The sequence below is a fragment of the Streptococcus sp. HF-100 genome, assembly GCF_015594635.1.
GTDB classification, from domain to species: domain Bacteria; phylum Bacillota; class Bacilli; order Lactobacillales; family Streptococcaceae; genus Streptococcus; species Streptococcus vaginalis.
This window is the reverse complement of sequence record NZ_JADNQV010000001.1, coordinates 115,343-346,028: the sequence shown is the minus strand read 5'-3', so window position 1 is coordinate 346,028 and position 230,686 is coordinate 115,343. Positions and strand designations below refer to the sequence as shown.

Sequence of the window (230,686 nt, the reverse complement as noted above, 5' to 3'; positions counted from 1 at the left end):
ATCTGCAAGCCAACAAAGAAGGGCGAATGCTTCCCGTTTATGAAAATTCGCAAACTCTCCGTGCAGTACCTTACGATGTACCACAAATTGGTTTTGGAAATGACGTTGTTAACAATCTTCGTCTTTGGGATATCGAAATTCCTGAAGAATATGAGCTAGAATATCCAACAATTGAAGCACGCCGCAAAGTACAAGATATCACAGCTATTTTGTATCCAGATGATTCAAGCTATGAAGGAAAAGAGCTACGCTTGATTCAAGAATATTTCATGACCAGTGCCGGCTTGCAGACGATTATCAAATCTTATCGGAAGCAAGGGCTGCCTTTAGAGCAAATTCATGAAAAGGTATCGGTTCATATCAATGATACCCACCCAGCGGTTGCACCAGCAGAGTTTATGCGGCTTTTACTTGATGACTGCGGTCTTGAATGGGCAGACGCTTGGAATGCAACAGTAAAGACGATGAGTTATACCAATCACACCATTCTTTCAGAAGCCTTAGAAAAATGGGATGCGGAACTCTTTAAAAATGTTCTTCCTCGTGTTTACCAGATCATTCTTGAAATTGATAATCGCTATGTCTCTGAAATGGCTGCGCGTGGCATTGACCCGCAAGTGATTGAGAACACTCGGATTGTCAAAGATAACCAAGTTCACATGGCGCATCTCGCGATTATTGGAGGTCATTCGGTCAATGGGGTGGCAAAACTTCATACAGAACTTCTCAAAGAAGATACGTTGCGTGACTTTTATGCCATTTATCCTGAAAAATTCAATAATAAAACAAATGGTATCATTCAACGTCGCTGGTTGCAAATTGCAGATGAACCATTGTCAAATGAGATTGATCGCTTGATTGGTAACGGCTGGCGGACAAACATTCATGAACTTCGTAAGCTCTTAGACTACAAAGATGACCCACAAGTTTTGAGTGAATTTTATAATGTCAAGCAAGAAGCAAAGGCGCGCTTAGCGGCTTTCATCAAAGAATCTACGGGAGTAGAAGTATCAACGGAAGCTATCTTTGATGTACAAGTGAAGCGGCTTCATGCTTATAAGCGTCAATTGCTCAATTTGCTCCATATTCTTAAACTATATTGGGATTTAAAAGACAATCCTGATAAAGATATGGTGCCACGTGTCTTCATTTTTGGTGCGAAAGCAGCGCCAGGTTATCATTTTGCCAAATCTGTTATCAAATTGATCAACGAAGTGGCTAATCTTGTCAATAATGATGAGAGTCTACAAGGCAAGCTAAAGGTTGTTTTCCTTGAAAATTATCGGGTCAGCTTGGCTGAACTCATCATTCCTGCTGCAGATGTGTCAGAGCAAATCTCGCTCGCTTCCAAGGAGGCTTCCGGCACATCTAATATGAAATTCATGATGACAGGCGCCATTACTCTGGCAACCCTTGACGGAGCCAATATTGAAATCAAAGATGAAGTCGGAGATGACAATATTGTAATTTTCGGTATGGACAAAGATGAAGTCTATGACCATTATGCTCGTCATGATTACTACTCACGTGGTGTTTATGAAAGCAATCCTGTGGTTCGCCGTGTGGTGGATAGCTTTGTGGATGGAACTATTCCAAATGTCCGAAATGAAGGTTCTGAGATTTATGAAGCTTTGATTACGCACAATGACGAATACTTCCTTTTGGAAGATTTTGCTTCGTACGTAGCAGCTCAAGAAAAGATTGATCAACTCTATCGTGACAAAGAAAAATGGGCGCGTATGAGCCTTATTAATATCGCAACATCTGATAAATTCACATCAGATGATACGATTGAACAATACGCCAAAGAAATTTGGAACCTAAAAAAGTAATAAGCTAGGGGCTGGGACTTATCCAGCCTCTTTGTTGAAAAAGTGAATTGTAGTTTTTGTCTATATTTAATCGATAAAGATTGCCTATAATATACATATATAGGGAAACAAAATTCGATAATTGGAAATAGCTATTTCCACATCAACAAACTGATAGTGGGATCAAGTTCGTTTTACTACTATTTTAAAACCACAATTGTTGCAGGATAGCCTACTTTTTTGGAAATTGAAAGAAATCCGTATAAAACGTTTCCAAAAGACAAAAACATTTGACAAAAAGAATTTTTAGGACTAAACTAAGTAAGTAAATTTTAAACATAAGGAGAATTCATCATGAATTTAACATTTTTTGGATTATGTCTTGCCTGTATGGGTGTTTCACTCGCTGAAGGTTTTTTAATGGCAAATCTATTTAAATCAGCATCACGTCAACCAGAAATCATTGGTCAGTTGAGAACGCTTATGATCATGGGGATTGCCTTTATCGAAGGTACTTTCTTCGTAACACTTGCGATGTCATTCATCATCAAGTAAGAAAAGAAAGTTATCCTTTAGAAAAGGGGGTGGAGTTCGTTGGAAGAAAGTGTAAATCCAACTATCACTTTAGGTCCTGTGACCTTTGATTTGACTCTACTTGCTATGTCTCTTTTAACTGTATTTATCGTATTTGCCTTTGTTTATTGGGCTAGCCGGAAAATGACTCTAAAGCCTTCTGGTAAGCAAAATGTCTTAGAATACCTCTATGATTTTGTCATTGGCTTTACAAAGGGCAATATTGGCGATAAATATATAAAGAATTATTCTCTATTTATCTTTTCCTTATTCCTTTTCGTTGCAGTAGCTAACAATCTTGGTTTGATGGCAAAAGTGCAGACAACCAATGGTTATAATTTGTGGACATCTCCAACGGCCAATCTTGCCTTTGACTTAGGATTTTCATTTTTGATTACCTTAATTTGTCATGTTGAAGGGATTCGCCGACGGGGAGTGAAAGCTTATCTCAAGGCATTTGCGACACCTGCTGGAATGACTCCAATGAATATTTTGGAAGAATTCACTAATTTTGCCTCTCTGGCTCTGCGTATCTATGGTAATATCTATGCAGGGGAAGTTCTGTCTGGCTTGTTATTAACTTTGTCACAACAAGCTGCTGCTTGGTATCCAATAGCATTTGTCTTGAATCTCATTTGGACTGCTTTTTCAGTCTTTATTTCATGTATTCAAGCATACGTGTTTACCATGTTAACATCTATGTATCTGGGTAAGAAAATTAACGGTGAGGAATAGAAGGGAGAAAAGAGATGAATATTACTTTAGGTAGTCTTATTGGGGATTTTATCCTTGTTGCAGGCTCATTTCTTCTGTTAATCGTTTTAATTAAGAAATTTGCCTGGGATAATATTACAAGTACTTTTGAGCAACGTGCCAAAAAGATTTCAGATGATATTGAAGGCGCAGAGTCTGCTCGTCAAAAAGCAGAAGATTTAGCTCAAAAGAGAGAAACAGAATTAGCGGGTAGTCGTCAAGAAGCGACAACAATTATTGAAAATGCCAAAGAAACTGCTGAGAAAAACAAAGCAGGAATCTTGGCAGATGCAGCTGATGAAGCTGGACGTTTAAAAGAAAAGGCTAATCAAGAAATCGCTCAAACCAAAGCAGAAGCCATGAACAGTATCAAAGGTGATGTAGCCGATTTGACTGTAAATCTTGCTAGCAAAATTTTAGGTCAAAAATTGGATCAAGAAGCTCACAAAGAGCTCATTGACCGCTATATTGACAAGCTAGGAGATGCTTAATGGACAAAAAAAGATATGCGGTAATTGAAAAATATACCACACCTTTTGTCCAACTCGTGATTGAAAAAGGTCAGCAAAAAGATGTTTTTGAAAAGCTTCAGCAAATCAAAGACATTTTTGACAATACAAATTTATCTGCCTTTTTATCACATATTGGTGTTGATGATACAGAAAAAGAAAGAAGCCTTCGCTATTTTCAAGGATCTGATTCATCCTTGATTGACAATTTCATTGAAGTTATTATTCATAATCATCGTGAAGATCTTTTTTATGATATTTTAGTAGAAAGTCTTCACCAGCTTGAAACGATTAGTAATGAATTTGAAGTGACAATCAAATCAGTTCAAGGTTTATCGGAGGAGCAAAAATCTAAAATTATTCCGATTATTGAGCGAAAATTTGGATTGCAGGTTCGTTCTTTAAAAGAAGAACTGGATGCAAGCCTCATTGGTGGCTTTATCATCACAGCTAATAATAAGACAATTGATGCAAGTATTAAACGTCAATTACAAACAGTAAAAGAAAATTTGAAATAGAAAGTGGTGTGAATTTTGGCGATTAACGCACAAGAAATCAGCGCTTTAATTAAGCAACAAATTGAAAATTTCCAGCCAAATTTTGACGTCACAGAAACAGGGGTCGTCACATATATTGGTGATGGAATCGCCCGTGCTCATGGTCTTGACAATGCAATGAGTGGTGAGCTGTTGATTTTTGAAAATGGCTCATACGGTATGGCACAAAACTTAGAATCAACAGATGTAGGGATTATCATTTTAGGTGATTTCACAGATATTCGCGAAGGGGATACCATTCGTCGAACTGGTAAAATCATGGAAGTGCCTGTCGGAGATGCTTTGATTGGTCGGGTTGTGGATCCGCTCGGTCGTCCGGTTGATGGGCTTGGCGAGATCAAGACAGATAAGACGCGTCCAGTTGAAACACCTGCTCCAGGGGTTATGCAGCGGAAATCTGTATCAGAACCGCTTCAAACAGGTCTGAAAGCGATTGATGCTTTGGTGCCAATCGGTCGTGGGCAACGGGAATTGATTATCGGAGACCGTCAAACTGGTAAAACAAGTATTGCGATTGATGCGATTTTGAACCAAAAGGGACAAGATATGATTTGTATCTATGTTGCCATTGGTCAGAAAGAATCCACGGTTCGTACGCAAGTAGAAACGCTTCGTCAGTATGGAGCGTTGGATTACACAATCGTTGTCACAGCGTCAGCTTCTCAACCTTCACCATTGCTGTTTTTAGCACCTTATGCAGGTGTAGCAATGGCAGAGGAATTTATGTATAGTGGCAAACACGTTTTGATTGTCTATGATGATTTATCAAAACAAGCAGTTGCTTATCGTGAACTGTCACTCTTGCTTCGTCGTCCACCAGGTCGTGAAGCTTTCCCAGGAGACGTATTCTATCTTCATAGCCGTCTTTTGGAACGTTCTGCCAAAGTTTCGGATGAATTAGGTGGTGGTTCTATTACAGCACTACCGTTTATCGAAACGCAAGCAGGAGACATCTCCGCTTATATCGCAACCAATGTAATTTCAATTACAGACGGTCAAATCTTCTTAAGCGACAGTCTCTTTAATGCAGGTGTTCGACCTGCTATTGATGCCGGTTCATCTGTATCACGTGTAGGTGGTTCTGCGCAGATAAAAGCGATGAAGAAGGTTGCCGGAACCTTGCGTATTGACCTTGCTTCTTATCGTGAATTGGAAGCATTTACCAAGTTTGGTAGTGATTTGGATGCTGCGACACAAGCAAAATTGAATCGTGGTCGTCGGACGGTAGAAGTCTTGAAACAACCTGTTCATGAACCATTACCAGTTGAAAAACAAGTCGTTATTTTGTACGCCTTGACACATGGTTTCTTGGATAGTGTACCGGTTGATGATATTCTTCGTTTTCAAGCAGAACTGTTTGATTACTTTGATGCTCATCATGAAGACCTCTATGAAATCATTCGTACAACAAAAGACCTTCCAGAGGAAGCAGTCTTAGATGCTGCAATTACTGAATTTATCAATCAGTCTAGCTTCAAGTAAGAATAGAGGTGTCAGATGGCAGTTTCATTAAATGATATAAAAAATAAAATTGCATCCACAAAAAACACCAGTCAAATCACAAATGCCATGCAAATGGTATCTGCTGCTAAGCTAGGAAAGTCAGAAGAAGCGGCCAAGAATTTCCAAATCTATGCTTCTAAAGTCAGAAAGTTGTTGACAGATTTGCTTCATGGTCATGAAGTGCAAAATTCCAAATATCACCCTATGTTGATTAGTCGTCCGGTGAAAAAAACAGCTTATATCGTTATTACATCGGATCGCGGCTTAGTTGGCGGTTACAATGCGACCATTCTCAAATCCATGATGGAACTTTTTGCAGAATACCATGATAAAGATGATTTCGTCATCATTTCAATCGGTGGTATGGGCTCGGACTTCTTTCGGGCACGCGGGCTTCAGCCTATTTATGAATTACGTGGTTTAGCAGATCAACCGAGCTTTGATGAGGTTCGTAAAATCATTGGCAAAACGGTTGAAATGTACCAAAACGAATTGTTTGATGAATTATATGTTTGTTATAATCACCACGTCAATAGTTTGACCAGCCAAATGCGTGTTGAACAAATGCTTCCAATCGTGGATTTGGATCCAAATGAAGCAGACGAAGACTACGTTTTGAATTTGGAATTGGAATCTAGTCGCGATGTCATTTTGGATCAATTGTTGCCTCAGTTTGCTGAAAGTATGATCTACGGGGCAATTATTGATGCGAAAACAGCAGAAAATGCAGCTGGAATGACCGCGATGCAGACAGCAACAGATAACGCGAAAAAAGTTATTAATGATTTGACCATTCAGTATAATCGTGCTAGACAAGCAGCTATCACGCAAGAAATTACTGAAATTGTGGCGGGTGCAAGTGCACTAGAATAGTGTCACAGAAAATAAATATAAAGAGGAGAAAAGAATGAGCTCAGGCAAAATTGCTCAGGTTATCGGACCAGTCGTTGACGTTGCGTTTGCAGCTGGTGATAAATTACCTGAGATAAATAATGCACTTGTAGTCTATAAAAATGACGAAAATAAATCGAAAATCGTCCTTGAAGTAGCTCTTGAGCTTGGTGACGGAGTGGTTCGGACCATTGCTATGGAATCAACTGACGGGTTGACTCGTGGCATGGAAGTCCTAGATACTGGTCGTCCAATTTCTGTCCCCGTTGGGAAAGAAACACTCGGTCGCGTCTTTAACGTTTTAGGAGATACCATTGACTTGGAAGCTCCTTTTGGTGAAGATGCAGAACGTCAACCAATCCACAAAAAAGCTCCAACTTTTGATGAGTTGTCTACTTCATCAGAAATCTTAGAAACAGGAATCAAGGTTATTGACCTCCTTGCACCTTATCTAAAAGGTGGGAAAGTCGGGCTTTTCGGTGGTGCCGGAGTTGGAAAGACAGTCTTGATTCAAGAATTGATTCACAACATTGCCCAAGAACACGGTGGAATTTCTGTCTTTACTGGTGTTGGAGAACGAACACGTGAAGGGAACGACCTTTACTGGGAAATGAAAGAATCTGGCGTTATTGAAAAAACAGCCATGGTCTTCGGTCAAATGAATGAACCACCTGGAGCACGTATGCGTGTGGCTTTGACTGGTTTGACCATTGCCGAATATTTCCGTGATGTCGAAGGTCAAGATGTGTTGTTATTCATTGACAATATCTTCCGTTTCACGCAAGCAGGTTCTGAAGTATCTGCCCTTCTTGGACGCATGCCTTCAGCCGTTGGTTACCAACCAACACTTGCGACAGAAATGGGACAATTGCAAGAACGGATTACGTCAACCAAGAAAGGTTCTGTAACCTCTATCCAAGCTATCTATGTGCCAGCCGACGACTACACTGACCCTGCGCCAGCTACAGCGTTTGCTCACTTGGATTCTACAACCAACTTGGAGCGGAAATTGGTGCAATTAGGGATTTACCCAGCAGTTGACCCACTTGCTTCTAGCTCCCGTGCCCTTGCTCCTGAAATTGTCGGAGAAGAGCACTATGCTGTAGCAGCAGAAGTGAAACGCGTCCTTCAACGTTACCATGAATTGCAAGATATTATTGCAATCCTTGGTATGGATGAATTGTCAGACGAAGAAAAGACTTTGGTTGCGCGTGCGCGTCGAATTCAATTCTTCTTGTCACAAAATTTTAATGTTGCTGAACAATTTACTGGGCAACCAGGTTCTTATGTACCAGTTGCTGATACAGTTCGTGGCTTTAAGGAAATCCTTGAAGGAAAATATGATCATCTTCCTGAAGATGCCTTCCGTGGTGTTGGTTCTATCGAAGATGTCGTTGCTAAAGCTGAAAAAATGGGATTTTAAGAGGTGACCTATGGCTCAAATGACAGTACAAATCGTGACACCTGATGGTCTAGTTTTTGACCACCATGCAACGTTTGTTTCCGTTAAAACTCTTGATGGAGAAATGGGGATTTTACCGCATCATGAAAATATGATTGCTGTTTTGGCTGTCGATGAGGTCAAAGTGAAGCGGATTGATGATGAAGATCATGTCAATTGGATTGCTGTGAATGGTGGAATTGTCGAAGTGGCTGATAATGTAATCACCATCGTTGCAGACTCTGCTGAACGCGCTCGTGATATTGACATCAGTCGTGCTGAAAGAGCAAAATTGCGTGCCGAGCGTGCCATTGAAGAAGCACAGGAAAAGCATTTAATTGACCAAGAACGTCGTGCCAGAATTGCCCTTCAACGTGCCATTAACCGAATTAACGTTGGAACAAGATTATAATATGTAAAGGCCAATTGGCCTTTTTTATAATGGCTTTTTTGTTATTGGTAGATGATTCGTGTCCGATAGTTTGCTCTCATCTATTTTTTTGGTATAATGGGGATATGATTCAGTTAATTTTTACGCTTAGTAGCCATATGATCTTTATTTTTCTTTCATTTCACTTGCTTTCTACTGTTGTGAATTGGGAAAAACTATTGAAAGTGAATGCTGACAATGCTTTTAGAATTCGTTTTTTGATTTTATTGCTTAGTATTGCATTAGGCTTTTTGCTCAGCTCTTTCTTCCTCAGTCTCTATGCATTGGGACGTGATGTGTTTAGTAGCAATTTATAAGATGAGAAAAGTAATAAAATAAGTGTTTTGGAGAAAATATGGATAAAATTATTATACAAGGTGGTTCAAATCCATTAGTTGGTTCGGTTAAAATTGAAGGTGCCAAAAATGCTGTTTTGCCTTTGCTTGCAGCAACTATTCTAGCGACGACAGGGAAAACAACTCTAACCAATGTCCCTGTGCTATCCGATGTATTTACAATGAACAATGTAGTCCGTGGGTTGAATACAAAAGTGACCTTTGAGCAAGAAGAAAACAAGATTACGGTGGATGCTACACAGCCATTGAGTGAAGAAGCACCTTATAAATATGTCAGTAAAATGCGTGCTTCAATTGTTGTATTAGGACCTATTTTGGCGCGTAATGGTCACGCAAAAGTTTCCATGCCAGGTGGCTGTACGATTGGAAGCCGTCCTATTGACCTTCATTTGAAAGGGTTAGAGGCAATGGGAGCAGAAATTAAGCAGACGGCTGGATTTATTGAGGCCAAAGCTAACCGATTGCATGGAGCTCATATTTACATGGATTTTCCAAGTGTGGGTGCGACGCAAAATATTATGATGGCAGCAACGTTAGCAGACGGTGTGACTGTTATTGAAAATGCAGCTCGGGAGCCTGAAATTGTGGATTTAGCTGTTTTGTTAAACAAAATGGGTGCTAAAGTCCGTGGTGCAGGTACGGAAACATTAACTATTACTGGGGTTAAGGAATTGTCTGGGACAAGCCACAGCGTGGTGCAAGATCGTATTGAAGCTGGAACTTTTATGGTAGCAGCTGCTATGACGGGTGGCAATGTTCTTGTGCGAGATGCTATCTGGGAGCATAATCGTCCGCTCATCGCGAAATTGATGGAAATGGGTGTGTCTGTTACCGAAGAGGACGAAGGGATTCGGATTTGTTCCGATTTGTCTAAACTAAAAGCTGTCAATGTAAAAACTCTTCCTCATCCCGGTTTTCCGACAGATATGCAGGCGCAATTTACAGCCTTGATGACGGTTGCCAAGGGTGAATCTACCATGATTGAGACTGTTTTTGAGAATCGTTTCCAACATCTGGAAGAAATGCGTCGGATGGGCTTGCACTCAGAAATTATGCGGGACACAGCTCGTATCGTTGGTGGTCAAGCCTTGCAGGGAGCAGAGGTGATGTCAACAGACTTGCGTGCGAGTGCAGCACTGATTTTGACGGGCTTGGTTGCAGAAGGTGAAACAAAAGTAGGACAACTAACTCACTTGGACAGAGGCTATTACCAGTTCCATAAAAAGTTGTCTAACTTAGGTGCTTCTATTAAGCGAGTGAAGGAAGAAGACGATGAATAATGATTTGAAATACGTTGGAAAACAAGTTGGAATTGTTCTAGCAGTCTTGTTGCTTGGTTTGATTTTGTTTGCACTTGGCTTAGTTGTTGGCTACGGTGGAAAAAATCCATGGGCTATTTTATCGCCAGGTAAGTGGCAGGAAATCATCAGCAAATTCACAGGACAATAGATAATAATATTGATAGGAAAAAGGGAGTGAGACAAAAGTCATGATTTCGTAGCAATAGACTTTGTAGTCCCACCCCCTCCTATTTATTTAAAAAGGGGGGAGAAATGGCGAGAAAGAAGTCCAACCAGAAAGTAGCGCAAAGTGTAGTAGGCGTATTTCTTGCACTCGTTCTTGCGCTGGGAGGTTATTCTTTTAGCAATCATCGCACTAGTACGAGTCATTCTGATAGCTCTGCTATTAATCGAAGTATTCGGATGAATCATGCAGCACCCAGTCAAGAATTAGCACAGAGTGTTTTGACAGAATCCGTTAAACGACAGCTCAAAGGAAAGATCGAATGGAATGGATCGGGAGCCTTTATAATCAACGAAAATAAAACAACATTGGATGCCAAAGTTGCAAGCGTTCCTTACGCGGATAATAAGACCAAGCTTGTTCGAGGTCAGACTGTTCCGACTGTAGCCAATGCTCTTTTATCCAAAGCCACTCGTCAGTATAAGAATCGTGAGGAGACAGGAAATGGCTCTACGGCTTGGACACCTGCTGGTTGGCATCAGGTGAAGCATTTATCAGGTGAATATAATCATGCGGTTGACCGTGGGCATTTGTTGGGCTATGCTTTGATTGGTAACTTGAAAGGGTTTGATGCTTCGACCAGCAACCCGAAAAACATCGCTGTGCAAACAGCTTGGGCTAATCAAGCCAATACTGGTCATTCTACGGGTCAAAATTTTTATGAAACAAAGGTCCGCAAGGCACTAGACAAAAATAAACGAGTTCGGTATCGGGTGACTTTGATTTATGCCAATGAACAGGATTTGGTGCCGGTTGGTTCGCATATTGAAGGCAAATCTAATGACGGCAGTCTGGAAATAAATGTCTTTGTTCCCAACGTACAGACAGGACTTCGGCTAAATTATCAAACAGGAGAAGTGACTGTTACCAACTAGATTATTGCTAGTGTTGCATTTATATCATCTTTTTGTTATACTATTTTTACATGAGGTCGGACAAAAAGTATCTCAGCCTCTATCTAATTTAGTGATAAGCGAATGACGCAGTAGGTGATTGGACTCTTTATTCGCTTTTCAAGCTCGAAAGAGCACCTAATCACCTTTGCGGGGGTGGGACTACGAACTTAAATTTTTCAAGATAAGTTCTGTCCCACTCCCCCATTTTGTCTAAAAAGTACGTTGGTGCTTTTTTATTGTGGATTTGTTTTATGAGGAGAAAGGAGAAACATGAAGTATATTTGGTCTTATTTGAAAAAATATCCTAAATGGTTGATGCTGGATTTCTTTGGTGCTGTCTTCTTTGTCGTGGTGAATCTCGGTTTGCCGACTGTTTTGGCACGAATGATTGACGAAGGGATTAATCGAGGAGACAGCAATCGTTTGTATTATTGGGCGATTGTGATGCTCATTGTCATTTTGCTAGGAGTCTTTGGACGGATTGTCCTTGCCTATGCTGCTGGGAAATTAACGACGAGCATGGTACGGGACATGCGCAATGATGTGTATGATAAATTGCAAGAGTATTCCCATCATGAATACGAGCAGATTGGTGTTTCATCCTTAGTGACACGGATTACCAGTGATGCTTTTGTTTTGATGCAATTTGCAGAGCAATCCTTAAAATTGGGTGTCATTACGCCTATGATGATGATGTCTAGTGTGATGATGATTTTTTTCACTAGTCCTTCCTTAGCTTGGATTGTCGCAATTTCCGTTCCTTTTCTTGGCATTGTCGTTTGGTATGTGGCGACAAAAACACGTCCTCTATCAGAAAAGCAACAAAAAACGTTAGACAAAATCAATCAATACGCGCGTGAAAATTTAACGGGTCTGCGCGTCATTCGGGCTTTTGCACGAGAAGAATTTCAAGAAGAGCGCTTTGCTTCACAAAATGAAATTTATGCGGATAATTCCAATCGCTTATTTAAATTAACTGGTTTGACAGAACCGCTCTTTGTTCAAATCATCATTGCCATGATTGTTGCCATTGTCTGGTTTGCTTTAAAACCACTTGGTACAGGAGACTTGCAAGTTGGGGATTTGGTTGCTTTTATCGAATACAGTTTCCATGCTTTGCTGTCTTTCTTGTTGCTATCTAGTTTGTTTACGATGTATCCTCGTACAGCTGTTTCAAGTGAACGCTTGAAAGAAGTAATGGAAATGCCGATTTCGATCAATCCAAACGAAGACGGTGTTACGGAGACAGACAGTCACGGTTATTTAGAGTTTGACAATGTTACTTTTGCTTATCCTGGTGAGACTGAAAGCCCAGTGCTACATGATATTTCGTTCAAAGCGAAACCTGGTGAAACGATTGCTTTTATCGGCTCGACCGGCTCAGGAAAGTCTTCATTGGTGCAATTGATTCCGCGTTTCTATGACGTGACACTTGGAAAGATTTTAGTAGACGGAGTGGACGTGCGTTCTTATAACCTAAAAGCGTTGCGGCAGAAGATAGGTTTCATTCCACAAAAGGCTTTGCTGTTTACGGGAACAATCGCAGAAAATCTGCGGTATGGGAAAGAACATGCTAGTCGTGAGGAATTGGTGCAAGCAGCAGATGTAGCACAAGCGAGAGACTTTATCGAAAGCAAGGAAGAGCGTTTTGAAACGCATTTGGCAGAAGGAGGGAGCAATCTCTCTGGTGGTCAAAAGCAACGTCTCTCCATTGCGCGGGCGGTCGTGAAAGAACCAGATATTTATATTTTTGATGATTCATTTTCTGCGTTGGACTATAAGACCGATGCCATTCTTCGAAGTCGACTCAAAGAAGTTACGCAAAATGCTACTGTATTGATTGTAGCACAACGTGTGGGAACCATTATGGATGCAGATCAGATTATTGTTCTGGATAAGGGAGAAATTGTCGGGCGCGGAACACATGAAGAATTGTTGCAACAAAACGATATCTATCGCGAAATTGCTAATTCTCAGCTTAATAGTCAATCACTAACAGAAGAATAGGAGGGAAAGATGAAACAACATAGTTTTATGCGCTTGTGGAGTTATTTAAAAGTTTATAAACTCTCAGTAATCCTTGCTATCTTTTTGAAGGTGGTGAGTATTGTGATGAGCGTGCTAGAGCCTTTTGTACTTGGTCTTGCTATTACAGAATTGACACGAAATGTGCTGGACATAGCAAAAGGAGTCGAAGGCGCCAGTATAAACACAACATATGTCTTTTGGGTAATGGCACTTTACCTTTTGCGTGGTTTGTTCTATGAAATTGGGGCTTACTATTCTAATTATTTTATGACCAATGCGGTGCAAAATACGGTACGCGATATGCGCAATGAGTTGAGTTCTAAAATTAATCAAATTCCAGTTTCTTACTTTGATAAGCATCAATTTGGAGATTTGCTAGGGCGCTTTACCAGTGATGTAGAGACTGTTTCAAATGCGCTTCAACAATCATTCTTACAAGTTGTAAATGCGGTTTTGACCATTACCTTAGTTATCGGAATGGTCTTGTATCTTAATTTTCAACTGGCTTTGATAGTGATTGCTAGCATTCCATTGACCTATTTTGGGGCGAATTTTATCTTAAAGAAATCGCAGCCTTATTTTAAAAAGCAAGCAGATGCGCTGGGTGCTATGAACGGATTTGTGCAGGAAAATCTGAGCGGTTTTAATGTGCTGAAACTTTATGGTCGTGAAGAAACATCTTCAGAAGATTTTCGCGAAATCACGCAAAATCTCCAAGAAGTTGGCTTCAAAGCTAGCTTTATTTCGGGCTTGATGATGCCAATTTTGAATGCCGTTTCAGATTTGACCTATTTGATTGAAGCGGTTGTTGGTGGTCTGCAAGTCATTTCTGGACAATTAACGATTGGGAACATGCAAGCATTCGTACAATACGTGTGGCAAGTAAACCAACCAATCCAAAACTTAACGCAACTGGCTGGGCAATTGCAGAGTGCTAAGTCTTCGCTGGATCGTGTCTTCCAAGTTTTGGATGAACCAGACGAAGTAACAGATGCGAAAGAGTGGCTGGAGCATGATTTGACAGGTCAGGTCAGCTTCAAGCATGTTGACTTTCAATACGTGGAAAACAAACCGCTCATTCGAGACTTCAATTTGGAGGTAAGGCCGGGTGAAATGGTAGCAATTGTCGGTCCGACTGGTGCTGGAAAGACCACCCTCATCAATCTACTCATGCGCTTTTACGATGTAACAGCAGGTTCAATTTCTGTTGATGGTCACGATATTCGCAACTTATCGCGCCAAGAATACCGCAAACAATTTGGTATGGTCTTGCAAGACGCTTGGCTTTATGAAGGAACAGTCAAGGAAAACTTGCGCTTTGGAAATCTGAATGCGACAGATGAAGAGATTGTGGAAGCTGCCAAAGCGGCTAATGTCGATCATTTCATTCGGACACTTCCAGGTGGCTATAATATGGAAATGAATCAAGAGTCTAGCAATATCTCACTAGGACAAAAACAATTGCTGACCATTGCGCGAGCATTATTAGCCGATCCCAAAATCTTGATTTTGGATGAAGCAACCTCGTCCGTTGATACACGCCTAGAGCTCTTGATTCAAAAAGCGATGAAGAACCTCATGCAAGGACGAACAAGCTTTGTCATTGCTCACCGCTTATCGACGATTCAAGAGGCAGACAAGATTTTGGTTCTCAAAGACGGGCAAATCATTGAGCAAGGAACTCACGAATCGCTTTTAGCTGATAAAGGTTTCTATTACGACTTATATACAAGTCAGTTTGCTAAGAAAGAGGCCTAACGAATAAAGGAGCAAAAGAAAACTCCAATTAAACAATAAAAACACGAACCCTGTCTTGACTAGCAGTTAGCTAATCTGGACGAGTTCGTGTTTTTTTATCTTTGGTGACATAAAGCTAAAATGCAATTGCTCTGTCTCACAACTATTTTTTGCTAAATCTTCAAAACTGCATGACATTTCTTCCGTCCGCCCAGCGGACGAAGTGAACTAGTTTTGGTTTATAGTGTCAGCCGGGCGGATGGGGTGGATTAGTTTTGATTTATACTGTCAGCCCGGCGGACGAAGTGAACTAGTTTTGGTTTATAGTGTCAGCTGGGCGGACGAAGTGAATGAGTTTTGGTTTATAGTGTCAGCCGAGCGGACGAGGCGAATGAGTTTCAGTTTACTTTGTCGCCCCAGTCGACAGCTTCAATCGTTTTCTACGAATTGTTCATTCCGTTAAGTAAAATTACGCCTTATCGAAAGAGGTTAGTAAGCCAAACAATGAAATACAATCCAAGAAAAACGGCATGCCATTTCCAATAAAGCATGATTAGTCCAAGTGTTTCACGTATCCAAGCCGACGGGAGAAAATAAAGTGCTGTTCTAGAGCCGATACTTCGCCCCTTTATGCCGAGCTTTCGCATGTAAATACCTGCTCGCAAAGAGTGGAAAGAGTTGGTGACGACCAAGCAATAGTAATTTTCCTTACTTTTTTGGTCTAAAATAGTTTTGCTAAACTGCAAATTTTCTAAGGTATTGGTTGACTGCCGTTCAATGATAATATCTTCCTCTGAAATACCAGATTCCATTAAATAATGTGCCATTGCTTCTGCTTCGGTTATTGGTTCATCGACACCTTGTCCTCCAGAAACGACAATTTTGGGATGGTTATGAAATTTTTCATACATCATCTTCCCCTTTTCAAGTCGTTGAGCGAGAAGAGGCGGAACCTTGTCTCCTATCAAACCAGACCCTAAGATGATGATGTAGTCTGGATGTTTTATGACGGGAAAAGTATTATAAACAAAACCGTAAAGGATATAGGTCACATAAAGATAGCTACCATAAATTAGAAGTCCATTTGTAAGAGATAGGATTTTATGAAGAAAGATAAAATGAGGAAAGAAAAAAGTAAGCGCTAGGGAAAGAGCAATAGCGAGTCCATAAAAGAGGGAGAGAAGGTTTGCTAAACGCCTACCTTCAAAGGTCATCATCTGTCTGCCATTAAAAATGAGATAAATGGTTGAAATTATAACACTCAAAGGAATGAAAAGTGTTAAGATGAGCAAAGAAAGCATTGCCAGATTTCTATTGACAAGTTGTTCCATATGAATCACAAATAAACCAGAAACGATAGCGGCAAATAAAATTAAAACGATACTAAGCAAATACGCATTGAAGAGTCGCCTTGGCTCTATATAAAACAAGGCAAGAAAAAGAAGAGCAGGAAGAAGCCAAATAAGATGCAATACCATAATGTGATAACAATCCTTTCAAACAGATTCCTTTTTAGTATAGCATAAAAGTTCCTGTAAAAAATAATAGATTCAAAAAGAATAGACTTAAAAATTGAAATATTATTAAAAAATATGGTATAATACTTTTATGTCTTGGGGTCGTTACGGATTCGACAGGCATTATGAGGCACATTTTGCGACTCATCGAGCGGATGTAAAGCGCCAGTTAAATATAACTGCAAAAAATAATAATTCTTACGCTTTAGCTGCCTAAAAAACAGCCAGCGTGACCAGATTCGGATCGCTCGTGTTCGATGACCGGTCTTAATAATAGCGAGATACGATTAAGCCTTGTCTAGGGGCTTGATAAGAGACTGATAGACTCGCTTGGCTTGGGCTTGAGTTATGTGTCAAAGCGAAGTTAAATCCAATACATAACCTATGGTTGTAGACAAATGTGTTGGCAGGTGTTTGGACGTGGGTTCAATTCCCACCGGCTCCATTGTTAAATATGGAAGATTACTCAAGAGGCTTAAGAGGCTGTGTTGGAAACGCAGTAGGCGTGTGAAAGCGTGCGTGGGTTCGAATCCCATGTCTTCCGTTTTACTACAAAACGCTCGTTAGTAGCGTTTTTTCTTACTAGAAGATAAAATGAGTGAAGAGAACGGATTCACTCATTTATTTTTTTGAAAAATATTGAAATTTTTCTGAAAAGTAGTAGACTGTTACTAGAAAGTTTGGAGGTTTCTTGTGAAATTATACGTACAATTGATGATTATTTTTTCGATTTCTTTGATAGGAGAAGGGATTTCCTATCTTTTTCATTTGCCTATTCCAGGAAGCATTATTGGCCTCATTCTTCTTTTTTTGGCTTTGCAATTTAAAATTTTCAGATTGCGGCATGTGAGTATGGTGGGAAATTTTTTATTAGCCAATATGACCATTTTATTTTTGCCGCCAGCGGTTGGAATTATGGATAAATTTCATGTCATTGCGCCTTATTTGTTGCCGATTGTTTTGATTATTGTTGGGGCGATTGTGATCAATGTGGTTGTCATTGCCGTGGTTGTTCATTTTATCAAAAATCGCTTTGAAGGAGATTACGGAGAAGGAGAAACAAGAAATGTCTAATTTGTGGGGCAATCCTTTATTTGGTTTGGCTTTATCAATCTTTGCTTATCTGGTAGGAATGTTGATTTTTCGCAGATTTCCGCATCCTTTGACAACCCCTTTACTTCTAGCCACCATATTTGTCATTGTATTTTTAAAATTGACAGGAATTTCTTACAAGAATTACTACGTAGGCGGGGCGTATTTGAATAATCTCATTGTGCCGTCAACGGTTGCACTGGGAATTCCTTTGTATAAAACATTTCATCTCATGAAACACCATGCCAGAAGCATTTTGATTGGTACTTTTGTAGCAGTGGTAGTGAATACCAGTTTTACAGCTTTGGTCGCAAAGGCTTTTGGAATGGATTTTTTCTTAGCAATTTCACTCTTTCCCAAATCAGTAACAACAGCTATGGCGGTTGGAATTACAGATAAAATGCAAGGGCTGACGACAGTGACGTTGGTAGTTGTAGTTGCAACGGGAATCTTGACAAGTGTGATCGGTCCGACTGTTTTAAAAATCTTAAAAATCAAAGATCCTGTTGCAGTAGGCTTAGCTCTTGGAGGAACGGGACATGCTGTTGGGACAGGGACAGCTTTTAAATATGGACAAGTCGCAGGAGCTATGGCTGGTCTAGCTATTGGCGTGACAGGGATTATGTATGTGATTGTCAGTCCAATTGTTGCAAGTATTATTTTAAAATAGCAAAAGACGAGAATGACTGTGCTGTGACTATTTTTTGAAAGCAAGTATGTTTTCTGCCCCATTTCCTAAAAAACATGATATAATAGAGAGTAAAAACTTTTTGATAGAAAGACAGTTATGGATTTAAAAGATTATATTGCAACCATTGAAAACTACCCACAAGAAGGAATTTTATTTCGTGACATTAGCCCATTGATGGCAGATGGAAATGCCTACAGCTATGCCATTCGTGAAATTGTTCAGTATGCTACGGACAAGAAAATTGATATGATTGTCGGTCCAGAAGCGCGTGGATTTATTGTTGGATGTCCGGTAGCTTATGAGCTTGGAGTTGGTTTTGCTCCAGTACGTAAGCCTGGGAAATTGCCTCGTGAGGTTATCTCAGCTAGTTATGAAAAAGAGTATGGTGTAGATACCTTAACAATGCACGCAGACTCTATCAAGCCTGGACAACGCGTACTGATTGTTGATGACCTTCTTGCAACGGGAGGAACGGTTAAAGCAACAATTGAAATGGTTGAACGTTTAGGTGGTATCGTTGCAGGTTGCGCTTTCCTTATTGAATTGGATAAATTGAAGGGACGCGAAGCTATTGGTAACTACGATTACAAAGTTCTCATGCATTATTAAGGTATAAGTAAAAACTATATCTTGTTGTAGAAAAAAGTATAATTGAAAACTATATCTCCTTTCAGTATAATAAAAGCAGAACGTAAAAGGAGATATTTTCATGCCTATTAAAATTGATAAGAAATTACCAGCTGTTGACATTTTAAGATCTGAGAATATCTTTGTCATGGATGATGAGCATGCAGAACACCAAGATATTCGTCCTCTGAATATCTTGATTTTGAATTTAATGCCGCAAAAAACAGTAACAGAAACGCAGTTGTTGCGTCATTTAGCAAATACGCCATTGCAACTTCGGATTGAATTTCTTTATATGACTTCTCATACCTTCAAAACGACACATGCGGACTATATGGAGACGTTTTATAAGACTTTTGATGAGATCAAGGGTCGTTATTTTGACGGTTTGATTGTCACCGGAGCGCCAGTCGAGCATTTGCCTTTTGAAGCAGTAGATTATTGGGAAGAATTCCGACAAGTTATTGACTGGTCCAAATCGCATGTTTACTCAACGTTGCATATTTGTTGGGGAGCGCAAGCAGCTCTTTATGCTCGTTATGGCATCGCCAAACACCAGATGAACCGCAAGTTGTCTGGCATTTACAGTCAATCTACACCAGAAAAGCCAAATTTGCTGTTTCGCGGTTTTGATGATGAATATGCAGCTCCTCATTCGCGTTATACAGAAGTTCGCAAAGAGGATATTTTAAATAAGAGTAATTTGGAAATTTTAGCTTGTGGAGAAGAAGTCGGTGCCTCCGTTGCGGCAAGTCGTGATCTTCGCGAAGTGTATAGCTTTGGTCATTTGGAATATGACCGCGAGACCTTGGCAAAAGAATATTTGCGTGATGTAGACGAAGGGCTGAATCCGCATATTCCAGAAAATTATTTCAAAAATGATGACGTTACTTCAACTCCGTGTTTGCGATGGAATCTGGCTGCGGCGCTGTTTTTCAACAATTGGATTAATTATGCTGTTTATCAAGAAACGCCATTTGACTGGGCAAATGCAGCAAATGACGCGTCCTTGTTTGCTTATTTATAAGAGGTGTTATGACTTATTTATCAGCGTATAAGACGGGCAATTTAGTATTGCCAACTGAGCTTCTTTTTCATTTTCATGAGATATTTGATAATAGTGATGACTTTTTGGTCTGGCAATTTTTCTATTTGCAAAATACAACATCGCTAGAAGAGATTTCTCCTGTTCAGATTGCAGAAAGTATCGGGAAATCCGTTGCAGAGGTCAATCGCTCTATGTCAAATTTGACAGAAAAAGGATTGTTGCAGTACAAAACAATTGCACTCAATGGTGAAATTGAGGCAGTTTTTGATGCGCTGCCAGCGCTTGAACGATTGGATGAAATTGTAGAGAATCACTCAAGCGTTGCGCAAGCTGTTTCTCAAAATGTTTTAAAAGACTTGGTCGAGACTTTCCAGCAAGAATTAGGTCGTCTCTTGACACCGTTTGAAATCGAGGATTTGACAAAAACGATTCAAGATGACAAGACCAGTCCTGAACTTGTTACTGCTGCTCTTCGTGAAGCTGTTTTTAATGGAAAGGCAAACTGGAAATACATCCAAGCTATTTTACGGAATTGGCGCCGTGAAGGCATTACAACAGTAGCACAGGTAGAAGCGAAGCGAGAAGAGCGTGAGGCGACAAATCCACAAAATATCACTGTCTCGGATGATTTTTTGAAGGCTATGGATTTGTGGCGAGATTAAGAAATCGGAGTTTATTCTCTTGGAATAGACTCTTTTTTTAGTTCCTTAAAAATGATATACTAAGTGAAGCGATTATTTTAGAAATGAGTTATCATGCAAGTAAAGAATATCTCAAAACGTTTGAGAAAAGTGGCTGGTTTTGTACCACAGGATGCCAAAATCTTGGATGTAGGAAGTGACCACGCTTATTTACCGATTTATCTAATTCAGCAGGGGAGAATTTCCTCAGCCATTGCTGGTGAAGTTGTTGAGGGGCCTTATCAGTCTGCGGTGACGAATGTAGCCGATAACCAGATGTCCGATAAAATTTCTGTTCGTTTGGCAAATGGTTTGGCAGCTTTTGATGCAGAAGATCAGATTGATGTTATCGTTATTGCAGGAATGGGAGGAGGATTGATAGCAGATATTTTAGACAATGGCAGTGCAAAATTGGCATCTGTTAAGCGCCTGATTCTTCAGCCTAACAATCGGGAAGATGAACTTCGCAGGTGGTTGTGTAGTCATAATTTTCAAATTATAGAAGAAGCTATTGTGGAAGAAAATGGGAAATTTTACGAGATAATGATAGCTGAACAGGGGCATCAAGTGTTGAATGCTGAACAAGAACGCTTCGGATCTTATCTAATGAGGGAGCAATCAGCTGTTTTTCAAGATAGATGGCAGCGGGAAGTAGACAAACTGGAAAAAGCTCTGGCTAAAATCCCAGAGAAAAATCTAACGGAACGCTCTGCTATATCCAAAAAAATCAAGCAAATCAAGGAGGTACTGCATGCTGGCAAGTGATTTTATTAACCATTATGAAGCATACTGTCCTAAGGATCTGTCCATGACGGGAGATATCTGCGGACTGCAAATTGGAACTCTGAATAAGGAAGTTAAGCGAGTACTGGTAGCTTTGGATATCCGCGAGCAGACAGTTGCAGAGGCGATTGAAAAAGATGTAGATTTGATTTTGGTTAAGCACGCACCGATCTTTCGGCCTATTAAGGATTTAGTGGCAGACCGACCTCAGAATCAGATTTACATCGATCTGATTAAGCACGATATTGCAGTCTATGTCAGCCATACCAATATTGATATTGTGGATGACGGTCTCAATGACTGGTTCTGTAATCTACTAGAAATCACTGATACGGATTATCTTTGCGAAACGGTTCCTGGACACGGCATTGGTCGTATTGGCAAGATTGCACCTCAGACTTTTGGAGACTTTGCAGGCAAGGTTAAGGAAACTTTTGGTCTGGATAGTTTGTGTTTGGTGACTTATTCGGATGTGGATTTGGAGCAAACGATTGAGAAAGTGGCGATCTGTGGTGGCAGTGGTCAGTCCTTTTACAAGGAGGCTTTAGCACAGGGTGCTCAGCTTTATATTACAGGTGATATTTACTACCATACAGCACAGGATATGCTGAGCGAGGGGCTTCTAGCTTTGGATCCGGGTCACCATATAGAAGTGCTCTTTGTAGAAAAATTGGTTGAAAAGTTTCAAGATTGGAAAGTAGAAGAGAGTTGGGAAGTTGAATTTTTAGCCAGTCAGGTTTCTACAAATCCTTTTAAACATATCTAAGTAGGAAATTGTATGAAAAAAGTAGCGATTATTGGAGCAGGGATTGTCGGATCAACTGTTGCCTATTATCTATCGAAAAATCCTGCTTATCAGGTAACAGTTTTTGACCAAGGAATAGGTCAGGCAACCAAGGCAGCGGCTGGTATTATCAGCCCGTGGTTTTCTAAGCGGCGCAATAAAGTATGGTATCGTATGGCGCGACTGGGAGCAGATTTTTATCTGGATTTGGTGGCTGATTTACAGAAGGACGGTTTTGCAACGGAGTTTTATCAACAGACTGGTGTATTTGTGCTGAAGAAAAAGGAGGAAAGTTTGGAAATACTCTATGAGTTGGCAGACCAACGGCGAAAAGAATCACCGCTCATTGGCGACTTGCGGCTGCTTTCACGAGCGGAAGCAGCAGAGTATTTTCCAGGTCTTAAAGGTTTTGACCGGCTGCTCTATGCTTCTGGAGGAGCACGCGTGGAAGGCTCATTATTGACTCAGACTTTGCTTGCGGCTAGCGGTGCAGAAGTAATCCAAAAGAAAGTAAGTTTGGACATTCGAGATGGGGCTTTCTGGGTTGATAGTTGTTGTTTTGACCAAGTTATATTGGCAACAGGAGCTTGGTTGTCTGAGCTTCTGAAACCATTAGGTTATCAGGTGGATATTCGCCCACAAAAGGGTCAGCTGCGAGATTATCAGACTGCTCTGGTGACAGATGATTATCCAGTTGTCATGCCAGAGGGAGAGCTAGATATTATTCCTTTTCAAAATGGCAAAATCAGTATGGGAGCTACTCACGAAAATGAAATGGGCTATGACCTCAAAGTAAATCAGGCTATGCTGGATGAAATGGAGCAGGAGGCACTTTACTATTTTCCTAGCTTATCTCAGGCAAAAGTGGTGAGCGAACGGGTCGGAATTCGAGCCTATACTAGTGACTTTTCTCCTTTCTTTGGTCAGGTGCCAAATCTTCCGCAGGTACTTGCAGCCGGTGGCTTAGGTTCTTCTGGTTTGACGACAGGGCCACTCATCGGATATCATTTAGCTCAGATGGTTCAGGAAAAAAGTGGTAGTTTAAATCCAACGGATTATCCTATTGAAAGATATATTAAAAAAGAGAAATAGATGACAGAAAAAATTTTAAATTGGGTCAATGTTTGTGTGAAAAAAGGGAATCAAGTTCTTTTGCTCAATCGACAGCATGATGATTTTAAAGGCTGGATTCAGCCAGGTGGGAAAGTTGAGTTTCCAGAATCTTTTTTTGAAGCAGCGACTCGTGAGTTGAAAGAAGAAACAGGACTGATAGCTTTGAATTTACAGCTTAAAGGCATTTCCGGTTTTACCAATCCAACAAAAGCAGAGCGTTATGTCTATTATGATTTTCTCTGCGAGGAATTTGACGGGGAACTACTAACGGAATCACGGGAAGGTCAGCCCAAATGGTGGTCAATTGATGAACTGGACCAGCTCGACATGCAGGACGACATCAGAGATAGGCTTCCTTTGTACTGGCGAAAAGGCTCCTTTGAGCGGATTCACTATTGGGATGAAGAGAACCATTGCATCAAAGAAACCAAGACGATATTGTATGATGAAAGATAATGAGGAGATGAAGTTGTTATGAACTGGTTGCAGGAGCAGCCTGTGGTGCTGCAGGCTTTTTTGGCGGGACTCTTTACATGGGGCTGTACCATTGTAGGCTCTGCGGTTGTCTTTTTCTTTAAAACAGTCAGTCGTAAGCTGCTGGATATTATGATGGGATTTGCAGCTGGTGTCATGATTGCAGCTTCATTTTGGTCGCTCTTGCAGCCTTCAATTGAGTATGCAAAAGGTAACTATGGAGTGTGGTCTTGGATGCCAGCCGCCCTTGGTTTTCTGTTGGGTGGTTTCTTCTTGCGCTTTATTGATGCGGTAGTACCCCATTTACACCTTAGCAAGAAGGATGTATCTGAGGCAGAAAGTCTGCCGGAGCACAGCCGGAATAAACTGTCCAAAACGGCTCTGCTTTTTCTGGCTATTACCATACACAATTTTCCAGAAGGCTTGGCAGTAGGAGTGGCCTTCGGTGCCTTATCCAGCAATTCCAGTCCAGAAGTCTTTATCGGAGCTGTAGGTCTGGCTCTGGGAATCGGTCTCCAAAATGTGCCGGAAGGGGCAGCCTTGTCCATTCCTATACGGACAGACGGGGAATCGCGTCTTAAAGCTTTTTACTGGGGTTCAATGTCGGCTATTGTTGAGCCTATCGGAGCTGTCCTTGGTGCTTATGCGGTTATGGCAATGACGGCTATTCTACCCTATGCCCTGTCTTTTGCGGCGGGAGCCATGATTTTCGTCGTCGTGGAGGAGCTGATACCAGACTCTCAAACTAATGGCAATACAGATGTTGCGACTTTAGGTCTCATGGTAGGCTTTGTGTTGATGATGGTATTGGATGTGGCTTTGGGATAGCAGATACTTTTTTAAAATTAGGCGTCTATTTTATCAGTTGCGTAGATAACAACAGTTCTATCTTGGCAGATTTTTTGTTTCGTTTTGGATTTTCATTAAGTATGAGAGACTTTAAATGAAAGCACTCTCTTTCTTGAGGGATGACATCCGCCTTCAAAAATGGTAAAATAAAGAGAATACATTAAGAGAGGAAACTCATTATGAAAGGTATTATCCTTGCAGGTGGTTCTGGTACACGTTTATATCCTTTGACTAGAGCTGCATCTAAACAACTCATGCCGGTTTATGACAAACCCATGATTTATTATCCGCTATCAACCCTCATGCTGGCTGGTATCAAGGACATCTTGATTATCTCAACCCCGACAGATCTCCCTCGCTTTGAGGACTTGTTGGGTGATGGATCGGAGTTTGGTATCAGACTTTCTTATGCTGAGCAACCAAGTCCAGATGGCTTGGCTCAAGCCTTTATTATCGGTGCTGACTTTATCGGCGATGACCATGTAGCTTTGATTTTAGGTGATAATATTTATCATGGTCCAGGCCTTAGCAAAATGTTGCAAAAAGCTGCTTCTAAAGGAAAGGGAGCTACTGTTTTTGGTTATCAAGTGAAAGATCCAGAGCGTTTCGGTGTGGTTGAATTTGATGAAAATATGAATGCGATCTCTATCGAAGAAAAACCAGAACAACCCCGTTCTAACTACGCAGTTACAGGACTTTATTTCTATGACAATGACGTAGTAGAAATTGCAAAAAATATCAAACCTAGCCCACGTGGAGAGCTGGAAATCACTGATGTCAATAAGGCTTACTTAGACCGCGGTGATTTGTCTGTTGAGCTGATGGGACGAGGTTTTGCTTGGTTAGACACTGGTACACACGAGAGCTTATTAGAAGCTGCTCAATACATCGAAACCGTCCAACGTATGCAAAATGTGCAAGTAGCAAACTTAGAAGAAATTGCCTACCGTATGGGTTATATTACCAAAGAACAAGTGCATGATTTGGCACAATCACTTAAAAAGAACGAATACGGTCATTACTTATTACGTTTGATTGGAGAAGAATAAAACATGTCTGAACAATTTTTTGAAAAAAAATTAGCAGCCCGTAAGATTGAAGCCATTCCTGGCATGCTGGAATTTGATATTCCAGTTCATGGAGACAATCGTGGCTGGTTCAAGGAAAACTTTCAAAAAGAAAAAATGGTACCCCTTGGTTTTCCAGAAAGCTTTTTTGCAGAAGGTAAGCTTCAAAACAATGTAAGCTTTTCTCGCAAAAATGTGCTCCGTGGACTTCATGCAGAACCTTGGGATAAGTACATTTCTGTCGCAGATGGCGGAAAAGTTCTCGGTTCTTGGGTTGATTTGCGTGAAGGAGAAACGTTCGGAAATACCTACCAAACAGTCATTGATGCCAGCAAGGGAATTTTCGTTCCTCGCGGTGTAGCAAATGGTTTCCAAGTATTGTCAGATACAGTTTCTTATAGCTATTTGGTCAATGATTACTGGGCATTAGAATTGAAACCTAAGTATGCCTTTGTCAACTATGCTGACCCTACTCTTGAAATTAAATGGGAAAATCTTGACCAAGCAGAAGTCTCTGAAGCAGATAAGAATCATCCAATGCTTAAGGATGTTAAGCCTTTGACCAAAGATATGTTATAATACCCTCAGAAAAATAGGAGAAAATCTTTTCATGACTGAATATAAAAATATTGTAGTGACAGGTGGAGCAGGATTCATCGGTTCTAACTTTGTCCATTATGTGTACAATAACTTTCCAGATGTGCATATCACGGTTCTGGATAAGCTAACTTATGCTGGTAACCGAGCTAACATTAAAGAAATTCTAGGTGATCGCGTGGAGTTAGTCGTTGGAGATATTGCAGATGCAGCAATTGTTGATCAAGTAGCTAAGAATGCGGATGCAATTGTTCACTATGCGGCAGAAAGCCATAATGACAATTCGCTAAATGATCCTCGTCCATTTATCGATACGAACTTTGTTGGAACTTATACGCTTCTTGAAGCAGCTCGTAAATACGACATTCGTTTCCACCATGTGTCGACTGACGAAGTTTACGGAGACCTTCCTCTTCGTGAAGATCTTCCGGGGCATGGTGAAGGACCAGGCGAAAAATTCACCCCAGAAACCAAATACAATCCAAGTTCGCCTTATTCTTCAACTAAGGCAGCTTCTGATTTGATTGTCAAGGCTTGGGTGCGCTCTTTCGGTGTTAAGGCCACCATCTCTAACTGTTCAAACAACTACGGACCATATCAACACATCGAAAAATTCATTCCGCGTCAGATTACCAATATCCTTTCAGGCATTCGTCCAAAACTTTATGGTGAAGGAAAGAATGTTCGTGACTGGATTCATACCAATGACCATTCATCAGGGGTTTGGACCATTCTCACAAAAGGGAAAATCGGTGAAACCTACCTAATTGGTGCAGACGGTGAGAAGAACAACAAAGAAGTGCTAGAACTCATTCTTAAAGAAATGGGACAACCAGCTGACGCTTACGACCATGTAACAGACCGTGCGGGTCACGACCTGCGCTATGCTATTGACGCTAGCAAGTTGCGTAATGAACTAGGCTGGAAACCAGAATTTACCAACTTTGAGGCTGGATTGAAAGAAACAATCAAGTGGTACACAGATCACCAAGATTGGTGGAAAGCTGAAAAGGAAGCTGTCGAAGCCAACTATGCCAAGACTCAAAAAGTATTAAAATAAAAAGTAACTATTGAAGTTTTGTCTTAAAAGGAGAATCATGAAACATAAAATTTTAGTAACAGGTGGAGCCGGATTTATCGGAACGCATACCGTTATTGAGTTAGTCAATGCTGGACACGAAGTTGTTATTGTTGATAATTTAGTGAACAGCAGTAAAAAAAGTGTAGAAGTTGTAGAACGAATTGTTGGTCAAAAAATTCCATTTTATCAAGTGGACATTCGTGATAAGAAGGTCTTACTTGAAATCTTTAAAGCAGAACAACCAACAGGCGTGATTCATTTTGCGGCGTTGAAAGCAGTCGGTGAATCAACACAAATTCCGCTGACTTATTACGAAAACAACATTACAGGAACGTTGACATTGCTACGCGTCATGGAAGAAGTCAATTGCAAAAATATCATTTTCAGCTCTTCTGCAACTGTCTATGGCGATCCTCATACCGTTCCAATTTTAGAAGATTTTCCTCTGTCAGTCACCAATCCTTACGGACGTACAAAACTGATGATTGAAGAAATGCTGACGGATATTTACAAAGCTGATGCAAACTGGAATGTTGTCTTGCTTCGGTATTTTAATCCAATTGGTGCTCATGAAAGTGGTGATTTGGGTGAAAATCCAAATGGCATCCCAAATAATCTCTTGCCATACGTGACGCAGGTTGCTGTTGGAAAATTAAAAGAAGTGCAAGTATTTGGTAATGACTATCCAACAGTTGACGGTACCGGTGTTCGTGACTATATTCACGTGGTGGATTTGGCAAAAGGACATGTGGCTGCTCTGCAAAAAATTGAAGGAACTGCTGGTCTAAATATCTATAACCTTGGTACCGGTAAAGGATATTCTGTTTTAGAAATTATCCAAAATATGGAAAAAGCAGTCGGAAAACCAATTCCTTACAAGATTGTTGACCGCCGCCCTGGTGACATTGCAACTTGCTATGCCGACTCTACAAAAGCAAAGGAGGAATTAGGCTGGGAAGCACAATTTGATATTACACGCATGTGCCAAGACGCTTGGCATTGGCAAAGCAAACACCCAAATGGATTTGATGACTAAATAAAAAATATGTCAAATAATAAACGAGGTTGAGATAATAGTTTCTCAGCCTCGCTTTTTAAATAGAAATAATCTTGATGCACAGTAGTTGATTGCTCAAAACATTGCGTTGAAGTTGCGAATAATGCTTGCGAGGTAAGGTTAATTTTGTTTCCTAGTCACACTCGTAAGAAGTACTTAATCAGCCTTGTGGAAGTTGACCAGAATTCACTGTTCTGAGGTTTTTGCGTGATGACTTGAAAGTAAGCTTACTAAAAAAGTAGAAAACCAGTTAAGCATTTTTCTGGAAGAATGATTTACTTTCTGTTAAACTAAAAATATGGAACATCATTTTAATCATAAAGCAGAATCATTTGATTCTCCAAAAAATATATTTATTGCTGATCTCATTCGCCAGGAAGTGGAAAAACAAATAGTAGATTTTTCTGACAAGCGCATTTTGGATTTTGGCGGTGGTACAGGCTTGGTGACTCTGCCATTAGCGGCACAATCCAAGTCAGTCATGCTTGTTGATATTTCAGATAAAATGCTTGATCAAGCTCGCCTAAAAGTGGAAAAGCAAGCCATTGATAATGTTTATTTGTTGCAGCAGGATTTGTTGACAAACCCATTAGACCAATTATTTGACATCATCGTGGTTAGTCGTGTTCTTCATCATATGCCAAATGTTGAGAAGACTCTAGCGATGTTTAGAAATCATCTTGTAGAGGACGGACAGCTTTTTATTGCAGATTTTGTTAAAACAGACGTAAATCATCATGGCTTTCATCTTGCTGACTTGGAAGGAAAACTGTCTCAAAGTGGCTTCTCATCCGTCAAATCTCAGATAATTTATAGTGCAGAGGAACTCTTTTTAGAGAATTATGCAGAGCTTTTCTTGACATTAGCACAAAATCACTCGTTTGCATGATGAGTGATTTTGGTTTGTCTTTATAGTAAATTTCTTGATTCTTTTATGGAAATAGTAGAAAATGCCGCGTGGATATAGTATAATGGGGTTATATGATTTTGAAGGAGAATGAGATTAAGTGAAATCTTCGGATTTATTGATTATTATACCTGCCTACAATGAAGAAGGCTCTATTGAGAATGTTGTCAACAATATCATCAGGAATTATTCACAGTATGATTATGTGATTATCAATGACGGTTCAAAAGATAGAACATCAGCCATTTGCCATGCAAACAGTTATAATATTGTGGATTTGCCGGTCAATTTAGGATTGGCAGGCGCATTTCAAACAGGACTTAGATATGCTTATGAGCAAGGCTATAAAAAAGCAGTGCAGTTTGACGCAGATGGTCAACATTTGCCTGAGTATATCTCAGTTTTAGAAGCAAAAATGAACGAAGGCTATGAAATGGTTATTGGATCTCGTTTTGTGACGGAAAAGCGCGAAACGTCTTTGCGGATGATGGGGAATATTCTCATTAGTGCAGCCATTAAATTAACCACAGGAAAGACAATCAACGATCCAACCTCTGGTATGCGGATGTTTTCTGAAGGACTTATCAAAGAATTTGCTCTCAATATCAATTATGGACCTGAGCCAGATACCGTCTCATATCTAATTCGTCATGGTGTGAAAGTAGCAGAAGCCCAAGTGCGAATGGAAGAGAGACAAGCTGGTGAGAGTTATCTGACACTTTCTCGCTCTATTCAATATATGACGCACATGTTTGTATCTATCTTGATTATTCAGAATTTCAGAAAGAGAGGGTAGACATTAAATGACTATTTGGTTTCAAATTGTATTGATTTTTGTCTCTATTATGACTTGTGCCTTTATTTTACGTAGCATTCGAAAATCACAAGTTCAAATCAACGATGCTATATTTTGGGTATTTTTCTCTTTAATTTTATTAGTATTTAGCATTTTCCCAGGTCTAGCAGAAGCTATCGCAAGTGCATTAGGAATTGTATCAGCAGTCAATTTTATCTTTTTATTTGTCATTTTCTTATTGCTCATCAATCAATTCCAACTCACTCTTAGATTATCTAAATTAGATACGAAATTTAAAAATTTAGTTCAAACAATCGCACTGAGGGAGAAAGATGAAAATAAAAACTAATCCTTCTGCTAAAGAGATTTATTTTTGGAATTTACTGGGGAATTTAGCAGCTTCAGGAGTTTCTGTCCTTTATCTACTGATTGTAACAAGATTAACTTCTGCCAAAGTAGCAGACCAATTTAGCTTGGCGAATTCCATTGGGACTCTTTGGATTGTTATCGGACTTTTCCAAGTCAGAAATTATCAAGGAACGGATGTGAATCAAAAGCATTCTTTCATAGGATATTTTCAAACTAGGTTGATAACAATTTTAGCGATGTTGGTCACATTGTATCCCTATTTATATATTGTCGGAGAAGGCCGTTATTCTTTTGAAACGATTTTACTGACATTTTTAATGATTTTGTATCGTATGTGGGATGCGGTATCTGATTTATTTCAAGGCTTATTTCAACAAAGAGAACGTATGGATATAGCTGGGAAAACAATGTTTTACCGTTATTCCACTAGTGTAGTTGTCCTGTTTCTTAGTATTTTGCTTTCGAAGTCTGTGATTGTAGGTTTATTTTCTTTAGTCATTTGGAATGGCTTAGTTATCATTTTTTATGAAACCAGTTTTCTTAAATATCTTGAAACGATTCAATGGAAAGAACTCTTCTCTAGCAATTACAAAAAAGATATAAAAGATATTTTTTTGGCTTGTTGGCCATTATTTGTGAATGGATTTATTTTATTATATATTTTAAACGAGCCTAAGATTATTATTGAAAAAGGCCTAAATCAAGGAGTTTTGCAGACTGGCATGCAACGTGATTTTAACATTCTTTTTATGCCTGTTTTTTTTATGAGTCTCATCATTTTAATGGTTAGACCCCTAATAACCCAAATGGCTATTTTGTGGAATCGAGAAAAGTATGTAGAATTTTCTCTAATTGTGAAAAAACTCTTGCTCTATTTATTTATAGGTGGGATAGCCGTTACGATAGTGGCTTACTTCATAGGCACCCCAATTCTTAGTTTGGTATTTGGAGTGGCGTTATCACAATACACTCTTCCTTTTGCAATTCTAATCTTTGCAGGAGTTTTATATGCTTTAGCCATTGTTTTTGAAAATATTCTAACCATTGTTCGAAAGCAACACTTATTAGTAGGTTTATATATCGTTTTATTAGTTATCACTAAGTTGGTAACAGAACCATTTATTTATCATTATCGTATGTTAGGTGCAGCACTCAGCTTTCTGATTGTTATGACCGCTTATTTAGTTGGTATTTTTGGCATTTATATGGTAGCTGGGAGAAAAAGGAAATAAGAATGAAATATGATTTAACTGTCATTATTCCCGTTTATAATACAGAAAAATATTTAAGAAGATGCTTAGATAGTATTGTCAATCAAGACAATTTAGAGAAATGCGCGATCCGCGTTATTTGTGTTAATGACGGGAGTACAGACCATTCGGAAGAGATTATTAAGGAATATGTTGAAAAATATCCATTTATTGAACTGTTTTCAAAAGAAAATGGAGGAGTGTCAGATGCAAGAAACTATGGATTAAATCAAGTTTGTGATAGTGAATATACCACTTTTATTGATCCAGATGATTGTATATATCCTAATTATTTAACGGAGTTTTTGTTAGCAAAAGGAAATGATGTTATTTATTTTGATTTTGATTTAATTGATAGTGATGAGAAATTGATAAAACATTTAAATGTCAATCCTTTCTTTAATGATAGTAAAGATTCAGATAATAATATTCGTTTATTCATGCTAACAAAACACGCTTCTTGGACTAGAATTTATAAGTCACATTTTTTTGATTTCAATTATTTTCCAAAAGGGAAAATTTATGAAGATGTTGCCTTAATGCCCTATATGACTTCAAAATGCACTAGTATTTCTTATATAAAAAAATATTTATACCGATATACAGTTGATACTTCTGGTTCAATCATGAATTCAAGCAAGTCAAATATTTTTGATATCTATGATGCTTTAGAGTATCTGTTTGCTTTATTTGGTGATGATTTTGATAAATATAAAGAAGAATTACAATATTTGGCCTTGGAACATCTATGTGTTGGTCATACCTATAGATTGTTGAAATATCCAGAAGTGAAGAAACAAGATTTTAAAGATATTATCCTCTTTATGGATAGGTACTTTGGAAAAAACTGGGAAAAGAATAAATATATCAAACGAGGTGTACAAAAAGTAAATATTCACTCTAAACTAGCTTATGTTGTACCATTGTTTTTAAAAGTATTGAAGAATGAGTGGTTTGGGTTATTATTGTTGGCAAAAAAACGCTAATATTCTATTAAAAAAGATTGGAGAATGGGTAATTGTGATAAAGAAGTCTATTAATTGGTCGTTTATGTTCAATATAAAAGACTGGTTTTATTCTTTTGTATTGAATATAACAAAACGCTGGAAATATTTATTTGGATTATGGGGCCTGTTATTCCTTACTTATTTTTATTTAGGTGGTTCAACGGCTACCATTCCAAGGACTTTATTGTTTATAACAGGTTTGGTATTTAGCATAACTATTTGTTTACCTGGAAAATTGCATAATAAGGTATTTTGGAGTATTCTTTTTTCGGGGGGGCTTTTTGTTATTTTAACTCCTGTTTTAGATGTTCCTGATGAGACTGCTCATTATTCAAGAGCTTTGTACATATCAGAAGCGCACCTCTATCTTCCCAAAAAGTCTTCAGAGTTTAGAGTTTCTAAGGATGCTGTAGAAGCTGAAAAAGTATTTAAAAAACCGTTGATACATTCTGGGTTAGATAAAGTTAAGACCTCTTCACAAACTGCACGTTATCCTAAATTTTTAGCAACGAATGCTTCATCGTTTATTCCTTATTTACCCCAAGTATTTGGCTTGACAATCGCTAAGATTTTAGGATCAAGTGTTCTATCTTCAATCATTTTAGGGCGTTTATGTAATCTTTTGGCTTATGCGTTGTTAATTAGGTTAGCTATAAAAAAAGCTAAGGGGAAAGAATTATTGTTCGCAAGTCTAGGGATGCTACCAATGAGTGTATATTTAGCATCTTCTTTCAGTACAGACGGTATGGTGAACGGGTTTCTCTTTTTGATTATTGCTTTGTTTTGTGAGTATGTTCAAAAAGATAAGGTTTCTTTATTAGATATTCTATTATTTGCAACATTATGTTTAATAATGACTACCATGAAATTGCCATATGTATTATTGATAGGATTGTTATTATTTATACCAAAAAAGAAATTACCAGATCGGTATACTTATGTATTTATTATTGGGCTCATTTTGCTAGTAGGAATTTTAAGCTTCTTTTGGTTGCGTTTATCTAGTAATATTAATATGAATCAGGTAACTTCTGATGTAAACCCAGTTGAAAAGATTAAATACACAATAGGACATATGAATGAATTTTCAAGAATGATTGTGCAAGAGTGGGTGAATTTAATTCCAAATAAAATCCCTTCCCTGTTTACATTTGGCTGGTTAACCTATGGTTTAGGAAACTTACTATGGTTCTATTTAATATTTATCAGTTGTGTCATATTTATGATACCTCAATATAATCCTTTACCTAAAATTAGTAAATATGGAACTTTTTTAGTCGGTGTTGGAATTACGTTTGGCATTTTGATGACAGCCTATTTAATGTGGGGGAAAGTTAATGAAATTGCTATTCAAGGTGTTCAAGGTAGATATTTTACTGGGGTTATCTTACTTTTAGGTTTAACGTTTAATAGTATTAAGCTATTTGTGCCGATATACCCTACACTCTCTTCAGAAGAAGAGGAGAAAAGAGATACCTTTGTTTTATTTATTGCATTGGTCTTTATAATGATGTCTGTTGTGTTAACAGTACTTCAATATTATGGTCTTAAAATTTGATAGCTAAAGTTAGGAGTGATGTAAAATGAAAAAAGCACTAAGCGGTTTTGTTTTATTGATATTAATGACACTGTTAGGAGTTGAAAAGGCTAGCGCTGACAATGAAGGCTTAGAAATGTACCGTCTGTATAATCCAAATAGTGGCGAACATTTTTATACAGCTAATTGGAATGAAAAAGAAATGCTTTCAAGAGTTGGCTGGCGTTATGAGGGGAGTGGTTGGGTTGCTCCTTTGCAAGGACAAGATGTATATAGAATGTACAATCCTAATGCTGGCGATCATCATTATACTTTGAATGCTAATGAAAGAGATTTTCTGATTAAGTCAGGATGGAGATATGAAGGAGTGGCTTGGAAATCTTCTGGCCAGTATCCATTGTATAGACTTTATAATCCAAATGCTAGAGCAGGTAGTCATCATTACACATTATCTGAAGCAGAAAAAGTGCATTTAACTAACGTTGGTTGGCGTTATGAAGGTATTAGTTGGTATGCTATTGGGTTAGGAGCTCCAACCTCTCATCAATCGTCTTCTAATTCAGGAAATATAGCTAATCCAGAAATGTATCCAAATTGTGAAGCTGCTCGAAGAGCCGGTGTAACTCCTATTTATCGTGGACAGCCTGGTTATAGTAGTAAATTGGATAGAGATGGAGATGGGGTCGCTTGTGAATAGTTAGCAAATCATTTATTTTTAAATAGTCCTTTTAAAGTTAGGCTTTATTCCTAACTTTTTATTTTTATGTTAGAATATATTTAACGACATAAGGAGGCTAAAATGACAATTTCAATCATCGTTCCTTGTTTTAACGAGGAAGAGTCGCTTCCGTTGTTTTATGCGGAAATGGAAAAAATTAAATTTCAGCTAAATGATCATTTTGAATACATCTTTGTCAATGACGGCTCAAAAGATAGAACCTTAGCTATTTTACGAGAACTCAATCAGAAAAATAATAGTGTTCGTTATCTTTCTTTTTCGAGAAATTTTGGAAAAGAAGCAGCTCTGTATGCGGGTCTCAAACATGCAACTGGTGATTTAGTGACTGTCATGGATGCGGATTTGCAAGATCCTCCGGAACTTTTACTTACAATGAAATCCATGCTGGAGAAGAATCCAGATTTGGATTGTGTGGGGACACGACGGACAACGCGTGATGGAGAACCTCCAATTCGTAGCTTTTTTGCTAAGATGTTTTATAAATTGATCAATAAAATTAGTCAAGTTGAAATGGTGGACGGTGCGCGGGATTTCCGTCTCATGCGCCGACAAATGGTAGATGCCATTTTAGAAGTTTCTGAGTACAATCGTTTTTCCAAGGGAATATTTGCATGGGTTGGATTTAGAACGGAATATTTGGAATATAAGAATGTAGAACGAGTTGCAGGAAAAACCAGTTGGAGTTTCTGGCAATTATTGAATTATTCTTTAGAAGGGATTATCAACTTTTCAGATGCCCCTTTGACAATAGCTTTTTTGGGAGGTGTTGCTGCCTGTTTATTGGCATTCTTCCTTATCATGATTGTCATTGTTCGTACGTTGATTTTTGGCGATCCAACATCTGGCTGGCCTTCTATGGTGTCGATTATTCTTTTTCTAGGTGGTTTTCAGTTGTTGACAATTGGCATTCTTGGTAAATACATTGGGAAAATTTTCATGGAAACCAAAAAAAGACCAATTTACGTGATTAAAGAGAAGAGCAAGTAGAAAGCAGATTTTTTCTGCTTTTTTTGATATAATGAATTTATTGAATGTTTATTATTCAGAAAGGAATTTCAAATGATTTTAATTACAGGGGCTAACGGACAGCTTGGGACAGAACTTCGTTATCTTTTAGATGAACGCAACGAAGAGTATGTGGCAGTTGACGTGGCAGAAATGGATATTACAAATGCCGAAATGGTTGAGAAGGTTTTTGCAGAAGTGAAGCCAAGTCTTGTCTACCACTGTGCTGCCTATACAGCTGTGGACGCAGCAGAAGATGAAGGTAAAGAACTGGATTATGCAATCAATGTCACAGGAACTGAAAATGTTGCTAAAGCAGCAGAAAAGCATGGTGCAACACTTGTTTACATTTCTACAGACTATGTTTTTGCTGGAGATAAGCCAGTTGGGCAGGAATGGGAAGTAGATGATCAACCAGACCCTCAGACAGAATATGGTCGCACGAAGCGCATGGGAGAGGAATTGGTTGAGAAATATTCTAGCCGTTTCTACATTATCCGCACAGCTTGGGTCTTTGGAAATTATGGAAAGAACTTTGTTTTCACTATGCAGAATTTAGCGAAAACACATAAAACTTTGACTGTTGTGAATGACCAACACGGTCGTCCAACTTGGACGCGTACGTTGGCTGAATTTATGACGTACTTAGCAGAAAATCAAAAAGAATTTGGCTATTATCATTTGTCAAATGATGCCACAGAAGATACGACTTGGTATGATTTTGCAGTGGAAATCTTAAAAGATACAGATGTCGAAGTTTTGCCAGTGGACTCTAGTAAGTTTCCAGCGAAAGCGAAGCGGCCACTCAATTCTACCATGAGTCTAGCTAAAGCTAAGGCAACAGGCTTTGTCATCCCAACTTGGCAAGATGCCCTCAAGGAATTTTATAAACAAGGAAAGAAATAAGGTAGAAGCAGCCGAAAGGTTGCTTTTCTTTTCTATTTTATGTTACACAAACGATTTATAAAGTGATATAATAGATTAGATTGCAAAATCTTGAATTGAGGGAAATCATGAAACATGTATTCATCATCGGAAGTCGTGGCCTTCCTGCTAAATATGGTGGGTTTGAAACCTTTGTTGAGAAATTAGTGGAGAACCGTATATCTCCTCAAATCCAATACCATGTAGCTTGTTTATCAGATGATGAAGCTTATCATCATTTTGATTACAAAGGCGTAGATTGTTTTACGATTAAAGCACCAAAACTTGGTCCAGCTCGTGTTATTGCTTATGATATGATAGCAATCAACTACGCACTTACATTAGTCAAGCAACAACAGATTGAGCGTCCTATTTTCTATATCCTAGGAAATACAATTGGAACTTTTATCGCACCTTTTGCTCGAAAAATTCACCATGCTGGTGGTATCTTTTATATCAATCCTGATGGACTTGAGTGGAAACGCGCTAAGTGGTCTAAGCCCGTTCAAAATTACCTCAAATATTCTGAGAAAGTGATGACCAAGCATGCCGATTTGGTGATTTCGGACAATCAAGGAATTGAAAGCTATATCCAGAAAGCTTATCCGTGGGCTAAAACCACCTTTATTGCCTATGGGACCGATTTGCGCTTGTCATCTTTAACTGCTCAGGATGAAAAAGTTCGCCACTTTTTTGACACGTGGGCAAGTAAGGAAAAAGGTTATTATTTGATTGTTGGGCGTTTTGTTCCAGAAAATAACTATGAAATCATCATTCGTGAGTTTATGAAGTCACAGACGCAACGAGACTTGCTGATTGTCTGCAATCATCAAGGTAATGCTTATTTTGAAGAACTACGACAAAAAACAAATTTTGACCGAGATGAGCGGATTAAGTTTGTCGGTACTGTTTATGATCAAGATTTATTGAAGTATATTCGCAATCAAGCGTTTGCTTATATTCATGGTCATGAGGTCGGCGGCACCAATCCTGGTCTCTTAGAAGCCTTAGCTCAGACAGATTTGAATTTGGTCTTGGGTGTGGACTTTAACCGACAAGTGGCAAAAGAAACAGCTCTTTACTGGGATAAGAAAGAAAACAGCCTAGTTGATTGCATTCATCAGGTAGATAAACAGTCCGACTTTTCAGATCTAGGTCAAGCTGCGAAAGAAAACATGAAAGAACACTACACTTGGGAAAAAATTGTGGGTGAATACGAGGAATTATTTTTATCATGAAAGTGACTATTCTCATGTCCACCTACAATGGTGAACGGTTTTTAGCAGAACAAATTGAAAGTATTCGGCAGCAGACCCATACAGACTGGCAGCTGTTAATCCGAGATGATGGTTCTAAAGACAGAACGCGTGAGATTATTCAAGATTTTTGTCAAAAAGATAATCGCATTCATTTTGTGAATCCTGATAGCGTTGAAAATCTTGGTGTTATCAAAAGTTTCTTTTATCTTTTGAAATATCAAGAGTCAGATATTTACTTTTTTAGCGATCAAGATGATGTCTGGCTACCTGAGAAAGTAGAAATGCAGCTAGAAGAAGCGATTAAACACGATACCAGTCAGCCTTTGCTGGTTTACACGGATTTAAAAGTTGTAGATCAAGAGTTAAATGTCGTACATGAAAGTATGATTCGTACACAGTCTGACCATGCAAACACGGAACTGCTCCAAGAATTAACAGAAAATACTGTTACAGGCGGCGTTTCGATGATTAACCAAGCTCTGGCTGACTTGTGGACAGGCCAAGAAGCTCATGATCTTCTCATGCATGACTGGTATTTGGCTTTGCTGGCAGCAGCCTTTGGCCACTTAGTCTATATAGATCGACCAAGTGAATTGTATCGGCAACATTCGAATAATGTTTTAGGTGCAAGAACACTCAGAAAAAGAATGCAAAATTGGATTCGCCCGCATATTCTCTTCGCAAAATATTGGAAATTGATTCAAGACAGCCAAGAACAAGCAAGGAATTTATTAGCTTTGCCTTTGGCTACTCAAAATAAAGAACTGATTGAAAATTTTGTGACAATCATGGAAGTCCCGTTTATGGAACGCTTGCGTCGTCTTCAAAAATATGGTTATCGAAAGAATCGTGCCTTCCACACTTTTGTCTTTACAACACTCATTCTTACAAAATTTGCTTATAAGGAGTAATGATGGACTTATTTAGTCGAAAAAATATGATTCTCTTACGCGAGATGATTAAAACAGATTTTAAATTACGGTATCAAGGGAGCTTGATTGGGCATTTATGGTCAATTTTGAAGCCCTTGCTCTTATTTACGATTATGTATTTAGTTTTTGTGCGCTTCTTGAGATTTGATGATGGAACGCCACATTATGCTATCGGTCTTTTAATCGGTATGGTAACTTGGAATTTCTTCTCTGAAGCTACAAATATGGGGATGATGTCTATCGTTTCTCGTGGTGATTTGCTTCGGAAACTGAACTTTTCAAAAGAGATTATTGTTATTTCTTCAGTTGTTGGTGCAGCAATTAACTACTCTATTAATTTATTGGTCGTTTTCATCTTTGCTTTGGTTAATGGAGTAGCAGTATCCATTGGCTGGCTTACAGTTATTCCATTATTTGTTGAATTGATTTTATTTTCAACAGGAATCGCTTTTGTGTTGGCGACGTTATTTGTTAAATATAGAGATATTGGTCCGATTTGGGAAGTGGTGATGCAAGCAGGAATGTATGCGACACCTATTATCTACTCTCTTACCTTTATTTTGCAACGTGGTCAGGTAACAATTGCAAAACTCATGATGCTAAATCCTTTGGCACAGATTATTCAAGATTTGCGGCACTATATTGTTTTTTCAGGAAGCATGCGTGGCTGGGATTTAATTGGTCATAAAGGTGTTGCTATGGTACCCTATATTCTTCCTTTCTTTATCTTTGGAATTGGGTATTATATTTTCCACAAAAATGCTAAGAGATTCGCGGAGATTTTATAATGTCAGATAAAAAAATTGCAGTAAAAGTTGATCATGTCAGCAAGTATTTTAAACTTCCTACTGAAGCAACGCAAAGTTTACGTACCAATTTAGTCAATTATTTTAAGGGGATTAAAGGCTATACGGAACAACATGTTTTAAAAGATATTAACTTTGAGGTCGAAGAAGGTGATTTCTTTGGGATTGTTGGCCGTAATGGTTCAGGAAAGTCCACTCTTTTAAAAATCATTTCTCAAATTTATGTCCCTGAGAAAGGAAAAGTCACTGTTAATGGGAAAATGGTTTCTTTTATTGAACTTGGTGTCGGCTTTAACCCAGAATTAACTGGACGTGAAAATGTCTATATGAACGGTGCCATGCTTGGTTTTACAACAGAAGAAATTGATGCTATGTACGATGATATCGTTGATTTTGCTGAGTTACATGAATTTATGAATCAAAAACTGAAGAATTATTCAAGCGGAATGCAAGTTCGTTTGGCGTTTTCGGTCGCGATTAAAGCACAAGGTGATGTTCTCATTCTTGATGAAGTTCTTGCAGTCGGTGATGAAGCTTTCCAGAGAAAATGTAACGATTATTTCTTAGAACGAAAAAAATCTGGGAAAACAACCATTCTTGTTACGCACGACATGGGCGCTGTTAAGAAATATTGCAATAAAGCTGTTTTGATTGAGGACGGATTGATTAAGGCGATTGGAAATCCGGATGATGTTGCGAATCAATATAGCTTTGATAATGCGATTCAACCAACACAAGAAAAAGCTGCTGCTTCAGAGAATAAAACGAAACAAGTTGCATTGGTTGAAAATTTTGAAGTAAAATTGTTATCTCCAAATCAAGTAACACCAGACGATGAATTGAAGTTTGAATTTACTTTTACACAGCTTCAAGATATTGAGACTCATATTGCTATGTCGTTCGTTGATATAAACACTAATTATGGCTATTACAATGATAATTCTATGGATTTAAAAATTAGTGGAACAGGAGAAAAGAAAGTCATCTATACATGCAAACTTCCTTATTTAAATCATGCTCGTTTAAGATTGGAAGCAACCATTCGTGATTCTGACAAACGTGTTTTAGCCTTTGCCGTATCTTCAAAAGCTCCAATCGTCTTTATTGAACGGAATGATATTCCAGAGGATGACGAATCAGCACTAGATTCGGCAACAGGTTTACTTGTTAGAAATGGAAGTTGGCAAGAATCGCACACATAAAACTTTACAAAGCGAGGGCTTAATATGGTAAAGCGTATTTTATTTATCTCTCCAACTGGAACTTTAGATAATGGAGCCGAGAAATCAATAACGAATTTAATGGTTTATTTATCTGAAATAGGCTATGACATTTACAACGTCTATCCTGAAAACGGGCACCCAACTCATGCAAGTTATGAAAGCAAGCTGTCGAATGCCAATGTTCATTTATTTCCACTATCTACGATAAAATGGTGGTGGGAAGAAGCACCAGGCGATCGTCTCTTTTCTAAGGAAGAAAGGGTAATATATTATCAAAAGAATATTAAAGAAATACGGGATATTATTGTTGAGCAAGATATTAATTTAGTTATTTCTAACACAGCAAATGTTTTTCAAGGAGCTGTAGCTGCAGCCTGTGAGAATATTCCACATTTTTGGCTTATTCATGAATTTCCAGAGAGAGAATTTCAATATTATACTAAAAAAATGAATTTTATTTTTGAGAATTCGGATAAAGTTTTTTCTGTACGAGGAAATCTAGCTCAAACATTAGCTGCGCTAAACAACAATCCTGCTAATTTAGAAACATTTATTCCTTACACACAATTTACATCTGAAGTTTTGGGCAAGTCTAATCAAAGAAGAATCGTATCAATTGGTGTCATAAATGAAAATAAAAATCAAATTGAGCTTCTCAAAGCCTATAAAAAACTGAGTCACTATGATATTCCCTTAATTTTTATTGGCGGCTGGCAAAAAGAGGCGAAAAAGGAATGCGATGCTTTTATTGAGAAGTATGAATTAACTAATGTCCAATTTTTAGGTTATAATGACCAGCCGTGGACAGAAGTGACAGATTCAGATATTTGTGTGTACACCTCTAAATCCGAAGCCTTTCCTCTTGTTTTCATTGAATCTATTTTAAGGGGAGTTCCTACAATAGTTTCAAATAATAATGGCTATAAATCAGTGAAAGAGTATTTTGATGTAGGTACAACCTATCAGCTAGGAAATATTGATTCATTGGCTGATGAGATGGCAGATGTTCTTGAAAATTTCGATATAAATAAGAGTAATGCAGTTCTTGCAAGTGAGAGAGCTAAACAGCTTTACACGCTTGATAAGTGTTATGATAATTTACTTGCACATCTAGCATCTCTTTCAACAAGAACAGAGAAATCACTACAAGCTATTAGCTCCTTGCTAGGAGAAACGTTGCCAAATCATTCCATATTGAATATAAAGAAGCAGCGTATTACGATTTTTTATGCACGGGCAGATGAAGAATTTTCGGAAACAAATAGTCTGAAATTCCCATTACAGTATGCAGATGAGCTTTATTTTCAGATTCCACATGAAGCAGCTAGATTGAGAATTGATTTATCTGAGATTCCCAATTATTATAAAAACGTTAGTCTAAAAACTTATCATAAACAAACAGAGTTGAAAGTTGCCTTTACAAACGGACTCTTGCTTTCTAATGAATTGCTTTTCGGGAAAAATGATCCTCAACTTCATTATCAGATTGATGATGTTGAGGATTCAGAATTTCTTTTTTCGTATGAAATGAAAGATATTTCTGATCCTATGAAAGAAGGTTCAGTTTTGACTGAACTATCAGAGGCGAATGAAGTTAACCAGAAATTGCTGGAGAACATTACGAATTTGGAAGAGCGCATTCACCAGTTAGAATGTAATTATCAAGAATTAGTTCATGAACACAATGCGGTTATAGGGAGCCGACGCTGGATAATTCCGACTAAAATTATTAACTTCTTTAGGAGAAGACAATGAAACGATTATTAATTTATGTTCATTTTAACAAATACGACCATATCAGTCGACATGTATTTTACCAAATTGAACATATGCGACCTTTATTTGAAAAACTTATTTTTATTTCAAATAGTCAGTTAAGCCTATCTGAAGTGGAAAAACTTCGTGACAAAAAGCTGATTGATGAATTTATTCAACGTGAAAATACTGGCTATGATTTTGGAGCTTGGCATGATGGCATGGCTTTAGTCGGTTTTGATAAGTTGAAAGAATATGATTCAATTACCGTAATGAACGATACCTGTTTTGGTCCACTTTGGGATATGGAACCTATTTATCAAAGATATGAGTCTGATCCAGAAGTAGATTTTTGGGGAATGACAAATCATCAAGAAGTAAAACAAAGAAATCTGTTCATTAATGAGCATCTTCAATCTTATTTTATTTCTTTTAAAAAGAGACTCGTTCAGTCAACTGTATTTCAAAACTTCTGGCAATCAATTGAAAATTATATAGATGTACAAAAGGTTATTGATAATTATGAGACCCAGTACACTAAGAAATTTGTAGATGCAGGTTTTAAATACCAGACAATTTTGGATACAGTGCCTTTAAAGGATGACTTCTTCCATAGTAACTTCACAATTCATTATCCGCATGTTTTGTTGGAAAATCACGTTCCTTTTATTAAGATAAAAACGTTTGATTTAACTCAACATTTAGCCCCTTACTTACTGCAAGAGATTGAAAAGGTATCAGATTATCCGACAGAATTTATTTTATCTCACATGTCTGATATGAGTTTACCAACGCCTCCATATTTGCTTGATAGAAAAGTATTAAAAGATAATCAACTTCAGTATTCAAATCAAAAGAAAGTTGCGGTGCATCTCCATACTTATTATGTAGATCTTTTGGAAGTGTTTTTAACGGCTTTTGAAAATTTTCATTTTGATTATGATTTGTTTTTGACAACAGATTCTGAGAAAAAGAAAGCAGAAATTGAGAAGATTCTAACAGAACGTGGTAAGGTAGGCAAAGTTTATATTACTGGAAATCTCGGTCGTGATGTTATTCCGATGTTAAAACTCAAAAATGAACTATCAAAATATGATTATATTGGTCATTTTCATACGAAAAAATCTCCAGAATATCCGCATTGGGTAGGAGATTCATGGAGAAATGAACTTTTTGATATGTTAATCAAACCGGCGGATAAAATTATGGCTAGTTTGGAAAGTGATGAACGGTTAGGTTTAGTTATTGCTGATATTCCAACTTTTTTCCGTTATACAAAGATTGTTGATCCGTGGAATGAGAATAAATTTGCAGATGATATGAATTTACTCTGGGAACGAATGAATATTAAACGGTCTATAGATTTCAATCAATTAAATACATTTATCATGAGTTATGGAACCTTTATTTGGTTCAAATATGATGCTCTAAAGCCTTTATTTGATTTGAATTTGCAAGATGCTGATATTCCAGCAGAACCATTGCCTCAACATACCATTCTACATTCCATTGAGCGAATTTTAGTTTATTTAGCTTGGTCTCAACGTTATGACTATGCAATCTCTAAAAATGAGATTTATATCACTCCTTTTGTGGATAATATCGTTTTAAATATCCGTCCAGATACCCTGCCAAATACATATATAAACTTTGACAATATTGGCGGCATTAAAGGTGCTCTGAAATATATCTATCGTGGACCAGGGAGTGCTGTTAAATATTTGCTGAGAAGATTAAAAAGAAGAATTATTTCTTGAAGCTTTTCAAGTTGATTTTATCTTATAACAAACATTGAGGAAATTTCTTTATTAAAGACTACTTAGATTTGTCTTTTAGTAATTAAGATAAATCAATTTTATTGGGCAATCATTATGAAATTTTTAATTAAATATTATAGACAATTTAGTATATTGTTAATCAGCTTCTTATTTTTTAATGTAATAGGGGCTTGTTTAAATTTTATATTAGAAGAAAGTAAAAATATAACAATCAATTCATATCTAACGCTAGGCTTGTTATGTGTACTAGCAGTAGAAATATTTTTAGGATATGTTATATCAAAATTTGTAAATAAAAAATTATATGCTTTTATATTATTTATTTATATTGGCTATTTAATTTTTTCTTACTTGCTAGAAATGTCTATGCATTTGACGGTATCTTCTTATAATCTATGGGATTTTAAAGCTAATCACTTTTTACAATATAATTCGCTAGTTTTTATTATTCCTACATTGTTGATAGCAATTATTTTTAAATATATTCCTAAATTAAATAATATAAAATTCAATAGTTTGAGAATTGATAATGAAAATCATGATATTTTAGAAACATTCTTTTTATCACAGATATTATTGAATTTCGTATTATTAGATAGTAAAACATTAAACTTTCTTAAGCAGACTAGTTTTTTAAAGAAATTTATTGTTAATAATAAATTTCAAATAACCGATTACTTCGCTTTCTCTTTAATAGGATTACTGGTTTATTTAACGATTCTACTTATCATTCCTAGTTTTTTCTCAGTAAAAGCAATAAAGGATATTTGTAAAAATAAAGCTAGTTTTTCAGTTGCGAGCTTATTAAGTCTATTATTTGCGATTGTTTTTAATTTTACAATACAAAATAGTATAAGAGGGGATGCAGAATTTCGCCTTTCAACAGGAGCAACTCCATTTCAAATTATTATTTTCTTTGTTATTTTTTTGATTATCTATCTAATATTTAATCGTTTTTTAATTTCTACAATATTTATCTTATTAGTCATTAGTGGGGTGACAGTAGCAAGTAGCCTTAAATTCCAATTTCGTCAAGAACCGATATTACCTAGTGATATAGTTTGGTTAAAGGAGCCTAAACTACTATTAGAATTCATTAACGGATTTTCGTATATAGTATATCTTTTACTAGGACTTCTTGTAATAGTAAGTTTGTATTATTTTTTCAGAAACAAAATATTAGCAAGTAAGATCATACAAAATTACAAATATCGTTTCTCTATTTTGATGTTAACTGTAATATTTCTAACCTCAATTGTAGGGATATTTGCAAATAGAAAAGACGGTAAAATTCAAGAGAACATACCTATAATTTCTGTTCTTAATAATTATGAAGATTTGAATTGGTATGGAAACACGATAAATGCTCGCTCTCGTTCACTTGCATTTGTTTGGTTATCGCAACTGTCAGACAGCACCATGTATAAACCTCAGGGTTATAGTGCCGAAAAAATTAAAGCAATTGAGCAAAAATATCAAAAAGCTTCTCAAATTTTAAATACAGAACGAACAAATAAGATAGAAGAACAAACGGTTGTTTACATATTGAGTGAAAGTTTTTCTGATCCTGCTCGTGTTGAAGGGGTTAAGCTTTCTCAAAATCCTATTTCAAATATTCAAGACATTAAGAACCAAACTACGAGTGGTTTAATGAAATCAGATGGCTATGGTGGTGGAACAGCAAATATGGAGTTTCAATCGCTAACTGGTCTACCATTCTATAATTTGTCACCTAGTATTTCTGTTGCTTATACAGAAGTTGTTCCTAAAATGAACAAATTTCCTGTTATTAGCGACCAATTTGAAGCTAAGAATCGTATCGCTATTCACTTGGCTGCCCCAACAAATTATTCTAGAAATGTTATTTATAAATCTCTAGGGTATTCTAAGTTTGTTAGTTTAATAACAAAAGGACTAGATGTTCATTATCAAGGAGTAAATTATAGTGATAGTTCCTCTTATCAATTAATTCTTGATAATATGAAAGATAGCCAAAATCAATTTTTCTCTGTTATGACGATGCAAAATCATTCTCCTTGGAAAGAAGAAGAACCAAATAATATTGAAGCTTCTAATTCAAATTTTTCTAGTGATGAAAATGACCAATTAACTAACTATACTCGTTTATTATACCACACAGACGTGGCCACAAAGGATTTTCTTAATCAACTTTCAAAAATAAATAAAAAAATTACAGTTGTTTTTTATGGAGATCATTTACCAGGGCTTTATCCACAGTCAGCTTTCAAAAATAATCCAGATAGCCAATATTTGACCGACTATTTTGTGTGGAGTAATTATGAGACGCCTAAATTGGACTATCCGATTGTAAATTCAAGTGACTTCACAGCTCTATTATTAGAACAAACCAATTCAAAAGTGTCACCTTATTATGCTTTATTAACAGAAGTTTTACACAAAGCAAGTGTTGATAAAAAAGATTTGGATGAGGAGGGACGGAAAATTGCAGAAGACCTGAAACTTGTTCAATATGATATGGTGGCGGGTAAGGGCTATTTGTCAAAAGATTTTTTTAAAGTACATAGTGAGTAAAAAGCTATAATAAGTAGCTCTACAAATCTCTATAGTTGGCTAAAAATTCAACTATGGAGTTTTTTCTTATGAAATGAGTTATGAATAGAATATAACAATATGTAAAATTGATTTTGTCATTATTTTTTGTCGAAAAGAATTCTTCATCTTTTTATGACATGAAAAGAAATTGGCATCAAGAACAATAAAATTTTCTTTGGTATGTTAAAAGTTAAGATGCTTTATAGATTTGAAAACAGATTTAATTACTAAACGAGTTAATTAGTTAATTCGATGATTACAACAAAGTTAGAGTTCAAAATAAAAAGAACCAAAACCAATACAGGCTTCAGTCCTTAAATCAACTATTTTAGCATCTTTTTCAGTATTTTAATCAAAATAGAGTAAATCTTTGCTTGTACTTGTAAAGACTTCAAAGCCATTTTTTGTGACATGACCGCAGTCTTCGATACGAACACCAACTTTTCCTGGAATATAAATTCCAGGCTCAACAGAGAAGCACATACCTTCTTCGATAACCATATCGTTTCCTTCCATGATAGATGGAAATTCATGTACGCTCATACCGATACCATGTCCCAGACGATGATTGAAATATTCACCATAACCGGCTTTTTCGATGACTTCGCGTGCTGCGCGGTCTACTTCATGAGCTGTTACTCCGGGTTTGATGAAGTCAAGAGCTGCCCGTTGAGCTTCAAGCGTTAGATTGTAAATGTCTTTTTTAAACTGATCTGGTTTTCCAACAGCAACTGTCCGTGTCATATCGCTGGCATAACCATTGACCATACAGCCAAGGTCAAATAGAAGCAGGGCATTGTTTTCGACTTTGTTTGCACCCGGAATGCCGTGCGGATTAGCAGCATTATCACCTGTCAAAACCATAGTCTCAAAGCTCATCTCATAGCCGAGTTGTTTGATACCAAAGTCAATTTGAGCAATAATATCTGTTTCTGTTTTATCGAGAGAAATAGTATCAAAACCAATCTTAACAGCCTTATCTGCATATTCTCCAGCAACAAACATTTTCTTAATTTCATCGGATGATTTGATGAGACGCATACGATTGATACAAGGTGTTAAGTTTGTAAATTCAGCTTGTTCAAAAACAGTACGCAATCCATTGTATTTTGTCAAAATCAAGTTATCAAATTCAACAGCAATTTTGCGGGCGCTGTCCGCTGGCAAGGCTGCTTTGATTTTTTCCCAAGGATTTTCAGAGTCAATATAGCCCACAACCTTAAAATCAACAATCGCACTAGCGCGATCTACTTCAAGAGCTGGGACAAAGAGTAGTGGTTCATGATTTGTGAAAATAAAAAGAAACATCTGGCGTTCATGAGGGTCGCTATAAAATCCTGTTAAATAATTAATCGTTACAGGATCAGAAACCACGGCAACATCTGTTTTCTCTGTTTCTAGATAAGAAATAATTTGATTTATTTTGGTCATTCTAGTACCTTCTTTCTACTCCTCTATTTTTGCAAAAAAATAAGTAAAAATCAAGAGGACAGTAAGAACTTTTTTGTCGCTTCAAAAATTTCACAGATTGGGTAGATTTTTCTTGTAAAATCATTGATAAAATTGCTAGAAATTTGCCTAAAGAACAAGATTTTTCAAAAAGTTATCAAAATGCTTGAAAGTGTTTCCAATAAGTGATAAAATGAGTTTGGTAGGAATGTGAAAACGATATTTTCAATATAGAAAGGAAGAAGCATGAACACAGACGATACAGTAACCATTTATGATGTCGCGCGTGAAGCGGGAGTTTCAATGGCAACCGTTAGCCGTGTGGTAAATGGAAATAAAAATGTAAAGGAAAATACAAGAAAAAAAGTTTTGGAAGTGATTGACCGCCTTGATTACCGTCCAAATGCGGTGGCGCGTGGTCTTGCTAGCAAAAAGACGACGACTGTTGGAGTTGTCATTCCAAATATCACAAGCAGTTATTTTGCAACGCTTGCAAAAGGAATTGATGATATCGCAGAGATGTACAAATATAATATTGTCTTAGCCAATAGTGATGAAGATGATGACAAAGAAGTTTCTGTTGTCAATACGCTGTTCTCAAAACAAGTAGATGGTATCATTTTTATGGGCTATCATTTAACAGAAAAGATTCGCTCCGAGTTTTCTCGTTCGCGGACGCCAGTTGTGCTTGCAGGCACAGTTGATGTGGAGCATCAATTACCAAGTGTGAATATTGACTATAAGCAAGCAACCATGGATGCAGTTGAATGTCTTACGAAAAATAATCAAAAAATTGCTTTTGTAAGCGGACCTTTGGTGGATGATATCAATGGTAAGATTCGTTTAGCTGGTTACAAAGAAGCTTTGAAGAAAGCTAAACTTACTTATAGTGAAGGATTGGTTTTTGAGTCAAAATACAGCTATGATGATGGTTATCAATTAGCAGAACGGGTCATTGCTTCTAAAGCTACAGCAGCTTTTGTGACTGGTGATGAGCTGGCGGCTGGGCTGTTGAATGGTTTATCTGATAAGGATGTAAATATACCAGAAGATTTTGAAATCATCACTAGCGATGATTCGCAGGTAGCACGCTTTACTCGTCCAAATTTGACAACTATTGGTCAGCCTTTGTATGACCTCGGTGCGATTAGTATGCGCATGTTGACTAAGATTATGCACAAGGAAGAGCTAGAAGAACGCGAAGTGGTATTAGCTCATGGTCTTATTGAGCGCCGTTCAACAAGGAAGTAAGGGAGAGACCGCAAGGTCTTTTTCTTTTGCTTTTATAATGCGTTGACCTTCTTGGTTTAATTTTTTCCATCTTTTGGGTATAATAGAAGACATGAAAGTATTACTTTATTTAGAAGGCAAGGCCGTTTTGGAAAAGTCGGGTATTGGTCGAGCTTTGCAACATCAGATGAAAGCTCTAGACTTGGCTGGGATTCCCTACACGACAGATCCTTCAGGAGATTATGATGTAGTGCATATCAATACCTATGGACCTAGGAGTTTGCGACTTTTGCACAAAGCAAAAAAGCAAGGAAAAAAAGTGATTATGCATGGGCATTCAACGAAGGAAGATTTTCGCAATTCGTTTATTGGGTCAAATCTTTTTGCCTCTGCTTTTGGGAAATATCTAGCTCACATGTATCAAATGGCGGATTTTATCATTACACCGTCTGAATACTCCAAAAAGTTGATTCAGGGCTATGGTGTGACAACACCAATTGTGGCGGTTTCTAATGGGATTGACCTTCATAAATATCAAAAAGATCCACATAAAGAAGAAGTGTTTAGAAAACATTTTCATATCCAAGAAGGGGATAAAGTTGTTGTCTGTGCGGGACTTTATTTTAGACGCAAGGGAATAGAAGACTTTGTAGAGGTAGCACGCAGAATGCCAGATGTTCGCTTTATTTGGCTGGGTAGTATTAACAAGTGGATCATTCCTCGGAAAATCAGAAATCTTGTACTTTTTGATCATCCTAAAAATGTTGAATTCCCGGGTTATTTTAAAGGTGCCGTTTTTGAGGGAGCTATGAGTGGTAGCAGTCTTTTCTTTTTCCCAAGTTATGAGGAGACAGAAGGGATTGTAGTGCTAGAGGCGTTGGCTAGTCATCAACATGTCGTTTTACGGGATATTCCTGTATATGAGGGCTGGATTGATGAGCAATCAGCTGAATTGGGGCATAATGTAGATGAATTTGTAGACTCTATCCAAAAGATTTTGGATGGTAAAGTAGATAAGCGAGAAGCTGGCTATAAGGTAGCGCAGAGTCGTTCAATTGATGATGTGGCTTATAAACTTGTGGATGCTTATCAAGAAGTATTGGAGATGTAGCATGCGAATTGGTCTTTTTACGGATACCTATTTCCCTCAGGTTTCAGGGGTGGCAACGAGTATTCGTACTTTGAAAACAGAATTAGAAAAGCTTGGACATACTGTTTTTATTTTTACAACGACAGATAAGGATGTCAATCGTTATGAGGATTGGCAGATTATTCGAATTCCCAGCGTGCCGTTTTTTGCCTTTAAAGATCGGCGAATTGCTTATCGCGGTTTTTCAACGGCTTTAGAGATTGCTCGCCAATATCAATTGGATATTATCCACACCCAGACTGAATTTTCTTTGGGTCTGTTGGGTGTTTGGATTGCGAAAGAACTGCGGATTCCAGTTGTTCATACCTATCATACACAGTATGAAGATTATGTACGTTATATTGCTAAAGGCATGGTCATTCGTCCTAGCATGGTCAAATACATTGTTCGCGGTTTTATGAGTGATTTAGACGGTGTGATTTGTCCGAGCGAGATTGTTTATGACTTGCTCGTGAAATACAAAGTAAAAGTAGAAAAACGTGTTATTCCGACTGGAATTGAGTTGGCCAAATTTGAACGTCCAGAAATTACTAGTGAGAACATTGCTGATTTACGGGGAAAATTAGGAATTTCAAATCAAGAAACCATGTTGCTTAGCCTATCACGTGTTTCGTATGAAAAAAATATTCAGGCAGTTTTAGCTGCTCTACCGGCTGTTTTAGAAGAAAATCCAGATGTGAAATTGGTAGTGGCAGGAGATGGACCTTATTTGTCTGACTTAAAAGCGCAAGCCAAACGGTTGAATATTACGGATGCAGTGATTTTCACAGGAATGATTGCACCCAGTGAGACAGCCTTGTATTATAAAGCAGCGGATTTCTTTATTTCCGCTTCAACGAGTGAGACGCAGGGCTTGACGTATTTAGAAAGTCTAGCGAGTGGCACTCCGATTATTGCGCACGGAAATCCTTATCTGGATAATGTTATCAATGATAAAATGTTTGGAACGCTTTATTATGAAGAACGTGATTTGGCGGGAGCCATTTTGGAAGCTGTTATTGCAACACCAGACTTGGATGAAAAGAGTCTTGCTGCAAAATTATACGAAATCTCTGCTGAAAACTTCGGCCGTCGTGTCTATGAATTTTATTTGGATTTAACCATTTCAAAAGATTTCAACAATGATTTATATCCGGAGGAGTCTGTTAGTAAGCGATTAGCGAAATCTGTCATTTATCTTCCCAAAAAAGCGATTGCCCTTCCTGTAAATGGATCAGCGCGAATGTTTAAAGCATCTAAACGACAAATCAAAAATATACAGAAATACCTGAAATAAAATTCCAAAACTAGCGAGGTGGGAAAATGAAACGCGATATTCCTTTTTTAGGCGTACTACTCTTTTTCTATTTGTTATTTTATGGAATTGTTCAAATGATACCGATGGACGAATTGTTACGAAAGGGATTGGTGGTGAATAATATTTTGATATATTCACCGCTAGCAACATTCCTTGTGGGAGCTGTCTATGCTGGACTATATGGTTTTTCTTGCCGTTTTTTGCTTTTAGCAACGCTTATGTTCTTTGTGACGATTATGATCTTTGGTGAATGGATTTTACTGTATCATGTAGCCTATTTTATCTGTTTATTGTTGGGGACGCTGTTAGGTTATGGGATATTTCGCTGGAGAAAGACAAGTAAATAAACATTGAGCAGTTCAGAGCATTTGCTTCTTTAGGAAATTACTACAGTAGCAGTGAAAAGTTAAGACAAGTGTATTGCGTTTCATAGTTTTTCCTAAAAATTCAATGAATGGTCTAAGGCTTTTGTCCGGACTATTTTTTGATATGAAAAACTGTCTTTGCAGAGCAAATGTGTCATATTTTGAACATATTTGTTCTAAAGTTGTAAAGTAAAGAAATGATGTGTTATGAGTTGAATTGGTAAATTTTAAGAAAAATTTGGTATAATAAAAAGATAGAAAAAGGTGAATAAAATGAAAAAAATATTAGTTGTAGATGATGAGAAGCCAATCTCAGATATTATAAAGTTTAACATGGTAAAAGAAGGTTATGAAGTAGTGACAGCCTTTGACGGTCGCGAAGCGTTAGAGATGTTTGAAGCAGAACGTCCAGATATTTTGATTTTGGACTTGATGTTGCCTGAAATGGACGGCTTAGAGGTGGCGCGAACGATTCGGAAAACGAGTAATGTGCCAATCATCGTTCTTTCTGCCAAAGACAGCGAATTTGACAAAGTTATTGGTCTTGAAATCGGTGCGGATGACTATATGACAAAGCCTTTCTCTAATCGTGAGTTGCAGGCGCGTGTCAAAGCCATTTTGCGGCGGACAGATTTGACAATTGAAAATCAAGAAGCAGAAGCTGCTCCGACAGAAATTGTGATTGGAGATTTGCAGATTTTGACCGATGCTTTTGTCGTGAAAAAGCATGGCGAAGAATTAGATTTAACACACCGTGAGTTTGAATTGCTCCACCATTTGGCAACGCATATCGGGCAAGTGATGACGCGTGAACATCTACTAGAAACGGTGTGGGGTTATGATTATTTTGGAGATGTGCGGACTGTTGATGTGACAATTCGTCGTTTGAGAGAAAAGATAGAGGATATTCCTAGCCGACCAGAGTACATTTTAACGCGGCGCGGCGTTGGATATTACATGAGAAACAATGATTGATAATATTAGACAATTTATTGTATCAAAAGACTTTGTATTTGTTTTACTTATTTTAGGGTTCATCTTGGTGATTACCTTGCTTTCCTTGGAAAATAGGCGAGACAATATTCGTATTCGCCAATTGAATCAAAAAGTAAAAGATTTAATTGCAGGCAATTACTCAGAAATTTTAGATGTACAAGGTGGTCCAGAAATTACGGATATTACCAATAGTATCAATGATTTATCTGAGGTAATCCGTCTAACGCATGAAAATTTAGAGCAAGAAACTAAGCGCCTGTCGAGTATTTTATCCTATATGACGGACGGTGTTCTTGCGACCAATCGTCGTGGGCAGATTATCATGATTAATGATATGGCGACCAAGCAGTTGGGGGTCAAAGAATCTGAAGCACGAAAGATGAATATCTTAAAACTGTTGGATATCGAAGACGAATATGACTTACGAGACTTGATTACGAAAGTTCCAGAATTGACTATTGATTCGCAGGATGAAAATGGAGAGTTTTTAAGTTTACGTGTTCGATTTGCCTTGATTCGGCGAGAATCAGGCTTTATTTCAGGGCTGGTTGCAGTGCTACACGATACAACGGAGCAGGAAAAAGAAGAGCGTGAGCGGAGACTGTTTGTTTCGAATGTCAGTCACGAATTGCGTACTCCCTTGACCAGTGTCAAGTCTTATCTGGAAGCATTAGATGAAGGCGCCTTGTCAGAACCAGTCGCACCGGATTTTATCAAGGTTTCATTAGACGAGACCAATCGGATGATGCGCATGGTTTCGGACTTGCTGAGTTTGTCACGTATTGACAATGCAACCAGTCATTTGGATATTGAATTGACGAATTTTACAGCTTTTATCACCTTTATTTTGAACCGTTTTGATAAAATCAGAAGTCAGAACGATGATAAAAAGTACGAAATTATTCGAGATTATCCGATTAACTCTATTTGGGTCGAAATTGATACAGATAAGATGACACAGGTGATTGATAATATTATCAACAATGCCATTAAATATTCTCCTGACGGTGGCAAGATTACGGTCAGTATGAAAACGACGGATACCCAAATGATTTTGTCGATTTCAGATGAAGGCTTAGGGATTCCTAAAAAAGATTTGCCGAAAATTTTTGATAGATTTTATCGTGTAGACAAAGCAAGAAGTCGCGCCCAAGGTGGATCCGGACTGGGCTTAGCCATTGCCAAAGAGATTATCAAGCAGCATAACGGATTTATCTGGGCAAAGAGCGAGTACGGCAAAGGCTCGACATTTACAATCGTTCTGCCATATGACAAAGAAGCTGTCAAAGATGATGATTGGGAAGAAGATGAATTAGAAGGATAGCATGAGCGAGAAAGGATTTAAGTATAGTATTTTAGCATCGGGTTCTACCGGTAACTGTTTTTATTTAGAAACTCCAAAGAAGAGGTTGTTGATTGATGCGGGCTTGTCTGGGAAGAAAATTACCAGCTTATTGAGTGAGATTGACCGCAAGCCAGAGGATTTGGATGCTATTTTGGTGACGCACGAGCATAAGGATCATATCCACGGTGTGGGCGTTTTGGCACGGAAATATCATTTAGACATCTATGCCAATCAAGAAACATGGAATGCTATGGAAGTAGCGCTTGGGAAGATTGATGTCAGTCAGAAGCATATTTTTGAAATGGGAAAAACCAAGACATTTGGCGATATTGACATTGAAAGTTTTGGTGTTAGTCATGATGCGGTTGCGCCACAATTTTACCGATTGATGAAGGATGATAAGAGTTTTGTTCTACTGACGGATACTGGCTATGTTAGCGATCGTATGGCAGGGATTATTGAAAATGCGGACGGGTATTTAATTGAGTCTAACCATGATATTGAAATCCTTCGTAGCGGAGCTTATCCTTGGAGCCTGAAGCAACGGATTTTATCTGACCAAGGACATTTGTCGAATGATGACGGGGCAGAAACCATGATTCGTACGTTGGGTTATCGCACTAAGAAAATCTATCTAGGTCATCTTAGCAAAGAAAACAATACCAAAGAATTGGCTCATATCACAATGGTCAATCAATTGGCACAGGCTGATTTGGCGGTTGAGCATGATTTTCATATTTGTGATACATCTCCAGATACGGCGACACCTTTAACAAATATTTAGGAGAAAGAATGCGGATTTTTTACTTAATGATTGGTTTTATTTCAGTAGGATTAGCCCTTTTGGGAGTTGCTTTACCGCTATTGCCGACACCCCCCTTTTTTGCTGTTGGTGATTGCATGCTTTTCACGCTCTTCCAAACGATTTGAAAAATGGCTATACCATACTAAGTTGTATCAAATCTATGTGGCGGACTTTCGCGAAACAGGTGCTATTGCTCGGGAGCGTAAAAGAAAAATTCTTATTTCCATTTATATTCTAATGGGAATTTCTATCTTCTTTGCACCTCTTATCTAGGTGAAGTTTGCTTTAGCTGCCTTAACTCTTTTTATGACGTATTATTTATTCAAAGTCATTCCAGATAAAGAATGAAAATTCATTTCATCTCTGGTGAACTTTTCCTATCAAATTCTTGGTATCGTTGGAGTATCAAGGATTTTTTTGATATAATAATAGAGAATTTGTTTTCATTTTATACTCTGTGAAGATCTCTTCAAACTTCGTCGGATTTCACAGTCACAGTCTGGGTGACTGTGAGAGGTGGCAGAGAAGGAAAGCGAAGCTTTTGTCAACCTTGCTGTATTCTTTGTTGCTGATTTCGTTGATTGCACCAGCAACTTCAAAAGTTCAAGTAGAGTTTTTGCCTCACACGCAGCTTGCTTTCTAGTTCCAATTGTCTGGGAGACAATTGGAGGTGATTGTTAAATTTTGGATGTTCATTAAGTATTAAAAGAAAAAGTTCTTCTTGAAAGGAGAAAAAATGAAAGATTTACATAAAGTTTTGAGTCAGCAATTTGGAATTGTCTTCCAAGATGAAAAGTTGCTGGAGACAGCTTTTACACACACTAGCTATGCCAATGAGCACCGCCTCTTAAACATTTCACACAATGAGCGCTTGGAATTTTTAGGAGACGCTGTTCTGCAATTATTGATTTCGGAATATCTGTATAAAAAATATCCGAAAAAACCAGAAGGGGACTTGTCAAAACTTCGCTCAACGATTGTACGTGAAGAAAGTTTGGCTGGTTTTAGTCGAGATTGTCAGTTTGATCAATTTATCAAATTAGGTCGTGGCGAAGAAAAGTCAGGTGGGCGTAATCGGGATACCATTCTTGGGGATTTATTTGAAGCCTTTTTAGGAGCTTTGTTGCTAGATAAGGGAGTGGAAGCGGTCAAAAACTTCCTGTATCAAGTCATGATTCCAAAGGTAGAAGTTGGAGACTTTGAGCAGGTGGTTGATTACAAGACCAAGCTACAAGAACTGCTCCAAGTCAATGGTGATGTCGAGATTGTCTATCAAGTCATCTCTGAGTCCGGTCCAGCTCATGCCAAAGAATTTGCTGTAGCGGTATCTGTTGATGGCAGAACGGTTGGACAAGGTCAAGGACGCTCGAAAAAATTAGCAGAGCAGGAAGCTGCTAAAAATGCATTTGAAAAGGAAAGTCATTCATGTATTTAAAAGAAATTGAAATTCAAGGTTTCAAATCTTTTGCAGATAAGACCAAGGTAATATTTGATCAGGGAGTGACAGCAGTCGTTGGACCAAATGGCTCAGGAAAGAGTAACATTACTGAAAGCCTGCGTTGGGCACTGGGAGAGTCCAGTGTTAAAAGTCTTCGTGGCGGGAAAATGCCAGATGTCATTTTTGCGGGGACTGAAACTCGCAAACCACTGAATTATGCTTCTGTTGTTGTCGTTTTGGACAATAAAGACCGTTTTATCCAGCAAGCTGCAGATGAGATTCGTGTGGAGCGTCATATTTATCGCAGTGGGGATAGCGAGTATAAAATAGACGGTAAAAAGGTACGTTTACGAGATATTCATGATTTGTTTATGGATACAGGGCTCGGACGAGATAGTTTTTCCATTATTTCCCAAGGAAAGGTGGAAGAAATTTTCAATAGCAAGCCAGAGGAGCGCCGTGCCATTTTTGAAGAAGCGGCTGGCGTACTGAAATACAAGACGCGGCGCAAGGAGACTGAAAGCAAGCTCAGCCAAACACAAGATAATCTAGATCGGCTGGAAGACATTATTTATGAGCTCGATAGTCAAGTGAAGCCTCTTGAAAAGCAAGCTACGACAGCTAAGCAGTTTTTGAAATTGGATGAGGAACGCCGTGCCCTTTATTTGGATGTATTGATTGCTCAAATAAAGGGAAATAAAACACAGCTGAATGATACTGAAGAACGGCTTGTGGGGATTCAGCAATCTTTGTCTGCTTATTACAGCAAACGTGACCAGCTAGAGCAAGAAAATGCTCTTCTGAAAGAAAAACGCCATGATTTGCAAAAACAAATGGCAGATGATCAAGCGAGTTTACTGGAATTAACACGCCTCATCAGTGACTTAGAACGCCAAATCGAAGTTTCCAAATTAGAATCTAGTCAAGCTGCCAACAGTCGGAAGGAAAATGAGGAACGCCTGAAAGGATTGACAGAAAAATTAGAGGCGGTTCAAACAGAATGGCAGGGAAAAGACGAGCAGTTGACTGATTTTGCTGTAAAATTGGAACAAAATCAACAAGCGATTCATAAATTAGAAGCTGAAATTGAGGCATTTTCGGATGATCCTGACCAGATGATTGAAAAATTACGTGCTGAATTTGTCCAATTGATGCAGGAAGAAGCGGACTTATCCAATGATTTAACTGCTTTAGAAAGTCGCTTAGCCAACGAATTGCAATTATCTGAAAGCAAACAAGCAGAATTTGCTAAGTTAAAAGAAAATTTAAAGAATCTTCAAATCAACGAGCAAAGTCAACTGGAAGATTTAGCAACAGCTCGGCAGTTGGTTCAGCAGTTACTGGCAGATTATCAGGCACAGCTAAAGCAAGTGCAAACTGTAAAAACGAATTATCAGCAGAACCAAACGGCAATGTTTGATTTAATGGATGATGTAAAAAATAAGAAGGCGCGTGTTGGTAGTTTAGAAGCTATTCTGAAAAATCACAGTCATTTCTATGCTGGGGTGAAAAGCGTTCTTCAAGAAGCAGAGCGCCTGGGCGGTATTATCGGTGCTGTTAGTGAAAAATTGAGCTTTGATTCGCATTACCAGACAGCACTTGAAATTGCACTTGGAGCAAGTAGCCAGCATATTATCGTAGAGGACGAACAAGCTGCGACACGAGCAATTGAATTTCTGAAACGCAATCGAACAGGACGGGCAACTTTTCTGCCACTGACAACGATTAAAGCGCGGCATTTACCAGATCATCATCAAGCAAGCATTGAAAAAAGCACAGGTTTTCTTGGTTTGGCTTCGTCTTTGGTGTACTATGATAAGAGTTTAGAGCATATTTTCCAAAATTTGCTAGGTACAACAGCCATTTTTGATACGGTAGAAAATGCGCGAGCAGCCGCTCGCAAAGTTCGGTATCAAGTACGAATTGTCACGCTGGATGGAACAGAATTGCGGACAGGCGGTTCTTATGCAGGTGGCGCTAATCGAAATAACAATACGATTTTCATCAAGCCGGAGCTAGACGCTTTACAAATGGAACTTTCTGAGAAGAATGCGACTTTAGCAGAGCAAGAAAAACAAGTGGAAGATTTGCACACGCAGCTAAGCCAAGCCAACAGTCTGTTAGAAGAAATAAAAGTAAGTGGTGAGGAAGCACGATTAGCAGAGCAAAAGGCTCAAATGGCTTATGAGCAAACACATAAACAGGTTGAAGACTTATCCGAGCTCTTAGCGCTGCAAGAAAGAGAGCTATCTCGTGAAGTTCTTCCTGATATGGCGGAGCAAAAGGAACGATTGGTTAATCGCCTTGCAGAAATTGAGCAAGAGAAAACCGAAACAGAAGCCGAGATTGAGCAGATTAAGTCGGATAAAGATGCTGTTCAAGCACGTTTAGACAAGCTAACAGCCCGCTTATCTGAGCTTCGTTTGGCTCGTACCGAGCTGACGGGGCATCAGCGTTACGTTCAGACGGATCTCACACGTTTGTCCAATGAAAAATCTGAATTGGACAAAGAGATTTCAACTTTGCAATTTTTAATGGAGCAAAAGGAAGAGACCGCTTCAAAAGTGGATATTGCTGTTTTAGAAGAGCAATTAACACAGGCTATACAGGAAAAGACAACTTTGAACCAAGCTACCATTCGTCGTCAGTTTGAACTGGACGATTTGGAAGGGCAAGCAGAGGATCTTACTAGTCATCTGGAACAAGCCCGCCAGCAAAATGAGGATCTGATTCGCAGTCAAGCCAAGGCAGAAGCTGAAAAAGATAAGATTGCAGATGTCCTTCGACGTCTTTTGACGAATTTGACAGATGACTATCAAATATCTTTTGATGAAGCTAGTAAACAGGCTCGTCCACTAGAAAATCTTACGGTTTCTGAAACTAAGGTTAAGGACTTAGAAAAGGCTATTCGGGCTTTAGGACCAGTCAATCTTGATGCGGTAGAGCAATTTGAAGAAGTCAGTCAACGACTGCATTTCCTCAATACTCAAAGAGATGACGTACTCTCTGCGAAAAATTTGCTTTTGGAAACCATCGAAGAAATGAATGACGAAGTAAAAGAACGCTTCAAATCAACCTTTGAAGCTATTCGTGAGAGCTTCAAAGTGACTTTCAGACAGATGTTTGGCGGCGGTTCAGCGGACTTGATTTTGACCGAAGGCGACCTGTTGACTGCGGGGGTAGAAATTTCGGTTCAACCGCCCGGCAAAAAAATCCAATCACTCAATCTGATGAGCGGAGGAGAAAAGGCGCTATCAGCCTTAGCATTACTCTTCTCCATTATTCGTGTCAAGACGATACCATTTGTCATTTTGGACGAGGTGGAAGCTGCACTTGACGAAGCTAATGTCAAACGTTTTGGCGACTATCTTAATCGCTTTGACAAGGACAGCCAGTTTATTGTGGTAACACACCGTAAAGGAACGATGTCCGCAGCAGACTCTATCTATGGGGTAACCATGCAAGAGTCCGGTGTATCAAAGATTGTCTCCGTAAAATTAAAAGATTTAGAAAGTATGTAAAATGAATATAAAATTAGTTGCGACAGATATGGACGGCACCTTTTTAGATGACAAAGGGCAGTTTGATATGGTTCGACTGAAGCAGTTGTTGCTCCGTTTTAAAGAAAAGGGCATCTATTTTGCAGTAGCCAGTGGACGCGGTTTGCTGTCATTAGAAAAGCTATTTGAGGATGTGCGAGATGAGATAATTTTTATTGCTGAAAATGGTAGTCTGGTAGAATTTCACGGAGAAGATCTCTATGAAGCAACCATGTCCAAAGATTTTTATCTATTAGCTTTTGAGAAATTGAAGACATCTCCTTTCATCAATACCAGTGAATTGCTTCTAACAGGTAAAAAAGGCTGTTATGTTTTGGAAACGGTTGATCCAGCTTATTTAGCTTTTAGTACGCATTATAATGAAAATATCCAAAAAGTAGCTCGCTTGGAGGATATTACAGATGAAATTTTCAAATTTACAACCAATTTTTCTGAAGAAACAGTAGCTGTTGGTGAGGCCTGGGTCAATGAACACGTTCCCGGTGTCAAAGCTATGACGACAGGTTATAAGTCAATTGATATTGTCCTAGACTATGTAGACAAGGGCGTTGCCATTGTCGAATTGGCAAAAAAATTAAATCTTGAGATGGATCAGGTCATGACATTTGGTGACAATCTGAATGATCTACACATGATGCAAGTAGCAGGTTATCCCATTGCCCCTGAAAATGCTCGTCCAGAGATTTTGGAAGTAGCCAAAGAGGTCATTGGGCATCATGCGGCGCATTCAGTGATGACGTATATGGAGGGCTTATAATGGCAGATATAAAATTGATTGCCTTGGATTTAGACGGAACTTTACTGACTTCTGAGAAAAACATTTCAGAGCGAAATTTGGCAGCTCTTAAGATGGCTCAAGAGCAGGGAATCAAGATTGTTTTGACGACCGGTCGCCCTCTAAAAGCAATGGAGCTTTTCTTAAACGAACTGGGCGTAGCCAATCAAGAGGACGAATACACCGTTACTTTTAATGGTGGTTTGGTGCAACGCAATACAGGTGAAATTCTTGATAAAACAGTTTTTGCCTATGACGATGTGGCTCGTATTTTTGAGGAAACAGAAAAGTTAGGCTTACCACTAGATGCGATTTGCGAAGGAACTGTCTACCAAATCCAGTCAGACCATGAATCGCTTTACCAAACTTGCAATCCTGCTTTAACATTTGAGTCGGTTTCATTTGCAGACTTATCTAGCCAACAGACTTATAATAAATGTGTAACAGCTTATGCACCAGATCCGCTTGATCGTGGCATCACTCAGCTTTCGTCCGATTTATTTGACAAATATGAAATTTTTAAGTCGCGCGATATGCTGTTAGAATGGTCTCCGAAGAATGTTCATAAGGCAAATGGCTTAGAAAAATTGATTGCTCATTTAGGAATTGAACAAAGTCAAGTCATGACTTGCGGAGATGAAGCAAATGACCTGTCTATGATAAAATGGGCAGGACTTGGTGTAGCTATGCAAAATGCAGTAGCAGCAGTCAAAGAGGTCGCCAATGTAGTGACGCCGATGACGAATGACGAAGATGCTGTTGCTTGGGCTATAGAAAAATATGCACTAAAATAAAGGAGGAATTGAATGGGGTTATTTGATCGCCTTTTTGGTCGCCAAAAAGAAGAAAAACCAGTTGAAAATATTCCTGAAGAAGCTGTAGAAACAGCATCAGAGGATGATCAAGGCAAGAATCTAGAAATAGTAGAAACAGCTCCTGTAGAGAATATGCAATCTGAGAATCTAGATGAACAAACATTCCAAACAGAGCTGAAAGAACTCCTTGCTGAGGATGAAGCACGTCTTGAAACCATTCAAGAAAAAGTAGAAGAAATGGAGCCAAAGTTGGCTGATATAGTAGCGGATGCAGAGTCAGCTGAAAATGATTCGCAAGCTCCAGAAAATCATGTATCACCAAATGAGGCTGTAGCTGTTCCGCAAGCTGATGAAAAAGTTCTTTCACCAAATCCAACTCACCAAGCAGGTGCTGCTACAGATTTACAGGAACGTCTAGCAGAAGCTAGAAGACAGCAGGCAAAACAAGAAAATATGAGGCAGCTGAACGAAGCGAACGCATGGTCAAGCTCAGCAGAGTCAACTACGGTAGAGAAGACTATTAGCGAACCAGTTGAAGCAAGTTCATTTATTCAAGAAGAAACGGTTCAGGAAAAGTATGACCGCAGTCTCAAGAAGACACGGACAGGTTTTGGAGCGCGGCTTAATGCTTTCTTTGCTAATTTTCGCTCGGTAGATGAGGAGTTTTTTGAAGAGTTAGAAGAACTCTTGATTACGAGTGACGTGGGAGTGCAAGTCGCTTCTAATCTGACAGAAGCCTTACGCCAAGAAGCTCGCCTTGAAAATGCCAAAAAGCCAGAGGCTCTTCGTCGGGTCATCATTGAAAAGTTAGTAGACATCTATGAGAAAGATGGCCAGTTTAACGAAAAAATCAATTTACAAGACGGTTTGACAGTCATGCTTTTTGTGGGTGTAAACGGAGTTGGGAAAACCACTTCGATTGGGAAATTGGCTTATAAATATAAGCTGGCTGGCAAGAAAGTCATGTTAGTTGCAGCTGATACTTTCCGTGCAGGAGCTGTTGCTCAGTTGGTGGAATGGGGACGTCGAGTAGATGTTCCGGTTGTGACAGGTCCAGAAAAGAGTGATCCAGCTAGCGTTGTTTATGACGGTATGGAGCGTGCAAAGATTGAAAATGTGGATATTCTCATGATTGATACAGCCGGACGCTTGCAAAATAAAGATAATCTAATGGCAGAATTAGAAAAAATTGGACGGATTATCAAACGGGTAGATCCAGTTGCGCCACATGAAACTTTCTTGGCACTGGATGCATCAACTGGTCAAAATGCCCTTGTTCAAGCTAAGGAATTTTCAAAAATTACGCCAGTAACAGGAATTGTCTTAACAAAAATCGACGGAACTGCGCGTGGTGGTGTCGTTCTTGCAATCCGTCAAGAGCTGGATATTCCAGTTAAACTGATTGGATTCGGAGAAAAAATTGACGATATTGGAGTATTTAACTCTGAAAACTTTATGAAAGGGCTCTTAGAGGGCTTGGTATAAGAAAAAAGACTTGCAAATGAATTGCAAGTCTTTTGTATATATTTACTTTACCCCAATCGTCCTTCTTTGCGATAGGCTTCATCTGGACGCCAGTTCCAATCAGCTTCAAATTGGTTAAGGAGTTCAAAGCTGGCTTCGGGTCCCATAGTACCTGATTTGTAATGATGAAGGGGAACTTCGTTATTTGCCCATAAGGCTTCAATACGGTCAATCAATTCCCAACTAGAGCGAACTTCGTCCCAGTGGCTAAAATTGGTTGAGTCATTGTTTAGCACATCGTAGATGAGCTTCTCATAAGGTTCTGGTGACGCACCAGAAGCTGTTGCATCTGTACGATAATCAAGTGTCAATGGAGCTAAGTTAAATTGCTCGCCCACTTCTTTGCCATTCATGCTAAGAGAAAATCCTTCAGTTGGTTGAATGTAAATCGTCAGCACATTTGGTTGAAGCGAGGAGCCGAAAATGGATTCCATTTGCTTGAAGACAATGTTGACATGGGTTCCCTTGGCAGTGAGACGTTTTCCAGTACGGAAGAAAAATGGCACCCCGCGAAATCGGTCACTATCTACAAAGAATGCACCAGAAGCAAAGGTTTCTGTGGTAGATTCTGGGTCAACATTTGGTTCGCTGCGATAGGAAATGTACTTTTTCCCGTCCACTTTGCCAGAAGTGTATTGACCACGAATGAAGAGCTTTTTCAAATCATTATCGGTCGGCTTGTGTAAGTGCTTGAAAACCTTAATCTTTTCAGCACGAATATCATCTTTGGTAAAAGTTTTGGGTTTGTCCATAGCAAGCAAAGACAGGAGTTGAAGTGTGTGATTTTGCACCATATCGCGCAGTGCACCTGAATGGTCGTAATAACCACCACGTTCTTCCACACCTAACTTTTCAGCAAAGGTAATCTGTACATTGTCAATATAATCACGATTCCAGACATTTTCAAAAAGAAGATTGGCAAAGCGAATGGCAAAAATACTTTGAATCATTTCTTTGCCGAGATAATGGTCAATCCGGAAAATCTGTTCTTCGTCAAATGTTGCCAACAAATCGTCGTTCAGTTTGCTAGCAGAGGCAAGGTCTGTGCCGAAGGGTTTTTCTACAATTAAGCGTTCAAATCCCTTCCCGTCCACAATTTGTTCTGATTTGAGGTGTTTAGCAATCGTCCCAAAAAACTGAGGAGCCATAGATAGGAAGAAAAGTTTATTGTGTTCTGCTTGATAGTGCTCATTGAGATGATTTTGTAGTTTTCTCAATTCAATATAATGCTCGGTATCTTGGACATCGTGACTTTGGTAATAGAAATGGCTAGCAAATTCTTGCGCTTGCTCAGGGCTGTCTGCAAGTTCTGTGATAGACTCGACCACGACAGATTCAAAATATTCCTTGCTCCAAGGCCTGCGAGCTGTACCGATAACGGCAAAATGCTTAGACAGATTGCCAGATTTATACAATCTAAAAAGAGAAGGATAGAGTTTTCTTTTTGCTAAATCTCCACTGGCACCAAAAATTGTAATAATCACTTTTGAAGACATTTTGAACACCCATTTTCTAATATTTTATTTATTTTACCATAAATTGATTAAAATTTCTGATTTTTGATAACTCGAAATAAAGAGTAAAAGAGATAAAAAATAAGGATAACAAGGAAGAAAAGGAGTAGAAAGACAAGATGCACACCTGTCGTAGTATCAGGAGCTTGATTGACCATGATAGCAGCAATTGCCGTTCCTAAAGCTCCAGCAAATGTTTGAGCCATTTGAAAAAGTGCTGTGGCATCTGGCGACTTCTCACGACCAATTTGTGAAACAGACAAGGCCATCGTGTTGTTGAAAGCCAGATTGCGCCCAATCGTGAAGAAAATATAAAAAAGGATAATGAGCGGTAATGCTAAGGCTTTTGTAAAAAATGCAAAAATAGAAACAGCTAAGAAAAAGAGGAGGTTCCCACCATATAGAGAAAGTTTGGGTCCCTTGGTATCATACAATTTTCCAAAGAAAGGTGCTGAAAAAGCTCCTAACATTGTTCCAGGAAGCAATGCAAAGCCAGCAGCAGAAGTAGCCTCGTGTTTTACTAAAACTAAGAAATTAGGAATCAGAAAATTGGCTGATAAATTTGAAAATTGGTAGAGAAAGAAAGGAATAATTCCTAGTAAAATAACTGGATTTTTCAAAATACGAATATCTAAAAAAGGATGCTCTACCGTTAAACTTCGCCAAACGAAAAGGACAAGTGATAATAAAAAGATGATGACAAAAGTCCAATTAAAGCTACCTTCTTCTAAGCTAGAAATCATCATGATAGAAAAAGTCAGTGAAAGTGTAAGAAGCAAGAAAGAAATCCACTCAAAAGGACGTTTTTGTTTATTGGGGGTATTTTCTAAAAATAAAAATCCTAATATGAAGGAGATAATCGGAACGGGCATGATGAGTGTGTAAATCATGTGCCAGTCAAACAAGCCAATCATAAAGCCGCCATAAGTGGGACCAATCGCAGGAGCTAGGCTTATAACGAGTCCAGACAGTCCCATGTAAAACCCGATTTGATTGCGCGGAATACGTTCTACGATAAGGTTAAACATAAGAGGAATAGCAATTCCTGTGGCTGCTCCTTGCAAAATGCGTCCTAACATAAGTAGGGCAAAATTGGGGGCAATCATCGCAACGCCATTACTCAGCGTAAACATAGCTAGACTGGTGAATAGAATTTTACGCTCAGACCAATTGTGTGCTAGAGTGGCTCCAAGTGTAATCGTGATAGCGACAGCTAGCAGATAACCTGTTGTAATCCATTGCAATGTGCCAAGGTCTGTATGAAAAACTTTCATAAGGTGCGGAAAGGTGACATTCATACTGGTTTCAGATAGAATTCCAGCAAAAGCAATGAGTGCTGTAGCGAGAATAGAGAGCAAGGTTTTCCTTGAAACGGGTTGGTTTTGATGTGACATAATACCTCCTAAAAATATAAATTTCTCTTATTTTATCATAATTACTTATAAAAGAGCATAATAGGAGACCTAGAGAAATACTTCTCAGGTCTTCTTTTGCTTATTTAATGTGGTTTAAAATACGCGGTAAACATAAGGATTGCTAGGTTTTTCAACTTTCTTGAAACTATCCACTTCAAGCGTTGGCAAGCTTTGTCCTAGTTGCTTATGGTAGCGAATAGTGATTTTTCCACTCGCTCTTATCCAAGTATTATTGTCAAAATGCTCTGTATTACCAGTTGTCAGAAGTCCATAAACCCCTGAATCTGCGATACAGTGGATAATACCGAAACGGAAAAGAAACTGGCTGTTTTTATCACTTGGGTCGTTGTAGACAAAGCCAGTAAATTCTAACCGTTTCCCTGCAAATTCATCTGGATAATCATAGAGGACTTCCATGACTTCCATATAATTTTCCGTCGTAACGGAGATGACATCTTTTTTCAGATATTTTTTTGCAGCTGCCCGCATTTCCTTCTCGTAAGCACTTTTAGTAAAATAGGTACTGGTATCAGGCTTCAGGTATTGATTGGTAGTACCTTCATCAGCCTGAATGCTCTTTGAACTACTATCAGCTAGAGGAAAATGGTAGCCCTTAGCAGAAACGGTTGTAGAGTCCAAATTGACCGTTGGAAAGAAGAGAGCAACGATAAGTGGTACAACAAGAAAAGCAATGCTAGCAAATTTTGCTGAGCGGCTCGTCAAATGGCTGTGTACTTTCATTTTTTTCATCCAGACGATGAGCTGCACAATAGCTAGCACGAAAGAAAGTATCATGGAAATATATGCCAAATAAGAAAAATGCATGTTGATGTATTGATTGAGCTTGCCGGAAAGTTGCAGATACATGGTGATTTCAAAGTAACCAGCTAAAATTAGAAAACGAATCATAGCACCACCCCCACAAGCCAAGAGTAAATGACAACAACTAAACTAACAATTCCAATGAATTGCCAGATGAATCGTCCTTTGAGGTAATTTTTCATCATGAGGATATTTTTCACATCTAGCATTGGTCCAATGACGAGAAAAGCCAGGACTGGCGCTAAGCCAAAACTAGAAATGAGCGAACTACCAATAAAGGCATCTGCTTCACTGCAAAGTGAGAGAAGAAATGCAAGCAGCATCAATAGTAAGATAGCCATAAGCGGTGTTGCACTAATGGAAGTCAGAATGCGTGTAGGCACGTAGACTTGCACTAGACTGGCAAAGAGACAACCAAAGACTAAGTAACGACCTGTATCAAAAAATTCGTCAATAGACTGCACAAACACTTGAAATACTTTCTTTGGCTGACTTAAATGGGAGAAGTCGTGTTCATGCTGAATGACTCGATTCTCTTTTTGAATAGTTGCAGTATTGAGAAAGCCAAAGAAAATTCCTAGAACAATTGCTACAATAATAGAACCAAGCGCTCTGAGCAAAGCCATCTTAAGGGAATTCCCGAAGGCAGAATAGGTCGCAAAAAGAACGATAGGATTGATAACAGGTGCTGTCACCATAAAAGGCACAGCCGTGTAACTTGGTACTTTTTTTTCCAAAAAGCGATTGATAATAGGGACAATTCCACATTCGCAAGAAGGGAAAATGAAGCCAATAAACGTACCAAAGAAAATCCTACCCCATTTATTTTTAGGCAGATAGCGATAAACTTTGTCTGGTGTGATATAAACCTCTATAAAACCTGAAATAATGCTCCCAATCAGCACAAAAGGTAGTGCTTCAATAATAATGGAGAGGAAAATCGCACCAGCTTGCAAAACGCTAGGTGGCAGTTGATTAAAAAAGCTCATGACTTTTTAGCCTTTTGCTCTTTTGGGGTCTTTTTTTCTTTTTCATCAGGAAATTCTACTTTTTCGATTTTAGGTAATGTTGCAAATTCTTCAAACATTTTGTCCAAATCATCTGAACGTGTAAATTTAATAGCCATAACAGCCTCCTTTTCCTTTTTAACTATTATACTATCATTTTGAAAATTATGGTGAAATAAAGTCAGCAGAATAGAGATTAGCTTGTGAAAGAAGGAGATGAATGTGGTATAATGTTCTTTATGGAAACAAATATTATCGAACTATCGCAAAGTTTAAAGATTAGTCAGAAGCAAATTGAAAAAGTATTGGAACTGACAGCAGAGGGCAACACGATTCCGTTTATCGCTCGTTATCGGAAAGAAATGACAGGTAATTTGGATGAGGTAGAGATTAAGGCTATTCTTGATTTGGATAAAAGTCTGACGAACCTCAGAGAGCGTAAAGCAACGGTGCTGGCAAAGATTGAGGAACAAGGAAAGCTGACGGACAAATTGCGTGCGGCCATTGAAGCAGCTGAAAAGTTGGCTGATGTGGAAGAACTTTATCTTCCTTACAAAGAAAAACGTCGGACAAAAGCTACGATTGCACGTGAAGCAGGACTTTTTCCTTTGGCACGACTCATATTACAAAATGCTGCCACTCTTCAAGAGGAAGCAACTGCCTTAACTAACGAAACATTTCCGACGGCAGAAGCAGCTCTAGCTGGAGCTGTAGATATTTTAGTGGAAGCCATTTCAGAAGATGTACAACTGCGTGCTTGGACTTATCATGAAATGCTGAAAAATTCAAGCATTGTTTCAACTTTAAAAGATCAAGATTTGGACGAAAAGCAAGTGTTTCAAATTTATTATGACTTTTCCGAAAAAATCGCAGATATGCAGGGGTATCGCACCTTAGCACTGAATCGTGGTGAAAAGCTAGGTGTTCTCAAAGTTAGTTTTGAGAACAATGTAGATAAGATTATCCGCTTCTTTGAAGTGCGCTTTAAGGTCAAAAATGACTACATTCATGAAGCAATCCAGCAAGCTGTGAAAAAGAAAATCATTCCAGCTATGGAACGTCGGATTAGGGCAGAATTGACCGAAACTGCAGGAGGCGGAGCGATTCAACTTTTTTCAGATAATCTGCGAAATCTGCTCTTGATTGCGCCACTCAAAGGACGCGTGGTACTAGGATTTGACCCAGCTTTTCGGACAGGAGCAAAATTAGCAGTCGTAGATGCAACTGGAAAAATGCTGACAACTCAGGTTATCTATCCTGTTCCACCGGCAAAAGCAGCGCAAATTGAAGCTTCTAAGCAAGATTTGTCAGACTTGATTGACCAATTTGGTGTTGAAATCATTGCTATTGGGAATGGAACAGCTAGTCGTGAAAGTGAAGCATTTGTCGCTGAAGTATTGAAAACTCATCCAAACGTCAGCTATGTTATTGTCAATGAAAGCGGTGCGTCTGTTTATTCTGCTAGCGAATTGGCGCGGCATGAGTTCCCTGATTTGACCGTTGAGAAACGTTCGGCTATCTCGATTGCCCGGCGTTTGCAAGACCCTCTTGCAGAGCTAGTTAAAATTGACCCAAAATCAATCGGTGTCGGTCAATACCAACATGATGTGAGCCAGAAGAAATTATCTGAAAGCTTGGATTTTGTCGTAGACACCGTTGTTAACCAAGTCGGCGTTAATATCAATACCGCAAGCCCATCTCTTCTATCGCATGTGGCAGGGTTAAACAAAACGATTTCTGAAAATATTGTCAAATATCGTGAAGAAGAAGGCGTGATTCGCTCGCGTGAGGAGATTAAAAAAGTTCCTCGTCTAGGTGCTAAAGCATTTGAACAGGCGGCAGGGTTCTTACGAATTCCCGAAAGTGACAATGTTTTAGATAATACAGGCGTTCACCCAGAGAGCTATCCAGCTGTTGAGAAATTGTTCCAAACGCTTGCAATTACGGACTTAGATCAAGCCGCTCAAGAAAAATTGCAGTCTTTAGATATCAAAAAAGTTGCTGCAGATTTGAACTTGGGAGAAGCTACCCTCAAGGATATCATTGCAGACTTACTCAAGCCAGGTCGTGATATGCGTGATTCATTTGATGCACCGGTTCTGCGTCAAGATGTCCTTGATATGAAGGACTTACAAATTGGGCAAAAGTTAGAAGGCGTTGTCCGCAATGTTGTTGATTTTGGTGCTTTTGTCGATATTGGCATTCACGAAGACGGCTTGATTCACATTTCTAAGCTTAGTAACAGCTATGTCAAACATCCAAGCCAAGTAGTTTCTGTTGGTGATTTGGTAACCGTGTGGGTGGATAAGCTGGATATAGAAAGAGAAAAGGTCAATCTTTCCTTAGTGGCACCGCGTGAATCTAACTAACTATGTCAGACAAGTCTCTTTGGAAGATTTTGACAAAGAATTTCGACATACGGCTTCTTGGAATAAGCATCTTCGCTCAACAGGTGGACGCTTTTTTTCAAAGGATGGTCATCTTGATTTTAATCCTAGAATCTATGAACAGTTTGGTTTAGAAACCTTCCGAAAAATTGTGCGGCATGAGTTGTGTCACTATCATCTTTACTTTGAAAAGAAGGACTATCGGCATAAGGATCGAGATTTCAAGCAATTATTGAAAGCAGTGGACGGTTTGCGCTATGCCCCTACTTTATCAAGCCAATCAACTTCAAAAACGCTTGTTTATCAATGCTTGCATTGTCGTGCACAATATCATAGAAAAAGACGAATCAATACTGAGCGGTATTGCTGCAGACGTTGTCAAGGGAAACTCATTTTTATCAGACAGTTGCAGTCTTAATGACTATTTTCGCGAAACAATCAGAAATCCGCCTAGGGACGGATGGCATGATGACTGAAATGTGCTACACTAGATTTAGTATCAATGAAAGAGGCTAAATGATTATGAAAACAAAATTTTATAAATTACGCCGAAATAGCGCTGTATCAGGAGTCTTGGCTGGTTTGTCGGACAAATTTGGTTTAGATGTAGGGCTTGTTCGCTTTTTATTCGTTTTATTTACCATTTTTAATTTGGGCTTAGGAATTATCATCTACATCATTTTATCATCTGTGATGCCTTACAAGGAAGACGTAGAAGAAGAAATGTATGGAACAGGACCTCGTAAGCGCAAAGAAGCAGAAGCAATCAAAGAAGATGACGGCTGGTTTTGGTGAGTGTGTTGGAGCAAGCGTTTGGTTATATATGCTAGAAAGGAGTTCGGACAATGGACTCCTTTATTTTGGGAGGAGGAGAAATGGAATATTGGGATGCTTATAATGAGCAAAGAGAGCGACAAGGAGATTTTCTAAAGAGAGGTCAACCAATTGCGGAAGGGCAGTATCACCTTTGTGTCAATGTCTTCGTTCGCCATATAGATGGAGAATTTCTCCTGATGCACCGCAGTCCAAAAAAAGAAATTCATCCTAATTATTATGAGTTTGGTGCAGGAGGGAGTGTGTTGGCTGGTGAAGATAGCATGACCGCAGCCTATCGTGAATTGCGGGAAGAAACTGGGCTGATTCCTAGAAAAATACAACTGATTGAGCAGACGACTTCACCTAAAGATCACTGCCATTTTGATTTTTATGAGGCAATCGTCACAGAGAAAGACGTGAAATATCAAGAAGGTGAAACGGATAGCCACATCTGGCTGAAACCTAGTGAACTCCGTTATTTTATGAATCGTTATCCTTTATTTCAAAATCAAAAACAAATTGTAGAAAAAATGCTCCAGTCAGAGAAGTAGTAAATGCTATATATTATATATGGTTGCATCCATTTTCTTTGCAAAATCAAGGATGAAACTCTCCTTTAATCTCAAAATTTGCTATAATAGAAAAAGAAACTATCAAAGGGGAAGAATATGACTGTAAAGATCAAAGATCTATTAAAAAAAGTCAGATTAAATGTGGTTTATGGCGATGAGAAAATGTTGGAAAGAGAAATTACGACCTCTGATATTTCCCGCCCAGGACTTGAAATGACAGGCTATTTTGACTATTACACACCAGAACGTATCCAGCTAATGGGAATGAAAGAATGGTCTTACTTGATGAAGATGACCTCTCACAATCGCTATCAGGTTTTACGGAAAATGTTTGAACGAGACACTGTTATGATTGTGGCGCGTGATCTGAAAGTACCTGATGAGATGTTGAAGGCTGCAAAGGAAAATAAAATTGTTGTTCTCAGCAGCCGCACACCGACGAGTCGTTTATCCGGTGAAATTTCTAGCTATCTAGATTCACGTTTGGCTGAGCGAACCAGTATTCATGGCGTTCTAATGGATATTTATGGCATGGGTGTCTTGATTCAAGGAGATAGTGGAATCGGAAAAAGCGAGACTGGTTTAGAACTGGTGAAACGGGGACATCGTTTAGTTGCGGATGACCGCGTAGATATCTACGCAAAAGATGAAATGACTCTCTGGGGCGAGCCAGCGGAAATTTTGCGCCATTTACTTGAAATACGCGGTGTTGGGATTATTGATGTCATGAGCCTTTATGGAGCTAGTGCTGTCAAGGATTCATCACAGGTTCAATTGGCTGTTTATCTGGAAAATTATGATGTCAATAAAACATTTGACCGTTTGGGAAATAATGGTGAAGAGTTTGAAGTATCAGGTGTGTCCATTCCAAGGATTCGTATTCCTGTGAAAACGGGTCGCAACATTTCGGTGGTGATTGAAGCAGCAGCGATGAATTACCGTGCTAAAGAGATGGGCTTTGATGCCACGAAGACTTTTGAGGAACGCTTGACCAATCTCATTAGTGAGAATGAGGTGTCTCATGATTAATCCAATTGCATTTAAAATAGGACCTCTAAGTATTCGCTGGTATGCGATTTGTATTGTAACAGGTTTAGTTTTAGCTGTTTATCTGGCTATGCGTGAAGCGCCGCGAAAGAAAATCATTCCAGATGACATTCTTGATTTTATCCTCATTGCGTTTCCCTTAGCAATCGTTGGAGCTCGCATTTATTATGTCATTTTTGATTGGGGCTATTATGCTAAAAATCCTGCTGAGATTTTTGCCATTTGGCACGGAGGAATTGCTATCTATGGCGGTTTAATCACCGGAGCGATTGTCTTGTATTTTTTCTCACAAAGAAAGCTTATCAATACGCTAGACTTTTTAGATATTGCGGTTCCAGGAGTGATGATTGCCCAAAGTCTTGGGCGCTGGGGAAATTTCTTCAATCAAGAGGCTTACGGAGCGGTTGTTAAAAGTCTAAATTACTTACCAAGTTTTATGCGCAACCAAATGTACATTGATGGTCATTACCGACAACCAACTTTTCTTTATGAGTCGGTTTGGAATTTGTTAGGATTTGCTTTAGTGATGGTTGCGAGAAGAAAGAAAAATTTCCTCAAACGTGGAGAAATGACTGGATTTTATCTTGTTTGGTATGGAATAGGTCGCATGGTGATTGAAGGTATGCGAACAGATAGTCTCATGTTTGCGGGCTTGCGTGTGTCGCAATGGTTGTCTGCTGTTCTAGTGGTTGCAGGAATCATTCTCGTCATTTACCAACGCAGAAAAAAAGATACCCCTTATTATTAAAAAGTTAGGAGAAGAAAAATGCTTGAAATTACTTATAGTCTAGTTGCCCTTGCTTTGATTGCTTTGATTGTTTATACGATTTTTTTGGTTAGGAAAATCTCAAATGTCGTTGATGAAACAGAAAAAACAATTCAGGTGTTGACGACAGATGTCAATGTGACACTTTATCAAACCAATGAATTGTTAACGAAAGTGAATGTTTTAGCAGATGATATTAATGGAAAAATGACAACCATTGACCCGCTTTTCACTGCAGTTGCAGATTTATCTGAGTCCGTTTCGGATTTGAATGATTCCGCTCGTCATTTGAGCAAAAAAGCTGCTGCAGCAGGAAAAAATAGTATCAAAGCTGGTGCAACTTTATCGGCTTTACGTATGGTTACTAAACTATTTAAAAAATAAGAAAGAAGGTTTATTATGGGTAAATTTTCATCTATCCTTTTAGGAACAATCTCTGGTGCGGCTGCAGCGGTATTTCTCACAAGTAAAAAAGGAAAAGAAGTGACAGCTAAGGTTTCTGATTTCATGAATGAGGTCAAAGAAAATCCAGATGATTTTAAAGATCAAGTAGTACAAAAAGCCAATCATTTCTCTAATCAAGCTGCAGAAGCAGTCAACCAAGCCAAAGAAAAGGTTGAGAGCGGAGAAATTACAGGTGAAACAATTCTTGACTCTGTGAAAGAAGCAACGAAACAAGTAGTTGACTTCTCACAAGAGAAAATGCAAGAATGGAAAGAAAAAATGACACCAGAAGGTATCTCTCCAGAAGATTTCAAAAAAACTGAGCAAGAACCAGTTGATAAAGAAACCACATCGGAGGATATTGTCATTGATTTGACAGAAAACCAAGAATCGGAAAATGAAGACAAAAAAATTGAGGACTAGCACCTCAATTTTTTTAACTAAATCGATTTTACATCACAACGAATCACAATAAAAACAGTGCCTTTGAAAAAGCAGGCACTTCAATCCCAAAACTATTTATTTCTTTTTCGACGAATAAATGCTTGCTGCATTTTAATGCAGACTAAACTAACACCAATTGCTAAAGTAAAAGCTAAGAAAGTGTTTATTTTAATAGACAGGAATAAAAAGCTAAATAAAGCTGTCAAGATACAAAATGTAGCAATATTCACGAAAAATAGTAATTCTTTCAGGTTTGGATTCGTTTTTGCTTCAGGAATGTAATCTTGATAAAGGGGATATTGTTCTTGCTCTAGTTCTGGATAGGTGTAGTCCTCTTGATAGGACTGATATTTTCTTGCGGTCATGTTCTCTCTCCTTACAGTACTCTCTTATTTTATCATGATTTTAATTAGATAAATATTACATAACGATTACAAAAAGGCTAAAAATGCTTTTCAAATTAAAAATATAGAAGAGAAATCAAAAATATGTTATAATTTTGCTATGAAAAAGATTATCATTACAGCGACAGCTGAGAGCGTTGAACAAGTAAAAGAGCTTTTAGAAGCAGGTGTGGATCGCATTTATGTAGGTGAAAAAGAGTATGGTCTTCGATTACCCCATACTTTTTCTTATGACGAATTGCGGCAGATTGCAGCCCTTGTACATGAGGCAGGCAGAAAGTTGACAGTTGCTGTCAATGCTTTGATGCATCAGGAAATGATGAATAAAATCAAGCCATTTCTAGATTTTTTAGTGGATATTCAGGCAGATTATATTACTGTGGGAGATGCTGGAGTTTTTTATGTGTTAAAACGTGACGGTTATCCGTTTAAGACGATTTATGATGCCTCGACTATGGTTGCTAGCAGTCGTCAAGTAAACTTCTGGGGGCAAAAAGCTGGCGCTTCTGAGGCAGTTCTAGCGCGTGAAATCCCATCTGCTGAACTATTTAAAATGCAAGATATTTTAGAAATTCCTGTTGAGATTTTAGTTTATGGCGCTAGCGTCATTCATCACTCTAAGCGTCCGCTTTTGCAAAATTATTATAATTTCACTCATATTGATGACGAAAAGAGTCGTGAGCGTGATTTATTCCTTGCAGAGCCGAGTGACCCAGATAGCCATTATTCTATTTTTGAGGACAATCATGGGACGCATATTTTTGCAAATAATGATTTGGATATGATGACGAAACTTGGAGAGTTGGTAGAACATGGCTTTACACATTGGAAATTAGAAGGCATTTACACGCCAGGACACAATTTTGTTGAAATTGCCAAACTCTTTGTGCAAGCGCGTGAGCTGATTGAGACCAATCAATTTACACATGATCAGGCTTTCCTTTTGGATGAGCAGATTCATCAATTGCATCCCAAAAATCGTTTCTTGGATACTGGATTTTATGAATATGATCCAGACCAGGTGAAATAAGGAATACAGGTGGTCGCGAGTTGTGACTGCTTGTTTAACATTCACAATCTGCCACTTTAGCTTGCTTTCAAGCCCTTTTTGCTATAAAATAAAAAGGCTAAGTATTAGAATTTAGAAAAGAGCGAGAATATGACAAAAACTTTGAAAAGACCAGAAGTTCTGGGGCCTGCTGGAACGTTGGAAAAATTAAAAGTCGCCATTCGTTATGGAGCGGATGCTGTTTATATTGGCGGACAAGCCTATGGTTTGCGCAGTCGTGCTGGAAATTTTACGTTTGAAGAAATGGAAGAGGGCGTTCAATTTGCTCGTGAACATGGCGCAAAAGTCTATGTGGCTGCGAACATGGTAACCCACGAAGGCAATGAAGAAGGAGCTGGGGAATGGTTCCGCACTTTGCGGGATATTGGCATTTCTGCCGTTATCGTATCTGACCCAGCTTTGATTGCCATTGCTTGTACAGAAGCGCCAGGTTTGGAAGTACACTTGTCAACACAAGCTAGCGCAACAAACTATGAAACCCTGGAATTTTGGAAAGATTTGGGGTTGACACGTGTCGTTTTGGCGCGTGAGGTTTCTATGGAAGAACTAGCAGAAATCCGCAAACACACCGATGTGGAGATTGAAGCTTTTGTTCATGGTGCTATGTGCATTTCTTACTCAGGGCGCTGTACTTTATCTAATCACATGAGCATGCGGGATGCCAATCGTGGGGGCTGCTCTCAATCTTGCCGCTGGAAATATGACCTTTACGATATGCCCTTTGGACAAGAGCGCAAGAGCTTAAAAGGCGAAATTCCAGAAGAATTTTCTATGTCGGCTGTGGATATGTCCATGATTGACCATATTCCAGATATGATTGAAAATGGAGTAGACAGCTTGAAAATTGAAGGACGCATGAAGTCTATTCACTATGTATCTACTGTTTCAAATTGTTACAAGGCGGCAGTAGATGCTTATCTTGAAAGTCCTGAAAAGTTTGAAGCAATCAAGCAAGATTTAGTAGATGAAATGTGGAAAGTTGCGCAACGTGAGTTGGCAACGGGATTTTACTATCATACACCAACTGAAAATGAGCAGCTTTTTGGAGCACGCCGCAAAATTCCGCAATATAAATTTGTGGCAGAAGTGGTGGCTTATGACCCTGATACGCAAACAGCGACTATTCGGCAACGAAATGTCATTAACGAGGGCGACCCAGTTGAATTTTATGGTCCTGGTTTTCGTCATTTTGATGCAGTCATTACAGATTTACACGATTCAGATGGAAATAAAATTAATCGGGCTCCTAATCCGATGGAACTGTTGACGATTTCCTTGCCACATCCAGTTTATCCAGGTGATATGGTACGTAGTCGTAAAGAAGGTTTGATAAATCTTTATAAAGAAGACGGCACAAGTGTCACAGTACGGGCATAAAAATCCACATTGAGAAGAGGTTTGAATGGTTAATTCTGCCTCTTTTCATTTGCAAAAAATATTTTAAAAATTTGGATGTAAACGCTTGCTTTTTTAAAAAAGAAGGTGTACAATATAATTAAAGAAAGATAAGAAAGGGCTGATTCCAATGGGTATCGGAACGTTCATATTTTAAATCGTTTATGATGTATTAGTTTCTATTTGCTAATTGTTTTTCTTAATTGGAGGTATTTGATAAATATTTCTGAAGATGTCATGTAGTGGTTTGTAGAATTGCATCGCGTATAAGGAACGCAAAGTAAGAATAAATAAGAATATTATTTGATGCAGTCGGTAGAAGCTTTTTAATGATTTTCACGCTTTGGTATAAAACCGCTATTGTTTTAGATGAAAAAACTTGTTTTTGATATATTGTGGACAAGAAAATCATTCTTTAATAAAATAACGATGGAATCATCATAAGAATCTCTTTTCAGATAATTACTTTCTGAAAGTCTATCTATCACTTATTAGCAAATAGAGACGGCTCCTAGCTTTCTGTAGATATACAGTAACTAGGAGTTTTTTGTATGCTCTGTTCTTTGAAAAAAATCATGAAAAGTAGTATAATAAATTGGATATGCAAAAGATTTGCAAAACTGTAATTCGACTTGGGATTCCAAGGACCGTTAGTAAAAAAATTTGAAAAGGAGAATCAATGAGCAATATTAAATTGATTGCTTTAGGTGGCGTACGTGAGAATGGAAAAAATCTTTACATCGCTGAAGTGGATGAATCTATTTTCGTCCTGGATGTCGGATTAAAATATCCAGAAAATGAACAGCTTGGTGTGGATTTTGTTATTCCAAATATGGACTATTTGTTTGAAAATAAGGACCGTATTGCAGGGGTCTTTTTGACACACGGGCATGCAGATGCAATTGGTGCCTTGCCTTATTTATTGGCTGAAACGAAAGTTCCTGTATTTGGCTCAGAATTGACGATTGAGTTGGCTAAGTTATTTGTCAAAGGAAATGATACGGTCAAAAAGTTCAATGATTTTCATGTGATTGATGAAGACACAGAGATTGATTTTGGTGGTACGGTTGTATCTTTCTTTAAAACAACGCACTCTATTCCAGAGAGTTTAGGGATTGTTTTGAAAACGTCTGAAGGCAATATTGTTTACACAGGTGATTTCAAGTTCGACCAAACGGCTAGTCAGTCTTATGCAACAGATTTTGCTCGCTTGGCGGAAATTGGTCGTGAAGGCGTTCTAGCTCTTCTTAGTGATTCTGCAAATGCGGATAGTACGATTCAAGTGGCAAGTGAGAGCGAAGTTGCAAAAGAAATTAGCAATACGATTGGTGATTGGGAAGGGCGCGTGATTGTTGCGGCGGTTGCAAGCAATCTTTCTCGGATTCAACAAGTCTTTGAAGCTGCTGCTAGGACAGGGCGTCGTGTTGTGTTGACTGGATTTGACATTGAAAATATCGTTCGTACAGCTATTCGCTTGAAGAAATTATCACTTGTGGACGAACGTTTGCTAATCAAACCAAAAGAAATGTCCAAGTTTGAAGATCATGAGTTGATTATTTTGGAAACTGGGCGTATGGGTGAGCCAATCAATGGCTTGCGCAAGATGTCTATTGGTCGTCACCGTTATGTAGAAATCAAAGAAGGTGATTTGGTTTATATTGTTACAACACCGTCTATCGCAAAAGAAGCCTTGGTGGCACGTGTAGAAAACATGATCTACCAAGCAGGTGGTGTTGTCAAACTAATTACGCAAGATTTGCGAGTGTCTGGACATGGAAATGAGCGCGATTTGCAATTGATATTAAACCTCTTGCAGCCAAAATTCTTGTTCCCAATTCAAGGAGAATATCGTGAATTGGCAGCGCATGCTAAAGCTGCAATGGCAATTGGTATGTTGCCAGAAAACATTTTTATTCCAAAACGCGGTAGCATTATGGAATATGAAAAAGGAGATTTCTTACTTGCTGGTGCAGTCCCTGCTGGCGATGTCATGATTGACGGAAATGCGATTGGTGATGTAGGGAATATCGTTCTTCGTGACCGTAAAGTTCTGTCTGAAGACGGTATCTTTATCGTCGCCATTACGGTGAACCGTCGTGACAAGAAGATTATTTCCAAAGCTAAGGTTCATACGCGTGGATTTGTTTATGTCAAGAAAAGCCGTGATATTTTGCGTGAAAGTTCTGACTTAATCAATAAAACAGTGGAAGATTATCTTGCAAAAGATAATTTTGACTGGGGTGAACTGAAGGGAGCTGTGCGTGATAATCTTGCGAAATATCTCTTTGAGCAAACCAAACGTCGTCCAGCAATTTTACCTGTTGTAATGGAAGTGCGTTAAGAAAATAAATAAGTAAGTACATTTAACCTATAGTAACAAAAATAGTGGGGTCAGGACGTTTGTTCCAACCCCTTTCTTACATTTATATGAAAAGGAGAAAAAATGGCATTTTTTGAAATAGAATATCATTCAGTAGTACTAGAAATGGAGCGTCGTGTCAATGTCATATATCCTGATGCGGATGCAGTAGCTCCCGGTCAGGTAGCAGATACGGATATTCCCGTTCTTTACCTTTTGCACGGCATGGGCGGCAATGAAAATTCGTGGCGCAAACGGACGAATATTGAGCGTTTACTGCGCTATACAAATTTAATTGTCATTATGCCGTCAACAGATCTTGCTTGGTACACCAATACTGCTTATGGATTGAAGTATTATGATGCCATAGCAAAAGAATTGCCTGAGGTTATGCATCGTTTCTTTCCTAATATGAGTCGGAAACGAGAGAAAACCTTTATTGTAGGTCTGTCAATGGGAGGTTATGGGGCTTATAAAATAGCCTTGACGACAGATCGATTCTCCTATGCAGGGTCATTTTCAGGCGCTATTGGGCTCGGTTTGGATGATGTGGACATAGAAGAACTTCCTGGCGGTACGCTCAACTATTGGCAAGGTGTGTTTGGTGATTTGAAAGCAGTTGATGTCAAGCGGCATTTTTTGACGACAATGGCAAAGAAGTCAGATAAAAAGACTAAATTTTACGCTTGGTGTGGGGAGCAAGATTTTCTTTATCGAGCAAATGAAGTAGCTGTTAAACAATTGCGCGAATGTAGCTTAGATATCACCTATCATCATAATCCGGGAAAGCACGAGTGGTATTACTGGGAAAAACAATTAGAGGAATTTCTGAAATGGCTGCCGATTGATTTTGAAGTAGAAGAGCGCTTATCCTAAAGTTGCTTGAGAGATGCCCTTTTTGACAGAAATTTACATTTTTTTGTCAATATTTTATTCTTTCTTTTACAGTTCTCTATGTTAAGAAATTTTTAAGCGAATCTCATTATACTTACTCTTTACATTTGAGATTAGGAGGGAAGTATGAGGTTTATATTTCGAATATTTTCGGCGCTGTTGCGCTTGATATGGCGTTTAGTTTATAGCCTTGCATTAACAGCACTCTTTTTAGTGGGAATCTTGTATGTCATTAGTCCTTCTAAAAGCAATTTTTCGACAACACTTCAGCAAGATGTCAGTCAAATTTATCGATATGTAAGTGGACAGGATAGTCAGCTAGGTGTCGGGCAAAATGTGAAAGACCTGACCAAACAGCTATCGGACAATCATGGTCACCAAGCGTCTGGTGTCCGATGGGACACAGCGAGTGCTACGGTTTATATAGATACACAAGACGAGACATTTCGCTCAGCTTATCAGGAAGCTATTCGTGCCTGGAATCAAACGGGTGCCTTTACTTTCCAGATTGTAAATGATAAAAATCAAGCCAATATTGTAGCTACAGAGATGAATAATAGCACTGTCAGTGCGGCAGGCGAAGCAGAATCCAAAACCAATTTGCTGACCAAGCGTTTTACAAATGTAACTGTTCGACTAAATTGTTATTATCTATTAAACAGTCAATATAGCTACTCTTATGAGCGAATCGTAAACACAGCAGAGCATGAACTGGGACATGCGATTGGATTGGAACACAATGAAGAAAAATCTGTTATGCAATCTGCTGGCTCGTTTTATGGTATTCAAGCAGTAGATGTTCAAACAGTAAAGGAGTTGTATCAATCATAAAATGTTAAAAAATATATTTAAAGTCATTAGATATTTCCCAGAGCAAGTTTTTTTGTTTGTCTTTAATTCTAGTATTTTTGCATGGTTATGGAAAAGTGGCTCTGATATTGCAAATCGTATTGGAGTGACAGCTGCATGGCAAGAACATGTTCCGGCACCCATTCAGAATTTCTTTGGTCAAAGCAGTCAAGATGTTCAAGGCTTTTTCAATCATTCAGCCGTGATGTGGTTGATTGGTTCGATGATGATCCTTTGGGTGATTCGTTTTGTAAAAGGAATCATCAAATTAGGGCTTTTTGCTTTGATTATTCTATTAGGTGTTTACCTTGTGATGCAAAATCAAGAAATTTTAAGTAGTTTTAAATGAAAATGCGGTCAAAATGAACCGCATTTTTGTTTTCTAAGATAGCAGTTAGGATAGGAATCTGCTATAATAGGTTTATGATTATTTTACAAGCAAATAAGATTGAACGCTCTTTTGCAGGGGAGCTTCTTTTTGACAATATTAACCTGCAGGTGGATGAGGGCGATAGGATTGCCCTAGTCGGTAAAAATGGAGCTGGAAAGTCAACCCTGCTCAAGATTTTAGTGGGTGAGGAAGAGCCTACTTCTGGTCAAATCAATAAAAAACGAGATCTTTCCCTGTCCTATCTGGCTCAGGACAGCCGCTTTGAGTCGGAGAATACCATCTATGACGAGATGCTACTGGTCTTTGATGGCTTGCGTCAGCAGGAGAAGAAGTTGCGTCAGATGGAGCTGTCTATGGGGGATTTGACTGGGACGGATCTGGAAAAACTGATGACAGATTATGACCGCTTGTCAGAGGCTTTCCGTCAGGCAGGCGGCTTTACCTATGAGGCAGATATTCGTGCGATTCTTAATGGTTTCAAGTTTGATGAGTCTATGTGGCAGATGAAGATAGAAGAGCTTTCGGGCGGGCAGAATACTCGACTGGCTTTAGCAAAAATGCTGTTGGAAAAGCCAGATTTATTGGTACTCGATGAGCCAACTAACCACTTAGATATAGAGACGATTGCTTGGCTAGAAAACTACTTGAGCAACTATAGCGGAGCTCTCATCATCGTTAGTCACGACCGTTATTTCCTAGACAAAGTAGCCACTGTGACGCTGGATTTGACCCAGCACTCGTTGGATCGCTATGTGGGAAATTATTCTAGCTTTGTTCAGCAAAAGGAGCAGAAGCTCTTGACAGAGGCCAAGAATTATGAAAAGCAGCAGAAGGAGATTGCTGCTTTGGAGGATTTTGTTAATCGCAATCTAGTTCGGGCATCTACAACCAAGCGCGCTCAATCCAGACGCAAACAGCTAGAAAAAATGGAGCGTCTTGACAAGCCAGACAGAGGCAGTCGTTCTGCTAATATGACCTTTCGCTCGGCTAAGCCTTCTGGAAATGTCGTTCTGACTGTAGAAGATGCGGCTATCGGTTATGATAACCAAGTGTTATCCGAGCCTATCAATCTGGATATTCGCAAATTTAACGCAGTAGCTATTGTTGGACCAAATGGTATTGGCAAAACAACTCTTATCAAGTCCATTGTGGGACAAATTCCTTTTATCCGTGGTCAGGAGCATCTGGGGGCAAATGTGGAGCTGGGCTACTATGACCAGACTCAAAGCCGATTGACACCGAGCAATTCAGTCTTAGACGAGCTTTGGAATGATTTTAAACTAACGCCAGAAGTGGAAATTCGCAATCGTCTGGGTGCCTTTCTCTTTTCAGGCGATGATGTCAAAAAGTCTGTCAGCATGCTGTCAGGTGGGGAACGAGCACGGCTTTTACTGGCTAAGCTGTCTATGGAAAACAAGAATTTTCTGGTGCTGGATGAGCCAACTAACCACCTAGATATTGATAGTAAAGAGGTGTTGGAGAATGCCTTGATTGATTTTGACGGCACTCTGCTCTTTGTCAGTCATGACCGCTACTTTATCAACCGAGTTGCCACGCAGATTATCGAGCTTTCTGATACTGGCTCCACTCTTTATCTGGGCGATTATGACTATTATCTGGAGAAAAAAGCAGAGCTGGAAGCTTTGAGAGAGGAGAAAGCTTCCGTGACAGAACTCGCTCAGCTTCAGCCAGTCACCAACTACCAACTCCAGAAAGAAACGCAGAAAGAAGCTCGAAAATTAGCTCGCCGTTTGGAGCAGCTGGAAGCTGAAATTGAAGAGCTGGAGATGCAAACGACCGAGTTGACTACAGCTATGCAGGAAACCAATGACGCAAGCGAACTCATGGAGCTTCAGCAAAAGCTAGACCAGCTGACTGAACAGCAGAAAGCAGCCATGACAGAGTGGGAAGAAGTGGCAAAACAGGTGTGAGCGAGCTATTTTTAAGTCAAGAAAGTTCATCCGAAGCGAAGAAATTCTTCCCTGAGACCAAATCCCGAACGTTTCAAACGGGGATGAGAGTTTTTTGAGTAAAAAACCTCGTCTTTCATGAAGGATGAGGCAACTTTTAAGTAATTTGCCATTTTCCATATGCGGACGAGAAGTTTTAGAGGAAAATAGCTTTGTCCAGTTTTCGGAAGGAAGTTTTTGGAACAAATTCCGAACATTATTGTTTCGGACAAAGCTTTTTTGAAAAAATAATGTCGGCCGATTTTCGGACAAGAAGATTTTGACAAAAAAAGACGTGTCCGAAAGTAAAATCCGAACATTTGAGACGGAATTACCCATATCCCATTTTTTCTAGTAAGGTTATTTTGCTCGCCCGTTTGAATGAAGGAACTTTTAGGGCGAAGAAAGAATTTGATTGACGGGGAAAGTCAGGGGAAGTGTTCCATTTACTTGCTTTATCAGTAGTCCCCAGTCTTTTGAGGGCGATATATGGAAGTAGCAATCTTTGTAGAAGAGCAGATGAAATGCCTGTTGACCTAGAGGTTCAAATACTAGATTTGAAGTAGTACAGCTTTAATGTAATATCTGAAAAGACTAAAAATTGTGAAAGGAGTTAATATTGAAGAAATGGAAGCTTTAGGCAAGGTGTTTCGTGATTTTCGCTTGAATGGTAATTATTCTCTTGCTCAGGCAGCGGGGAATCAGGTATCAACTTCTCAGCTGTCCCGTTTTGAACGAGGAGAGTCTGAGCTAACAGTGGATAAGTTCTTAGCGGTTCTGGATAATATTCAGGTCAGTGTGGAAAATTTTATGGATGCAGCTAGAAACTACCAACGAGCTGAAATTGTTGAATTTATGTCCCACATTGTCCCGCTCTATTATGCTAAAGATATTGAAGGTTTTCAGAAGTTGCAGCATCAGGAGAGAGAAAAAGCTAGACAGCGACAGGATAGCCTCATTCATGAGCTCAATATTATCTTGGTACAAGGACTAATTTGTCAGCGAGATAATCGTTATGAGATGAAACCGGCTGGCCTAGAGCGTGTGGCGGATTACCTTTTTCAGAGAGAAAATTGGGGAATGTATGAGCTGATTTTAATCGGAAATCTTTATTCGTTCTATGAGGTGGACTATGTTTATCGGATGGGTAAGGAAGTTTTAGAGCGTGAATATTTTTATGAAAATATCAACAAGCATCGTCGGTTGGTTTTGATTTTGGCTCTGAATTTTTACCTGCATTGCTTAGAGGGAAAGGATTTTGAGAAAGCAACGTATTTCAAGAACGCAGTTGCTAAAATTTTAGATAAAGAAATTAAGCTTTACGAGCGGACAATTTTTCTCTATGTCAAGGGCTTTGAAGCATATCAAAAAGGTCAGCAGGAGCAAGGTATTGCAAAAATGAAAGAAGCTATTCAGATTTTTGAGACCTTAGAATTACCCGAACAAGTTGATTATTATCAAGAACATTACCAGAAATTTATTACACAAAAAATATAAAAAGAGAGACACTTTTCCCAAATACGGGAAAAATAGTGCCTTTCTTTTTTTATTTGTTAAAATATAAAAAAATAATTTGGAGGTTTCTTTATGAACAAACAAGCGGTACAACTCATTGCACGCGGAGCTATCAACAAGATTGGCAATATGCTCTATGATTATGGAAACAGTATTTGGCTAGCGTCGTTAGGAGTTATAGGTCAGACCGTTTTAGGAATTTACCAATTGTCCGATTTAATAACAGCTATTTTATTCAATCCTTTCGGCGGTGTTATCACCGATCGTTTTTCTAAACGAAAAGTCTTAATGACAACTGACTTGATTTGTTCTCTCCTGTGTTTAGGAATTTCCTTTATTACTCATAAACAGTTGATGATTGGAGCTCTCATTTTCGCCAATGTGGTGCAAGCTATTGCTTTTTCTTTCTCACGACCAGCAAACAAATCCTATATCACCGAGATTGTAAATAAAGAGGAAATCGTAGCTTACAATTCTCATTTGGAGGTGGTTTTGCAGTTAATCAGTGTGTCAGCTCCTGTCCTCTCTTTCTTAGTCATGAACTATGCCAATCTGCGGATTACTTTGCTTTTAGATGCACTGAGTTTTTTCCTCGCCTTTATTTTGGTTTATTTCCTACCTAACAAAGAACCAGAAATGAAATCAACTGGTAGGCTGACAGTAAGAGCAATTTTGGAAGATATGCGAGAAGGAGTGCTTTATATTCGACAACAAAAGGAAATCTTCTTTCTACTCGTAGTAGCATCTAGCGTTAATTTTTTCTTTGCAGCTTTTAACTACCTCCTACCTTTCACTAATCAGCTTTTTCAGCAAAAAGGAGCTTATGCGACCATTTTGACAATGGGAGCTATCGGCTCCATCATTGGAGCACTCTTGGCAAGTAAGATTAAGGATACTATGGAGAATTTGCTAACCACCCTTTGTCTGACAGGTTTAGGAGTTGTAATAATAGGGAGTTCTGCTATTTTTCCTGTTCCTGGTTATCTAGCTTATGGCGGTAATTTTCTTTGTGAGTTATTCATGACAGTTTTTAACATTCATTTTTTCAGCCAGGTGCAAACCAAGGTTGACAATCAGTATTTAGGTCGAGTATTCTCTGCTATTTTTACACTGGCTATTCTTTTTATGCCGCTTGCAACAGCAATTATGACATTGATTCCAAGCGTACACCTGTTTTCTTTTATTGTCATTGGCATTGGAGTGATGAGTCTGGCTGTTTTCTCAATTTTTTATCAAAAATCATTGCACACAAAAGGAAGCTGAGACAAAAGTGCTCAGTTTCCTTTGCTTATATAGTCATAATTATAAGACGCAGTAGTTTGGAGAAGCTCTATTGACTTTAGTCAATGTAGAGTTTCCAATGCACAATTGATTAGGCACTTTAGTGCCAATCAAACACTGCTGAGTGGACTCTAATGCGTTGATAAATCAACTTTTACATCCCCACTCTCATTTTATACCCCTATTCAAACTCTGCCTTGCTCTTGACGTCGCCGTATTCTTCGGGGACTTCTTGCGCTAGAATGTCCTCGTAGTTGGCGAGTGGAATCTCTTGACCGTATTTATTCTTCAGGGCGGTTGTCACTAGGCGGTAAGCTAGATTGGCATTGCGGGATAGGATAGGACCGTGGAAGTAAGAGCCAAAGACATTCTTGTAGTGCACGCCTTCGCTTTGGTCTTCCTTGTTGTTTCCATTCCCATAAATAATTCTGCCGAGCGGTTTTTCATCTTCAGATAGGAATGTCCGTCCTTGGTGATTTTCAAAACCATAGTAGGTTTCGTCAAATTCATCATTATGAATCTTGATGTCGCCGATATAGCGATTATTTTTTTGATTGAGAGTGTAATGTCCCATAATTCCAAGTCCCTCAATCCGCCGACCAGAAGCTTCAATGTAATATTGACCTAGAAGCTGAAAGCCACCACAAATAGCTAGCACCACGCCGTCATGATTGATAAATTCTTCCAAACTATCTTTTTTTGCAGGCAGATCTCGTGCCACAATGGTCTGCTCGTAGTCTTGCCCTCCGCCGAAAAACGCCAAATCATAGTAATCTTTATCAAACTCATCTTCAAGTGAGACAATATCAACTTGAACGCGAGCGCCTAACTTTTCAGCTACATATTTGAGCATGAGAATATTGCCATTGTCACCGTAGGTATTCATGAGATTGCCATAGAGATGAGCAATCTTCAAATCATAAGTATAATCCCGATTTTCAGGAGAAGTTAGTGATGTATAAACCATTAGTTCATCTCCTTTCTGACGACTTGATGAGAAGCCAGCAATTCGCGAAACTCTAGCATGGCGGTGTAAGTAGCTAGGATATAGGCATGCTTGGTTTCTTGGTTTTTAATTTTTTCAAAGACCCGGCTTAAATCAGCTACTTCACTGATTTGTTCAGCATTATAGCCAGTCACCCGCAAGCGTCGGGCAATCTCAGAATGACGAACCCCGCCAGCAATCATATGCGGGATATCCATGTTTAAAACCTGCTCAAAATCTGCATCCCAGATCCAGCTCGTATCGATACCGTCCGCATAATTAGCATTGAGCAGAACTGACAAGCTAAATGGATAAGGAGCTAGTTTAATCATTTCTAGAGCTTGCGTGGCTCCAACAGGATTTTTAATGAGAACTAGCGTACACTCCTTGTCGCCAATCTTGAAAGTTTCCTGACGTCCGAAAACAGCTCTGCTCTTGTCAAAACCAGTCTTGATAGTAGTTGGCTCAACTCCAAAGAATTGAGCAACAGAAACGGCAGCTAAAGCGTTGTAGATATTGTAGAGGCCACCGATATTGATGTGATAGCTTTGACCGTCAATGACAAAATCCGAACTGTTGTGACGAAGACTGGTCAATTGGGTTAGTTTGTAGTCTAATTCAGGGCGCCTAAAGCCACAGTGCTCACAAATATAATCGCCTAGATTGGCATAAGTGTTGAGCTTGTATTTTAGAATGTGCTGACATTTAGGACAGAGAATACCCTCCGTATTGTAATGAGCTAGTTTTGGCTCTCCTTTTTCTGTATCAAAACCATAATATTGAACCGGATTTTTGAGAGTAACAGAGTTAAACAGCGGACTGTCTCCATTTAGCAAGACGGTTGCCGTAGGAACCTTTTGAGCAGCATCCAAAATCATTTGGTAGGTCGTGTAAATTTCTCCGTAACGATCCATTTGGTCGCGGAAAATATTGGTAAAGACGAAAAGGCTCGGTTTAATGTAGTCGCAAATGCGTGAGAGGCTAGCTTCATCAATTTCCAGTATAGCGATATTCTTACCAGATTTTCCTTTTTTAGCGGTCAGAAAAGTTGTGGTAATCCCCGTAATCATATTGGCTCCGCTGGGATTGGTCACAACTTCGCCAAAAGCCTCTTTGAGGATGCCAACTGTCAGAGCAGTAGTCAGAGTTTTACCGTTTGTCCCTGTAATCACCACTACTTTGTAATCACGAGCTAGTGTGTTTAAAATGTCGTTGTCAAATTTCAGAGCAAGTTTTCCAGGCAGAGTTGAACCACGTCCCAGTTTGCTTAAAACAAAATGGGAGGATTTCCCTGCAAGAGTGCCCAACATAGTATTTATCTTCATAAGAAATATTTTATCATAAAAAAGTAAAGAAGGTTACAGAAAAATATCTTGAAAAGTGATATAATAGTCAAGAACGTTTTTAGGTTGAGAAAGAGAGGACACTGAAAATGAATTTTCAGCAATTGTCCAATCTCCAATATTGGTCTAGTTTATTTTCTAGCCCTTGGAGTATTGTTACCAATATTATAGATATTGCACTGGTTGCTTGGATTTTATTTTATTTTACAAAAGCAATCGCTGGTACTAAAATTATGATTCTCGTTCGAGGGGTTTTAATCTTTGTGCTGGCTCAGATTCTTGCCAATGCCATTGGTTTAACAACGGTTTCTTGGTTGATTAATCAAGTCATTACCTATGGAGTTATTGCGGCTGTTGTGATTTTTACACCTGAGATTCGTACAGGTCTGGAAAGGCTGGGGCGTGCAACAGATTTGTTTTCAACAGCACCGATTAGCTCAGAAGAAAGAATGGTGCAGGCATTTGTCAAAGCAGTGGATTATATGAGTCCGCGGAAAATTGGGGCTCTCGTTGCTATCCAAGGTAGCAGAACCTTGCAAGAATACATTGCAACAGGGATTCCTTTAGATGCCGATGTATCAGGTGAGTTGTTAATCAATATCTTCATTCCCAATACACCGCTGCATGACGGTGCTGTCATTGTAAGAGACAATAAAATAGCTGTTTCTTGCGCTTATCTTCCGCTCACAGAAAATACAGGGATTTCTAAGGAATTTGGGACACGTCACCGCGCGGCAATCGGTCTGTCAGAAGTGTCCGATGCCCTTACTTTTGTAGTATCGGAGGAAACTGGAGGTATCTCTATTACACATAATGGAGTTTTCAAGCATAATTTGACATTAGAGGAATTTGAAGCAGAATTGCGGAAAGTGCTGATCTCAGATGAACAACCAAAATCACCATTTAGAAATCGTGTGCTAGGAGGTTGGAAACATGAAAAATCGTAAACAGATTTGGTACATCATTTCTTCCATCTTTTTTGCGGGTGTTTTATTTATTTACGCCACCACTACAAATTACCAAAATAATTCAAATGCTAGACAAACAACTTCTGAAACCTATACCAACACCTTGCCTAGTGTACCAATTGATATTAAATACAATAGTGAAAAATATTTTATCAGTGGGTTTGCATCTGAAGTGTCAGTAGTGTTGACAGGCTCTAATCGTGTGACTCTTGCTAGTGAAATGCAAGAAAGTACACGAAAATTCAAGGTTGTGGCAGATTTGACAAAAGCTACAGAAGGAACGAGAGAAGTACCTTTGGCGATTAAAAATTTACCAAGTGGGTTGACTGCGACTGTCACACCAGCTAAGATTACAGTGAAAGTTGGCAAGAAAGCAAGCAAGACAGTTGAAGTGAAAACAACTATCAGTTCAGCCCAGTTAGCAGATGGGTTGATGGTTGATCGCGTGACGATTGGTGACAATAAGGTAACTGTTACAAGTGATGAAGATACGCTGGCTAAGGTCGATCATGTAGAAGCGGTAGTGCCAACTAGTGAAAAAATATCCGCTAACTATTCAGGAAATGCCCCACTACAGGCAGTTGATGCAAATGGCACAGTTTTGCCAAGTGTGATTACTCCTTATGAGACAACCATAAAAATTACTGTTAAATCATCAAGTTCGTCTTCGAGTTCGACGAGCTCATCCAAATAAAAGTATTGAAAGGATTTTATAAAAATGGGAAAATATTTCGGAACGGACGGAGTTCGTGGAGAAGCAAATGTGGAGTTAACACCAGAGTTAGCTTTTAAATTAGGGCGTTTTGGTGGTTATGTATTAAGCCAGCATGAGAAAGATGTACCCCGTGTCTTTGTAGGACGTGACACACGTATTTCAGGAGAAATGCTGGAAAGTGCTTTAGTAGCTGGACTTTTGTCTGTTGGGATTCGTGTTTATAAGCTCGGAGTTATTGCCACGCCAGGCGTTGCTTATCTGGTGAAATCTGAGAGAGCAAGTGCTGGTGTCATGATTTCAGCTAGCCACAATCCAGCGCTTGACAACGGTATTAAATTCTTTGGTGGCGATGGCTATAAATTGGACGATGAACGTGAATTAGAAATTGAAGCTCTACTTGATGCTAAAGAAGACGATTTACCGCGTCCAAGTGCGGAAGGGTTAGGAACTCTTATGGATTATCCAGAAGGATTGCGCAAATATCAACAATATCTCGTGTCTACTGGTCTTGATTTAGACGGAATGAAAGTTGCTCTTGATACAGCAAATGGTGCTGCTTCAACCAGTGCTCGCCAAGTATTTGCGGATTTGGGAGCTAGATTGACGGTCATCGGGGAAAATCCAGATGGGCTAAATATCAACTTGAATGTTGGCTCTACACATCCTGAAAAATTGCAAGAAACAGTCCGTGAATCAGGTTCAGCACTTGGTCTGGCATTTGACGGAGATAGCGACCGCTTGATTGCAGTTGATGAGAATGGTGAGATTGTCGATGGTGATAAAGTTATGTATATCATCGGGAAATACCTCTCTGAAAAAGGTTTGCTTGCTCAAAATACAATTGTAACAACTGTTATGTCAAATCTTGGTTTCCATAAAGCTTTGGATCGTGAAGGCATTAACAAGGTGATTACAGCTGTTGGTGACCGCTATGTTGTAGAAGAAATGCGCAAATCTGGTTACAATTTGGGCGGTGAGCAATCTGGTCACGTAATCATCATGGATTATAATACGACGGGTGACGGTCAGCTGACAGCCGTTCAATTGACAAAAGTGATGAAAGAAACAGGTAAACCTTTGTCTGAATTAGCGTCAGAAGTAACGATTTATCCACAAAAATTGGTCAATATCCGTGTTGAAAACAGCATGAAGCACAAGGCTATGGAAGTACCTGCTATTAAAGCGGTGATTGAAAAAATGGAAGCGGAAATGGCTGGCAATGGTCGTATTCTTGTTCGTCCAAGCGGAACAGAACCACTTTTACGAGTCATGGCAGAAGCACCAAGCCATGAGAAAGTAGATTACTATGTCGATACAATTGCAGATATTGTGCGTGCTGAAATCGGTATTGAATAAAGCAAAGAAGCTCTTGTTTGTATAACAAACAGGGCTTTTCTTTGTCTTTATATTGTAACTTGTTTTGTCAATCAATTTTTTATATAATACAAGCAATATATGAGGTGATGATGTGAAAACAAGAGGATTATTGGTATTGGATGTAGACAGTACCTTGATTAGAGAAGAAGGAATTGATTTGCTAGGTGCTGCAGCAGGAGTTGGTGAGCAAGTCGCAGCCATTACAGAACGGGCTATGCAAGGGAAATATGATTTTGAGACAGCTTTGATAGAACGCGTGGCCTTGCTCAAAGGACTTCCTGAAACAATTTTTAAACGAGTTTTTAAGCAAATTCATTTTACCAAAGGTGCTCAAGAGTTGATAGAGGAAATGCATCAGCGTGGATACAAGGTTGGCGTTGTATCAGGAGGATTTCATGAAATGGTAGACGAATTAGCAGAGAAATTGAATGTAGATTACATAAAAGCTAATCGTTTGGAAGTGAAAGACGGTAAGCTAACAGGTAGAGTTTTAGGAACAATTGTCACAAAAGAAGTCAAAAAAGTCATGTTAAAGCAGTGGGCAGAGGAAAATAATTTGACTCTGTTTCAAACCATTGCTGTAGGAGACGGTGCCAATGACCTACCGATGATATTGACGGCAGGAATCGGGATTGCTTTTAATGCCAAGCCTCTTGTGAGAGAACAAGCGCCGTATCAAATCAATCAAACGGACTTGTATCAGGTTGTAAAACTTTTAGAGGGGATAGAAAGCGAGGACTAAGCCATGCATGTTTTAATTGCACCGGATTCTTTTAAGGAAAGTTTATCAGCTCAAAGTGTTGCAGAGGCTATAAAAGCAGGCTTTTCCAAGGCACTACCTGAAGCAACATTTGATTTGCTACCCATTGGGGATGGTGGTGAGGGAACAATGGAAGCTCTAACTGCAGTCTTGCAGTTAGATACTTATACTAACATCGTAATGGGGCCTTTCGGAGAACCTGTTTCGATGAAATATGCTCGAAAAGGTGATATCGCGCTCTTTGAAATGGCTGATTTGGTTGGTTTGGCCTCTATTTCACCAGAGAAAAGAAATCCTCTGACTCTTGATACCAGAGGATTAGGAGAGTTAATTTTGTATCTAGCCAAGGAAGGTGTGCGGCAGATTTATATTGGTGTAGGGGGCTCAGCTACCAATGATGGTGGAATTGGAATGGCAGCTGGACTGGGTTATGAATTTTTTGATAAAAACAATCATCTGCTCCAAGCAAAGGGTATCTCTTTAGACCGTGTGGCTCGTATTTCAGCTGATAATGTTCCTGCAATTTTGGAAAATCTGGACATTCAGATTTTGACAGATGTCACAAATCCTCTCTGTGGTGAAAATGGCGCCACGTACGTCTTTGGAGGGCAAAAAGGTTTGCCCGCTCTGCTATTTTCTCAAGTGGATCAGGCAATGGTGACATTTTATAAACAAGCTAATCCAACAATTTTTTCGCTAGCTGGTGCAGGTGCCGGAGGAGGAATGGCGGCTGGTCTGGTGACATTTGCTCATGGAAAAATCGTTTCAGGAATTGACACTTGTCTTAACTTGCTTGATTTTGATAATCGTGTCAAAAGGGCTGATTTAGTCATCGTGGGTGAAGGACGAATGGATCAACAAAGTCTGGCAGGCAAAGCCCCGATTGGAGTGGCAAGAAGAACACCAAGGAATGTCCCCGTTATTGCTATTTGTGGGAGCCTAAGTGATGACTTACCTGTTTTTCCAGTAGAAAACATTCAAGCTGCTTTCCCAATCATTTCTCAAGTCGAACCTCTAGCTATTATTCTAGCCAAGGCAGAAGAAAATCTCATCCGAACAGCTCAAAATATTGGAAATCTATTAAAAATGAAAATATAAGATTTAACTCTATCGGCTGAATCTTGAGAAAGTGGAATTTGACCTATTTGCATTTTCGTTGAGGCGATTATCTCTATCACATCTGCCATTTTCGACTAATTTAATAAGGGATTAGAGCTAGTATTCTTTCACTTCCTTAATTTTTTCTTTTGTTGTCCAATCTCACTCCCATTTTTCTTTTTTTTATGATAAACTATATAAGAGGGGGTGTAGACATGATAAAGATATTTGGTCAGTTGCGCTATCATTGGCAACCAGATCTTTCTCTTCTAATCATTTATTGGTCTTTATCGGTCATTCCGATTTTTATAGGTTTTGCATTTTTATTTGAGAGTTCAGAAGTTCCGTTTTTAGTTCTTTTCTCTTTCTTTCTCTTTATGGTCTTGTTAGGAATTGGCGTACATAGATATTTCACTATATATGACAACGGGATTTTAAGAATTACTACGGCAAATCCATTTACACCTTCGAAGATTGAAATTTCAACAATTCGTAAAGTAGAAGTGACAAAAACTTCTATTACTCTTTTATTTGATGGCAAAGAAAAAGGCCGTACGTTTTGTATGCGTAAGTGGCCTAAGAAGTATTTTGTAAATGCTTTGGCTTTGAATGATCATTTTAAAGGTGAAGTTGAACTAATGGACAACTTCACCCACGTAGACTATTTTGAAACCTATTATGCTCATCCTAAAAAAACTACTCTTTCTTAAGAGCTTTTGTAGGACAGTTTTTGATAGCTTCAATAACATCAGGTGTTTCAGGAATTTCTTTTTTCAGAAGTTCATCTTCTTGATGAAATTTAACAATGCCATTGTCATGATAATCAAATAGTTCAGAATAAGTTTGGCAAAGCCCGCAGGCAATGCATCGTTCAGGAATGAGTGTAACTTTCATACTCATATTGTAATCGGAATTTTGAAAAAATACAAGGAGGAAGTCATGGCAAAGGAACCATGGGAAGAAGATATTTACGACAAGGGAGAAAAAGAATTGATGAGAAGTAAAAAAACGAGCGATGTAGTGGCCAATCGTGTGTTGACAATTTTAGCAGCTATTTTTTTCATCATGGTGATTACAATTGTAGGTATGATGATTTATTTATCAACTGGCGGAAGCAGCAAAAAAGCAGCAACACAGGGCTTTTATAATACTAAGGCTACCAGCAAACCAAGTGAAAGTTCTAGCGTTCCAGAGTCTTCTAAGGCAACAAGTGATAGCAGTCAAACGCAATCATCTGAAGGAACGCTTACTGTTCAAGCTGGAGAAGGTGAGGCGGCCATTGCTGCGCGTGCAGGGATTTCGATTGCTGAATTGGAGCGTTTAAATCCTTCTCACATGACGACAGGTGCTTGGTATGCCAATCCAGGTGATGTGGTGAAAATTCGATAGGAGTGTAGAATGAAACAAATTCAAATTGCCATTGATGGTCCGGCTTCAAGCGGAAAGTCAACGGTTGCTAAGATTATTGCGAAAGATTTCGACTACACTTACTTGGATACAGGCGCTATGTATCGTGCGGCGACGTACTTAGCTTTACAAAATGATTTATCTGCAGAAAAGTGGTCTGAAATTGTCGCATTATTAGACACTTATCCAGTTAGTTTTGGGCGTGATAAAAATGGGGAGCAGCTTGTTTTTGTCGGAGATGTAGATGTGACGCATCCGATTCGTGAAAACGAAGTGACCAACAATGTCTCTTGGGTGTCTGCAATTCCAGAAGTACGAGAAAAGTTGGTGGATTTACAGCGAGAAATTGCATCTCAAGGTGGTATCGTCATGGATGGTCGTGATATTGGAACGGTTGTGCTACCTCATGCAGAATTAAAAATTTTCCTCGTAGCCTCAGTTGACGAAAGAGCTGAGCGTCGTTATAAAGAAAATCTTGAAAAAGGCATTCCGACGAACTTAGAAACTCTGAAAAAAGAAATTGCAGATCGGGACTATAAAGACAGTCATCGAGCGGTTTCTCCTTTAAAACCAGCAGTTGATGCCATTCATTTTGATACAACGGGTATCGGAATTGCTGAAGTTGTTGCTTTTATCGAAGAAAAAGCTAAAAAAATCCTTGACAAATAATCTGAAACTTGATATTATATAAAAGTTGAGAAAAGCAGAAGTGAGAGCTTCTCGCCTTGCGACTAACGTTGTCTGGCTCTACGGATTAAGTTTCAGAGATGAAATACTATCATGTAGTGCGGGCTTGCGTTAGCAAGTCCGCTCTTGTTTTTCTCTAAAAATAAAAAAGAGGTGAAAACCATAGCAAAACAAGACTTATTCATCAATGATGAAATTCGTGTGCGTGAAGTTCGTTTGATCGGTCTTGATGGTGAGCAATTAGGCATTAAACCACTTAGCGAAGCACAAGCAATTGCTGACGATGCAAATGTGGACCTTGTTCTGATTCAACCACAAGCTAAACCCCCTGTTGCGAAAATTATGGACTATGGAAAGTTCAAATTTGAGTATCAGAAAAAACAAAAAGAACAACGCAAAAAGCAAAGTGTTGTTACCGTGAAAGAAGTTCGTCTCAGTCCAACGATTGACAAAGGTGACTTTGATACAAAACTTCGCAACGCACGCAAGTTCCTTGAAAAAGGAAATAAAGTGAAGGTTTCTATTCGCTTTAAAGGGCGGATGATTACTCACAAAGAAATCGGAGCTAAAGTATTAGCCGACTTTGCTCAAGCAACGCAAGACATTGCGATTATTGAACAAAGAGCTAAAATGGATGGACGTCAAATGTTCATGCAGTTAGCACCAATCCCTGACAAAAAATAATCTGTCAGAAGTTAGAAAAAGGAGAAAAATATCATGCCAAAACAAAAAACACACCGCGCATCAGCTAAACGTTTCAAACGTACAGGTTCTGGTGGCTTGAAACGTTTCCGTGCTTACACTTCTCACCGTTTCCACGGAAAAACTAAAAAACAACGTCGTCATCTTCGTAAAGCAGCAATGGTGCATTCAGGAGATTTCAAACGTATCAAAGCAATGCTGACAGGTCTTAAATAAGAGATTTTGTAGCAGATTATTCTAGGAAATATTGGAGGAAATATAAATGGCACGTGTTAAAGGTGGCGTTGTATCACGCAAACGTCGTAAACGTATTTTAAAATTAGCTAAAGGTTACTATGGTGCAAAACATATCTTGTTCCGTACTGCAAAAGAACAAGTAATGAATTCTTACTACTATGCATACCGTGACCGTCGTCAAAAGAAACGTGATTTCCGCAAATTGTGGATTACACGTATCAATGCGGCAGCTCGTATGAATGGTTTGTCATACTCACAATTGATGCACGGTTTGAAATTGGCTGAAATTGAAGTAAACCGTAAAATGCTGGCTGACTTGGCTGTCAACGATGCAGCAGCTTTCACAGCTCTTGCAGATGCAGCTAAAGCAAAATTAGGTAAATAATGAAAATAGGCTGGGAGAATGTTTTCAGCCTTAAATCATACTGTGTCATAAAATAACGATGCAGTGGTTGATTGTTCAAAGTATAGCTTTGAAGTTGCAAGATAGAATTTGCGAAACAAGTCTCAAGACTGTTCGTTTTTCAAACTCAGCAACTTTACAGGAGTGGGATGGAACTAAATGCTATCTCACTCCTTATTTTTTTAGCTAAAACTGGAGAAAATTCGTGATTTAGGATATAATGGAAAAAAGCAAAGGAGGATGCTATGGCTTCTAAAATGTTGCATACGTGCTTGCGAGTGGAAGATCTAGAAAAATCTATTGCATTTTATGCAGATGCATTTGAATTTAAAGAATTACGGCGCAAGGACTTCCCAGAACATCAATTTACAATTGTTTATTTGGGACTTGAAGGTGATGATTATGAGTTGGAATTAACTTATAATTATGGACACGGACCTTATGTGATTGGCGATGGTTTTGCTCATGTGGCTTTGAGTACGGCTGATTTGCTACAGCTTCACGCTGAACACACTGCTAAAGGATATGAGGTTACACAGCCAAATGGACTTCCTGGAACAAAGCCGAATTATTACTTTATTAAGGATCCGGATGGTTATAAAGTTGAAGTGATTCAAGAAAAAACTTTATAAGTTTGTAAATAATTGAAAATGAAAGGCTTGAAATTATTTTAGCCTTTTTTAGTAGGTAAAGTCTTTTTTAAACGAAAGAGACGAGGTAGAAAGGTAGTGTAGTGAAAAAAATACTTCTCATTGTCCTAAATGTCGCTTTTTTAATGATTATTATTTTTGGGAGTTTTCGGATTAGAAAATTGCTACAAGAAAGAAAATTAAATCGACAAATTTCACAAGTTCTGAAAAGGACAGATACAAAATATCATTATGGTTCAGTACGAAAGCAGACAGGACGTGTAGGAAGTCAGCTCATTACGTCTTACTATCCATTAACAGAGAGCAAGCAAGATATTGGTGTTATTAAAGAGAAAATCAATGCCGATATTCAGAAATTTTCAGATAAACAAAGTCAAGTATCGCAATACGATAACCTTATTTTTTATGTGAGTCATTTTACAGAGACAAATTTTTCTGGAGTAAAGCAAGTTGACATCAAGCGAATCTCTTATCCAGTGTTAACTACGAAAGTTGGAAAGGCTAGAGAAGAGGTTTTGGACTCGCTTTACATGTCGTCTGACAATAAATTGTTTAGCTTAAATCGACTTTTTAAAAATGTTGAGCAAGCCAAAAAGTTATTGCTAGAAGAAATGCAGCAGAAAATCACCACTCTCCATAAAACAGAAGGGCAGAAGATTCTACAAGCATTTCAAACAAGAGATATCTCCCAATGGACATTCAGTTATGAAAAAGGAAAACTCAATCTATTTTATAAAAACAATGAGCGAGTTTCAAAGGTGGAAATCGCCTTACCAGCCTTATATGAGGTAATTGATGAGCATTATTTAAAGGGAGAGGATTTGGCCGCATATCAGTCCTATCAAGCTAAAAAACAGCAAAAATTAGTAGCTTTGACGTTTGACGATGGTCCCAATGCAGCAACGACACCGCAGGCTTTGGATATTTTAGCCAAATACCATGTCAAAGGAACTTTTTTCATGTTGGGGAAAAATGTAGCTGGAAATGAGCAACTTGTCAAACGTGTTCATGATGAGGGGCATGAGATTGGCAATCATAGTTGGAGTCATCCACAATTACCAACTCTTGCTCTTGAGCAAGCAAAAAAACAGATTGAGGATACACAAGCAGCACTTCGGGCTGTTATCGGAGAGAGTCCAAAAATGATGCGTCCACCCTATGGAGCTAGCAACGATGCAATCCGAAATGCTGTTGATATGTCTTTTATCATGTGGAATGTGGATAGCTTGGATTGGAAAAATCGCAATACTGGGTCTATCATGGAGCAAGTGAAAAAGCAGACTTGTCCAGGATCAATCATTTTAATGCATGATATTCATCAAACCACCATTAATGCCTTGCCGAGTGTGATTGAATATTTGCAAAAGAATGGGTACACTTTGGTTACAGTTAGTGAACTTCTGAATCATCAATTGGAAGGACATCGGCTGTATTACGGTGCAAATTAGATAGAAAAAAAAGGATAGAAATGATTGCTTCCTATCCTTTTTCTATACTCTTTTTATTTCACATAGAGTTCACGATTTTTTAAGATAATTTCTTGAACGTGGGCATATTTTTTTAGTGTTTTTAATTCTTCTGGGTGGCTGATGAATGTAATGACATAGCCCTCTTTGCCCATACGACCGGTTCGTCCGGCGCGGTGGGTATAGGTTTCAAAATCGCGAGGCAGGTCATAGTTGATGACACATTCGAGAGAATCAATGTCAATTCCTCTAGCTACCAAGTCAGTAGCAAGTAAGAGTGTGAGTTCGTCGTTTTTAAATTGCTCCAAGATGACTTTGCGGAATTTGACATTGACATCACTTGCCAGAGACACAGCTTGAATGTGACGATATTGTAGTTTTTCCTCAGCATTTCCTAAGTCTGAGAGGGCATTGAAAAAGACAAGGGCGCGAAATTCTGAGACATGAGCGAGCTTTCGCAAATATTCAACTTTGTCGCGCTGTTTAACTTGCATATAAAAATGTCGAATATTGTCAAGATGTTGATCTTCCAGTTTGATTTGGAGAGTATTTTCAGCAAGCTTGTCTTGGTCAAACTTAGCAGTCGCACTCATGTAAATCAATTGATGTTCACGTGGTACATAGTGAAGGATCTGCTGCACAAAATGATATTGCGAATCGCTAAGCAGTTGATCAAATTCATCCAGAATGATCGTATCGACAGTCATCATTTTGATTTTTTTTAGTTTAATCAATTCAAAAATGCGTCCTGGCGTCCCGATGAGAATTTCAGGGCCTTTTTTTAACCGTTCAATTTGTCGTTTTTGGCTGGAGCCAGATAGAAAGAGCTGAGCTGTTAAGCCAAGTAGTTCAGCCCATGTTTTGGTGACGTCAAAAATCTGTCCAGCTAGCTCAGTATTGGGAGCCAAGATAAGTAATTGCTGGGATTTCTTAGGTTTTAGTTTTAGAAGAGTTGGGAAAAGATAGGCAAGTGTTTTTCCAGTTCCGGTAGGGCTTATCCCAAGGAGATTCTCTCCTTCCGTAATGGGAGAAAAGAGTTGTTCTTGAATGGGAGTTAAATGCTCAAAGCCAAGTTTAGTGAGTTGGTCTTGCCAACTTTTGGGAAATTTAGTTGTTATCATCATCAGCCTCAAATCTAATACCAGCATCTTGTCGCATGCTAAACAGAGTTTTATGCACGGCAGCAGCAGCGTCTAGCCAGTTTTGGTAAATTTCTTGTTTTATCTCACCGATCAATACTTGAGCGAACCGTTTGGCTTCTTCAGCCATGGTGTGAGAAGAGCGCACAATTTCAAGAGTCTTTTTCTCTTTATTTAAATCTTGAAAAACAGCAGAAGTGATGAATTCGATTGAATTCAAGGTTAGTGTACCGTCTGTTGTGTAAATTTCAGCAGGGAAAAAGCTATTGATATTTTTTCCGGTTTGGATAGTCACTTGAAATTCTGGATAGATTAAACTTCCTACTCCATTTAGATCAACAGTATTTGGTAACTGCTGAGCGGTATAATAGGCATTTTCTGGTGCTCCAAAAAGTCGTATGGCTGCATAGACAGGATAAATGCCTAAGTCCATTAGAGCACCGCCTGAAAACTTAGCAGAAAAGACGTTTGGCTCTTGTCCAGCTAACAGAGCTGGCATTTTGGAAGAATACTTCGCATAGGTGAAATGTGCCCCAAGAATCGTTTTATTTTTGAGAAAATCTGAAATGACATCAAATGATTGCTCATGATAGTTACGAGCTGCTTCAAAAATGTATACATGCTGTTCTTGAGCTAATGTTACCAATTCAGCCCATTCTTCTGGGCGTGAGACAGCAGGTTTTTCTACAATTACATGTTTGCTTGCTAAAACGGCAGCTTTTGCTTGTGGGAAATGCAGAGAGTTGGGGCTGGCAATATAAATAATGTCTATATCATTCGTTAAAAAATCAGCCATATCTGTGTAGCAATCTACATTTTCATAATGACTGGCAAATGCTTGAGCAGCTTGTATCGTCCGTGAATACACCGTAGTCAATTGGTACTCTTTTGTAGCATGAGCAGCCTTGACAAATTGGTGAACAATGTCTCCTGTTCCAATCGTTCCAAGTTTTAACATCGTTTTCTCCTTATTTTTTGTCTTGTCATTTATTTTGATTTACCTCTTTCATTATATCATGATTTGGTGTAAAATAGATAAGATGATAAAAAATGGAGTGAATAATGCAAAATAGACCGATTATTATTGGCGTAACTGGTGGTTCTGGTGGCGGTAAGACGAGTGTTTCAAGAGCCATTCTGTCAAATTTCCCAAATGAAAAGATTTCTATGATTGAGCATGATTCTTATTATAAGGATCAGTCACATTTGACGTTTGAAGAGCGAATCAAGACCAATTATGACCATCCTTTTGCTTTTGATACAGATTTGATGATTGAGCAAATCAAGGAATTGTTGGCAGGACGTCCAGTAGATATTCCGACGTATGACTATACAGCTCATACACGCAGTGATAAAACGTATCGTCAAGACCCACAGGATGTCTTTATTGTAGAAGGAATTCTGGTTTTAGAGGACAAACGCTTACGTGATTTAATGGACATTAAGATTTTTGTTGATACAGATGATGATGTTCGAATCATTCGTCGGATTAAGCGAGATATGGATGAGCGTGGACGTAGTTTAGACAGTGTCATTGAGCAATATTTAGGTGTGGTAAAACCCATGTATCATCAGTTTATCGAGCCTACGAAGCGCTATGCGGATGTGATTATTCCAGAAGGAGCTTCTAATACAGTAGCGATTGATTTGATTACAACGAAAATTGAAAAAATCTTGCAGGAAGCAAGAGAGCAATAGAAAGGAAGTCTAGTGAGGGAGTGCTAGACTTTTTAGGTGATGATGATAAATAATGTAAAAAGAAAAAGAGAATTTCATTCACGCTCGAAATTTTTTGCCTGTCTGCTGACTTTTTGTGCGGGATTTATTGATGCTTATACATTTATTGAAAGAGGCGGGACATTGGTTGCGGGCCAAACAGGAAACGTTGTTTTCTTGTCAGTTGAATTGATTCATCATGAGACAGGAGAAATAGAAGTGAAGTTGGCAACGATGCTGGCTTTTATGCTAGGCATTTTTGTGCTAACTATTTTCAAAAATAACTTTGAAAATTCTTTATGGCGCTTATCCAGCATTCTTCCATTGATTTTGGTTTGTGGGCTTACAGGATTTCTACCAGCAACCGTGTCCAATCTTTTCATTGTTCCGCCGATTGGTTTTTGTATGGGACTGGTGGCAACAACTTTTGGTGAAGTGGACGGCATTGTCTACAATAATTCTTTTATGACAGGCAATATCAAAAAAACAATGGTCGCTTTTGGTACTTATGTGCGGACAAAAGAAAAAACTTGCTTAGCAGAAGGCATTTTCTTCGTTGCTTTATTAGGAAGTTTTGTGACAGGAGCGATTGTCTCCACTTATTTGATACAATTTTATTTGTTGAAAACAATCTGGCTCGTAGCTATTATTTTACTAGCATTTTTAACTTTTAGAATGGTGCAATACATTCGCAGAAGATAAAAAAACTTTAACTCTACATAATGAGAGCTAAAGTTTTTTCTATTTGATTGGGAGCTACTCGTCTCTGTAGGAAACAATACCAATAATAGTATCAACAGCACGTTCCATTGTTTGCAGACTGACGTATTCAAAGCGTCCATGCATATTTTCTCCGCCGGCAAAGATATTTGGTGTTGGAATCCCCATAAAGGAAATCTTTGAGCCGTCTGTTCCGCCACGAATAGGCTCGATAATCGGTTTGATGTCAAGTTTTTCCATAACAGCCTTTGCAATATTGATAGGTGTCATGTCTTTTTCAATGACTTGACGCATATTGTAGTATTGATCTTTAAGTTCTAACTGAACACGTTCGCCTCCAAGCGTTGCATTCATCTTATCTGCAATAGAGCGCATCAGTTCTTTGCGTTGCTCAAAAGTTTCTGTATCGAAATCACGAATGATATAACTTGCTCTTGCTTCTTCGACGGTTCCTTCTACATTCATAAGGTGGTAGAAGCCCTCGTAGCCGTCTGTCAGCTCTGGGCGAGCACCTTCTGGCAATTGATTATGAAAGTCAATGGCTAATTGCAGAGCGTTAATCATTTGTCCTTTGGCAGTGCCAGGGTGGACATTGCGTCCTTGGAAAGTAATGTCAGCTGCGGCTGCGCTAAAGGTTTCAAATTGAAGTTCACCGAGCGGTCCACCGTCAATCGTATAAGCAAAATCCACATCAAAATCTACTGCATCAAACTTGTCAGCTCCGACACCGATTTCTTCATCTGGACCAAAGCCAACTCGAATTTCGCAGTGTTTGATGTCAGGATGAGCTGTTAGATACTCAATCGCTGTCATGATTTCAGCGATACCTGATTTATCATCAGAGCCGAGAAGGGTTGTTCCATCAGTTGTAATCAAGGTTTGTCCCTTATATTTTTTCAGACTATCAAAATCAACAGGGTCAAGATTAAAACCAGACTGCCCAAGCGGAATCACTTCACCATCATAATTTTCAATAATTTGTGGATTGACACCTTCTACGTTGAAATCTGCGGTGTCCATGTGGGAAATGAGACCAATCTTGCGTGTGAAACTTGGGTCATTTGCAGGAAGAGTACCGATAGCGTAGCCATTTGGTAAATAATATACATTTTCCAAACCAACGCGTTTCATCTCAGGAATGAGGATGTTATTGGCAAAATCTACTTGGCTTTGTGTGCTTGGTGTTGTCGTAGAATGTTCATCTGAACGCGTATTTACTTTTACATAAGTCAAAAAACGTTCTAAAAGAGTAGGGTAGTTCATAACTTCTCCTTTTGGCATAGATGTAATTAGTGTATCATATTTTGAGAGGGAAGGCTATCTACAAATAGTGAAAGAATGACAATATATTTCAATAAAAATCATGAACTTGAAAGGAAGCTCATGATTCATTCTATCAGTTATTAAAAATAAACTTTTCAATAGCTGTGGCGACACCGTTCTCATCATTGGTATCTGTCACATAATTGGCTAGTTTTTTAACATAGTCGCTAGAATTGCCCATAGCCACGCCAAGACCTGCAAACTCTAGCATTTCAATGTCGTTGTTAGCATCACCAAGTGCCATAATTTCTTGAGGTTTAATCTCTAAATGTTGAGCTAATTGCTTAAGAGCTGTTGCTTTAGTAGTGCCTTTGGGCATAGCTTCATAAATGACTGGTTGGGAACGAACGCCGCTGAAATGCTGGCAAATCTGGCTTGCAAATTGTTTTTCAAAGGTATCTAATTCATCAGGCTGGGCTAAAAACATAGCTTGAAATATAATATTTTTGCCGCTGATAGCTTCTTCGAGACTGATTCCTGTGGGGGTTGTAAAGACAAGGCTTGCGTCATAGGTGACTAGCTCACTCGGCTTTTCGTCTACTACTAAATAACGTTCTTCATCAAAAAGAGTCAACTGGGCAGGAGTTTGCTTGGAAATTTTATCCAAGTAAAGAATGTTTTCCACACTCAACTCTTTCCAAGCAACAAGCTTCCAATCCTTTGTTTGATGAGTGGAGCAGCCGTTATTGATAATGACATATTCATTATCTCCACTCAGTCCTAATTGTTCATAATAAGGTTTCACTCCGACTAGAGGGCGACCTGTACAAAGAACCAGCTTTACTCCATGTTCGACAGCTTGATGAATAGCTTGAATATGTGCTCGGGGAATTTCTTTTTGACTATTTAAAAGCGTACCGTCCATATCTAATGCGATTAGTTTAATCATAGCATTCTCGTTTCTGTAAATGTATTTACTTTTATTATAGCACAAATGAAACGGGATATGGAATGCTTTTTCAAGACTGGTAAAAGTCACCTGCCTTATGTTATAATAAATAGAATACCCGAAAAGGATGAGAAAAATGAACTTAGATGAATTAAAAAAGCGGCAGGAGAAGATTCGGAATTTCTCCATTATTGCGCATATTGACCACGGTAAGTCGACTTTGGCAGATAGAATTTTGGAAGCAACGAAGACGGTTTCTAGCCGAGAAATGCAGGCTCAGCTTTTGGATAGCATGGATTTGGAGCGGGAGCGGGGCATTACCATTAAGCTCAATGCGATTGAACTCAATTATAGAGCTAAGAACGGTGAAACTTATATTTTTCATTTGATTGATACACCAGGGCATGTGGACTTTACTTATGAGGTCTCTCGTTCTTTGGCAGCTTGTGAAGGAGCTGTTTTGGTGGTTGATGCTGCTCAAGGTATTGAGGCACAAACTTTAGCCAATGTCTATCTGGCTTTGGATAATGATCTAGAAATCCTACCTGTTATCAATAAAATTGATCTGCCTGCTGCTGACCCAGAGCGAGTTCGGACTGAGATTGAAGATGTCATTGGTTTGGACGCAAGTGAAGCTGTGTTGGCTTCGGCTAAAGCTGGTATCGGGATTGAAGAGATCCTAGAGCAAATCGTGGAGAAAATTCCTGCGCCGACAGGAGATGTGACTGCACCACTCAAGGCTCTTATTTTTGACTCAGTTTATGATGCTTATCGTGGGGTTATCTTGCAAGTGCGAGTGATGGATGGTGTGGTCAAGCCAGGTGATACGATTCAGTTGATGAGTAATGGCAAGACTTTTGATGTAACTGAAGTGGGTATTTTTACTCCAAAAGCTGTTGGACGAAATTTCCTCGCAACAGGTGATGTTGGTTATATCGCAGCTTCGATCAAGACCGTTCAAGATACTCGGGTTGGCGATACGGTGACCTTGGCGAATAATCCAGCAGATGAACCGCTTCATGGCTACAAGCAAATGAACCCAATGGTTTTTGCTGGACTTTATCCGATTGAATCCAATAAATATAATGATTTGCGGGAAGCTTTGGAAAAACTTCAGCTTAATGATGCCAGTCTACAATTTGAACCAGAAACCTCACAAGCACTAGGTTTTGGTTTTCGTTGTGGGTTCCTCGGTTTGCTCCACATGGACGTCATTCAGGAACGTTTGGAAAGAGAATTTAATATTGACTTGATCATGACGGCACCGTCGGTTATCTACAAGGTTAATATGACAGACGGCAAAGTCCTTGATGTTTCCAATCCGAGCGAATTTCCAGAACCGACCAAGATTGATTCCATTGAAGAGCCTTATGTCAAAGCACAGATTATGGTGCCGCAGGAATTTGTCGGAGCAGTCATGGAATTGGCTCAGCGTAAACGCGGTGACTTTGTGACTATGGACTATATCGATGAAAATCGAGTCAATGTCATCTACCAAATCCCGTTGGCAGAAATTGTCTTTGATTTCTTTGACAAACTAAAATCCTCAACTCGTGGTTATGCTAGCTTTGACTATGAAATCTCAGAATACCGCAAGTCGAGTCTCGTTAAAATGGATATTCTCCTTAATGGTGACAAAGTAGATGCTCTTAGCTTCATTGTTCACAAGGAATTTGCCTATGAACGCGGAAAATTGATTGTTGAAAAATTAAAGAAAATTATTCCGCGTCAGCAATTTGAAGTGCCGATTCAGGCAGCAATTGGTCAGAAAATTGTGGCACGGACAGATATCAAAGCTTTGCGCAAGAATGTCTTGGCAAAATGTTATGGTGGAGATGTTTCCCGTAAACGTAAGCTCTTGGAAAAACAAAAGGCTGGTAAGAAGCGGATGAAAGCCATCGGATCTGTTGAAGTGCCACAAGAAGCGTTCCTCAGCGTCCTCAGCATGGATGATGAGTGATATTGTACCAAAGCTATAAAGAGAGTGGAATGCTCGCTTTTCTTGTGCCGTAAAATAGTTGTGAACTTCAAATAAATATGCTGAAATAAAAATATAGAAGGAATTGGTTATGAAGAAGAAAAAGAGCTGGCTGATTTTATTTTTAGCAATACTCCTTATCTTTACACTAGAGGCATGTAGTTCAAGCGGAGGGAATAAACCAAAATCATCACAACACTCATCTTCGTCAAGTAAAGTATCTGCAAAAGAAAGCAGTAGCTCAAGTTCATCAAATGTTATGAAAAAAGATGTGAAGACGGAAGAAATGCAACGTGTAGGCTCAGATGATTATGGTTATATTGATATTCCTAAAAAGTGGGTGAAGTTTACTGATGTAAATGGTGGCGATAATATTCAATATACAGATGGTTCTGGCTACAATATTGTAACTATGAATGCTTACACGAAAGAAAAAGCTAAGATTCAAGAAAGAGAAGAGTTTACAGCTCAGACAATTGCCAATCGTATTTATTATAATTGGCAAAACAATAAAAATGTAAATAGAGTTTGGGGCTCAAAAGGAGCGGTTGCAGGTAACGAAGCCTATCAAGTAAATATCATCATGAAATCAGGGCAGTATCTGGTTAGTTGGATTTTCAAAAAGGACGAGAAAGTTTATCTTATTGCACTTGAAGGCAATCGAGAAACCCTAATAAAGCTTCCTCCTTATATTGAAAAGACATGGAGTTTACGTAAATAAAAAGTTTAAAGAAACCTTTAAGAACTGAGAGAATGTGATATTCAAACTTAAATTGAAAAGAGTGAGAAGAAGTTGGTTTCTATGCAATGACAGCTTCCCCGCTCTTTTTTCATAGCTCATAAAAATCACGAATAAGGACGTACAGGCATTTTTTGGATTTGTAAGGGAAATATTTTTCTTTATTCTATCGTAAATATTTGCTAAATTTGGTATAATAGATTGAATTTTGTTTAAGAGAGAGAAAAAATGTCAACTTTAGAAATGTTAAAATCAGAATTGAACGGAATTGATATCCGTTTTGATGAACCTTTGAAACAATACACTTATACAAAAGTAGGTGGAGCTGCCGATTATCTGGTTTTTCCGCGAAATCGTTATGAATTGGCACGAGTGGTAAAATTTGCTAATCGGGAGCAGATTCCTTGGATGGTACTAGGAAATGCTAGCAATATCATCGTTCGTGATGGTGGTATTCGTGGTTTTGTGATTATGTTTGATAAATTAAATGGTGTTGCAGTGGATGGCTACACCATTGAAGCAGAAGCAGGTGCTAATCTCATCGAAACGACACACATTGCACTTCATCATAGCTTAACAGGTTTTGAGTTTGCTTGCGGGATCCCAGGGAGCATTGGTGGAGCTGTCTTTATGAATGCTGGTGCTTATGGTGGTGAGATTTCGCATATTTTACTTTCTTGTAAAGTATTGACACGGGATGGAGAAATCAAAAATATTAGTGCTCAAGACATGAAATTTGGCTATCGCCGTTCTTACGTTCAACAGACAGGTGATGTGGTGATTTCTGCCAAGTTTTCCTTAGCACCAGGTATGCACCGTGTGATTCGTCAAGAAATGGAACGTTTGACCCACCTTCGTCAATTGAAGCAGCCTTTAGAGTATCCTTCTTGTGGCTCTGTTTTTAAACGTCCGGTGGGGCATTTCGCAGGGCAATTGATTAGTGAAGCAAATTTAAAAGGGTACCGCATTGGTGGGGTAGAAGTTTCGACAAAACATGCAGGTTTTATGGTCAATGTTGATAATGGAACTGCAGCAGATTATGAAAATTTGATTGCACATGTGATTGAGACAGTGAAAGTTCATTCTGGTGTGACTTTGGAAAGAGAAGTCCGCATTATTGGCGAGAAATGAGTGTCTCTAGCGGCAACATTCATATTATTCTCTAAAAAAATCAGTCAGGACAAGACTTTAATCTGTCAATCTATGAAAAAGAAGGAATTTATGGCAATTGAACAAACCAATCATTGAATTTAAAAACGTATCAAAGGTTTTTGAAGATAATAATACAGTCGTCTTAAAGGACATCAACTTTGAGCTAGAAGAAGGCAAATTTTACACACTTCTGGGTGCATCAGGATCAGGAAAATCAACCATTCTAAATATCATCGCTGGCTTGTTGGATGCGTCCAGCGGTGATGTTTTTCTTGACGGCGTCCGAATCAACGATATTCCGACCAACAAACGTGATGTGCATACGGTGTTTCAGTCCTATGCCCTTTTTCCGCACATGACTGTTTTTGAAAATGTGGCATTTCCGTTGCGTTTGCGTAAAGTTGAAAAACAAGAAATAGAGCGACGGGTTGCAGAAGTCCTGAAAATGGTGCGTTTGGATGGTTTTGAGAAACGCTCTATTCGCAAATTGTCCGGTGGACAACGCCAACGAGTGGCTATTGCGCGTGCTATTGTCAATGAACCGCGGGTTGTTTTGCTGGATGAGCCTTTGTCTGCACTAGATTTGAAGTTGCGGACAGACATGCAGTATGAATTGCGGGAATTACAGCAGCGTTTGGGAATTACCTTTGTCTTTGTCACCCATGACCAAGAAGAAGCACTGGCCATGAGCGACTGGATTTTTGTGATGAATGACGGGGAGATTGTGCAGTCAGGGACACCTGTTGATATATATGATGAACCTATCAATCACTTTGTAGCGACCTTTATCGGCGAATCCAATATTCTTCCAGGAAAGATGATTGAAGACTATCTGGTTGAATTTAATGGCAAACGATTTGAAGCCGTTGACGGAGGAATGCGTCCTAATGAGCAGGTGGAAGTCGTCATTCGTCCAGAAGATTTGCGGATTACACTTCCGGAAGAAGGAAAACTGCAAGTTAAGGTTGATACGCAGCTTTTCCGTGGCGTGCATTATGAGATTATCGCTTATGATGAATTGGGCAATGAGTGGATGATTCATTCGACTCGCAAGGCCATTGTCGGAGAAGAGATTGGGCTGGACTTTGAACCAGAAGACATTCATATCATGCGGCTTAATGAAACAGAGGAAGAGTTCGATGCTCGAATTGAAGAATATGTGGAAATGGAAGAGCAAGAAGCTGGCTTAATCAATGCCATTGAGGAGGAGCGCGATGAAGAAAACAACCTCTAATCTTTTTGTTGCTCCTTATATTCTTTGGATTTTATTATTTGTATTGGCGCCTGTTGCCATGATTGTTTGGCAGTCGTTTTTCAATATCGAAGGTCATTTCACCCTTGAAAACTACAAGACTTACTTCGCTTCGCAAAATCTGACTTATCTCAAAATGAGTTTGAACTCTGTTTTATATGCGGGGATTATCACAGTTGTCACCTTAGTAATCAGTTACCCAACGGCATTTTTATTGACGCAACTAAAGCACAGACAGCTTTGGTTGATGCTCATCATCTTGCCGACCTGGGTCAATCTGCTTCTCAAAGCTTATGCTTTTATTGGGATTTTCGGACAAAATGGCTCTGTCAATCAATTTTTAAGTTTTATTGGGATAGGTGCTCAGCAAATCCTGTTTACAGATTTCTCTTTTATTTTTGTAGCCAGCTATATTGAGCTGCCCTTTATGATATTGCCGATTTTTAATGTTTTAGAGGATATGGATCAAAATCTGATCAATGCTAGCTATGACCTTGGTGCCAATCGTTGGGAAACCTTCCGTCGTGTCGTTTTTCCTTTATCTATGAATGGCGTGAGAAGTGGTGTGCAGTCTGTCTTTATTCCCAGTCTCAGTCTTTTTATGCTGACGCGTTTGATCGGTGGCAATCGCGTTATTACGCTAGGTACAGCCATTGAGCAGCACTTTCTGACTACACAAAATTGGGGCATGGGCTCAACCATTGGTGTTGTCTTGATTGTAGCCATGCTCGTTATCATGTGGGCAACGAAAGAAAGGGGAGAACGATGAAAAAAACTGCTAGTATTTATTTAACAGTCGTCTTCTTAATTCTTTATTTGCCGATTTTTTATTTGATTGGCTATGCGTTTAATGCTGGCGATGATATGAGCAAGTTTACAGGCTTTAGTCTGACGCATTTTCAAAATATGTTCAGTGATACTCGCCTGATGCTCATTTTGGTACAAACCTTTTTTCTGGCTTTTTTGTCTTCTTTGATTGCCACAGCAATCGGAACGTTTGGTGCCATTTATATTTATCAAGCCAAAAAGAAATACCAAGATGCCTTTTTATCGGTTAATAATATCCTCATGGTGGCGCCAGATGTCATGATTGGGGCAAGTTTCTTAATTCTTTTTACAACTATCAAATTTCAATTAGGTTTTCTATCCGTTTTGGCGAGTCATATTGCCTTTTCAATTCCTATCGTCGTCTTGATGATATTGCCACGGCTAAAAGAGATGAATGATGACATGATTAAGGCAGCCTATGATTTAGGGGCAAGCCAAGTTCAGATGTTAAAAGAAATCATGTTGCCCTATTTGACACCAGCCATTATTGCAGGGTATTTTATGGCTTTTACCTATTCCTTGGATGATTTTGCAGTGACTTTCTTTGTGACAGGAAATGGCTTCTCAACCTTATCTGTTGAAATTTACTCGCGGGCTCGGCAAGGAATTTCGCTAGAAATCAATGCTCTTTCTGCTTTGGTATTTCTGTTTAGTATTCTTTTAGTGATTGGCTATTACTTTATTTCTCGTGAGAAGGAGGATGTGGTATGAAAAAGCTCTATTCATTTTTAATGGGCATTGTTGCCATTATCCTTGTCCTCTGGGGAGTGAGTTATCACATTGAAAGTCGGACGAAAAGTGGCTCTGGTGACAAACTGGTCATCTACAATTGGGGAGACTATATTGATCCAGAGTTACTGACGAAGTTCACCAAGGAAACGGGCGTCCAAGTCCAATATGAAACCTTTGATTCCAACGAATCCATGTACACCAAGATTAAGCAAGGCGGGACAACTTACGATATTGCCATTCCTAGTGAATACATGATTTCTAAAATGATGTCGGAACACTTACTAGAAAAGTTGGATCATTCTCAGATTAAAGGACTAGAAAATATTGGCAAACGGTTCTTAAATCAATCATTTGATCCTAAAAATCAATACTCTATTCCTTACTTTTGGGGAACGCTAGGCATTGTCTACAACACAGAATTAGTCAAAACAGCTCCTAAGCATTGGAGTGATTTGTGGCGACCTGAATATAAAAACTCTATCATGATGATTGATGGAGCGCGCGAGGTAATGGGTGTTGGGTTAAATGCTTTAGGTTATAGCCTCAATTCTAAAAATACTAAGCAATTACAAGAAGCAGTTGATAAGCTTTATACGTTGACACCAAATATCAAAGCAATTGTAGCAGACGAAATGAAAGGCTATATGATTCAAAACAATGCGGCGATTGGCGTTAGTTTTTCAGGTGAAGCACGGCAAATGTTGGAAAAGAATGACAAGCTTCGCTATGTTGTCCCAACAGAAGCCAGCAATCTGTGGTTTGATAATATTGTCATTCCTAAAACGGTAAAAAATAAAAAAGCTGCTTATCAATTTATTAACTTTATGTTAAGACCTGAAAATGCCTATAAAAATGCTTTGTATGTTGGCTACTCAACACCTAACATGCCTGCTAAGGCGATGTTGCCAAAAGAAATTCAAGAGGACAAAGCCTTTTACCCAGATGAAGAAACAATGAAGCACTTAGAGGTCTATCAACAACTCGGTGCTAAGTGGCTAGGAATTTATAATGACTTGTATCTTCAAGTGAAAATGTATCGGAAATAATGCTCCGTGAAAATTGTTTCGAGCCTTGTTAGCCATCGGACTGTTAAAGGCTGCGGATAAAGAAACCGAGGTTTCCATCAAAAACCTTCTGGAAGCCAGTTGGAGTCGTAGGACAGGATTCACGCAGTGAAGCTCATTCAGCTTTGTTGATTTTCATTGAGAGTATAAAATTAAATATAAAAAATAACGGAAGTTGAGCAACTCCTAGACCTTGGTCTGATTGGTTGTCTCGCTTCCGCTTTTTTAATTGCTAGAGCTTGAAGTAGTTGTATTTGTGTCGTTGTCAGTCGTTGTGCTGCTTGTCTGACTAGAGCTAGTATCGCTTGATGTATTACTAGACTGCGTGGTGTCAGAACTAGCGCTACTCGTTTCTGTCTCGCCTTGACTTGCAGCTGTTGTGTCGCTAGATTTAGCCCCGTCTGTTGTTGTTTCTTTCTGAATTTCTTTGATAATAGTTGTTTGTGTCGTCTGGCTACTTTTTGTCTTGGTATCAGATTTATTATTGTTCATGAAAGTCAAGATTGTAATTGTTGCAGTGATAATCCCAAGAATACTCCCAATCGTAGCAAGGGTCTTCTGAAAAGCAGAAAGTCCTTTTTTGATATGATGACGAGTAGGCGTTTTTTCTTCTTTTGCATTTGCCGTTTTGTTTTTCCGAGAATAATTTTCCATTGTGAGTTGATAATCTCCTTTCTCATCTTCATTATACCCTCTTTATTTAAAATTGTCTTAAAAAAATTCAAAATGTTGAAAATTTCATATAAAGCGATTGAAAATTGATTGAAAAAATTACCTTTTACAAAAAATCAGCTCCATCCTTGTCTGTCCTGTTAGCAGATAGAAAGAGCTGATTCACTTATAAGGAAGGAACTAGGAAAGATGTGCTTGCGCAACAGCTAATCGTGCAGCAGGAACGCGATAAGGTGAGCAAGAAACATAAGTAATGCCAATCTCTTGGAAGAAAGGAATAGAAGCTGGATCTCCTCCGACTTCACCGCAAATGCCAATTGGAAGTTCTGGCTTCACTTGACGAGCTTTAGAAATAGCTATTTTCATGAGCTCGCCCACTCCAGCTCGGTCAATGGTTTGGAATGGATCAAATGACATGATTTCTCCCTCTTTGTAATGCTGGATAAATTTTCCAATATCATCACGAGAAAAACCATAGGTCATTTGCGTCAAATCATTGGTACCAAAACTAAAGAAGTCTGCTTCCTCGGCTAATTGATCTGCGATAAAACAAGCGCGTGGCAGTTCAATCATTGTACCGATTTCATAAGGGAATGGCTGCATGTGATGTTTTTTGAAAATGTTATCAATATGCTGACAAAGAGATGTTTTGATTGAAACCAACTCCGCCTTTTCTGCGATTAAAGGAATCATGATTTCTGGTTTAATGACCATACCTTCTTTTGCTAGTCTTATAGCGCTATTAAAAATGGCTTCTACCTGCATTTTATAAATTTCAGGCTGTGTAATTCCCAAGCGGCAACCACGATGTCCTAGCATTGGGTTCGTTTCTTGTAGAGAAGTGATTTTCCGCGTTAGTGTATCAAGAGGTACTTGCAATTTCCCGGATAATTGCTCAATTTCCTGTTGTGTTTTTGGCAAAAATTCGTGCATAGGCGGATCTAGTAAACGGACAATCATCGGTTTATCTTGAATGGTTTGATACATCTGATAGAAATCTTCTTCTTGGAAAGCTAAAAGTGTCATTAAAGCAGACTTAGTTTCGATTTCATTCGTTGATAAAATCAATCTGCGCATTTCTAAAATCCGTTCCTCACCAAAGAACATGTGCTCTGTACGAGCCAGACCAATTCCCTTGGCACCAAATTGAACAGCTGTTTTCAAATCTTGAATGGTTTCAGCATTCGCTCGAACGGTTAGCTGTGCAATTTCATCTGCCCAAGAAAGGAACATCTGTAATTCGTCATTATTATCAATCATAGTGGTTGGAATGCTTCCAATGTAGAGTTTGCCGGAAGTGCCGTCTACAGAAAGGATGTCTCCCTCTTTTAAGGTTACCTTACCGCATACAAGTGTTTTTCCGTCTTCATTGATAGATAATTCTCCGCATCCTGCGACACAACAAGTGCCCATGCCACGAGCTACAACAGCTGCATGAGAAGTCATGCCACCGTGACTGGTCACGATTGCTTGACTAACTACCATTCCTTCAATGTCTTCGGGAGAAGTTTCTTGGCGAACCAAAATCACTTTCTTTCCAAGTGCATGAAATTCTTTGGCGCGCTCGGCAGTAAAGACAATTTCTCCTGTTGCGGCACCTGGACTAGCAGGAAGTCCCTGAGTTAAGTGATGAGCTGATGTTAAAGCTTTTTCTTCAAAAACAGGGTGAATCAGTTGGTCAATGGTAGAAGGACTGACTCGTAGGAGAGCTTCTTGCTTTGAAATCATTTTTTCGTTCACTAAATCCAAAGCAATTTTTAAGCTTGCTTTAGCCGTCCGTTTTCCGTTTCGCGTTTGCAGAATATAAAGCTTTTCTTTTTCAATGGTAAATTCAATATCCTGCATATCTTTGTAGTGTTTTTCAAGAATCTTGGCGTAGTTGCAAAAATCTTCATAGGCCTGTGGTAAGATTCGTTTAAGAGAGTCAATCGGTTCTGGAGTCCGAATACCAGCTACGACATCTTCTCCTTGGGCATTGAGGAGAAATTCCCCAAACAGATGAGGTTCACCAGTAGCAGGATTTCTGGTGAAAACAACGCCTGTGCCACTTTTTTGATCGCTATTGCCAAACACCATACTCTGAACATTGACGGCCGTACCTAAATCATGTGGAATGTGGTTCAATTCGCGGTAAACTTTAGCGCGTGGGTTGTTCCATGATTTGAATACCGCTTTGATAGCAGCGTAAAGTTGCTCTTTAGGGCTTTGTGGGAAATTTTGATAGTGTTCCTGATAGACTTCTTTATATTGTTGAATAAGTGATTGGTGCTCTTCTCTTGAAAAGTCATTGATTGTTTTATTCAATTGTTTTTCGGTCTTTTCTAAGCATTGGTCAAATTCTTCTTTGGGAATGCCGTAAACGACATCAGCAAACATCTGCAATAAACGCCGGTAACAATTGTAAGCGAAATTGGCGTTTGTTACGTCTGCTAAAGTCTGAACGCGTAAGTCATTTAGCCCAAGATTGAGAATCGTGTCCATCATACCAGGCATGGAAATTTTAGCTCCACTACGGACAGAAACCAGTAGTAGTGAGGGTTCATTCCCCATGAAAAATTTATTCGTTTTGGTTTCTAGTTCAGTAATCGCTTTCAAAACTTCCTCTTTTAAAATAGATTCGAAAAAGGAAGGAGTTTCTAAATAACGTAGACAACTTTGAGTTGTAATCGTAAATCCCTCAGGTACAGGTAGCCCCAAATGGGTCATTTCTGCCAAATTGGCACCCTTACCACCTAGTAGTGCCTTGTCTTCAGCGCGTCCTTCTTCAAAAGAATAAATCCATTTATCCATTTTTGCCTCCAATTTATTAAATATGTGTCATAATAAAAGACAAATACATTGTAATATACATCATATATGTTTGTCAACTGAAAAAACCAATCATAAATCGTTGACAAACGAGTTATATTTGTTATAATATGACACATAATGATGATTATTAAAGATTGAAGTTTTTAAAAGGAGTAACAGTTGAAATTAACAAAACGACAAAAAGAGATCGTTGAGATTGTAAAGAAAGATCAACCGGTTAGCGGTGAAAAAATCTCAGAACTGTTAGATGTGTCTAGGGCAACTTTGCGCTCAGATTTATCCTTTCTAACCTTAGTAGGGATTTTAAAAGCAAGTCCGAAAGTTGGCTACACTTATGCTGGTTCGGATTTGGAAATGCTCTTTTTCTTTGATACTTTTCAGAAGAAAGTTGAAGATGTCATGACATCACCAGTATTGGTGGCGCACGATTCGTTTATTCAAGATGCCATTATTACTTTATTTATGTATGATGCAGATGTTCTCTATGTGATAGATGAAAAAAAGCAATTGCTGGGCATTTTGTCGCGAAAGGATTTGTTAAGAGCGGCGCTCAATGCCAATATTGATGTGACACCGGTAGCCGTTTGCATGACCAGAATGCCGCATATAAAAACCTGCCATAAAGATTTGAATATCCTTGAAGCTGCGGCACTTTTGCAGGATTTTGCCATTGATTCCTTGCCTGTTGTGGAGGAGCAAAATGAAGGTCATATTATCGGAACAATTACGAAGTCAGCCTTGTTGGACTTTATTATCCAAGAAGCTAGAAATGCAGAAGTGAATAGATAAAAAAGGAGTTTTCATGAAACAAGAGATTACCATTTACGCTATTTCTGATTCTTTGGGAGGAACATCCCAAAAATTACTGTCAGCCGTTATGGCTCAATACCCAGATTTGATTTTTAATAATAGCTATCGTTTTCCTTTTATAAATAAGGAGTCTGAATTGTTGGATATTTTGCAGGACGCTATCAAAGATGACGCAGTTGTGATTAGTACCTTAGTAGACAGTCATTTGGCAGCAACTGCGAGGGAATTTAGCAGAGTCAATCATTTGTCTTATCTGGATTTGATGAATCCATTTTTTGAAATCATCAAAGAAAAAACAGGCACGCAACCGATTGAAGTTCCGGGAGTCCTGCACCGTTTGGACACGGAATATTTCAATAAAATTTCAGCTATTGAATTTGCTGTTAAATATGACGACGGCAAGAATCCGCAAGGATTTTTGGAGTCAGACCTTGTGATTCTAGGAGTTTCTAGGACTTCCAAGACTCCGCTCAGTATCTATTTAGCTAATAAAGGTTACAAAGTGTCCAATCTTCCCTTGATTCCAGAGGTTCCGCTACCGCAAATCTTGGATAAAGTAGATAGAAGAAGAATGATTGGGCTGGTTTGTGAACCGGATAAATTGGTCAAAGTAAGAAGTAACCGTTTGGATGCGCTCGGTTTGACACAAGCTACAAGCTATACAGATGTAGAAAAAATTTATGAAGAATTGGATTATTCTAAAAAAGTATTTCAAAAATATCAAGCACATGTTATCAATATGACAGATAAATCTATTGAAGAAACGGCTTGCATCATTGAAGAACATTTAAAATCTCTAGCTTCAAAATAAGAATTAAAGCCCTAAGGTGCTGTATTTAAACGAGGTGAACGAATGGAGCAATACAAACGAATTTTATTAAAAGAGTTTGATTCCAAGCAAAAGGTCATTACAGAGTTAATCAATCTGGAAGCTATTTTAAATTTGCCAAAAGGGACAGAATTGTATCTTAGCGATATTCACGGTGAGTTTGAGGCTTTTGACTACATCTTAAGAACCTGTGCGGGGAATCTGAATGAAAAAATCAATGACTGCTTTAGAGAGGATTTATCAAAAGCGGAAAAAGACAAGCTGACCTTGTTAATTGCTTACCCTCAGGAAGTTTTGAGTGATGGTTTTCTTTATCCTTTGAAAGACAAGAGCTGGTATGGAGAAATCATTCAAAACTTGTTGACTTTGCTAACCTTTGTGGCAGCAAAATACACTCGTTCCAAAGTGAGAAAGGCTTTGCCGCCACAATATGCTTATGTGATTGAAGAATTGCTCTATACAGATCGCAATCTGTCGGATAGTAATATTTATTTTGAAACGATTCAGAACTATTTGATTGATCTAGGCGAGGCAAGTCAGTTTATTTCGGCATTAGCAAAAGTAATTCGGCAGTTAATCATTGATCATCTTCATATAGTCGGCGATATTTTTGACCGAGGGGCAGCCGCAGATAAAGTAATGAATGAAATCATGGCTTATCATTCTGTTGATATTCAGTGGGGCAACCACGACATTATCTGGATGGGGGCTTTCTTCGGCTCAAAAGAATGTCTACTCATTCTCTTACGAATAGCTGCTAGATATGGCTATCTTTACGATATTGAGAGAGCTTATGGTCTCAATCTAAGACCGCTCGTCCTCTTTGCTGAAAAGACTTATTCGGAAAATGCAAAGTTCAAACCAAAATTAGGAAAAAGAAGCGATAGCTATTCTCCTAAAGAAATCCTCCAGCTGGAAAAGGTTCACCAAGCACTAGCAATCATTCAGTTTAAATTGGAAAATCAACTGATTAAAAGGCGGCCGGAGTTTGATATGGCTCAACATCTTACTCTGGATAAGATTGATTATTGGGAAGAAAGTATTCTAGTTGGAGAAAAGAAGTATTTTTTAGCTAATACTTGCTTTCAAACAATCAATCCTCAACATCCAGATCAGCTGACAGCCGAGGAAGAAGAAGTGGTTGCTACTTTGCTGGATTCATTCCAGCATTCTATTCAGCTCAAGAACCACATTTCTTTTTTGATGAACAAGGGCTCCATGTATAAAATTTATAACAGTCATCTTCTTTTTCATGGTTGCATTCCTTTGGAAGAGTCTGGAGATTTTCAACCTTTGCAGATCAATGAAATTCGCTATGCTGGTAAAGAATTGCTCGACTTTTTTGAATACCACATTCGAGAAAGTTCTAAAAATCCAGAGATTCAAGACGATTTCTCAACGGATCTTATCTGGTACTGTTGGAATGGAAAACTATCTCCCTTGTTTGGTAAGGATAAGATGACCACCTTAGAGCGTTATTTTATTGAGGATAAGGAAACGCACGTTGAAAAGGAAAATCCCTATTTCTCCTATCGGAATTCTGCTAAGATCTGCAAGTTGATTTTGGAAGAATTCGGTCTCTTTTCTGAAGATTCTAGGATTGTAAATGGGCATACACCTGTAAAAACATTGAAAGGCGAATCTCCAATCCGAGGAGAAGGCATGCTATTTGTCATTGACGGTGGGTTGTGTGAAGCCTATCAAAAGAAAACGGGAATTGCTGGTTATTCCTTGCTCAATAATTCATATGGTTTTCAAATTGTCACACACCAACCTTTTCAAAATGTGCAAAAAATGATTGAGAAGGCTGTGGATCTCTCATCCTTGAAGAAAGTGATTGAGCATGTCCGTGAGCGAACTTTGATAAAATCAACGACAATCGGGCAAAGCCTCATCGAACAACAACAGGAACTATCTGCTCTCTTGCATGAATTTTATGATTAACCTTTATGGCTCTCCAAGCCAAAACTTGGAGGGCCTTTTCATTTCAAGTTTTGCTGTTGTCCCCATTTCTTTTTCGTGTTACAATAGGAGTATTGAAATGGAGAGGTTTAAGATGATTTATTTAGACAATTCAGCAACAACCAAGCCTTACCCAGAGGCTTTGGCTACCTATACAGAAGTTGCTTCTAAAATTTGGGGAAATCCTTCTAGTCTCCACAGTTTGGGCAATCAGGCGACCCGCTTGTTAGATGCATCTCGCAGGCAAATTGCGGAGCTTCTCGGTAAATCCTCTCAAGAGATTTTCTTTACGTCTGGAGGGACGGAAGGCGATAATTGGGTTATCAAGGGTGTGGCTTTTGAAAAAGCGCGTTATGGCAAGCATATCATTGTGTCTGCTATTGAGCATCCAGCAGTGAAAGAATCCGCTCTCTGGCTGATGCAGCAAGGCTTTGAAGTGGACTTTGCGCCTGTTGATAAAAAAGGTTTTGTAGATGTTGAAAAATTAGCTACCCTTATCCGACCGGATACAACTTTAATTTCAGTCATGGCGGTCAACAATGAAATCGGCTCTGTTCAACCAATTGTAGCTATTTCAGAACTCTTAGCGGACAAGCCAACTATTTCTTTTCATGTGGATGCAGTGCAGGCAATAGCTAAGATTCCAACAGAAGATTATTTAACTGAGCGCGTGGACTTTGCGACATTTTCTAGTCATAAATTTCATGGTTTACGGGGTGTTGGTTTTGTCTATATCAAGTCTGGTAAGAAAATCAGTCCGCTGTTGAATGGTGGCGGTCAAGAATCAGACAAGCGTTCTACGACTGAAAATTTGGCGGGTATTGCAGCAACCGCAAAAGGCTTGCGCATATCTATGGAAAATTTGGAAACTTTCACCACACGAACCGCAAAAATGAAAGAGATTATCCTAGAAGAGCTAGCTAAGTATCCTGATGTGATGATCTTTTCAGGAATAAAAGAGTTTGCACCCCATATCTTGACTTTGGGAATTAAAGGTGTACGAGGTGAAGTAGTGGTTCATGCTTTTGAAGAGTATGACATTTATATATCTACTACGAGTGCTTGTTCCTCTAAAGCTGGCAAACCAGCTGGAACATTAATAGCTATGGGTGTTGAAAAATCCCTAGCTCAAACGGCTGTGCGAATTAGTCTGGATGCCGATAATGACATGAGTCAGATTGAGCAATTCCTGACAACGTTTAAACTCATTTATGAAAAAACTAGAAAAGTAAGGTAAACAATGCAATATTCAGAAATTATGGTTCGTTACGGCGAGCTTTCAACCAAAGGAAAAAATCGCATGCGTTTTATTAACAAATTGAAACGCAATATGCAAGCAGTCCTCTCTGTTTACCCAGATGTGCATGTGAAAGCAGACCGAGATCGTGCACATGTCTATCTTCACGGAACGGACTATCAACCTGTTGCAGAATCGCTTAAACAAATTTTTGGGATTCAAAATTTCTCTCCGTCTTATAAGATTGAAAAATCAGTTCCTGCTTTGGTTGAAGCGGTGCAGACAATTATGAAAGAAATTTATAAAGAGGGGATGACTTTCAAGATTGCCAGCAAACGCAGTGACCACAATTTTGAATTGGATAGTCGTGAGTTGAACCAGACCTTGGGAAATGCGGTCTTTGATGCGATTCCACATGTTCAAGTCAAGATGAAAGCGCCAGATATTACACTGCAAGTAGAAATCCGCGAAGAAGCAGCCTATCTGTCCTATGAAACGATTCGTGGAGCAGGCGGTCTTCCTGTCGGAACATCTGGAAAAGGCATGCTGATGTTGTCAGGCGGGATTGATTCACCCGTTGCAGGCTATTTAGCTCTAAAACGTGGAGTGGATATTGAAGCGGTGCACTTTGCTAGCCCTCCTTATACAAGTCCCGGTGCTCTCAAAAAGGCGCAAGATTTGACGCGCAAATTAACCAAATTTGGTGGCAGTATTCAATTTATTGAAGTGCCATTCACGGAAATTCAAGAAGAAATTAAAGCAAAAGCACCAGAAGCTTATCTGATGACCCTAACTCGACGCTTTATGATGCGCATTACAGATCGCATTCGTGAAGAACGTGGTGGGCTCGTTATCATCAACGGAGAAAGTCTTGGTCAAGTTGCTAGCCAAACGCTAGAGAGTATGCAAGCGATTAATGCTGTCACCAACACTCCCATTATTCGCCCAGTTGTGACCATGGATAAGCTGGAAATCATTGACATTGCTGAAAAGATTGATACCTTTAATATCTCAATTCAGCCCTTTGAAGATTGCTGTACCATTTTTGCCCCAGATCGTCCGAAAACCAATCCAAAGATAAAAAATGCAGAGCAATACGAAGCACGTATGGATGTAGATGCTTTAGTGGAACGTGCTGTTGCTGGTATCATCATTACTGAAATTACACCAGAAGCAGAAACAGACGAGGTGGATGAAATGATTGAGGGATTGTTGTAATAAGAACGGATTTTGAGATTGGAAGTTATTCTGGGAAGTTATTCTGGGAAATTATTAAAAATTACTAAAAGCTACTGAGTTAGTCTTTTGATAAAAAATACTTGTCAAATAATTCTAGAAATGCTATACTTAGAGAGTTGACTATGCACAGCCTGTGCAACCGCTCGAACATCGTCATAAGTGGTTCGTCCCACGATGCTAGGCGAGTCTTCACAAAATTAGGGGAAACCCGTAAAATTCATAGGAGGTGCATAATGAGCACATACGCAATCATTAAAACTGGCGGCAAACAAGTTAAAGTTGAAGTTGGTCAAGCAATTTACGTTGAAAAATTAGACGTTGAAGCTGGTCAAGATGTAACATTTGACGAAGTTGTTCTTGTTGGTGGTGAAAACACTGTTGTCGGAACTCCGCTTGTTTCTGGAGCTACTGTTGTTGGAACTGTTGAAAAACAAGGAAAACAAAAGAAAGTTGTTACTTACAAGTACAAACCTAAAAAAGGTAGCCATCGTAAACAAGGTCACCGTCAACCATATACTAAGGTTGTCATCAATGCAATCAACGCTTAATTTTTAAGGAGAGCACATGATACAAGCAGTCTTTGAACGAGCCGAGGATGGTGAGCTGAGGAGTGCAGAAATTACTGGACACGCCGAAAGTGGCGAATACGGCTTTGATGTCGTGTGTGCGTCGGTTTCTACGCTTGCCATAAATTTCATCAATTCGATTGAAAAATTCGCAGGCTATGAACCAATCTTAGAATTAAACGAAGAAGAAGGTGGATTCTTACGGGTAGAGATTCCTACAGATATTCCATCTCACCAAAGAGAAATGACTCAACTTTTCTTTGAATCATTCTTCTTGGGTATGGCAAACTTATCGGAGGACTCAGCTGAGTTCGTCCAGACAAGAGTTATCACAGAAAACTAACACGGAGGAAAAACATTATGTTGAAAATGAATCTTGCGAACCTGCAACTTTTCGCTCATAAAAAAGGTGGAGGTTCTACATCTAACGGACGTGATTCACAAGCAAAACGTCTTGGAGCTAAAGCAGCTGACGGACAAACTGTAACTGGTGGATCTATTCTTTACCGTCAACGCGGTACTCACATCTATCCAGGTGTCAACGTTGGACGCGGTGGAGATGACACTTTGTTTGCAAAAGTTGAAGGCGTTGTACGCTTTGAACGCAAAGGTCGCGATAAAAAACAAGTTTCTGTTTACCCAATTGCGAAATAAGAAATTAAAGACCCGTGCCTCTAAATGGCGTGGGCCTTTCTTGTGGGAATGAGAAATCATTTTAACAAAAACTTGCAGATAAAATGAACAATTTTTATCTTATAAGATACATAAGAGGTTGGGGTAGTCCAGTCAACCTATTCTGAGATAGCTGTAAACAATTTTGCAGCTATCTTTATTTTAAGTACATTTCACATGTGTTTTTTATGTATTTTAGTATCATATTAGTTGAATAATTCCAGTTATCAAAGTATAATATATAATGTAGGTTTATTCAATTTTTAGGAATGGGTAATGGGTTTTTATTCTCAACTTTACCCATCAGATAAAAATTATATAGATATTTTACTATGGAAGGAATATACTAAGTGAAAAGTTTTAAACTTTATAATGGAAAACGTGATAAATTTTCTTTACGGAAGAAAAGCGTGGGTCTTGTTTCCGTTGCGATAGCCACTTTAGCAATGTATGGAATTGTGGGAGGAAGTCAGACGGTTCAAGCTGATGAGCAGAGTAGTATGAACAGTCAAGTTACTAGTGTTTCAGATTCATCAGAGAAAACGGAAACTGAAAAAGCTGTTGTTCCAACTCCAATATCAGAAGATGCTTCTTCAGTCAGTAGTTCTTCAGTATCAGAAAATGAAATAATGGATGCGGCTCAATCTGTTTCAGGACTTCAAAGCTCAAGTACAGAAAGCACGTCATCAGAAGATTCATCTCCATCAAGCAGCAATAGCTCATCAACGGAAGAAGAATCTTCTAAACCATCTCCAACTCCGTCTCAATCAGAAACAACTCCGAAGACGGAAGAAACGAATACAGCACCTCAAACAAGAGCAGCACGCAGTCGCAGAAGTGTGACAGAAGCTCTTTCTCAGATTTCAGATTTCAAAGTGACTGTTACAACAAAAGATGGAACAACTATGAATTCTGGGGATGAAAAAACTTTATCCAATCAAGAAATAGCATTTGAGCAAATTCATATGAAATTTACTCTGACTCAAGATGGGACTCTAAAGGCTGGTACAAAGATTCGCATTCCAGTTAAATTGGTAAACAATGCTTATGGAGCGTACTACTCTAATCTTGGTTCAGGAACAGAGGAACCAATAAACGGTGTTGGAACAATTAAATTTGAACATTCTGATCCAAATAATCTTGCTTATGTGATTACTTTAAATAATCAATTTGAAGGACAAAAAATTGTTGAAATTACTCAGAAAGCAGCAACTATTGGAAAATTTACAGCAAAATCAAGTTATGAAAATATTGTTTTAGAAATAAATGGGAATACATTTACGTTTAAACCTCAGCCTAGGACGTTTGAAAAAGCACAGGCTCCTTTTGCAGTTTATAATAGCGCTAGTAGTGATAAAGCTGATTCAATAAAATTAGGTACTTCAACTGGTGATGCTAACTATTATAATAATCTATTATCTAGCGATGGCAAAAATCCTGGACAAACAGGGATTCCTCAAGGAGATATCATTTCTATTTACCGTATAAAACCAGGTAATGGATCGAAAATTATTAGTATCAAACCTGATCCGAAAAGATATACTTCTACCTTAGCTATTAGCGAAGATGGGAAGTATCTTGTTAAAGGAGATACTCCTAGCTCTATTAGTATAAAGTCAGATCCAGATAATAAGTCAATAGATCTACCTGCAAATTCAACAAATGATACTATTCTTAAAGCATTAAAGCAAGCAGGCAAAAATTCTTCAGTTGTTATTGATAATGGAGATGGAACTTATACAGTTGCCATCAATTTAGGGAAAATGATAGGTGAGGGTGCAACTACCTATCATGAAATTTGGCCAACTGATGATTATGCTCAAATGGGAGATAAGTATCAGGAAATCAACAGAACAGAAGAAGTCAATAAAAAAGTTAGTGCTATTTTAAAGGATGCTAGTGTCATTCAAGGAACTGGACATTCAACACGAATTACTTTTGCAGATTCCTCAATTAAGAATACTATAACGAATGAGTCAAGAAGTTATAGTTATAACGTTGATGACAATGGTAATGTAACTAAGCTTAAAGAAGAAACGATTTCTGCCACAACAACTCCATCAAATGCGCGTGCAGAAGGTCAAAAAAAGATTACAATACACTATGTAGATACTACAGGTAAAGAAATAGAAACACAAGATTATCAATTTGGTTTCCCAGCAGGGGGGAGTGTTCCTAAATCACCAGATTATAAGGCTACTCCGAAAACGATTGCAGGATATACTCTTGTAACGACACAGAATCCTATTACTTCAATATCAGGAAAACAGCTTACTACTAGTCAGTCCATAGCTTTTGAAAATAACGATCAAGATTTTTACTATGTATACGCTGTAAATAAATCTAATGCAAAAGTAACGTATATTGATGATACTGATGGAAATAAAGTTCTTGAAACAAAAGAATTGACTGGTGATTACAATACTACTGATTCATACAGAACAACCGAAACTATTAAAAAGTATACAGATCAAAATTATGAACTGGTTAAAGATGAGTATCCACCAACAGGTGTGAAATATAATGATAAACTTCAAACATTTGAGGTTCATTTAAAACATAAGACAAAAACTGAAACTCAAAAGAGAACTGTCAAAGAGACTATCAGATATGTCTATGAAAATGGTACAGAAGCAAAACCAACCTATGTTGCTACATTAGATTTCACCAGAACAGCAACAACAGACCTTGTTACAAATGTTACAACTGGTGATTGGACAGCAGAAAATGGAACAAGTTTTGCGGCAGTAACATCACCAACAATCAAAGGTTACACTCCAGATTTAGCGGAGGTTCCAGCAGTTGACAATATTACGGCTAACAGTGACAATATCGAAAAGACAGTTGTTTACAAAGCTAATCCAGCTAGTGCAAAGGTAACTTATATCGATGACACAACAGGGGAAACGCTTGAAACAAAGGATTTGAATGGTTTTTATGGGCAGACTGATCCTTATCGAACAGCTGAAACCATTAAGACGTATACTGATCGAAATTATGAACTTGTTTCAGACAATTATCCAGCAACTGGTGTAACCTATAATGAAACTCTTCAAACCTTTAAAGTTCATCTACGTCATAAGATGGATTTGGTTGAAGACTTTAGGACTGTCAGGGAGACTATCAAGTATGTTTATGAAGATAACACACAGGCAGCGGCTACTAAGGTTCAGACTTTGGACTTTGAGCGGATTAACACCAAGGATCTGGTGACTAATAAGATTGTCTATAAGGGTCCTTGGACCCCGTCTACCGGAACCTTCCCAGAGGTAGTTTCTCCAAAGGTTGATGGTTATACACCAGATAAGGCAACTGTAGCAGCCGTTGAACAGATTACGGGAGATAGCGCAGATATTGAAGAAACGGTTACCTATAAAGCAGATAAGCAAAAGGTAACCTATACCATCATTGACGACACTGCCCAAAAAACGCTGAAAGATAAGGAAGTACTTACCAGCGGAGGCTCTGATACTCCTCTTTCAGATAGTGCCCGAGAAAAATATGATTTAATGGTGAATGCTTATCTAGCTCAAGGTTATGAATTGGTTTCGAAAGACCAGCTTCCAGCTAAGTTCGACCTTGACAGTAACCACGATCAAAATGTGGTTGTTCACTTGAAGCATGGTACAACTGATATCCAAGAAAGCAAGTCTGTAAACTTGACTGTTCGTTATCACGGTGCCGGTGGACAAACACCGGCAGACCATGTGCAGACAGCGACTTGGACTCGTACAGTAACAAAAGATAAGATCACAGGCACAGAAGTTTCTGCCACAGCTTGGACAAGCGACAAAGCAAACTATGATGCTGTGCCATCACCAGTGATTCCAGGATATAGCGTGGATGTCGAGACAGTGCCGTCTGAAGCAGTTACTCAAGAGAATATTGTTAAGGATGTATATTACACAATCCAAACGCAAAAAGTTACTTACACAGTTGTAGATGAGACAACAGGTCAGACTCTGGAAAATCAGGTTGAATTGACAACAGGCGAGTCTGGTGCTGCTCTTCCAGCTGCAGCACAAACGAAATACGACACCGTAGTCGCAGGCTACTTAACACAAGGTTACGAAGTGGCTTCTAAGGATGAATTGCCAGCCCAATTTGACACAGACAGCAGCGTGGACCAAAACGTGGTCATTCGCTTGAAACACAAAGTGTCAACTTCTACAGAAACCAAAACTGTTACGCAAACCATCAACTACCTCTACGAGGATGATAATACACCAGCAGCTCCAGAGAAGAAAACGACCTTGACTTTCTCTAGAGAAATGAAAACAGATGAAGTGACGAAGGATGTTACAACAGGGGCATGGGGACCATCTACTGGCACCTTCCCAGAGGTAGTCTCTCCAACTGTTGATGGCTACACGCCAGATAAGGCTAAAGTTGACGCAGAAACCGTAACTGCTGATCAGGCGGATATCAAGGTTACGGTTAAATACAAGGCCGACAAGCAAAAAGTCACTTACACTATTATTGATGATACAACCCACACTACTTTAAAGAACAAGGTAGAGTTGACAACAGGTGATTCTGGTGCAAATCTTCCTGATGATGCGCAGACGAAGTATGATAAAGCCGTTGATGATTATCTTGCTAAAGGTTATGAATTGGTATCTAAGGACAATCTTCCTACTCAGTTTGACACAGATAGTAGCGTAGACCAAAATGTCGTTGTTCACTTGAAACATAAAGTGACAGCATCTACGGAAAATACAACTGTTACTGAAACAATTCATTATGTTTATAAGGATGGTAGCCAAGCAGCAGAAAGTCATAAAGCTACACTAGACTTTGCTAGAGAAGTGAGGACTGATGAAGTAACAAAAGCTGTTACAAAAGGTGCATGGTCTCCAAGTACAAGTACTTTTGTGGCAGTCACTTCTCCAATAATTGCAGGTTACACAGCTGACAAACCAGTTGTTGAAGCTGTTGATGGTATCATAGGTGATAGTAAAGATGTGGTTGTAAAAGTCACATATACAGCTGATAAGCAAAAAGTCACTTATACAGTCATTGATGAAACGACACAAAAAACTTTGGAAAACCAAGCAGAATTAACGACTGGTGATTCGGATTCTGCCATTCCAACAACTGCTAAAACGAAGTATGAACAAATTGTCAAAGGATATACAGATAAAGGCTATGAGTTAATCTCTAAAGATGATTTACCAGCCAAGTTTGACAAGGATAGCACGAAAGATCAAAACGTTGTCATTCGTCTGAAACATAGTACAACAGATAGCAAAGAAACCAAGAAAGTGAGCTTGACGGTTCGCTATCATGGAGCAGGTAGCCAGACGCCAGCCGATAATGTGCAAACAGCAACTTGGACACGGACGGTGACAAAAGACAAGGTGACGGGCGATGTTGTGAAGGCAACGGATTGGACAGCAGATAAAGCAAATTATAATGCTATTCCATCGCCAGTAATTCCAGGATATACAGTAGATGTGGCAACAGTTCCGCAAGAAAAAGTCACGCAAGAAGATATTGTTAAAGATGTTCATTATGGTATTCAAACTCAAAAAGTTACTTACACGGTCGTTGATGACACAACCAGTACGACTTTAGAAAACCAAGTCGAATTGGCAACAGGTCATTCAGGTACGAACTTACCAACTGATGCACCAACGAAGTACGATCAAATGGTTGCAGCTTATCAAGCTAAAGGTTATGAATTAGTCTCTAAAGATGAATTACCAGCTAAATTTGACACAGACAGCAGTGTGGATCAAAATGTAGTGGTTCATTTGAAACATGGTACGACAGACAGTCAAGAAAGCAAGAAAGTGAGCTTGACGGTTCGTTATCATGGAGCGGGTAGTCAAACGCCAGCTAATAATGTACAAACAGCAACGTGGACACGCACAGTAACGAAAGATAAGATCACAGGCACTGAAGTTTCGGCTACAGCTTGGACCAGTGACAAAGCTAATTATGACGCTGTGCCATCCCCAGTGATTCCAGGTTATAGGGTAGATGTGGCAACTGTTTCGGCAGAAACAGTCACTCAAGAGGATATGGTTAAGGATGTTTATTATACTGCGATCCCAGTAACTCCAGATAAACCAACTCCTCCAGTAGTTCCGTCAACGCCGGACAAGCCAACTACTCCGACAGTTGTACCAACGACTCCTACAAAAGCAACTCCAACGAAAACAGAAATCTTGCCAAGCACAGGTGATTCTCAAGTTGGTCCAACGCTTGCAACGCTGACGGGCGTAAGTTTACTTTTATCAGCTTTCGGTTATATTGGTCGTCGAAAAAAAGAAGATTGATGAATCTTTTGTAAACATATAAAAGTGATCTAAAGGTTGAATCATTCGATAGAAAGGATAAGCTTTACAAGCAACTTGGCATAGTTGATTTGTGAAGCTTCCTTTTTTTGTTAAAAGATTGAAACAATATGCTTGACAAAAGAAAGGCTTCATGGTTTAATATACCCCATAAGGGTATAAATGGAGGTGCTTATGTTTCACTTATTTACGAAAATAGATAGTATTTCTACAAGTGAATTGGAACAAAAATTAAAAGAGAAGATTCAACTGCTAGATGTACGAACACCGTCTGAATATCGGCGTGGTCATATCAAAGGCGCAAAGAATGTCCCACTTAATGAAATCGCAAGATACACGCCAGCAACAAATGAAACACTGTATGTCATTTGCCATTCCGGTGTGCGGAGCAAAATGGCAGCCAAAAAGCTAAAGAAAAAAGGCTATGATGTTGTCAATGTTCAAGGCGGTATGAGTGCTTGGACCGGAAAAGTTGTTTAAAAGTGATAAAGGAGGAAGTTGAATGAAAATTATCATTGTTGGTGGAGTTGCAGGTGGAATGTCTGCAGCGACGCGTTTAAGACGGCTAAAAGAAGGCGCTGAGATTATTATTTTTGAAAAGGGCCCATTCGTTTCCTTTGCGAACTGTGGTCTGCCTTACTATGTTTCTGGAGAAATTGCTGAACGCGAAGACTTGTTAGTGCAAACGCCTGAGAGTTTAAAGGCACGCTTTCGTTTAGATGTGCGACCTTTCCATGAAGTGACGGCTATCTCACCAGATCAACATATAGTGACGGTTCGGCATGACGGAAAGGAATTTACAGAGAGTTATGATAAGTTGATTTTATCTCCGGGGGCAAAGCCTTTTGTGCCTCCAATTGAAGGTTTGGAAACAGCTGAAAATACCTATACTTTACGTAATGTTCCTGACCTAGATGAGATTATGTTAGCTTTGGAGAAACAGCCAAAAGAAGCTGTGGTGATTGGGGCTGGATTCATTGGTCTTGAAATGGCAGAAAATCTTCGGAGGCGCGGTTTGAAGGTGACGATTGTTGAAAAAGCACCGCATGTTTTGCCACCGCTTGATGAAGAAATGGCTGCTTTTGTTCAAGCTGAATTGCTGAAAAACGGCATTCAAGTGATAACTTCTCAGTCTGCTACGCGGTTTGAGGACAAGGGACAGGTCATTGTGCTGGAAAATGGGCAAAAGATTGCTTCTGATGTGACCATTCTGTCTGTCGGGGTGCAACCGGAGAATGCTTTGGCACAGGCGGCAGGTATTGAACTGGGACTGCGTGGCGGTATCTTAGTCAATGAGCGTTATGAAACCAGTCAACCTGATATTTATGCAGTCGGCGATGCGATTGTGGTTAAGCAAGAGATTACAGGAGAAGATGCACTGATTTCATTGGCTTCGCCTGCTAATCGTCAAGGTCGCCAAGTTGCGGATGTGATTGCTGGAGTAGCTCGAAAGAATAAAGGCAGCATTGGTACAGCTATTGTTCGGGCATTTGACATGACGGCAGCTTCAACAGGGCTGAGCGAGCGCATTCTTCGTATGAATGGCCTGCCTTATCAAGTTATTCATGTCAGTGGTAAGGATCATGCTGGCTACTATCCGGGTGCGACTGATGTGACCTTGAAGCTCCTCTTTGAGCCAACAAGTGGCAAAATTTACGGTGCACAAGGTGTTGGGAAAAAAGGCGTTGATAAACGGATTGATATTTTGGCAACGGCTATCAAAGGCAATCTAACCATTTTTGATTTGCCAGAGTTGGAATTTACCTATGCGCCACCGTTTGGCTCTGCTAAAGATCCGGTCAATATGCTGGGATATGCAGCCTTAAACTTGGTAGAAGGTTTGAGTGACAATATCCAGTGGTATGAATTGGAAAATGAACTAGCTGCTGGTAAGAAATTCCTAGACGTGCGGACAACCAGTGAGTTTCAGCAAGGTCATCTGAAAGTAGATACAGTTCACATTCCATTGAATGAGCTGCGTGAGCGTTTAGGAGAGCTAGACAAGTCGCAGGACTACATCGTGAGCTGTCATAGCGGACTTCGCAGCTATATTGCTGAGCGCATTCTTAAACAAGCAGGATTTTCTGTTAAGAACCTAGACGGCGCTTTTGCCTTGTATAAAATGGTGAAACCAGAGGGAGTAGAATATGGAAATTAGTATCACTATGTCTGAATTTTATAAAAAATATCAGACAGAAACCTTATCCATTCTTGATGTGCGAGAAGATTATGAGTTTCAAATGGGACACGTGCCGACGGCAAAAAATCTGCCATTAAGCACTTTTGAGACGAGCTACAAACAACTCAGCCAGCAGGAGAAATACTATGTCATCTGCCAATCTGGCGCACGTTCTGCGGCTGCGTGTCAGTTTTTAAGTGCGCAAGGATTTGATGTAACCAATGTGGCTGGGGGCATGAATATCTGGCCCGGAGAGGTGGAGTAAAATAAAAGAAAATCCGATTAAGTGCTGTCTTAATCGGGTTTATTCGTATTACAATTCAACAATATGAGCTTCGTAGCCAATGGCTTCTAGGAATTTGAGTAAGTCCGTTGTGTCTAAAAAGAGTGTTTTTTCATTGGTATTGGGGTGAAAACTCATTCGTTTTTCCGACATGATTTCTTTGTCAAAATAAACTTGAATGTCTTTATCGGCATTGTTTAACAATCCAAATGGAGAAACAACACCTGCTGGCAACATCATTTTTTCAAATAGACTATCAGATGATGCCATGCGGATTTTATTGGCTCCGACCAGTTCTTTAAACAAGTTCATGTCCAAGCGTTTTTTGTCGTCCATAATGAGTAAATAGTAGGCGGTTTTCTTCTTGTTAGTGAGAAACATCGTTTTGGTGCGGACGCCTTCAATGCCTTCGATGAAGCTGTCGGCCTGCTCGGTCGTAAGTGCTGGTTCATGTTCCACGATTTCAAATGGAATGTTTAACTTGTTCAAGGTTTCTTCTACTTTTGCGTATAAGTCCATTTTACTTGCCTCCTTTGATTTGTTTTATTACTCTTATTATACCATATTGAGGAGGACTTTTCTTTCAATGGTTGGCAACCTGCCCCCAAAAGCAGTCCATTCCGTCGATCGGGTCACTAGTCTGTCCTAAAAGCAGTTCACCTCGTTGACCGGGTTCGACCGCTTGTCCTAAAAGTAGTTCACTCCGTCGACTGGGTCGCTAGTCTGTCCCAAAAGCAGTCCACTCCGTCGACCGGGTCGCTAGTCTGTCCTAAAAGCAGTTCACCTCGTCGACCGGGTCGATAATCTGTCCTAAAAGTAATTCACTCCGTCCGCCGGGCTGACGACTTGCCTAGAAATAAGTTCACTCCGTCCGCCGAGCGGATGGTTTGCTTAGAAACAAGTTTGCTCTGTCCGCCGGGCTGACGACTTGCCTAGAAACAGGTTCACTTTGTCCGCTGGGCTGACGACTTGCCTAGAAACAGGTTCACTTCGTCCGCTGGGCGACCACTCCTTTAAGAGCTGCTTTTGCCCATTGTGCAGTTCTATTTTTCTAAAAAAGTGATAGTTGGAATCATCCCTTATATTGTGTACCGTAAATAAACAAACCTCAGCAGTTTTCGTCGCCTGCTGAGGTTATTTTCGCTTGATAAGGTATTGGACGGCTTTCTCTAGTCGCTCTTTTTGTGCTTCGGGGTCGTCCAAAGGGTGATTGAGACATTCAGTGAGATTTTCAGTAATCATCAACTCAATGACCCGCTCGACACTAGAGCGAACAGCGGTTAATTGGGTGATAATGTCCGCACAGTCGCGCTCTTCCTCTATCATTTTTTGAATGCCGCGCAGTTGTCCTTCGGAGCGTTTCAGCCGCGTAATAAGCTTTGAATTTGCCATGTCCTTGTCCTCAGTTTATTTTTTTACATTATATCTTGAATAGACCTCTTTGTCAAAGTTCTCGCTCTTTCTTTATGATATAATGAGGGGGGATGATGTGAACGGTTTGTGTCAAACTTGGATGTTCACCATGATAGAATCCATCTATGTCGGTCAGTAACAGGAGGTAAACATGTGTCAAGAATGTTATTCTAGGAAAAGTAGAAGAACGCCTTTACTGAATCCTTTGGATTGTTTGCAACACCATAGGCAGTATATTTGCGGAACATGTGGGCGGTGTATCTGCATTGAAAAAGACCCAAAGAGAGGATTGCAAAGGTGGCATTTTCCCTTTAAGTCATTAGAAATCGCAAAGCTATACTTGCGAACCGCTGATTATACGATGAAAAAGCCATGCGGTATTTATGAAATAGAAAATAGCAAGGGAAGGCTGTCTTATAAAATTTTTGCGGCAAAAGAAGATTTACAAGTATTTTTAAAAAAGAATAAGGATAAAACATGCCCATTGCTGGCACCTGTTTTTACCGTTCATGAATACAAAGAGTACCCCAATACAGAAGTGCGAAAATTGACAGCTGATGAGATAAGCCACTACATGAGTGAAAGAACTTGAATGTCACTTGTAGCAGCCAAAAACAACTTGTTTTATCTGCTTTATTAGGAAGATATGAAAGAAGCGACGACTGGATTTCATGGGTGTATGAAGGTTCAGTTATGCCTTGATTTATGGTATAATGATAAAACACTTGAAAGAGGGTAAAAGGATGAATATTCAACAACTGCGCTATGTTGTAGCCATTGCCAATAGTGGCACCTTTCGTGAAGCCGCTGAGAAAATGTATGTCAGCCAGCCTAGTTTATCCATTGCGGTTCGAGAATTAGAAAAAGAACTGGGTTTTAAAGTATTTCGCAGAACGAGTAGCGGTACATTTCTGACACGTCGAGGGATGGAATTTTACGAAAAAGCTCAAGAATTGGTTAAAGGATTTGATGTCTTTCAAAATCAATACGCCAATCCAGAGGAAGAAAAAGCAGAATTTTCCATTGCCAGCCAGCACTATGATTTCTTGCCGCCTCTGATAACGGAATTTGCCAAACGCTATCCAAAAGATAAGAATTTCCGAATTTTTGAATCTACAACGGTGCAGATTTTAAACGAAGTTGCACAAGGACACAGCGAGATTGGCATTATCTATCTGAACAATCAAAATACCAAGGGAATGATGCAGCGGATGGATAAATTGGGGCTGGAAGTGGTAGATTTGATTCCTTTTCAGACACACATTTATCTGCGGGCGGATCACCCCTTAGCTGGGAAAGAGGAGCTTACTATGGAAGATTTGGCAGATTTGCCGACGGTTCGTTTTACACAGGAAAAGGACGAATATCTCTATTATTCAGAGAATTTCGTGGACACCAGCGCCAGTTCGCAGATGTTTAATGTGACGGACCGTGCTACTTTAAATGGTATTTTGGAGCGGACAGATGCTTATGCGACAGGCTCTGGATTTTTGGATAGCAATAGTGTAAACGGCATTACGGTGATTCGGTTAAAAGACAATTTGGAAAACCGCATGGTTTATGTCAAACGCGAAGATGTAGAGCTTTCACCGGTCGGTGCAGCTTTTGTTGCTGTGATGGAAGAATATTTTGCAAAAAGAGGTAAAAAATGAAACGAAAAGTGACCGTGCCGATTGTGATTGTGGCTTTGATTGCGCTGGATCAATGGGTCAAGTTTGAAATTGTTAAAAACATTCAATTAGGCAGAGTGAAGCCTTTCATTCCAAAGATTTTGAGTTTGACTTATTTGCGAAATACAGGAGCGGCATTTTCAATTCTGGAAAACCAGCAATGGTTGTTTGCTGTAATTACTTTAGTGGTGATTGGCGCTGCTATCTGGTATTTGAGCAAGCACATCAAAGGTTCTGTCTGGCTGCTGTCTGCTTTGAGTTTAATTATTGCAGGTGGAATTGGAAATTTTATTGACCGCATGCGCCAAGGTTTTGTCGTGGATATGTTTCAGCTCGATTTTATCAATTTTGCAATTTTTAATGTTGCGGATAGTTATCTGACGATTGGCGTGCTTGTGCTGATAGTGATGATGTTAAAGGAAGAGGACAATGCAAGTTAAAGTAGAGATTGGCGGTGTACGGTTGGACAAGGCGGTTGCTGATTTGACACCATTATCCCGAAGTCATGCCAATGAACAAATCAAAAATGGACAAATCTTAGTCAACGGACAAGTGAAGAAAGCCAAGTATGCTGTCAAGGCAGGCGATGTGATTACTTATGAATTGCCCGAACCAGAAGCACTAGAATATGTTGCAGAAAATCTGCCGCTAGATATTGTTTATCAGGATGAAGATGTTGCAGTGGTGAACAAGGCTCAAGGTATGGTGGTGCATCCCAGTGCAGGGCATACGAGCGGAACGCTGGTCAATGCGCTGATGTACCACATCAAGGATTTGTCCGGTATCAATGGTGTTTTGCGCCCCGGAATTGTCCATCGAATTGACAAAGATACATCAGGATTGTTGATGATTGCCAAGAACGATGATGCGCATATCAAGCTCGCTGAGGAATTAAAAGATAAAAAATCCCTGCGGAAGTATTGGGCGATTGTACATGGTAATCTGCCGAATGACAGAGGTGTTATTGAAGCACCGATTGGACGCAGTGAAAAAGATAGAAAAAAACAAGCTGTAACGGCAAAAGGAAAGCCAGCTGTTACACGTTTCCATGTTTTAGAACGTTTTGGCAATTATACGCTGGTAGAATTGCAGCTGGAAACAGGGCGTACGCATCAAATCCGTGTGCACATGGCTTATATTGGTCATCCAGTAGCGGGTGACGAAGTGTACGGGCCGCGGAAAACGCTAAAAGGGCACGGTCAATTTTTACATGCCAGAACGCTTGGATTTACTCATCCTAAGACGGGAGAAGTCATGGAATTTACAGCAGAAGCGCCAGCTATTTTCCAAGAAACACTAGAGAAATTGAGAAAAGGAATGGAGTGAGAGAATATCTCTTTCTGCTTCATTTCTTTTTTATTTTGCTCGAAATTTTGGTATAATAATGCAATATATCAGCTTTGGAGAGGGTTATGAAGTATAAACGAATTGTATGTAAAGTCGGTACCAGTTCTTTAACAAATGAGGATGGAAGTTTATCGAGAGCGAAAGTGAGAGTGATTACCCAGCAGTTAGCCATGCTACATGAAGCAGGGCACGAGGTGATTTTAGTCTCATCAGGAGCAATAGCGGCAGGTTTCTCATCTTTGGGATTTAAGAAACGCCCGACAAAAATTGCAGACAAGCAAGCATCCGCAGCGGTAGGTCAGGGCTTGCTGTTAGAAGAATACACGACGAATCTGCTATTGAAAAAGATTGTCTCGGCTCAGATTTTATTAACACAAGATGATTTTGCGGATAAACGGCGCTATAAAAATGCACATCAGGCGATTTCTGTCTTGCTCAACCGAGGAGCCATTCCAATTATCAATGAAAATGATACGGTTTCCATTGCTGAGTTGAAAGTCGGTGACAATGATACGTTGAGCGCTCAGGTTGCGTCTATGGTGCAAGCAGATTTGTTAGTTTTATTAACGGATGTTGACGGGCTTTATACGGCGAATCCAGTCAATCATCCTGATGCCAAGCGCCTTGATTTGGTAGAGGAGATTACGACGGATTTGCTTGAAATGGCAGGTGGAGCAGGCTCTTCTAATGGAACAGGTGGCATGCTGACCAAGCTAAAAGCAGCAACGATTGCCACTATGGCAGGGGTTCCTGTTTACATTTGCTCTTCTTTGAAAGAGCAGCCCCTCATCGAAGCTGCAGAAAATCAAGCAAATGGTACATTTTTTACTGCTTCAGCCAAAAATATGAAAACGCAAAAACAATGGTTGGCTTTTTACGCTACCAGTCAAGGTTCTATCTGGGTGGATAGAGGAGCAAGCACAGCATTGAGTGAGCAAGGCAAGAGCTTACTTGTTTCAGGAATTTCAAAAATGTCAGGACACTTTTCTTATGATGATATTGTGACCGTCTATGAAAAGGACACAGAGCGCATTTTAGGAAAAGGACGTGTTCGTTTTGGGCAATCAGCTTTGCAAGATATGCTGAAAGCCAATAAACCAAAGGGAGTGGTAATTCACCGAGACCATTGGATTTCACTAACGCCTGAATTGGAATTATTATTGTCAGAATTTTAAGAGGAAGTAGGATATGAATAGTACACAAGGCTTACTAGAGAAAATCAAGCAAGCAAAAAAATCAATTAACACAGCTTCAACGGCTGAGAAAAATGAAGCTCTGTCTTTGATGGCTGATTATTTAGAAGCGACTACGGACGCAATTTTGACAGCCAATGCGGAAGACATGACAGCGGCAAAAGGTCATATTTCAGATGTCATGTTGGATCGTCTGTATTTAGATGCCAATCGCATCAAAGACATGGCAGCTGGCATTCGTCAAGTGATTGCGTTGCCAGATCCCGTTGGAGACATCTTAGAAGTCTCTCATTTGGAAAATGGACTAGAAATCATTAAGAAGCGGGTAGCTCTTGGGGTGATTGGAATTATCTATGAAAGTCGTCCAAATGTGACATCTGATGCAGCTGCTTTAGCCATTAAGAGTGGAAATGCAGTTGTTCTTCGCAGCGGAAAAGAAGCGCATAAAACAGCAGCTGCCATTGTTTCCGCGCTAAAGGCGGCACTTCGTCAGACCGCGATTTCAGATGATTGCTTGCAGTTGGTGTCAGATACCAGTCGTGAAAGTGCTCAAATCTTGATGAAAGCAAAAGGCTATTTGGACTTGCTAATTCCTCGTGGGGGTGCGGGGCTGATTCAAGCGGTCGTTGAAAATGCGACGGTTCCTGTGATTGAGACTGGTACGGGGATTGTTCATATCTATGTTGATAAGGACGCTGACCAAGAAATGGCACTAGAGATTATCAACAATGCCAAAACCAGTCGTCCTTCGGTCTGCAATGCAATGGAAGTTTGTCTAGTTCATAAAAAAATTGCTTCTCAGTTTCTCCCAACATTAGAAGAACGCTTAGTAACTGTTCGTAAAGCGCGTGGGGTAGTACCTGTTCAACTTCGATTGGATGAAACAGCTCGCTCTTTCATCTCAGGGGAAATAGCAGATCCTAGCGACTTTGATAGCGAATTTTCAGATTATATCATGGCTGTAAAGGTAGTGGATTCTTTGGAAGAAGCTATCACACATATCGAGCAGCACAGCACACATCATTCAGACGCCATTATTACCAACAATGCCACTAGCGCAGCGATTTTTACAGAGCAGGTTGATAGTGCAGCAGTCTATGTCAATGCTTCCACACGTTTCACAGACGGTGGAGAATTTGGTTTGGGCTGTGAAATGGGGATTTCTACTCAGAAATTACACGCACGCGGTCCGATGGGCTTAAAAGAATTAACGAGTTATAAATATGTTGTGCAAGGTTCAGGACAGATTAGGGAGTAAAAACATGAAAATTGGATTTATTGGCTTAGGAAATATGGGTGGCAGTTTAGCACGTGTAGTGGCTAGGCAAAAAAATCATCAAATCCTGCTCGCAAATCGAAGCCCAGAAAAAGCAAAGCAGATTGCGAATGAAGTGGGGGGCGAACCTGTAACGAATGAAGTCGTCTTTGAGCAAGCAAATGTGATTTTCTTGGGTGTGAAACCCACTCAATTTGCGGATTTGTTGCAAGAATACCATGCTATTTTAGAAAAGCGCAGCTCTGTTTTACTCATTTCTATGGCTGCTGGCTTGACCTTGCAGCAGTTAGAAGCTCTTGTTCCTACACAACATCGGTTGATCCGGATAATGCCCAACACACCCGTTGCAGTTGGTGCTGGTGTTATCAGCTATGTTTTATCAGATAAAGCAACAGAGCAGGATGAAGATTTGTTGTGTGAACTATTGGATTCTGCCGGTTTGCTGGTTCATTTAAAGGAGCAGCAATTAGATGCCGCTACTGCTGTGGCAGGCTGTGGTCCTGCTTTTGTGTATCTTTTTTTAGAAGCATTAGCTGACGCAGGAGTACAAACTGGCTTACCACGAGACTTAGCTCTGCAATTAGCAAATCAGACCCTTTTAGGAGCAGCAGCATTAGCCAAAGAAAGTGGTCAACACCCTGCTGTTCTCAAAGATCAGGTTTGCAGCCCAGCAGGCTCAACGATTGCGGGAGTAGCAAGTCTTGAAGCAGATGCTTTCAGAGGAAACATTATCAAAGCCGTTGCTGCGTCTTATAAACGCACTCAGGAATTAGGCAAATGACATAGATGGTTTGCAATGATTGAAGCATTTTATGACATCAAAAAAATTTATAATAGAAAATCAAATGATTTTTTATACTTTGTAAAAATCTCCAACTTCAAAGTGTATGGCGCAATAAATCAACAACATGGTAGTTGATTGCTCAAGGTACTAGCAGATAGAAGTGAAGGTCGTTAAATCTTGTAATTTTCATTAAGTATTGAGTCAAAAAGTCTTTTAAAAATTAGTCATTTTATCTCATTTGTCAAATTTTTTAATTTATAGTAAAATAGAAAAGCATGATAAATTCTAGGTGTGATGTCTAGAGATTAGTGAAGGAGAAGTATGAATCAATTACCAAATTGTCCACAATGCAACTCAGAATATGTTTACGAAGACGGTTTGCTGTTAGTTTGCCCTGAATGTGCCTACGAATGGAATCCGACAGAAGTCGTTGAAGAAGAGCGTATCAGAGCAATTGATGCAAATGGGAATCAGCTTGCGGACGGAGATACCGTCACTCTCATCAAAGATTTAAAGGTCAAAGGTGCTCCAAAGGATTTGAAACAAGGGACGCGTGTGAAAAATATTCGGATTGTAGAAGGAGACCACAATATTGACTGCAAGATTGATGGTTTTGGTGCGATGAAGCTCAAATCAGAGTTTGTCAAGAAAATCTGAGGTTGATGATGAAGCGAAATGTGATTTTTTATAGCCGCATGGTATTGTTTATGTTAGGATTTACAGGAGTTTACCTTGAAATCACAAAGCATGGTGGCTTAGGAATGCTGATGTACTACACGGTTTTATCTAACATGATTGTCACAGCTTTTACGGCCTATTTGCTTTATCTAATGGCGCGTTCTGAACATCGTTGGCAAACGCAGTCGCTGTTTCGGCTAAAAGGCGGAGTGACCATGTGTATCATGATTACATGCGTCATTTATCATTTTATGTTGGCACCGCTCGCGACTGATTTTTATCGACTGGAAAATTTCCTCTGTCATTACATTGTACCACTATGGTTTTTAGCGGATACCTTGTTGTTTGATAAACGCTCACAATATCGTTGGTTTGACCCGATTGTTTGGACAAGTGTGCCTTTGATTTATTTGGCTTTTGCCTTGTTTAATGGTTTAGTCATCAAGTGGCCTATTCCAGGCGCAAAAGATAGTCCTTTTGCTTATTTTTTCTTAAATATTCCAAAGTACGGTTGGCCGTATGTGTTGCAATGGTCACTCAAAATCTTTATCGGCTATTTGTTGGCCGGTTATAGTTTTTATGGAGTGATGTCTTTTTCAAGACGTCAGAAACGAAAACAGCCCTCTTAAAGTTTACAAAAAACAGATGTTGTCTGTTTTTTTCTGTATTTTGCTAAAAACTCTCTATTTGACTTATTTTTTCTTGTCAAGATGTGTTTTCTGTGTTTTGTTTAACTAGTTAAATATTAACTGGTTAAACAAAAGGGAGAGCTATATGAAATATAAGAAGCTTTGGGCATTGGCAGGAATTGCTTTATCTTGCAATCTTTTACTGACTGCTTGCCATTCTAACTCGTCGTCAAAAAGCAGGGATAAGGTGACGGGCGAAACAAGGAGTGAAAAAGAAACATTCTAACGCTAAAAAAGGTCAAGTACCAGGTGTAGATAAGCCGACAGATGACGGTTTTCTATTCACAAGTGAATCACAGATTAAGGCTAGAACAAATGACGGCTTGATTTTAGACCATGATGGTCACACACACTTTATTTTTTATTCCGATTTAAAAAACAGCAAATGGGCTTACTTGATTCTGAAAAAAGGTCAAGCTCCGTCAACCGCCGTTGCGCAGAATCTCGGTCAAGCGAGTGACGTTGATGATGGCTATGTGTTTAATCCAAAAGATATTGTTTCAGAAGATGAAAATGGCTATGTTGTTCGACACGGTGATCACTATCACTATATCTGGAAACATTCATTAAGAGGTAATGGCAGTCAAGCCTATCAGCCTCAAACGGTACCGTCTGGCAATGCTTCAGGTGGACAATCTCTTCCGCATGCGTAGCCAAATTACACAAACCCATCTGTTAATCCGCAGCATCTAGGTTCAAACAAACATCAGTTTGCTGGTATAGATTATCCGACAAGTGATGGATTTTTATTTGATGGAACAGGGATTCAAGAAAAGAAATCCTATGGCTTATTAGTGAACCATAACGGTCATACGCACGTTATCCCTTATGAACAACTCATTCAGTCCAAATGGGAATATTTAATCCCAGCAGAGTATAAAAAAGCTGCTGAGGACGCTTACTATGCTCGAAAAGGTCAAACTCCGTCCACGCCAGCACAAGATTCTTCAAAAGAAAATGAAGAAATCACTAAGAAAAAGACCTATCTGGCATAACAGTTGGGAATTGATGAAAGTTTGATCCAAGTGATTGACAATGAAAAAGGGAAGGCTTTTGTTTATCCACATGGCGATCACAAACATTCAACTTTAATTAGTGACATTGATACGACCAAACCATTCGATCCACACGGTGATCCGCATGCTCATGATAAGGTAGGCATGGCAACATTGAAAGCCTTAGGATTTGATGATGAGATTATCGAAGATATTTTACATGCAACTGCGGATACAGAATTTCCGTCAAATGAAACGGACTTGGAAAAGATGAAATCCTGGTTGGCAACGGTGAAATACCTAAATATTGGGCAAAGAAAAGATCCGCTGGAGCGTAAAGGTCTTAATTTGATGCCAAATATTGAAGTGCTAGGAATTGGTTTTACCAAAATTAAAGATATTCGTCCGGTGTTACAGTTTAAGCATTTGAAACAGCTTTGGATGATTAAGACAGAAGTTACGAATTATGACTTTTTAAAAGAGATTCCAACTCTGGAGGATTTGGATATTTCACAAAATGGCGTTTCAGATTTATCTTTCTTAAAGAACTATCCAAATCTGAAAACGGTAGTGGCAGCTGGTAATAATATTCGTGACATTCGTCCGCTGGCTCAGTTGAGGAATTTAGAATCCTTAAATTTGGACTATAATGAAATTTCAGATATTTCAGCTCTGTCAAATCTTTCAAATTTACAAGCGGTTAGTCTGGAGCACAATCAACTCCAAGATGTATCAGCATTGGCTCAAAAAGCGCACCTAACACGTCTGTTCTTGTCAAATAATCCTAACTTGGATATCAATAGTTTGAAAACCTCAGCGCTTGCAGAACTGACAGTGAATGAGTCAAATATTCAAAATTTGAATTTCTTGAAAAACAATCCTGCTTTGACAGTATTACAATGAGTGGTAATCGCCTGACTTCGTTGGCAGGGATTGAAGCAGCAAAGAATCTGACCAGCTTTACAGCAGCTCAAAATCAAATTCAGAGCTTAAATATCTCTGGAACTCAATCATCTTTGAAGGAATTGAGTTTAAGCGGCAATGCCTTGAAGAATTTGGAAAGTGTGAATCAATTTAAAGCACTTGAAAATTTAGATGTATCTAAGAATAAGATCACAAGCGTGGCGATTAGTACCCCTAACAATACCATTACCTATATTGATCTTAGTCATAATTTTATTCCAAAGTCAGAACTGGAGTTAAATGAAAATCGAATTCCAAAAGCATTGGCTCAGTATTTCCCAGCCGTTAAGGGAGGAAGCATCGAAAACAATCCATTGATCGAGGAAAAGAAAGAAGAAAAAGAGGCTTCTAAAAAAGAAGGTACTGCAAAGAGCGTAGATACCAATGAAGCTAAATCGTCTCCAGTAGAGGAATAAACTGCTGACTCAACAGACAAGGGTTCTGAAACTAAAAAAGAAGAAAAAGCGCAGCCGGATTCGAGGAAAGGATCAGATGAAGAAGCCAATAAGGTAAACAATTCTGAGAAAGAACAAGCTCCGTCAGACTTGAAAGTGGCTGAAAATGAAACAAAATCAACAGCTGAAAAGACAACTTCGTCTAATGAGCAGGAGTCTGTCTCAAAACAATAATAAAATTTTATTTTGAATTTCCTGAGAAGGCTGTTCAATTGAGATTTTTAGATAAAAAATAGCCTGAAAATTGTTACCTAAAGGAACTTTTTCAGGCTTTATTGCTTTTAACTGAAGAAAAGTATTTTTTGACTTTCAGGCACTGTACAGATAACCATTTTCCGGATTTTAACGATTTTGATTTGTTCTACATCAACTTCTCCAAGCCCTTGACATACTCCCGATATCGTTGTTCTCTTAACTTGTAAATAGCTTCATAGATATGCTGGTAATGAATGTCATAAAAGTTCATAGAAAAGTTGATGAGAATGTGTTCTACCTCTGGAAATAAGGCTTCGAGATAAGTCGAAAGGTGCTGGTCGGCTACGATAATGCTTGTTTCCTCGTGCGTCTGCAAATTCAAGGAGGTATTCAAAAAGTCAACACCAGATATTCGTGCAATAGTAGGTGGAATATTCATGGAGAAGGCATTCTTTAAAGTTGTCAAATCTGCATTGTTACTCGCAAAAATGTAAAGTGGAATAGGAGCCATGCGGGAATAAATCAGCTCTCGCAGCTGAATGCTCACATGATAAATGTGGTACTTGTAAACCTCGCCTGTTAAGCCCACCTCTTGCATCCATTCTCTCACAAGCACCTTTAAAATCCGATAAAGCGGGTCGCGCAGACCTCTGTGGTTATATTGAAACGTGAGAGATATTCTTTTTGGATAAAACAGGCAAAACTTTCTTTTTCTTCCCGCAAGAAATAGTACAAAAGACGAAGAAAAGTAGAACCTTGATAAATCCGATGAAAACAGACTAGCGGATTGAGCTTTGTATAAATATCCAAATGAACCGTGCGTTTCATGACTCGCAAATAGAACAAATCTTGAAATTCTTCCTTCAGCTCTGCCAAGTATTGATAAATGTTTTTCTCACTAAAACTGGTAATTTGTGTTATCTGCTCAATCTCTAAAGTTTGAAATTCCAGCAAAATTTGTAACACTTCTGCCTTGTTTAAAATAGCTTCTTCCAAATAGTAATCTAACATCGTTCCCTCTTATTTTTCAAAATTACCACAGAAGGAAAGGGATTGTCAAGCCGGATTTTAGGGCGAGTAGAAGCAAAGTAGAAGGTTAGAAGTAGAAGCTGCTTAGAGTTGAAAGAATAGGCTTTATTTGAACTTGTCTCAATTTGAGTGTTATTTTTCTGCTAAAATTGAGAAAATTAGGACTTGAGATTCAAAACCTGACGATTACTAGCATATTGTGAAAAATTTTGTTAAAATAGAAAGCGATTAGGAGGAAATCATGGATTTAGTAGAAATTAGAAAAGAAATTGATCAAATAGATGCAGATTTGATTGCCTTACTAGAAAAAAGAATGACTTTGGTGAGTCAAGTTGCTCTCTATAAACGTCAGACTGGAAAAGCTGTATTAGACACTCAGCGAGAACAAGTAATTCTAGAGAAAGTTGCAAATAGTGTACATGAAAAACAGTACGAAGAAAGCATTGTTCAGACTTTTTCTGATATTTTGAAACATTCGCGTGCTTATCAAGACCAACACGTCAAATAATAAAGGAAGTTTAAATGAAAAATGCGCGTGATATAGAATGGCTTGATAGTGGAAAGCGAGCAGTGGTTATTACAGTGTTATCCATTTTTATAGGTCTAGTAGTTGGGATTATTGATGCGATATTTGGGCGAACCCTTATCTTTTTAAGCGATATCCGCTCTATGTATCCACTCTATTTGATTCCTTTTTTAGCTATTGCGGGATTAGGGATTGTATTTCTCTATCAGAAATATGGTGGGAAAAGTAGCAAAGGAATGACCTTGATTTTTGAAGTTGGGCATGGTGTAGAGGAACATATCCCAAAGCGCTTGATTCCTTTGGTTATATTGACAACTTGGATGACGCACCTTTTTGGTGGATCGGCCGGTCGAGAAGGAGTAGCAGTACAATTAGGAGCAACAGTTTCTCATTGGTTTGGCAAGAAATTTTCTATCCCCAACACTTCAAAAATCTTTTTAGTCGCAGGAATGGCTGCTGGTTTTGCTGGTCTATTTCAAACACCGCTAGCGGCAATTTTGTTTGCAATGGAAGTCTTGGTTGTAGGAACTTTGCAACTGACCACTCTGTATCCTGCAATGATTGCTTCCTTTGTTGCTTCTTGGACATCGCATGCGTTAGGGCTTGAAAAGTTTGTACAACCAATTTCTGTTCATCTGGCTTTATCACCAATGCTTCTTATCAAATTAGTGTTTCTTGGAGTTTTATTTGGATTTTGTGGCAATGTATTTGCTTATGCTCTCTCATGGAGTAAAAAGAAAGCGGCAACTATTTTTCCAAATCCCTACAAACGAATCGTGGTGATGGGAATTGTTTTAAGTATTGTCTTTTTATTGTTGGATAAAGGACGATACTCAGGGCTTGGAACAAATTTGATTGCAGCTAGTTTTGCTGGTCAGCCTGTCTATGTATATGATTGGTTCTTCAAATTACTTCTGACAGTTTTGACATTAGCTGCTGGCTTTCAAGGCGGAGAAGTGACACCGCTTTTTGCAATTGGTGCAAGCTTAGGTGTGTTGCTAGCGGGTTTATTTGGACTTCCAGTTGGTTTGATTGCTGCACTAGGTTATGCTGCTGTTTTTGGAAGTGCGACCTCTACTTTCTTAGGTCCGATTTTAATCGGCTGTGAAGTATTTGGCTTTACTAATTTCCCCTATTTTTTCATAGTGTGTGCGGTGGCGTTTTCTCTACATCGTCAGCATTCAATTTATGGAGCTCAAAAAATTCGATATTGAAGAATGTTCTCCTGCGAGGTTTTAACTTGTAGGAGATTTTTATTTTGTGTTATACTAGAAAAAGCAATATTAGAAAAGGGAAATCATGACAAAAGCAGATACTATTTTTAAAGAAAATATTCGAAAAATCTTGACTGAAGGTGTTTTTTCTGAAAATGCACGCCCTCGTTATAAAAATGGGAAAGTTGCAAATTCTAAGTATATCACCGGTTCTTTTGCTGAATATGACTTGAGCAAGGGAGAATTTCCTATCACAACGCTTCGACCGATTGCTATCAAGTCAGCTATCAAAGAGGTGCTCTGGATTTACCAAGACCAATCCAATAGCTTAGATATTTTAGAAGAAAAGTACAATGTTCATTATTGGCATGATTGGGAAGTGGGAGATACTCGCACGATTGGCTTGCGCTATGGTGCTGTTGTTAAGAAACATGATATTATCAATAAAATCTTGAAACAGCTAGAAATCAATCCTTGGAATCGACGAAATATTATCTCACTTTGGGATTATGAAGCATTTGAAGAAACAGAAGGTCTACTACCGTGTGCTTTTCAGACCATGTTTGATGTACGCCGTGTAGACGGTGACATTTATCTGGATGCAACTCTGACACAACGCTCAAATGATATGTTGGTAGCTCATCACATCAATGCCATGCAGTATGTAGCATTGCAAATGATGATTGCCAAACATTTTGGCTGGAAAGTTGGTAAATTCTTTTATTTTGTCAACAACTTGCATATTTATGATAATCAATTTGAACAAGCTGAAGAATTACTTCGACGTGAACCGACGGATTGCCTGCCACGATTAGTATTGAATGTCCCAGACGGAACCAACTTTTTTGACATTAAAGCAGAAGATTTTGAATTAGTTGATTATATCCCTGTTAAGCCACAGTTGAAATTTGATTTAGCCATTTGAGAATGAAGTGATTTTCAGATTTTCAAAATCTAAAAAATAAAGGGCTGTATCTAACTATTTTCACAAGACATCATAAAAGAACGGATTTCTTGTGCAATATAAATTGGCGCTTTGATTTGATAGTTAAAGTCAGCCTTTTTTTGTGAAATTTGATAAAATAGAAATATCAATTCAAAGGGTGAGGAAATGACAAAGAAAATTGTAGCTATTTGGGCGCAAGATGAGAATGGCTTGATTGGGCGAAACAACACGTTGCCTTGGCATTTACCAGCTGACCTCAAGCATTTTAAAGAAATGACAACTGGACAGGCTATTTTAATGGGGCGAGTGACATTTGATGGGATGAACCGCAGAGTATTGCCCAATCGCACGACAATTATTTTGACGAGAGACGAATCATATCAAGCAGAGAATAAGCGAGTTCTGGTGTTTCATGATGTTGATTCTGTTATGAAATGGTATGAGACTCAGAAAAAAACTCTTTATATTATTGGCGGTGGTCAGATTTTTTCTGCATTTGAGCCTTTAATGGATGAATTAGTTATTACCCGTATTCATGCTCGTTTACAAGGTGATACTTATTTTCCAAAAGATTTTGATATGACGAAATTTCAGGAGCTGTCTCGTCAGTTTCATGCCAAAGATGAAAAGAATGAGTATGACTTTACTGTCACAACCTTTCAGAGAAGGGAGTCGTAATGGAACGTAGTATTTTCGGATTTTTTACGGCTCTTTTATGTGTCGTTTGTGTTATGGCGGCAACGCAAGCTTTTCGTAAAAAACGGTATGGATTGTCAGTGCTCTTTTGGCTGAATGCTTTTACAAATTTGGTGAATAGTATTCATGCTTTTTATATGACCTTATTTAAATGAGAAAAAAGAATAAACAACGAATAGAATTGGAGTGAAAAATGCCTACAAATCGTACGAACGAAATGATGGTTTATTGTTCTTTTTGTGGTAAAAGCCAAGAGGAAGTTCAAAAAATTATCGCAGGAAATAATGCCTTTATTTGTAATGAATGTGTGGAATTAGCACAAGAAATTATTAGAGAAGAATTAGCAGAAGAAGTGCTGGCAGACTTGTCAGAAGTACCAAAACCGCAAGAATTACTCAATATTTTGAATCATTATGTGATTGGACAAGACCGTGCTAAGCGAGCATTGGCCGTTGCTGTTTACAATCACTATAAACGCATCAATTTTCATGATAATCGTGAAGATGAGGAAGATGTCGAATTGCAGAAATCCAATATCCTCATGATTGGACCAACTGGTTCTGGCAAGACCTTTCTCGCTCAAACTTTGGCAAAAAGTCTGAATGTTCCTTTTGCGATTGCAGATGCGACAGCTTTGACAGAAGCTGGGTATGTCGGAGAAGATGTTGAAAATATTCTCTTGAAACTCTTGCAAGCAGCAGATTTCAATATTGAGCGTGCTGAACGTGGTATCATCTATGTAGATGAGATTGATAAAATTGCGAAGAAAAGCGAAAATGTCTCTATTACTCGTGATGTGTCTGGTGAAGGTGTTCAGCAAGCGCTCCTCAAAATTATTGAAGGAACTGTAGCCAGCGTACCTCCGCAAGGCGGCCGCAAGCACCCTCAACAAGAGATGATTCAAGTAGATACGAAAAATATTCTCTTTATCGTTGGTGGTGCATTTGACGGTATTGAAGAAATTGTCAAACAACGTCTAGGCGAAAAAATTATCGGTTTTGGTCAAAACAACAAGGCCATTGATGAAACTGGTTCTTATATGCAAGAAATCATCTCTGAAGATATTCAAAAATTTGGCTTGATTCCTGAATTGATTGGTCGTTTACCTGTGTTTGCAGCGCTTGAGCCTTTAACAGTTGATGATTTGGTGCGAATCCTTCGCGAACCAAAGAATGCTTTAGTGAAGCAATATCAGACTCTTCTTTCTTATGATGATGTCAAATTGGAGTTTGATGATGATGCTCTCCAAGAGATTGCCAACAAAGCCATTGAACGTAAGACAGGTGCGCGTGGATTACGTTCAATCATCGAGGAAACTATGATAGATGTCATGTTTGAAGTTCCAAGTCAAGAAAATGTGAAGCTGGTACGGATTACCAAGGAAGCAGTTGACGGAACGGATAAGCCGATTTTAGAAACAGCATAAAGAGGTGTGCAATGGAAATTAACACACACAATGCAGAAATTTTGCTAAGTGCAGCAAATAAATCTCATTATCCGCAAGACGAGATTCCTGAAATTGCCCTTGCTGGACGATCAAATGTTGGTAAATCTTCCTTTATCAATACATTGTTAAATCGAAAAAATCTAGCTCGAACTTCTGGCAAGCCAGGAAAAACGCAATTGCTGAATTTCTTCAATATTGATGACAAACTTCGTTTTGTGGATGTCCCAGGATATGGCTATGCTAAAGTTTCTAAGACAGAACGAGCGAAGTGGGGCAAGATGATTGAGGAATATCTGACGAGCAGGGAAAATCTCAGAGCAGTTGTCAGTCTAGTGGATTTTCGACATGAGCCAAGTGCAGACGATGTACAAATGTACGAATTTCTCAAATATTATGAAATACCAGTCATTGTCGTAGCCACGAAAGCTGATAAAATTCCACGCGGCAAATGGAACAAGCACGAATCAGTCATTAAGAAAAAGTTAGATTTTGATAAAGATGATGATTTTATTGTTTTTTCATCTGTCAATAAAGATGGTTTAGAAGCAGCTTGGGATGCGATTTTGGAAAAAATTTAGAGTTGAAGAAAGACTGAGAATCATTTTCTCGGTTTTTTATAATGAATCTGTCACCAAATTGTAACTAAGGGCTGGGAATTTTATGTTATAATCAAAATATATTATACTGGAGAATAAGCCATGAGAAAGAAAAAATTGAAAAAAAGAATTTTAACAGTTCTAGCTTTGGCGGTCGCCGCTTTATTGGTTAGTGCAGTTTTGTCCAAGCAAGTTCACCCAGCTAGTGCCAATGATGAGACTTACCAACGTCCGTTAACTCAAACAGAGGTGTTCATTTCACAAATTGGTGAAACGGCTCGTCAATTAGGACAAGAGAATGATTTGTATGCTTCGGTTATGATTGCACAAGCCATTCTGGAAAGCAATTCTGGACGTTCTGCTTTATCAGCCACTCCTCATCATAATTTATTTGGCATCAAAGGACAGTATGCTGGGCAATCAGCAACAATGGCTACACTAGAAGATGATGGGCAAGGAAATACTTATAATGTCAATGCAGAATTTAGATCCTATCCAAGTTATGTTGAATCTTTACAAGACTATGTGGCGATTTTAAAACATAGCCGCTACACTTATGCTTGGAAGAGTAATACGACCAGCTATATGAATGCGACTGCTGCTTTAACAGGTGTCTATGCAACGGATACAAGCTATAATGTTAAGTTGAATAATTTGATTCAACAGTATAATTTGACACAATACGATGTACCAAATGTGCAAGCAACCAATATTGCAACGACTAACAAAGTCTACAATCCTTATCGCCAACAATACACAACACAAGAAGTGTTAGATTTGGATGTTGCTTGGGCAAATCGTCATCAATAATATTTTATTTGAAAGAAATTTAGTAGGAGAGAACGACATCGTTCTTCTCCTTTTTATCTGGAATTCATCTAACAAAAATTCTCCTATAAAATAATTGTATTCGCTAATAAATCACAGAGAAGACTAGATTATGATAAAATAGAACTAGTTTTGTATAAGAAAAGAGATTTCATGAAAGATTTATTGAAATATTTTAAGGGATATATCAAAGAATCCTTGTTGGGGCCACTTTTTAAATTATTAGAAGCTAGTTTTGAACTATTGGTGCCAATTTTGGTTGCAACAATTGTAGACCAAACAATCCCTAAAAAAGATAGTGCGCATCTTTATACCATGGTCTTTTTACTGGTTGTCCTAGCATCGTTTGGTGTTGTTGTGGCGATTATTGCTCAGTATTATTCCTCAAAAGCAGCGGTAGGATTTACACGTCAATTAACTAAAGATTTATATCAAAAAATAATGCGTTTGCCAAAAGCTAGTCGAGATAACTTGACGACATCTAGTCTGGTCACTCGTTTAACAAGTGATACTTATCAAATTCAGACCGGTATCAACCAATTTCTTCGTCTTTTTTTGCGCGCGCCGATTATTGTTTTTGGCTCGATTGTTATGGCATTTTTGATTAGTCCAAGTATTACACTGTGGTTCTTACTCATGGTTGTCATCCTAACGGGTATTATCTATATCATGTCACGCTTGGTAAATCCGCTGTACGCTAAAATTCGCCAGATTACAGATAAAATTGTCAATATGACACGCCAACAACTGCAAGGTATGCGCGTTATCCGTGCCTTTGGGCAAACAAATAAAGAAATTCATGAGTTTAGAGATACCAATGAAATTTATAAGACCTGGCAGATAAAAACAGGAGTTTGGTCGAGCTTGATTAGCCCGTTGACTTTTTTAGTGGTAAATAGCACATTGGTCATGGTTATTTGGCATGGGAATCTAGCTATTGGACAGGATTTACTGACGCAGGGGAAATTAGTTGCTTTAGTCAATTACCTTTTGCAAATCTTGATAGAGTTGTTGAAACTGGCGATGCTCATCACCTCTTTGAATCAAAGTTACATCAGCGCTGGACGAATCCAAGAGGTTTTTGAACAGGAAGAGGAAGATGTGTTATCAGAACTGCCAATACGGCATTCTGTTGGTGCTCGATCTATTTCTGCTCAAAATGTTACCTTTACCTATCCACAAGCTGCTAGTCCCTCCTTGGAAAATATTTCGTTTGACGTACTATCTGGTCAGACTTTGGGAGTGATTGGCGGAACAGGCTCAGGGAAATCAACTCTGGTGCAGCTGTTGGCGCACTTGTATTCGATTGCTGCTGGTCAGTTGGTTATTTTCAAAAATGGTCGAAGTCCTAGAAACCTTGAAGAGTGGCGCACTTGGATGAGTTTGGTGCCACAAAAAGCAGAATTGTTCTGTGGAACGATTCGCTCAAATTTATTGCTGGGTTTGGAAGACAAGGTGACGGATGAACAACTTTGGTGGGCTCTTGATATTGCGCAGGCTAGTGACTTTGTACAGGAAAAAGAAGGTCAGCTAGATGCAGTAGTAGAAGCTTTTGGTCGGAATTTTTCCGGTGGTCAACGCCAACGGTTGACGATTGCGCGCGCTATTTTACAAAAAGCACCTTTTCTGGTGCTGGATGATTCCACTTCGGCACTTGATTATTTAACAGAAGCTAAACTATTGCAAGCTATCAAAGAGCAGTTAAAGAACACGAGTTTGATTTTAATTTCACAGCGAACCAATAGCTTGCGTGCAGCTGATCAGATACTTGTCTTGGATAAAGGCCATCAGGTCGCTCTTGGCGCACATGAAGATTTGCTTCAAACGAGCGCTATTTATCGAGAAATTCATCTCTCACAACATAGCAAGGAGGAAAAGCATGAAAATGAGGTATTCTAAAAGTGGTCTGAAACGCCTTGCAAGTGATTTATTGCAGCAGCGCTGGCTTTTCCTACTAGCTACAATTGGAACGATTGTTCAGGTTGCTTTGACCATTTATTTGCCGATTTTGATTGGGAATGCAGTGGATAGTGTTCTACTTCCCGATGCAAGTCAGCATTTGCTTCCAATTCTCTCGAAAATGGGTCTGGTGATTGTTGCCAATACAGCGATTCAATGGCTCAATCCTTTAATCTATAATCAGTTGATTTATAGCTATAGTCAGAAACTTCGGGACGCAGTTATTCAAAAAATTCATCGGCTTCCCTTGGCTTATCTTGATCGTCAAGGGAGTGGTGATTTAGTAAGTCGCTTGACGACGGACGTGGAGCAGTTAAATAATGGTCTGCTCATGGTCTTCAATCAGTTTTTTGTAGGCGTGTTGACTATTCTTGTAACGATTGTGACAATGGCAAAGATTGACTTTTTCATGATGGTGTTAGTCTTGCTTTTAACTCCCTTATCTATGCTGATTGCGCGTTTTATTGCCCGTAAAAGTTACAAGTTGTTTCAAAAACAAACCACAGCTCGAGGGCTTCAGACACAGCTCATTGAAGAAAGTCTCTCTCAAGAAAGTTTGATTCAAAGTTTTAATGCTCAAGAGCAGTTCATTGGGGACTTTACAAAAGGCAATGAGACATATGCTGACTATTCTCAGGATGCTATCTTTTATTCCTCTACTGTCAATCCAGCGACTCGCTTCGTGAATGCTATTATTTATGCCATTGTTGTTGGATTTGGTGCGGTTCGTATCATTAATGGCTCTAGCTTTACGGTCGGACAATTAGTGACATTTTTAAATTATGTCAACCAATACACCAAGCCATTCAACGATATTTCGTCTGTCATGGCTGAACTACAAAGCGCCCTTGCCTGTGCGGAGCGCTTGTACATGATTTTAGATGAAAAGGAACTTGTAGAAATTGGAAAAGAAGAACTTACAAGTGAAGCAGTACGGGGGGCGATTCGTTTTGAGCACGTCCGTTTTGGTTATGAAAAAGATAAACCCTTGATTCACAATTTAAACATGACCGTTCCAGCAGGAAGCAAAGTTGCTATTGTTGGACCAACTGGTGCTGGAAAATCGACTTTAATCAATCTCCTCATGCGTTTTTATAATGTAGATGCGGGTAAGATTGAGCTAGACGACAGAGATATTACAGATTACACCAGAGTCTCATTTCGCCAACAGTTTGGTATGGTTTTACAAGAAACATGGCTGAAGACAGCGACGATTCATGAAAATATTGCTTTTGGACGACCAGAAGCTAGCCGAGAAGAAGTAATTGCAGCAGCTAAAGCTGCTAATGCTCATTTCTTTATCCAGCAATTGCCGCATGGCTATGATACTTATCTAGCAGATGCAGGAGATTCTTTGTCACAAGGACAACGCCAGCTATTGACCATTGCGCGTGTTTTTCTAGCGGTTCCTAAAATCCTGATTTTGGATGAAGCAACCTCCTCTATTGATACGCGGACTGAAGTACTCATTCAAGAGGCTTTTAATAAGCTCATGGTAGGGCGAACCAGTTTTATCATTGCTCATCGCTTGTCTACCATTCAGAATGCAGATATCATTTTAGTGTTGGTTGACGGAGATATTGTGGAATATGGCAGTCATCAAGAGCTGATGCAAGCAAAAGGCGTTTATTACCAAATGCAGACAGCTCAAGGAAGTTTGGCTGTTTAAGATTAACTAGGAGAACAAATTTATGGCTGTTCATTTCTGACTGGCTCTAGTCCTGTTTCAGTCAAGCGGTAGATTTTCTGACAAACTTCTTTGAGAAAGGTGCGGTCGTGTGAAACGGTAATGATAGCACCGCTATAGTCTGTAAAAAGCTTTCGTACTTGTGGCTGAGAAGTGGGGGAAAAGTTGCGTGTCGGCTCGTCTAGCAACAAGACATTTGCTTGATCTAATACCATTTTTAGAAGCAGTAATTTAGCTTTTTGTCCACCAGATAGCTGGGAAATGGGATGATGTACTTCGTTGCGCGTGAATTGCAGACTGGCTAGGTGTGTGAGGATTTTTTCTCGCTCAATAGCCTCTCCTGTAGATGTTAGAAAATCTATTGGAGAATCGACTTCGTTTAAACTATCAGGATAGATTTGAGGCATATACCCTAGCGTAATGCCTTTTTTCTTTTGCAATAGATTTCGCAGTTCTTTGATAAAAGTAGATTTTCCGGCACCATTTTCACCAATAATCCCAATCTTTTCCTGCCCTAAGAGTTCAAAATTTATATTTTTGGCTAAGGTGCGTTCCCCTACCTTCAAATACATCTGTTTGAGAGTGACTACTCTTTTTGTAGATGGCAGAGGAGTAATAGTAGAAAATTGTAGATTGATAGCATCTGCCTGTGTTGGTAACTCTGTCATTTTAGTGGCTTCTCGATTAAAACGTCTTTCTTGTGAGAGAATATTTTTCATTTTTTTGGCTAGTAATCTACCAGCTGTGCTGTCATAAGTATGACGCAAGACATGCTCCACACTTTGTTTGACTCGCTGGTGTTTTGCCATTGCTTTTTGATATTCTTCTCGTTCTTTTTTTGCGTCTTTAGTTTGCTTTTCAAATGAGGTCTGTCTTTGCTGGCTGTAATTTTCATAATCAAGATTCCTAACAGTTGTTCTAGCTTCTTGCTTTTTCTTAACCAATTCCAAATGCACGATTTTTGTTGCTGCATGACTTAAAAGACTTTCATCATGTGAAACAAACATAACTGTTTGAGGTGTATTTTGAAGAAAATTTTCCAGCCAAATCAGAGTGTCTGTGTCTAAATCATTGGAGGGCTCATCTAAAAAGAGAATGTCCCAATTTGTAGAGAGGATTTTTAAAAGCTGTACTTTTAATGTTTCACCGCCAGATAGAGTCGCTAATGTTTGCTGACTAGTAAAACGTTCGCTATCAAAATGTAATTCTTGAGCAAAGCGGTAAAGTTTGCTGTAATCTAAGTCTACGTCCAAATCACCAAAGAAATAGTCGTTGAGGGAGAGCCTTCTTTCATTTTCAGGTAAAGTTTGCGGCAAATAAGCATAACAATTATAGCTTTTTTGAATCTCTCCCGTATAACTAACATAGTCTGAAACAAGTGCGTCATTCATGAGTAGTTTGAGAAGAGTAGATTTTCCATTTCCTTCTTCTCCGATAATACCGACTTTATCGCCTGCATTGACAGTAAGTGATAAATCATTGACTAAGTCTTTCAAATCTTTTAAATGGGTAATAGTTAAATGTCGAATTTGTAGCATATATGTCTCCTTATGATGTTCATTGTCATTTTAGAGCTAAGAAAAACAGCCCTATTTACCTAGTAGAGCTGTTCTTGTTTTTGGATTGCCAACAAACATTGCAAAACGGAGTAGTTTGCAACGAATAGATTATTATTGAGAAGTTTGAAAAAATTCTTTTATAAAAATAGGCAAGAGCATGACAAAAAATCTACTAGATAAAGTTTCCTTTAAGCAATAGATTTCTTGTACATAGACTCCTTACCTCCGAATTTTACTGATTTTAGTGTAGCAAAAAAGGCGTTAAATGTCAAAAGGGTACCGAGACAAAAGTTTGTCACCAACATAAAGTAGTATTACACATTCAAGACTTTATCTAGGAAGTCTTTGAGGCGTGGGTGCTGTGGATTGTCAAAGATTTGGTCGGGTTTGCCGTCTTCTAAGAATTCTCCGTCAGCCGTAAAGATGACACGATTGGCTACTTGACGAGCAAATCCCATTTCATGAGTCACGATAATCATGGTCATGCCTTGCTTGGCTAATTCTTTCATAACATTGAGAACGTCTCCGACCATTTCGGGGTCAAGAGCGGAAGTAGGTTCGTCAAAGAGCATAATATCAGGATTCATAGCAAGTCCACGTGCAATCGCCACACGTTGTTTTTGTCCACCTGAGAGACTGTCTGGCATGGCATCAGCTTTATCAGAGAGCCCGACTTTTTCTAATAGCTCCATACCAAGTTTTTCTGCTTCGGCTTGTGTCATTCGCTTGTGCTCGACAGGAGCAAAGGTGATATTTTCCAAAACTGTCATGTGAGGGAAAAGATTGAAGTGTTGGAAAACCATACCAATATTTTCACGAACCAAGTCGACATCTGTTTTTTTGTCGGTTAAGTCGAAGCCGTCCACGGTAATAGATCCGCTTGTAACTTCTTCAAGCAGGTTTAGGCTACGTAGAAAAGTTGATTTTCCAGAGCCAGAGGGGCCGATAATGCAGACCACATCTCCTTCGTAGAATTTCGTTGTGATTCCTTTTAGGACTTCATTTTCCCCGTAGTATTTATGCAAATCATTGACATCAATTTTTAGTTTAGCCATTATTTAATCCTCTTTTCTAAGCGTTTTGCAAGTCTAGTCAAAAGAGTAATGATAATCAGATAAAAAACTGCTAGGATAGCATACATTTTGAAACTTTGGTAGTTACGAGCAATGATGATTTTACCTGTTTGGAAAAGTTCGACGAGACCGATAGCAGAGACGATTGTAGTATCTTTCAAAGCGATAACAAACTGATTGACGAAGTTTGGTAACATGATTTTTGTTGCTTGCGGCAAAATAATCTTTCTCATGGTTTTTGAGTAAGAAATACCAAGACTTCGACTGGCTTCCATTTGTCCAACTGGAACAGCTTGAATCCCACCACGGACGATTTCTGCAATATAAGCGCCAGCATTGAGAGAAAGAGCAATTGTACCAGCCACAAAATCGTTAATCGGACTTTGATGACCTGTCATTGATTCAATAAGGTTTGGGATGCCCCAGAAGATAAAGGCTGCGAGAATCATAAGTGGGATTCCACGAATGACATCCACGAAGATTTCTGAGATGACGCGGAGGGCTTTGACGGGACTCACGCTAAACATTCCAAAGATAATTCCAATTACCATAGCAATAGCAAATGACAGAAGCGCAAGAGCAATGGTGATACCAAGTCCGCTTAACAATTGTTTATAGTTGTTTTGGAGAAGCCCCCAAATGGTTGTTTCATCAACTGTACTGTCTGAAGAGCTAGAAGCAGAGCTGGTTTTTTTCAAATATTTATCAAGAATTTTTTGATATTGACCGTTCTTTTTAATATTTGCCAAACCATTGTTAAACATTTGGATCAATTCAGGATTACTACCTTTTTTCACTGCAAAAGCAGTATCTCCGATAGGGGTTCCCTTGATTGGAGTTTTTAGTTTTTGACCTTGGCTAATGGAGTATTTAACAACAGGTTCGTCATCCATAACGGCGTCCAAAGAGCCAGAGTTTAAGCTATCATACATTGAAGAAGCATCAGCGAATGTTTTAATTTTGTAATCATATTTACTTTGATTTTTTGTTAAGAAAGTTTGTGAAGCAGTTCCGTTTTTAACCCCGATTGTTTTGCCTTTCAAGTCTTTATAAGAAGTAATTGTGCTGGATTCTTTGACAGCAAGGATTGCGTTTGCTGTGTAATAAGGCTCTGAGAAATCAAAGGTTTCTTTACGAGCGTCTGTCACAGACATCCCTGCAATCATTCCGTCAGCTTGTCCAGATTGTACAGCATTTAAAGCGGCATCAAATCCGGGATTTGTAATTTCAATCGTGAAACCTTGGTCTTTGGCAATGGCTTTTATCAAATCCATGTCAATCCCAGTATATTTGTTATTACTATCCTGAAAAACGAATGGTGCAAAGGAAGAGTCACTCGCAATGGTATATGTTGATTTTACGGGAGTAGCTTTTTGACCAGCAGGAGTAGTGGTTTCTGGAGTAGAACTAGTTGTTTTCGTGGTTGTAGAACTTGTCCATTTTGTGATAATTTCCTCAAGAGAACCATCTTTTTTCATTTGAGCAAGCGCTTCATTGAATTCCGTTACTAGATATTCATATTTGCTTCCCTTTTTGACACCAAAAGCAAAACTACCAACAGCTTCTCCTTTCATAGAGATTTTTAAGTTTTGCCCCTGCTTGATAGCATATTCGATAACCGGTTGATCGTCCATCATGGCGTCAATTGAACCAGAATTCAAGCTGTTGTAAGTCAAATCGGTTGTATCAAAAGTTTTGATAGTAAATTTATATTTGTCTTTGATTTTTTCCAGAAAACGTTGAGCAGCAGTTCCGTTTTTAACTCCAACAGTTTTTCCTTTTAATTGCGAATAACTGCTGATTGTATTGGCTTTAGTCGTTGCAATGACAACTTTTGTATCATAATAAGTATCAGACATGGTGAAGACTTTTTCACGGTCTTTAGTTTTTGTCATTCCAGCCATGATAGCATCTGCCTGACCAGATTGAACAGCATTGACCGCTGCATCAAATCCAGGGAAAGTCATATTGATGTCCCAACCTTTTAGTTCAGCAACTTTATTGATGATATCTACATCAATACCTTTATAAGTTTGATCGGAATCTTTAAATTCAAAAGGTGCGTAAGCTGTATCAGATACCACTTTGATTGTATCGGCATGAATGGCTGTTACTGCAAAGAGTGGTAGTAAAGCTAACAAAAAAGTTATAATTTTTTTCTTCATGAGTCTCTCCTTTAAAGAATATTTTTAAATTATACCAGAAATATCTTCGAAAGGCAAATATTTCGCATTTTTATGTTAGATTTTATAACATGGACGGAAATTTCTTTTTTGATTTGCGTAAAATAAATATGATATAATAATAAAAAATAGAAAGGGAATTTTATGTTTAAATCTCGTATGCTTGATAATGTGAAACAGTCCCGTTACATTCCGCCTATTTGGTTGGCCGTTATCCTCTCGATTGTTTTTGTTTATGGAGGTGAAATTGTCGGTGGGCTTGCATTGGTTCCAATTTCGATACTGCTGGGTCTTGTGCTTGGCCTTGTTCATTCTGGGGCGGGCTTTGTAATGATACAAGAACTGATATCACATTATATGATTTTCATCCAACTCTTCCTCTTTTCCTTTATTTCTTTAGCTCTCTTTCTTTGGGTGAAATGCGCTGAAAAAAGACCTTTTTCAAGTCTTGGTTTTTTTAAGGAAAATTGGTTTAAAGAATTAGGACAAGGATTTTTGATTGGAGCGGCACAGTTTTCTCTCATAGTTGTCTTGCTTTTGCTGACAGGTCTAGGTAGGTTAGAACTCAACCATCTTAGTTTGGAGTCCTTTCTCTTTATTATCGCCCTGATTCCGTTTTGGATTTTACAAGGAGGAACAGAAGAATTGGTGACGCGTGGCTGGCTATTTCCTACTGTTACTGCCAAGTCAAATATTTTAGTCGGTATCTTAATTTCTGCTGGTCTATTTGGTGCTCTCCATTTATTGAATCCCGGTGTAACGCTTCTTTCGATTATCAACATTATTCTTGATGGTATTTTCGCTTGTTTTTACATGCTAAAAACGGACAATATGTGGGGTCTGGCTGGTATCCATGGGGCTTGGAATTTTGTTCAAGGTAATATTTATGGTATTCAGGTCAGCGGTCAGGGAGCAGAAGCTTCCGTCTTTGCCTATAATACGAAATCTAGTGTTGATTGGCTTTCGGGTGGGGCATTTGGAGCAGAAGGTTCTATTTTTACCAGTCTGGTGTTAATTCTCAGTATTGCCTATCTGTATTGGTCTCTTAAAAAAGAAGAAAAATTGCCTACAGCATTGCAATTTAGAAAATCAAATCTCACTTAGTTTTACTAGGTGAGATTCTTTATATCCTAAGTCAGTGATATTTTAAGAATTGTGATAAAATAAGAGAAGATTGTATAGAGGAAAAGAATAATGATAAATAGAATTACGGACAATAAATTTAAATTAGTTTCCAAGTATGAGCCTTCAGGAGATCAACCACAGGCGATTGAGCAATTAGTGGATAATATAGAGGGTGGTGAGAAAGCTCAGATTCTCATGGGAGCGACAGGAACTGGGAAGACCTATACTATGAGTCAGGTCATTCAAAAGGTCAATAAACCGACCCTAGTTATCGCTCATAATAAAACTCTGGCTGGTCAGCTCTATGGTGAATTTAAGGAGTTTTTTCCTGACAATGCGGTAGAGTATTTTGTGTCTTACTATGACTATTACCAACCAGAAGCCTATGTGCCTTCCAGTGATACCTATATTGAGAAGGACAGCTCGGTCAATGATGAGATTGACAAACTTCGTCACTCAGCAACCTCGGCTCTCTTAGAGCGCAACGATGTGATTGTTGTGGCGTCAGTCAGTTGCATTTATGGTTTGGGGTCGCCTAAGGAATATTCTGATAGTGTTGTCAGTCTACGTCCGGGCTTAGAGATTTCGCGGGATCAACTTCTCAATGATTTGGTTGATATTCAATTTGAGCGCAATGATATTGACTTTCAACGAGGAAAATTTCGTGTGCGTGGCGATGTTGTGGAAATCTTCCCAGCTTCTCGCGATGAACATGCCTTTCGGGTGGAATTTTTCGGGGATGAAATTGACCGCATTCGAGAAGTGGAAGCATTGACAGGTCAAGTGTTGGGCGAAGTAGACCATTTAGCTATTTTTCCTGCCACTCACTTTATGACCAATGACGAAAATATGGAAATTGCCATTGGTAAAATTCAAGCGGAATTAGAAGATCAGCTAGGCTTTTTTGAAAGAGAAGGGAAGCTTTTAGAAGCTCAGCGGTTGAAGCAAAGAACGGACTATGATATTGAAATGCTGCGCGAAATGGGCTACACGAATGGTGTAGAGAATTATTCTCGCCACATGGACGGACGGAGTGAAGGTGAGCCACCTTACACTTTATTAGATTTCTTTCCTGATGATTTTTTAATCATGGTAGACGAAAGTCACATGACTATGGGGCAAATCAAAGGTATGTATAATGGTGACCGTTCTCGGAAAGAAATGTTGGTTAATTATGGATTTCGCTTACCTTCTGCCTTGGATAACCGTCCGTTGCGTCGGGAAGAATTTGAAAGTCATGTGCACCAGATTGTCTACGTATCCGCTACGCCGGGTGATTATGAGCGGGAGCAGACGGATACAGTAATTGAGCAAATTATTCGACCAACTGGACTGCTGGATCCAGAAGTTGAAGTGCGTCCGACTATGGGGCAAATAGATGATCTTTTAGGGGAAATCAATGCGCGTGCAGAGAAGAATGAGCGAACCTTTATCACAACGTTGACTAAAAAGATGGCAGAAGATCTGACGGATTACTTTAAAGAAATGGGTGTTAAGGTCAAGTACATGCACTCGGATATTAAGACTCTAGAGCGGACAGAAATTATCCGCGACTTGCGGTTAGGTGTCTTTGATGTTTTAGTCGGAATCAACCTGTTGCGTGAAGGAATTGATGTGCCAGAGGTTAGTCTGGTTGCCATTCTTGATGCAGACAAGGAAGGTTTCTTACGCAATGAGCGTGGTTTAATCCAAACCATTGGTCGAGCTGCCCGTAATAGTGAAGGCCACGTCATCATGTACGCTGACACGATCACAGATTCCATGCAAAAAGCTATGGATGAAACCGCCCGTCGTCGTCAGATTCAAATGGCTTATAATGAAGAACATGGTATTGTACCGCAAACAATCCAGAAAGAAATTCGTGATTTAATCAGTGTGACAAAAGCCTCTCTACCAGACAAGGAAGAAGTGGTAGATATTGAAAGTCTTAACAAGCAGGAACGCAAGGATATGATTAAAAAGCTAGAAGGACAAATGCAAGAAGCGGCTGGTCTTCTGGACTTCGAGCTGGCCGCCCAAATCCGCGATATGATTTTGGAGATTAAGGCGGTGGATTAGAAAGATAAACAAAGCAAGAAGGAAAGAAGAATGCGTTACACACTCTTACTTCGCGGCATTAATGTCGGTGGGAAAAACAAGGTAGCTATGGCTGATTTGAAGGCCGATTTGACGGGACTCAGTTTTGAGAACCCTATCTCCTACATCAACAGCGGCAATCTCTTTTTTGACAATTAGGAGCACGAGAAAAAGATTAGGACGATTTTGACGGCTTATTTCAGTCAATCCTATGACTTTCCAATCCCTTTTGTCCTGCTCAGCTCTGCTATTCTCTAAGAAGAAGTGGCAAAACTGCCTGCTTGGTGGCAGGATGAGGCAGCCTATCGGCGCGATGTCCTCTTTTACCTGCCGGAAGCCAGTCACGAGCAGATAGAGGAATAGGCAAGGAACTGGTCAAATGACAGGGAGCTGCTGCATTTCGGTCAGACAGCCTTCTTTTACAGAAATAGCGATCAGGCTGACTATCTCAAGTCCAACTACTACAAGAAGCTACTCAAATCTAGTTTTTACAAGTCTTTGACTATTCGCAATGGGAAAACCTTTCAGAAAATTTTGAAGTTGGCAGATACTAGTTAAAGAGGCATTATTTTGTTTTTTTGGAAAACTAATGATGAATTGTTAATGAATATATATGTTTGAATAAAGAGAAAGAATTTTTACTTTTATTTGTATCATGCTGAAAACATTCAATAGATAGGAGAATTTATGATTGAATTTAATGATGTTACAAAAGTGTACGATGACAAGATAGCGTTGAATCATCTGAATTTAACGCTTCAGAGTGGAGAAATTGTAGGATTAATTGGACACAATGGTGCTGGAAAATCAACAACGATCAAATCATTGGTTAGTGTGATTAATCCAACGCATGGTCAGATTTTTGTGGATGGTAAGGAATTAGCGGCTAATCGGTTGGCAATCAAGAAGAAAATTGGTTATGTAGCTGATTCGCCGGATTTATTCTTACGTCTGACAGCAAATGAATTCTGGGAATTGGTTGGAACTTCTTATGATATGAGTCCTTCAGATTATGAGAAACGTTTAACGGAGCTACTGGAATTATTTGATTTTACAGCTCATCGCTATGAAGTTATTGAATCGTTTTCACATGGAATGCGACAAAAAGTATTTGTCATTGGTGCTCTTTTGTCTGATCCAGATATCTGGGTGTTGGATGAGCCTTTAACTGGTTTGGATCCGCAGGCGGCTTTTGACCTTAAACAAATGATGCGAGAGCATGCAGATAAAGGGAATACTATTTTGTTCTCAACCCATGTTTTAGAAGTGGCAGAGCAATTGTGTGACCGTATTGCCATTCTCAAAAAGGGAGAATTGTTGTTTTACGGTACGATTGAGGAATTGAAAGGTCAACATCCTGAAAAATCCTTAGAAAGTATTTACCTCAGTTTGGCAGGTCGTAGAGAAGAGGTGAGTCCCTGATGCGTCTTAAAGCGATTCGCTCCCTCATTCATGCAAATATCATTTATACGACGCAATCAACTAGGCTTTCTAGTTATCGTAAAAAACAGCAAAAAAATCCAAAGAAAAAAGGAAATGTTGCTAGAAATCTAGTGATGAACTATCTCTACGTTGGAATTTTGTATGCTTGTATATTTGGTGTACAGGGTGCTTTTTTACCGCTTGCTCAAAATCCAGGGCTGTTTTCGAATTTTGTCAGCATCTTTTATCTTTTCATCTTTGCACAGGGATTTCTTTCCTTTTACAATGTTTTTTATGAAAGTAAAGACTTGCAAGCTTACCGACCTTATGCCTTTAGTGAGAGCGAAATTATGGTTGGGAAAGGATTTTCTGTTCTTTTAACTACTTTAATGGGAGTGTTTCCCATTGTTATTTACTTTATTGGTTTGCAAATGCAATCAGGTCAACCAATCTGGCTTGCAATCCCTATTCTGCTTATTTCGTTAGGAGTACTGTTTTCGACACTTATTTTCCTTCTTTTGGTTGGTGTTCATTTTATTACGAAAACAACTATTTTTAGGAAATATAAAAAGCTTGCCTCTAATATTTTACTGGCTCTTGCTACAATAATGGCTTTTGGTGCGATTTTATTGGTGAATTTGCAAAATAACTCTAACGTTAAAAACGCAATATTGCAGGATCAACCTGCTTATTTTCCGCCAATGACGATTTTTCATGCTTTCAGTATGCAACCTTTTGCTTTGAATTCCTTGCTGGGAATGGGAGCTTGGGTAGTCGTAGCTGCTATATTATTTATAATTGTTAAGCGAAAGGTTTTACCAGAATTTTATGAAGCTGCAATGACCACAACAGCAACGGTCAATAGACAAAAACGAACGAAAATTTTCAAGATGAATGGACTTAGGAACTTTCCGCAGTTTGTGTTGTGCTATCAATTAAACCTAATCAGTGATGGCTCCGTCTTATTACAAACTCTTTTGATGCCTAGTGTGTTACCTTACTTTATTCTAATTCCGTTAATGGCTAGTTTTATGCAGAATAGTGAAATGATTTCTCCTTATTTGACAACAAGATTTGCTTTTCCACTGATGTTGATAGCAACATTTGTAGCAAGTTTAAATACAGGTGGAGCAAATTTAACAGGAATTGGCATTTCACTTGAACGTGAAAATTATGATTATTTGAAAGTATTACCCTTTGATATGGCAGGTTATCTTAAATTTAAGTTTTGGAATTTATTTGTCATTCAATCCATTTTACCATTCATTTTGTTAGCAATCTTTTCATTTGTGGTTGGTGTACAACTTATTGCTATTCTATTGATGCTAATCGCTTGGACATTGACTTGTTTAGCATGGAGTGCTTGGGGATATCATCGTGATAAACGTTTGCTAGTGACCAATTGGTCGAATGTGACGGAATTATTTAATCGTGAGAATAATTCACTAAAGATGATTTTGGGCATTGTTGCTATGATTATTTACATAATCATTATTGCAGTGAGCGCTTATTTCATTTTGGTATCACCAGATTTAGTGGGCTATTTGTTAGCAGGTACTTTTCTGATTGCTCTTGTAATGATGGCATTTTTACTGACAAATCATTATTTGAAAAAAGTTCAAGCTGAAGTAGAAAATTAAGCTGAAAGTTTTTGAATACTTACTATGTTTTTATTGCTTAGCAAGAATATATTGATAAGAGTCTATAAATTTTTATGTGCGCTTTGAAACATCTATATACTAAATTTATGCTATAATAAATACTATGTACACTAAACCAACTTCTGCTTATGTACACATTCCATTTTGTACTCAAATTTGTTATTATTGTGACTTTTCCAAAGTTTTTATCAAAAATCAGCCTGTTGATGCTTACTTAGAGCATTTGATTCAGGAGTATAGAGCTTATGATATAAAAAAGTTGCGGACGCTCTATATTGGTGGTGGGACTCCAACGTCTCTGTTCCCCACTCAATTAGAATTTTTGCTAGCAGAGCTGACGAAAAGTTTGGATTTATCATGTTTAGAAGAGTTGACGATTGAGGCCAATCCAGGTGATTTGGATCCAGATAAGATTGCTGTTTTAAAGGCTTCGGCTGTTAACCGAGTATCTCTAGGTGTGCAAACTTTTGATAATCGCATGCTCAAGCAAATTGGGCGTAGCCATTTAGAGAAAGATATTTATGAAAATATCACTAATCTCAAATTGGCTGGTTTTGACAATATCTCTATTGATTTGATTTATGCACTGCCCAAGCAGACCATGGACAACGTGCGGGAAAACGTAGCCAAGGCTATTGCATTGGACATCCCTCATATGAGTCTTTACAGCTTAATTCTAGAAAATCACACGGTTTTTATGAATCGGATGAGGCGAGGAAAGCTGCCTTTGCCTAAAGAAGACTTGGAAGCGGAGATGTTTGAGTATATCATTGAGGAGTTGGAAAAGGCTGGTTTTGAACACTATGAGATTTCCAACTTTTCTAAGCCAGGCTTTGAGAGTCAACACAATCTCATGTACTGGGACAATGCAGAATACTTTGGTATTGGGGCTGGAGCTTCCGGCTATGTCAATGGGGTTCGCTACAAAAATCATGGTCCGATTCGTCATTACTTAGAGGCAGTTGAAAAGGGCAATGCTCGTGTGAGTGAGGAACATCTGAGTAAGCAAGAGATGATGGAAGAGGAGATGTTTCTGGGCTTGCGTAAGAAGTCAGGTGTTTCTAAAAAGCGTTTTGAAGAAAAATTTGGTATTTCTTTTGAGCAGCAGTATGGTCATGTAATAACAGAATTGACTGAGCAAGGACTCTTAGTTCCTGATAAAGAAATCGTCCGTATGACTAAAAAGGGTCTTTTTTTAGGTGATACGGTCGCAGAGAAATTTATATTGGAGTAAATTATGGGTTTAACTTATCAAATGAAAATGAAAATTCCGTTTGATATGGCAGACATGAATGGTCATATCAAGCTGCCTGATGTCATTTTGCTGTCCTTACAGGTATCAGGTTTGCAGTCTATTGACTTGGGGATTAGCGACAAGGATATGCTGGAGAGATACAATCTGGTCTGGATTATTACTGACTATGATATTGATGTGATACGGGTACCTAAATTTGGTGAAGAAATGACGATTGAAACAGAAGCACTTTCCTATAATCGTCTCTTTTGTTATCGTCGTTTTACCGTTTTTGATGAAAATGATGTTGCTGTGATTGAAATGATGGCTACCTTTGTCCTTATGGACAGAGACAGTCGAAAAGTGCACGCTGTAGAGCCAAAGATTGTTGCGCCTTACGAGGCAGAATTTTCTAAAAAGTTGATTCGTGGACCAAAATATCCAGAACTGAAAGATTCGACTAGTAAAGATTATCATGTTCGGTTTTATGATTTAGACATGAATGGTCATGTCAACAACAGCAAGTATCTGGACTGGATTTTTGAAGTTATGGGTGCTGATTTTCTCATGAAACACGTTCCCAAAAAAGTTCACCTCAAGTATGTCAAGGAAGTGCGACCTGGTGGGCAGATTACCTCTAGCTATGATTTGAATGGATTAGAGAGCAATCATCAGATTTCCAGCGATGGTGATACCAATGCACAAGCTATGGTAACTTGGCAAGAAATCTCATAAGAGAAACAATAGAAAGAGAAGTATGACCTACAAAGGATATTTAATTGATTTAGACGGAACGATTTATAAAGGAAAAGACCGAATCCCAGCAGGAGAAGCTTTTGTCCATGAATTACAGCGTCGCAACCTTCCATATTTATTTGTGACAAATAATACGACACGTACTCCTGAGACTGTTCAAGCTATGTTGGCTGAACAATTTAATGTTGAAACGCCGATTGAAACGATTTATACAGCAACCTTAGCAACAGTTGACTACTTAAATGATAAAAATTTAGGCAAGAAAGTCTACGTTATTGGTGATGTAGGACTTAAGCAAGCCATTGCAGAAGCTGGTTATGTTGAAGATACGGATAATCCAGATTATGTAGTCGTGGGATTGGATTGGGAAGTGGACTATGAAAAATTGTCAATTGCTACGTTAGCTATTCAAAAGGGAGCTCATTTCGTAGGGACCAATCCAGATCTTAATATTCCAACGGAGCGCGGTCTCATGCCTGGAGCAGGATCGATTATTACTCTCATTGAAGTAGCAACTCGTGTGAAACCTGTTTATATCGGGAAGCCAAATGCAATTATCATGGAAAAGGCGGTTGAGCATCTAGGACTACCGCGGCAAGAAGTGATAATGGTTGGGGATAATTACCTGACGGACATTCGGGCTGGGATTGACAATGGTATCCCTACGCTTCTGGTGACAACTGGCTTTACGAAACCAGAAGAAGTGCCAGGCTTGTCAATCCAACCAGATTATGTACTTTCTAGCCTAGCGGAGTGGGATTTTGATGCGCACTAAACTGACCTTTTGGCTGAGTATGCTCTGCTTTTTAGCAGTGGCTATTTTGTTGACCATTTATCTGACTTGGCTGTTTTATCCTTTGGAAATTTCTTGGTTGCATTTAGAAAATCAAGTTTACCTCAAATCTGCAACCATTCAGTATAATTTCAATGTTTTGATGAATTACTTAACCAATCCATTTCAGCAAAAGCTCTCCATGCCTGATTTTCGCTCATCAGCAGCAGGTCTGCACCATTTTCAAGTCGTGAAATATCTTTTTCATCTGGCGCAAGTTGCTTTTCTAGTAACCTTACCAGCGGTTTGTTTGTTTGTAAAAAACATTATAAAAAAAAGATACCTATCTGTCTTTTCCAAAGTGATTTTAGCTATTATTTGGTTGCCTATTGTAATTGCTGGTGTGGCGCTGGGGATTGGCTTTGATGCGTTTTTTACTCTCTTTCATCAGATTTTATTTGTTGGGGATAATACTTGGTTATTTGACCCTGCTAAAGATCCTGTCATTTGGATATTACCAGAAGAATTTTTCCTCCACGCCTTTCTTTTGTTTTTTGTTCTTTATGAAGGCTTTGCTGTGGGGTTATACTTGTGGAGTCGAAAAATCTATTTGAAGAAGGAGGAAAAATGATGTCAGCCAATCAGCAAGTGCGAAAAGATGTTAGTTTATTTTCTGCTTTGTGTCTGATTTATGTCTTCGTCATGACAATGATTAGCTTAATCTATCAGACGATTGTAACCTTGTTTCAAGCGATTCGTTATCCCGGAAATCTTGAGAGAATCCAAAAAGCAACGGAAAGTTTTATGTCACGCGATGGCAGCTATTATCTAATTGCTGTTTGTGCAGGAGTATTTATCTTTTGGTTGTATCGGGACGGAAAATTATTTAAGTCTGATTTACGAACGCAGAAAAGGGTCATGACTCCCAAAACGTTTGGAATAGTTTTATCATTCTTACTTCTGGGTCAATTAGGTTTTGTACTCTTTAATCAAATATTTGAGGCAGCATTGAATATCTTTGGATTTAGCTTATTTAAAGCCATTGAATCAGCTTCCGCGGGCTCAGATAGTGTAACGATGTTTTTGTATGCAGGTTTTTTCGGTCCTGTTTCAGAAGAATTGATTTTTCGCGGGGCAGGCTTACGAACATTTGAAAAATATGGAAAAGTCTTTGCGATTTTGATGTCTTCCCTCATATTTGGTTTATTTCATGGAAATATCCCGCAGTTCTTTTTTGCAGCTTTTGTTGGAATTATCTTCTCTTATGTGACCTTGGAGTATTCAATTCTCTGGGCAATGGTTTTCCACGTTTTTAATAACTTGGTCATCGGAGATGGTTTAACTTATTTGTATTCGTTTTTGCCGGACGATATAGGTGGTCTCTTACACTTATTTATCCTGCTAGTCGGTGCAAGTGTCGCAGTAATTTTCCTGATTAAAAACAAAGCAGACATAAAAATGTATGTACAAGAAAATCGTTCATTTCCAGGGGCCTATAGGCAAGCTTTTCGTTCTGTTTGGTTCTGGATTTTTACAATCTTCATGTTTTTAACATCTTTGACCTTGATAAGTCATTTGTGAAAGAAGATTTTTGAAAGGACTTTCAACTTTCTTTCATTTATGATAAAATAAAGGTAACAAAAGAGGAGCGTGTCAATCATGGAACAAACATTTTTTATTATAAAACCAGACGGCGTAAAACGTGGCTTGGTTGGAGAAGTACTGAAGCGCGTAGAACAACGTGGTTATAAAATCGAACGTTTGGAAATGAGAACCAATATTTCAAATGAGTTAATTGATCAGCATTATGAAGCCCTATTAACGAAAGATTTTTATCCTTCAATCCGTGATTATATGACAAGCGGACCTGTTATTATCGGTGTTTTATCGGGAAGCCAAGTGATTTCAGGTTGGCGTCACATGATGGGCGCTACTCGTCCGGAAGAAGCTCTACCGGGAACTATTCGCGGAGATTTTGCACAAGCAGCTGAAGCTGGTGAAACGATTCGAAATGTTGTTCATGGTTCAGATTCTGAAGAGTCTGCCAAACGGGAAATTGCGCTTTGGTTTGGTAATCATTAAAACATAGTAGTATAAATTCGAGAGAGTACAGATAGTGATTGCTTTTGTTCTCTCTTTTTTACTATCCGAATTGTACTGGGTGTGTTATAATAAAAAGGAATTGGAAATGTTTTAATATACTGAAAATTGATTGTTTTATCAAGGAGGAGATATGTCAGACAAACAAATTCATTTGGTTATCGTGACGGGAATGAGTGGAGCGGGAAAGACCGTGGCCATCCAGTCTTTTGAAGATTTAGGCTATTTTACGATTGATAATATGCCCCCCACGCTGGTTCCTAAATTTTTGCAGTTAATCGAAACAACGCAAGACAACGACAAGATTGCTATGGTTGTAGATATGCGTAGTCGTTCCTTCTTTTCTGAGATTCAGAAAGTTCTGGATGAGATTGAAAGTAACGCTGGACTTGATTTTAAGATTTTGTTTTTAGATGCGGCAGATACAGAATTAGTTGCACGTTACAAGGAAACGCGGCGTAGCCACCCCTTAGCAGCAGACGGTCGTATTTTAGACGGGATTAAGTTGGAGCGGGAATTACTTGCACCGCTGAAAAATATGAGTCAAAATGTAGTAGACACGACCGAATTAACACCGCGCGGGTTGCGTAAAACCATTTCTGAACATTTTTCAGATCCAACGAAACTCCAATCGTTTCGCATTGAAGTGGTGAGTTTTGGCTTTAAATATGGTATTCCGCTAGATGCCGACCTTGTTTTTGATGTACGTTTTTTACCAAATCCATATTACCAACCAGAACTTCGCAATCAAACAGGACTTGATAAACCAGTTTATGATTATGTGATGAATCATACGGAGTCAGAAGAATTTTATCAGCACTTAGTGGCTCTTATCAAACCGATTTTACCCGGCTATAAAAAAGAGGGGAAATCTGTTTTAACAATTGCGGTTGGTTGTACAGGCGGTCAACACAGAAGTGTGGCTTTTGCACAACGTCTAGCAGATGATTTGGCAAGCGAATGGACCGTTCATTCATCACATCGAGACAAAGACCGCAGAAAGGAAACGGTGAATCGTTCATGAGGAGACCGAAGATTGCTGTTATTGGTGGTGGAACCGGAATTTCGGTCATTTTGGACAGTTTACGTAAGAAAGATGTAGACATTGCTGCTATTGTGACGGTCGCTGATGACGGAGGAAGTTCGGGGGAATTGCGAAAAAACATTCAACAATTAACACCACCTGGTGATTTGCGAAATGTTTTGGTAGCTTTATCGGACATGCCGCGCTTTTATGAAAAAGTTTTTCAATATCGCTTTGCGGAAGAAGATGGTGCTTTAGCTGGACATCCACTTGGGAACTTGATTATTGCAGGTATTTCCGAAATGCAGGGGTCGACTTACAATGCTATGCAGCTACTGACTAAGTTTTTCCACACGACTGGCAAAATTTATCCGTCTTGTGATACACCTTTAACGCTTCATGCTGTTTTTGCAGACGGAAGTGAGGTCGCTGGAGAAAGTCATCTTGCAGAACACCAAGGTATGATTGAGCGGGTTTATGTGACCAATACCTATAATGACCAAAAACCAACTGCTAGTCGCAAAGTGGTAGAGACGATTTTAGAAAGTGATATGGTTGTTTTGGGACCAGGGTCATTGTTTACCTCTATCTTACCCAATATGATGATTGAAGAAATTGGACAAGCTCTTTTAGAAACCAAGGCGGAGATTGCCTATGTCTGCAATATTATGACCCAGCGTGGTGAAACTGAGCATTTCACAGATAGTGACCACGTGGCTGTTTTGCATCGACATTTAGGAAAACGATTTATTGATACTGTTTTGGTGAATATTGAGGAAGTTCCTCAAAAGTATATGAATTCTAATAAATTTGATGAGTATTTGGTGCAGGTTGAGCATGATTTTAAAGGTTTGAAAAAACAAGTTCCTCGTGTCATTTCGTCTAATTTTCTTCGCTTGGAAAATGGCGGAGCCTTTCATGATGGTGAATCAGTCGTAGATGAACTCATGCAGATTATACGGGTGCGCAAATGAGTTTTACCATTAAAGTGAAAGAAGAACTGCTTGGTCTAGGCAAAAAAGATAAAACAGAATTATCTGCTATCATTAAGATGTCAGGCAGTTTAGGAATTTCTAGTCAAGGCTTAACATTGTCTATTACGACAGGAAATGCAAAAATCGCTCGTCACATTTATGAATTGTTGGCAGCTTTTTATCAAGTCAAATCAGATATTCGTCATCATCAAAAAGCGAATCTTCGTAAAAACCGTGTTTATACTGTTTTTTTAGACGAAGGTGTGGAACAAATTTTAGCCGATTTACATTTGGCAGACTCCTTTTTTGGGATTGAAGCAGGCATTGACCAAGCTATTTTATCAGATGATGAAGCGAGCCGAGCTTATTTGCGGGGAGCTTTTTTGTCAACTGGCAGTATGCGTGATCCAGATTCTGGGAAATATCAGCTGGAAATCTTGTCGGTCTATTCTGACCATGCGGAGGATTTAGCAGCCTTGATGCGAAAATTTTTATTGGATGCCAAGACAATTGAGCGCAAAAAAGGCTCAGTGACCTATCTGCAGCGAGCTGAGGACATTATGGACTTTTTGATTGTGATTGGGGCTATGGAAGCGATGACTGAGTTTGAGTCGGTCAAGGTCTTGCGAGAGGCTAGAAATGATCTGAATCGGACGAATAATGCGGAAACGGCGAATATTGCTCGAACGGTGACGGCTAGTATGAGGACCATTCACAATATTGGCAAGATTATTGATACAGTTGGTTTAGAAAGTTTGCCAGTTGATTTGCAAGAGGTAGCTTATCTGCGTGTCAATCATCCGGATTATTCTATCCAGCAGTTGGCAGAAAGTCTCAGTAAGCCTTTGACGAAAAGTGGTGTCAATCATCGCTTGAGGAAAATCAATAAAATCGCAAATGAGTTGTAGAAAATGCAAAGAAATGTGACTTATATATTATAGGTGGAATCAATTTGAGAATTTCCGTGAAAACTTTACGGTTTTCTCTTGAATGTTTTCAAAAAATGTGATATAGTTATAAAAATTAAATAATCCTTTAAATCTGTCCCGTGAGGCAGACAAGGAGTCAAAGTATAAGATGGTGTAGCACAGTGAGGCTGTTAGCAGTTTCTCTATGCTTACCTAGATTTTCTGAAGTCTCCTTGTGAAGGAGACTTTTTCTTTTATCTTTTTTATGCAGGAGGTTTTCCATGAAAACAAAAGAAGTTGTCGATGGTTTGACAATGAAACGTGCCATTACACGGATCACTTATGAAATCATTGAGCGCAACAAAGAGCTAGACAAGATTGTCTTGATTGGTATAAAAACACGGGGTGTTTACATTGCACAGCGGATTCAAGAACGATTAGCGCAACTTGAAAAGATTGATGTACCTATCGGTGAGTTGGATACCAAACCATTCCGCGATGATTTTAAAGTGGAAGAAGATACAACACATGTTCCTGTTGATATTACAGACCGCGAAGTTATCTTGGTAGATGATGTCCTCTATACAGGACGCACCATTCGTGCTGCTATTGATAATCTAGTTAGCTTGGGACGTCCATCACGCGTGAGCTTGGCTGTTTTAGTAGACCGTGGGCATCGTGAGTTGCCGATTCGAGCAGATTATGTTGGAAAAAATATTCCGACAAGCCGAACAGAAGAGATTATTGTAGAAATGGTAGAACAGGATGGTCAAGACCGTGTCTTGATTACGGAGGAGTTATAAGAAAATGAGTCAAGATGTGAAATATGATGTGCACGATATGCCAAAACCTGGTTTGCTTGTAGGATTGTCCTTTCAGCATTTGTTCGCTATGTTTGGAGCGACGGTTTTGGTTCCAATTCTGGTTGGAATTGACCCAGCAGTTGCCTTGTTTTCAAGTGGTCTTGGAACATTAGCGCATTTAACAGTTACTAAGTACAAAGTTCCAGCTTATATGGGGTCTAGTTTCGCTTATATTGCAGCTATGCAAATGTTGATGAAAACAGACGGTATCGCAGCAGTCGCTCAAGGTGCCATTACAGGTGGTTTGGTTTACTTCATTGTAGCTCTTATTGTGAAGTTCGTTGGGAATGCTTGGATTGATAAGATTTTGCCGCCAGTTGTGGTAGGACCAATCATTATGGTCATCGGACTAAGCCTAGCAAGCACAGCTGTAAATGATGTCATGCTAAAAGACGGTAAATACAATTTAACTTATTTCATCATTGGAATTGTCACTCTCTTTGCAGTCATCCTCTTTAATATCTATGGTAAAAAGATTGTTGGAATTATTCCCGTGCTGTTAGGCTTGATTGTCGGATATGTCTTCGCGCTCATTCTTGGAGCGGTAACAGGAGAAGAAATTATTTCCTTTGCAAAAGTCTCTCAAGCTTCATGGTTCCATGTCCCACCTATGCATCTTCCTTTCTTAGACTATAATGTAAAATTTTATCCAAGTGCGATTTTAACAATGGCTCCAATTGCATTTGTAACTATGACAGAGCACTTTGGTCATGTCATGGTACTGAATAGCTTGACCGGAAAAGATTTCTTTAAAGACCCAGGATTAGATAAAACTCTTGCCGGAGATGGCCTTGCACAAGTTATCGCTGGGATTTTCGGTGCGCCACCAGTAACGAGTTACGGTGAAAATATCGGTGTGATGGCTCTCAACAAAATCTATAGCGTCTATGTGATTGCAGGAGCAGCAGTGCTTGCGATTGTGATGAGTTTTGTTGGGAAAGTTTCTGCCCTCTTGCAATCCATTCCAAGTCCCGTTCTTGGAGGAATTTCCATTGCACTCTTTGGAGTGATTGCTTCTAGTGGATTGAAAATTTTGATTGAAAAACAAACGGACTTTGACAATAAGAAAAATTTGTTGATTGCTAGCGTAATCTTAGTCGCAGGGATTGGCGGCTTAACGCTTCAACTTTCAGGTCTGCAAATTTCAGGGGTTGCCTTGTCAACCGTTCTTGGTATTGTACTCTATCTTATCTTGCCTGAACCTAAAAATTAGTTTGAATTCTTAATTTTATTGAAAGAAACGCTGTATCTAATAAAAGGAGAAATACACCATGTCATCTAATCAAATCGCTCTTAAAAACGTTGTCTCTATGGAAACTCTTACCAATGAGGAAGTCTTAAGTTTAATCAAACGTGGCATTGAATTTAAAAATGGAGCAAAAGCTCATTATGATGAACAGCATATTATCGCTAATCTCTTCTTTGAGCCCTCTACGCGAACACATAAAGCCTTTGAAGTAGCGGAATTAAAGCTAGGTTGTGACCTGTTGGATTTTGATTCAAAGACCAGCTCTATCAACAAAGGAGAGACCTTATATGATACGATTTTAACCATGTCAGCGCTCGGAGTGGATGTCTGTGTCATTCGTCATCCAGAAGTGGATTATTACAAGGAATTAGTCGAAAGTCCAACGATTACAACTTCAATTGTGAATGGTGGTGATGGCTCTGGACAACATCCGAGTCAAAGTTTGCTGGATTTGATGACCATTTATCAAGAGTTTGGGCATTTTGATGGCTTGAAGATTGCGATTGCAGGTGACTTAGACCATTCGCGAGTGGCGAAGTCAAATATGCAAATCTTGAAGCGTCTGGGTGCAGAACTTTATTTTGCAGGTCCAGAAGTATGGAGAAGTGAAGAATTTGCAGATTATGGGCAATTTGTCACACTTGATGAAGTCGTTGACCAAGTGGATGTCTTAATGCTTCTGCGCGTGCAGCACGAACGTCATGCTGACGATTCACTCTTTTCAAAAGAAAATTATCATAGATTGCATGGCTTAACTCAGGAACGATATGACAGACTGAAAGATACAGCCATCATCATGCATCCAGCTCCAGTCAATCGCGATGTTGAAATTGCAGATCATCTGGTAGAAGCTCCAAAATCACGGATTGTAGAGCAAATGACCAATGGTGTATTTGTCCGTATGGCAATTATTGAGTCTGTTTTAAATGGACGAAAAGAGCAATAGACACTAAGGTATTGCTGTAAGAACAAACGGAGGGGAAAATGGAAAAACGCTTGTTAATTCTGGAAGATGGTACAGTATTTGAAGGAGAGGCATTCGGGGCTGATATAGATGTGACTGGAGAAATCGTCTTTAATACAGGTATGACCGGTTATCAAGAATCTATTACAGATCAATCATACAATGGGCAAATTTTGACCTTTACCTACCCGTTAATCGGAAATTATGGAATCAATCGCGACGACTATGAATCGATCACTCCCACTTGCAAGGGAGTGGTCGTTTATGAATGGGCACGAAGGGCAAGCAATTGGCGTAATCAGATGACCCTAGACGAGTTTTTAAAAGTCAAAAAAATTCCAGGAATTGCTGGTATTGATACGCGGGCATTGACGAAAATCATTCGGCAGCATGGAACGATGAAAGCAACGATAGCCAATGTAGGCGACCAAATGGTGCATCTGCAAGATCAGTTGAAGGCGACCGTTTTACCGACTGACAATATCAAACAAGTCTCAACGAAAACGCCATATCCAGCACCGGGTTCAGGTCCTAGTATTGTGTTAGTTGATTTTGGATTGAAACATTCGATTCTTCGTGAATTGGCGGCACGCAATTGTAATGTGACGGTTGTGCCTTATGACACAAGTGCAGCAGATATTCTCCACCTTCACCCTGACGGTGTCATGTTATCCAACGGTCCAGGTAATCCAGATGATGTACCGCAAGTGCTAGACATGATTCGAGGGATTCAAGGTAAAATTCCTCTTTTTGGTATCTGTATGGGACATCAACTTTTTTGTAAGGCTAATGGAGCGCAGACTTATAAAATGAAATTCGGTCATCGCGGTTTTAATCATGCTGTCAGAGAGATTGCGACAGGGCGGATTGATTTCACCAGCCAAAATCATGGCTATGCTGTTAGTCCGGAAAATTTTCCGAGTGAGTTGTTGATTACACATGAGGAAATCAACGATAAATCTATTGAAGGTGTGCGGCATCGATTTTTCCCTGCTTTTTCAGTGCAATTTCATCCTGATGCTGCACCAGGACCGCATGATGCCAGTTATCTCTTTGATGAGTTTATGGAAATGATTGATGCTTTTAAACAACAGCATAGTTCATTGTAATCAATGGATTAGGAAATAGGAGAAAAACATGCCAAAACGTACAGATATTCAGAAAATTATGGTGATTGGCTCTGGTCCCATTGTCATTGGACAGGCTGCTGAGTTTGATTATGCAGGAACGCAGGCTTGTTTGTCTTTGAAAGAAGAGGGCTACACGGTCGTTTTAGTTAATTCCAACCCTGCAACGATTATGACAGATAAGGAAATTGCTGATAAGGTTTATATTGAGCCAATCACGCTGGAATTTGTCACAAGAATTTTACGGAAAGAGCGACCAGATGCACTTCTACCGACTTTGGGTGGGCAAACAGGTCTCAATATGGCAATGGAATTATCTAAAGAAGGTATCTTGGATGAACTGGGTGTCGAACTTTTGGGAACCAAGCTGTCGGCTATTGACCAAGCTGAGGATCGTGATTTGTTCAAGCAGCTTATGGAAGAGCTGAAACAGCCTATTCCGGAATCTGAAATTGTAAATACAGTTGAAGAAGCAGTGGACTTTGCAGCGAAAATAGGCTACCCAGTCATTGTTCGCCCAGCCTTTACCTTAGGGGGAACTGGAGGCGGAATGTGTGCCAATGAGGAGGAATTGCGAGAGATTGCAGAGAATGGGCTGAAATTATCTCCGGTGACTCAGTGTTTGATTGAGCGCTCTATTGCTGGTTTCAAAGAAATTGAGTACGAAGTTATGCGCGATGCAGCTGACAATGCTTTGGTGGTCTGCAATATGGAAAATTTTGATCCAGTAGGTGTACACACAGGCGATTCCATTGTCTTTGCACCAACGCAAACTATTTCGGATTATGAAAATCAAATGTTGCGGGATGCTAGCTTGAAAATTATTCGCGCTCTAAAAATCGAAGGCGGCTGTAATGTTCAATTGGCATTGGATCCACATAGCTTTAATTACTATGTCATTGAAGTCAATCCGCGCGTGTCTCGTTCGTCTGCCTTAGCTTCTAAAGCTACAGGCTACCCTATTGCTAAATTGGCTGCAAAAATCGCCATTGGCTTGACGCTAGATGAAGTTATCAATCCGGTCACAGGCACAACTTATGCCATGTTTGAACCGGCTCTGGATTATGTGGTGGCTAAAATTCCACGTTTTCCTTTTGATAAATTTGAACATGGAGAACGTCATCTGGGAACGCAAATGAAAGCAACAGGAGAAGTCATGGCTATTGGACGTAATATCGAAGAAAGTTTGCTCAAAGCCTGTCGTTCTCTGGAAATTGGTGTTGATCATAATGAAATGCCAGAACTAAATCTAGTGGCAGATGATGATTTACTGGAAAAGGTCGTCAAAGCTCAGGATGATCGTCTTTTCTATATATCTGAAGCAATCCGCCGTGGCTATGATATCGAAGAAATTGCAAAACTAACCAAGATTGATTTGTTCTTTCTGGATAAATTACTTCACATCCATGAATTAGAGCAGAAGTTAATGACTCATATTGGAGATGCAAATCTGCTTAGACAGGCTAAGCAAAACGGCTTTGCAGATACTAAATTAGCTCGGCTTTGGAAAATGACAGCAGAAGAAATACGTCAATTTCGTAAAGAAGAGCGGATTCTTCCAGTCTATAAAATGGTTGACACCTGTGCAGCTGAGTTTGAATCAAGCACACCATATTTTTATTCTACTTATGCTTTGGAAAATGAATCAATCAAGTCAGACAAAGAATCTGTTCTGGTGCTAGGTTCTGGACCTATTCGGATTGGTCAAGGAGTAGAATTTGACTATGCGACCGTGCACTCGGTCAAGGCCATTCAAGCAGCGGGCTATGAAGCTATTATTATGAATAGTAATCCTGAAACGGTCTCAACAGATTTTTCGGTTTCTGATAAGCTTTACTTTGAACCCTTGACTTTTGAAGATGTCATGAATGTCATTGAACTAGAAAAACCTAAGGGAGTTATCGTTCAGTTTGGTGGACAAACCGCTATCAATCTAGCTGAACCATTGTCAAAAGCTGGTGTGAAAATTTTAGGTACTCAAGTGGCTGATCTTGACCGTGCAGAAGATCGTGATTTGTTTGAACAGGCTCTTAAGGATTTGAATATTCCGCAGCCACCAGGTCAGACAGCGACGAATGAAGAAGAAGCGGTAGCAGCTGCTCGTAAGATTGGTTTTCCTGTTTTGGTTCGTCCGTCCTACGTTCTGGGTGGTCGGGCTATGGAGATTGTCGAGAATGAAGCAGATCTTCGTTCTTATATGCGAACTGCTGTCAAGGCTAGCCCTGATCATCCGGTGTTGGTGGACTCTTACATTGTCGGTAAGGAATGTGAGGTAGATGCTATTTCAGACGGTCGTCAGGTCTTGATTCCAGGGATTATGGAGCATATTGAACGGGCTGGAGTTCACTCAGGTGATTCTATGGCTGTTTATCCTCCGCAAACCTTATCTGCTCAAGTGCAGCAGACTATCGCCGATTATACTAAGAAATTGGCTATCGGACTTCACTGTATCGGTATGATGAACATTCAGTTTGTCATCAAAGATGAGAAGGTTTATGTCATTGAGGTCAATCCTCGTGCTAGCCGGACGGTGCCATTCTTGTCGAAAGTGACAAATATTCCTATGGCACAGGTGGCAACTCAACTGATTTTAGGTCAAACTTTGGCGGAGCTAGGGTATGAAGACGGTCTTTATCCAGAAAGCAAACAAGTACATGTAAAAGCGCCAGTTTTTTCCTTTACCAAGTTAGCCAAGGTAGATAGCCTTCTTGGTCCTGAAATGAAATCGACAGGTGAGGTTATGGGAACAGATGCAACTCTTGAAAAAGCTTTATACAAGGCTTTTGAAGCTTCTTATCTACATCTTCCAAACTTTGGCAATGTTGTCTTTACGATTGCAGATGAAAATAAGGAAGAAGCCCTCACATTAGCGAAGCGTTTTGCAGCGATCGGATATAGCATTCTAGCAACACAAGGCACAGCGAAATTCTTTGAAGAAAATGGTGTTTTGACGCAATTGGTTGAAAAAATTGGTACAGATGATCATAATGATATTCCAGCCTTTATTCGCAAAGGTAAGGTTCAGGCGATTATCAATACAGTCGGAACAAAACGAACAGCAGATGAACACGGTCAGGCTATCCGTCAATCAGCCATTGAGCATGGAGTGCCGCTATTTACAGCACTTGATACAGCTAATGCAATGCTAAAGGTCTTAGAAAGTCGTAGCTTTATGACAGAAGCAATTTAGAGCGGTATTCTTTTTGTCATGATATTAAGTTCTATGCAAACCTTTTCAATTCGTAAAAAATCTGATATAATGAGAATGAAAAAAAGTTATTAGAGGAGAGTAGCATGTCTAAAAAAATTATTGGGATTGACCTAGGTGGTACGTCGGTGAAGTTTGCGATTCTGACCCAAGAAGGAGAAGTTCAAGAAAAATGGTCTATTAAGACAAATATTTTAGATGAAGGCAGTCATATTGTTGATGATATGATTGAATCGATTAACCATCGCTTGCAGTTATTAAACCTTTCAGCTGAAGATTTCATTGGAATTGGCATGGGATCGCCTGGTGTTGTGGATCGTGAAAAGGGAACGGTTATCGGTGCTTACAATCTCAACTGGAAAACTCTTCAACCCGTAAAAGAAAAAATTGAGAAAGCGACTGGCATTCCTTTCTTTATTGATAATGACGCAAATGTAGCTGCTCTTGGTGAACGTTGGAAAGGTGCTGGTGAAAACCAACCAGATGTTGTCTTTATGACACTTGGAACAGGTGTCGGTGGTGGTATTGTTGCGGAAGGAAAATTACTGCATGGGGTAGCTGGAGCAGCCGGAGAATTGGGGCATATCACAGTTGATTTTGATCAGCCGATTCTCTGTACTTGTGGTAAAAAAGGTTGCTTAGAAACCGTAGCTTCTGCAACAGGTATTGTTAATTTAACGCGTCGCTACGCTGATGAATATGCTGGTGATGCAGAGCTGAAAAAACTGATTGATAATGGCGAAGACGTTAATGCAAAAATTGTCTTTGATTTGGCTAAAGCTGGTGATGAATTAGCTCTCATTGTTTATCGCAATTTTGCACGTTATCTTGGTATTGCTTGTGCCAACATTGGATCTATCTTAAATCCGTCAACGATTGTCATCGGTGGTGGCGTCTCTGCAGCAGGTGAATTTTTACTAGACGGTGTTCGTAAGGTCTATGAAGAAAATTCTTTCCCACAAGTGCGTACTTCGACAAAACTGGCACTTGCAACGCTTGGAAATGATGCAGGTGTCATTGGAGCGGCTTCTTTAGTTCTTCAATAACCCTTCCAAAAAGAAAAATAATTCAAATAAGGCATTTACAATTTTTATAAAATTTGTTATGATATTAGTTAGTGCGTAATGGAAGCACTAGAAAACGACTAATCCGCTGTGGTCTTGAATCGTAAGATTAGTAAGATAGGAGAAGAAAAATGAATCCATTAATCCAAAGTTTGACTGAAGGTCAACTTCGTACTGATATTCCTGCGTTCCGTCCTGGTGATACTGTTCGTGTTCATGCGAAAGTTGTCGAAGGAAATCGCGAACGTATCCAAATTTTCGAGGGTGTGGTTATCGCTCGTAAGGGTGCAGGTATTTCAGAAAACTATACTGTTCGTAAAATTTCTAACGGTGTAGGTGTTGAACGTATCTTCCCACTTCACACACCACGTGTTGAAAAGATTGAAGTAGTACGTTACGGTAAAGTACGTCGTGCGAAATTGTATTACCTTCGTGCATTACAAGGTAAAGCTGCGCGTATTAAAGAAATTCGCCGTTAATGTAGAAATAACTCTGTCTGTCGGCAGAGTTTTTCTCTAGTCCCCTTAGTTCAATGGATATAACAACTCCCTCCTAAGGAGTAGTTGCTGGTTCGATTCCGGCAGGGGACATAATGTGCCCTCAAAAGTCCTTATTGTTGAAGGGCTTTTGTGTTTTTTGAGTTCAATATTTGCTTGTTATTCTCAATAAAATATAAAAGTAAACTTTGTTTTGGAAACATCTGACTGAAAGGATAAGAATATGAAGGCTTATTTTATTGGAGGACTAGGCTGCAATTGCTATTATCCCCAGGACTTTTTTAATGCACTGTCTTTTCCAGTTACTTATCTAGATATTTATGATTCTAGGTTGGAAGAGCAACTGATTTCATTACAGGCGTTGAAAGATTGGTTTATGGCACAAGTTGATATGGATGACGATATTCTGTTAATAGCCCATTCTTTGGGAGCAGATTTAGCAGTTTATCTAACAAGTGTCTATGATAAAATTACGCATCTCGTCTTATTAGATGGTGGATACATTAATATGGATAAAATTTGCCCTTTGAATGTAGAAATTGAAGATTCTCTGAATTATCTTCAAACGAATGTTTATGAGAGCCTAAAGAAAGCTGCTATAACTGAAAAACAAAGCTCTGCTGTATGGTCAGAAAATTTGGAGAGGGCGGCAAAAGAAAGTTTTGTTTTTGATAAAGTTCAAAAACATTGGCATTTAAGCTTATCTGAAAAGTTAATGACTCATTTATTGACAATAAGACGGCAAGCTTTTAGAAATTTGTCCTTTTTGAAAAATAAAAATGTAATTTTGTTCATTCCAGAAATAAACAAGGAAACACCAATTTGGAAAAAGAGGGCTATACAGACCATCCCGAACTTTCTAAACCTCATAGAAATGACTAGCTGTAGTCATTCATTGTATATGGAAAAACCGAAAGAAATAGCAGCATTGCTTGAAGATAAAATGGAAATTAGGTCACTCTTTTGAGAAAAGAAACTTTTTCTAGGACAAATTTTATGAGATAATCTTCTAAACTAAATTGGAACAATCTGATTTAGTTTTTTTATATTTTGTGTGTCATTTTACTATTTTCTGTCTTTATTTTAGTTTCTTTTAAGAAAAAATTCAGTCACTTTTAAGAAAAAGTAGATATGATAGATCCATTCAAAAGAAAGGACGTGATGAGATGAGAAACTCAAAGTTAAATTTGTTTGTCTGATAAATCTTGGCATCAAAGGAGTTATTGTGGCAATACTCTTTGGAATGCAATCTCTGATCGCTTAAAAATAGAAAGAAGGAATTTGACAAAAATGAAACAAGAGAACACAAGTAAGAAAGAGAAGATGATCATGGTTGAAAAAAGTACCAAATGGTGGATGACTGTTGTAGCGAGCGGGTCACTCGCTGTTGGTATTCTCGGGGGGCTAGGCATTGGCTCTTTAACGACAAATGCATTCAATCAGCAGGCAAAAGTACAGACAAGCACAACAACTCAGGCACAAAACAATCAACAACAGGGAAATTCGCAGCCAAATCAAGGTGGTCCGGGAATGCCCCCAGATGGACAGAACGGAAATAATCAAGGCGGTCCAAATGGAATGCCACCCCAACAAAATGGCAACCAAAGTGACAATAGTAATAGCCAAAATGGCTCAGGAAACAGTAATAACTCAAAGAAAAAAGCTCCATCAAATGCTGACGGTTCAACCAAATCAGATAAGAATAGTAGCACGACAGAAAATAATGATTCAAATACAACAAATTCTTAATATTTCAGAGAAAGTCATGATATAATAGAATCAGAATAATAGAAAGTCAGTAGATTGATTTTTGGCAAGACAATGCGAAAGCATTACTTATAGTTCACGATGAAGGGAGCGGGCAGAACTGAACATTCAAAATGTTTTTTAGTTCGTGGCCTTATCCCATTAAGCCTCAAAGTACTGTTTTGAGCAATCAGCTACTGCATCGTTAGTTTAGTGCATAACGAATTTTGAAACTGGAGACTTTTGTCCCAAACTCGTATTTTAGAAGGAAAAGCATATGATTAAGATTCTATTAGTGGAAGACGACCTCGGTCTATCTAATTCAGTATTTGATTTTTTGGATGATTTTGCAGATGTCATGCAAGTTTTTGACGGTGAGGAAGGATTGTACGAGGCTGAGAGTGGCGTGTACGACCTTATCTTGCTTGATTTGATGTTGCCAGAAAAAGACGGTTTCCAAGTATTGAAAGAATTGCGTGAAAAAGGCGTTACCACACCTGTTTTGATTATGACAGCCAAAGAAAGTTTGAATGATAAAGGACATGGTTTTGAACTGGGAGCTGACGATTATTTGACCAAACCATTTTATTTGGAAGAGTTAAAAATGCGGATTCAAGCTCTTTTGAAACGATCGGGCAAGTTTAATGAAAATACTCTTTCTTATGGCGATGTAACCATTAATTTGTCAACGAACACTACACTTGTAGATGGAAATGAAGTAGAGTTACTCGGAAAAGAATTTGATTTATTAGTATATTTCTTGCAGAATCAAAATGTTATTTTGCCTAAGACACAGATTTTCGATCGCTTGTGGGGATTTGATAGTGATACAACGATTTCAGTTGTAGAAGTTTATGTCTCAAAAATCCGGAAAAAATTGAAAGGGACGACCTTTGCGAACAATCTTCAAACGCTTCGTAGTGTCGGATATATTTTAAAAGATGCTGAATAAACTAAAAAAAACATGGTATGCGGATGATTTTTCTTATTTCATTCGCAATTTTGGTATTTTTACTCTCATTTTCTCAGCCATGACTTTGATTATCATTCAGGTGATGCGCTCAAGCCTTTATACAACGGTTGATAATAACTTGAAAAGTCTCAGTCAGGATTCTGCTTCTGTCATCAATTTGGCACTCGCTCGGAGAGTGGGGATGGAACAGAAGTCAGACAACGGAGAGCCTAAAACCGATACGGGTGACAAAGAGCTTACTGATAAACCAAATGTCAGTGCCAATACGGAAGTTATTTTATTTGATAAGAATTATAAGCCAATCATTACAAGCAATAATTTTCTGGGACTTAATAAACTTTCCTTTAATAGCAAGCAATTGGATCGCATTCGGCAAGTCCAGGTTAAAAGCAATTATGGTCGACAAGAAACCTATCGGATGATTTTATTTGAAGTGAAAATCCCAAATTTGGAAACCAATGTCAAATATGCAGCGGTCTTTATCAATATCAGTCAGTTGGAACAAACTAGTCAAAATCATGAGCAGCTGATTGTAGTTGTGATGATTAGTTTCTGGGGAATTTCCTTGATTGCCAGTGTCTATCTGGCTCGGGTTAGTGTTAAACCTTTGTTGGAGAGTATTCAAAAGCAAAAGAGCTTTGTTGAAAATGCCAGTCATGAGTTGCGCACGCCTCTAGCTGTTTTACAAAATCGTTTGGAGACTTTGTTTAGAAAACCAGAAGCCACCATTATGGAATCGAGTGAAAGCATCGCTTCTAGTTTAGATGAAGTGCGAAACATGAAAATGTTGACAACGAACTTACTTAATTTAGCACGGCGTGACGACGGGATTAAACCAGAAATTGGCGATGTCGAGCCAAATTTCTTTAATACGACCTTTACCAACTATGAAATGGTTGCCGCAGAAAATGGGAAAACTTTCCGATTTGACAATAGGATTCACCGCATGATTAAAACAGACAAGACCTTGCTGAAGCAATTAATGACGATTCTGTTTGACAATGCTCTGAAATATACAGATGAAGACGGTGTGATTGAATTGACAATCTCTGCAAATGATCGAAATTTGTTTTTAAAGGTTTCAGATAATGGTCCGGGGATTAGTACGGCAGATAAGAAAAAGATTTTTGACCGTTTTTACCGTGTTGATAAAGCACGAACTCGGCAGACAGGTGGTTTTGGTCTAGGCTTGTCGCTTGCAAAGCAAATCACAGAAGCCCTTAAAGGAACTATTACGGTGAAAGATAATAAGCCGAAAGGAACCATTTTTGAGGTGAAGATTGCCATTAGAACGGACAATAGAAAGAAAAAATAAGTCAGGAATAACCTGTATTCATAGGGAAGGTTGTTTCGGAAGATGAGAAAAAACACGAACAAAGTCAGGATTAGTTGTTAGCTATCTTGATCTGTTCGTGTTTTTATCTTGTTTAAAAGCAGAGTTGAATGGTTGAGGCTGGGGAATGTCAACATCATTTTTTCTTACTTCCGTCTGCCGGGCGGATGAGTTGTCTGACTTTTGGTTTATGCTGTCAGCTGGGCGGACGAGTCGCCTGAGTTTTAGTTTATACTGTCATCCTGGCGGACGGACTGCCTAAGTTTTAGTTTATACTGTCAGCCGAGCGGACGGACTGCCTGAGTTTTAGTTTATACTGTCAGCCGGGCGAACGGGACTCCCAGCTTTTGGTTTGCTTCGTTACCCTAATCAACAAAGAGAATGAGTTTAAGTTTTCCTCTTGTCTCTGTCATAGAATAGAAAGTGATTTGTGGTTTGGTTCTATCTGTATTCCTTATTTTATTGTGCAGACCAGACACTAACCGATTTTTCTGCAACTGGGAAATCTGCCCAGCCGGCGTTCTCAATTGTTACGCTTTCTGAGCAATTTCCCAAGCAATCTTTGAATTCCTTACCAGCCCAATTTTCACCAACATACATGCGTTTTGAATTTGCTTGGTCGTTACTTATGATAACAGCAATTGGTTGTTCGTTGTCTTTTCCTGAACGAGTCCAAGCGATACAATGCTCGTCATCAAAATAATCAGTCTGTTCACCATAGGCTAAGTTGAGCCGAATGTCTAACAGTTTATCTAGGACTTCTTGGAAACTTTGTTGAGCGAACTCGCCGTTGATACCATAGTAATCTCCATAGAAAACGCAAGGCAGACCTGCTTCACGCAACAAAATGAGAGCGTAAGCAGCAGGTTTAAACCATTCTTCAACAGTTGATTCCAGCGCTTGTCCACGTTGTGTGTCATGATTATCGACAAAAGTAACAGCCGATTTAGGGTGATTTTTGACAAGCGTTTGCTCAAAAATATTTCGCAAATCATAGTCCGCCCCAGCGTGGCTAGCATCAAATAAGTTGTGGTGCAGTTTGACATCTACGAGATCAAAACGGTAGTCAATACTTCCTAAATAATCGTTATTTGCAGTTTCATCACCATTCCAAAACTCTCCAAAGACATAGAAATCTTCTCCGTACTTCGCCATAATGTCGCGGATAAAATTTCCCATAAAGAAAGAATCGATATGCTTGATAGCGTCCAGTCTAAAGCCATGAATGCCGGTCGTTTCGATAAACCAATCTGCCCAATCATAAAGGTTTTGAATGACTTCTGGGTGCTTAAAATCAAGGTCAGCGTACATGAGATAGTCGAAATTTCCATTTTCATTGTCCACTAAATCATCGTCAGCCCAACCTTTGTTGTCCCCTTGAATGAGGTAAATCCCTGATTTATTTCGCTTAGCATCATAATCCGTCCCTGTAAAGTGGTACCAATGCCATTCAAAATCATTGTATTTTTTATGGCGACCGGGGAATGTGAACTTGGTCCAGCCTTTTATTTCAAAAGGCTCAGAGAGGGCGACTGTACGATCATTTGGGTCAACTTCAATAACAGTAAATCTCTCTTTGTAATCCGCTGCCGCCTTGTGATTTAAAACGACATCTGCAATGGGTTCAATTCCATTTTCTTTGAGTGCCTTGATTGCGTTCAAATAGTCTTCCTTAAAGCCATACTTTGTCCGAACCGTTCCTTTTTGGTCAAATTCGCCCAAGTCAAATAAGTCATAAATGCCATAGCCGACATCGTTGGAACTAGTGGCTTTGAAAGCAGGTGGCATCCAAACCTTGCGAATGCCTTTAGAAGCTAGATGTGGAGCGTCTGTTGCCAAGCGATTCCAATGTTGTCCGTCATTTGGTAGATACCATTCAAAATATTGCATCAATGTTTGATTTTTCATACGAGATACCTCTTTCTTGTCTTGATGGCTACTATTTTAGCAAAATAATCTCCACAGCGCAAACGTTTGCGTAAATTTTATAGAGTCAAAGGATGAAAAATAGATTGAAACGATGATTGTTGAGGTATATAATAAGGCTAGCGAGCTATTTTTATAAAAAGTTGAAGGAGCCATTGATGAAAAATAGGATTCAAGATATTTTTGATAAGAGCATGGCGATTGAGAGTTTCACGCATACGAGTTCAGAAAGAAATATTGAAAATTTTCTCAATCACTATATTGGCGGTTTGCCGTATTTTCAGGAGCATTCAGATTATTTTGGCACCTATCAGATTCCGGATGATATTTACCAGCGTAGTGTTAATTGGGCTTTGGTAAAAGGTCATTGTGCAGATACAGTGATTTTGTTTCATCACCATGATACGGTGGATATTGAGGATTTTGGAAATTTAAAGGAATTTGCTTTTGATAATGTTGCTTTGAAAAAGGCTTTAGCAAGTGCTTCACTGGGTCAAGATGTGTTAGAAGATATAACTTCTAACGAATGGCAGTTTGGCCGCGGGTCATGTGATATGAAAGCAGCGTTGGCTTTGCAATTGGGAGTAGTAGCAGAATATGCGAGCAAAGCAGAAGGAGAAGTGAATCTTCTTTATTTATCAGTTGGAGATGAGGAATCCTATTCTCAGGGAATGCGAGCTGCGGTAGGTTTGCTTGCTGATCTGAAAAAGAAATTTCATCTGAATTATATCTTGGCGATTGATTCAGAACCATTTGAAAGCAATTCTGTTCAAGAAAAAGTATTGCATGTTGGAACAGTTGGGAAAATGATGCCTGTCGTGGTTACGCAGGGTATTCTTTCCCACATGAAAGAACCTCTCAAGGGTATCAATGCTGTTTCACTCCTCGCAAAAGTAGTGGAAAAAATTGACCTTAATCCCCGCTTGTCGGATTCGATTTATGGAGAGCAGGCTCCTTTGCCTTCGTGGTCTTACATGCGTGATTTGAAGGAAAATTATGATGTGTCCACGGTTTTAAGAGCAGCAGGTTATTTTAGTGTTCTTTATTTGGATAAAAGTCCGAAAGAGCTGATGACGACGATTCAACAACTCTGCCAAGAAGCCGTTGATGAGTTTTATGAGCGTTATCAGGCTTTGCAGGTGATTTATAAAGAGGATAAAAAAGTCACAAAACCTCATGTATTGACTTATGAAGAATTAATCCAGTTATGTCAAAAGAAGGCTGGATTTGAAGAATTTATGCACAAGGCAAACCAATCTGCTCATGAAGCATTTCAAGCGGGTTCAAGCTATCAAGAAATAACCATTGCAACTGTTCAAAAGGTGTTAGATTTCTATGATAAAAAGGAAGCATTTGTTGTGCTGGCTATTGCGCCGCCTTATTATCCTTCTATGAATTGTCGGCATCTGAAAAATAGCGTGGTTGATATTGAAAAACTCATTGCGTTTTATAGGGATTACTTGGTTGAACAAGGAGCTAGTCGTTTAAAAGTTGAAGAATTCTTTATGGGAATCTGTGACATTAGTTACTGTGCCTTAGAAAAATCTGTTGAAGAGTATCAAAAAATTATCGAGAGTATGGCTGTTCCTGAACATTTATATTCGATTGATTTTGAGAAAATTCAGGACATCAATGTTCCTGGCATCAATCTAGGACCCTGGGGAAAAGATTTACATCAGTTAACAGAACGCGTCTATGAAAAGGATATGTTGGAGACGATTCCTCAATTTCTGTTATATTTGTTAGAACATATTGACAGTATTAAAAAATAAAAAACAAGAGCTATATTCATAACTGAGCTGAATATAGCTTTTGATGTTTATGAAAATTGCGCTAAAAAGTTATCTAGTTCTTTTTGGTTATGAAGAACTATAAATTTGTAGGGATACATTTTTTGAAGTTTCTCATATCGTTTCCGAATGTTAGCAGTTCGTCCGTCATGTAAGATCCAGCGGATAAATTCCCAGTCAAACTTTTCAGGACAGCCCTGTGCCATACTGTCTCTGACCTTACCTCTGTTCTTGGAATAACGCTTTGCAGCCCGTAAAAGACAATTCCAACGCGAGAAATTTAAAAAAATAATTTGGTCTGCATGCTCCATTCTCTCTTCATAGCAACAGGAGCTGTAGTTTCCGTCTATTACCCAGCTTTCTTTGGCTTCTAAAAAAACCTTAACTTGCTCTTGCATCCAGCTGCGGTCACTCATTTCCCAATTGGGTAGAAATTGTAGCGTGTCCAAATGAAGCAGTGAGATGTCATAATGTTTTGCTAAATATTTAGCAAGTGTAGACTTTCCAGAGCCGGAGTAGCCGATAATTGCGATTTTCATATAGAGCCTTTCTTACCGATGCAACAAAAAAAGCTCCACTGAGCTCTTTTTTACGTTATGCAGATTATTTTGCAAGTTTGCTAGCAAGGCGTGCTTTATCGCGGCTCGCTTTGTTTTTGTGAATCAAACCTTTAGTTTCTGCTTTATCAATAGCTGAGCTTGCAGCACGGAAAAGTTCTTCAGAAGGATTTGCTTCAAATGCTTTAATTGCAGAACGCATAGCTGATTTTTGAGCTGAGTTTTTTTCGTTTTGTTTAACGTTTAATTCAGCGCGTTTGATAGCTGATTTAATATTTGCCAATGTTTTCACCTCCAATGATATACTAACTATCTAATTATATATGAAAAGTTGAGATTTGACAAGCCTTTTTATTTTTTTAAGTAAATTTCATCAATCTCATGATTTTCTGTTTTATGAAGAATAATTTCAGCTCTGTTGCGTGTGGGTTCGATATAATCTTGCAAATTCACAAGGTTAATCGACTTCCAGACATTTTGAGCAAATTCCATAACTTTGTTTTCTGGCTGAGAAGTGAAAGGATGATAATAGTTATTTGGATCTTCTTTTGCTAAAGTGAGCAATTTTTTAAAGCGATCCAGATACCAAGTTTCGATATTTTCAACTTCCGCATCCACGTAAATCGAAAAATCAAAGAAATCCGTCATATAAAGGCGTTCATTTTGTGGATTTTGGAAAACGTTGATACCTTCAACAATGACAAAATCTGCAGCTGTAACAGATTGCTTTTCGTCTGGAACAATATCATAAATTTCATGTGAATAAACAGGGATTTGGTAGTTTTGTCCATTTTTGATATTGTCAAGAAAATCAAGCAGCAGCTCCATGTTATAACTTTCTGGAAAGCCTTTGCGCTTGAGGAGATTTTGCTCCTCCAAATGAGCATTAGGATAAAGAAATCCATCTGTTGTTACCAATTCAACAGTTGCATTCGAAAATGTCCGAGATAAAAGTATTTGCAACAGCCGACTGGTAGTAGATTTTCCGACAGCAACGCTGCCAGAGACACCGATAATAAACGGTTGGCGTTTGATAGCTTTCTGTAAAAAAATACCTTTTGAAAATGCTAAATCTTCTTTTGAGCGCTTATAAATTTGGATGAGATTGGTCAAGGGAAGATAAACATCTGTCACATCTTGAAGGCTAATCTTATCATTGAAACTTTTGATGGAATTTAGCTCTTTTTGCGTTAAAGGTGGAGTTGTTTTGCGATGTAAGTTTTGCCAAGTTTTTCGACTAATTTTTTCAAAATGGATAAATTCGTTCGTCATATTTACTCCTATAGTTGAGAAATAGTATAACATAATTTTAAACAAATTGTAAACGGTTTACAAATAAAAGGTCTTTATGTTAAAATAATTTTATGGCTAAAATGTATTTCGCAGAAAATCCAGATGCAGAACATGATATTCACAAATTGAAGGTTCAGCTTCTGGGTCAAAAGATGACTTTCTTGACTGATGCAGGAGTCTTTAGTAAGAAAATGATTGATTATGGCAGTCAAGCTCTTTTAAAGTGTCTTGATTTTCATAAGCAAGAAAGCGTATTAGATGTTGGTTGTGGCTACGGAACGTTGGGACTGACTTTGGTCAAAGCTAAAGAAGTCGAAGCAACGCTTGTTGATATAAATCAGCGCGCTCTTGATTTGGCGCGTCAAAATGCTGAGCGCAATCAAGTCCTAGCTACGATTTTTCAATCTAATCTTTATCAAAATGTAGAAGGGAGATTTCATCATATTATCAGTAATCCACCGATTCGAGCAGGGAAACAGGTCGTTCATGAGGTGATTACAGGAAGTTATACGCACTTACTAGACGGGGGCGACTTGACGATTGTGATTCAAAAAAAACAAGGTGCCCCAAGTGCCAAAGCCAAGATGGAAGAAGTATTTGGAAATTGCGAAATTTTAAAAAAAGATAAGGGATATTATATCCTTAGAAGTAGGAAGGAAATATGAGAGCAGTTGATGTGATTCAGAAAAAGCGGGATGGCTTAGAATTAACTAGTGATGAAATCAAGTGGTTAATTGAAGGTTATGTTGCCGGAACTGTGCCAGATTATCAAATGTCAGCTTTTGCAATGGCAGTATATTTTAAAGGTATGACCACTCGTGAAATATCTGATTTAACCATGACCATGGTAGAGACAGGTCAGCAAATTGATTTGTCAGCTATATCTGGAGTTAAGGTTGATAAGCATTCAACCGGAGGCGTAGGAGACAAGGTAACGCTTGTACTGGTGCCTTTGGTAGCTAGTTTTGGAATCCCCGTTGCTAAAATGAGTGGTCGTGGACTCGGTCACACAGGGGGAACGCTTGATAAATTAGAATCCATTAAAGGATTTCAAATTGAGCGTAGCCAAGAAGAATTTATTAAGCAAGTACAGGATATTGGACTATCCGTCATTGGTCAGTCTGATCAGTTGGTGAAAGCGGATAAATTGCTGTATGCTTTGCGTGATGTGACGGCGACCGTTGATACTATTCCTTTAATTGCAAGTTCTGTTATGAGCAAGAAAATCGCAGCTGGTGCAGATAGTATTTTGCTAGATGTGACGGTTGGTGAAGGTGCATTTATGAAGAACTTGGATGATGCGCGTGCTCTAGCTCGCACTATGGTTGATTTAGGAAAGGCAGTTAGGCGTAGAACAACAGCTGTTATCACCGACATGAGCCAACCTTTAGGAACCAGCATTGGTAATCGTTTGGAAATCCTTGAAGCTTTGGATATCCTGCAAGGAAAAGGACGAGAAGATGTAACAGAATTTATTTGTGAATTAGGCCAAATCATGCTTGGCTTAGCAAATGTTGAAAAAACTGTAAAAGAAGTGCGGGAACATCTATTTGATGGATCGGCACTGCAAAAATTTGAAGCTATGGTTGTTGCACAAGGTGGCGATTTAGAAGATTTGTACCGCCCTTCATCAGCAAAATACGTTGTAGAAGTGACTGCAGATGAAGCGGGTTATATTTCTGAATTGCCAGCTATGGAATTTGGTTTATTTGCCATGCGGCTAGGTGCAGGCCGAGCGGTGAAAACGGATGCCTTAGACTTTGAAACAGGAATTGTTTTTGAAAAGAAAGTCGGAGAATCAATCAAAATTGGTGAAATTGTCGCAAAAGTTTATGCAAATGAAAAAATTTCACAAGAACTAGTTACAGAATTCAAAAAAAATGTTAAAATAAGTGATGAGCCGAAAAAAGTTCAAGAGATTATTGAAGTAATCGCTTAACTTACAGGAGAACCGAAAATGAAGTTAAATAAATACATCGATCATACGCTTTTGAAACCAGATGCTCAACAAGAGCAAATTGAAAAACTGATTGAAGAAGCAAGAGAATATGATTTTGCAAGTGTCTGTGTCAATCCAACTTGGGTCAGCTTTGCAGCAGAAGGATTACGAGATACAGATATTAAAGTTTGTACCGTTATTGGATTCCCACTGGGAGCAAATACGCCTGCTGTGAAAGCATTTGAAGCAAGAGATGCTATCAAGAATGGTGCAGACGAAGTGGATATGGTGATCAACATTGGTGCTTTGAAATCACAAAATCTTGTTTTGGTAGAAGAAGATATTGCAGCAGTAGTAGAAGCAAGTGGTGATACACTTGTAAAAGTAATTATTGAAGCGTGCTTATTGACAGATGAAGAAAAAGTTGTAGCGTGTCAATTGGCTAAAGCAGCTGGTGCAGACTTTGTGAAAACCTCAACTGGATTTTCAACTGGAGGCGCTACTGTTCATGATGTGGCGTTGATGAGAAAAACAGTTGGTCCAGATATGGGAGTCAAAGCTTCAGGTGGAGCCCGTTCGTATGAAGATGTAGTTGCGTTTATTGAAGCTGGCGCAACGCGTATCGGAGCTTCTTCTGGTGTAGCCATTATGAAAGGAGAAAAAGCTAGTGGCGACTACTGAGTTGATTGATCTAGCGATTGAGACAAGTAAAAAAGCTTACGTTCCTTATTCTCATTTTCCAATTGGAGCCGTACTAGTAGCTAAAAATGGTCAGATTTTTACAGGCGTAAACATTGAAAATGCTAGTTTTGGTTTGACAAATTGTGGAGAACGTACAGCTATTTTTAAAGCTATTTCAGAAGGCGTTACGGAGTTTGAGGAACTAATCGTTTATGGTGAAACCCAAAAACCCGTTTCTCCGTGTGGAGCTTGTCGTCAAGTAATGGCAGAATTTTTTTCTCAGGATTTAAAGGTAACGCTTGTTGCCAAAGATAAATCGACGGTCGTGATGACGGTCAAGGAATTACTTCCGTATTCTTTTACTAACTTGGATTAGTTGGTAAAAACGGTCAGTTGACCAAAGTTAATTTTGCAACCTTGTTGCACATCTTATTTAGGAGGTTCAGAGATGAACAAGAAACAATGGCTAGGCCTTGGTCTAGTAGCTGTCGCAGCAATTGGACTTGCTGCATGTGGTAATCGTGCATCTAAATCAGATAATAAAGATGCAAAGACGGATTTGAAAGCTGCAATTGTTACAGATACAGGTGGTGTAGATGATAAATCATTTAACCAATCTGCTTGGGAAGGTTTGCAAGCTTGGGGTAAAGAAAATGGATTGACAAAAGACCATGGCTTTACTTACTTCCAATCTACAAACGAATCTGAATACGCTACAAACCTTGAGCAAGCTGCTTCTAGCAATTACAAATTAGTATTTGGTATTGGATTTGCTCTTCGTAATGCAGTAGAATCTGCTGCAAAGGATCACTCTGATATTAACTATGTTATTATTGATGATGAAATTAAAGGTCAAAAGAATGTAGCTTCTGCACTCTTTGCAGATAACGAAGCTGCTTACCTTGCTGGTGTGGCTGCAGCCAAAACAACTAAAACAAAAATGATTGGTTTTGTTGGTGGTATCAAAGGTGCTGTATTAACTCGTTTTGAAAAAGGTTTTGAAGCAGGTGTGAAATCTGTTGATCCTTCTATTAAGATTGATGTGAAATACGCTGAAAGCTTTGGAGATGCTTCTAAAGGGAAGACAATCGCAGCAGCTCAATATGCAGCTGGTGCAGATGTTGTTTATCAAGTAGCCGGTGGTACTGGTGCTGGTGTATTCAACGAAGCAAAATCTATCAACGAAACTAGAAATGAATCTGACAAAGTTTGGGTTATCGGTGTTGACCGCGACCAAAACGATGAAGGTAAATACAAATCTAAAGACGGCAAAGAATCTAACTTTGTTTTAGCATCTAGCTTGAAAAAAGTTGGTGGTACTGTAAAAGATATTGCTAACAAAACAGCAAAAGATAAATTCCCAGGAGGAAAAACTACAACTTACGGTCTGAAAGACGGTGGAGTAGATTTGACAACTAAGAACTTATCAGATGATGCTAAAAAAGCTGTTGAAGATGCAAAAGCAAAAATCCTTGACGGAAGTATTAAAGTTCCTACAGAATAAAGAATAACCTGACACTCAAGAAGCGACCTTCGTGGGTCGCTTTTTTGAGATTGAGACAGCTTTTGTCTCAGTAAAGCTGGCTAATCTTTTAGTGAGTTTTACTGAAATAAAATAATTTCTGAAAGGAATCAATCATATGGCACATGAGAATGTCATTGAAATGCATGAAATAACCAAGATTTTCGGTGAATTTGTCGCAAATGATAAAATCAACTTAAATCTAAGACGCGGTGAAATTCATGCACTTTTAGGAGAAAACGGAGCGGGCAAGTCCACTCTGATGAATATGTTAGCTGGCTTGCTTGAGCCAACAAGTGGTGAGATTACTGTGAATGGAAAATCAGTGACAATTGATTCTCCATCGAAATCAGCATCTTTAGGAATCGGAATGGTTCACCAGCATTTCATGTTGGTAGAGGCTTTCACGGTTGCTGAGAATATCATTTTGGGTAGTGAAACGACCAAAAATGGTGTTTTAGATATTCGAAAGGCAATCAAAGACATCAAGGAACTATCCGAAAAATATGGTTTAGCTGTGGATCCGACTGCAAAAGTTGAAGATATTTCAGTTGGTGCGCAACAACGTGTTGAAATCTTGAAAACATTGTATCGTGGCGCAGATATCTTGATTTTTGACGAACCAACAGCAGTATTAACTCCTTCAGAAATTGAAGAACTAGAACATATCATGAAAAATCTAGTCAAAGAAGGAAAATCCATTATTTTGATTACACATAAATTGGATGAAATCCGTGCTGTTTCTGATCGTGTAACTGTCATCCGTCGCGGTAAGAGTATTCAAACCGTTGAAATTGGTGGCGCAACGAATAAAGATCTTGCTGAAATGATGGTGGGACGTTCAGTATCCTTTACAACGGAAAAAGAAGCTTCAAATCCAAAAGAAGTTGTTCTATCTATTAAGGATTTGGTTGTGAATGAGAATCGTGGTGTGCCTGCTGTTAAAAATTTATCTTTGGATGTACGAGCTGGTGAAATTGTTGGGATTGCCGGGATTGATGGCAATGGACAAAGCGAGCTAGTTCAAGCAATCACAGGTCTTCGGAAGGTGAAATCAGGTAGCATTACCATTAAGGGGAAAGAAGTCGTTGGCTTATCTCCGCGGAAAATTACCGAAATGCAAGTTAGTCATGTGCCGGAAGACCGTCATCGTGATGGCTTGGTTTTAGATATGATGTTGTCTGAGAATATGGCTCTGCAAACTTATTACAAGGAGCCATTAAGCAAAAATGGAATTTTGAATTACAATAATATCACTTCTTATGCACGAAAGTTAATGGATGAATTTGATGTTCGGGCTGCAAGTGAAAGTGTTCCAGCATCTGCTCTTTCAGGAGGAAATCAACAAAAAGCCATTATTGCTCGTGAAATAGACCGCAATCCTGACCTTCTAATCGTTAGTCAGCCAACTCGTGGATTAGACGTTGGAGCGATTGAATACATTCATAAACGTTTGATTGAAGAACGTGACAAGGGTAAAGCAGTGCTTGTGGTCAGCTTTGAATTAGATGAAATCCTGAATGTTTCAGACCGTATTGCTGTTATTCATGATGGTAAGATTCAAGGTATTGTAACTCCAGCAGAAACTAATAAACAAGAGTTGGGTATCTTGATGGCTGGTGGTGAAATTAAGAAGGGAGATTCAAATGACTAAGAAAACGCAGCAAATTGCGGTGCCTTTGATTTCCGTTGTTCTTGGAATTTTACTTGGTGCCATTATAATGTGGATTTTTGGCTATGATGCTATCTGGGGTTATGAAGAGCTGTTCAAAGCTGCTTTTGGTACTATCCGTAGTATTGGTGAAATTTTCCGTGCAATGGGTCCACTTATTTTAATTGCTCTTGGGTTTGCAGTAGCAAGTCGGGCTGGATTCTTTAATGTCGGTTTGCCAGGGCAAGCTTTAGCTGGTTGGATTTTGAGTGGCTGGTTTGCACTTTCGTTTCCTAATCTTCCTCGTCCAATTATGATTCTTGCTACAGTTGTCATTGCAGCAGTAGCTGGTGGGATTATCGGTGCTATTCCTGGTATTCTTCGTGCTTATTTGGGAACAAGTGAAGTTATCGTTACGATTATGATGAACTACATCGTTCTCTATGTTGGAAATGCAATGATTCATAGTTTCCCAAAAAGTGTTATGCAAAGTATTGACTCAAGTGTTAAGGTTGGAGCTAATGCAACCTATCAAACAGAATGGCTGCGGGCATTGACCAATAATTCACGGATGAATATCGGAATCTTCTTTGCGGTCATTGCAGTTGTCCTTATCTGGTTTATGCTGAAAAAAACAACGCTTGGATTTGAAATCCGTTCTGTCGGGCTAAATCCAAATGCGAGTGAATATGCAGGGATGTCTGCTAAACGGACGATTATACTTTCAATGATTATCTCAGGTGCCCTTGCCGGTGTCGGAGGTGTTGTTGAAGGACTTGGAACTTTCCAAAATGTCTATGTACAAGGAAGTTCCCTAGCTGTCGGCTTTAATGGTATGGCCGTTAGCTTGCTGGCAAATAATTCACCAATTGGTATTCTCTTTGCAGCATTCTTATTTGCCGTGCTTCAAGTCGGAGCTCCAGGTATGAACACCGCAACGATTCCAGCGGAACTGGTAAATATTGTAACAGCATCAATTATTTTCTTTGTAAGTATTCATTACATCATTGAACACTTTATCAAACCAAGAAAACAAGCGAAAGTAAAGGGAGGAAAATAAGATGAATTTTGTAACAATGTTAAGTCTGTTAGTTTCCTCTATGCTGATTTATGCAGCACCTTTAATCTTTACTAGTATCGGTGGTGCCTTCTCAGAGCATGCTGGGATTGTCAATGTCGGACTTGAAGGTATTATGGTTATGGGAGCTTTCTCAGGAGTTGTCTTTAACCTTACTTTTGTGAATACCTTTGGAAGTTTAACGCCTTGGTTAGCACTTTTAGTTGGTGGTATTGTGGGACTAATTTTCTCACTCATTCATGCTGTAGCGACTATCAATTTCCGTGCGGATCACGTTGTTAGTGGTACAGTGCTTAATTTGATGGCGCCTGCGTTAGCGATTTTCTTGGTAAAAGCTTTCTATAATAAAGGGCAAACAGATAATATTCAAGTATCATTTGGTAAATTTAATTTTCCACTATTATCAGATATTCCTGTCATTGGAGATATCTTCTTTAAACACACCAGTCTAATGGGGTATATTGCAGTTGCATTTGCTTTCTTGGCATGGTTCATTATGTTTAAGACGAAATTTGGGCTTCGTTTGCGCTCCGTAGGGGAACACCCACAAGCGGCAGACACCCTCGGTATCAATGTTTATCTCATGCGTTATTACGGTGTGATGATTTCAGGTTTTCTTGGCGGTGTTGGTGGAGCGATTTATGCACAATCTATTTCCGTAAATTTCGCTGCGACAACCATTATCGGACCAGGATTCATCTCACTGGCTGCTATGATTTTTGGTAAATGGAATCCAATTGGCGCTATGCTTTCTAGTCTATTCTTTGGACTATCTCAAAGTTTGGCCGTTATCGGAAGTCAATTACCATTCCTATCACATGTACCAGCTGTGTACCTACAAATTGCACCTTATGTATTGACTATTGTTGTGTTGGCAGCATTCTTCGGAAAAGCTGTTGCACCAAAAGCAGATGGTGTCAATTATATCAAATCAAAATAAACCATTGCAAAAAGCCAAGTTACTGTTCAAAGTAGCCTGGCTTTTGTGATAAAAAAACAATCATTCTGCTAAGAAGAGCGACTTAGAGAATGATTGTTTTTAAAATGTTTTACATAAAATAGACAATAGCAAGATATTGAAGTGCAGAAGCAGCTAGGATAAAGAGGTGCCAAATCATGTGGAAATATGGTTTTTTCTTAGCATAAAATCCTGCACCAACAGTATAACAGAGTCCTCCAGCTAACATTAATCCCCAGAAAATAGGTCCCGTTTGACCAATGATTTGCGGAATGATCAGGATCACTAACCAGCCCATAATAAGATAAAGTGCCAAGCTAAATTTTTCATTAACTTTTTTAGCAAATATTTTATACAAAATACCAAAAATGGTCGTTCCCCATTGAATTGTGATAATAAGATAACCCAACCAATTGTTCATAAGGGATAGTACGACTGGCGTATAACTTCCCGCAATAGCAATGTAAATCATTGAATGATCGATGATCCGTAGAATATACTTATGCGTAGAACCATAGCTCATTGAATGGTAAATCGTTGAAGAAAGAAACATCAGAAATAAACTGATGACAAAAATTGAAACTCCGACAGCAGCAAGCATACCATGTTCTTCATAGCTATAAATGGCTGAGATAGGAAGCAGTACTAACATAACCACAGCCCCGACAGCGTGAGTGACAGCATTGGCAATTTCTTCCCCAAAGCTAAGTTGTTTGCTGAGTTTAAGCGTTTGATTCATTTGTTTTACCTCCTTCTAAGGCTAGAGCCAATTTCTTTGTTTGATGAAATAATTTCACCGTTTGGCAAGCTGCTTCAATAGCAGGTGCGACTATGTCAGCTTTTTCTTCTCGCATGCAATTAACAAATTCATTATAAAGAGTAGCTGAATTTTTTTCGTCTACCAGAAGTTGAATCGTCTTGATAATATCTGGTATTGGAAAGACAGGTTTTAACGTCGTCAATACAATCAGACGAGCAATCTGTACACGATTGTATTTTTTCTTAATTGGCTTTGGAATGTGGGCGTGTTTCACATAATTATTGACCATAGCAGCCGTTAAAGGCTTATCCGTGCTATGAAATGCTTGTTCGTTGACACCATTCACATAGAGGAGAACCTGATCAAGATAAAGATCTAACTCTGGTAGTTCTTCCCAAGTTGGGAATTTTGTGATTTCCAAAATATCCACCTCTTTCTTATCTAGTCTTAATAACTAGATTATATGATAACAATTGTCTAATGTCAAGAGAAAAATCATTTGTTCTGCAAAATAACTTTTGATACAATAAGATTATGAAAATTTTAATTCCAACTGCAAAGGAAATGAATCTTAGCCTTAAGCCTCATGGCAAGTGTTTTCTTTCAGAGCAAACAAAAACAATTGTAGCTAGTCTATCACAGTATTCTATTGAAGAATTAGCAGATTTCTATCATATTAGTCTGGAACGTGCAGAAGAAGAGTATATTCATCTTCAACAATTAAAAAATGGGCAAGCTCTTACTTACCCAGCTTTGCATTTATTTGATGGTCTTATGTATCGAAACATCAGAAGAAGTCATTTAACGAAGCAAGAGTTGAGGTATGTAGACAAGCATTTGTTCATCACTTCTAGTCTATATGGTGTTATACCAGCTATGGCGTTGATTTCACCTCATCGATTGGATTTTTCAGTGAAATGTACTATTTCTGGCAAAAGCCTGAAAAATTATTGGCGCAATGATTATGATGCAGCTATTTCAGATGAGGAAATGATTTTGTCTCTGTTATCAAGTGAGTTCGAGACGGTGTTTTCCAAATCTGTGCGCGATAAGATGCTTCGGTTTAAATTTTTAGAAGATAGAGAAGGAAGTTTGAAAGTTCACTCAACTATTTCTAAAAAAGCTCGTGGTCAATTTTTAACAGCTTTAATTGAAAGCCAAGTAAAAAGCAAAGAAGAAATCAAACAATTGCAATTTGCAGGCCTTGCTTTCCGAGAGGATTTGTCTACGATAAATACCTATGTCTTTGTTAAGGAATAAAATAAAAATGGAATGATGTAAAAGTGTCATTCCATTTTTTGCTTATTTTAATCGATAGCTGCTAATAATGCTTCAGCTTGAGCTGCGAGTTCAGCTTGTTTTTCTTCGGAAACTGTCAGTTGACCTGTTCCCCAGGCTTCCGGGTTAACAGCAACACCAGTAAATGGTTCAACAACTTTCATACGAATAAATGGAAGAAGGCTGCGATAATGTTTGAAAACTTCATCTGGAGAAGTTCCATTGGCTACAGAGGAAACTGTTACAAGTTTTTCATTAAGAGCAGAAGGTCCTGATGGGTTTGAAAGGTCAAGCGCACGTGATAGCCAATCTAAGAGATTTTTAACAACTCCTGGAATTGCCCAGTTATAGGTTGGTGAGAAGAGCCAGATAGCATCAGCAGCGAGAATTTCTTCACGAGCTTTGGCAACAGCCGCGGGAGCTGGGCTTTCAATATCTTGATTGAAAAATGGAACATCTTTGAAATCAAGATAAGAAACTTCAGCTTTGCCAGCAAGAATGTTTTCAGCTTGAGAAGCTAACTGATGGTTGAATGAGCCTTGGCGAAGAGACCCGACGATAAATAGTACTTTTTTAGACATATAAGTCACTCTCCTTTTCTTTTGTACCTGTTTATGTTACAACAAATATCACTAGTTAGCAAGAAATTAGCTCAAACTTTTGAATTTTTTTAAAATCCGAATCAAATCTTCTTTATCTTGCTCTGTTAAAATGCTTAATCCTTGCTGGATATTTTGAATATGATCTGGAAGTACCGCTTCAATTTTGCTACGTCCTTCTGGAGTCAATCCGACTAAAAAAGAACGTCGATCAGATGGGTCACAGGTACGAAAAATCCAACCGTCTCGTATCATATTTTTAATGACAACGGTCATATTTCCAGATGTAGCAAGCATTTTATCAATTAAGTCTTGAATGCGTAAGTTCCCTTTGCTATAAAGGGTTTCTAAAACTGAAAATTGAGTTGGAGTCAGATTGTGTTGTTTTGCCGCCTGATTTTCAAAAGGTCGAATCGTGCGAATAGCTTTATTTAAAATAATCATGGTTTTTAAATCTAAATGATTTTCTTGAAAAAGTTTTGTTAGTTTGTCCATAACTGTATTTTATCAATAAGTAGTAATAAAATCAAATTTTAGAAAAAGATAGAAAAAAATCCTTATTTATAGTATAATGGACGAGTGAAAAATAGAAGAAAAAATGATAGAAATTTCATTATTTGGCAATATATTATCGGAAGTGTGATAGTTTTGGTCGTTCTCACTTTTTCTTTTCTTTACATTTTAAATCTATCTATGGATCCTTACCAATCAGCTAAGGTAACGGCTAGTAAAATTGCTCGTCAATATGCGGATTTGGATAAAGTGGATCGCTTTGCTATTTATAACGGTGAAAAAAGTTATTATAGTCTTTTGGGGAAAAATCGTAAAAAGACGCAGCTTGCTGTTTTAATAGAAGCAGATAGTGATAAAATCTATACTTATGAGTTGTTCAAAGGGATTAGTCAAGAAAAAGCAAAACAAATCGCTAAAGAGAGTGGTGCCAAACAAATTGATAAAGTGACATTTGGCTATGTAAAAGAGCAACCAATCTGGGAAGTCAAGTCTGGAACAATTTATTATAATGTTGGATTTGAAACAGGAACATTGCTCAGCAAGGAGGGGCTATGATATTATCAAATCGTGTTTTAGATATGGAAGAAAGTGTAACCTTAGCAGCAGCAGCGCGCGCAAAAGCTTTAAAAGCACAAGGGCGTGATATCCTTTCGCTGACTTTGGGAGAGCCAGATTTTCCAACTCCGAAGAATATTCAAGATGCTGCTATCTCTGCAATAAAAGATGGTAGAGCTAGCTTTTATACGGTTACCAGTGGTCTGCCTGAATTAAAGGAAGCAATTGTAGCATATTTTGCAAAATACTATGGTTATACGATTAAACCAAATCAAGTGACCGTTGCGACGGGTGCAAAGTTTTCCCTTTATACCTTTTTTATGAGTGTCATCAATCCAGGTGATGAAGCGATTATTCCGGCACCGTGTTGGGTTAGTTATGGCGACCAGATTAAGATGGCAGAAGGGATACCAGTTTTTGTTCAAGCGACGGAAGCAAATCATTTCAAAGTGACCGTTGAGCAATTAGAGGCTGCTCGGACAGAGAAAACGAAAGTTTTGGTGCTCAATTCTCCTTCCAATCCAACGGGAATGATTTATACTGCCGAGGAGTTGTTAGCGATAGGTAATTGGGCAATAGAGCATGATATCTTCATTTTAGCTGATGATATTTATGGCCGCTTGGTTTACAATGGAAATGAATTTACACCGATTTCGAGCTTATCTGAAGCGATCCGCAAGCAAACAATTGTTATTAATGGTGTATCTAAGTCGTATTCGATGACTGGTTGGAGACTTGGTTATGCTGTTGGAGAGCCTGAAATCATTGCAGCGATGAGTAAAGTGGCTGGACAAACGACTTCTAATCCAACCACTGCTTCTCAATATGCGGCGATTGAAGCTTTAAAGGGTCCTCAAGATACTGTTGAAACCATGCGTCAGGCTTTTGAAGAACGTCTCAATACCATTTATCCTTTGCTTGCAGAGGTTCCTGGCTTTGAAGTGGTGAAACCGCAAGGAGCGTTTTACCTCTTTCCAAATGTTAAAAAAGCAATGGAAATGAAGGGCCATTCAGATGTGACAGAGTTTGCAACAGCAATCCTAGAAGAAGTAGGTGTCGCTCTTGTAACAGGTGCTGGCTTTGGTGCGCCAGAGAATGTTCGCCTGAGTTATGCGACGGATATGGATACCTTGAAAGAGGCCGTTCATCGTATCAAGGCGTTTATGGAGGATTAAAAAATGATCGATCATTTTACCCTTAAGGTAAAGAATTTAGAAGTTTCTAAAGCTTTTTATCAAGCCGCTTTAATTCCTTTAAATTATCACCTTCAATTTGATACGGGGCAGGTCGTTAGTTTCACAGAACCGCGAGATGTGGATCCAGGTGGTGATTTTTGGCTAAATGTTGGTCAACAAGAGCCGATGCATTTTGCCTTTAGTGCTCAAACTTGTTAAGAAGTAGATGCTTTCTATCAAGCAGCTTTGGCTGCTGGAGGAAAGGATAATGGTGCACCTGGCGAACGTAAAAATTACCATGTGGGATACTATGCGGCCTTTGTGATAGACCCAGACGGGAACAACATTGAGGCTGTTTATCATAAAAAAATAAAATAGAAAAGAGAAAAAACGTGTCAACAAAATATACTTCAATTATGGATGTTAAAAATCATGTCGGAGAAGAAGTGACGATTGGTGCTTGGGTTGCCAATAAATCAGGAAAAGGAAAGATTGCTTTTTTGCAATTACGCGATGGGACAGCCTTTTTTCAAGCTGTGGCTTTCAAGCCAAATTTCCTTGAAAAATTTGGTGAAGAAGAGGGTTTGAATAAATTTAATATCATCAAACACTTGAACCAAGAAACAGCTGTTTTAGTAAAAGGAATCGTCAAAGAAGATGAACGCTCAAAATTTGGATATGAATTAGACGTGACGGATATTGAAATCGTTGGAGAGTCCAATGATTATCCTATCACACCAAAGGAACACGGAACAGACTTTTTGATGGATCACCGTCATTTATGGCTACGTTCACGCAAGCAAATGGCAATTATGCAGATTCGCAACGCAATTATCTATGCTTCCTATGAATTTTTTGACCGCAACGGCTTTATCAAATTTGATAGTCCGATTTTATCGGGAAATGCAGCAGAAGATTCCACAGAGCTTTTTGAAACAGATTATTTTGGAACCCCTGCCTTTCTAAGTCAATCTGGGCAACTTTACTTAGAAGCAGGTGCTATGGCACTTGGTCGTGTATTTGACTTTGGCCCTGTTTTCCGTGCCGAAAAATCCAAAACACGCCGCCATTTGACAGAATTCTGGATGATGGATGCAGAATATCCATTTGTTACTCATGATGAGTCGCTTGATCTTCAGGAGGCTTATGTGAAGGCTTTGATTCAAGGAGTTTTGGATCGTGCACCACATGCGCTTGAAGTGTTGGAACGTGATACTGATCTTCTTAAAAAATACGTGACAGAACCCTTCAAACGTATTTCTTACGATGAAGTCATTGATCTCTTGCAAGAACATGAAAATGATGAAGAAGCTGAGTATGAGCATATCGAACGAGGTGATGATTTCGGGTCACCACACGAAACTTGGATTTCAAACTATTTTGGTGTGCCAACTTTCGTTGTGAACTACCCTGCTAGCTTTAAGGCTTTCTATATGAAACCTGTTCCTGGTAACGAAGAACGTGTGCTTTGTGCAGACCTTTTAGCACCAGAGGGCTATGGAGAAATCATAGGTGGTTCTGCTCGTGAAGAAAGCTATGAAAAATTATTAGCGAAGATTGAAGAAAATGGTCTGAACCCTGATGACTATGCTTTCTATCTAGATCTTCGTAAATATGGTTCAGTTCCTCATGCTGGATTTGGACTTGGTTTGGAACGTATGGTGACATTTGTTGCAGGAACGAAACACATCCGAGAAGCCATTCCATTCCCACGTATGCTCCACAGAATTGAGCCTTAGGAAATGTAAAAACGCCGATTGGCGTTTTTTTAAAAATTAAAAGAATATGAAAAATGAATAAGTTAGAAAACTGAACGGGAAGTTCGGTTTCTTCTTAGTAAAGGAAAAAGTATGTTTAGGAGAAGTTACAAAAGAAATATTCCTCTTATGACAGGAGTGGAATTCTTAGGATTTCTAGGTATTACGAGTTTTTGGATTTTATTCCTCAGTCAAAATGGTATGTCTTTACTGCAAATTGGGCTGTTAGAGAGTATTTTTCATGCAACAGGCATTGTTTTTGAAATTCCGTCAGGCATGTTGGCAGATCGATTTTCTTATAAGACCAATCTGTACGTAAGCCGCTTGACTAGCATTTTATCATCTATTTTAATGTTGACAGGGCAAGGGAATTTTTGGATATATGCAATGGCAATGATAATCAATGCTTTGTCTTATAACTTTGATTCAGGAACGAGCTCTGCACTGCTATATGACTCTGCTGTAGAAGCTGGTTTAAAAGACCGTTATTTGAAAATATCAAGTTTGATGTCAGGTGTTTCTGAGGCAGCAATCTCTTTAGGAACGGTACTAGCGGGGTTATTTGTACATGGATATTTGTATATTACCTATTATATCATGATTGCAGTTTCTATTATTGTTTTAATTCTGATTTGGTTGATAAAAGAACCGACAATGAAAAAGAAAAATGACGAAGTGGTCACGATGAAGAAAATAATCCTGACGGTAAAAGAAGAAATGAAAAGTAATCCCAGCCTTTTTACATGGATGATGATTTTTCAATTTGTTGGAACAATAATGTGTATGTTTTACTTTTACTATCAAAAGCAACTGCCAGACTTGGCAGGATGGCAGATTTCAACAGTTATGTTGATTGGTAGCGTCTTAAATATTTTGGCAGTTTCTCTTGCCAGTAAGATTGGGAAAACATGGCATTCTTTTCGGATTTTTCCAGTAGTTGTCAGCTTAACAGGAGCAGCTTATGTACTGTCATTTTTGGGAACACCATTCATGTATATTATGATTTATTTGGTAACAAATGCTCTGTATGCCATGTATCAACCAATATTTTACAATGATTTGCAACAGTATTTACCAAGTTCAGCCAGAGCGACCATGTTAAGCGTTGCTTCAATGATGTTCAGTTTAAGCATGATTATCATTTTTCCGATTGTTGGTTGGCTGATTGACAGTTTTGGCTTTGATCAGACTTTTATTGGATTAGGGCTAGTTCTTATCTTGCTAACGCCACTTTTAGTGATTGTTTTTCAAATGATTCGTAAACAATTGAAATCAATCAAAAATTAGCTCATTATTTATTATCTGCAGTAGTGATTTGTATCTAATTTTTAATTAATGCAACCAGTTGTTGCTGCTTATGATAAAAACAGTAAATATAAGGAAAATTATATACTTATTTTTTACACAACTACAAAATATAATTATCAAATTTAGGAAACTCTTGTTTAAAAATACTATATATTGTAGTTAGTATAAACTGCTATATAATTCCTTAGTGTTATAGATATGATAGGAGGAAAACTTATGCGCGATAATCATCTTCATACTTACTTTTCTTATGATTCAGATGCTGATTTCAGAGATTATTTGGAACATTACGATGGTGAAATTGTGACGACTGAACATCTGGATTTATCTAATCCCTATCCGTATGATGCAGGTTCTCCTCACGATGATATTCCTGATTATGAGTCTTATTCTAGAAAAATAGCTGTTCTCAATCGGAAATATGGAAATCGAATCAAAAAAGGAATTGAGATTGGCTATTACAGACCACGAAAGAAAGATATTTTAGCTTTCTTAGAAAATAAAAATTATGATTTAAAACTGTTGTCTGTTCACCATAATGGGAAGTTCGATTACTTAGAAGAACCTGCTTTACAATCTGATAAAATGAAGGTGATTCCAACTTATTTTAAAGAAATGGAAGAAGCTATTGAAAGTATTCCAGCTGATGTTTTGGCTCATTTTGACTATGGTTTTCGCAAATTTAATGTGACGGTTGAAGAACTGAAAAACTTTGAACCCCAACTTCGTACCCTCTTTCAGAAAATGATAGAGTACAACTTGGCTTTTGAACTAAATGGCAAGTCTATGTATCTCTATAATCACGAAGATATTTATATCTATGCTCTATCTTTGGTGAAAGAATTGGGCGGGACAAAGTATTCTGTTGGCTCTGATGCCCATACGTTAGAACATTTTCGCTTGAATTTCGACCAAATCCAGCAAATCCTAACAGAATTTGACATAGACGAAGGAATGTTGCTATAAAAAAGGGGTTAGAACAAAAAGTTCTTAACCTCCCATTATATTTGTTTTAGATTACAAGGTGTAGTAGTTGTCGGACATGGAAACATCATAATAAATATTCATATTCTCTGATAATTAAACCATTTTCAAACTCAAAAATATCACAGGATAGTTGACCAAAATCGTTTTTGAGAATAGTAACAATCCGATTTTCATTAGTTGAAAAAGTATGCAAGCAGGAAAATTGAACGTTGCTCTGATGATAGGCTTGCTGAATCTTCAGAAGATAGTCATCTATTCCATAAATGACTGAAACTTCTTGCCCGTGCAATTCCCAGATAATTTCAGGATGTAAAAAATTTTGGTAAGTTTTCCAATCTCTTTGATTTTCTGTTTGAAAGAATAAGGTTAGTTTTTCTAAATTTGGCATCAATCGTCCCTTTAATGAAACAACTTTTCCCAAAAAGAAGTTTTCTTTTCTGTTTTTTGAGTTGAATCTGTTTGGAAAAACTCAGAAAATTGTTTAGCAATTTCTTTTTCAGCTATTTCTACTGGATGATCACTATGAATGACCAAGCCAAATGGAGAATTCTTGCAGTTACTAGACACGATTGTTGCTTTGCAGCCAAGATCTTTTGCTATTTTTAAGTAAAAAATTTGATACTGACTGGTGACCTCGGGAGATATTTTCACAGTTGCAGGTTGATAGTCCAAGATAATCTTTTGCAACATTTCTTTAAAGTGGTCGTGGATGGGAGCGCTGTTAGCTTCATCAATACTACATTCTGCAATGACCCGCTCTTCAAATGTTTCTAAAAATTTTCTTTGCTCATCGGGATTTAATTTTAATCCCCCTTGAGATTTTTCCATTATTGTTTTATTTATATCTGTCATAAAGTTAGTATAGCATACTTTTTTTGAAATTTATCCAAGAAACATTCGGGAATATAAAACGCTTACATAGAAAATTATCGTAAATTTCATAGAAAGGCACGATTTTTCCTTGAAAAAAACTGATTTTTAAGGTATGATAGGAATGTAAATAAAATAACTCAAAGGAGAGTAAAAAATGTCAATTATTACTGATGTTTACGCTCGCGAAGTCCTAGACTCACGCGGTAACCCAACACTTGAAGTAGAAGTTTATACTGAATCAGGTGCTTTCGGACGTGGTATGGTTCCATCTGGAGCTTCTACTGGTGAACACGAAGCAGTTGAACTTCGTGATGGTGACAAATCTCGTTACGGTGGTCTTGGTACACAAAAAGCTGTTGACAACGTAAACAATATTATTGCTGAAGCAGTTATTGGTTATGACGTTCGCGATCAACAAGCTATTGACCGTGCAATGATTGCACTTGACGGTACTCCAAATAAAGGTAAATTGGGTGCAAACGCAATTCTTGGTGTATCTATTGCTGTAGCACGTGCTGCTGCTGATTATCTTGAAATCCCACTTTACAGCTACCTTGGTGGATTCAATACTAAAGTTCTTCCAACTCCAATGATGAACATCGTCAACGGTGGTTCTCACTCAGATGCTCCAATCGCTTTCCAAGAATTTATGATTGTGCCTGCTGGTGCACCTACATTCAAAGAAGCTCTTCGTTGGGGTGCTGAAATTTTCCACACTCTTAAGAAAATCCTTAAATCTCGTGGTCTTGAAACAGCTGTTGGTGACGAAGGTGGATTTGCTCCTCGTTTTGACGGAACTGAAGATGGTGTAGAAACTATCCTTGCTGCTATCGAAGCTGCTGGTTATGTTCCTGGTAAAGATGTATTCCTTGGATTTGACTGTGCATCATCAGAATTCTACGACAAAGAACGCAAAGTTTATGATTACACTAAATTCGAAGGTGAAGGAGCTGCAGTTCGTACAGCTGACGAACAAATCGAATACCTTGAACAATTGGTTGATAAATACCCAATCATCACTATCGAAGATGGTATGGATGAAAATGACTGGGAAGGTTGGAAGAAACTTACTGAACGCCTTGGTAAGAAAGTACAACTTGTTGGTGATGACTTCTTCGTAACAAACACTTCTTATCTTGAAAGAGGTATTAACGAAGGATGTGCTAACTCAATCCTTATTAAAGTTAACCAAATCGGTACTCTTACTGAAACATTTGATGCTATTGAAATGGCAAAAGAAGCTGGTTACACTGCCGTTGTATCACACCGTTCAGGTGAAACTGAAGATTCAACAATTGCTGATATCGCAGTTGCAACTAACGCTGGACAAATTAAGACTGGTTCATTGTCACGTACTGACCGTATTGCTAAATACAACCAATTACTTCGCATCGAAGACCAACTTGGTGAAGTTGCTGAATACCGTGGTTTGAAATCTTTCTATAACTTGTCAAAATAATTCAGCTATAATATGAATCGGCTAGTTCTGCTAGCCGATTTTTTCTTTAATAATATTGGTAACTTTTAGGAGGGCGATATGGACAAGATTGAAGAACTGGCTCAGATCATTCAAAGTAGCCAAAATATTGTATTCTTTGGTGGTGCAGGTGTTTCAACTGAATCTGGTATTCCGGATTTTCGCAGCTCAAATGGTATTTACAATATTGAGTTAAACCAGCATTTTTCAGCAGAGCAACTAGTTTCACATACGATGTTTGAACGTTATCCAGAACAGTTTTTTGACTTTTACAAGAAATATCTTATTTATCCTAACGCTAAGCCAAATGTAGCCCATGAATATTTAGCTTATCTAGAAAAGCTAGGGAAATTAAAGGCAATTGTTACCCAGAATATTGATAGTTTACACGAGATGGCAGGAAGCAGGAACGTATTAAAAATTCATGGTAGTGTGGACCGAAATTTTTGTACCAATTGTCATCGTTTTTATGACTTAGAGAATTTTTTGAAATTGCCAGGAATCATTCCTTATTGCGAGACTTGTGGTTGTGTAGTTAAGCCAGATGTGACTCTTTATGAGGAACCGTTAAATATGGAAGTTTTTTCTCAAGCTATTCAGGTTATCAGTCAAGCTGACCTACTCATCATTGGCGGAACATCGCTAGTTGTTTATCCAGCTGCTAATTTGGTTCATTATTTTCAAGGACGGCACTTAGTTGTTATCAATAAAAACAATGTACTACAAGATAGTCAAGCTGACTTAGTCATCAAGGGCAAGATTGGAGAAGTGCTGAGTAAGGCATGGAAAGTAATGGGGTAGTCATTTTCAAATCAAATGATGGTTTCAATCATGTGCTTAGCTGTATTTTTTAGAGATAGTAGATTAAAAAATGTCCTCTATGACGGAAATTTTCGAAAATGTCCTTTATAATGGAAATTTTTTAAAATTTCCATTATAATAGACAAAAAGAGGTGAGAAGATGATGTACATTGCTCTTATTGGAGACGTTATTGAATCAAAAAAAATACAAGATCGAGCGCAGGCGCAACAGAAATTGTTGCAATTGATGAAAGAGTTGAATCAGCAATATCAGAAATATTTAGTTTCTCCCTTTACAGTCACAGCTGGCGATGAATTTCAAGCTTTGTTTTTACCAAATTCGAATATGTTTCAAATCATGGATCAGCTTTCTATGGCATTTGCTCCTTATGAAATTCGATTTGGGATTGGTGCTGGAGACATGATTACAGAAATTAACAAAGAACAAAGCATTGGTTCTGACGGTCCGGCGTATTGGCTCGCGAGAGAAGCGATTAACTATGTTCATGATAAGAATGACTATGGCATCAATCACATTTCGGTTTCTTTGGCAGACGAAGAAGTCGGTCAGACAATCAATGCTATTTTAGCTGCGTGCTCTTTTATTCAGTCCAAGTGGACAGATATCCAATATGATGTCCTCAAACAATTACTAGCTGAAAATATATACGATGAAACATTTTCTCATAAAGAAATGGCAAAACTACTTGGTATCACTCCGAGTGCTTTCAACAAACGTATCAAGGCGAGTGGGTTAAAAATTTATCTCAGAAATAAACGAGTTGCGATGAACTTGATGTTAAATGCGATAGAGAAGGAGGAGAAACATGTCTAATTTGTGGGGATTTTCAGACTATTTTATACAACATCCAATCTTGTTGTTAACCTTATTAGCGCATGTTTTAGCTGATTTTCAATGGCAAAGTCAAAAAATGGCAGATTTAAAATGTCGAAAATTGCCTTATTTATTGCTGCATTTAGCCATTGTTTTTCTTCCGTTGCTGATTTTGAGTATCTTTTTCCCGAAAAATATTATTTACTTTGTCGCTGTTTGGCTTAGTCATGTAGTTATTGATTTCTTGAAATACAGGCTCAACACGTTTATAGAAATAAAGAAACTCACAAAGCAAGTTTTCATCATTGACCAACTCCTTCATTTGATTTGTATTTTTCTATTTTATGCTTTATTAGCTAATAAAATCAACCCACAATGGCTGAAAAATGGAGCGTCAGTTGCTCAAACTCTTCTTTTCTTAGCAATCGTTGGAAAGCCTGTTAATATTTTATTTAAGCTTTTCTTCAATAGGTATCAGTTAAAGGGAGATAACCAAGACACTATAGCAGGTGCAGGTGCGATGATTGGGATTTTAGAGCGTTTTATTATGGCTTTGTCTCTTATATTTGGGCAGTTCGCTTCCGTTGGCTTAGTCTTTACTGCTAAGTCAATCGCACGGTATAACAAAATTTCTGAAAGTCAGTCCTTTGCAGAATACTATCTCATTGGCTCACTTTTTAGCATGATTAGTGTGTTAATTGTTTTTGGTTTGCTTTATTTGTAATATAAAAACTGTAGTTTAGTGATTGACTACAGTTTCGTTATATTATTGAATTTCATAGCCCATGAGGAGACCATTTTCTTCAGCATAAAAGCTACAAAGTCCAGAAGTCGGGATGACTTCAATAACAGCTTGTGGGAATCTTTCACGAACCATTTCGGAAAATTGCTGGCAAAACTTGGGATTATTTCGATGAGCAATAATGATTTGTCCACCGGCATAGCCTGCTTTGATGAGTTCATCAAAAGCTGCTATTAGTGATTTTTTAGCACCACGCGCCTTTTGAAGCAACTCCAACTTGCCGTCTTGACTGGCTTCGCCGACCATACGAATATTCAATAATCCTACAACAGCTCCAAGCAATTTGCTTAGTCGTCCATTTTTAACTAGGTTATCAACCTTGGAGAGAACGAAAAGTAACTTCGTTTTTGCTTGATAGGCTGTAATTTCTTTTATGACTTCTTCATAACTTAAACCTTGACCGATAAGAAGATTAAGCTTTTTGATAATCAAATCATTTTCACCGCCAGCAGAAAGAGTATCAATAATGTGGATATTCACGTCAGGATGGTCTTCAAGATAGAGTCTTTTAGCCACTTGTGCGCTATTATAGCTTCCTGATAGGGTTCCTGTAATGGTGACCACAAAAATATTTGAAGCTCCATTAAAAGCTTTCATATAGTCATCTGGACTAGGGCAAGCAGACTTTGAAGCCGAAGAAGTGGCATACATTTTTTCCATCATTTCATCAATATTGAGCTGATTATTATCTATAAAGATTTCATCGCCTACTTGAATAGTCAAAGGAACACTTTCAAATAAGGTGTCAACAGCAAGGTTTTCGATAGTTCTATAATCACAGCCTGAATCAGCTACAATTTTCCAAGTCATTCAATTTCTCCTTTAGTGGGATGATCCCTTAATTAGACATTGACAAAAGGTTTGCCTTTTTTTACAATTATATCATGAAAACACCGCTTTAGAAAGCCTTTACAGTCGGTTGTTACATGTAGAAAGAAAATGTTATGTCGGAACGTAAAATATCGAAAAAATCTTTAGAAAATCTAAAAATATCAAATCAGGAATCTAACCGAATTACAAAAGAATCATTGGAAATTTCTTTGTTGCAATTGTTGGAAAAGAAGGAGTTGGCAAAAATTACCATTTCTGAATTAGTAGAGAGAGCTGGTGTCTCGCGCGCAGCTTTTTATCGAAATTATGATTCAAAAGAAGAAATTTTACAAGAGATTTTCCAACGAACAGTACAAAAGATTACCGATAAATTGGAACAATTCAATATGAGAACCGAGCTTTATCAAGTGTGGCTGTTCTTGTTTAAAGAAGTCAAAAAAGAAGCACGAATCCTTAGCTTAGCAGTGGATTATAATTTAGAAAAACTGTTGACAAGTGCTGTGTTTGATTTCTTGGAAAAACAAAATAGTTCCAGAAAAGAAGCTTCAACTTACATGAATTCATTTTGGAGTTCAGCGGTGGTTTCTGTTTTAATCAAATGGACAAAAGACGGCATGAAAGTTCCAGCAGAAAAGATTGCATCGCTCGGACTTCCGCTTTTTCCACATCGAAAAAATGATAAACTGAGTGATAAGTAAGAAAAGAAGGTGACAATATGGCGACAAAAAGATTGGCTTGGGACGAATATTTTGCAGCACAAGCGCTCTTGATTGCAAATCGCTCAACCTGCAAACGAGCAAGCGTTGGTGCAGTTATTGTAAAGGATAATAAAGTTATTTCAACAGGATATAATGGATCTGTTTCAGGAACGGAGCACTGCATCGATCATGAATGCCTGATAGTTGACGGGCATTGTGTGAGGACTTTGCATGCAGAAGTAAATGCAATTTTGCAAGGTGCAGAGCGTGGAATCCCAAAAGGATTTACTGTTTATGTCACTCATTTCCCTTGTCTCAATTGTACGAAACAGCTTTTACAAGTTGGTTGCAAGCGAGTGGTTTATATCAATCAATACCGTATGGATGATTATGCGCGGTATTTATATAGCGAAAAGAAAGTTGAGCTAGTACATCTGCCAATCGAAAAAGTGAAAGAGGCGATCTCGGAGACTGATTTGATATAACTTTTAGAGTGGGACATTTTGTTTTCTATGAATAAAAGGAAAGAAAATATGACACAAGAACAACTTCAAAAAGCCTGGCAAGCATTGTTTGACGGGCAATATCAGCTTGCCAAGCAATTCGTTTATCAAATAGACCAAGATAGTTATAGTACGCTGAATTTAAAAGCTTATATTGCTTTAGAAGAAAAGGATTTTCAGTTGGCTCGTCAGTTTTTAAAAGACTACTATGCTCAGGCTATGTCTCAAAAGAATCTAGAAGAACAACATATAGGCTTGCATCAATTAGCTATGGTCGAACGAGAAGAAGAACATTTTCAAAAAGCTTATGAGTTGATAATGACAGAAGCTGCAATTATTACAGAGCATTTCCCCAATGATGTCCTAAAGAAATCAGTCAATTTGTACGAACAGGGATATTTACAGTTCAAACTTGGAAATATTCACCTTGCAGAAGAACTTTTGCAAGAAACATTAAATTTAGCGTTGCAGACAGATGATTTAGTCAATCATGCTTGTGCTTATCGTGGCTTGGCTGAGGTAAGATTAGCTAAGGGAGATATAAAAACGGCTAAATCTGATGCTCAAAAAGCACTGGCGTGTTTTGAAAAAGCAGGTGATACCGTTGGAGCAGCAGGGCTGAAGGACTTAATGATACAGATAAACTCACAAGATAGAAGTTTATAAATAATGTTTGTGAAATAAGATATTCTAATGTAAAAGTTAGAATATTTTTCTTTTTAGAATAATTTTAGCGAACGATAAGATAAAGATTGCTCAACAAGGTTTTATTTTACCAGAAAATCTTGTATAATAGAATCAATAAAGAATAAAAGAGGATTGATTATGAAAAAGAAAAAATTCATTATCCCCATTTTGTCAACATTGCTAATTGCTCCAGCAATTTTAGCACATCAGGTTTCTGCTGATGCTGTAGATCCAGCTGCTTCAACAGCACCTGTAGAGCAAGTAGAAGTTCCTAAAGAAAATCAGTCAGTTGCCTCTACGACTGCTCAAGGAGCTTCAGCGGTTTCGCCTGCTACTGAAGCTTCCACGGAGAAAGTAACAGAAAAGAGCGAGAACAAACAAGTTGAAAATTCTGTAACCCCAGCAGATTCTGAAACTCCAGCCGCTCAAACGGTTGCTGCACCTACAACTCAATCTGAAAAAGATACGGTTATTCTTCATACAAATGATGTACACGGTCGTATTGTAGAAGAAAAAGGTGTCATTGGCGATGCTAAATTAGCAGCAGTCATTGAGCAAGAACGTGCAAAGACCAATCAAACAACACTTGTTGTGGATGCAGGCGATGCTTTTCAAGGGCTTCCGATTTCCAATAGCTCAAAAGGAGAAGAGCGCGCGAATATTTTAAATAGGATTGGCTATGACGCAATGGCAGTCGGAAATCACGAATTTGACTTTGGTTTGGATGAGGTGAAAAAATACAAAGAAATTTTGAAATTCCCTCTTCTTAGTGCCAACACTTATGTCAATGGAGCACGTCTTTTTGAAGCTTCTACGATTGTTGATAAAGACAAGAATGTTGTGGGAGATGAATTTGTGGTTATTGGGGTGACAACGCCAGAAACTGCAACAAAAACACACCCACGCAATGTTCAAGGGGTTACGTTTACAGATCCAATTTCAGAAGTCAATAAAGTCATTGAAGAAGTGGAATCTCGTGCGAAAGCGGAAGGTAAAACTTACAAACATTATGTCATTCTGGCGCATTTGGGTGTAGATACGACGACACCAGTTGAATGGCGTGGTTCTACCTTGGCAGAAGCATTATCAAAAAATCCTTTGCTCAAAGGGAAACGTGTGACGGTGATTGACGGGCATTCACATACTGTAGAATCAGTAACCTATGGAGACAATGTTACTTATAATCAAACAGGTAGTTACTTGCATAATATCGGAAAAGTAACATACAAATCTGGTCAAATCCTAGGAAACCCACAGCAAATATCAGCTGATTCAGTAAAAGGCGTTACTCCAGATCCAGCTATTCAGCAATTAGTAAACAAAATCAAAGAGAAATATGACCAAGAAAACGCAAAAGTGGTCGTTGCTAATAGCCCAGTTGAGTTAAATGGCAATCGGGAAAATGTGCGTGTGCGAGAAACCAATCTTGGAAATGTCGTAGCAGATGCGCTCTATGAGTACGGACAAACAGGATTCAGTCATAAGACAGACCTTGCTGTAACTAACGGCGGCGGACTTCGTGAAACAATTGCGAAAGGAAAACCAATCACCAAAGGAGATATCATTGCTGTTCTACCATTTGGCAATACGATTACTCAAATAAAAGTAACTGGGCAAAACATCGCAGACATGTTTGCTAAGTCTTTAGGCTCTATTTTACAAGAAAAAGACGGCAAACCAGTCCTAGATGAAAATGGTCAACCGCTACTTGAACCAAGTGGTGGCTTCCTTCAAGTTTCTGGAGCAAAAGTTTATTATGACACAACCTTGCCAGCTGATAAGCGTATTCTTGGCATTGAAATTAAAAATCCTGAAACAGGAAAATATGAAAAATTAAATCTCGCAAAAACTTACTATCTTACAACCAACGATTTCTTGGCTGCAGGTGGTGATGGTTATAGTATGTTGGGCGGGGCTCGCGAAGAAGGTCCTTCAATGGATGTGGCTTTTGCGGACTATTTAGCAAAAACAGACTTAACAGCTTATGCGGTTGTCAATCCTAATTCACGAACTATCTCAATCTCAACTGCACAATACAAGAAACTTCAGGATCAAGCTGCTAACCAAGTGAAGCCAAATGAAACTGGAGAAAAAGAACTTGTGCCAGCAGTTCAAACAAATACAGCTCAAAGAACGGCAACGATTCCAGTCAATGTACATAAACAATTTATGCCTTCAAGTCAAAAGAGCTTGCCAGAAACAGGTACAACAGATACTACCTTTATCAGTTTATTTGGCTTTGTTGTTGGACTTTTAGGATTATCCAGATTTAAAAAAGCTCATAAAGAATAGAATAAAAGGAAGCTAAGATTTTTTATCCTAGCTTCTTTTATTTCTGTTTGGGTTGTTGTTTTGTGATATTCAATCCGAAGGGAATGAGGTTTTCTTGTTTCATCCGAATTCGCTGGATATTATCTTTGTGTCGAACGATAATGATAAGCGCTAGTGCGAGTACAATTACGGTAAAGAGTACATCATAACGTGGCAAAAGAAAACTAAATAGTGGGAAAATTAAGACTCCTAGAATAGCAGAGGTAGCAGCTGTCACACTCGAAAAGGAAATCATACTAGTCAAATACAAGCAGCTGAAAAAGATGACAGCTAAATAAGTGAAGAAAGTCGGTGAAAAGCCCAGAATGACACCTGCGCTGGTTGCCACGGCTTTACCGCCTTTAAATTCAGCAAAAATGGGGAAGGTATGCCCAAGAACGGCTAAAAGTCCAAAAACGAGAGGAGAAATACCGTTGATATGAAGGAAAAATGGCAATAGTGTCGCAAATGTCCCTTTAAAAAAGTCAAAAATAAAGGTGATGATGCCTGCTTTTTTTCCAAGGACACGAAAGGTATTGGTCGTCCCTGTATTTCCGCTGCCGTATTCGCGGAGATTTTTCTTGTAAAATACTTGTCCAATCCAAAGCCCGGCAGGGATTGAACCAATCAAATAAGCTACTATCAATGTAAAAACTATCTTTATCATGTTTTTATTATACCATGAATTTTGATTTTGATAGTTGAACGACCAGAAATATTTTATAAAATTTGTCTAGGCTGAAAAAATAGCGGCGAGAAGCAGAAAGAATACACTATTTTCTAAAAATCTTTGCAAAATTTTCTAAAAACTTGTAAGATAGAAAGGATGAATGATTCAGGAGGTTCCTTGTGGCAAAAAAGGAAATCAATATTAACAATTACAATGATGATGCCATTCAAGTATTAGAAGGATTGGACGCGGTTCGTAAACGTCCTGGTATGTATATCGGCTCAACCGATGCAACTGGGCTTCACCATTTGGTCTGGGAAATTGTTGACAATGCAGTTGACGAGGCTCTGTCTGGCTTTGGTGATAAGATTGACGTGACCATTCACAAAGACGGGAGTTTGACTGTGGCAGACCACGGTCGGGGAATGCCGGTTGGTATGCACGCTATGGGAATCCCGACAGTAGAAGTTATCTTTACGGTGCTCCACGCCGGAGGTAAATTCGGTCAGGGTGGTTACAAGACCTCTGGGGGGCTGCACGGTGTGGGTTCTTCTGTGGTCAATGCGCTGTCTAGCTGGTTGGAAGTTGAAATCACACGTGACGGAATGGTTTATCGGCAACGATTTGAGCAGGGTGGAAAACCTGTTACCAGTCTGGAAAAGATTGGCAAGGCTCCCAAATCAAAAACAGGCACAAAAGTGACCTTTATGCCTGACGACACGATTTTCTCAACGACGGATTTCAAATACAATACCATTTCTGAGCGGCTCAATGAATCAGCCTTTCTCTTGAAAAATGTTCACCTTTCTCTGACAGATGAGCGAACGGGCGAGTCTGTTGATTTTCATTATGAAAACGGGGTGCAGGACTTTGTCAGCTACTTGAACGAAGACAAGGAAACCTTGACGCCGGTTCTTTATTTTGAAGGAGAAGAGGGCGGTTTTCAAGTGGAAGTGGCTCTCCAGTACAACGACGGTTACTCAGACAATATCCTTTCTTTTGTCAATAACGTCCGCACCAAGGACGGCGGAACGCACGAGACGGGGCTTAAATCAGCTATTACCAAGGTCATGAATGACTATGCGCGAAAGACTGGATTGCTGAAAGAAAAGGATAAAAATCTGGAAGGTTCTGACTACCGTGAGGGCTTAGCGGCTGTTCTTTCTATCTTAGTGCCAGAAGAGCATTTGCAGTTTGAAGGGCAGACCAAGGATAAGCTGGGCAGTCCGCTTGCTCGTCCTGCGGTGGATTCGATTGTGTCAGACAAGTTGACTTTCTTCCTCTTGGAAAATGGAGAATTGGCGTCTAATCTTATCCGTAAGGCAATTAAGGCGAGAGATGCGCGCGAGGCAGCCCGCAAGGCGAGAGATGAAAGCCGAAGTGGCAAGAAAAACAAGAAAGACAAGGGGCTTTTATCTGGAAAACTAACGCCAGCTCAATCCAAAAATCCGGCTAAAAACGAACTCTATCTGGTCGAAGGAGATTCAGCGGGTGGCTCTGCCAAGCAAGGACGCGACCGCAAGTTTCAGGCGATTCTGCCCCTGCGCGGTAAGGTCATCAATACTGCCAAGGCTAAAATGGCAGATATTCTCAAAAATGAAGAAATCAACACCATGATTTACACTATTGGTGCAGGTGTTGGTTCGGACTTCTCCCTCGAAGATGCCAACTACGACAAGATTATCATCATGACCGATGCGGATACGGACGGCGCCCATATCCAGACGCTCTTGCTGACCTTCTTTTACCGCTACATGCGTCCACTTGTAGAAGCAGGACATGTCTATATCGCTCTGCCCCCGCTCTATAAAATGTCCAAAGGCAAAGGCAAGAACGAGGTTGTCGAGTACGCTTGGACGGACGGTGAGCTAGAAGACCTGCGCAAGAAATTTGGCAAAGGTGCCATGTTGCAGCGCTACAAAGGGCTTGGAGAAATGAACGCCGACCAGCTCTGGGAAACCACCATGAACCCTGAAAACCGCACCCTCATTCGCGTTACCATTGACGACTTGGCTCGTGCCGAGCGTCGCGTCAATGTCCTCATGGGCGACAAAGTCCCACCCCGCCGTAAATGGATTGAAGATAACGTCAAGTTTACGCTGGAGGAGAGTGGAGTGTTTTAGGAGAAGAATATATGGATATACAAAAATTTATTTCTGCTTTAGTTGGAACTGCTGGGTTGGATTTAGATAAGTTTTTAGTGGGATTGGGAATAGACGAAAAACTTGAATATCGGAAAATTCAAACTGCAGTAGAATATTTTAAAGAATATATATTGAAGAGACATGGTGAGAATCCGAGTTATGATGGTATAGCCAAATTTTGGAAAGAAAATCAAGTTTTTGAAGAACTTGTGAAGATTCGCTATTTATTGAATAGTAAGTATGACAGTTATGAAGGGTTTAAAAATCACCTCAAAACAGAGAATAGTAACCAAGATTTTAATAGTTCTCTGTTATTTGAATTGATGGATGAATTGAACAAATATTTGTCTGATACTGTAAATAAAGCTTCCAATCTTACACAGGCTGATATGGCGGCAATGCATAGTATAATAACTGAACCAATTTTAAATGAAATTCACAAATCACCAGAAAACAATGCCAGCCTTACTCAGATAGTTCCAGAAAATAACAAGCCTACTCGACAACTAGAACAAGAAAAAACAAAAAGTCTTTCCCTCAATAGTGATTTTAATGCCGAGACGGAAGTAGATATAATAAAAAGAATATTGCAAGAAGATTTTCCTATCGGAAATTATAAAACGAATCTTCAAAAATTTTTTTCTGATGGGTATAAAAATTATTATCCGGTGAAGAAAAAAGAACAACATTTTACGTTTGACGAAAAATTTACTGCCATTGAGCAACATTATAATGGCGTTGATAAACTTTATGCTATTTTTGAATTTATTATAGATTTATATTCAGAAATGAAAAATAAAAATAAGTTCATAAGTTCCTATATGACATCTGAAAAATTTAAACAACAAGAAGAATCAGGCTGGCTTCCGGAAAATGATGACCAGGTAGAAGAATGGAGAGAAACTATTAAGCATATTTCTTTAGCAGATCAGTGTGAAAAGTTATGTGAAAGATTGAAATATTCTTTAGGTAAAACAAATCACGAACTGGTTGAATTAGACAATGGGCGCAAAAGCATTGTTGAAAAAAATAGGATTGAGACATAATAATGTCGAAAACTTTGAGAAATCACCTTCCCCATCCCTAAAACAAGAAATTTCACATGAAGAATTTCTTGTCTAGGAGTAAAAAAACAAATCACACATGTGTGATTTGAATTTTTAGAGCAAAAGACGAACATTTACACGTGTTCTGAGCGATTTTAAAGCAAAAAACTAAAAAACACACGAAGAAAGAGGAGTTTATGACAAAAGAATACGGAGTCATTAGTTTAACGGTACGCAATTTGGAGAACAATGAATTTTCCCAGCTCATGACCGAGTCGAAAGAGGCGATTGCTGCTTTTAACAAGGCGCACAAGGTTGAAAGTATTTATACGAGTAAGCTGGAAGAGATGAGCCAGCATTTGGCTAAGTTTCAGGAGGGGCTTCATCAGACGAAAGCCAGTCGCTTGGTGACCAGTTTAGACCAAGCCGACCGCGAGCGAGACGATGCTTTGGGTACGCTGACTGCTTTGGTGCGGGCATTTTCACGGGTCAAGGAGACTGCGACCAAAGAAGCCTACGATACCTTGGCAGGCTTGCTGAAAAATTATGCAGGGATTGCGGCTGCCAACTATGAAAAAGAGACAGAGGGCATCAACCATCTGCTCCAAGAGCTGAAGAAATCAACCTATCAAACGGCGCTGGAAAAATTGCACTTGGAAGCTCATGTGGAAAGTTTGGTGACTGCGCAAAAGCGGTTTGAAGAAGCCTATAAAGAGCGCTTGACCGAGTTGAAAGGCAAAGTGCCTAGCCAAAGCAAGCAACTCCGCATGCAGCTACAAGAAATCTACGATTTCCTGCTGGATTTCACCGCTATCATGACCTACGCTTACCCAGAAAGAACGCATTACGCAGATCTTCGCGACCAACTCAATGCTATTCGTAGCCGTTACAAAAAACGCAAAGCGGTTAAGAAAGTGAAAGAAGCGATCTAGCAAAAAGGTAGGGACTTCCATGAGAACTGAAAGTGAAATATTGGATTTGATTTTGCAAACTGCAAAAGTCATACAAGCGGATGCAGTCGCTCTATCTGGCTCGCGGACAAATCCGAATGCTCCCAAGGATGAGTTTCAAGACTATGATGTGGTTTACATTGTAGATGATTTGGCTGCTCTGGTAACTGACCTTGCTTGGTTGGAAGCGTTTGGCAAGCGCATCATCGAGCAACATAATATACTTGACCATCGCCGTCTTTATCTGATGCTCTTTGAAGATGGCAATCGGATAGATCTGACCCTTTGCCCCAAGGAGCATATCAAAGAATGGGTGGATAGCGAAGCAGATTTCACGGTGCTGGATGACCCCCAGGGACTCTTTCAGCCCTATACACCTACTCCCAAACGTTATTGGACAAAACCAGCGAGTGCAGATGATTTTGCAAAATCGTGCAATGAATTCTGGTGGGTTTCAGCCTATGTTGTCAAGGGGATTCAGCGTCAGCAATTTGTGTATGCGGTGGATCATCTCTATGGTATCTGTCAGAAAGAATTGCTGAAATTATTGGCTTGGCAAGTGGCAGCAGATAGAGGAGTCATTGATGTCGGCAAAAACTACAAGTACCTGTTTGAGTTTTTGCCTGCTGAGAAGGAGGAAGAATTTGCCGCTTTGCTTGATTTTTCCAACAAAGAAAGCCTCATCCAGTCTTTACTGTCTACGCAGCAATTTTTCCACAAAGAAGCTCAGGTTTTCTCTCTCAAGACTGGTTTTCCTTATGATAAAGAAACTGCAGAAAAAATGATTCAGTACACTAAAGAAAAACTGAATCTAAGAAAGTGATAATCCACTTTGCTCATTCATAAGAGATGCCTCTTACATCAGGAAGCATTAAAAAAGAAAATTACAGAAAGGATAGTTTGGTTGTATAGCAACTGAACATGGGACTAAGACTTAGAAAAAAAGATAAATCGATTGGAGTTCATCGAACCCTGCATCGATTTCCTATTTTTCTACAGAAATTTTCGGCAAGCCGAAACGTCCCTTTGTATCTTATGAGTAACATTCAAAACATGTCCTTAGAGGACATCATGGGAGAGCGTTTTGGGCGCTACTCCAAATACATCATTCAAGAGCGGGCCTTGCCCGACATTCGTGACGGACTGAAGCCCGTGCAGCGTCGGATTCTTTATTCGATGAATAAAGACGGCAACACCTTTGACAAGGGCTACCGCAAGTCTGCCAAATCTGTCGGAAATATCATGGGGAATTTCCACCCACATGGTGACAGCTCCATTTACGACGCCATGGTGCGTATGTCTCAGGACTGGAAAAACCGTGAAATTTTAGTGGAAATGCACGGAAATAACGGTTCTATGGACGGCGATCCGCCAGCCGCTATGCGGTACACCGAAGCTCGTTTGTCAGAGATTGCTGGTTATTTGCTCCAAGACATCGAAAAGGGCACTGTGCCTTTTGCTTGGAACTTTGATGATACGGAAAAAGAACCGACCGTATTGCCGGCTGCCTTTCCCAATCTTTTGGTGAATGGGGCGACGGGGATTTCTGCTGGGTATGCGACGGACATTCCGCCTCACAATCTGGCAGAAGTCATCGATGCGGTGGTCTATATGATTGACCACCCCAAAGCTAAGGTTGACAAACTCATGGAGTTTCTGCCGGGCCCTGACTTTCCAACGGGAGCTATTGTGCAAGGGCGAGATGAGATTAAGAAAGCCTATGAGACTGGGAAAGGTCGCGTTGTCGTGCGTTCTCGGACGGAGATTGAAAAGCTCAAAGGCGGCAAAGAGCAGATTGTTGTCACTGAAATTCCTTATGAGATTAACAAGGCTGTTTTGGTTAAGAAGATTGATGACGTTCGGGTCAATAATAAGGTAGCTGGTATTGCGGAAGTACGGGATGAGTCTGACCGTGACGGGCTTCGTATTGCTATTGAGCTGAAAAAGGATGCCAATACCGAGCTGATTTTGAATTATCTCTTTAAATATACGGATTTGCAAGTCAATTACAATTTTAACATGGTGGCGATTGATCATTTTACACCGCGTTTGGTAGGGATCGTGCCGATTCTGACTAGTTACATCGCCCACCGAAGAGAGATTATTCTGGCGCGTAGTCGTTTTGACAAAGCGAAAGCAGAGAAGCGCCTGCATATCGTGGAAGGCTTGATTCGAGTGATTTCTATCTTGGATGAAGTGATTGCGCTCATTCGTGCATCGGAAAATAAAGCTGACGCCAAGGAAAATCTCAAAGTCAGTTATGATTTCACCGAAGAGCAGGCAGAGGCCATTGTCACTCTCCAACTTTATCGCTTGACTAATACAGACGTGGTGATTCTGGAGGAAGAGCAGGCGGAATTACGCGAAAAAATTGCCATGCTTTCTGCCATTATCGGCGATGAGCGGACCATGTACAATTTGATGAAGCGTGAACTGCGTGAGGTCAAAAAGAAATTTGGCAATCCTCGTCTTAGTGAATTGCAAGATACGGCGAATGCCATTGAGATTGATACGGCTAGTCTGATTGTGGAAGAAGAAACCTTTGTCAGCGTCACTCGTGGCGGCTACATCAAACGCACCAGTCCACGTTCTTTCAATTCATCAACGGTTGACGAGGTCGGCAAGCGCGAGGACGACCGTCTGATTTTTGTCAGCTCGGCGAAAACCACTCAGCACCTTTTGATTTTTACCAATCTTGGAAATGTCATCTATCGACCAGTTCATGAATTGGCAGACATTCGCTGGAAAGAAATCGGGGAACACCTCAGCCAGACCATTACTAATTTTGAGACCAACGAAGAAGTCATCTACACTGAGTTAGTGGATAATTTTGACGAAGGCACTTATTTTGCGGTAACAAAACTAGGGCAAATCAAGCGTGTAGAGCGAAAAGAATTCAGTCCTTGGCGCACCTATAAGTCCAAGTCTGTTAAATTTGCTAAATTAAAAAATGAAGACGACCAAATTATCACACTTTCTCCAATCAAGCTAGACGATGTTATGCTAGTGACCCAGAACGGCTATGCCTTGCGGTTCAATATCGAAGAAGTACCAGTTGTGGGCGCTAAGGCAGCAGGTGTCAAAGCTATCAATCTCAAAAAAGATGATGTCTTAGCAGCAGCTTTTATTGCCAATACTGATTCATTTTATATCTTGACCCAGCGCGGAGCGCTCAAGCGAATGGCAGTTGCAGATATTCCTGTGACGAGCCGAGCAAATCGTGGTTTGCAAGTGTTGCGCGAGCTGAAGTCCAAGCCACATCGTATTTTCCAAGCAGGTCCTGTCTTTGGAGAGCAACCTGCAGAACTAGACCTCTTTAGTTCAGATCATCCAACAGCAGAAGAAGAGCAGATTCTTTCTATTGTTTCTAACAAAGGAACGACTTACCAAGTGAATCTTGCTGACCTCGGTTTGTCTGAAAGAACCAGCAACGGTAGCTTTATCTCTGATACTATTTCTGATGAAGAAGTGTTCTCTGCGAATATTAAATAATTGAAAATCAGTCCAAGCGGCTGATTTTTTATTGTCTTTATAAACTGAAATTAAAAAATTTTCAGAATTTTGCAAAAAACTATTGAAAATATCTAAAAATAGTGTAAAATAAAAATCATAAAATTAAAAAGGAGAATGTTATGTCAGTAAATCTTGATTGGGAAAATCTTGGCTTTTCCTATATGAAATTGCCTTATCGTTATCTTGCTTATTATAAAAATGGTCAGTGGGAAAAAGGAGGATTGACTGAAGATGCAACTCTGCACATGTCTGAATCTTCTCCTTGTCTTCATTATGGGCAACAAGCTTTTGAGGGAATGAAAGCCTATCGCACGAAAGACGGAAGTGTACAACTATTTCGTCCAGATCAAAACGCGAAACGTCTGCAACGCACCTCAGACCGTCTCTTGATGCCGCAAGTTCCGACTGATATGTTTGTAGATGCTGTGAAGCAAGTGGTTCGTGCAAATGAAGAATACGTTCCGCCGTACGGAACGGGAGGAACCCTTTATATTCGTCCGCTATTGTTAGGTGTTGGTGACATCATCGGTGTTAAACCAGCAGATGAATACATTTTTACCGTATTTGCCATGCCTGTTGGAAATTACTTTAAAGGGGGCTTGACTCCAACAAACTTTATCGTTTCTGACAAGTATGACCGTGCTGCTCCTTATGGAACAGGTGCTGCTAAAGTCGGCGGTAACTACGCAGCAAGCTTGCTTCCAGGACAAATAGCGCATGAAAAGAAATTCTCTGATGTCATTTATCTAGACCCAGCTACTCACACGAAGATTGAAGAAGTGGGATCTGCAAACTTCTTTGGAATTACCAAAGACAACGAATTTGTAACGCCGTACAGCCCATCTATCCTTCCTTCTATCACAAAATATTCTCTTCTATACCTAGCAGAACATCGTTTGGGCTTGAAAGCTATCGAAGGAGATGTGCCAATTGATGATTTGGATCGTTTTGCTGAAGCAGGGGCTTGCGGTACAGCAGCGGTCATCTCTCCAATTGGTGGTATTCAGCACGGTGACGATTTCCATGTCTTTTATAGTGAAACAGAGGTTGGACCTGTCACTCGAAAACTCTATAATGAATTAACCGGCATCCAATTTGGCGATGTTGAAGCACCAGAAGGCTGGATTGTAAAAGTTTAAAAATTTTTGAAGCTATCTCTCGATTGAGGTAGCTTTTATTTTCACGTAGCACTTGCTAGTTTTTCTATTTTTTTGTAAAATAGAAACTTGAAAGAGGTATATGATGAGTAAAAAAGACAAAAAGATTGAAATCCAATTGGCAGATAGCAAAGTTAAAATAGGAACTGACCAGTACGAAGGTTATGTTTTATCTATTGGTAAAAAAGTCATTGGTCAAATTGCTGAGTTAGACGGGCAATTTGCTATCATAAAAAATGAAAATGTTGATAGTTTTTATAAAAAACTTGAAAATGCCGTGGAAAAATTGATTGAAACCTATAATTTGGGGAAATAAATGCTTGTGTTTTCCTTTCATCAATGGTATAATAAATACTGTTGATTATACAGGAGAGGTAGCGAAGAGGCTAAACGCGGCGGACTGTAAATCCGCTCCTTCGGGTTCGGGGGTTCGAATCCCTCCCTCTCCATGAGCGTACTTAGCGCTTAAAGGATTTTGTCCGCGTTCTTTTTGGGGTATAGCCAAGCGGTAAGGCAAGGGACTTTGACTCCCTCATGCGTTGGTTCGAATCCAGCTACCCCAGTTCTTAGGTAATATATCAGATAAATGGTAAAATATCTTAGGGTATTTTATTTCTTTATAGGGTGGGAAACGTTAAAGATAGTTCATGTCATTGCGGTGCTTAGGAAAAATATTTTAAGTATGTCAAGCAAGAAATGCTTGATTGTTGGAGGATTTTTTTAGATGAATGAATTTGAAGATTTGCTAAATAGTGTTAGCCAAGTTGAGCCAGGCGATGTCGTTACTGCTGAAGTATTGACTGTTGATGCGAACCAAGCTAATGTTGCAATCGCTGGAACTGGTGTAGAAGGTGTGTTGACCCTTCGTGAATTGACAAATGATCGTGAAGCTGACATTAACGATCTTGTAAAACCAGGTGAAACACTTGAATTGCTTGTTCTTCGTCAAGTAGTTGGTAAAGATACTGATACAGTTACTTACCTTGTATCTAAAAAACGTTTAGAAGCTCGCAAGGCATGGGACAAGTTGGTTGGACGTGAAGAAGAAGTTGTTACTGTAAAAGGTACTCGTGCAGTTAAAGGCGGTCTTTCAGTAGAATTTGAAGGACTTCGTGGATTTATCCCTGCTTCAATGCTAGATACTCGTTTCGTTCGTAACACTGAACGTTTTGTTGGCCAAGAATTTGAAGCAAAAATTAAAGAAGTGGATCCAAAAGAAAATCGTTTCATTCTTTCACGCCGTGAAGTAGTAGAAGAAAAAGCTGCAGCAGCAC

218 protein-coding genes, 4 tRNA genes, 1 other RNA gene, 4 pseudogenes and 2 other annotated features (2 of these 229 cut by a window edge) are annotated in these 230,686 nt (G+C 39.0%); of the genes and pseudogenes, 191 read left to right on the top strand and 36 right to left on the bottom strand.

Translation table 11 applies throughout. The features are described from left to right. The 15 genes from IYQ23_RS01670 to IYQ23_RS01600 all read left to right on the top strand — a co-directional run. Positions 1-1,832, top strand: the 3' portion of a protein-coding gene (locus IYQ23_RS01670; RefSeq protein WP_195673890.1) for a glycogen/starch/alpha-glucan phosphorylase. It extends 565 nt beyond the left edge of the window; 1,832 of the gene's 2,397 nt are visible here — the last part of the coding sequence; its start codon lies beyond the left edge, outside the window; its stop codon occupies positions 1,830-1,832. Between the two features lie 333 nt (positions 1,833-2,165). Further along, a complete protein-coding gene (locus IYQ23_RS01665; protein ID WP_003025282.1) occupies positions 2,166-2,366 on the top strand; it encodes a F0F1 ATP synthase subunit C in 201 nt (66 codons plus the stop codon). Between the two features lie 39 nt (positions 2,367-2,405). Continuing rightward, a complete protein-coding gene (gene atpB, locus IYQ23_RS01660; RefSeq protein ID WP_022526688.1) occupies positions 2,406-3,119 on the top strand; it encodes a F0F1 ATP synthase subunit A in 714 nt (237 codons plus the stop codon). A 14-nt stretch (positions 3,120-3,133) separates the two neighbouring features. After that, complete coding sequence (gene atpF / locus IYQ23_RS01655) at positions 3,134-3,628, top strand: F0F1 ATP synthase subunit B (protein ID WP_195673889.1); 495 nt, start codon at positions 3,134-3,136, stop codon at positions 3,626-3,628. Further along, on the top strand, positions 3,628-4,164 hold the full coding sequence (locus IYQ23_RS01650; protein ID WP_003030492.1) for a F0F1 ATP synthase subunit delta: 537 nt from the start codon (positions 3,628-3,630) through the stop codon (positions 4,162-4,164). Before atpF ends, IYQ23_RS01650 begins: the two co-directional genes overlap by 1 nt. Positions 4,165-4,179: 15 nt before the next feature. Further along, positions 4,180-5,685, top strand: a complete 1,506-nt coding sequence (gene atpA, locus IYQ23_RS01645; protein WP_195672922.1) for a F0F1 ATP synthase subunit alpha — start codon at positions 4,180-4,182, stop codon at positions 5,683-5,685. Between the two features lie 15 nt (positions 5,686-5,700). Further along, on the top strand, positions 5,701-6,579 hold the full coding sequence (locus IYQ23_RS01640; protein ID WP_003030484.1) for a F0F1 ATP synthase subunit gamma: 879 nt from the start codon (positions 5,701-5,703) through the stop codon (positions 6,577-6,579). A 34-nt stretch (positions 6,580-6,613) separates the two neighbouring features. Further along, positions 6,614-8,020, top strand: coding sequence for a F0F1 ATP synthase subunit beta (atpD, locus tag IYQ23_RS01635; protein WP_003030503.1), 1,407 nt, complete (start codon positions 6,614-6,616; stop codon positions 8,018-8,020). Between the two features lie 10 nt (positions 8,021-8,030). Further along, the gene (locus IYQ23_RS01630; protein WP_003025266.1) at positions 8,031-8,450 is read left to right on the top strand and encodes a F0F1 ATP synthase subunit epsilon; all 420 of its coding nucleotides are present in this window, start codon (positions 8,031-8,033) and stop codon (positions 8,448-8,450) included. Positions 8,451-8,554: 104 nt separating this feature from the next. Continuing rightward, positions 8,555-8,785, top strand: a complete 231-nt coding sequence (locus IYQ23_RS01625; RefSeq protein WP_022526685.1) for a DUF1146 family protein — start codon at positions 8,555-8,557, stop codon at positions 8,783-8,785. A gap of 38 nt (positions 8,786-8,823) precedes the next feature. Continuing rightward, positions 8,824-10,104: a UDP-N-acetylglucosamine 1-carboxyvinyltransferase gene (murA, locus tag IYQ23_RS01620; protein WP_195672921.1), complete on the top strand. Its 1,281-nt coding sequence runs from the start codon at positions 8,824-8,826 to the stop codon at positions 10,102-10,104. Next, positions 10,097-10,273, top strand: coding sequence for a DNA-directed RNA polymerase subunit beta (locus tag IYQ23_RS01615; protein WP_195672920.1), 177 nt, complete (start codon positions 10,097-10,099; stop codon positions 10,271-10,273). Before murA ends, IYQ23_RS01615 begins: the two co-directional genes overlap by 8 nt. Before the next feature lie 104 nt (positions 10,274-10,377). After that, positions 10,378-11,223 (top strand): DNA/RNA non-specific endonuclease, encoded by an 846-nt coding sequence (locus tag IYQ23_RS01610; RefSeq protein WP_195672919.1) that lies wholly within the window; start codon positions 10,378-10,380, stop codon positions 11,221-11,223. Positions 11,224-11,514: 291 nt separating this feature from the next. Further along, positions 11,515-13,251, top strand: a complete 1,737-nt coding sequence (locus IYQ23_RS01605; protein WP_126466646.1) for an ABC transporter ATP-binding protein — start codon at positions 11,515-11,517, stop codon at positions 13,249-13,251. A gap of 9 nt (positions 13,252-13,260) precedes the next feature. Then, on the top strand, positions 13,261-15,030 hold the full coding sequence (locus tag IYQ23_RS01600; protein WP_195673888.1) for an ABC transporter ATP-binding protein: 1,770 nt from the start codon (positions 13,261-13,263) through the stop codon (positions 15,028-15,030). Positions 15,031-15,485: 455 nt separating this feature from the next. Here the strand turns inward: IYQ23_RS01600 and IYQ23_RS01595 are convergent, their stop codons facing one another. Then, on the bottom strand, positions 15,486-16,487 hold the full coding sequence (locus tag IYQ23_RS01595; protein ID WP_195673887.1) for a YdcF family protein: 1,002 nt from the start codon (positions 16,485-16,487) through the stop codon (positions 15,486-15,488). A gap of 137 nt (positions 16,488-16,624) precedes the next feature. On the opposite strand from IYQ23_RS01595, the gene ssrA reads away from it, so the two are divergent. The 32 genes from ssrA to IYQ23_RS01435 all read left to right on the top strand — a co-directional run bounded on the left by ssrA (position 16,625) and on the right by IYQ23_RS01435 (position 47,309). Then, positions 16,625-16,974: a transfer-messenger RNA gene (gene ssrA / locus IYQ23_RS01590) on the top strand. A gap of 8 nt (positions 16,975-16,982) precedes the next feature. Further along, a tRNA-Ser gene (locus IYQ23_RS01585) sits at positions 16,983-17,070 on the top strand. A 149-nt stretch (positions 17,071-17,219) separates the two neighbouring features. Further along, on the top strand, positions 17,220-17,600 hold the full coding sequence (locus IYQ23_RS01580) for a CidA/LrgA family protein (RefSeq protein ID WP_003037448.1): 381 nt from the start codon (positions 17,220-17,222) through the stop codon (positions 17,598-17,600). Further along, on the top strand, positions 17,593-18,288 hold the full coding sequence (locus tag IYQ23_RS01575; RefSeq protein WP_003037392.1) for an LrgB family protein: 696 nt from the start codon (positions 17,593-17,595) through the stop codon (positions 18,286-18,288). Before IYQ23_RS01580 ends, IYQ23_RS01575 begins: the two co-directional genes overlap by 8 nt. A gap of 117 nt (positions 18,289-18,405) precedes the next feature. Beyond that, positions 18,406-18,918, top strand: coding sequence for an adenine phosphoribosyltransferase (locus IYQ23_RS01570; RefSeq protein ID WP_049513622.1), 513 nt, complete (start codon positions 18,406-18,408; stop codon positions 18,916-18,918). Positions 18,919-19,018: 100 nt separating this feature from the next. Continuing rightward, positions 19,019-19,963, top strand: a complete 945-nt coding sequence (metA, locus tag IYQ23_RS01565; protein ID WP_195673886.1) for a homoserine O-acetyltransferase MetA — start codon at positions 19,019-19,021, stop codon at positions 19,961-19,963. An 8-nt stretch (positions 19,964-19,971) separates the two neighbouring features. Continuing rightward, positions 19,972-20,646: a DnaD domain-containing protein gene (locus IYQ23_RS01560; RefSeq protein WP_003030497.1), complete on the top strand. Its 675-nt coding sequence runs from the start codon at positions 19,972-19,974 to the stop codon at positions 20,644-20,646. 93 nt (positions 20,647-20,739) lie between these two features. Next, on the top strand, positions 20,740-21,429 hold the full coding sequence (locus tag IYQ23_RS01555; protein WP_195673885.1) for a tRNA (adenine(22)-N(1))-methyltransferase: 690 nt from the start codon (positions 20,740-20,742) through the stop codon (positions 21,427-21,429). Continuing rightward, entirely contained in the window at positions 21,416-22,213 is a 798-nt protein-coding gene (locus IYQ23_RS01550; RefSeq protein WP_195673884.1) for a Nif3-like dinuclear metal center hexameric protein, read from the top strand. Before IYQ23_RS01555 ends, IYQ23_RS01550 begins: the two co-directional genes overlap by 14 nt. Before the next feature lie 12 nt (positions 22,214-22,225). Further along, positions 22,226-23,323 carry an NAD(P)/FAD-dependent oxidoreductase gene (locus tag IYQ23_RS01545; RefSeq protein WP_195673883.1) on the top strand — a complete coding sequence of 366 codons (1,098 nt, stop codon included), beginning with the start codon at positions 22,226-22,228 and terminating at the stop codon, positions 23,321-23,323. After that, positions 23,324-23,800, top strand: coding sequence for an 8-oxo-dGTP diphosphatase (locus tag IYQ23_RS01540; protein ID WP_195673882.1), 477 nt, complete (start codon positions 23,324-23,326; stop codon positions 23,798-23,800). A gap of 18 nt (positions 23,801-23,818) precedes the next feature. Then, entirely contained in the window at positions 23,819-24,646 is an 828-nt protein-coding gene (locus IYQ23_RS01535) for a ZIP family metal transporter (protein ID WP_003030461.1), read from the top strand. Between the two features lie 200 nt (positions 24,647-24,846). Continuing rightward, positions 24,847-25,716, top strand: coding sequence for a glucose-1-phosphate thymidylyltransferase RfbA (gene rfbA / locus IYQ23_RS01530; protein WP_006268635.1), 870 nt, complete (start codon positions 24,847-24,849; stop codon positions 25,714-25,716). A gap of 3 nt (positions 25,717-25,719) precedes the next feature. Further along, positions 25,720-26,313 carry a dTDP-4-dehydrorhamnose 3,5-epimerase family protein gene (locus tag IYQ23_RS01525; RefSeq protein WP_195673881.1) on the top strand — a complete coding sequence of 198 codons (594 nt, stop codon included), beginning with the start codon at positions 25,720-25,722 and terminating at the stop codon, positions 26,311-26,313. Positions 26,314-26,344: 31 nt separating this feature from the next. Then, positions 26,345-27,391 carry a dTDP-glucose 4,6-dehydratase gene (gene rfbB / locus IYQ23_RS01520; RefSeq protein WP_195673880.1) on the top strand — a complete coding sequence of 349 codons (1,047 nt, stop codon included), beginning with the start codon at positions 26,345-26,347 and terminating at the stop codon, positions 27,389-27,391. Positions 27,392-27,428: 37 nt separating this feature from the next. Continuing rightward, entirely contained in the window at positions 27,429-28,448 is a 1,020-nt protein-coding gene (gene galE, locus IYQ23_RS01515) for a UDP-glucose 4-epimerase GalE (RefSeq protein WP_049508100.1), read from the top strand. Positions 28,449-28,767: 319 nt separating this feature from the next. Beyond that, the gene (locus tag IYQ23_RS01510; protein WP_195673879.1) at positions 28,768-29,358 is read left to right on the top strand and encodes a class I SAM-dependent methyltransferase; all 591 of its coding nucleotides are present in this window, start codon (positions 28,768-28,770) and stop codon (positions 29,356-29,358) included. Between the two features lie 118 nt (positions 29,359-29,476). After that, positions 29,477-30,172 carry a glycosyltransferase family 2 protein gene (locus tag IYQ23_RS01505; RefSeq protein ID WP_003030449.1) on the top strand — a complete coding sequence of 232 codons (696 nt, stop codon included), beginning with the start codon at positions 29,477-29,479 and terminating at the stop codon, positions 30,170-30,172. 7 nt (positions 30,173-30,179) lie between these two features. Then, on the top strand, positions 30,180-30,521 hold the full coding sequence (locus tag IYQ23_RS01500; protein WP_003037340.1) for a DUF2304 domain-containing protein: 342 nt from the start codon (positions 30,180-30,182) through the stop codon (positions 30,519-30,521). Beyond that, a complete protein-coding gene (locus IYQ23_RS01495) occupies positions 30,505-31,773 on the top strand; it encodes a lipopolysaccharide biosynthesis protein (RefSeq protein ID WP_195673878.1) in 1,269 nt (422 codons plus the stop codon). Before IYQ23_RS01500 ends, IYQ23_RS01495 begins: the two co-directional genes overlap by 17 nt. A gap of 2 nt (positions 31,774-31,775) precedes the next feature. Continuing rightward, positions 31,776-32,777 (top strand): glycosyltransferase family 2 protein, encoded by a 1,002-nt coding sequence (locus IYQ23_RS01490; RefSeq protein ID WP_059220593.1) that lies wholly within the window; start codon positions 31,776-31,778, stop codon positions 32,775-32,777. Between the two features lie 64 nt (positions 32,778-32,841). Next, positions 32,842-34,356, top strand: coding sequence for a DUF2142 domain-containing protein (locus tag IYQ23_RS01485; RefSeq protein ID WP_229311906.1), 1,515 nt, complete (start codon positions 32,842-32,844; stop codon positions 34,354-34,356). A gap of 25 nt (positions 34,357-34,381) precedes the next feature. Beyond that, positions 34,382-35,032, top strand: coding sequence for an excalibur calcium-binding domain-containing protein (locus tag IYQ23_RS01480; RefSeq protein WP_049533017.1), 651 nt, complete (start codon positions 34,382-34,384; stop codon positions 35,030-35,032). A 102-nt stretch (positions 35,033-35,134) separates the two neighbouring features. Further along, entirely contained in the window at positions 35,135-36,061 is a 927-nt protein-coding gene (locus IYQ23_RS01475) for a glycosyltransferase family 2 protein (protein WP_117644614.1), read from the top strand. A 72-nt stretch (positions 36,062-36,133) separates the two neighbouring features. Further along, complete coding sequence (gene rfbD / locus IYQ23_RS01470) at positions 36,134-36,985, top strand: dTDP-4-dehydrorhamnose reductase (RefSeq protein WP_003025193.1); 852 nt, start codon at positions 36,134-36,136, stop codon at positions 36,983-36,985. 107 nt (positions 36,986-37,092) lie between these two features. Then, entirely contained in the window at positions 37,093-38,241 is a 1,149-nt protein-coding gene (gene cps2T, locus IYQ23_RS01465; RefSeq protein ID WP_195673877.1) for a beta 1-4 rhamnosyltransferase Cps2T, read from the top strand. Continuing rightward, complete coding sequence (locus IYQ23_RS01460; RefSeq protein WP_049533021.1) at positions 38,238-39,173, top strand: glycosyltransferase family 2 protein; 936 nt, start codon at positions 38,238-38,240, stop codon at positions 39,171-39,173. The genes cps2T and IYQ23_RS01460 overlap by 4 nt, the downstream gene beginning before the upstream one ends. A 2-nt stretch (positions 39,174-39,175) precedes the next feature. Beyond that, positions 39,176-39,982 (top strand): ABC transporter permease, encoded by an 807-nt coding sequence (locus tag IYQ23_RS01455; protein WP_003040405.1) that lies wholly within the window; start codon positions 39,176-39,178, stop codon positions 39,980-39,982. Then, on the top strand, positions 39,982-41,202 hold the full coding sequence (locus tag IYQ23_RS01450; protein ID WP_003040182.1) for an ABC transporter ATP-binding protein: 1,221 nt from the start codon (positions 39,982-39,984) through the stop codon (positions 41,200-41,202). The genes IYQ23_RS01455 and IYQ23_RS01450 overlap by 1 nt, the downstream gene beginning before the upstream one ends. 24 nt (positions 41,203-41,226) lie before the next feature. After that, entirely contained in the window at positions 41,227-42,978 is a 1,752-nt protein-coding gene (locus IYQ23_RS01445; protein ID WP_195673876.1) for a glycosyltransferase, read from the top strand. Continuing rightward, positions 42,975-44,735, top strand: coding sequence for a rhamnan synthesis F family protein (locus IYQ23_RS01440; protein WP_070584178.1), 1,761 nt, complete (start codon positions 42,975-42,977; stop codon positions 44,733-44,735). The genes IYQ23_RS01445 and IYQ23_RS01440 overlap by 4 nt, the downstream gene beginning before the upstream one ends. A 114-nt stretch (positions 44,736-44,849) precedes the next feature. After that, entirely contained in the window at positions 44,850-47,309 is a 2,460-nt protein-coding gene (locus IYQ23_RS01435) for an LTA synthase family protein (protein ID WP_195673875.1), read from the top strand. 369 nt (positions 47,310-47,678) lie between these two features. Here the strand turns inward: IYQ23_RS01435 and IYQ23_RS01430 are convergent, their stop codons facing one another. Continuing rightward, positions 47,679-48,761 carry a M24 family metallopeptidase gene (locus tag IYQ23_RS01430; protein ID WP_195673874.1) on the bottom strand — a complete coding sequence of 361 codons (1,083 nt, stop codon included), beginning with the start codon at positions 48,759-48,761 and terminating at the stop codon, positions 47,679-47,681. A gap of 264 nt (positions 48,762-49,025) precedes the next feature. On the opposite strand from IYQ23_RS01430, the gene ccpA reads away from it, so the two are divergent. The 13 genes and pseudogenes from ccpA (at position 49,026) to ftsY (ending at position 64,040) form a co-directional block, all read left to right on the top strand. Then, positions 49,026-50,030 carry a catabolite control protein A gene (ccpA, locus tag IYQ23_RS01425; protein ID WP_195673873.1) on the top strand — a complete coding sequence of 335 codons (1,005 nt, stop codon included), beginning with the start codon at positions 49,026-49,028 and terminating at the stop codon, positions 50,028-50,030. A 91-nt stretch (positions 50,031-50,121) separates the two neighbouring features. Further along, positions 50,122-51,120, top strand: coding sequence for a glycosyltransferase family 4 protein (locus IYQ23_RS01420; RefSeq protein ID WP_195673872.1), 999 nt, complete (start codon positions 50,122-50,124; stop codon positions 51,118-51,120). A gap of 1 nt (position 51,121) precedes the next feature. After that, positions 51,122-52,435, top strand: coding sequence for a glycosyltransferase family 4 protein (locus tag IYQ23_RS01415; RefSeq protein WP_195673871.1), 1,314 nt, complete (start codon positions 51,122-51,124; stop codon positions 52,433-52,435). A 26-nt stretch (positions 52,436-52,461) separates the two neighbouring features. Further along, a complete protein-coding gene (locus tag IYQ23_RS01410) occupies positions 52,462-52,803 on the top strand; it encodes a hypothetical protein (protein WP_195673870.1) in 342 nt (113 codons plus the stop codon). 291 nt (positions 52,804-53,094) lie between these two features. Continuing rightward, positions 53,095-53,796 (top strand): response regulator YycF, encoded by a 702-nt coding sequence (gene yycF / locus IYQ23_RS01405; protein ID WP_003025150.1) that lies wholly within the window; start codon positions 53,095-53,097, stop codon positions 53,794-53,796. Next, positions 53,789-55,141: a cell wall metabolism sensor histidine kinase VicK gene (gene vicK / locus IYQ23_RS01400; protein WP_003032751.1), complete on the top strand. Its 1,353-nt coding sequence runs from the start codon at positions 53,789-53,791 to the stop codon at positions 55,139-55,141. The genes yycF and vicK overlap by 8 nt, the downstream gene beginning before the upstream one ends. 1 nt (position 55,142) lies before the next feature. Then, positions 55,143-55,946, top strand: coding sequence for an MBL fold metallo-hydrolase (locus tag IYQ23_RS01395; protein WP_003025145.1), 804 nt, complete (start codon positions 55,143-55,145; stop codon positions 55,944-55,946). Positions 55,947-55,954: 8 nt separating this feature from the next. Beyond that, positions 55,955-56,315: pseudogene (locus IYQ23_RS01390) on the top strand (YbaN family protein). A 388-nt stretch (positions 56,316-56,703) separates the two neighbouring features. Next, positions 56,704-57,402, top strand: a complete 699-nt coding sequence (rnc, locus tag IYQ23_RS01385; protein ID WP_195673869.1) for a ribonuclease III — start codon at positions 56,704-56,706, stop codon at positions 57,400-57,402. Continuing rightward, positions 57,393-60,926 (top strand): chromosome segregation protein SMC, encoded by a 3,534-nt coding sequence (gene smc, locus IYQ23_RS01380; RefSeq protein WP_195673868.1) that lies wholly within the window; start codon positions 57,393-57,395, stop codon positions 60,924-60,926. Before rnc ends, smc begins: the two co-directional genes overlap by 10 nt. 1 nt (position 60,927) lies before the next feature. Continuing rightward, a complete protein-coding gene (locus tag IYQ23_RS01375; protein WP_195673867.1) occupies positions 60,928-61,722 on the top strand; it encodes a Cof-type HAD-IIB family hydrolase in 795 nt (264 codons plus the stop codon). Then, entirely contained in the window at positions 61,722-62,534 is an 813-nt protein-coding gene (locus tag IYQ23_RS01370; RefSeq protein WP_195673866.1) for a Cof-type HAD-IIB family hydrolase, read from the top strand. The genes IYQ23_RS01375 and IYQ23_RS01370 overlap by 1 nt, the downstream gene beginning before the upstream one ends. A gap of 12 nt (positions 62,535-62,546) precedes the next feature. Then, positions 62,547-64,040, top strand: coding sequence for a signal recognition particle-docking protein FtsY (gene ftsY, locus IYQ23_RS01365; protein WP_195673865.1), 1,494 nt, complete (start codon positions 62,547-62,549; stop codon positions 64,038-64,040). Between the two features lie 47 nt (positions 64,041-64,087). On the opposite strand, the gene zwf is transcribed toward ftsY, so the two are convergent. The 5 genes from zwf to IYQ23_RS01340 all read right to left on the bottom strand — a co-directional run bounded on the left by zwf (position 64,088) and on the right by IYQ23_RS01340 (position 68,956). Then, positions 64,088-65,575: a glucose-6-phosphate dehydrogenase gene (gene zwf, locus IYQ23_RS01360; RefSeq protein WP_195673864.1), complete on the bottom strand. Its 1,488-nt coding sequence runs from the start codon at positions 65,573-65,575 to the stop codon at positions 64,088-64,090. A gap of 47 nt (positions 65,576-65,622) precedes the next feature. Further along, positions 65,623-66,987 carry an MFS transporter gene (locus tag IYQ23_RS01355; protein ID WP_195673863.1) on the bottom strand — a complete coding sequence of 455 codons (1,365 nt, stop codon included), beginning with the start codon at positions 66,985-66,987 and terminating at the stop codon, positions 65,623-65,625. Between the two features lie 114 nt (positions 66,988-67,101). Then, a complete protein-coding gene (locus tag IYQ23_RS01350; RefSeq protein ID WP_195673862.1) occupies positions 67,102-67,917 on the bottom strand; it encodes a TIGR03943 family putative permease subunit in 816 nt (271 codons plus the stop codon). Beyond that, positions 67,914-68,819, bottom strand: a complete 906-nt coding sequence (locus tag IYQ23_RS01345) for a permease (RefSeq protein ID WP_195673861.1) — start codon at positions 68,817-68,819, stop codon at positions 67,914-67,916. The genes IYQ23_RS01350 and IYQ23_RS01345 overlap by 4 nt, the downstream gene beginning before the upstream one ends. Next, positions 68,816-68,956 (bottom strand): SPJ_0845 family protein, encoded by a 141-nt coding sequence (locus tag IYQ23_RS01340; RefSeq protein ID WP_003035023.1) that lies wholly within the window; start codon positions 68,954-68,956, stop codon positions 68,816-68,818. The genes IYQ23_RS01345 and IYQ23_RS01340 overlap by 4 nt, the downstream gene beginning before the upstream one ends. 120 nt (positions 68,957-69,076) lie before the next feature. Between IYQ23_RS01340 and IYQ23_RS01335 the strand changes: the two genes are divergently transcribed. The 8 genes from IYQ23_RS01335 to IYQ23_RS01300 all read left to right on the top strand — a co-directional run bounded on the left by IYQ23_RS01335 (position 69,077) and on the right by IYQ23_RS01300 (position 75,292). After that, on the top strand, positions 69,077-71,206 hold the full coding sequence (locus tag IYQ23_RS01335; RefSeq protein WP_195673860.1) for a Tex family protein: 2,130 nt from the start codon (positions 69,077-69,079) through the stop codon (positions 71,204-71,206). Next, on the top strand, positions 71,193-71,642 hold the full coding sequence (locus tag IYQ23_RS01330; RefSeq protein ID WP_195673859.1) for a SprT family protein: 450 nt from the start codon (positions 71,193-71,195) through the stop codon (positions 71,640-71,642). Before IYQ23_RS01335 ends, IYQ23_RS01330 begins: the two co-directional genes overlap by 14 nt. 104 nt (positions 71,643-71,746) lie before the next feature. Beyond that, the gene (locus tag IYQ23_RS01325) at positions 71,747-72,019 is read left to right on the top strand and encodes a PspC domain-containing protein (protein ID WP_324253099.1); all 273 of its coding nucleotides are present in this window, start codon (positions 71,747-71,749) and stop codon (positions 72,017-72,019) included. Between the two features lie 50 nt (positions 72,020-72,069). Beyond that, positions 72,070-72,591, top strand: a complete 522-nt coding sequence (locus IYQ23_RS01320; protein WP_195673857.1) for an NUDIX hydrolase — start codon at positions 72,070-72,072, stop codon at positions 72,589-72,591. Positions 72,592-72,708: 117 nt separating this feature from the next. Further along, positions 72,709-73,641, top strand: a complete 933-nt coding sequence (gene hprK, locus IYQ23_RS01315) for an HPr(Ser) kinase/phosphatase (RefSeq protein WP_003032689.1) — start codon at positions 72,709-72,711, stop codon at positions 73,639-73,641. Further along, positions 73,634-74,407, top strand: a complete 774-nt coding sequence (gene lgt / locus IYQ23_RS01310) for a prolipoprotein diacylglyceryl transferase (RefSeq protein ID WP_195672888.1) — start codon at positions 73,634-73,636, stop codon at positions 74,405-74,407. Before hprK ends, lgt begins: the two co-directional genes overlap by 8 nt. Positions 74,408-74,425: 18 nt before the next feature. After that, positions 74,426-74,809, top strand: coding sequence for a DUF948 domain-containing protein (locus tag IYQ23_RS01305; RefSeq protein WP_195673856.1), 384 nt, complete (start codon positions 74,426-74,428; stop codon positions 74,807-74,809). Positions 74,810-74,824: 15 nt separating this feature from the next. Further along, positions 74,825-75,292, top strand: coding sequence for a YtxH domain-containing protein (locus IYQ23_RS01300; RefSeq protein WP_106100543.1), 468 nt, complete (start codon positions 74,825-74,827; stop codon positions 75,290-75,292). Positions 75,293-75,384: 92 nt separating this feature from the next. On the opposite strand, the gene IYQ23_RS01295 is transcribed toward IYQ23_RS01300, so the two are convergent. After that, positions 75,385-75,678, bottom strand: a complete 294-nt coding sequence (locus IYQ23_RS01295; RefSeq protein ID WP_195672886.1) for a DUF3270 domain-containing protein — start codon at positions 75,676-75,678, stop codon at positions 75,385-75,387. 139 nt (positions 75,679-75,817) lie between these two features. On the opposite strand from IYQ23_RS01295, the gene IYQ23_RS01290 reads away from it, so the two are divergent. The 9 genes from IYQ23_RS01290 (at position 75,818) to IYQ23_RS01250 (ending at position 87,401) form a co-directional block, all read left to right on the top strand. Next, on the top strand, positions 75,818-76,747 hold the full coding sequence (locus tag IYQ23_RS01290) for a peptidase U32 family protein (RefSeq protein ID WP_195673855.1): 930 nt from the start codon (positions 75,818-75,820) through the stop codon (positions 76,745-76,747). Positions 76,748-76,876: 129 nt separating this feature from the next. Continuing rightward, positions 76,877-78,163, top strand: a complete 1,287-nt coding sequence (locus tag IYQ23_RS01285; protein WP_195673854.1) for a peptidase U32 family protein — start codon at positions 76,877-76,879, stop codon at positions 78,161-78,163. A gap of 697 nt (positions 78,164-78,860) precedes the next feature. Continuing rightward, entirely contained in the window at positions 78,861-80,522 is a 1,662-nt protein-coding gene (locus IYQ23_RS01280) for a ribonuclease J (RefSeq protein ID WP_195673853.1), read from the top strand. A gap of 102 nt (positions 80,523-80,624) precedes the next feature. Continuing rightward, on the top strand, positions 80,625-81,416 hold the full coding sequence (locus tag IYQ23_RS01275) for an alpha/beta hydrolase (RefSeq protein WP_195673852.1): 792 nt from the start codon (positions 80,625-80,627) through the stop codon (positions 81,414-81,416). 144 nt (positions 81,417-81,560) lie between these two features. Continuing rightward, positions 81,561-82,265, top strand: coding sequence for a matrixin family metalloprotease (locus tag IYQ23_RS01270; RefSeq protein ID WP_195673851.1), 705 nt, complete (start codon positions 81,561-81,563; stop codon positions 82,263-82,265). 1 nt (position 82,266) lies between these two features. Beyond that, positions 82,267-82,632, top strand: a complete 366-nt coding sequence (locus IYQ23_RS01265; protein WP_195673850.1) for a hypothetical protein — start codon at positions 82,267-82,269, stop codon at positions 82,630-82,632. A 74-nt stretch (positions 82,633-82,706) separates the two neighbouring features. Beyond that, positions 82,707-84,605 carry an ABC-F family ATP-binding cassette domain-containing protein gene (locus IYQ23_RS01260; RefSeq protein WP_195673849.1) on the top strand — a complete coding sequence of 633 codons (1,899 nt, stop codon included), beginning with the start codon at positions 82,707-82,709 and terminating at the stop codon, positions 84,603-84,605. 645 nt (positions 84,606-85,250) lie between these two features. Further along, positions 85,251-86,120: a helix-turn-helix domain-containing protein gene (locus tag IYQ23_RS01255; protein WP_195673848.1), complete on the top strand. Its 870-nt coding sequence runs from the start codon at positions 85,251-85,253 to the stop codon at positions 86,118-86,120. A gap of 90 nt (positions 86,121-86,210) precedes the next feature. Next, positions 86,211-87,401, top strand: a complete 1,191-nt coding sequence (locus tag IYQ23_RS01250; RefSeq protein ID WP_150889434.1) for an MFS transporter — start codon at positions 86,211-86,213, stop codon at positions 87,399-87,401. Positions 87,402-87,600: 199 nt separating this feature from the next. On the opposite strand, the gene gatD is transcribed toward IYQ23_RS01250, so the two are convergent. Together gatD and murT are read right to left on the bottom strand one after the other, a co-directional pair. Beyond that, positions 87,601-88,386 carry a lipid II isoglutaminyl synthase subunit GatD gene (gatD, locus tag IYQ23_RS01245; RefSeq protein ID WP_003025079.1) on the bottom strand — a complete coding sequence of 262 codons (786 nt, stop codon included), beginning with the start codon at positions 88,384-88,386 and terminating at the stop codon, positions 87,601-87,603. Then, positions 88,386-89,729, bottom strand: a complete 1,344-nt coding sequence (murT, locus tag IYQ23_RS01240; RefSeq protein WP_195673847.1) for a lipid II isoglutaminyl synthase subunit MurT — start codon at positions 89,727-89,729, stop codon at positions 88,386-88,388. Before murT ends, gatD begins: the two co-directional genes overlap by 1 nt. A 107-nt stretch (positions 89,730-89,836) precedes the next feature. On the opposite strand from murT, the gene cdaA reads away from it, so the two are divergent. The 6 genes from cdaA (at position 89,837) to IYQ23_RS01210 (ending at position 95,375) form a co-directional block, all read left to right on the top strand. After that, positions 89,837-90,694, top strand: coding sequence for a diadenylate cyclase CdaA (gene cdaA / locus IYQ23_RS01235; RefSeq protein ID WP_003032693.1), 858 nt, complete (start codon positions 89,837-89,839; stop codon positions 90,692-90,694). Beyond that, the gene (locus IYQ23_RS01230; RefSeq protein WP_195673846.1) at positions 90,681-91,409 is read left to right on the top strand and encodes a YbbR-like domain-containing protein; all 729 of its coding nucleotides are present in this window, start codon (positions 90,681-90,683) and stop codon (positions 91,407-91,409) included. The genes cdaA and IYQ23_RS01230 overlap by 14 nt, the downstream gene beginning before the upstream one ends. Positions 91,410-91,433: 24 nt before the next feature. Then, the gene (gene glmM, locus IYQ23_RS01225; protein ID WP_106100530.1) at positions 91,434-92,786 is read left to right on the top strand and encodes a phosphoglucosamine mutase; all 1,353 of its coding nucleotides are present in this window, start codon (positions 91,434-91,436) and stop codon (positions 92,784-92,786) included. Positions 92,787-92,898: 112 nt separating this feature from the next. Next, positions 92,899-93,549, top strand: coding sequence for a phosphoserine phosphatase SerB (gene serB / locus IYQ23_RS01220; RefSeq protein ID WP_195673845.1), 651 nt, complete (start codon positions 92,899-92,901; stop codon positions 93,547-93,549). Positions 93,550-93,552: 3 nt separating this feature from the next. After that, complete coding sequence (locus IYQ23_RS01215; protein WP_195673844.1) at positions 93,553-94,665, top strand: glycerate kinase; 1,113 nt, start codon at positions 93,553-93,555, stop codon at positions 94,663-94,665. A gap of 215 nt (positions 94,666-94,880) precedes the next feature. Next, entirely contained in the window at positions 94,881-95,375 is a 495-nt protein-coding gene (locus IYQ23_RS01210; RefSeq protein WP_057489621.1) for an EbsA family protein, read from the top strand. Here the strand turns inward: IYQ23_RS01210 and IYQ23_RS01205 are convergent. Then, positions 95,362-95,559, bottom strand: a complete 198-nt coding sequence (locus tag IYQ23_RS01205; protein ID WP_311775804.1) for a ferredoxin — start codon at positions 95,557-95,559, stop codon at positions 95,362-95,364. The two genes, IYQ23_RS01210 and IYQ23_RS01205, sit on opposite strands and share 14 nt — an antisense overlap. Before the next feature lie 45 nt (positions 95,560-95,604). Between IYQ23_RS01205 and IYQ23_RS01200 the strand changes: the two genes are divergently transcribed. The 7 genes from IYQ23_RS01200 to IYQ23_RS01170 all read left to right on the top strand — a co-directional run bounded on the left by IYQ23_RS01200 (position 95,605) and on the right by IYQ23_RS01170 (position 100,199). Beyond that, entirely contained in the window at positions 95,605-96,054 is a 450-nt protein-coding gene (locus IYQ23_RS01200) for an SAG1386/EF1546 family surface-associated protein (protein WP_195673842.1), read from the top strand. Between the two features lie 9 nt (positions 96,055-96,063). After that, positions 96,064-96,741 (top strand): (d)CMP kinase, encoded by a 678-nt coding sequence (gene cmk, locus IYQ23_RS01195; RefSeq protein WP_174721448.1) that lies wholly within the window; start codon positions 96,064-96,066, stop codon positions 96,739-96,741. Positions 96,742-96,767: 26 nt separating this feature from the next. Further along, positions 96,768-96,897 (top strand) — a sequence feature (ribosomal protein L20 leader region). Between the two features lie 15 nt (positions 96,898-96,912). Further along, entirely contained in the window at positions 96,913-97,443 is a 531-nt protein-coding gene (gene infC / locus IYQ23_RS01190; RefSeq protein WP_003025051.1) for a translation initiation factor IF-3, read from the top strand. Positions 97,444-97,476: 33 nt separating this feature from the next. Further along, positions 97,477-97,677 carry a 50S ribosomal protein L35 gene (gene rpmI, locus IYQ23_RS01185; protein WP_003025048.1) on the top strand — a complete coding sequence of 67 codons (201 nt, stop codon included), beginning with the start codon at positions 97,477-97,479 and terminating at the stop codon, positions 97,675-97,677. 46 nt (positions 97,678-97,723) lie between these two features. Next, complete coding sequence (rplT, locus tag IYQ23_RS01180; RefSeq protein ID WP_000124834.1) at positions 97,724-98,083, top strand: 50S ribosomal protein L20; 360 nt, start codon at positions 97,724-97,726, stop codon at positions 98,081-98,083. A 263-nt stretch (positions 98,084-98,346) separates the two neighbouring features. Beyond that, complete coding sequence (locus IYQ23_RS01175) at positions 98,347-98,733, top strand: VOC family protein (protein WP_021001558.1); 387 nt, start codon at positions 98,347-98,349, stop codon at positions 98,731-98,733. A 101-nt stretch (positions 98,734-98,834) separates the two neighbouring features. Next, entirely contained in the window at positions 98,835-100,199 is a 1,365-nt protein-coding gene (locus tag IYQ23_RS01170; protein ID WP_195673841.1) for a polysaccharide deacetylase family protein, read from the top strand. A gap of 53 nt (positions 100,200-100,252) precedes the next feature. On the opposite strand, the gene IYQ23_RS01165 is transcribed toward IYQ23_RS01170, so the two are convergent. Together IYQ23_RS01165 and IYQ23_RS01160 are read right to left on the bottom strand one after the other, a co-directional pair. Then, positions 100,253-101,341: a DEAD/DEAH box helicase gene (locus IYQ23_RS01165; RefSeq protein WP_003027540.1), complete on the bottom strand. Its 1,089-nt coding sequence runs from the start codon at positions 101,339-101,341 to the stop codon at positions 100,253-100,255. Continuing rightward, positions 101,325-102,314 (bottom strand): Gfo/Idh/MocA family protein, encoded by a 990-nt coding sequence (locus tag IYQ23_RS01160; RefSeq protein WP_195673840.1) that lies wholly within the window; start codon positions 102,312-102,314, stop codon positions 101,325-101,327. Before IYQ23_RS01160 ends, IYQ23_RS01165 begins: the two co-directional genes overlap by 17 nt. Positions 102,315-102,418: 104 nt before the next feature. Between IYQ23_RS01160 and udk the strand changes: the two genes are divergently transcribed. Together udk and IYQ23_RS01150 are read left to right on the top strand one after the other, a co-directional pair. Next, entirely contained in the window at positions 102,419-103,054 is a 636-nt protein-coding gene (gene udk, locus IYQ23_RS01155; protein ID WP_195673839.1) for a uridine kinase, read from the top strand. A 39-nt stretch (positions 103,055-103,093) separates the two neighbouring features. Then, positions 103,094-103,774: a YoaK family protein gene (locus IYQ23_RS01150; protein WP_195673949.1), complete on the top strand. Its 681-nt coding sequence runs from the start codon at positions 103,094-103,096 to the stop codon at positions 103,772-103,774. A gap of 54 nt (positions 103,775-103,828) precedes the next feature. On the opposite strand, the gene pepT is transcribed toward IYQ23_RS01150, so the two are convergent. After that, on the bottom strand, positions 103,829-105,055 hold the full coding sequence (gene pepT / locus IYQ23_RS01145; RefSeq protein ID WP_195673838.1) for a peptidase T: 1,227 nt from the start codon (positions 105,053-105,055) through the stop codon (positions 103,829-103,831). A gap of 133 nt (positions 105,056-105,188) precedes the next feature. Further along, positions 105,189-106,004 carry a Cof-type HAD-IIB family hydrolase gene (locus tag IYQ23_RS01140; RefSeq protein WP_195673837.1) on the bottom strand — a complete coding sequence of 272 codons (816 nt, stop codon included), beginning with the start codon at positions 106,002-106,004 and terminating at the stop codon, positions 105,189-105,191. A gap of 136 nt (positions 106,005-106,140) precedes the next feature. Between IYQ23_RS01140 and lepA the strand changes: the two genes are divergently transcribed. The 7 genes from lepA (at position 106,141) to IYQ23_RS01105 (ending at position 113,731) form a co-directional block, all read left to right on the top strand. Continuing rightward, complete coding sequence (gene lepA / locus IYQ23_RS01135) at positions 106,141-107,964, top strand: translation elongation factor 4 (RefSeq protein ID WP_195673836.1); 1,824 nt, start codon at positions 106,141-106,143, stop codon at positions 107,962-107,964. 109 nt (positions 107,965-108,073) lie between these two features. Beyond that, entirely contained in the window at positions 108,074-108,703 is a 630-nt protein-coding gene (locus IYQ23_RS01130) for a hypothetical protein (RefSeq protein WP_195673835.1), read from the top strand. A gap of 246 nt (positions 108,704-108,949) precedes the next feature. Continuing rightward, a complete protein-coding gene (gene murB / locus IYQ23_RS01125) occupies positions 108,950-109,852 on the top strand; it encodes a UDP-N-acetylmuramate dehydrogenase (RefSeq protein ID WP_195673834.1) in 903 nt (300 codons plus the stop codon). Between the two features lie 97 nt (positions 109,853-109,949). Next, entirely contained in the window at positions 109,950-111,107 is a 1,158-nt protein-coding gene (locus tag IYQ23_RS01120) for an ABC transporter ATP-binding protein (RefSeq protein ID WP_021001568.1), read from the top strand. After that, a complete protein-coding gene (locus IYQ23_RS01115) occupies positions 111,088-111,894 on the top strand; it encodes an ABC transporter permease (RefSeq protein WP_003027522.1) in 807 nt (268 codons plus the stop codon). The genes IYQ23_RS01120 and IYQ23_RS01115 overlap by 20 nt, the downstream gene beginning before the upstream one ends. Then, a complete protein-coding gene (locus IYQ23_RS01110; RefSeq protein ID WP_195673833.1) occupies positions 111,891-112,664 on the top strand; it encodes an ABC transporter permease in 774 nt (257 codons plus the stop codon). The genes IYQ23_RS01115 and IYQ23_RS01110 overlap by 4 nt, the downstream gene beginning before the upstream one ends. Then, positions 112,661-113,731, top strand: coding sequence for an ABC transporter substrate-binding protein (locus IYQ23_RS01105; protein ID WP_024051798.1), 1,071 nt, complete (start codon positions 112,661-112,663; stop codon positions 113,729-113,731). The genes IYQ23_RS01110 and IYQ23_RS01105 overlap by 4 nt, the downstream gene beginning before the upstream one ends. Before the next feature lie 243 nt (positions 113,732-113,974). On the opposite strand, the gene IYQ23_RS01100 is transcribed toward IYQ23_RS01105, so the two are convergent. After that, the gene (locus IYQ23_RS01100) at positions 113,975-114,403 is read right to left on the bottom strand and encodes a DUF6556 family protein (protein ID WP_003032874.1); all 429 of its coding nucleotides are present in this window, start codon (positions 114,401-114,403) and stop codon (positions 113,975-113,977) included. A 198-nt stretch (positions 114,404-114,601) separates the two neighbouring features. Continuing rightward, a complete protein-coding gene (gene ppdK / locus IYQ23_RS01095) occupies positions 114,602-117,211 on the bottom strand; it encodes a pyruvate, phosphate dikinase (RefSeq protein WP_195673832.1) in 2,610 nt (869 codons plus the stop codon). A 180-nt stretch (positions 117,212-117,391) separates the two neighbouring features. Between ppdK and IYQ23_RS01090 the strand changes: the two genes are divergently transcribed. From IYQ23_RS01090 to IYQ23_RS01035, 12 genes are all read left to right on the top strand, one after another. Further along, a complete protein-coding gene (locus tag IYQ23_RS01090; protein ID WP_003034927.1) occupies positions 117,392-118,021 on the top strand; it encodes a CBS domain-containing protein in 630 nt (209 codons plus the stop codon). A 13-nt stretch (positions 118,022-118,034) separates the two neighbouring features. Beyond that, positions 118,035-118,853: a pyruvate, water dikinase regulatory protein gene (locus tag IYQ23_RS01085; protein WP_003032860.1), complete on the top strand. Its 819-nt coding sequence runs from the start codon at positions 118,035-118,037 to the stop codon at positions 118,851-118,853. A 42-nt stretch (positions 118,854-118,895) separates the two neighbouring features. Then, entirely contained in the window at positions 118,896-120,815 is a 1,920-nt protein-coding gene (locus IYQ23_RS01080; protein WP_195673831.1) for a fructose-1,6-bisphosphatase, read from the top strand. 112 nt (positions 120,816-120,927) lie between these two features. Then, positions 120,928-122,070 (top strand): cysteine desulfurase family protein, encoded by a 1,143-nt coding sequence (locus IYQ23_RS01075; protein WP_195673948.1) that lies wholly within the window; start codon positions 120,928-120,930, stop codon positions 122,068-122,070. Positions 122,071-122,073: 3 nt separating this feature from the next. Then, entirely contained in the window at positions 122,074-123,288 is a 1,215-nt protein-coding gene (gene thiI / locus IYQ23_RS01070; RefSeq protein WP_195673830.1) for a tRNA uracil 4-sulfurtransferase ThiI, read from the top strand. 148 nt (positions 123,289-123,436) lie between these two features. Further along, positions 123,437-123,508, top strand: a sequence feature (ribosomal protein L21 leader region). A 34-nt stretch (positions 123,509-123,542) separates the two neighbouring features. Then, positions 123,543-123,857 carry a 50S ribosomal protein L21 gene (rplU, locus tag IYQ23_RS01065; protein WP_003035040.1) on the top strand — a complete coding sequence of 105 codons (315 nt, stop codon included), beginning with the start codon at positions 123,543-123,545 and terminating at the stop codon, positions 123,855-123,857. Positions 123,858-123,873: 16 nt separating this feature from the next. Beyond that, complete coding sequence (locus IYQ23_RS01060) at positions 123,874-124,218, top strand: ribosomal-processing cysteine protease Prp (protein ID WP_003032850.1); 345 nt, start codon at positions 123,874-123,876, stop codon at positions 124,216-124,218. A 17-nt stretch (positions 124,219-124,235) separates the two neighbouring features. Next, entirely contained in the window at positions 124,236-124,529 is a 294-nt protein-coding gene (gene rpmA / locus IYQ23_RS01055) for a 50S ribosomal protein L27 (RefSeq protein ID WP_003032879.1), read from the top strand. A gap of 368 nt (positions 124,530-124,897) precedes the next feature. Then, positions 124,898-130,831, top strand: a complete 5,934-nt coding sequence (locus tag IYQ23_RS01050) for a mucin-binding protein (RefSeq protein ID WP_195673829.1) — start codon at positions 124,898-124,900, stop codon at positions 130,829-130,831. A 192-nt stretch (positions 130,832-131,023) separates the two neighbouring features. After that, the gene (locus tag IYQ23_RS01045; RefSeq protein ID WP_003024970.1) at positions 131,024-131,329 is read left to right on the top strand and encodes a rhodanese-like domain-containing protein; all 306 of its coding nucleotides are present in this window, start codon (positions 131,024-131,026) and stop codon (positions 131,327-131,329) included. A gap of 22 nt (positions 131,330-131,351) precedes the next feature. Further along, a complete protein-coding gene (locus IYQ23_RS01040) occupies positions 131,352-133,007 on the top strand; it encodes an FAD-dependent oxidoreductase (RefSeq protein WP_195673828.1) in 1,656 nt (551 codons plus the stop codon). Beyond that, positions 132,997-133,293 (top strand): rhodanese-like domain-containing protein, encoded by a 297-nt coding sequence (locus IYQ23_RS01035; protein WP_195673827.1) that lies wholly within the window; start codon positions 132,997-132,999, stop codon positions 133,291-133,293. The genes IYQ23_RS01040 and IYQ23_RS01035 overlap by 11 nt, the downstream gene beginning before the upstream one ends. A 48-nt stretch (positions 133,294-133,341) precedes the next feature. On the opposite strand, the gene IYQ23_RS01030 is transcribed toward IYQ23_RS01035, so the two are convergent. After that, positions 133,342-133,830 carry a prolyl-tRNA synthetase associated domain-containing protein gene (locus IYQ23_RS01030; protein ID WP_195673826.1) on the bottom strand — a complete coding sequence of 163 codons (489 nt, stop codon included), beginning with the start codon at positions 133,828-133,830 and terminating at the stop codon, positions 133,342-133,344. A 615-nt stretch (positions 133,831-134,445) separates the two neighbouring features. Continuing rightward, positions 134,446-134,703: a metal-sensitive transcriptional regulator gene (locus IYQ23_RS01025; protein WP_003024959.1), complete on the bottom strand. Its 258-nt coding sequence runs from the start codon at positions 134,701-134,703 to the stop codon at positions 134,446-134,448. A gap of 172 nt (positions 134,704-134,875) precedes the next feature. On the opposite strand from IYQ23_RS01025, the gene IYQ23_RS01020 reads away from it, so the two are divergent. The 10 genes and pseudogenes from IYQ23_RS01020 (at position 134,876) to IYQ23_RS09710 (ending at position 144,948) form a co-directional block, all read left to right on the top strand. After that, positions 134,876-135,316: a hypothetical protein gene (locus IYQ23_RS01020; RefSeq protein ID WP_195673825.1), complete on the top strand. Its 441-nt coding sequence runs from the start codon at positions 134,876-134,878 to the stop codon at positions 135,314-135,316. A 151-nt stretch (positions 135,317-135,467) separates the two neighbouring features. Beyond that, complete coding sequence (locus IYQ23_RS01015; protein WP_195673824.1) at positions 135,468-136,376, top strand: LysR family transcriptional regulator; 909 nt, start codon at positions 135,468-135,470, stop codon at positions 136,374-136,376. Next, entirely contained in the window at positions 136,373-136,834 is a 462-nt protein-coding gene (gene lspA, locus IYQ23_RS01010; RefSeq protein ID WP_195673823.1) for a signal peptidase II, read from the top strand. The genes IYQ23_RS01015 and lspA overlap by 4 nt, the downstream gene beginning before the upstream one ends. Further along, positions 136,824-137,720: an RluA family pseudouridine synthase gene (locus IYQ23_RS01005; RefSeq protein ID WP_195673822.1), complete on the top strand. Its 897-nt coding sequence runs from the start codon at positions 136,824-136,826 to the stop codon at positions 137,718-137,720. The genes lspA and IYQ23_RS01005 overlap by 11 nt, the downstream gene beginning before the upstream one ends. A gap of 86 nt (positions 137,721-137,806) precedes the next feature. Next, on the top strand, positions 137,807-138,916 hold the full coding sequence (proB, locus tag IYQ23_RS01000) for a glutamate 5-kinase (RefSeq protein WP_195673821.1): 1,110 nt from the start codon (positions 137,807-137,809) through the stop codon (positions 138,914-138,916). A 13-nt stretch (positions 138,917-138,929) separates the two neighbouring features. Beyond that, a complete protein-coding gene (locus IYQ23_RS00995; RefSeq protein ID WP_195672846.1) occupies positions 138,930-140,192 on the top strand; it encodes a glutamate-5-semialdehyde dehydrogenase in 1,263 nt (420 codons plus the stop codon). Between the two features lie 4 nt (positions 140,193-140,196). Beyond that, entirely contained in the window at positions 140,197-140,991 is a 795-nt protein-coding gene (gene proC, locus IYQ23_RS00990) for a pyrroline-5-carboxylate reductase (protein WP_195673820.1), read from the top strand. Between the two features lie 324 nt (positions 140,992-141,315). Then, positions 141,316-141,651 carry a zinc ribbon domain-containing protein YjdM gene (locus tag IYQ23_RS00985; protein WP_003032271.1) on the top strand — a complete coding sequence of 112 codons (336 nt, stop codon included), beginning with the start codon at positions 141,316-141,318 and terminating at the stop codon, positions 141,649-141,651. 8 nt (positions 141,652-141,659) lie between these two features. Next, positions 141,660-142,301: a Pr6Pr family membrane protein gene (locus IYQ23_RS00980; protein WP_022525936.1), complete on the top strand. Its 642-nt coding sequence runs from the start codon at positions 141,660-141,662 to the stop codon at positions 142,299-142,301. A gap of 145 nt (positions 142,302-142,446) precedes the next feature. After that, positions 142,447-144,948: pseudogene (locus IYQ23_RS09710) on the top strand (pneumococcal-type histidine triad protein). 187 nt (positions 144,949-145,135) lie between these two features. On the opposite strand, the gene IYQ23_RS09450 reads toward IYQ23_RS09710, so the two are convergent. Beyond that, entirely contained in the window at positions 145,136-145,579 is a 444-nt protein-coding gene (locus tag IYQ23_RS09450) for a hypothetical protein (RefSeq protein WP_229311886.1), read from the bottom strand. Positions 145,580-145,587: 8 nt separating this feature from the next. Then, entirely contained in the window at positions 145,588-145,980 is a 393-nt protein-coding gene (locus IYQ23_RS09445; protein WP_229311885.1) for a hypothetical protein, read from the bottom strand. Positions 145,981-146,239: 259 nt separating this feature from the next. Here IYQ23_RS09445 and IYQ23_RS00965 point away from each other — a divergent pair, with 259 nt between their 5' ends. The 10 genes from IYQ23_RS00965 (at position 146,240) to IYQ23_RS00920 (ending at position 155,879) form a co-directional block, all read left to right on the top strand. Next, positions 146,240-146,506 carry a chorismate mutase gene (locus IYQ23_RS00965; RefSeq protein WP_195673819.1) on the top strand — a complete coding sequence of 89 codons (267 nt, stop codon included), beginning with the start codon at positions 146,240-146,242 and terminating at the stop codon, positions 146,504-146,506. A gap of 14 nt (positions 146,507-146,520) precedes the next feature. Further along, on the top strand, positions 146,521-147,738 hold the full coding sequence (locus tag IYQ23_RS00960) for a voltage-gated chloride channel family protein (protein WP_195673818.1): 1,218 nt from the start codon (positions 146,521-146,523) through the stop codon (positions 147,736-147,738). An 85-nt stretch (positions 147,739-147,823) separates the two neighbouring features. After that, a complete protein-coding gene (locus IYQ23_RS00955; protein ID WP_195673817.1) occupies positions 147,824-148,663 on the top strand; it encodes a thymidylate synthase in 840 nt (279 codons plus the stop codon). A 186-nt stretch (positions 148,664-148,849) separates the two neighbouring features. Then, positions 148,850-149,362, top strand: a complete 513-nt coding sequence (locus IYQ23_RS00950; protein ID WP_195673816.1) for a dihydrofolate reductase — start codon at positions 148,850-148,852, stop codon at positions 149,360-149,362. Continuing rightward, complete coding sequence (locus IYQ23_RS00945) at positions 149,362-149,535, top strand: hypothetical protein (protein WP_003024903.1); 174 nt, start codon at positions 149,362-149,364, stop codon at positions 149,533-149,535. The genes IYQ23_RS00950 and IYQ23_RS00945 overlap by 1 nt, the downstream gene beginning before the upstream one ends. Positions 149,536-149,573: 38 nt before the next feature. After that, a complete protein-coding gene (clpX, locus tag IYQ23_RS00940) occupies positions 149,574-150,806 on the top strand; it encodes an ATP-dependent Clp protease ATP-binding subunit ClpX (protein ID WP_106083669.1) in 1,233 nt (410 codons plus the stop codon). Between the two features lie 11 nt (positions 150,807-150,817). Next, on the top strand, positions 150,818-151,405 hold the full coding sequence (gene yihA, locus IYQ23_RS00935) for a ribosome biogenesis GTP-binding protein YihA/YsxC (protein ID WP_003035043.1): 588 nt from the start codon (positions 150,818-150,820) through the stop codon (positions 151,403-151,405). 120 nt (positions 151,406-151,525) lie between these two features. After that, positions 151,526-152,233 carry a glucosaminidase domain-containing protein gene (locus IYQ23_RS00930; protein WP_195673815.1) on the top strand — a complete coding sequence of 236 codons (708 nt, stop codon included), beginning with the start codon at positions 151,526-151,528 and terminating at the stop codon, positions 152,231-152,233. A 171-nt stretch (positions 152,234-152,404) separates the two neighbouring features. Further along, positions 152,405-154,150, top strand: coding sequence for an ABC transporter ATP-binding protein (locus IYQ23_RS00925; RefSeq protein ID WP_195673814.1), 1,746 nt, complete (start codon positions 152,405-152,407; stop codon positions 154,148-154,150). After that, positions 154,131-155,879, top strand: a complete 1,749-nt coding sequence (locus IYQ23_RS00920) for an ABC transporter ATP-binding protein (RefSeq protein ID WP_195673813.1) — start codon at positions 154,131-154,133, stop codon at positions 155,877-155,879. The genes IYQ23_RS00925 and IYQ23_RS00920 overlap by 20 nt, the downstream gene beginning before the upstream one ends. A gap of 20 nt (positions 155,880-155,899) precedes the next feature. On the opposite strand, the gene IYQ23_RS00915 is transcribed toward IYQ23_RS00920, so the two are convergent. From IYQ23_RS00915 to IYQ23_RS00905, 3 genes are all read right to left on the bottom strand, one after another. Next, positions 155,900-157,435, bottom strand: a complete 1,536-nt coding sequence (locus IYQ23_RS00915; RefSeq protein ID WP_195673812.1) for an ATP-binding cassette domain-containing protein — start codon at positions 157,433-157,435, stop codon at positions 155,900-155,902. A gap of 335 nt (positions 157,436-157,770) precedes the next feature. After that, positions 157,771-158,511: an amino acid ABC transporter ATP-binding protein gene (locus IYQ23_RS00910; protein ID WP_022525918.1), complete on the bottom strand. Its 741-nt coding sequence runs from the start codon at positions 158,509-158,511 to the stop codon at positions 157,771-157,773. Beyond that, positions 158,511-160,694, bottom strand: coding sequence for an ABC transporter substrate-binding protein/permease (locus IYQ23_RS00905; RefSeq protein WP_195673811.1), 2,184 nt, complete (start codon positions 160,692-160,694; stop codon positions 158,511-158,513). Before IYQ23_RS00905 ends, IYQ23_RS00910 begins: the two co-directional genes overlap by 1 nt. Before the next feature lie 162 nt (positions 160,695-160,856). On the opposite strand from IYQ23_RS00905, the gene IYQ23_RS00900 reads away from it, so the two are divergent. The 26 genes and pseudogenes from IYQ23_RS00900 (at position 160,857) to IYQ23_RS00770 (ending at position 187,770) form a co-directional block, all read left to right on the top strand. Further along, entirely contained in the window at positions 160,857-161,816 is a 960-nt protein-coding gene (locus IYQ23_RS00900) for a CPBP family intramembrane glutamic endopeptidase (RefSeq protein WP_195673810.1), read from the top strand. Between the two features lie 90 nt (positions 161,817-161,906). Then, positions 161,907-163,895: an excinuclease ABC subunit UvrB gene (uvrB, locus tag IYQ23_RS00895; protein ID WP_195673809.1), complete on the top strand. Its 1,989-nt coding sequence runs from the start codon at positions 161,907-161,909 to the stop codon at positions 163,893-163,895. A gap of 30 nt (positions 163,896-163,925) precedes the next feature. Beyond that, positions 163,926-164,471: pseudogene (locus IYQ23_RS09440) on the top strand (DUF1697 domain-containing protein). A gap of 129 nt (positions 164,472-164,600) precedes the next feature. Continuing rightward, positions 164,601-165,335 (top strand): ABC transporter ATP-binding protein, encoded by a 735-nt coding sequence (locus IYQ23_RS00880; RefSeq protein WP_195673808.1) that lies wholly within the window; start codon positions 164,601-164,603, stop codon positions 165,333-165,335. Beyond that, a complete protein-coding gene (locus tag IYQ23_RS00875; RefSeq protein ID WP_195673807.1) occupies positions 165,335-166,975 on the top strand; it encodes a hypothetical protein in 1,641 nt (546 codons plus the stop codon). Before IYQ23_RS00880 ends, IYQ23_RS00875 begins: the two co-directional genes overlap by 1 nt. A 124-nt stretch (positions 166,976-167,099) precedes the next feature. Further along, on the top strand, positions 167,100-168,230 hold the full coding sequence (hemW, locus tag IYQ23_RS00870; RefSeq protein WP_195673806.1) for a radical SAM family heme chaperone HemW: 1,131 nt from the start codon (positions 167,100-167,102) through the stop codon (positions 168,228-168,230). 3 nt (positions 168,231-168,233) lie between these two features. After that, positions 168,234-168,965, top strand: a complete 732-nt coding sequence (locus tag IYQ23_RS00865) for an acyl-[acyl-carrier-protein] thioesterase (RefSeq protein ID WP_195673805.1) — start codon at positions 168,234-168,236, stop codon at positions 168,963-168,965. 22 nt (positions 168,966-168,987) lie between these two features. Continuing rightward, complete coding sequence (locus IYQ23_RS00860) at positions 168,988-169,761, top strand: TIGR01457 family HAD-type hydrolase (RefSeq protein ID WP_049517677.1); 774 nt, start codon at positions 168,988-168,990, stop codon at positions 169,759-169,761. Beyond that, the gene (locus tag IYQ23_RS00855; RefSeq protein ID WP_195673804.1) at positions 169,751-170,389 is read left to right on the top strand and encodes a TIGR01906 family membrane protein; all 639 of its coding nucleotides are present in this window, start codon (positions 169,751-169,753) and stop codon (positions 170,387-170,389) included. Before IYQ23_RS00860 ends, IYQ23_RS00855 begins: the two co-directional genes overlap by 11 nt. Next, positions 170,389-171,339, top strand: a complete 951-nt coding sequence (locus IYQ23_RS00850) for a CPBP family intramembrane glutamic endopeptidase (RefSeq protein ID WP_195673947.1) — start codon at positions 170,389-170,391, stop codon at positions 171,337-171,339. Before IYQ23_RS00855 ends, IYQ23_RS00850 begins: the two co-directional genes overlap by 1 nt. 78 nt (positions 171,340-171,417) lie before the next feature. Next, a complete protein-coding gene (gene ndk / locus IYQ23_RS00845) occupies positions 171,418-171,840 on the top strand; it encodes a nucleoside-diphosphate kinase (RefSeq protein WP_003035659.1) in 423 nt (140 codons plus the stop codon). Between the two features lie 151 nt (positions 171,841-171,991). After that, positions 171,992-172,882, top strand: a complete 891-nt coding sequence (gene rapZ / locus IYQ23_RS00840; protein WP_003024854.1) for an RNase adapter RapZ — start codon at positions 171,992-171,994, stop codon at positions 172,880-172,882. Further along, positions 172,879-173,856, top strand: coding sequence for a YvcK family protein (locus tag IYQ23_RS00835; RefSeq protein ID WP_021001606.1), 978 nt, complete (start codon positions 172,879-172,881; stop codon positions 173,854-173,856). The genes rapZ and IYQ23_RS00835 overlap by 4 nt, the downstream gene beginning before the upstream one ends. Beyond that, a complete protein-coding gene (whiA, locus tag IYQ23_RS00830) occupies positions 173,853-174,764 on the top strand; it encodes a DNA-binding protein WhiA (protein WP_021001607.1) in 912 nt (303 codons plus the stop codon). Before IYQ23_RS00835 ends, whiA begins: the two co-directional genes overlap by 4 nt. A gap of 281 nt (positions 174,765-175,045) precedes the next feature. Beyond that, positions 175,046-175,567, top strand: a complete 522-nt coding sequence (gene pyrR, locus IYQ23_RS00825; RefSeq protein ID WP_102573754.1) for a bifunctional pyr operon transcriptional regulator/uracil phosphoribosyltransferase PyrR — start codon at positions 175,046-175,048, stop codon at positions 175,565-175,567. A gap of 4 nt (positions 175,568-175,571) precedes the next feature. Further along, positions 175,572-176,840 carry a uracil-xanthine permease family protein gene (locus tag IYQ23_RS00820; RefSeq protein WP_195673803.1) on the top strand — a complete coding sequence of 423 codons (1,269 nt, stop codon included), beginning with the start codon at positions 175,572-175,574 and terminating at the stop codon, positions 176,838-176,840. Positions 176,841-176,898: 58 nt separating this feature from the next. Then, a complete protein-coding gene (locus IYQ23_RS00815; RefSeq protein WP_195673802.1) occupies positions 176,899-177,822 on the top strand; it encodes an aspartate carbamoyltransferase catalytic subunit in 924 nt (307 codons plus the stop codon). Positions 177,823-177,860: 38 nt separating this feature from the next. Then, positions 177,861-178,949 (top strand): carbamoyl phosphate synthase small subunit, encoded by a 1,089-nt coding sequence (locus tag IYQ23_RS00810; RefSeq protein ID WP_195673801.1) that lies wholly within the window; start codon positions 177,861-177,863, stop codon positions 178,947-178,949. Between the two features lie 28 nt (positions 178,950-178,977). After that, positions 178,978-182,157, top strand: a complete 3,180-nt coding sequence (gene carB, locus IYQ23_RS00805; RefSeq protein WP_195673800.1) for a carbamoyl-phosphate synthase large subunit — start codon at positions 178,978-178,980, stop codon at positions 182,155-182,157. Between the two features lie 104 nt (positions 182,158-182,261). After that, positions 182,262-183,221 (top strand): ROK family glucokinase, encoded by a 960-nt coding sequence (locus IYQ23_RS00800; RefSeq protein ID WP_195673799.1) that lies wholly within the window; start codon positions 182,262-182,264, stop codon positions 183,219-183,221. Between the two features lie 149 nt (positions 183,222-183,370). Next, positions 183,371-183,718 (top strand): 50S ribosomal protein L19, encoded by a 348-nt coding sequence (rplS, locus tag IYQ23_RS00795; RefSeq protein ID WP_003024326.1) that lies wholly within the window; start codon positions 183,371-183,373, stop codon positions 183,716-183,718. Positions 183,719-183,757: 39 nt separating this feature from the next. After that, positions 183,758-183,829: transfer RNA gene (locus IYQ23_RS00790), tRNA-Arg, on the top strand. A 130-nt stretch (positions 183,830-183,959) separates the two neighbouring features. Further along, on the top strand, positions 183,960-184,703 hold the full coding sequence (locus tag IYQ23_RS00785; RefSeq protein WP_195322993.1) for an alpha/beta fold hydrolase: 744 nt from the start codon (positions 183,960-183,962) through the stop codon (positions 184,701-184,703). 323 nt (positions 184,704-185,026) lie between these two features. Then, complete coding sequence (locus IYQ23_RS00780) at positions 185,027-185,485, top strand: hypothetical protein (protein ID WP_195673798.1); 459 nt, start codon at positions 185,027-185,029, stop codon at positions 185,483-185,485. A 274-nt stretch (positions 185,486-185,759) separates the two neighbouring features. Beyond that, positions 185,760-186,434 carry a response regulator transcription factor gene (locus tag IYQ23_RS00775; RefSeq protein ID WP_003036714.1) on the top strand — a complete coding sequence of 225 codons (675 nt, stop codon included), beginning with the start codon at positions 185,760-185,762 and terminating at the stop codon, positions 186,432-186,434. Next, positions 186,424-187,770 carry a sensor histidine kinase gene (locus tag IYQ23_RS00770; RefSeq protein ID WP_003024354.1) on the top strand — a complete coding sequence of 449 codons (1,347 nt, stop codon included), beginning with the start codon at positions 186,424-186,426 and terminating at the stop codon, positions 187,768-187,770. The genes IYQ23_RS00775 and IYQ23_RS00770 overlap by 11 nt, the downstream gene beginning before the upstream one ends. Before the next feature lie 477 nt (positions 187,771-188,247). On the opposite strand, the gene IYQ23_RS00765 is transcribed toward IYQ23_RS00770, so the two are convergent. Beyond that, the gene (locus IYQ23_RS00765; RefSeq protein WP_195673797.1) at positions 188,248-189,696 is read right to left on the bottom strand and encodes an alpha-amylase; all 1,449 of its coding nucleotides are present in this window, start codon (positions 189,694-189,696) and stop codon (positions 188,248-188,250) included. Positions 189,697-189,872: 176 nt separating this feature from the next. On the opposite strand from IYQ23_RS00765, the gene IYQ23_RS00760 reads away from it, so the two are divergent. Continuing rightward, positions 189,873-191,486 (top strand): M20/M25/M40 family metallo-hydrolase, encoded by a 1,614-nt coding sequence (locus tag IYQ23_RS00760; RefSeq protein ID WP_195673796.1) that lies wholly within the window; start codon positions 189,873-189,875, stop codon positions 191,484-191,486. Between the two features lie 47 nt (positions 191,487-191,533). Here the strand turns inward: IYQ23_RS00760 and IYQ23_RS00755 are convergent, their stop codons facing one another. From IYQ23_RS00755 to coaA, 3 genes are all read right to left on the bottom strand, one after another. Then, positions 191,534-192,043: a DNA topology modulation protein gene (locus tag IYQ23_RS00755; protein ID WP_022525895.1), complete on the bottom strand. Its 510-nt coding sequence runs from the start codon at positions 192,041-192,043 to the stop codon at positions 191,534-191,536. 64 nt (positions 192,044-192,107) lie between these two features. After that, positions 192,108-192,359 (bottom strand): 30S ribosomal protein S20, encoded by a 252-nt coding sequence (gene rpsT / locus IYQ23_RS00750; RefSeq protein ID WP_020999623.1) that lies wholly within the window; start codon positions 192,357-192,359, stop codon positions 192,108-192,110. A 53-nt stretch (positions 192,360-192,412) separates the two neighbouring features. Then, complete coding sequence (gene coaA, locus IYQ23_RS00745; protein ID WP_195673795.1) at positions 192,413-193,333, bottom strand: type I pantothenate kinase; 921 nt, start codon at positions 193,331-193,333, stop codon at positions 192,413-192,415. Positions 193,334-193,425: 92 nt separating this feature from the next. On the opposite strand from coaA, the gene IYQ23_RS00740 reads away from it, so the two are divergent. The 8 genes from IYQ23_RS00740 to IYQ23_RS00705 all read left to right on the top strand — a co-directional run bounded on the left by IYQ23_RS00740 (position 193,426) and on the right by IYQ23_RS00705 (position 201,165). Beyond that, on the top strand, positions 193,426-194,019 hold the full coding sequence (locus IYQ23_RS00740) for a class I SAM-dependent methyltransferase (protein WP_117644432.1): 594 nt from the start codon (positions 193,426-193,428) through the stop codon (positions 194,017-194,019). Next, complete coding sequence (locus IYQ23_RS00735) at positions 194,016-195,293, top strand: pyrimidine-nucleoside phosphorylase (RefSeq protein WP_195673794.1); 1,278 nt, start codon at positions 194,016-194,018, stop codon at positions 195,291-195,293. The genes IYQ23_RS00740 and IYQ23_RS00735 overlap by 4 nt, the downstream gene beginning before the upstream one ends. Positions 195,294-195,311: 18 nt before the next feature. Further along, a complete protein-coding gene (gene deoC / locus IYQ23_RS00730) occupies positions 195,312-195,974 on the top strand; it encodes a deoxyribose-phosphate aldolase (protein ID WP_126467007.1) in 663 nt (220 codons plus the stop codon). Next, a complete protein-coding gene (locus tag IYQ23_RS00725; protein WP_126467005.1) occupies positions 195,961-196,350 on the top strand; it encodes a cytidine deaminase in 390 nt (129 codons plus the stop codon). Before deoC ends, IYQ23_RS00725 begins: the two co-directional genes overlap by 14 nt. Before the next feature lie 72 nt (positions 196,351-196,422). Continuing rightward, positions 196,423-197,478: a BMP family lipoprotein gene (locus IYQ23_RS00720; RefSeq protein ID WP_003024369.1), complete on the top strand. Its 1,056-nt coding sequence runs from the start codon at positions 196,423-196,425 to the stop codon at positions 197,476-197,478. A gap of 136 nt (positions 197,479-197,614) precedes the next feature. After that, entirely contained in the window at positions 197,615-199,150 is a 1,536-nt protein-coding gene (locus tag IYQ23_RS00715) for an ABC transporter ATP-binding protein (protein ID WP_003024370.1), read from the top strand. After that, complete coding sequence (locus tag IYQ23_RS00710; RefSeq protein WP_003036657.1) at positions 199,143-200,207, top strand: ABC transporter permease; 1,065 nt, start codon at positions 199,143-199,145, stop codon at positions 200,205-200,207. The genes IYQ23_RS00715 and IYQ23_RS00710 overlap by 8 nt, the downstream gene beginning before the upstream one ends. A gap of 1 nt (position 200,208) precedes the next feature. After that, complete coding sequence (locus IYQ23_RS00705) at positions 200,209-201,165, top strand: ABC transporter permease (RefSeq protein ID WP_003024372.1); 957 nt, start codon at positions 200,209-200,211, stop codon at positions 201,163-201,165. Positions 201,166-201,274: 109 nt separating this feature from the next. On the opposite strand, the gene trhA is transcribed toward IYQ23_RS00705, so the two are convergent. Together trhA and IYQ23_RS00695 are read right to left on the bottom strand one after the other, a co-directional pair. Beyond that, positions 201,275-201,922, bottom strand: coding sequence for a PAQR family membrane homeostasis protein TrhA (gene trhA, locus IYQ23_RS00700; protein ID WP_003024373.1), 648 nt, complete (start codon positions 201,920-201,922; stop codon positions 201,275-201,277). Continuing rightward, the gene (locus tag IYQ23_RS00695) at positions 201,906-202,364 is read right to left on the bottom strand and encodes a DUF1836 domain-containing protein (RefSeq protein WP_049507193.1); all 459 of its coding nucleotides are present in this window, start codon (positions 202,362-202,364) and stop codon (positions 201,906-201,908) included. The genes trhA and IYQ23_RS00695 overlap by 17 nt, the downstream gene beginning before the upstream one ends. Before the next feature lie 113 nt (positions 202,365-202,477). On the opposite strand from IYQ23_RS00695, the gene yaaA reads away from it, so the two are divergent. Beyond that, a complete protein-coding gene (yaaA, locus tag IYQ23_RS00690; protein ID WP_195673793.1) occupies positions 202,478-203,203 on the top strand; it encodes a peroxide stress protein YaaA in 726 nt (241 codons plus the stop codon). A 47-nt stretch (positions 203,204-203,250) separates the two neighbouring features. Here the strand turns inward: yaaA and IYQ23_RS00685 are convergent, their stop codons facing one another. After that, positions 203,251-203,802 (bottom strand): NADPH-dependent FMN reductase, encoded by a 552-nt coding sequence (locus IYQ23_RS00685; protein ID WP_070583906.1) that lies wholly within the window; start codon positions 203,800-203,802, stop codon positions 203,251-203,253. A 66-nt stretch (positions 203,803-203,868) separates the two neighbouring features. Next, a complete protein-coding gene (locus IYQ23_RS00680) occupies positions 203,869-204,315 on the bottom strand; it encodes a MarR family winged helix-turn-helix transcriptional regulator (protein WP_106079257.1) in 447 nt (148 codons plus the stop codon). 84 nt (positions 204,316-204,399) lie between these two features. Between IYQ23_RS00680 and IYQ23_RS00675 the strand changes: the two genes are divergently transcribed. The 6 genes and pseudogenes from IYQ23_RS00675 to IYQ23_RS00650 all read left to right on the top strand — a co-directional run bounded on the left by IYQ23_RS00675 (position 204,400) and on the right by IYQ23_RS00650 (position 210,094). Further along, the gene (locus tag IYQ23_RS00675) at positions 204,400-204,888 is read left to right on the top strand and encodes a DUF5590 domain-containing protein (protein ID WP_106079258.1); all 489 of its coding nucleotides are present in this window, start codon (positions 204,400-204,402) and stop codon (positions 204,886-204,888) included. Further along, positions 204,885-206,063 carry a pyridoxal phosphate-dependent aminotransferase gene (locus IYQ23_RS00670; RefSeq protein WP_195673792.1) on the top strand — a complete coding sequence of 393 codons (1,179 nt, stop codon included), beginning with the start codon at positions 204,885-204,887 and terminating at the stop codon, positions 206,061-206,063. Before IYQ23_RS00675 ends, IYQ23_RS00670 begins: the two co-directional genes overlap by 4 nt. A 3-nt stretch (positions 206,064-206,066) precedes the next feature. Next, positions 206,067-206,441, top strand: a pseudogene (locus IYQ23_RS09435) (VOC family protein). Positions 206,442-206,455: 14 nt separating this feature from the next. Beyond that, positions 206,456-207,802, top strand: a complete 1,347-nt coding sequence (gene asnS / locus IYQ23_RS00660; RefSeq protein ID WP_022525887.1) for an asparagine--tRNA ligase — start codon at positions 206,456-206,458, stop codon at positions 207,800-207,802. A 111-nt stretch (positions 207,803-207,913) separates the two neighbouring features. Next, entirely contained in the window at positions 207,914-209,107 is a 1,194-nt protein-coding gene (locus IYQ23_RS00655; RefSeq protein ID WP_195673790.1) for an MFS transporter, read from the top strand. Between the two features lie 237 nt (positions 209,108-209,344). After that, positions 209,345-210,094: a PHP domain-containing protein gene (locus IYQ23_RS00650; RefSeq protein WP_195673789.1), complete on the top strand. Its 750-nt coding sequence runs from the start codon at positions 209,345-209,347 to the stop codon at positions 210,092-210,094. A gap of 85 nt (positions 210,095-210,179) precedes the next feature. Here IYQ23_RS00650 and IYQ23_RS00645 read toward each other — a convergent pair whose 3' ends face one another. Both IYQ23_RS00645 and IYQ23_RS00640 read right to left on the bottom strand, forming a co-directional pair. Beyond that, positions 210,180-210,503 carry a nuclear transport factor 2 family protein gene (locus tag IYQ23_RS00645; protein WP_195673788.1) on the bottom strand — a complete coding sequence of 108 codons (324 nt, stop codon included), beginning with the start codon at positions 210,501-210,503 and terminating at the stop codon, positions 210,180-210,182. A gap of 11 nt (positions 210,504-210,514) precedes the next feature. Continuing rightward, positions 210,515-210,967 carry a DUF1694 domain-containing protein gene (locus tag IYQ23_RS00640; RefSeq protein ID WP_195673787.1) on the bottom strand — a complete coding sequence of 151 codons (453 nt, stop codon included), beginning with the start codon at positions 210,965-210,967 and terminating at the stop codon, positions 210,515-210,517. Positions 210,968-211,142: 175 nt separating this feature from the next. On the opposite strand from IYQ23_RS00640, the gene eno reads away from it, so the two are divergent. From eno to IYQ23_RS00620, 4 genes are all read left to right on the top strand, one after another. Further along, complete coding sequence (gene eno, locus IYQ23_RS00635; RefSeq protein ID WP_003024397.1) at positions 211,143-212,447, top strand: surface-displayed alpha-enolase; 1,305 nt, start codon at positions 211,143-211,145, stop codon at positions 212,445-212,447. A gap of 78 nt (positions 212,448-212,525) precedes the next feature. Continuing rightward, positions 212,526-213,266: an NAD-dependent protein deacylase gene (locus tag IYQ23_RS00630; RefSeq protein WP_195673786.1), complete on the top strand. Its 741-nt coding sequence runs from the start codon at positions 212,526-212,528 to the stop codon at positions 213,264-213,266. 160 nt (positions 213,267-213,426) lie between these two features. Then, positions 213,427-214,101: a SatD family protein gene (locus IYQ23_RS00625; protein ID WP_195673785.1), complete on the top strand. Its 675-nt coding sequence runs from the start codon at positions 213,427-213,429 to the stop codon at positions 214,099-214,101. Beyond that, complete coding sequence (locus tag IYQ23_RS00620; RefSeq protein ID WP_195673784.1) at positions 214,094-214,825, top strand: DUF3307 domain-containing protein; 732 nt, start codon at positions 214,094-214,096, stop codon at positions 214,823-214,825. The genes IYQ23_RS00625 and IYQ23_RS00620 overlap by 8 nt, the downstream gene beginning before the upstream one ends. Positions 214,826-214,867: 42 nt before the next feature. On the opposite strand, the gene IYQ23_RS00615 is transcribed toward IYQ23_RS00620, so the two are convergent. Beyond that, a complete protein-coding gene (locus IYQ23_RS00615; protein WP_022525880.1) occupies positions 214,868-215,713 on the bottom strand; it encodes a DegV family protein in 846 nt (281 codons plus the stop codon). Between the two features lie 134 nt (positions 215,714-215,847). On the opposite strand from IYQ23_RS00615, the gene IYQ23_RS00610 reads away from it, so the two are divergent. From IYQ23_RS00610 to nt5e, 4 genes are all read left to right on the top strand, one after another. Continuing rightward, positions 215,848-216,432 (top strand): TetR/AcrR family transcriptional regulator, encoded by a 585-nt coding sequence (locus IYQ23_RS00610; RefSeq protein WP_003024406.1) that lies wholly within the window; start codon positions 215,848-215,850, stop codon positions 216,430-216,432. Between the two features lie 17 nt (positions 216,433-216,449). Beyond that, positions 216,450-216,917, top strand: a complete 468-nt coding sequence (locus tag IYQ23_RS00605) for a deoxycytidylate deaminase (RefSeq protein ID WP_003024408.1) — start codon at positions 216,450-216,452, stop codon at positions 216,915-216,917. Between the two features lie 48 nt (positions 216,918-216,965). Then, positions 216,966-217,601: a tetratricopeptide repeat protein gene (locus IYQ23_RS00600; RefSeq protein ID WP_195673783.1), complete on the top strand. Its 636-nt coding sequence runs from the start codon at positions 216,966-216,968 to the stop codon at positions 217,599-217,601. A gap of 159 nt (positions 217,602-217,760) precedes the next feature. Next, positions 217,761-219,914, top strand: a complete 2,154-nt coding sequence (gene nt5e, locus IYQ23_RS00595; protein ID WP_195673782.1) for a cell surface ecto-5'-nucleotidase Nt5e — start codon at positions 217,761-217,763, stop codon at positions 219,912-219,914. Between the two features lie 37 nt (positions 219,915-219,951). Here the strand turns inward: nt5e and plsY are convergent, their stop codons facing one another. Further along, entirely contained in the window at positions 219,952-220,599 is a 648-nt protein-coding gene (gene plsY / locus IYQ23_RS00590) for a glycerol-3-phosphate 1-O-acyltransferase PlsY (protein WP_195673781.1), read from the bottom strand. 182 nt (positions 220,600-220,781) lie between these two features. On the opposite strand from plsY, the gene parE reads away from it, so the two are divergent. From parE to rpsA, 10 genes are all read left to right on the top strand, one after another. Continuing rightward, positions 220,782-222,725, top strand: coding sequence for a DNA topoisomerase IV subunit B (gene parE / locus IYQ23_RS00585; RefSeq protein WP_195673780.1), 1,944 nt, complete (start codon positions 220,782-220,784; stop codon positions 222,723-222,725). An 11-nt stretch (positions 222,726-222,736) separates the two neighbouring features. Beyond that, a complete protein-coding gene (locus tag IYQ23_RS00580) occupies positions 222,737-223,792 on the top strand; it encodes a hypothetical protein (RefSeq protein WP_195673779.1) in 1,056 nt (351 codons plus the stop codon). Between the two features lie 197 nt (positions 223,793-223,989). Beyond that, positions 223,990-224,724, top strand: a complete 735-nt coding sequence (locus IYQ23_RS00575; protein ID WP_195673778.1) for a DUF6261 family protein — start codon at positions 223,990-223,992, stop codon at positions 224,722-224,724. Between the two features lie 19 nt (positions 224,725-224,743). Further along, positions 224,744-225,565 (top strand): aminoglycoside 6-adenylyltransferase, encoded by an 822-nt coding sequence (locus IYQ23_RS00570; RefSeq protein ID WP_195673777.1) that lies wholly within the window; start codon positions 224,744-224,746, stop codon positions 225,563-225,565. A gap of 212 nt (positions 225,566-225,777) precedes the next feature. Further along, on the top strand, positions 225,778-228,234 hold the full coding sequence (gene parC, locus IYQ23_RS00565) for a DNA topoisomerase IV subunit A (RefSeq protein WP_195673776.1): 2,457 nt from the start codon (positions 225,778-225,780) through the stop codon (positions 228,232-228,234). A gap of 122 nt (positions 228,235-228,356) precedes the next feature. Continuing rightward, positions 228,357-229,394 carry a branched-chain amino acid aminotransferase gene (locus IYQ23_RS00560; protein ID WP_259274346.1) on the top strand — a complete coding sequence of 346 codons (1,038 nt, stop codon included), beginning with the start codon at positions 228,357-228,359 and terminating at the stop codon, positions 229,392-229,394. A 103-nt stretch (positions 229,395-229,497) separates the two neighbouring features. Next, complete coding sequence (locus tag IYQ23_RS00555; RefSeq protein ID WP_022525869.1) at positions 229,498-229,728, top strand: DUF2969 domain-containing protein; 231 nt, start codon at positions 229,498-229,500, stop codon at positions 229,726-229,728. Positions 229,729-229,780: 52 nt separating this feature from the next. Continuing rightward, positions 229,781-229,861 (top strand) — tRNA-Tyr (locus tag IYQ23_RS00550). Positions 229,862-229,903: 42 nt separating this feature from the next. After that, positions 229,904-229,975 (top strand) — tRNA-Gln (locus IYQ23_RS00545). Positions 229,976-230,136: 161 nt separating this feature from the next. Next, positions 230,137-230,686 carry the beginning of a 30S ribosomal protein S1 gene (gene rpsA, locus IYQ23_RS00540; RefSeq protein WP_003024424.1) on the top strand. It continues 650 nt past the right edge of the window, so the window shows 550 of its 1,200 coding nt (coding positions 1-550); the start codon lies at positions 230,137-230,139; the stop codon falls past the right edge of the window.

What these genes read in the sequence shown, in the direction of transcription:
- rfbA (WP_006268635.1), top strand. Translation starts at nt 24,847, where the DNA reads ATGAAAGGTATTATCCTTGCAGGTGGTTCTGGTACACGTTTATATCCT.
- IYQ23_RS00765 (WP_195673797.1), bottom strand. Translation starts at nt 189,696, where the DNA reads ATGAAAAATCAAACATTGATGCAATATTTTGAATGGTATCTACCAAAT.
- IYQ23_RS01280 (WP_195673853.1), top strand. Translation starts at nt 78,861, where the DNA reads ATGAGCAATATTAAATTGATTGCTTTAGGTGGCGTACGTGAGAATGGA.
- IYQ23_RS00980 (WP_022525936.1), top strand. Translation starts at nt 141,660, where the DNA reads ATGAAGCGAAATGTGATTTTTTATAGCCGCATGGTATTGTTTATGTTA.
- IYQ23_RS00580 (WP_195673779.1), top strand. Translation starts at nt 222,737, where the DNA reads ATGGATATACAAAAATTTATTTCTGCTTTAGTTGGAACTGCTGGGTTG.
- IYQ23_RS01085 (WP_003032860.1), top strand. Translation starts at nt 118,035, where the DNA reads ATGAAACAAGAGATTACCATTTACGCTATTTCTGATTCTTTGGGAGGA.
- IYQ23_RS01210 (WP_057489621.1), top strand. Translation starts at nt 94,881, where the DNA reads ATGATAAAGATATTTGGTCAGTTGCGCTATCATTGGCAACCAGATCTT.
- proC (WP_195673820.1), top strand. Translation starts at nt 140,197, where the DNA reads ATGAAAATTGGATTTATTGGCTTAGGAAATATGGGTGGCAGTTTAGCA.
- IYQ23_RS00720 (WP_003024369.1), top strand. Translation starts at nt 196,423, where the DNA reads ATGAACAAGAAACAATGGCTAGGCCTTGGTCTAGTAGCTGTCGCAGCA.
- IYQ23_RS01480 (WP_049533017.1), top strand. Translation starts at nt 34,382, where the DNA reads ATGAAAAAAGCACTAAGCGGTTTTGTTTTATTGATATTAATGACACTG.
- glmM (WP_106100530.1), top strand. Translation starts at nt 91,434, where the DNA reads ATGGGAAAATATTTCGGAACGGACGGAGTTCGTGGAGAAGCAAATGTG.
- IYQ23_RS01080 (WP_195673831.1), top strand. Translation starts at nt 118,896, where the DNA reads ATGGAGCAATACAAACGAATTTTATTAAAAGAGTTTGATTCCAAGCAA.
- IYQ23_RS00555 (WP_022525869.1), top strand. Translation starts at nt 229,498, where the DNA reads ATGAGTAAAAAAGACAAAAAGATTGAAATCCAATTGGCAGATAGCAAA.
- IYQ23_RS00650 (WP_195673789.1), top strand. Translation starts at nt 209,345, where the DNA reads ATGCGCGATAATCATCTTCATACTTACTTTTCTTATGATTCAGATGCT.
- IYQ23_RS00680 (WP_106079257.1), bottom strand. Translation starts at nt 204,315, where the DNA reads ATGGACAAACTAACAAAACTTTTTCAAGAAAATCATTTAGATTTAAAA.
- IYQ23_RS01445 (WP_195673876.1), top strand. Translation starts at nt 41,227, where the DNA reads ATGGTAAAGCGTATTTTATTTATCTCTCCAACTGGAACTTTAGATAAT.
- lspA (WP_195673823.1), top strand. Translation starts at nt 136,373, where the DNA reads ATGAAACGAAAAGTGACCGTGCCGATTGTGATTGTGGCTTTGATTGCG.
- IYQ23_RS01555 (WP_195673885.1), top strand. Translation starts at nt 20,740, where the DNA reads ATGCAAGTAAAGAATATCTCAAAACGTTTGAGAAAAGTGGCTGGTTTT.
- IYQ23_RS01110 (WP_195673833.1), top strand. Translation starts at nt 111,891, where the DNA reads ATGAAAAAAACTGCTAGTATTTATTTAACAGTCGTCTTCTTAATTCTT.
- IYQ23_RS01215 (WP_195673844.1), top strand. Translation starts at nt 93,553, where the DNA reads ATGCATGTTTTAATTGCACCGGATTCTTTTAAGGAAAGTTTATCAGCT.
- uvrB (WP_195673809.1), top strand. Translation starts at nt 161,907, where the DNA reads ATGATAAATAGAATTACGGACAATAAATTTAAATTAGTTTCCAAGTAT.
- IYQ23_RS00575 (WP_195673778.1), top strand. Translation starts at nt 223,990, where the DNA reads ATGACAAAAGAATACGGAGTCATTAGTTTAACGGTACGCAATTTGGAG.
- IYQ23_RS01450 (WP_003040182.1), top strand. Translation starts at nt 39,982, where the DNA reads ATGTCAGATAAAAAAATTGCAGTAAAAGTTGATCATGTCAGCAAGTAT.
- IYQ23_RS01035 (WP_195673827.1), top strand. Translation starts at nt 132,997, where the DNA reads ATGGAAATTAGTATCACTATGTCTGAATTTTATAAAAAATATCAGACA.
- IYQ23_RS01420 (WP_195673872.1), top strand. Translation starts at nt 50,122, where the DNA reads ATGAAAGTATTACTTTATTTAGAAGGCAAGGCCGTTTTGGAAAAGTCG.
- cmk (WP_174721448.1), top strand. Translation starts at nt 96,064, where the DNA reads ATGAAACAAATTCAAATTGCCATTGATGGTCCGGCTTCAAGCGGAAAG.
- IYQ23_RS00960 (WP_195673818.1), top strand. Translation starts at nt 146,521, where the DNA reads ATGAAAAATGCGCGTGATATAGAATGGCTTGATAGTGGAAAGCGAGCA.
- IYQ23_RS01640 (WP_003030484.1), top strand. Translation starts at nt 5,701, where the DNA reads ATGGCAGTTTCATTAAATGATATAAAAAATAAAATTGCATCCACAAAA.
- IYQ23_RS00615 (WP_022525880.1), bottom strand. Translation starts at nt 215,713, where the DNA reads ATGACTTGGAAAATTGTAGCTGATTCAGGCTGTGATTATAGAACTATC.
- IYQ23_RS00755 (WP_022525895.1), bottom strand. Translation starts at nt 192,043, where the DNA reads ATGAAAATCGCAATTATCGGCTACTCCGGCTCTGGAAAGTCTACACTT.
- IYQ23_RS01300 (WP_106100543.1), top strand. Translation starts at nt 74,825, where the DNA reads ATGGGTAAATTTTCATCTATCCTTTTAGGAACAATCTCTGGTGCGGCT.
- IYQ23_RS01060 (WP_003032850.1), top strand. Translation starts at nt 123,874, where the DNA reads ATGATACAAGCAGTCTTTGAACGAGCCGAGGATGGTGAGCTGAGGAGT.
- rapZ (WP_003024854.1), top strand. Translation starts at nt 171,992, where the DNA reads ATGTCAGACAAACAAATTCATTTGGTTATCGTGACGGGAATGAGTGGA.
- IYQ23_RS01230 (WP_195673846.1), top strand. Translation starts at nt 90,681, where the DNA reads ATGAAAAATCGTAAACAGATTTGGTACATCATTTCTTCCATCTTTTTT.
- IYQ23_RS01440 (WP_070584178.1), top strand. Translation starts at nt 42,975, where the DNA reads ATGAAACGATTATTAATTTATGTTCATTTTAACAAATACGACCATATC.
- IYQ23_RS01030 (WP_195673826.1), bottom strand. Translation starts at nt 133,830, where the DNA reads ATGGACTTATACGCAAAAGTAGAAGAAACCTTGAACAAGTTAAACATT.
- IYQ23_RS00820 (WP_195673803.1), top strand. Translation starts at nt 175,572, where the DNA reads ATGAGTCAAGATGTGAAATATGATGTGCACGATATGCCAAAACCTGGT.
- cps2T (WP_195673877.1), top strand. Translation starts at nt 37,093, where the DNA reads ATGAAACATGTATTCATCATCGGAAGTCGTGGCCTTCCTGCTAAATAT.
- IYQ23_RS01415 (WP_195673871.1), top strand. Translation starts at nt 51,122, where the DNA reads ATGCGAATTGGTCTTTTTACGGATACCTATTTCCCTCAGGTTTCAGGG.
- udk (WP_195673839.1), top strand. Translation starts at nt 102,419, where the DNA reads ATGCAAAATAGACCGATTATTATTGGCGTAACTGGTGGTTCTGGTGGC.
- murA (WP_195672921.1), top strand. Translation starts at nt 8,824, where the DNA reads ATGGATAAAATTATTATACAAGGTGGTTCAAATCCATTAGTTGGTTCG.
- IYQ23_RS00835 (WP_021001606.1), top strand. Translation starts at nt 172,879, where the DNA reads ATGAGGAGACCGAAGATTGCTGTTATTGGTGGTGGAACCGGAATTTCG.
- IYQ23_RS01600 (WP_195673888.1), top strand. Translation starts at nt 13,261, where the DNA reads ATGAAACAACATAGTTTTATGCGCTTGTGGAGTTATTTAAAAGTTTAT.
- gatD (WP_003025079.1), bottom strand. Translation starts at nt 88,386, where the DNA reads ATGGTTTATACATCACTAACTTCTCCTGAAAATCGGGATTATACTTAT.
- IYQ23_RS00705 (WP_003024372.1), top strand. Translation starts at nt 200,209, where the DNA reads ATGAATTTTGTAACAATGTTAAGTCTGTTAGTTTCCTCTATGCTGATT.
- IYQ23_RS01140 (WP_195673837.1), bottom strand. Translation starts at nt 106,004, where the DNA reads ATGATTAAACTAATCGCATTAGATATGGACGGTACGCTTTTAAATAGT.
- IYQ23_RS01250 (WP_150889434.1), top strand. Translation starts at nt 86,211, where the DNA reads ATGAACAAACAAGCGGTACAACTCATTGCACGCGGAGCTATCAACAAG.
- IYQ23_RS01665 (WP_003025282.1), top strand. Translation starts at nt 2,166, where the DNA reads ATGAATTTAACATTTTTTGGATTATGTCTTGCCTGTATGGGTGTTTCA.
- yaaA (WP_195673793.1), top strand. Translation starts at nt 202,478, where the DNA reads ATGAAAATTTTAATTCCAACTGCAAAGGAAATGAATCTTAGCCTTAAG.
- IYQ23_RS01105 (WP_024051798.1), top strand. Translation starts at nt 112,661, where the DNA reads ATGAAAAAGCTCTATTCATTTTTAATGGGCATTGTTGCCATTATCCTT.
- IYQ23_RS01040 (WP_195673828.1), top strand. Translation starts at nt 131,352, where the DNA reads ATGAAAATTATCATTGTTGGTGGAGTTGCAGGTGGAATGTCTGCAGCG.
- nt5e (WP_195673782.1), top strand. Translation starts at nt 217,761, where the DNA reads ATGAAAAAGAAAAAATTCATTATCCCCATTTTGTCAACATTGCTAATT.
- rfbD (WP_003025193.1), top strand. Translation starts at nt 36,134, where the DNA reads ATGATTTTAATTACAGGGGCTAACGGACAGCTTGGGACAGAACTTCGT.
- IYQ23_RS01595 (WP_195673887.1), bottom strand. Translation starts at nt 16,487, where the DNA reads ATGGTATTGCATCTTATTTGGCTTCTTCCTGCTCTTCTTTTTCTTGCC.
- IYQ23_RS00995 (WP_195672846.1), top strand. Translation starts at nt 138,930, where the DNA reads ATGAATAGTACACAAGGCTTACTAGAGAAAATCAAGCAAGCAAAAAAA.
- rpmI (WP_003025048.1), top strand. Translation starts at nt 97,477, where the DNA reads ATGCCAAAACAAAAAACACACCGCGCATCAGCTAAACGTTTCAAACGT.
- IYQ23_RS01005 (WP_195673822.1), top strand. Translation starts at nt 136,824, where the DNA reads ATGCAAGTTAAAGTAGAGATTGGCGGTGTACGGTTGGACAAGGCGGTT.
- IYQ23_RS01175 (WP_021001558.1), top strand. Translation starts at nt 98,347, where the DNA reads ATGGCTTCTAAAATGTTGCATACGTGCTTGCGAGTGGAAGATCTAGAA.
- rpmA (WP_003032879.1), top strand. Translation starts at nt 124,236, where the DNA reads ATGTTGAAAATGAATCTTGCGAACCTGCAACTTTTCGCTCATAAAAAA.
- IYQ23_RS01435 (WP_195673875.1), top strand. Translation starts at nt 44,850, where the DNA reads ATGAAATTTTTAATTAAATATTATAGACAATTTAGTATATTGTTAATC.
- IYQ23_RS00785 (WP_195322993.1), top strand. Translation starts at nt 183,960, where the DNA reads ATGAAGGCTTATTTTATTGGAGGACTAGGCTGCAATTGCTATTATCCC.
- IYQ23_RS01015 (WP_195673824.1), top strand. Translation starts at nt 135,468, where the DNA reads ATGAATATTCAACAACTGCGCTATGTTGTAGCCATTGCCAATAGTGGC.
- rplU (WP_003035040.1), top strand. Translation starts at nt 123,543, where the DNA reads ATGAGCACATACGCAATCATTAAAACTGGCGGCAAACAAGTTAAAGTT.
- IYQ23_RS01540 (WP_195673882.1), top strand. Translation starts at nt 23,324, where the DNA reads ATGACAGAAAAAATTTTAAATTGGGTCAATGTTTGTGTGAAAAAAGGG.
- IYQ23_RS00930 (WP_195673815.1), top strand. Translation starts at nt 151,526, where the DNA reads ATGAGAAAGAAAAAATTGAAAAAAAGAATTTTAACAGTTCTAGCTTTG.
- IYQ23_RS01325 (WP_324253099.1), top strand. Translation starts at nt 71,747, where the DNA reads ATGAAAACAAAATTTTATAAATTACGCCGAAATAGCGCTGTATCAGGA.
- IYQ23_RS00860 (WP_049517677.1), top strand. Translation starts at nt 168,988, where the DNA reads ATGACCTACAAAGGATATTTAATTGATTTAGACGGAACGATTTATAAA.
- IYQ23_RS01305 (WP_195673856.1), top strand. Translation starts at nt 74,426, where the DNA reads ATGCTTGAAATTACTTATAGTCTAGTTGCCCTTGCTTTGATTGCTTTG.
- cdaA (WP_003032693.1), top strand. Translation starts at nt 89,837, where the DNA reads ATGAATTTTCAGCAATTGTCCAATCTCCAATATTGGTCTAGTTTATTT.
- IYQ23_RS01075 (WP_195673948.1), top strand. Translation starts at nt 120,928, where the DNA reads ATGATTTATTTAGACAATTCAGCAACAACCAAGCCTTACCCAGAGGCT.
- murT (WP_195673847.1), bottom strand. Translation starts at nt 89,729, where the DNA reads ATGAAGATAAATACTATGTTGGGCACTCTTGCAGGGAAATCCTCCCAT.
- pepT (WP_195673838.1), bottom strand. Translation starts at nt 105,055, where the DNA reads ATGAACTACCCTACTCTTTTAGAACGTTTTTTGACTTATGTAAAAGTA.
- ftsY (WP_195673865.1), top strand. Translation starts at nt 62,547, where the DNA reads ATGGGGTTATTTGATCGCCTTTTTGGTCGCCAAAAAGAAGAAAAACCA.
- IYQ23_RS01295 (WP_195672886.1), bottom strand. Translation starts at nt 75,678, where the DNA reads ATGACCGCAAGAAAATATCAGTCCTATCAAGAGGACTACACCTATCCA.
- IYQ23_RS01355 (WP_195673863.1), bottom strand. Translation starts at nt 66,987, where the DNA reads ATGTCACATCAAAACCAACCCGTTTCAAGGAAAACCTTGCTCTCTATT.
- IYQ23_RS01575 (WP_003037392.1), top strand. Translation starts at nt 17,593, where the DNA reads ATGTCTAATTTGTGGGGCAATCCTTTATTTGGTTTGGCTTTATCAATC.
- IYQ23_RS01370 (WP_195673866.1), top strand. Translation starts at nt 61,722, where the DNA reads ATGGCAGATATAAAATTGATTGCCTTGGATTTAGACGGAACTTTACTG.
- IYQ23_RS01375 (WP_195673867.1), top strand. Translation starts at nt 60,928, where the DNA reads ATGAATATAAAATTAGTTGCGACAGATATGGACGGCACCTTTTTAGAT.
- IYQ23_RS01285 (WP_195673854.1), top strand. Translation starts at nt 76,877, where the DNA reads ATGACAAAAACTTTGAAAAGACCAGAAGTTCTGGGGCCTGCTGGAACG.
- IYQ23_RS00645 (WP_195673788.1), bottom strand. Translation starts at nt 210,503, where the DNA reads ATGCCAAATTTAGAAAAACTAACCTTATTCTTTCAAACAGAAAATCAA.
- IYQ23_RS01475 (WP_117644614.1), top strand. Translation starts at nt 35,135, where the DNA reads ATGACAATTTCAATCATCGTTCCTTGTTTTAACGAGGAAGAGTCGCTT.
- IYQ23_RS01200 (WP_195673842.1), top strand. Translation starts at nt 95,605, where the DNA reads ATGGCAAAGGAACCATGGGAAGAAGATATTTACGACAAGGGAGAAAAA.
- IYQ23_RS01025 (WP_003024959.1), bottom strand. Translation starts at nt 134,703, where the DNA reads ATGGCAAATTCAAAGCTTATTACGCGGCTGAAACGCTCCGAAGGACAA.
- IYQ23_RS00810 (WP_195673801.1), top strand. Translation starts at nt 177,861, where the DNA reads ATGGAAAAACGCTTGTTAATTCTGGAAGATGGTACAGTATTTGAAGGA.
- IYQ23_RS00900 (WP_195673810.1), top strand. Translation starts at nt 160,857, where the DNA reads ATGTTTAAATCTCGTATGCTTGATAATGTGAAACAGTCCCGTTACATT.
- IYQ23_RS01615 (WP_195672920.1), top strand. Translation starts at nt 10,097, where the DNA reads ATGAATAATGATTTGAAATACGTTGGAAAACAAGTTGGAATTGTTCTA.
- IYQ23_RS01630 (WP_003025266.1), top strand. Translation starts at nt 8,031, where the DNA reads ATGGCTCAAATGACAGTACAAATCGTGACACCTGATGGTCTAGTTTTT.
- IYQ23_RS01570 (WP_049513622.1), top strand. Translation starts at nt 18,406, where the DNA reads ATGGATTTAAAAGATTATATTGCAACCATTGAAAACTACCCACAAGAA.
- IYQ23_RS00915 (WP_195673812.1), bottom strand. Translation starts at nt 157,435, where the DNA reads ATGCTACAAATTCGACATTTAACTATTACCCATTTAAAAGATTTGAAA.
- IYQ23_RS00965 (WP_195673819.1), top strand. Translation starts at nt 146,240, where the DNA reads ATGGATTTAGTAGAAATTAGAAAAGAAATTGATCAAATAGATGCAGAT.
- IYQ23_RS01455 (WP_003040405.1), top strand. Translation starts at nt 39,176, where the DNA reads ATGGACTTATTTAGTCGAAAAAATATGATTCTCTTACGCGAGATGATT.
- atpF (WP_195673889.1), top strand. Translation starts at nt 3,134, where the DNA reads ATGAATATTACTTTAGGTAGTCTTATTGGGGATTTTATCCTTGTTGCA.
- IYQ23_RS01545 (WP_195673883.1), top strand. Translation starts at nt 22,226, where the DNA reads ATGAAAAAAGTAGCGATTATTGGAGCAGGGATTGTCGGATCAACTGTT.
- IYQ23_RS01560 (WP_003030497.1), top strand. Translation starts at nt 19,972, where the DNA reads ATGACTTATTTATCAGCGTATAAGACGGGCAATTTAGTATTGCCAACT.
- whiA (WP_021001607.1), top strand. Translation starts at nt 173,853, where the DNA reads ATGAGTTTTACCATTAAAGTGAAAGAAGAACTGCTTGGTCTAGGCAAA.
- IYQ23_RS00955 (WP_195673817.1), top strand. Translation starts at nt 147,824, where the DNA reads ATGACAAAAGCAGATACTATTTTTAAAGAAAATATTCGAAAAATCTTG.
- IYQ23_RS00655 (WP_195673790.1), top strand. Translation starts at nt 207,914, where the DNA reads ATGTTTAGGAGAAGTTACAAAAGAAATATTCCTCTTATGACAGGAGTG.
- IYQ23_RS00715 (WP_003024370.1), top strand. Translation starts at nt 197,615, where the DNA reads ATGGCACATGAGAATGTCATTGAAATGCATGAAATAACCAAGATTTTC.
- IYQ23_RS01550 (WP_195673884.1), top strand. Translation starts at nt 21,416, where the DNA reads ATGCTGGCAAGTGATTTTATTAACCATTATGAAGCATACTGTCCTAAG.
- IYQ23_RS00625 (WP_195673785.1), top strand. Translation starts at nt 213,427, where the DNA reads ATGATGTACATTGCTCTTATTGGAGACGTTATTGAATCAAAAAAAATA.
- IYQ23_RS01345 (WP_195673861.1), bottom strand. Translation starts at nt 68,819, where the DNA reads ATGAGCTTTTTTAATCAACTGCCACCTAGCGTTTTGCAAGCTGGTGCG.
- murB (WP_195673834.1), top strand. Translation starts at nt 108,950, where the DNA reads ATGTCAACTTTAGAAATGTTAAAATCAGAATTGAACGGAATTGATATC.
- IYQ23_RS00905 (WP_195673811.1), bottom strand. Translation starts at nt 160,694, where the DNA reads ATGAAGAAAAAAATTATAACTTTTTTGTTAGCTTTACTACCACTCTTT.
- IYQ23_RS01350 (WP_195673862.1), bottom strand. Translation starts at nt 67,917, where the DNA reads ATGATTCGTTTTCTAATTTTAGCTGGTTACTTTGAAATCACCATGTAT.
- IYQ23_RS01045 (WP_003024970.1), top strand. Translation starts at nt 131,024, where the DNA reads ATGTTTCACTTATTTACGAAAATAGATAGTATTTCTACAAGTGAATTG.
- IYQ23_RS00985 (WP_003032271.1), top strand. Translation starts at nt 141,316, where the DNA reads ATGAATCAATTACCAAATTGTCCACAATGCAACTCAGAATATGTTTAC.
- rplS (WP_003024326.1), top strand. Translation starts at nt 183,371, where the DNA reads ATGAATCCATTAATCCAAAGTTTGACTGAAGGTCAACTTCGTACTGAT.
- IYQ23_RS01335 (WP_195673860.1), top strand. Translation starts at nt 69,077, where the DNA reads ATGGAAACAAATATTATCGAACTATCGCAAAGTTTAAAGATTAGTCAG.
- lgt (WP_195672888.1), top strand. Translation starts at nt 73,634, where the DNA reads ATGATTAATCCAATTGCATTTAAAATAGGACCTCTAAGTATTCGCTGG.
- IYQ23_RS00875 (WP_195673807.1), top strand. Translation starts at nt 165,335, where the DNA reads ATGCGTCTTAAAGCGATTCGCTCCCTCATTCATGCAAATATCATTTAT.
- IYQ23_RS00850 (WP_195673947.1), top strand. Translation starts at nt 170,389, where the DNA reads ATGTCAGCCAATCAGCAAGTGCGAAAAGATGTTAGTTTATTTTCTGCT.
- IYQ23_RS01115 (WP_003027522.1), top strand. Translation starts at nt 111,088, where the DNA reads ATGAAGAAAACAACCTCTAATCTTTTTGTTGCTCCTTATATTCTTTGG.
- IYQ23_RS00800 (WP_195673799.1), top strand. Translation starts at nt 182,262, where the DNA reads ATGTCTAAAAAAATTATTGGGATTGACCTAGGTGGTACGTCGGTGAAG.
- eno (WP_003024397.1), top strand. Translation starts at nt 211,143, where the DNA reads ATGTCAATTATTACTGATGTTTACGCTCGCGAAGTCCTAGACTCACGC.
- rfbB (WP_195673880.1), top strand. Translation starts at nt 26,345, where the DNA reads ATGACTGAATATAAAAATATTGTAGTGACAGGTGGAGCAGGATTCATC.
- IYQ23_RS00950 (WP_195673816.1), top strand. Translation starts at nt 148,850, where the DNA reads ATGACAAAGAAAATTGTAGCTATTTGGGCGCAAGATGAGAATGGCTTG.
- IYQ23_RS00710 (WP_003036657.1), top strand. Translation starts at nt 199,143, where the DNA reads ATGACTAAGAAAACGCAGCAAATTGCGGTGCCTTTGATTTCCGTTGTT.
- IYQ23_RS00920 (WP_195673813.1), top strand. Translation starts at nt 154,131, where the DNA reads ATGAAAATGAGGTATTCTAAAAGTGGTCTGAAACGCCTTGCAAGTGAT.
- IYQ23_RS01020 (WP_195673825.1), top strand. Translation starts at nt 134,876, where the DNA reads ATGTGTCAAGAATGTTATTCTAGGAAAAGTAGAAGAACGCCTTTACTG.
- IYQ23_RS09445 (WP_229311885.1), bottom strand. Translation starts at nt 145,980, where the DNA reads ATGTTAGATTACTATTTGGAAGAAGCTATTTTAAACAAGGCAGAAGTG.
- carB (WP_195673800.1), top strand. Translation starts at nt 178,978, where the DNA reads ATGCCAAAACGTACAGATATTCAGAAAATTATGGTGATTGGCTCTGGT.
- zwf (WP_195673864.1), bottom strand. Translation starts at nt 65,575, where the DNA reads ATGTCTTCAAAAGTGATTATTACAATTTTTGGTGCCAGTGGAGATTTA.
- IYQ23_RS00640 (WP_195673787.1), bottom strand. Translation starts at nt 210,967, where the DNA reads ATGACAGATATAAATAAAACAATAATGGAAAAATCTCAAGGGGGATTA.
- IYQ23_RS01290 (WP_195673855.1), top strand. Translation starts at nt 75,818, where the DNA reads ATGAAAAAGATTATCATTACAGCGACAGCTGAGAGCGTTGAACAAGTA.
- ccpA (WP_195673873.1), top strand. Translation starts at nt 49,026, where the DNA reads ATGAACACAGACGATACAGTAACCATTTATGATGTCGCGCGTGAAGCG.
- atpD (WP_003030503.1), top strand. Translation starts at nt 6,614, where the DNA reads ATGAGCTCAGGCAAAATTGCTCAGGTTATCGGACCAGTCGTTGACGTT.
- IYQ23_RS00775 (WP_003036714.1), top strand. Translation starts at nt 185,760, where the DNA reads ATGATTAAGATTCTATTAGTGGAAGACGACCTCGGTCTATCTAATTCA.
- IYQ23_RS01130 (WP_195673835.1), top strand. Translation starts at nt 108,074, where the DNA reads ATGAAGAAGAAAAAGAGCTGGCTGATTTTATTTTTAGCAATACTCCTT.
- IYQ23_RS01485 (WP_229311906.1), top strand. Translation starts at nt 32,842, where the DNA reads ATGTTCAATATAAAAGACTGGTTTTATTCTTTTGTATTGAATATAACA.
- IYQ23_RS01265 (WP_195673850.1), top strand. Translation starts at nt 82,267, where the DNA reads ATGTTAAAAAATATATTTAAAGTCATTAGATATTTCCCAGAGCAAGTT.
- IYQ23_RS00760 (WP_195673796.1), top strand. Translation starts at nt 189,873, where the DNA reads ATGAAAAATAGGATTCAAGATATTTTTGATAAGAGCATGGCGATTGAG.
- IYQ23_RS00925 (WP_195673814.1), top strand. Translation starts at nt 152,405, where the DNA reads ATGAAAGATTTATTGAAATATTTTAAGGGATATATCAAAGAATCCTTG.
- IYQ23_RS01395 (WP_003025145.1), top strand. Translation starts at nt 55,143, where the DNA reads ATGAGCGAGAAAGGATTTAAGTATAGTATTTTAGCATCGGGTTCTACC.
- thiI (WP_195673830.1), top strand. Translation starts at nt 122,074, where the DNA reads ATGCAATATTCAGAAATTATGGTTCGTTACGGCGAGCTTTCAACCAAA.
- IYQ23_RS01270 (WP_195673851.1), top strand. Translation starts at nt 81,561, where the DNA reads ATGAGGTTTATATTTCGAATATTTTCGGCGCTGTTGCGCTTGATATGG.
- deoC (WP_126467007.1), top strand. Translation starts at nt 195,312, where the DNA reads ATGAAGTTAAATAAATACATCGATCATACGCTTTTGAAACCAGATGCT.
- smc (WP_195673868.1), top strand. Translation starts at nt 57,393, where the DNA reads ATGTATTTAAAAGAAATTGAAATTCAAGGTTTCAAATCTTTTGCAGAT.
- IYQ23_RS01495 (WP_195673878.1), top strand. Translation starts at nt 30,505, where the DNA reads ATGAAAATAAAAACTAATCCTTCTGCTAAAGAGATTTATTTTTGGAAT.
- hprK (WP_003032689.1), top strand. Translation starts at nt 72,709, where the DNA reads ATGACTGTAAAGATCAAAGATCTATTAAAAAAAGTCAGATTAAATGTG.
- IYQ23_RS01165 (WP_003027540.1), bottom strand. Translation starts at nt 101,341, where the DNA reads ATGATGATAACAACTAAATTTCCCAAAAGTTGGCAAGACCAACTCACT.
- rnc (WP_195673869.1), top strand. Translation starts at nt 56,704, where the DNA reads ATGAAAGATTTACATAAAGTTTTGAGTCAGCAATTTGGAATTGTCTTC.
- IYQ23_RS01500 (WP_003037340.1), top strand. Translation starts at nt 30,180, where the DNA reads ATGACTATTTGGTTTCAAATTGTATTGATTTTTGTCTCTATTATGACT.
- IYQ23_RS01340 (WP_003035023.1), bottom strand. Translation starts at nt 68,956, where the DNA reads ATGGCTATTAAATTTACACGTTCAGATGATTTGGACAAAATGTTTGAA.
- IYQ23_RS01430 (WP_195673874.1), bottom strand. Translation starts at nt 48,761, where the DNA reads ATGACCAAAATAAATCAAATTATTTCTTATCTAGAAACAGAGAAAACA.
- galE (WP_049508100.1), top strand. Translation starts at nt 27,429, where the DNA reads ATGAAACATAAAATTTTAGTAACAGGTGGAGCCGGATTTATCGGAACG.
- IYQ23_RS00620 (WP_195673784.1), top strand. Translation starts at nt 214,094, where the DNA reads ATGTCTAATTTGTGGGGATTTTCAGACTATTTTATACAACATCCAATC.
- IYQ23_RS01525 (WP_195673881.1), top strand. Translation starts at nt 25,720, where the DNA reads ATGTCTGAACAATTTTTTGAAAAAAAATTAGCAGCCCGTAAGATTGAA.
- IYQ23_RS00815 (WP_195673802.1), top strand. Translation starts at nt 176,899, where the DNA reads ATGTCATCTAATCAAATCGCTCTTAAAAACGTTGTCTCTATGGAAACT.
- IYQ23_RS01275 (WP_195673852.1), top strand. Translation starts at nt 80,625, where the DNA reads ATGGCATTTTTTGAAATAGAATATCATTCAGTAGTACTAGAAATGGAG.
- IYQ23_RS00685 (WP_070583906.1), bottom strand. Translation starts at nt 203,802, where the DNA reads ATGTCTAAAAAAGTACTATTTATCGTCGGGTCTCTTCGCCAAGGCTCA.
- IYQ23_RS01490 (WP_059220593.1), top strand. Translation starts at nt 31,776, where the DNA reads ATGAAATATGATTTAACTGTCATTATTCCCGTTTATAATACAGAAAAA.
- IYQ23_RS00945 (WP_003024903.1), top strand. Translation starts at nt 149,362, where the DNA reads ATGGAACGTAGTATTTTCGGATTTTTTACGGCTCTTTTATGTGTCGTT.
- IYQ23_RS00630 (WP_195673786.1), top strand. Translation starts at nt 212,526, where the DNA reads ATGGACAAGATTGAAGAACTGGCTCAGATCATTCAAAGTAGCCAAAAT.
- vicK (WP_003032751.1), top strand. Translation starts at nt 53,789, where the DNA reads ATGATTGATAATATTAGACAATTTATTGTATCAAAAGACTTTGTATTT.
- pyrR (WP_102573754.1), top strand. Translation starts at nt 175,046, where the DNA reads ATGAAAACAAAAGAAGTTGTCGATGGTTTGACAATGAAACGTGCCATT.
- yycF (WP_003025150.1), top strand. Translation starts at nt 53,095, where the DNA reads ATGAAAAAAATATTAGTTGTAGATGATGAGAAGCCAATCTCAGATATT.
- plsY (WP_195673781.1), bottom strand. Translation starts at nt 220,599, where the DNA reads ATGATAAAGATAGTTTTTACATTGATAGTAGCTTATTTGATTGGTTCA.
- IYQ23_RS00570 (WP_195673777.1), top strand. Translation starts at nt 224,744, where the DNA reads ATGAGAACTGAAAGTGAAATATTGGATTTGATTTTGCAAACTGCAAAA.
- lepA (WP_195673836.1), top strand. Translation starts at nt 106,141, where the DNA reads ATGAACTTAGATGAATTAAAAAAGCGGCAGGAGAAGATTCGGAATTTC.
- IYQ23_RS00610 (WP_003024406.1), top strand. Translation starts at nt 215,848, where the DNA reads ATGTCGGAACGTAAAATATCGAAAAAATCTTTAGAAAATCTAAAAATA.
- proB (WP_195673821.1), top strand. Translation starts at nt 137,807, where the DNA reads ATGAAGTATAAACGAATTGTATGTAAAGTCGGTACCAGTTCTTTAACA.
- IYQ23_RS01205 (WP_311775804.1), bottom strand. Translation starts at nt 95,559, where the DNA reads ATGAAAGTTACACTCATTCCTGAACGATGCATTGCCTGCGGGCTTTGC.
- IYQ23_RS01610 (WP_195672919.1), top strand. Translation starts at nt 10,378, where the DNA reads ATGGCGAGAAAGAAGTCCAACCAGAAAGTAGCGCAAAGTGTAGTAGGC.
- hemW (WP_195673806.1), top strand. Translation starts at nt 167,100, where the DNA reads ATGTACACTAAACCAACTTCTGCTTATGTACACATTCCATTTTGTACT.
- coaA (WP_195673795.1), bottom strand. Translation starts at nt 193,333, where the DNA reads ATGACGAACGAATTTATCCATTTTGAAAAAATTAGTCGAAAAACTTGG.
- IYQ23_RS00855 (WP_195673804.1), top strand. Translation starts at nt 169,751, where the DNA reads ATGCGCACTAAACTGACCTTTTGGCTGAGTATGCTCTGCTTTTTAGCA.
- IYQ23_RS01460 (WP_049533021.1), top strand. Translation starts at nt 38,238, where the DNA reads ATGAAAGTGACTATTCTCATGTCCACCTACAATGGTGAACGGTTTTTA.
- IYQ23_RS01650 (WP_003030492.1), top strand. Translation starts at nt 3,628, where the DNA reads ATGGACAAAAAAAGATATGCGGTAATTGAAAAATATACCACACCTTTT.
- yihA (WP_003035043.1), top strand. Translation starts at nt 150,818, where the DNA reads ATGGAAATTAACACACACAATGCAGAAATTTTGCTAAGTGCAGCAAAT.
- IYQ23_RS01605 (WP_126466646.1), top strand. Translation starts at nt 11,515, where the DNA reads ATGAAGTATATTTGGTCTTATTTGAAAAAATATCCTAAATGGTTGATG.
- IYQ23_RS01535 (WP_003030461.1), top strand. Translation starts at nt 23,819, where the DNA reads ATGAACTGGTTGCAGGAGCAGCCTGTGGTGCTGCAGGCTTTTTTGGCG.
- ndk (WP_003035659.1), top strand. Translation starts at nt 171,418, where the DNA reads ATGGAACAAACATTTTTTATTATAAAACCAGACGGCGTAAAACGTGGC.
- IYQ23_RS01410 (WP_195673870.1), top strand. Translation starts at nt 52,462, where the DNA reads ATGAAACGCGATATTCCTTTTTTAGGCGTACTACTCTTTTTCTATTTG.
- IYQ23_RS00605 (WP_003024408.1), top strand. Translation starts at nt 216,450, where the DNA reads ATGGCGACAAAAAGATTGGCTTGGGACGAATATTTTGCAGCACAAGCG.
- IYQ23_RS01255 (WP_195673848.1), top strand. Translation starts at nt 85,251, where the DNA reads ATGGAAGCTTTAGGCAAGGTGTTTCGTGATTTTCGCTTGAATGGTAAT.
- IYQ23_RS00770 (WP_003024354.1), top strand. Translation starts at nt 186,424, where the DNA reads ATGCTGAATAAACTAAAAAAAACATGGTATGCGGATGATTTTTCTTAT.
- IYQ23_RS01160 (WP_195673840.1), bottom strand. Translation starts at nt 102,314, where the DNA reads ATGTTAAAACTTGGAACGATTGGAACAGGAGACATTGTTCACCAATTT.
- metA (WP_195673886.1), top strand. Translation starts at nt 19,019, where the DNA reads ATGCCTATTAAAATTGATAAGAAATTACCAGCTGTTGACATTTTAAGA.
- IYQ23_RS00865 (WP_195673805.1), top strand. Translation starts at nt 168,234, where the DNA reads ATGGGTTTAACTTATCAAATGAAAATGAAAATTCCGTTTGATATGGCA.
- IYQ23_RS01625 (WP_022526685.1), top strand. Translation starts at nt 8,555, where the DNA reads ATGATTCAGTTAATTTTTACGCTTAGTAGCCATATGATCTTTATTTTT.
- parC (WP_195673776.1), top strand. Translation starts at nt 225,778, where the DNA reads ATGAGTAACATTCAAAACATGTCCTTAGAGGACATCATGGGAGAGCGT.
- IYQ23_RS01260 (WP_195673849.1), top strand. Translation starts at nt 82,707, where the DNA reads ATGATTATTTTACAAGCAAATAAGATTGAACGCTCTTTTGCAGGGGAG.
- trhA (WP_003024373.1), bottom strand. Translation starts at nt 201,922, where the DNA reads ATGAATCAAACGCTTAAACTCAGCAAACAACTTAGCTTTGGGGAAGAA.
- IYQ23_RS00600 (WP_195673783.1), top strand. Translation starts at nt 216,966, where the DNA reads ATGACACAAGAACAACTTCAAAAAGCCTGGCAAGCATTGTTTGACGGG.
- rplT (WP_000124834.1), top strand. Translation starts at nt 97,724, where the DNA reads ATGGCACGTGTTAAAGGTGGCGTTGTATCACGCAAACGTCGTAAACGT.
- IYQ23_RS00735 (WP_195673794.1), top strand. Translation starts at nt 194,016, where the DNA reads ATGAGAGCAGTTGATGTGATTCAGAAAAAGCGGGATGGCTTAGAATTA.
- IYQ23_RS01320 (WP_195673857.1), top strand. Translation starts at nt 72,070, where the DNA reads ATGGACTCCTTTATTTTGGGAGGAGGAGAAATGGAATATTGGGATGCT.
- ppdK (WP_195673832.1), bottom strand. Translation starts at nt 117,211, where the DNA reads ATGGATAAATGGATTTATTCTTTTGAAGAAGGACGCGCTGAAGACAAG.
- IYQ23_RS00880 (WP_195673808.1), top strand. Translation starts at nt 164,601, where the DNA reads ATGATTGAATTTAATGATGTTACAAAAGTGTACGATGACAAGATAGCG.
- IYQ23_RS01100 (WP_003032874.1), bottom strand. Translation starts at nt 114,403, where the DNA reads ATGGAAAATTATTCTCGGAAAAACAAAACGGCAAATGCAAAAGAAGAA.
- IYQ23_RS00910 (WP_022525918.1), bottom strand. Translation starts at nt 158,511, where the DNA reads ATGGCTAAACTAAAAATTGATGTCAATGATTTGCATAAATACTACGGG.
- IYQ23_RS01510 (WP_195673879.1), top strand. Translation starts at nt 28,768, where the DNA reads ATGGAACATCATTTTAATCATAAAGCAGAATCATTTGATTCTCCAAAA.
- IYQ23_RS00780 (WP_195673798.1), top strand. Translation starts at nt 185,027, where the DNA reads ATGAAACAAGAGAACACAAGTAAGAAAGAGAAGATGATCATGGTTGAA.
- IYQ23_RS00670 (WP_195673792.1), top strand. Translation starts at nt 204,885, where the DNA reads ATGATATTATCAAATCGTGTTTTAGATATGGAAGAAAGTGTAACCTTA.
- IYQ23_RS01150 (WP_195673949.1), top strand. Translation starts at nt 103,094, where the DNA reads ATGATGATAAATAATGTAAAAAGAAAAAGAGAATTTCATTCACGCTCG.
- IYQ23_RS00740 (WP_117644432.1), top strand. Translation starts at nt 193,426, where the DNA reads ATGGCTAAAATGTATTTCGCAGAAAATCCAGATGCAGAACATGATATT.
- clpX (WP_106083669.1), top strand. Translation starts at nt 149,574, where the DNA reads ATGCCTACAAATCGTACGAACGAAATGATGGTTTATTGTTCTTTTTGT.